The organism is Chitinophaga pollutisoli (assembly GCF_038396755.1).
Lineage (GTDB): Bacteria > Bacteroidota > Bacteroidia > Chitinophagales > Chitinophagaceae > Chitinophaga > Chitinophaga pollutisoli.
Genome location: NZ_CP149822.1, coordinates 3,862,575 through 4,035,000, shown reverse-complemented (window position 1 = coordinate 4,035,000; position 172,426 = coordinate 3,862,575). Strand labels below are relative to the sequence as shown.

Annotated in this window: 129 protein-coding genes, 3 tRNA genes and 2 pseudogenes (2 of these 134 only partly in view); 53 read left to right on the top strand and 81 right to left on the bottom strand. The window is 55.3% G+C overall.

Annotated features, from left to right (window positions below):
• Nucleotides 1–810 carry the 5' portion of a DUF4476 domain-containing protein gene (locus tag WJU16_RS16905; RefSeq protein ID WP_341834657.1) on the bottom strand. Its footprint begins 780 nt before the window's first position, so only the first 810 of its 1,590 coding nucleotides appear in the window; it begins with the start codon at nt 808–810; its stop codon lies beyond the left edge, outside the window.
• 20 nt (nt 811–830) lie between these two features.
• Entirely contained in the window at nt 831–1,337 is a 507-nt protein-coding gene (locus WJU16_RS16900; protein WP_341834656.1) for a biotin/lipoyl-containing protein, read from the bottom strand.
• Between the two features lie 125 nt (nt 1,338–1,462).
• Here WJU16_RS16900 and WJU16_RS16895 point away from each other — a divergent pair, with 125 nt between their 5' ends.
• The 5 genes from WJU16_RS16895 (at nt 1,463) to WJU16_RS16875 (ending at nt 8,762) form a co-directional block, all read left to right on the top strand.
• The gene (locus WJU16_RS16895; protein ID WP_341834655.1) at nt 1,463–4,051 is read left to right on the top strand and encodes a M1 family aminopeptidase; all 2,589 of its coding nucleotides are present in this window, start codon (nt 1,463–1,465) and stop codon (nt 4,049–4,051) included.
• A gap of 161 nt (nt 4,052–4,212) precedes the next feature.
• A complete protein-coding gene (locus tag WJU16_RS16890; protein WP_341834654.1) occupies nt 4,213–5,535 on the top strand; it encodes a gluconate:H+ symporter in 1,323 nt (440 codons plus the stop codon).
• A 565-nt stretch (nt 5,536–6,100) separates the two neighbouring features.
• A complete protein-coding gene (locus tag WJU16_RS16885; RefSeq protein WP_341834653.1) occupies nt 6,101–6,565 on the top strand; it encodes a RidA family protein in 465 nt (154 codons plus the stop codon).
• Nucleotides 6,566–6,572: 7 nt separating this feature from the next.
• Nucleotides 6,573–7,661 carry a D-TA family PLP-dependent enzyme gene (locus WJU16_RS16880; protein ID WP_341834652.1) on the top strand — a complete coding sequence of 363 codons (1,089 nt, stop codon included), beginning with the start codon at nt 6,573–6,575 and terminating at the stop codon, nt 7,659–7,661.
• Between the two features lie 24 nt (nt 7,662–7,685).
• The gene (locus WJU16_RS16875; protein WP_341834651.1) at nt 7,686–8,762 is read left to right on the top strand and encodes a membrane dipeptidase; all 1,077 of its coding nucleotides are present in this window, start codon (nt 7,686–7,688) and stop codon (nt 8,760–8,762) included.
• Between the two features lie 246 nt (nt 8,763–9,008).
• Here WJU16_RS16875 and WJU16_RS16870 read toward each other — a convergent pair whose 3' ends face one another.
• The 5 genes from WJU16_RS16870 to WJU16_RS16850 all read right to left on the bottom strand — a co-directional run bounded on the left by WJU16_RS16870 (nt 9,009) and on the right by WJU16_RS16850 (nt 12,542).
• Entirely contained in the window at nt 9,009–9,476 is a 468-nt protein-coding gene (locus WJU16_RS16870) for a CHRD domain-containing protein (protein ID WP_341834650.1), read from the bottom strand.
• Nucleotides 9,477–9,549: 73 nt separating this feature from the next.
• Entirely contained in the window at nt 9,550–10,491 is a 942-nt protein-coding gene (locus WJU16_RS16865; RefSeq protein WP_341834649.1) for a hypothetical protein, read from the bottom strand.
• A 101-nt stretch (nt 10,492–10,592) separates the two neighbouring features.
• Nucleotides 10,593–11,309 carry a TPM domain-containing protein gene (locus WJU16_RS16860; protein ID WP_341834648.1) on the bottom strand — a complete coding sequence of 239 codons (717 nt, stop codon included), beginning with the start codon at nt 11,307–11,309 and terminating at the stop codon, nt 10,593–10,595.
• A 113-nt stretch (nt 11,310–11,422) separates the two neighbouring features.
• Nucleotides 11,423–11,878 (bottom strand): TPM domain-containing protein, encoded by a 456-nt coding sequence (locus WJU16_RS16855; protein WP_298715822.1) that lies wholly within the window; start codon nt 11,876–11,878, stop codon nt 11,423–11,425.
• A gap of 85 nt (nt 11,879–11,963) precedes the next feature.
• Nucleotides 11,964–12,542 carry a LemA family protein gene (locus tag WJU16_RS16850; protein ID WP_341834647.1) on the bottom strand — a complete coding sequence of 193 codons (579 nt, stop codon included), beginning with the start codon at nt 12,540–12,542 and terminating at the stop codon, nt 11,964–11,966.
• Between the two features lie 329 nt (nt 12,543–12,871).
• On the opposite strand from WJU16_RS16850, the gene WJU16_RS16845 reads away from it, so the two are divergent.
• Nucleotides 12,872–13,336 (top strand): response regulator, encoded by a 465-nt coding sequence (locus WJU16_RS16845; RefSeq protein WP_298715824.1) that lies wholly within the window; start codon nt 12,872–12,874, stop codon nt 13,334–13,336.
• A 232-nt stretch (nt 13,337–13,568) separates the two neighbouring features.
• On the top strand, nt 13,569–14,942 hold the full coding sequence (locus tag WJU16_RS16840) for a dipeptidase (RefSeq protein ID WP_341834646.1): 1,374 nt from the start codon (nt 13,569–13,571) through the stop codon (nt 14,940–14,942).
• A gap of 73 nt (nt 14,943–15,015) precedes the next feature.
• Here WJU16_RS16840 and WJU16_RS16835 read toward each other — a convergent pair whose 3' ends face one another.
• Both WJU16_RS16835 and gap read right to left on the bottom strand, forming a co-directional pair.
• Nucleotides 15,016–16,212 carry a phosphoglycerate kinase gene (locus WJU16_RS16835; RefSeq protein WP_341834645.1) on the bottom strand — a complete coding sequence of 399 codons (1,197 nt, stop codon included), beginning with the start codon at nt 16,210–16,212 and terminating at the stop codon, nt 15,016–15,018.
• A 96-nt stretch (nt 16,213–16,308) separates the two neighbouring features.
• Nucleotides 16,309–17,325 carry a type I glyceraldehyde-3-phosphate dehydrogenase gene (gap, locus tag WJU16_RS16830; protein WP_341834644.1) on the bottom strand — a complete coding sequence of 339 codons (1,017 nt, stop codon included), beginning with the start codon at nt 17,323–17,325 and terminating at the stop codon, nt 16,309–16,311.
• A gap of 141 nt (nt 17,326–17,466) precedes the next feature.
• On the opposite strand from gap, the gene WJU16_RS16825 reads away from it, so the two are divergent.
• A tRNA-Glu gene (locus tag WJU16_RS16825) sits at nt 17,467–17,538 on the top strand.
• A gap of 206 nt (nt 17,539–17,744) precedes the next feature.
• Here WJU16_RS16825 and WJU16_RS16820 read toward each other — a convergent pair.
• The 8 genes from WJU16_RS16820 to WJU16_RS16785 all read right to left on the bottom strand — a co-directional run bounded on the left by WJU16_RS16820 (nt 17,745) and on the right by WJU16_RS16785 (nt 33,404).
• The gene (locus tag WJU16_RS16820; protein WP_341834643.1) at nt 17,745–20,210 is read right to left on the bottom strand and encodes a TonB-dependent receptor domain-containing protein; all 2,466 of its coding nucleotides are present in this window, start codon (nt 20,208–20,210) and stop codon (nt 17,745–17,747) included.
• A gap of 83 nt (nt 20,211–20,293) precedes the next feature.
• Entirely contained in the window at nt 20,294–21,115 is an 822-nt protein-coding gene (locus WJU16_RS16815; protein ID WP_341834642.1) for a helix-turn-helix transcriptional regulator, read from the bottom strand.
• A 70-nt stretch (nt 21,116–21,185) separates the two neighbouring features.
• A complete protein-coding gene (locus tag WJU16_RS16810; protein WP_341834641.1) occupies nt 21,186–21,635 on the bottom strand; it encodes an SRPBCC family protein in 450 nt (149 codons plus the stop codon).
• 236 nt (nt 21,636–21,871) lie between these two features.
• The gene (locus WJU16_RS16805) at nt 21,872–24,589 is read right to left on the bottom strand and encodes a hypothetical protein (protein ID WP_341834640.1); all 2,718 of its coding nucleotides are present in this window, start codon (nt 24,587–24,589) and stop codon (nt 21,872–21,874) included.
• 94 nt (nt 24,590–24,683) lie between these two features.
• Nucleotides 24,684–26,123, bottom strand: a complete 1,440-nt coding sequence (locus WJU16_RS16800) for a RagB/SusD family nutrient uptake outer membrane protein (RefSeq protein WP_341834639.1) — start codon at nt 26,121–26,123, stop codon at nt 24,684–24,686.
• Nucleotides 26,124–26,134: 11 nt separating this feature from the next.
• Entirely contained in the window at nt 26,135–29,245 is a 3,111-nt protein-coding gene (locus tag WJU16_RS16795) for a SusC/RagA family TonB-linked outer membrane protein (RefSeq protein ID WP_341834638.1), read from the bottom strand.
• Between the two features lie 528 nt (nt 29,246–29,773).
• The gene (locus WJU16_RS16790; RefSeq protein WP_341834637.1) at nt 29,774–31,033 is read right to left on the bottom strand and encodes a hypothetical protein; all 1,260 of its coding nucleotides are present in this window, start codon (nt 31,031–31,033) and stop codon (nt 29,774–29,776) included.
• Nucleotides 30,993–33,404: a DUF2339 domain-containing protein gene (locus tag WJU16_RS16785; protein WP_341834636.1), complete on the bottom strand. Its 2,412-nt coding sequence runs from the start codon at nt 33,402–33,404 to the stop codon at nt 30,993–30,995. Before WJU16_RS16785 ends, WJU16_RS16790 begins: the two co-directional genes overlap by 41 nt.
• A 100-nt stretch (nt 33,405–33,504) precedes the next feature.
• Between WJU16_RS16785 and WJU16_RS16780 the strand changes: the two genes are divergently transcribed.
• Both WJU16_RS16780 and WJU16_RS16775 read left to right on the top strand, forming a co-directional pair.
• Nucleotides 33,505–33,813, top strand: coding sequence for a GNAT family N-acetyltransferase (locus WJU16_RS16780; protein WP_341834635.1), 309 nt, complete (start codon nt 33,505–33,507; stop codon nt 33,811–33,813).
• 4 nt (nt 33,814–33,817) lie between these two features.
• The gene (locus tag WJU16_RS16775) at nt 33,818–34,114 is read left to right on the top strand and encodes a GNAT family N-acetyltransferase (protein ID WP_341834634.1); all 297 of its coding nucleotides are present in this window, start codon (nt 33,818–33,820) and stop codon (nt 34,112–34,114) included.
• 6 nt (nt 34,115–34,120) lie between these two features.
• On the opposite strand, the gene WJU16_RS16770 is transcribed toward WJU16_RS16775, so the two are convergent.
• From WJU16_RS16770 to WJU16_RS16750, 5 genes are all read right to left on the bottom strand, one after another.
• Nucleotides 34,121–34,744 (bottom strand): class I SAM-dependent methyltransferase, encoded by a 624-nt coding sequence (locus WJU16_RS16770; RefSeq protein WP_341834633.1) that lies wholly within the window; start codon nt 34,742–34,744, stop codon nt 34,121–34,123.
• Between the two features lie 71 nt (nt 34,745–34,815).
• Complete coding sequence (locus WJU16_RS16765; RefSeq protein WP_341834632.1) at nt 34,816–36,621, bottom strand: TlpA disulfide reductase family protein; 1,806 nt, start codon at nt 36,619–36,621, stop codon at nt 34,816–34,818.
• A complete protein-coding gene (locus tag WJU16_RS16760) occupies nt 36,605–37,984 on the bottom strand; it encodes a RagB/SusD family nutrient uptake outer membrane protein (RefSeq protein WP_341834631.1) in 1,380 nt (459 codons plus the stop codon). Before WJU16_RS16760 ends, WJU16_RS16765 begins: the two co-directional genes overlap by 17 nt.
• 19 nt (nt 37,985–38,003) lie before the next feature.
• A complete protein-coding gene (locus WJU16_RS16755; RefSeq protein ID WP_341834630.1) occupies nt 38,004–41,207 on the bottom strand; it encodes a TonB-dependent receptor in 3,204 nt (1,067 codons plus the stop codon).
• A gap of 209 nt (nt 41,208–41,416) precedes the next feature.
• Nucleotides 41,417–42,550 carry a FecR domain-containing protein gene (locus tag WJU16_RS16750; protein ID WP_341834629.1) on the bottom strand — a complete coding sequence of 378 codons (1,134 nt, stop codon included), beginning with the start codon at nt 42,548–42,550 and terminating at the stop codon, nt 41,417–41,419.
• 550 nt (nt 42,551–43,100) lie between these two features.
• On the opposite strand from WJU16_RS16750, the gene WJU16_RS16745 reads away from it, so the two are divergent.
• Complete coding sequence (locus WJU16_RS16745) at nt 43,101–44,201, top strand: MBL fold metallo-hydrolase (protein ID WP_341834628.1); 1,101 nt, start codon at nt 43,101–43,103, stop codon at nt 44,199–44,201.
• Nucleotides 44,202–44,206: 5 nt separating this feature from the next.
• Here the strand turns inward: WJU16_RS16745 and WJU16_RS16740 are convergent, their stop codons facing one another.
• From WJU16_RS16740 to WJU16_RS16730, 3 genes are all read right to left on the bottom strand, one after another.
• On the bottom strand, nt 44,207–44,815 hold the full coding sequence (locus WJU16_RS16740) for an RNA polymerase sigma-70 factor (protein WP_341834627.1): 609 nt from the start codon (nt 44,813–44,815) through the stop codon (nt 44,207–44,209).
• Nucleotides 44,816–44,935: 120 nt separating this feature from the next.
• Nucleotides 44,936–46,783, bottom strand: a complete 1,848-nt coding sequence (locus tag WJU16_RS16735) for a M1 family metallopeptidase (RefSeq protein ID WP_341834626.1) — start codon at nt 46,781–46,783, stop codon at nt 44,936–44,938.
• A 34-nt stretch (nt 46,784–46,817) separates the two neighbouring features.
• Nucleotides 46,818–48,434 carry a beta-N-acetylhexosaminidase gene (locus WJU16_RS16730; RefSeq protein ID WP_341834625.1) on the bottom strand — a complete coding sequence of 539 codons (1,617 nt, stop codon included), beginning with the start codon at nt 48,432–48,434 and terminating at the stop codon, nt 46,818–46,820.
• Nucleotides 48,435–48,524: 90 nt separating this feature from the next.
• Here WJU16_RS16730 and WJU16_RS16725 point away from each other — a divergent pair, with 90 nt between their 5' ends.
• A complete protein-coding gene (locus WJU16_RS16725) occupies nt 48,525–49,565 on the top strand; it encodes an aminotransferase class I/II-fold pyridoxal phosphate-dependent enzyme (protein WP_341834624.1) in 1,041 nt (346 codons plus the stop codon).
• 20 nt (nt 49,566–49,585) lie between these two features.
• On the opposite strand, the gene WJU16_RS16720 is transcribed toward WJU16_RS16725, so the two are convergent.
• The gene (locus WJU16_RS16720) at nt 49,586–50,752 is read right to left on the bottom strand and encodes a hypothetical protein (protein WP_341834623.1); all 1,167 of its coding nucleotides are present in this window, start codon (nt 50,750–50,752) and stop codon (nt 49,586–49,588) included.
• 142 nt (nt 50,753–50,894) lie between these two features.
• Entirely contained in the window at nt 50,895–51,758 is an 864-nt protein-coding gene (locus WJU16_RS16715; protein WP_341834622.1) for a hypothetical protein, read from the bottom strand.
• A 286-nt stretch (nt 51,759–52,044) separates the two neighbouring features.
• Here WJU16_RS16715 and WJU16_RS16710 point away from each other — a divergent pair, with 286 nt between their 5' ends.
• Nucleotides 52,045–53,040, top strand: a complete 996-nt coding sequence (locus tag WJU16_RS16710) for a FecR family protein (protein ID WP_341834621.1) — start codon at nt 52,045–52,047, stop codon at nt 53,038–53,040.
• A 223-nt stretch (nt 53,041–53,263) separates the two neighbouring features.
• Here WJU16_RS16710 and WJU16_RS16705 read toward each other — a convergent pair whose 3' ends face one another.
• Nucleotides 53,264–54,004, bottom strand: a complete 741-nt coding sequence (locus tag WJU16_RS16705) for a 3-oxoacyl-ACP reductase family protein (RefSeq protein WP_341834620.1) — start codon at nt 54,002–54,004, stop codon at nt 53,264–53,266.
• A 74-nt stretch (nt 54,005–54,078) separates the two neighbouring features.
• Here WJU16_RS16705 and WJU16_RS16700 point away from each other — a divergent pair, with 74 nt between their 5' ends.
• The 4 genes from WJU16_RS16700 to WJU16_RS16685 all read left to right on the top strand — a co-directional run bounded on the left by WJU16_RS16700 (nt 54,079) and on the right by WJU16_RS16685 (nt 56,596).
• Nucleotides 54,079–54,426 carry a helix-turn-helix domain-containing protein gene (locus WJU16_RS16700; RefSeq protein ID WP_341834619.1) on the top strand — a complete coding sequence of 116 codons (348 nt, stop codon included), beginning with the start codon at nt 54,079–54,081 and terminating at the stop codon, nt 54,424–54,426.
• 71 nt (nt 54,427–54,497) lie between these two features.
• A tRNA-Glu gene (locus tag WJU16_RS16695) sits at nt 54,498–54,569 on the top strand.
• A gap of 231 nt (nt 54,570–54,800) precedes the next feature.
• On the top strand, nt 54,801–55,376 hold the full coding sequence (locus WJU16_RS16690; protein ID WP_341834618.1) for an N-acetyltransferase: 576 nt from the start codon (nt 54,801–54,803) through the stop codon (nt 55,374–55,376).
• 158 nt (nt 55,377–55,534) lie between these two features.
• Nucleotides 55,535–56,596, top strand: coding sequence for an endo-1,4-beta-xylanase (locus tag WJU16_RS16685; protein WP_341834617.1), 1,062 nt, complete (start codon nt 55,535–55,537; stop codon nt 56,594–56,596).
• Nucleotides 56,597–56,620: 24 nt separating this feature from the next.
• Here WJU16_RS16685 and WJU16_RS16680 read toward each other — a convergent pair whose 3' ends face one another.
• Both WJU16_RS16680 and WJU16_RS16675 read right to left on the bottom strand, forming a co-directional pair.
• Entirely contained in the window at nt 56,621–56,977 is a 357-nt protein-coding gene (locus tag WJU16_RS16680) for a VOC family protein (protein ID WP_341834616.1), read from the bottom strand.
• A 98-nt stretch (nt 56,978–57,075) separates the two neighbouring features.
• Complete coding sequence (locus WJU16_RS16675; RefSeq protein WP_341834615.1) at nt 57,076–58,809, bottom strand: hypothetical protein; 1,734 nt, start codon at nt 58,807–58,809, stop codon at nt 57,076–57,078.
• Nucleotides 58,810–59,045: 236 nt separating this feature from the next.
• Between WJU16_RS16675 and WJU16_RS16670 the strand changes: the two genes are divergently transcribed.
• Both WJU16_RS16670 and rph read left to right on the top strand, forming a co-directional pair.
• Nucleotides 59,046–59,603, top strand: a complete 558-nt coding sequence (locus WJU16_RS16670; protein ID WP_341834614.1) for a MarR family transcriptional regulator — start codon at nt 59,046–59,048, stop codon at nt 59,601–59,603.
• The gene (gene rph, locus WJU16_RS16665; protein ID WP_341834613.1) at nt 59,507–62,110 is read left to right on the top strand and encodes a rifamycin-inactivating phosphotransferase; all 2,604 of its coding nucleotides are present in this window, start codon (nt 59,507–59,509) and stop codon (nt 62,108–62,110) included. The genes WJU16_RS16670 and rph overlap by 97 nt, the downstream gene beginning before the upstream one ends.
• Before the next feature lie 12 nt (nt 62,111–62,122).
• Here rph and WJU16_RS16660 read toward each other — a convergent pair whose 3' ends face one another.
• The 3 genes from WJU16_RS16660 to WJU16_RS26140 form a co-directional block, all read right to left on the bottom strand.
• Entirely contained in the window at nt 62,123–63,082 is a 960-nt protein-coding gene (locus WJU16_RS16660; RefSeq protein ID WP_341834612.1) for an alpha/beta hydrolase, read from the bottom strand.
• A 116-nt stretch (nt 63,083–63,198) separates the two neighbouring features.
• A complete protein-coding gene (locus tag WJU16_RS16655; protein WP_341834611.1) occupies nt 63,199–63,933 on the bottom strand; it encodes a DUF2185 domain-containing protein in 735 nt (244 codons plus the stop codon).
• Nucleotides 63,934–64,448: 515 nt separating this feature from the next.
• A complete protein-coding gene (locus WJU16_RS26140; RefSeq protein WP_404980205.1) occupies nt 64,449–64,856 on the bottom strand; it encodes a carboxypeptidase regulatory-like domain-containing protein in 408 nt (135 codons plus the stop codon).
• A 287-nt stretch (nt 64,857–65,143) separates the two neighbouring features.
• Here WJU16_RS26140 and WJU16_RS16645 point away from each other — a divergent pair, with 287 nt between their 5' ends.
• Nucleotides 65,144–67,294, top strand: a complete 2,151-nt coding sequence (locus WJU16_RS16645; protein WP_341834609.1) for a GH92 family glycosyl hydrolase — start codon at nt 65,144–65,146, stop codon at nt 67,292–67,294.
• Nucleotides 67,295–67,300: 6 nt separating this feature from the next.
• On the opposite strand, the gene WJU16_RS16640 is transcribed toward WJU16_RS16645, so the two are convergent.
• A complete protein-coding gene (locus tag WJU16_RS16640) occupies nt 67,301–67,774 on the bottom strand; it encodes a GNAT family N-acetyltransferase (RefSeq protein ID WP_341834608.1) in 474 nt (157 codons plus the stop codon).
• A 166-nt stretch (nt 67,775–67,940) separates the two neighbouring features.
• On the opposite strand from WJU16_RS16640, the gene WJU16_RS16635 reads away from it, so the two are divergent.
• A complete protein-coding gene (locus WJU16_RS16635; protein ID WP_341834607.1) occupies nt 67,941–68,378 on the top strand; it encodes a nuclear transport factor 2 family protein in 438 nt (145 codons plus the stop codon).
• A 59-nt stretch (nt 68,379–68,437) separates the two neighbouring features.
• Nucleotides 68,438–68,665, top strand: a complete 228-nt coding sequence (locus WJU16_RS16630; RefSeq protein WP_341834606.1) for a hypothetical protein — start codon at nt 68,438–68,440, stop codon at nt 68,663–68,665.
• Nucleotides 68,666–68,667: 2 nt separating this feature from the next.
• Here WJU16_RS16630 and WJU16_RS16625 read toward each other — a convergent pair whose 3' ends face one another.
• From WJU16_RS16625 to WJU16_RS16605, 5 genes are all read right to left on the bottom strand, one after another.
• Nucleotides 68,668–71,235: a glycosyl hydrolase gene (locus WJU16_RS16625; RefSeq protein WP_341834605.1), complete on the bottom strand. Its 2,568-nt coding sequence runs from the start codon at nt 71,233–71,235 to the stop codon at nt 68,668–68,670.
• Complete coding sequence (locus WJU16_RS16620; RefSeq protein WP_341834604.1) at nt 71,214–72,413, bottom strand: glycosyltransferase family 2 protein; 1,200 nt, start codon at nt 72,411–72,413, stop codon at nt 71,214–71,216. Before WJU16_RS16620 ends, WJU16_RS16625 begins: the two co-directional genes overlap by 22 nt.
• 12 nt (nt 72,414–72,425) lie before the next feature.
• On the bottom strand, nt 72,426–73,520 hold the full coding sequence (locus WJU16_RS16615; protein ID WP_341834603.1) for a glycoside hydrolase family 2 TIM barrel-domain containing protein: 1,095 nt from the start codon (nt 73,518–73,520) through the stop codon (nt 72,426–72,428).
• Complete coding sequence (locus WJU16_RS16610) at nt 73,517–73,762, bottom strand: hypothetical protein (protein WP_341834602.1); 246 nt, start codon at nt 73,760–73,762, stop codon at nt 73,517–73,519. The genes WJU16_RS16615 and WJU16_RS16610 overlap by 4 nt, the downstream gene beginning before the upstream one ends.
• Before the next feature lie 155 nt (nt 73,763–73,917).
• Nucleotides 73,918–75,348, bottom strand: a complete 1,431-nt coding sequence (locus WJU16_RS16605) for a Gfo/Idh/MocA family oxidoreductase (protein ID WP_341834601.1) — start codon at nt 75,346–75,348, stop codon at nt 73,918–73,920.
• A 135-nt stretch (nt 75,349–75,483) separates the two neighbouring features.
• Between WJU16_RS16605 and WJU16_RS16600 the strand changes: the two genes are divergently transcribed.
• Nucleotides 75,484–76,143, top strand: a complete 660-nt coding sequence (locus tag WJU16_RS16600; protein ID WP_341834600.1) for a hypothetical protein — start codon at nt 75,484–75,486, stop codon at nt 76,141–76,143.
• Nucleotides 76,144–76,160: 17 nt separating this feature from the next.
• Here the strand turns inward: WJU16_RS16600 and WJU16_RS16595 are convergent, their stop codons facing one another.
• From WJU16_RS16595 to WJU16_RS16565, 7 genes are all read right to left on the bottom strand, one after another.
• Entirely contained in the window at nt 76,161–77,243 is a 1,083-nt protein-coding gene (locus WJU16_RS16595; RefSeq protein ID WP_341834599.1) for a family 10 glycosylhydrolase, read from the bottom strand.
• Nucleotides 77,236–78,306, bottom strand: a complete 1,071-nt coding sequence (locus tag WJU16_RS16590; RefSeq protein ID WP_341834598.1) for a carbohydrate-binding family 9-like protein — start codon at nt 78,304–78,306, stop codon at nt 77,236–77,238. Before WJU16_RS16590 ends, WJU16_RS16595 begins: the two co-directional genes overlap by 8 nt.
• Before the next feature lie 139 nt (nt 78,307–78,445).
• Nucleotides 78,446–80,026 carry a RagB/SusD family nutrient uptake outer membrane protein gene (locus tag WJU16_RS16585; RefSeq protein ID WP_341834597.1) on the bottom strand — a complete coding sequence of 527 codons (1,581 nt, stop codon included), beginning with the start codon at nt 80,024–80,026 and terminating at the stop codon, nt 78,446–78,448.
• A 27-nt stretch (nt 80,027–80,053) separates the two neighbouring features.
• A complete protein-coding gene (locus WJU16_RS16580; RefSeq protein WP_341834596.1) occupies nt 80,054–83,362 on the bottom strand; it encodes a TonB-dependent receptor in 3,309 nt (1,102 codons plus the stop codon).
• Between the two features lie 190 nt (nt 83,363–83,552).
• The gene (locus WJU16_RS16575) at nt 83,553–84,719 is read right to left on the bottom strand and encodes a FecR domain-containing protein (RefSeq protein ID WP_341834595.1); all 1,167 of its coding nucleotides are present in this window, start codon (nt 84,717–84,719) and stop codon (nt 83,553–83,555) included.
• Between the two features lie 96 nt (nt 84,720–84,815).
• Nucleotides 84,816–85,415: an RNA polymerase sigma-70 factor gene (locus tag WJU16_RS16570; protein ID WP_341834594.1), complete on the bottom strand. Its 600-nt coding sequence runs from the start codon at nt 85,413–85,415 to the stop codon at nt 84,816–84,818.
• 650 nt (nt 85,416–86,065) lie between these two features.
• Nucleotides 86,066–88,378 carry an alpha-L-rhamnosidase C-terminal domain-containing protein gene (locus tag WJU16_RS16565; protein ID WP_341834593.1) on the bottom strand — a complete coding sequence of 771 codons (2,313 nt, stop codon included), beginning with the start codon at nt 88,376–88,378 and terminating at the stop codon, nt 86,066–86,068.
• A 138-nt stretch (nt 88,379–88,516) separates the two neighbouring features.
• Here WJU16_RS16565 and WJU16_RS16560 point away from each other — a divergent pair, with 138 nt between their 5' ends.
• From WJU16_RS16560 to WJU16_RS16550, 3 genes are all read left to right on the top strand, one after another.
• Nucleotides 88,517–89,332 (top strand): helix-turn-helix domain-containing protein, encoded by an 816-nt coding sequence (locus WJU16_RS16560; RefSeq protein WP_341834592.1) that lies wholly within the window; start codon nt 88,517–88,519, stop codon nt 89,330–89,332.
• Between the two features lie 77 nt (nt 89,333–89,409).
• The gene (locus tag WJU16_RS16555) at nt 89,410–89,871 is read left to right on the top strand and encodes a VOC family protein (RefSeq protein WP_341834591.1); all 462 of its coding nucleotides are present in this window, start codon (nt 89,410–89,412) and stop codon (nt 89,869–89,871) included.
• Between the two features lie 109 nt (nt 89,872–89,980).
• Nucleotides 89,981–90,697, top strand: a complete 717-nt coding sequence (locus tag WJU16_RS16550) for a phytanoyl-CoA dioxygenase family protein (protein ID WP_341834590.1) — start codon at nt 89,981–89,983, stop codon at nt 90,695–90,697.
• 67 nt (nt 90,698–90,764) lie between these two features.
• Here WJU16_RS16550 and WJU16_RS16545 read toward each other — a convergent pair whose 3' ends face one another.
• The 9 genes from WJU16_RS16545 to WJU16_RS16505 form a co-directional block, all read right to left on the bottom strand.
• Nucleotides 90,765–92,114, bottom strand: coding sequence for a PhoPQ-activated protein PqaA family protein (locus tag WJU16_RS16545; protein WP_341834589.1), 1,350 nt, complete (start codon nt 92,112–92,114; stop codon nt 90,765–90,767).
• A 24-nt stretch (nt 92,115–92,138) separates the two neighbouring features.
• Nucleotides 92,139–93,836 carry a SusD/RagB family nutrient-binding outer membrane lipoprotein gene (locus WJU16_RS16540; RefSeq protein ID WP_341834588.1) on the bottom strand — a complete coding sequence of 566 codons (1,698 nt, stop codon included), beginning with the start codon at nt 93,834–93,836 and terminating at the stop codon, nt 92,139–92,141.
• Between the two features lie 10 nt (nt 93,837–93,846).
• Nucleotides 93,847–97,287, bottom strand: coding sequence for a SusC/RagA family TonB-linked outer membrane protein (locus tag WJU16_RS16535; RefSeq protein WP_341834587.1), 3,441 nt, complete (start codon nt 97,285–97,287; stop codon nt 93,847–93,849).
• A 72-nt stretch (nt 97,288–97,359) separates the two neighbouring features.
• The gene (locus WJU16_RS16530; RefSeq protein ID WP_341834586.1) at nt 97,360–98,145 is read right to left on the bottom strand and encodes a FecR domain-containing protein; all 786 of its coding nucleotides are present in this window, start codon (nt 98,143–98,145) and stop codon (nt 97,360–97,362) included.
• A 558-nt stretch (nt 98,146–98,703) separates the two neighbouring features.
• Nucleotides 98,704–99,222 (bottom strand): RNA polymerase sigma-70 factor, encoded by a 519-nt coding sequence (locus tag WJU16_RS16525; RefSeq protein ID WP_341834585.1) that lies wholly within the window; start codon nt 99,220–99,222, stop codon nt 98,704–98,706.
• Nucleotides 99,223–99,265: 43 nt separating this feature from the next.
• A complete protein-coding gene (locus tag WJU16_RS16520; protein ID WP_341834584.1) occupies nt 99,266–99,739 on the bottom strand; it encodes a hypothetical protein in 474 nt (157 codons plus the stop codon).
• Between the two features lie 125 nt (nt 99,740–99,864).
• Nucleotides 99,865–102,144: a hypothetical protein gene (locus WJU16_RS16515; RefSeq protein ID WP_341834583.1), complete on the bottom strand. Its 2,280-nt coding sequence runs from the start codon at nt 102,142–102,144 to the stop codon at nt 99,865–99,867.
• Between the two features lie 62 nt (nt 102,145–102,206).
• Nucleotides 102,207–103,187, bottom strand: coding sequence for a D-glycerate dehydrogenase (locus tag WJU16_RS16510; protein ID WP_341834582.1), 981 nt, complete (start codon nt 103,185–103,187; stop codon nt 102,207–102,209).
• 177 nt (nt 103,188–103,364) lie between these two features.
• Nucleotides 103,365–104,873 (bottom strand): arylsulfatase, encoded by a 1,509-nt coding sequence (locus WJU16_RS16505; protein WP_341834581.1) that lies wholly within the window; start codon nt 104,871–104,873, stop codon nt 103,365–103,367.
• A gap of 149 nt (nt 104,874–105,022) precedes the next feature.
• On the opposite strand from WJU16_RS16505, the gene WJU16_RS16500 reads away from it, so the two are divergent.
• The 6 genes from WJU16_RS16500 to WJU16_RS16475 all read left to right on the top strand — a co-directional run bounded on the left by WJU16_RS16500 (nt 105,023) and on the right by WJU16_RS16475 (nt 113,871).
• Nucleotides 105,023–105,421, top strand: a complete 399-nt coding sequence (locus tag WJU16_RS16500; protein ID WP_341834580.1) for a response regulator — start codon at nt 105,023–105,025, stop codon at nt 105,419–105,421.
• A 97-nt stretch (nt 105,422–105,518) separates the two neighbouring features.
• On the top strand, nt 105,519–108,149 hold the full coding sequence (locus WJU16_RS16495) for a PKD domain-containing protein (RefSeq protein WP_341834579.1): 2,631 nt from the start codon (nt 105,519–105,521) through the stop codon (nt 108,147–108,149).
• A gap of 15 nt (nt 108,150–108,164) precedes the next feature.
• Nucleotides 108,165–109,037 carry a helix-turn-helix domain-containing protein gene (locus WJU16_RS16490; protein WP_341834578.1) on the top strand — a complete coding sequence of 291 codons (873 nt, stop codon included), beginning with the start codon at nt 108,165–108,167 and terminating at the stop codon, nt 109,035–109,037.
• Nucleotides 109,038–109,089: 52 nt separating this feature from the next.
• A complete protein-coding gene (locus WJU16_RS16485; protein WP_341834577.1) occupies nt 109,090–109,773 on the top strand; it encodes an ankyrin repeat domain-containing protein in 684 nt (227 codons plus the stop codon).
• A gap of 204 nt (nt 109,774–109,977) precedes the next feature.
• Nucleotides 109,978–111,699 (top strand): ATP-binding protein, encoded by a 1,722-nt coding sequence (locus WJU16_RS16480; protein WP_341834576.1) that lies wholly within the window; start codon nt 109,978–109,980, stop codon nt 111,697–111,699.
• Between the two features lie 117 nt (nt 111,700–111,816).
• Entirely contained in the window at nt 111,817–113,871 is a 2,055-nt protein-coding gene (locus tag WJU16_RS16475) for a copper-translocating P-type ATPase (RefSeq protein WP_341834575.1), read from the top strand.
• A 240-nt stretch (nt 113,872–114,111) separates the two neighbouring features.
• Here WJU16_RS16475 and WJU16_RS16470 read toward each other — a convergent pair whose 3' ends face one another.
• Nucleotides 114,112–115,335, bottom strand: a complete 1,224-nt coding sequence (locus WJU16_RS16470; RefSeq protein WP_341834574.1) for an alkaline phosphatase family protein — start codon at nt 115,333–115,335, stop codon at nt 114,112–114,114.
• A gap of 52 nt (nt 115,336–115,387) precedes the next feature.
• Here WJU16_RS16470 and WJU16_RS16465 point away from each other — a divergent pair, with 52 nt between their 5' ends.
• Together WJU16_RS16465 and WJU16_RS16460 are read left to right on the top strand one after the other, a co-directional pair.
• Nucleotides 115,388–116,248, top strand: a complete 861-nt coding sequence (locus tag WJU16_RS16465) for an ATP/GTP-binding protein (protein WP_341834573.1) — start codon at nt 115,388–115,390, stop codon at nt 116,246–116,248.
• 53 nt (nt 116,249–116,301) lie between these two features.
• Nucleotides 116,302–119,397 carry a two-component regulator propeller domain-containing protein gene (locus tag WJU16_RS16460; protein ID WP_341834572.1) on the top strand — a complete coding sequence of 1,032 codons (3,096 nt, stop codon included), beginning with the start codon at nt 116,302–116,304 and terminating at the stop codon, nt 119,395–119,397.
• Between the two features lie 4 nt (nt 119,398–119,401).
• Here WJU16_RS16460 and WJU16_RS16455 read toward each other — a convergent pair whose 3' ends face one another.
• Genes WJU16_RS16455 through WJU16_RS16440 form a run of 4 tightly spaced genes read right to left on the bottom strand, consistent with a single transcriptional unit; the run spans nt 119,402 to nt 124,530 of the window.
• Nucleotides 119,402–120,772, bottom strand: coding sequence for an MBL fold metallo-hydrolase (locus WJU16_RS16455; RefSeq protein ID WP_341838671.1), 1,371 nt, complete (start codon nt 120,770–120,772; stop codon nt 119,402–119,404).
• Complete coding sequence (locus tag WJU16_RS16450; protein WP_341834571.1) at nt 120,672–121,295, bottom strand: DUF4442 domain-containing protein; 624 nt, start codon at nt 121,293–121,295, stop codon at nt 120,672–120,674. Before WJU16_RS16450 ends, WJU16_RS16455 begins: the two co-directional genes overlap by 101 nt.
• 10 nt (nt 121,296–121,305) lie before the next feature.
• Nucleotides 121,306–123,303, bottom strand: coding sequence for a polyphosphate kinase 1 (ppk1, locus tag WJU16_RS16445; RefSeq protein ID WP_341834570.1), 1,998 nt, complete (start codon nt 123,301–123,303; stop codon nt 121,306–121,308).
• Between the two features lie 3 nt (nt 123,304–123,306).
• Nucleotides 123,307–124,530 carry a Pycsar system effector family protein gene (locus tag WJU16_RS16440; protein ID WP_341834569.1) on the bottom strand — a complete coding sequence of 408 codons (1,224 nt, stop codon included), beginning with the start codon at nt 124,528–124,530 and terminating at the stop codon, nt 123,307–123,309.
• A gap of 71 nt (nt 124,531–124,601) precedes the next feature.
• Between WJU16_RS16440 and WJU16_RS16435 the strand changes: the two genes are divergently transcribed.
• Both WJU16_RS16435 and WJU16_RS16430 read left to right on the top strand, forming a co-directional pair.
• Entirely contained in the window at nt 124,602–125,456 is an 855-nt protein-coding gene (locus WJU16_RS16435) for a hypothetical protein (RefSeq protein WP_341834568.1), read from the top strand.
• Nucleotides 125,453–129,079: a BamA/TamA family outer membrane protein gene (locus WJU16_RS16430; RefSeq protein WP_341834567.1), complete on the top strand. Its 3,627-nt coding sequence runs from the start codon at nt 125,453–125,455 to the stop codon at nt 129,077–129,079. Before WJU16_RS16435 ends, WJU16_RS16430 begins: the two co-directional genes overlap by 4 nt.
• Nucleotides 129,080–129,148: 69 nt before the next feature.
• Here WJU16_RS16430 and WJU16_RS16425 read toward each other — a convergent pair whose 3' ends face one another.
• The 4 genes from WJU16_RS16425 to WJU16_RS16410 all read right to left on the bottom strand — a co-directional run bounded on the left by WJU16_RS16425 (nt 129,149) and on the right by WJU16_RS16410 (nt 133,869).
• Complete coding sequence (locus WJU16_RS16425; RefSeq protein WP_341834566.1) at nt 129,149–131,521, bottom strand: hypothetical protein; 2,373 nt, start codon at nt 131,519–131,521, stop codon at nt 129,149–129,151.
• A 68-nt stretch (nt 131,522–131,589) separates the two neighbouring features.
• Entirely contained in the window at nt 131,590–132,087 is a 498-nt protein-coding gene (locus WJU16_RS16420) for a DUF3267 domain-containing protein (RefSeq protein WP_341834565.1), read from the bottom strand.
• A gap of 130 nt (nt 132,088–132,217) precedes the next feature.
• Nucleotides 132,218–133,444 carry a diaminopimelate decarboxylase gene (lysA, locus tag WJU16_RS16415; protein WP_341834564.1) on the bottom strand — a complete coding sequence of 409 codons (1,227 nt, stop codon included), beginning with the start codon at nt 133,442–133,444 and terminating at the stop codon, nt 132,218–132,220.
• Nucleotides 133,445–133,482: 38 nt separating this feature from the next.
• Nucleotides 133,483–133,869, bottom strand: a complete 387-nt coding sequence (locus tag WJU16_RS16410; protein ID WP_341834563.1) for an RNA-binding S4 domain-containing protein — start codon at nt 133,867–133,869, stop codon at nt 133,483–133,485.
• Between the two features lie 222 nt (nt 133,870–134,091).
• On the opposite strand from WJU16_RS16410, the gene WJU16_RS16405 reads away from it, so the two are divergent.
• Entirely contained in the window at nt 134,092–135,510 is a 1,419-nt protein-coding gene (locus WJU16_RS16405; protein WP_341834562.1) for a cation:proton antiporter, read from the top strand.
• A gap of 77 nt (nt 135,511–135,587) precedes the next feature.
• Here the strand turns inward: WJU16_RS16405 and WJU16_RS16400 are convergent, their stop codons facing one another.
• The 10 genes and pseudogenes from WJU16_RS16400 to WJU16_RS16355 all read right to left on the bottom strand — a co-directional run bounded on the left by WJU16_RS16400 (nt 135,588) and on the right by WJU16_RS16355 (nt 145,396).
• Nucleotides 135,588–137,357 (bottom strand): carboxypeptidase regulatory-like domain-containing protein, encoded by a 1,770-nt coding sequence (locus WJU16_RS16400; RefSeq protein ID WP_341834561.1) that lies wholly within the window; start codon nt 137,355–137,357, stop codon nt 135,588–135,590.
• A 221-nt stretch (nt 137,358–137,578) separates the two neighbouring features.
• Nucleotides 137,579–138,823 carry a transglycosylase SLT domain-containing protein gene (locus WJU16_RS16395; protein ID WP_341834559.1) on the bottom strand — a complete coding sequence of 415 codons (1,245 nt, stop codon included), beginning with the start codon at nt 138,821–138,823 and terminating at the stop codon, nt 137,579–137,581.
• A 15-nt stretch (nt 138,824–138,838) separates the two neighbouring features.
• Nucleotides 138,839–140,086, bottom strand: coding sequence for an Asp-tRNA(Asn)/Glu-tRNA(Gln) amidotransferase subunit GatA (gene gatA, locus WJU16_RS16390; RefSeq protein WP_341834558.1), 1,248 nt, complete (start codon nt 140,084–140,086; stop codon nt 138,839–138,841).
• Between the two features lie 282 nt (nt 140,087–140,368).
• Nucleotides 140,369–140,596 (bottom strand): twin-arginine translocase TatA/TatE family subunit, encoded by a 228-nt coding sequence (locus WJU16_RS16385; RefSeq protein WP_109699868.1) that lies wholly within the window; start codon nt 140,594–140,596, stop codon nt 140,369–140,371.
• A gap of 184 nt (nt 140,597–140,780) precedes the next feature.
• Complete coding sequence (gene rplS / locus WJU16_RS16380; RefSeq protein WP_109699867.1) at nt 140,781–141,128, bottom strand: 50S ribosomal protein L19; 348 nt, start codon at nt 141,126–141,128, stop codon at nt 140,781–140,783.
• An 85-nt stretch (nt 141,129–141,213) separates the two neighbouring features.
• Nucleotides 141,214–141,894, bottom strand: coding sequence for a tRNA (guanosine(37)-N1)-methyltransferase TrmD (gene trmD / locus WJU16_RS16375; protein ID WP_341834557.1), 681 nt, complete (start codon nt 141,892–141,894; stop codon nt 141,214–141,216).
• Nucleotides 141,895–141,906: 12 nt separating this feature from the next.
• On the bottom strand, nt 141,907–142,473 hold the full coding sequence (gene rimM / locus WJU16_RS16370; protein ID WP_341834556.1) for a ribosome maturation factor RimM: 567 nt from the start codon (nt 142,471–142,473) through the stop codon (nt 141,907–141,909).
• 246 nt (nt 142,474–142,719) lie between these two features.
• Nucleotides 142,720–142,971: pseudogene (gene rpsP / locus WJU16_RS26135) on the bottom strand (30S ribosomal protein S16); the annotation flags it as partial.
• A 124-nt stretch (nt 142,972–143,095) separates the two neighbouring features.
• On the bottom strand, nt 143,096–144,415 hold the full coding sequence (ffh, locus tag WJU16_RS16360) for a signal recognition particle protein (RefSeq protein ID WP_341834554.1): 1,320 nt from the start codon (nt 144,413–144,415) through the stop codon (nt 143,096–143,098).
• 105 nt (nt 144,416–144,520) lie between these two features.
• Nucleotides 144,521–145,396: an RNA polymerase sigma factor RpoD/SigA gene (locus WJU16_RS16355; RefSeq protein WP_206614510.1), complete on the bottom strand. Its 876-nt coding sequence runs from the start codon at nt 145,394–145,396 to the stop codon at nt 144,521–144,523.
• Between the two features lie 394 nt (nt 145,397–145,790).
• Between WJU16_RS16355 and WJU16_RS16350 the strand changes: the two genes are divergently transcribed.
• Entirely contained in the window at nt 145,791–146,171 is a 381-nt protein-coding gene (locus WJU16_RS16350) for an START-like domain-containing protein (protein WP_341834553.1), read from the top strand.
• A gap of 5 nt (nt 146,172–146,176) precedes the next feature.
• Here the strand turns inward: WJU16_RS16350 and WJU16_RS16345 are convergent, their stop codons facing one another.
• Complete coding sequence (locus tag WJU16_RS16345; RefSeq protein ID WP_341834552.1) at nt 146,177–146,782, bottom strand: hypothetical protein; 606 nt, start codon at nt 146,780–146,782, stop codon at nt 146,177–146,179.
• Between the two features lie 142 nt (nt 146,783–146,924).
• Here WJU16_RS16345 and WJU16_RS16340 point away from each other — a divergent pair, with 142 nt between their 5' ends.
• Both WJU16_RS16340 and WJU16_RS16335 read left to right on the top strand, forming a co-directional pair.
• On the top strand, nt 146,925–148,364 hold the full coding sequence (locus WJU16_RS16340) for an LptF/LptG family permease (RefSeq protein WP_341834551.1): 1,440 nt from the start codon (nt 146,925–146,927) through the stop codon (nt 148,362–148,364).
• A gap of 113 nt (nt 148,365–148,477) precedes the next feature.
• Nucleotides 148,478–149,710, top strand: a complete 1,233-nt coding sequence (locus WJU16_RS16335) for a glycosyltransferase family 39 protein (protein WP_341834550.1) — start codon at nt 148,478–148,480, stop codon at nt 149,708–149,710.
• A 474-nt stretch (nt 149,711–150,184) separates the two neighbouring features.
• On the opposite strand, the gene WJU16_RS16330 is transcribed toward WJU16_RS16335, so the two are convergent.
• The gene (locus WJU16_RS16330; protein WP_341834549.1) at nt 150,185–150,913 is read right to left on the bottom strand and encodes a superoxide dismutase; all 729 of its coding nucleotides are present in this window, start codon (nt 150,911–150,913) and stop codon (nt 150,185–150,187) included.
• Between the two features lie 565 nt (nt 150,914–151,478).
• Between WJU16_RS16330 and WJU16_RS16325 the strand changes: the two genes are divergently transcribed.
• From WJU16_RS16325 to WJU16_RS16305, 5 genes are read left to right on the top strand one after another with little or no spacing between them, the layout of a single operon-like run.
• A complete protein-coding gene (locus tag WJU16_RS16325; RefSeq protein WP_341834548.1) occupies nt 151,479–152,582 on the top strand; it encodes a ThiF family adenylyltransferase in 1,104 nt (367 codons plus the stop codon).
• A gap of 28 nt (nt 152,583–152,610) precedes the next feature.
• Entirely contained in the window at nt 152,611–153,309 is a 699-nt protein-coding gene (locus tag WJU16_RS16320) for a hypothetical protein (protein ID WP_298710731.1), read from the top strand.
• 58 nt (nt 153,310–153,367) lie between these two features.
• Nucleotides 153,368–155,527, top strand: coding sequence for a 7TM diverse intracellular signaling domain-containing protein (locus tag WJU16_RS16315; protein WP_341834547.1), 2,160 nt, complete (start codon nt 153,368–153,370; stop codon nt 155,525–155,527).
• A 22-nt stretch (nt 155,528–155,549) separates the two neighbouring features.
• Complete coding sequence (locus tag WJU16_RS16310; RefSeq protein ID WP_341834546.1) at nt 155,550–156,647, top strand: hybrid sensor histidine kinase/response regulator; 1,098 nt, start codon at nt 155,550–155,552, stop codon at nt 156,645–156,647.
• Nucleotides 156,631–157,050, top strand: coding sequence for a response regulator (locus WJU16_RS16305; RefSeq protein WP_341834545.1), 420 nt, complete (start codon nt 156,631–156,633; stop codon nt 157,048–157,050). Before WJU16_RS16310 ends, WJU16_RS16305 begins: the two co-directional genes overlap by 17 nt.
• 46 nt (nt 157,051–157,096) lie before the next feature.
• Here the strand turns inward: WJU16_RS16305 and WJU16_RS16300 are convergent, their stop codons facing one another.
• The 3 genes from WJU16_RS16300 to WJU16_RS16290 all read right to left on the bottom strand — a co-directional run bounded on the left by WJU16_RS16300 (nt 157,097) and on the right by WJU16_RS16290 (nt 160,602).
• On the bottom strand, nt 157,097–158,587 hold the full coding sequence (locus WJU16_RS16300; RefSeq protein WP_341834544.1) for a trypsin-like peptidase domain-containing protein: 1,491 nt from the start codon (nt 158,585–158,587) through the stop codon (nt 157,097–157,099).
• Nucleotides 158,588–158,666: 79 nt separating this feature from the next.
• The gene (locus tag WJU16_RS16295) at nt 158,667–159,902 is read right to left on the bottom strand and encodes a HAMP domain-containing sensor histidine kinase (protein ID WP_341834543.1); all 1,236 of its coding nucleotides are present in this window, start codon (nt 159,900–159,902) and stop codon (nt 158,667–158,669) included.
• A 22-nt stretch (nt 159,903–159,924) separates the two neighbouring features.
• Complete coding sequence (locus WJU16_RS16290; RefSeq protein WP_341834542.1) at nt 159,925–160,602, bottom strand: response regulator transcription factor; 678 nt, start codon at nt 160,600–160,602, stop codon at nt 159,925–159,927.
• Between the two features lie 147 nt (nt 160,603–160,749).
• On the opposite strand from WJU16_RS16290, the gene WJU16_RS16285 reads away from it, so the two are divergent.
• Together WJU16_RS16285 and WJU16_RS26130 are read left to right on the top strand one after the other, a co-directional pair.
• A tRNA-Ala gene (locus tag WJU16_RS16285) sits at nt 160,750–160,821 on the top strand.
• 452 nt (nt 160,822–161,273) lie between these two features.
• A pseudogene (locus tag WJU16_RS26130) lies at nt 161,274–161,758 on the top strand (hypothetical protein).
• 91 nt (nt 161,759–161,849) lie between these two features.
• Here the strand turns inward: WJU16_RS26130 and WJU16_RS16280 are convergent.
• Together WJU16_RS16280 and WJU16_RS16275 are read right to left on the bottom strand one after the other, a co-directional pair.
• Nucleotides 161,850–162,281 (bottom strand): GNAT family N-acetyltransferase, encoded by a 432-nt coding sequence (locus WJU16_RS16280; RefSeq protein WP_341834541.1) that lies wholly within the window; start codon nt 162,279–162,281, stop codon nt 161,850–161,852.
• 12 nt (nt 162,282–162,293) lie between these two features.
• A complete protein-coding gene (locus tag WJU16_RS16275) occupies nt 162,294–162,884 on the bottom strand; it encodes an RNA polymerase sigma-70 factor (RefSeq protein ID WP_341834540.1) in 591 nt (196 codons plus the stop codon).
• A gap of 95 nt (nt 162,885–162,979) precedes the next feature.
• On the opposite strand from WJU16_RS16275, the gene WJU16_RS16270 reads away from it, so the two are divergent.
• From WJU16_RS16270 to WJU16_RS16245, 6 genes are all read left to right on the top strand, one after another.
• Nucleotides 162,980–163,975: a FecR domain-containing protein gene (locus WJU16_RS16270; RefSeq protein WP_341834539.1), complete on the top strand. Its 996-nt coding sequence runs from the start codon at nt 162,980–162,982 to the stop codon at nt 163,973–163,975.
• Nucleotides 163,976–164,229: 254 nt separating this feature from the next.
• On the top strand, nt 164,230–167,505 hold the full coding sequence (locus WJU16_RS16265) for a TonB-dependent receptor (protein WP_341834538.1): 3,276 nt from the start codon (nt 164,230–164,232) through the stop codon (nt 167,503–167,505).
• Between the two features lie 9 nt (nt 167,506–167,514).
• A complete protein-coding gene (locus tag WJU16_RS16260; protein WP_341834537.1) occupies nt 167,515–169,173 on the top strand; it encodes a RagB/SusD family nutrient uptake outer membrane protein in 1,659 nt (552 codons plus the stop codon).
• Nucleotides 169,174–169,196: 23 nt separating this feature from the next.
• Nucleotides 169,197–170,477, top strand: coding sequence for an IPT/TIG domain-containing protein (locus WJU16_RS16255; protein ID WP_341834536.1), 1,281 nt, complete (start codon nt 169,197–169,199; stop codon nt 170,475–170,477).
• A 6-nt stretch (nt 170,478–170,483) separates the two neighbouring features.
• Nucleotides 170,484–171,617, top strand: a complete 1,134-nt coding sequence (locus tag WJU16_RS16250) for a family 20 glycosylhydrolase (protein ID WP_341834535.1) — start codon at nt 170,484–170,486, stop codon at nt 171,615–171,617.
• Nucleotides 171,618–171,792: 175 nt separating this feature from the next.
• Nucleotides 171,793–172,426, top strand: partial view of a hypothetical protein gene (locus WJU16_RS16245; RefSeq protein WP_341834533.1) — the 5' portion only. It continues 632 nt past the right edge of the window; 634 of the gene's 1,266 nt are visible here — the first part of the coding sequence; the start codon lies at nt 171,793–171,795; its stop codon lies beyond the right edge, outside the window.

Sequence of the window (172,426 nt, the reverse complement as noted above, 5' to 3'; positions counted from 1 at the left end):
GCCTTTCTTGCGCTTTTTGGGCTTTTCGGTTTCGGCAACGGGTTGAGATATATCAACAGGCGCCTCGGTTACCGCTGCGGGCTTAGGTTTCGGTAAATCCATATCTGCGGGACGGTCGTCTGTCACGATCTTGTCCAACGACTCGGCGAAGCTATTTTTCTTTTTGGGTGCTGCTTGTTCGGTTTTAGCCACTACCGGTGTAGTATCCGCGGGCATTTCAGCCTTGGGCGCTTCCTCGGCCAGGGGTTTCTCTTCCGGCGCCTGTTCTCCGGCAGCTTTTTCTTCCGCGGGTTTTTCCGCGGCTTTCTTTGCCAGGGCGGCCTCCACATCGGCCTGCACGTTATTGATTAGTTCTTTTTGTTCCGCCGTTGCACTTTCGCTGGAAATGCGTGTTACCGCTACCGCTTCCCCTTCAGAGGTTTTTTCCGCGGGTTGGGCGCCCCCGGCCCCGGAGGACTTCAGGGAGGCGAACGTCTGCAGGTCGTACAGGGCCCAGTCCTGGTCTTCGGTATTCTTCAGCAGGTAGCCATAATCGCGGCCGCCGACGAGGCGGATGGTGAATTGCTGTTCGGGGGCTCCGCCTTTCGGGAAGCCGATCGTCACGGGCCACTTGCCGGGCTCCATCCGGGGAAGGATGAGATACCCTTTCACGGAGGAGCTCAACAGCTTGCCGCCGTCCAGTTTCACGTAAAAGGGCTGGTGCTTCTCGTGCTGAATATATACGAAATACGACGCATCCTGCGCAGCAAGACCTGTGGCGATTAACAGGCTGCACGCCAGATACAACAGTTTTAGTTTGATTGAATGCATAATGATGTCTGATACAAATATTATTCCAGCACAATGAGCACTTCGCCTTTTTCAACGGCTTTCCGCTCAGTAACCCTGATTTCTTTCACAACGGCGTCCGCCGTGGATTTGAATACGTTCTCCATTTTCATGGCTTCCAGGATGAGCACGGGGTCCCCTTTCCGGATAGCCTGCCCGGGTTCCACGAGTATTTTCAGCACCATGCCGGGCATGGGCGCCTTTATATCGTTCACTTTCCGGGTTGCCGCCTCGCTGAGGCCCATGGAGGCAAGAAGACGGTCCATCGGCCCCTCAAGCCCCACTTCATACACCGATTGCCCGATCCGGAGGGTCACGGTCTTCTCGGCCCGGTCGGTCCCGACCACTTCGGCCACGAAGCTTTTCCCGTCCATAAGAATGCTGAAACCGCCGGAAGGCAAGGGTTCCGCACTCCAGGCAACGGGCTTCCCGTCGCACTCCGGAGTGCCGCTGGCGCCCGAAGGATTTATTTCATACGGCTTGCGGCCGTTCACAGTAGCTTTGATCATATAAAAATCATGTCCTATCTGTACAAAAATAACAATTTTAACCGCTTGCGTCGTTTTTGGGCCATTTGTTTAAATTTGACCCCTGCCCTCCGGGAGGGCGCTTATTTTTGAACAAATCGTTTTGCATGTATTTATCATCTAAAAAAGTTCCGGCTCTCCTGTTAGCCGGAATCACCATGCTGGGCCTCTGCTCCCCTGTTTTCTCGCAAACAGCGGAAAGCAAAGAAGATCCGCTACTCAACATTTACCGGGCATCCCCCACCAAAATCAACAATGTAGTCCACACCAAGCTCGATGTGCGCTTTGATTACGCCAAACGACAACTCATCGGCAAGGCCTGGATCACCCTCAAACCCCACTTTTATCCCACCGACAGCCTTACGCTCGACGCCAAAGGCATGGACATCCGCACCGTTTCCCTCGTTCAGACCGCCGGCGCCACCGTGGCCAAATTCCCGTCAGACGGCCTCCTGAAAGCCGCGCGCACCACACCCCTCCAGTACGAATACGACGGGAAAACCATCCGCGTCAAACTCAACAAAACTTACAGCAGCAACGATTCCTATATTGTATATGTAGATTATACCGCTAAGCCAGACGAATGGAAAGCCGAAGGCAGCGCGGCCATCACCGACGCCAAAGGCCTCTATTTCATCAACCCCGACGGCACAGATCCCAAAAAACCAATCCAGATCTGGACCCAGGGCGAAACGGAAGCCTCCTCGGTATGGTTCCCCACCATCGACAAAACCAACCAGCGCACCACCTCCGAGATCTCCATGACGGTCGACAAAAAGTACGTCACCCTCTCCAACGGCAAGCTGATCAGCCAAAAAGCCAATGCCAACGGTACCCGTACCGACACCTGGCGCATGGAGCTCCCCCACGCCCCTTACCTCTTTATGATGGCCGTGGGCGAATTTGCCGTGGTGAAAGACAGCTGGCGCGGTAAAGAAGTAAACTATTACGTGGAAAAGGAGTATGGCCCCCACGCAAAAGCCATCTTCGGCAATACGCCCGAAATGATGACCTTCTTCTCCAAAATGCTCGGCTACGACTACCCCTGGGTGAAATACAGCCAGATCGTGGTGCGCGACTACGTTTCCGGCGCCATGGAAAATACCACCGCCTCCATTTTCGGTGATTTCGTGCAAAAAACCGACCGCGAGCTGCTCGACGACGACGAGCGCCTCGGCGAGTCCGTCATTGCACACGAGCTGTTCCACCACTGGTTCGGCGACCTCGCCACCTGCGAGTCCTGGAGCAACCTTACCATGAACGAATCTTTCGCCGACTACAGCGAATACCTCTGGTTCGAACACAAGTTCGGTAAAGACGCGGCGGATGAACACGGCTACAATTCCATGCACAATTACATGGAATCCGCCCAGTACCGCGGCGACCATCACCTGGTACGCTTCCATTACCACAGCCAGGAGGATATGTTCGACGCCATCACTTACCAAAAAGGCGGCCGCATCCTGCATATGCTGCGCAACTACCTGGGCGACGAAGCCTTCTTCAAATCCATGAACCTCTACCTGAAAACCAACGCCTTCAAAGCCACGGAATCCCACCACTTCCGCCTCGCCGCGGAAGAAGTGACCGGGCAGGACCTGAACTGGTTCTTCAACCAATGGTACTTCGGCAAGGGATATCCTACGCTGGATATCGCCTACGACTATAGCAAGCCCGGATTCGCCGGTGTAACGATCGAGCAGAAGGGCGAGAAGATCTTCGACCTCCCCATCGCGATCGACGTGTACGAAGGCGGCAAAAAGACCCGCCACAAAGTGCGCATTACGGAGAAGACGAGCCATTTCAGCTTCCCCGTAAACGGAAAGCCTGATTTCGTGAATGTGGACGGCGACAAGATCCTCATTCTCGAAAAAACTGACCGCCGTAACCTGGCCACTTACGTTTTCCAATATAAAAACGCGCCTACCTACCGCGACCGCCGCGAGGCTATCGAAGAGTGCCTGAAACAGCAGACTGGCAACGCGGATGCCCGCGCCACAGTGATCGCTGCACTGAAAGACAAGTTCGAAGGCCTCCGCGCCATCGCCATCGCTGGCCTCAAAATGGATAACAACGACGTAAAAACCGCCGCCCTGCCCATTTTGCTCGATCTCGCGAAGAACGATCCCGCAGCGCCGGTGCGCGCCGCTTCCCTCAAGCAGATCAGCAAACTGAAGGATCCGCAGTACGTAGCGCTGTTTGAAGCCGCACTGAAAGACCGCTCCTACCTCGTGGAAGGCGCCGGACTCGTGGGCCTCGCCGACCTCGACCTGAAAAAGGCATACCCGCTCGCCAAATCCATGGAGAAAGACGCCCGTGGCGCCCTCGGTACCGCGATCGCCAACGTATACGCCCAGAACGGCAGCGAAGCGGATGTGCCCTACTTCGCCACCAACCTCGCCAACAGCACCGGGCAGGATAAAATCGGCGCCGCCATCCTCTACCTGGGCATCCTCGGCCAGATCGACAATACCGCTCTGGTCACCAAAGGCGTGGACGACGTGACCGATGCCATCACCTCCTTCAATAACAACTGGGTGAACAACTACATCATGAACCTGATGCAGCCCATCGCGAAGAAAAAGCAGGAGAAAGCCGCCGCTTCATCCGGCGAGCTCCGCAACGAGCTCAGCAAACAGGCCAGCCACATCCTGCAAACCGTGCAGAAGATCAAGGAACAAACCAAGGAAGATTAATGATGATAGCGCCGGCCCCGGTTCTCTGACCCGGCCGCCGTTGTGTCACTCACTTCCGCTTCCGATATCCTTTTCAGCAGCTCTCCATCCGGGGAGCTGCTTTTTTTATGGTATTTATTACCGGGCTTTGTTATCTTCAACTCATAAAATTCCACAGCCCGATGCTATCACCCTTGTTACTGGTCCTTCTTTCCATACTCCTGCTGATTGCCCTGATTATGTGGGCGAAACTCGACACCTTCATCTCATTTATTATCGTCAGCATCCTGCTGGCCCTGGCCTGCGGACTCGACGGCCCCGCCATCGGCAAATCCATTACCGGCGGCATCGGCGCCACCCTTGGGTCGCTCGTCACCATCCTGGGCTTCGGCGCCATGCTGGGCAAGCTGGTGGCCGACAGCGGCGCCGCGCAACGGATTACTTCATCGATGATCCGGATTTTCGGCATCCCCAGGATTCAATGGGGCATGGCGCTGGCCGGGTTGCTCGTAGGCATCCCGATGTTTTACACCGCCGGCTTCGTGATCGTGGTACCCCTGATCTTTGCCACGGGCCTTTCCACCAGACTGCCCCTGCTGTATCTCGGCATCCCAATGATTTCGGCATTATCCACCGCCCACGGCTTTTTACCCCCGCACCCCTCCCCCACAGCCATCAGCCAGCAACTGGGAGCAGACCTGGGCAAGACGCTCGTATACGGCCTTATCATCGCCATCCCCACCATCGCCATCGCCGGTCCCCTGTTCGGCAGCACACTACGGAAAATGGAAGTTACACCCGAACAAGGGCTCGTACAGATTCAGCAACGGCCGGACAATGAGCTGCCAGGACTGGGCATCAGCCTCTTCACCGCGCTGCTCCCCCTCATACTCCTCACCATCACCACGGCCCTCGATCCCTTCATGGCGCCTGGCAGCCCCCTGCGACCGGCGGTATCCATTATCGGAGATCCTAATATCGCCATGCTGCTTTCGCTCCTGGCCGCCATCTACTTCCTCGGGCTTCGCCGCGGAACAGGCATGAAATCACTCATGAAATCCCTCGAAACTGCATTCAAAGACGTGGCCCCGATCATGCTCATCATCGCCGGCAGCGGCGTTTTTATGCAGGTGATCAAAGACGGTGGAATCAACACCTATATTGGCCAGTCCATGCAAGGGCTCGCCTTATCCCCGCTGGTACTGGGCTGGCTGATTGCAGCGGCCATACGCGTTTGCGTAGGATCCGCCACGGTAGCGGGACTTACCACCGTCGGCATTCTCCTACCCATCATCCAGCAGCAACAGGTTCACCCCGAACTGATGGTACTTTCCATCGGGGCGGGCAGTCTCATGTTCAGCCACGTGAACGATGGCGGCTTCTGGTTGTTTAAGGAATACTTCAATCTTACCCTGAAACAGACTTTCGCCACCTGGTCCGTCATGGAAACCATCGTATCGGTCTGCGGGTTGCTCGGCGTGCTCGCCCTGCAGGCGTTTTTGTAAACGGGTTAACATGCTGGGTGATTTATATGTGTAGTGTTGGATGGAGCAGGTGAAGGGAAAAAAGGCCGCCGGTTTTATATACCTGAAAATTTAAAAAAAACGAAACGAACCCATCAGAAACAGTTGAAGTCATGATCTGTATCATGCTCCCCATACTTCAAACCGGGTAATTTCATACATCGGGTTTCGTCCTGAAAAAGATTTACAGCATGGTTACTGTATAGTTACCGTATAGTTACTGTATAGTTACTGTATATTAACTGTATGGTTAAAGCATATAGGCGGAATACATTACCCTTGCTGAATGCACGGAGTATCCCCGGAGTATCCCCGGAGTATCCCCGAAGTATCCCCGGAGTATCCCCGAAGTATCCATGACGTATCCCCTGGGTAAACTAGAGCGGTAGCTGTCTCCGCCCATTTGTTTTCGCTATCATGATGATATGCATCGAAACTGCCAGCACTGCAAATAATATTCAGGGAATGCCCAATATTGTTGCAAAAACTGCAACTAAACCACTTTGAAATGCAAAAAATATTAGGTTAACTTTAAACAAATTTCCTGATGAACGTAGCCGAAAATTTTGCGGCACTGGGCCTGGTCCTGCCACCGCCGCCCGCGCCTAAAGGAGTGTACAAACCCCTGATGATCGTCGATAAATTCGTCTACGTCTCCGGCCACGGGCCTGTTCTGCCAGACGGTTCGCTCCTGCACGGAAAAGCCGGGCAAGATGTCAACGCCGACGGCGCCAAGCTCGCCGCCCAGCAGGTAGGGCTCACCATCCTCTCCACCCTCGTGGCGCAACTCGGTTCGCTCAACCGGATCAAAAGAGTCATCAAAATCCTGGGAATGGTCAACGCCACCCCGGAATTCGGCACCCATCCGCACGTCATCAACGGATGCAGCGAACTGTTTGTCAAAATCTGGGGCCAGGAAAACGGCGTCGGCGTCAGAAGCGCCGTAGGCATGGGCTCCCTCCCGGATAACATCACCGTGGAGATCGAAGCTATTTTTGAATTATCAGATTAAAACATACATGCAACCTGCCACTCAACAACCTGTTATTTCCCCGTCGGAACTACCTTCCCCGGTCTTGCTCGTGTTTCCCGAACACATTTCCGAAAATATCCGCCTGATGATCGACATGGCCGGCGGGCCCGAAAGGCTCATGCCCCATGTCAAAACCCATAAAATGGCGCCGGTGGTGAGGATGCAGCTCAACCAGGGTATCCGCCGATTCAAATGCGCAACGCTCGCCGAAGCCCGCATGCTCGCAGAAACCGGTGCGCCCGACATCCTGCTCGCCTACCAGCTCAACGCCCCCATGGCCCAGGCTTTCGTAGACCTTCAACAGCAGTATCCCGCGTCCCGCTTCGCTTCGCTGACCGACAACGCCGCCTCCGCCCGGCTCATGAACGACCTTCACGCGCCGCACGGCTCCAAAGCCCGCCTGTACATCGATATAGACGACGGCATGCGGCGCACCGGCATCACTTCCGAAAAAGCCGCACCGCTCTGGCGGGAACTCCAGTCGCTACCCAACGTGGAACCCGCCGGGCTGCACGTTTACGACGGCCACATCCGTGCATCCGATATCGAATCGCGCACCCGGGAGTGCAACGAAGCCTTCGCCGCGGTGGAGCAGCTCGCCGCGCAAATCCATCCCCCTGAAATCATCGCCGGCGGAACACCCACTTTCCCCATCCACGCCCGCCGGGCCAACGTCACCCTCAGCCCCGGCACCTGCCTGCTGTGGGACGAAGGCTACGGCACCGGCCTCCCCGACCAGCATTTTGTGGTGGCCGCGCAACTCCTCACCCGCGTGATTTCCAAACCGCAGGAAGGCCACATCACGCTGGACCTGGGGCATAAAGCGGTATCCGCCGAAAATCCCATCACAAAGCGCGTTTTCTTCCCCGCGCTCAAAACGTACGAGGTTATTTCCCAAAGCGAAGAGCACCTCGTCGTAAAAACACCGGAAGCGGACAAATGGCAGGTTGGCGACGTATTGTATGGGACACCCTGGCACGTATGCCCCACTGTGGCGTTATACAACGAAGCCCTCGTCATCGAAAACGGCAGCAATACCGGCACCTGGGCCATTGCCCGCGGACGGCTACTCTGACAATACTTCAATCTGGATATATCTATGCAATCAGTGATTTTTGACGCGCACCTGGACCTGAGCATGAACGCCCTGGAGTGGAACCGCGACCTCACCACCTCCGTTCAGGCTATCCGCGACCGGGAGAAAGGCCTCACCGATAAACCCGACCGCGAACGCGGCACCGTTTCGCTCCCCGAGATGCGCAAAGGCCGGGTAGGCCTGTGCGTGGCCACGCAGATCGCGCGGTACGTGGGGCTCGATAATCCCCTGCCCGGCTGGCATTCGCAGGAACAGGCCTGGGCGCAGACGCAGGGACAGCTCGCCTGGTACCAGGCCATGGTCTCACGTGGTGAAATGACGCAAATCACGAATGCCGACCAACTTTCCGCCCACCTCAAACTCTGGGAAACCGCGGAAGACACCAGTTCCCTCCCCGTGGGTTTCATCCTCAGCCTCGAGGGCGCCGATTCGTTCTACGAACTGGCCTGCGTCGAAAAAGCCTGGGCTTATGGGCTCCGCGCGATCGGACCGGCGCATTACGGCCCAGGCGTATATGCTTACGGCACCGATTCTACCGGCGGGCTAGGCACCAAAGGCCGCGCGCTGCTCAAGGAAATGGACCGCCTCGGCTTCATCCTCGATGCCACGCACCTTTGCGACGAAAGTTTTACCGAAGCGATGGATATTTATACCGGTCCCGTTTGGGCCAGTCATCATAACAGCCGCGCGCTGGTGCCGCACAACCGCCAGTTCAGCGACGAGCAGTTTTCGCTGCTGATCCAGCGCGGGGCTGTGATCGGTACCGCCTTCGACGCCTGGATGCTCATCCCGGGCTGGCAGCGCGGCAAGAGTACACCAGAAAACACCGGCGTTTCGCTGGAACATGTGGCCAACCACATCGATCATATCTGCCAGCTCGCCGGCAATTCGCATCATGCCGCCATCGGCTCCGACCTCGACGGCGCATTCGGCTCCGAGCAATCGCCCGGAGACCTCGGCACGATCGCGGGCCTCCAGAAAGTGCCTGATATCCTCCGCAGGCGCGGGTACAAGAGCAACGACATCGACAACATCATGTACAAAAACTGGATCCGCTTTTTGCTGGACGCCTGGAAATAACCAATGCTGCAAAAGAAAAGGGCTGAAGCAATTCAGCCCTCGTTTTTGGGGTTTGTTCCTGTTTTTCGAGTTACCGGTGTGTCTTTTAATGGCTATATGAAGTAGTATCGTTGCAGTTTGACGGTCATGTTCCCGCTTCCCGGCCGCCGTTGTGTCACTCACTTGTGCGGCAGGAAGTTTTTCATCCCTGCACCCGGCAAGCAAGCTATTTCTTCAGTCAGTACGCTACTGTAGCCGGTTTCATTCTCAATAAGTCAGTTCGATCTGCCCGCGGATCTCGCCGCCGGGGTGGTTGGCGGTGTGAATGTTCACGTACCATTTACCGGCCAGGAGGTCTTCTTCCAGCTGGTTGGTACCGTTCAGCGTGAAACTCGTTGAAAATGTGCCGCTTTGTGTGAGCGGAAGTATCGGCGTAAAATTCTGCAGGACACCGGCATTTGCGCCTTTGGCGGCCGGTCCGTGGATATGCGCGAGGGTGGCATTGCCGCTCAGGCCCTGCCAGCGCACGGTGATCGTCAATTGTTTGGATTCCCGGTTATACGAGGCATCAAAATTCCCCGTGGCGGTGGTGGTAACCGCGGGAAATTCCTGTCCGCCGCTCATGGGAGCGTTGTTGGCGGTATACAGTTTATCGTCTTTATCCTTTTTGCAGGAAACCGCCGGGAGGCAGCACACTATTAACAGGCCTAACGCCCAGGCACGCAAGTTTTTCATATCGGCTTTTCAGGAGAATACGGCGCTCGCCTGCAAAGGGTTGCCTGCTTCTTTTCCGCAGCCGTATTTCGCTTTACATCTTCACCACTTTCCCTTCAATGGTGCTCCACCGCCAGGGGGTATCATGAAGCGGCAGCCCGCCCAACCAGGCGTTGGCGAAATCCGCCAGCGACAGGTAATCGATTTCCCCGCGCAACACCTGGCCGCCGGTTTCCGTTATTTCCAGGGTTTCTCCGGTGCGGATGATGACCCCAGCCTCCGCCATCCGGCTGATAACAGCCGCCAATTGGAAATCCCCGAACCCATAAACCTTCTTTTCCTTCCAAAGCCTTTCATAGAGCTGGTGATCAACCGACGGACCTTCCGCCAGCTGCTCCAGGAAAAAACGCTCGATGCTGTTCAGCCCGTCTTCCGCCGACGGCAGGCGTTGCAGGTGCGCAAGGAGCGCGCTGCCGAGAAACGGGAGGTTCGGAGCGGACCTGCCGGTGAGCGCTTCCAGGGCGAGGGGGTTATTGTTGGTGTAGGCTTCCCAGGCGGCGGAAGCCAGCTGCCAGTCGGCCGCCTCCAGGTAACTGCGGTTTTCGAACAGGGCGGGCAGCTGGGCTGGCCGGAGCATGCCTATACCCCTGAAATCCGGCACGTCGGGGTGGCTGCCCGGTTGCACCACGCTGACGCGGGGCATGGGTGTATTGAGGCGCAAAAGATAATTGATAAGGAAAACCAGGTTGACCTGGCAGAACAGGTCAAATTCGAACCACAACACGATTTCCTCGTATTGCGATGCCTGCTGGAGCATTTTGCGGGCTTGGGCGATATCCGCCAGGTAGGTTTCGCGGTTGATGCCGTAGACGGTTTGCAGATGATCCGCCCTTTTTTCGAAAAACCGGCCGATGTCGCAGCCGGCAGGGGTCATGCCTTCGCTGAGCATTTCGCGCCAGGCGAGCGGCTGGCCGGGCAGACCGCTCTTTTCGAATATTTCCCGCGTTGCGTCGCCGTTCAGGATTTGGAGTAACATAAAATAAAAACGGATTTTCAGTCAGGTAACGAATGTAACGATTAATTACACACCACGATGACTGAAAATCCGCTGCAGGACTCACTTACAGGTTTGTGTGGCTACCAGCTGCCGCCGGCGCCGCCACCTCCGCTGGAGCCTCCGCCGAAACCGCCGAAGCCACCTCCGCCGAAGCCACCGCCTCCGCCGCCCCAACCGCCGCCACGGCTACCGCCTCCACCGAGACTGCTGCCGATCATGCCGCCGAGAATACCGCCAATGACACTGTCGCCACGCCGGGAGATCACCCTGCCGCCGCCTCCACCGCCTCCGCCACGGGAGCCGAAGATCACGACGAGAATAATTATAAGTATGATGAGCCCGAAGAGTCCGCCTCCGCCGCCTTCGCCGCGGGAATTGCTGCGGGGCACACCTTTATATTCCCCGGCTGCGGCTGCGAAGATTTTGTCTACCGCTTCGTCGAGCCCCTGGTAATAATGCCCCTGCTGGAATGCGGGCTTGATAATTTTATTGACAATGCCGAAGGCCACGGCATCAGGGACGGATCCTTCCATGCCGTAACCGGTGATGATCCGCATCTTGCGGTCGTCCATCGCGGCGAGGATGAGCACGCCATTGCTTTTGGGGCCGCCGATGCCCCATTCGCGAAAGAGTTTCAGACCATAATCGAAGGCATCGTAATCGCCGGTGGTTTTGACAAGGACGATGGCGATCTGGGAGGAGGTGCTATCGTCGTATGCCACGAGCTTCCTTTCCAGCTCGTCGACTTCCGACTGCACGAGGGCACCCGCGTAGTCGTTTACCAACCGCTCCGGCACGGGCTTTTTCGGAACATCCTGCGCGAAGGCGCCCAGGCCGAGCCATACCAGCCCGAGGGCCAGTAACCAGCGAAGGCATCCTATTTTTTAAGCTTGTGCATCATTATCCGTATCTACTTTCCAAAAACAATATCGTCCGGCAGCTCGTTGGCGTCACCGGATTCAAAGGGGAAATACCTGAGGAGGGATTCCCCGATTTCTTTCACGCAAACTTCGATGCCTTCCACGATGCGCTGACCGGAAAAGTGGTGGCGCAGCAGGTCGGCTTCATGTTTCCAGAAGTCGTCGCCCACTTTTTCGTGGATGCCCTGGTCGCCCAGGATGGCGAACTGGTGGTCGCGCAGGGCGATGTACAGGAGTACGCCGTTGCGTTGCCTGGTTTTTTCCATGCCGAGGGAGAGGAAGGCTTCGCGGGCGCGGTCCATGGGGTCCACGTATTCGCAATGGCTTTCCACGAACAGGCGTATTTCGCCGGAGGTGAGCCTTTCGGCGAGCCGGATGGCCTGCACGAGGCGGGTTTTCTCCTCTTCGGTAAAGAATTCCTTTTTCTTAAAGGGGAACAGTTTCATGGGAAACGTATGTTAGGCATCCTGTAAAAGACGGCCGGGGGCAGTGTTTGCTGCCCCCGGGCCGTCCATTAGGGAGGCGATGTTGCTAGAATTGCACTTTGGGCGCCTTCTCGGAGCCCTCCGCCGCCTTGAAGTATCCTTTTTCCTTAAACCCGCCGATGCCGGCGATGAGGTTGTTGGGGAAGGTGCGGATGGAGCTGTTGAAGGTGTTAACAGCCGCGTTGAAGTCGTTCCGGGCAACCGAGATTCGGTTTTCCGTGCCTTCGATCTGGGCCATGAGGGTCTGGAACTGCTCGGTGGTCCGCAATTGAGGATATTGCTCAACGGTCACGAGCAAACGGCTGAGCGCTCCGCCCAGTTCGCTCTGTGCCTGCTGGAATTTCGCGATGTTTTCGGGGGAAAGATCGTTGGCGTTCACCTGAACGGATGAGGCTTTAGAGCGGGCTTCGATTACCTTGGTAAGGGTTTCCTGCTCGAAGTTGGCAGAACCTTTCACGGTGCTTACCAGGTTGTCGATCAAATCTGCCCGGCGTTGGTACTGGGTTTCCACGTTGCCCCACGCTTTTTGAACGTTCTCGTCGCTCTTCACCATTCCGTTGTACTTGCTGCAACCGAAAAATCCGAGGAGCACCAGGAGAATGATCACAATGATTCCAGTTTTCATATTGATTCTTTTTTTAATGAAATTAACGGGTATGCCCAAACCTACAAGAAATAACGGAAAGCGCAAAAACTGCTTTGGCGTAAAACGGTTACCAGCAAAGTTCCAGCGGTTACCAAATCATCCTTTGCAATCGTCAGAAAGTTGAAAATGGGATGGTGAAAAATATCTATGTTTGATCCGGATTTCCACCGGTACCAGAAAGTGAAAACAACCACGGAAAAACCATGAGAATGCCAATCCTGTGATAGTTATGACACGGACGTAACAGTCCGGTGTTCGCTAACTCACTAATTTTTATTAACTTACTAAAAGTCATCTGCGTACATAAAATGAGTGCACAACATATCCACATCCTTTATATAGATGATGAAATTCACAATCTGAATGCTTTTAAGGCCTCTTTCAGAAGAATTTATACGGTGCAGACCGCAGAATCGGCCGAGGAAGCGTACAAATTACTGGAGGACCACGAATTTCACATCATTATTTCGGATCAGCGCATGCCCAAAATGACAGGGATCGAGTTTTTCGAATCCATCCTGAACAAGTACCCCGAGCCCATCCGCATCCTGCTGACCGGTTACGCCGACATCAACGCGGTGATCGACGCCATCAACAAGGGCCAGGTGTACAAGTATTTCTCCAAGCCCTGGAACGACGAGGAGCTTCGCCACAACATCGAGAAGGCGTATGAGGTGTACGCCCTCCGCAAGGAGAACCGGGAGCTGACGGAAAAACTCCTCAGCGTGAACGAGCAGCTGGAGTTCCTGCTCCGGCAGAAGCTGATTTCCTGAGCGCAAACAATTTCGTAATATTTGAAGAAGGAAGGGTACGCCCTTCCTTTTTTGTGCCCCTTTTCCCGGCAAGAAAAGCTGAAAAGCCCCGCAGCCGTACAAGTGAGTGACACAACGGCGGCCCGGGCAGCGGACTTTCCGGCGGCCGGTTATCATTTTTCCCCTCACGGAAACGGGCCGTGCGGCATTTTCCTTTAAATTGCGTCCATTGTGAACGTTTAATAGCTCAAAAATGCAAGTTTGGAAAGATTACCAGGCCCAGCACAAAGACCGTTTCCTGAACGAGTTGCTGGAACTGTTGAGGATCCCCTCCGTCAGCGCGGACTCCCGCCATAATGAAGACACGAAACGCTGCGCGGAAGCCGTGAAGCAAAGGCTGGTAGAAGCAGGTGCTGACAATGTGGAGGTATGCCCGACTGCCGGTCATCCTATTGTTTACGGCGAAAAGATCATCGACGCCAAACTCCCTACCGTACTCGTTTACGGCCACTACGACGTGCAGCCGCCCGATCCCCTCGACCTGTGGGACAGCCCGCCGTTCGAGCCCGTGATCAAAGACAACAAGATTTACGCGCGCGGCTCCGCCGACGATAAAGGCCAGTTTTACATGCACGTGAAAGCGTTTGAGACCATGTTCAACACCAATACCCTGCCCTGCAACGTGAAATTCATGATCGAAGGCGAGGAAGAAGTGGGCTCCGGCAACCTGGGCAAATTCCTTTCGGAAAATAAAGACAAGCTGGCGGCCGATGTGGTGCTGATTTCCGACACGGCCATGATCAGCCTCGACACGCCTTCGCTCGACACCGGCCTCCGCGGGCTGGCGTACATGGAAGTGGAAGTGACCGGCCCCAACCGCGACCTGCACTCCGGCGTTTACGGCGGCGCCGTGGGCAACCCCGCCACCATCCTGGCGAAAATGATCGCGTCCCTGCACGACGAAAACAACCACATCACCATCCCCGGCTTCTACGACGACGTGGTGGTGCTCACCGACGAAGAGCGCAAAGCCCTCAACAGCGCGCCTTACGACGAGGCGGAATATAAGCAGGACCTGGGCGTGGACGAGCTTTGGGGCGAGAAAGGCTATTCCACTTTCGAGCGTACCGGCACGCGTCCTACCTGCGAGGTGAACGGGATCTGGGGCGGTTATACCGGCGAAGGCGCCAAAACGGTGTTGCCTTCCAAGGCTTTCGCCAAGATTTCCATGCGCCTGGTACCGAACCAGGACTGGGAAAAGATCTCCGAGCTGTTCGCCAAGCACTTCGCTTCGATCGCTCCCGCATCGGTAAAAGTCAAGGTAACGCCCCACCATGGCGGCGCTGCGTATGTGACGCCTACGGATTCCGTGGCTTTCAAGGCAGCCAGCGAAGCTATCAATGCGACCTTTGGCAAGCAGCCCATCCCGGTTCGCGGCGGCGGTTCCATTCCCATCGTGGCCTTGTTCGAGAAGATCCTCGGGCTGAAAACGGTGCTCATGGGCTTCGGGCTCGACAGCGACAACCTGCACTCCCCCAACGAGAAGTATGGGATCGACAACTATTACAAAGGCATCGAAACCATTCCTTATTTCCACAAGTACTTTGCGGAACTGAGCGGCAAGTAACGCCTTGATGATAAAAGAGAAAGCCCGGCTGGTGAGGACCAGGCCGGGCTTTTTTTATGGTATATAATCCTTGTTATTTTCTTACCGCCGCGATGCCGGGGAGCTCCTTGCCTTCGAAGAACTCGAGCATGGCGCCGCCGCCGGTGGATACGTAGCTCACCTTGTCGGCCAGGCCGAACTGGTTTACCGCGGCTACGGAGTCGCCGCCGCCCACGAGGGAGAAGGCGCCTTTTTCGGTCGCTTTCACAATCGCGTCGGCGATGGCTTTGGTACCGTTTTGGAAGGCGGGCATTTCGAATACGCCCATGGGTCCGTTCCAGAGGATGGTTTTGCTATTGGCGATCACTTCGCTGAAGGCGGCGATGGATTTTTGCCCGATGTCGAGGCCCATCCAGCCGGCGGGGATGTTGTCGTTGGAGACTTCCTGGGTGTTGGCGTCTGCCGCGAACTTGTCAGCCGCGATGGAATCTTCGGGGATGAGGAGCTGTACACCGAGGGATTTCGCCTTGGCGAGCAGTTCGTTGGCGAGGTCGAGTTTATCGTTTTCCACGAGGGAGTTGCCGATTTCCTTGCCCTGCGCTTTGAGGAAGGTGTATGCCATGCCGCCGCCGATGATGATATTATTGGCTTTGGTCATGAGGTTTTCGATGATGAGGATTTTGTCGGACACTTTGGCGCCGCCGAGAATGGCGGTGAAGGGTTTTTCTGCGCTGTGGAGCACTTTTTCGGCGCTCGCGGTTTCCGCTTCCATGAGGAGGCCGAACATTTTTTTGTCTTTCGGGAAGAATTCGGCGATCACGGCGGTGGATGCGTGGGCGCGGTGGGCGGTGCCGAAGGCGTCGTTTACGTAGATGTCGCCCAGTTTGGCCAGTTTTTCGGCGAAGGCTTTATCGCCTTTTTCCTCTTCTTTATGGAAGCGGAGGTTTTCCAGGAGGAGGACTTCACCCATCTGGAGGTTGGCGGCCGCGGTTTCGGCGGTTTCGCCGATGCAGTCTTCCGCGAATTTCACGGTAGCGCCGTCGAGCAGTTTGATGAGGCGGTTTACCAGGTGGCGGAGGGAATATTTTTCGGAGGGGCCGTCTTTCGGGCGTCCGAGGTGGCTCATGAGGATGACGGCGCCACCATCAGCGAGGATTTTTTTGATGGTGGGGGCGGCGGCCTGCATGCGGGTGTCGTCGGTGATTTCGCGCTGTTCGTTGAGGGGCACGTTGAAATCGACGCGCACTACGGCTTTCTGGCCTTTGAAATTATGCTGGGAGAATTGGCTCATGTTGTTTTCGATTTAGGAAAGTAAAGACAAAAAACCCTCCGCGGGCTGTTGTGGCAGCTGGATGCGGAGGGTTGGCTATATTTTGTACGCGGCTGATTATTTGGAGATCAGGCCTGCGAAGTGTTTCACGGTGCGTACGAGTTGGGAAACGTAAGACATTTCGTTATCGTACCAGGAAACGGTTTTCACGATCTGAACGTCACCCTGCGTCATCACTTTGGTTTGGGTGGCGTCGAACAGGGAACCGAAGTTGATGCCGATGATGTCGGAGCTAACGATTTCGTCTTCGGTATATCCGAAAGATTCGTTGGCAGCGGCTTTCATGGCGGCGTTGATTTCTTCCGCGGTCACCTTTTTGGTGAGGATGGTAGTGAGCTCGGTGAGGGAGCCGGTGATGGTGGGAACGCGTTGGGCGTTACCGTCCAGTTTACCTTTCAGTTCGGGCAGTACGAGGCCGATGGCTTTGGCGGCGCCGGTGCTGTTGGGCACGATGTTGGCGGCTGCGGCGCGGGCGCGGCGGAGGTCGCCTTTCGGGTGCGGAGCGTCCAGGGTGTTCTGGTCGTTGGTGTAAGCGTGGATGGTGGTCATCAGGCCGGTAACGATGCCGTAGTTGTCATTCATTACTTTAGCCATGGGTGCGAGACAGTTGGTGGTGCAGGAAGCGCAGGAGATAACTGTTTCGGTACCGTCCAGGATATCGTGGTTCACGTTGAATACAACGGTTTTCAGGTCGCCGGTGGCGGGAGCGGAGATCACAACGCGTTTGGCGCCGGCGGTGATGTGCGCTTCAGCTTTGGCTTTGTCGGTGAAGAAGCCGGTGCACTCGATCACCACGTCGATTTCGTGGGATTTCCAGGGAATCTGGGAGGGATCTTTCTGGGCATATATCTTCACTTCCTCGCCGTTTACAACGATTGCGTTGTCGGTGTGCTTCACGTCCTGTCCAAATCTACCTTGTGCAGAGTCATATTTCAGCAGATGCGCTAAAACCGCGGGGCTGGTAAGGTCGTTAATCGCTACGACGTCGATGCCGGGCATGTTGTAAATCTGGCGGAATACCAGGCGGCCGATGCGACCGAAACCATTAATACCAATTTTAAGAGAAGTTCCCATTTTACACTGTAGTTTGTAGATGAAAAATTGAGTAGCGAAATTACATGGTTAGCGGGGATTAATCAATAGATATTTACTTAACCCAAATTTTTTTGGAATTATCAAAATGGATATTACCTTTGCAATCCCAAACAGGGAACCGCCGCGTTGGTCAAGCGGTTAAGACGCCTCCCTTTCACGGAGGAATGACGGGTTCGATTCCCGTACGCGGTACAAAAAAGGGCATTTTCAATATTACCTGAAATGCCCTTTTTCTTTATAGCTAATCCGCAATCCCAGCATTTTGACCATCCCCCCCGTTCGTATTCCTTTTGCATCTATCCCTCCTTGTCCACTGCCCGTACAACTTCGTCTTGCCGAAAACAATTTCCGATCCGGTGGTTTACGGTGGCGAAACATACTTGTCTCCCGCTGCGTATTTAAAATTCCTTATCCCCAAACTCACTGCCCGGCAACTTCGATTTCCCGGTGAGGCGGTTCAGGTTATAACCCAGGCTGATGAGGAACACATCCGTTTCATAGATGTAATTGGTGGTCGTGAAAAAGTCGCGGCCGCTGGTGGTTATCCGCTGTCGTTGCGCCTGCCGCATGCCCAGGTCGATATTCTGCCACTGCAACAACGCAGATAACCGGCCATCCAGGAACGTCTTCTTCAGCGACGCATTCGGCACCAGGAACCGCGAATCCTCTCCTTGCGCGGTAGGCCGGGCAGACAAGTAGCTCACATTGCCCTGAATGCTCCAGTTGGCGCCCAGTTTGAAATTCGTGTTAGCATTGATGGAATATACCCAGCGCGCATTATCGACCGCCGTCTTCTCCCCCAGAATACTCAAATCACCCTTGATGTTGTATTTATAGATGTTCCCCCCTGCATACAGGCTCCACCACTTTGTCGGCTCCAGGCTTGCTCCGGCTTCCAGCCCCATCGACGACGCTGCTTCCGCATTGGTGAACACCCGGTTCAGGATCGTATCGGCATATACACTGTTCACCCGCTGGATGGGATTTTTAATGTACTGATAATACACCGTCGCGAAAACGGAGCCTTTTTTCATCGTATGCACCACTCCCAACTCGGCCAGGTCAATGAACGACGGCAACAGGTCCGGGTCACCCTGCTCCAGGGTTTCGGAGTGCTCGCGCTCCGGTATGGGATTCAGCTCATAGTTATTGGTACGCTGGATCCGTTTGCTGTAGCCCGCCTTCGCTTTCCACGACTGGCTGATGCCATACAGGAGGTTAGCAGAAGGGAACAAATTCGACAAGTTCAGCTTATGCGGCAGCGGATCATAGGAAAGCCGGACTGTTCTGGCGGCATTTTCATACCGCAGACCCGCCACGTATTCCAGCTTTTGGTACTTTCCCGAATACTGGGAATACACGGCATGCACCTGGTTGCGGGCGCTGGCAGCCCCGCGAAACCGGTCCGCATCCGCCTGGGAAGCTTCAGGCGTTACAAAGTAATCGAATCTTCCATCCTGCGTGTCATGCCGGAACTGGTAACCACTTTCCAGTTTGCCCTTCCCGACCGGTACTGCGTAATCCAGGCGGAGCCGGTAACCATTGATCGGATTTTCATAAGGATTATATACTTCTTGCAACACCTGGGCCGTATTGGGCCAGGCAAGGTTCCTGTTCCGGGTATTGCCGTAAAGGCGCGCGCTTTCCCATAAAGCGGACGCTGTGAGGGAAGACTTGTTCCGGAATGTATGGGTATAGTCCAGGTTCCCCAGGTAAAAATTGCCTTGCTTCGTCTGCAGGTTTTCGTTATAATACGTAGTATGGCGGATCTGGCCGCCAGTGGTCAGGTCTATCGCCGCGTTCTCGTACAGAATGTCCGCCGTACGGGCCTGGAACCTTTTTCCAATAAATACCCCGGCAGAAAAAACATTACTGGAATCAGCCGTAAAAGTGGCAGAGGCGCGGCTTGCATAATTGTATTTATCGAAACTCCGCTCTCCGTGAGATGGGAAAAAGGTCTGCACTTTGGTTGAAAAGTTTTTCGTAAACACGTCGCCTTCACGATAGCCGGCATTATCGTTCCGGGTGTAATTGCCGCCGATGGAGACATCCCATTTGTTCTTTTTCCAGTTGACAGTCAGATCGCCGCCGAAGCGCTTCGGCTTTTCCTTGTTTCCATGGTCGCCGGTACTGGGGAGCCCGGCCATTAGATTGGCGGAAAGCGTCAGCCCGTCGGCAGCGCCTTTCTTCGTAATAATATTGATAATGCCGCCTTTGCCGTCGGGATCGTATTTCGCGGAAGGCGCGGTGATCATTTCGATGTTCTCGATCGCATTGGCCGGAAGCTGACTAAGTACGGTGCGCGCGTCTGTAATCACCGGCTTTCCGTTGATCATGACCAGGAATCCGGACGAACCGCGCACGCTGATCCCGCCTTCGCCATCCATAGAAACGGAAGGCAGGTTCTTCAGGACATCCATGGCATTGCCGCCCCGGGCAGACTCGAATTGCCCGGCGCGGTAAGACTGCCGGTCGATTTTATTCAGCACCTCCGCCTGCGTACCGGTGACATTCACAGCATTCAGCATGGCGCTTCCGGGCCGGAGCGCCATATTGCCCAGTTGCAGCTTCGTGCCGGCAGCAAGGGAGATACTACCGACATAACGCGTCTGGTAGCCCATGTACAATACCCTGAGGTAATAATTGCCGGGCGGCAATTTCTCCAATACATAACCACCCTGTGCGTTGGTCAGCGCCCCGGTTACGAGGGAAGAGTCCCCCTGCCGGAAGAGTGCCACGCTGGCGTATTCGAGGGGATGGCCGCCTTTCTCGTCGTTCACGGTTCCGGAAATGACGGCCTTTTGCGCCACGGCCACCTGGGCTACGGTCAGGAAAATAAAGAGAGTCAGTAATCTGCAGTTCATCAGGGACGATTATATTAAACCGTCGCAAAGATAAGCGGCCAAAGAAATGCGGGATTGTAGGATCGAAGGCAATTATTGTAGAATCATTGCTTCGAAAGGGCCATATCGCGGTATTTACGGGGCGTAAGGTTCGTATGTTGTTTAAAGAAATGGGCGAAATGGGGGGCATCGGAGAACTGCAGGTCCGCGGCGATCTGCTTAATTGGTAAAGCCGTTGCCGATAGCAGCATTTTGGCTTCCAGCAACACCCGTTCGTTGATGATGGACGCGGCCGTTTTACCCGTCGACTTTTTACAGGCGGCATGTAAGGTGCCAACGGTCGTATTCAGCCGGCCGGCATAAAACTTGAGCAGCCTGCTTTCCTGGAAATGATCGTTGACCATGCGTTTGTATTGCTGGAAGAGTCCGTCTGCCAGTCCCGCCCCGCCCATCTTGGTTCCTGCGACCGCTTTCAGCTTTATGACGAGCAAGTGGAGAAAAGCGCCTGCAACCGGGTCTGCCATCCCGCCGGCCTGAAATTCACTGTACAGATCCGCCAGGAGGGGAAAGAGGCGCGCATCTTCCGTAATATGCGTGCAGGCAGATAGTCCAAACAGAAAATCGATATCATCCTTCAGCAGCAGTTCTTCCCTGAACAGCAGGACGTAACCTTTGGGCAGTGCTGAAAAGTTCCAGCAGTGCGTTTGGCCGGGTCTTAGATAAAACACAACCGGAGGATTTACATCAAACCGGCTATCATCGATTTCATGAAAACCGGCTCCGTCATCCAGGAAGATCAACTCATGATAATCTGCATGGCGATGCGGCCACGTGGGCTTGATGACCGCTTTCATCGTGCTGATCTTAAAGAGGCTGTCTGCCGCAATTTTCGATTTTACCGGTATGCCATTCAGTGCTTTTCCCATCACGTTCAAGATACGCAACCTGGCGATATCAAAAAAGCGATCCCGACAGGATCGCTTTACATGTATTTCCTCACGCATCCGGGATCTCCGGCTCCACGAGCTTCGCCAACTTCTCCAGCGATTCCTGCCAGCCGAGGTAGCAGAACTCTACCGGGATGGCGGCGGGCAACCCTTCCTGCGTAATGTTGATTTCTGTTCCTGCGATGGTCTTACGCATGGAGATCGTCGTGATCATTTCGCCGGGAAGATTGGGATCGTCAAATACATCTGTATATTTCAACAATTCATTCGGTTTGATTTCCAAATACTTCCCATGGAAGGAATGGCTGTTGCCGGTGGAAAAGTTTTGGAACGACATCCGGTAAGTACCACCCACTTTTGCGTCCTGTTCGTGTACGGTGCAGAGAAATCCGTACGGAGGAAGCCAGCTTGCAATGGCGGCGGATTCGGTAAAAGCACGGAAAACCTTTTCCGGTGTGGTTTTAAGCATTCTGTGGAAAGAAACTGAATTGGCTGACATAAGATCTGTTTTTTTGGGTCCTACTCTTCTGGCTTTTCGGTTCCGCCCGTTTTTTGACGTGGTTGCTGCTCCACCGGTTTCGATCGTTTGCACTACAAAAGTGGCGGTAAAATCCGATAACAGAGGTGGCAGAATACGACAAATCCGGGGTCTATTTGCGACCTGGCGCGAAAAAGCCCGGCGCTTCACAGCAACCGGGCTACTATGCTAACAAGTAATCCGCAAATCCGGTGGATTTACTCCACGTCCTTCGCTCCGTAAGCCCTTCCCGGGCTCACCACGTACTTTCCCGCACCCGCGGTGAAGTGTACGGTATTGTTACCGGCCACTACATCGGTGTTGAAATGCACCGTTCCGCCTTCCTGGCGTATATTCCAGAATCCGGGCTTCAGGCCGGCCAAAACTACCTGCCACGACGCGCCCGCGGGCACTTCCACCGTGAAAGCGGCATCCGCATCCGCAGCGTTCGCGCTCATGCATACCACCCGGTCGGCTACCGTCAGCTGGTACATGCCGTTATCCTCACGGAATTGCAGCGGCAAGGGTTTCGCATCCCCTTCCGCCATCTGGAAAACCGTGAGGAACTTATCCCGGTCACGCGCTTCCACCGGTGTTACCATCATCCGGTAAGCGCTGGCCTCCGGCTTGGTGGACTTCACTTCAAAGCGGTTGCCAAAGGTGCTGTTGGCATCAGCTCCCGCCAGCACTTCCAGCTTGCGGGCGCCGGCCGCCGGAACGAGCATCTGCACATGGGTATTGCCTTCCAACCCTTTCAACGCATTGCGCAGCACCCAGGTATCGCCCGTGGTCTGCGGCTGTTGCAGGGTATTAATCTGCCAGTATTTTTTGAAAGAGGGATCAGCCGTTGTCATATCATCGGTGAGGATAATAATGGCCGGCACATCTTCCCGGAAAAGGTTCAGGAAAAGAAATCCCCGCGCATATTGCGACATCTTCGAAGAATACGCCCCGGTGAGATCGGCTTTGAAATAGCTGAAGGCAGGCTTTTGGGCCAACGGGCCATATGCGCCCGACATCACCTTCCCGTTATCGAACCAGGGATCCGTGGTCGTTTCCTCCATCGACTGCGGAAAACGCTGGTTGAAGCGGGTACCGCCATCCTGGAGCTTCGTGCGGAAGCGCAGCTTTTCATTCGGGTCCACGGCCAGCATCATGCTATGCGCGATCGATCGTTTATTGAAGTTGAAATCGTAAGGCGTTCCATAAGAAAGATACAATCCAATATCCCCCACCTGGATGCCATGATGGTAAATTTGCAACCCGCCCGCATCGGCATGTTGGTGGTTGGCGAAATGATACCCGCCGCCTTTGATCTCGGCGATCACATCTTTACTTTCCGGCGAATTGTTCCAACCGGTGCGTGCCACCACGCCGCCGAGCACTTTACCAAAATCCTTTGTCAGCGGCAGTTTCGTGAGATCGTGATCCGCCGGCAAGGCGGGATCGTTTACCAGCAGGAACAACACGGGATTATCGGGAAGCCCGCCCTGCCGCTGAAACTCCGCTTTCAGCAAGGGATCATTGGCGTAGGCGTAACTGAGCAACATGGCCATCGGCTGTTTCCAGTACAGCGGGGCATTGGTACCGCCTTTCACGGAAAACATGTCGCCGTCGCGGAGCATGTACCCGTCGGGCAGGCGCATATAGAGCCAGTAGTATGGGAGATGCTTGATGTTATCGTCGAAAACGGGATGCCCCGTCATCCGGTAAAACAGCCAAACGGCATGCATTTCCCACATGAGGCGGTAAGCACCGTAATCGACGCCCTGGTTATGCCGCGGCGATTCGTATTCGAATTTCCGCATGGGCACCAGCTCTTCGAGCACCGTGTACGCCGTGTATTTATACGGCAACGGATCTTCGTCGTACATGGCGATGGCCATGGCCAGGAGGTCGCGGCTGATCTGGGCTTCGTTACCATGACCGTTGATGATGCTGTCCATAAACGGCGGCCACCCGATCTCCATGTCGCGCGCGAGGCGGAGCATATGGAAGCGGAGGTTTCTACGGTCGGATTCGCTCAGCAAATCATAACACCAGTCATACACCAGCGCCGCCACATAAATGGAGCGCCCGATCTCCCGTGTGATATCACCGTAGGTAACGTTCCCGAATTCGAGGACCGACAGGTAATCGGCCATGAGCTTCGACGCTTCGCGGCCCACGGTTTTGTCGCCGGTCATGAGGTAATAAAATGCTTTCGTTTCCACCGCTTTCTCCACATCTTCCCGGTAAAAAATTTCTTCATCCGGGTTGAAATCGAAGCGGAAAGGAACGATGGCAGCGGCATGTACTTTATCCCAGGCTGCTTTGTTCTCGCCCTGCATGAGCCGCGATTTCACCAACGGCAAAGATTGCGGCGTCACCCAGATGCGCGGATGCCCCGCAGGCGGCGTAATACCAGGCGTATAACGTTGCGCCTTTTCCGGGATGGCCGGATCGTTGGCGTTTTTCCATTCGATATATCCGAGGCGCACGCCTTCCGGAAGCCAGATCTTCACCTTTTCTTCCTTTGCTTCCATATCGAACTTCCCGGCGATCTGGTGGTTGCCGTGGTACGCGTCGAAGAGGATGCGCGTGGTGGGACGGCGGTCGCCAATCTGTATTTTGACATGCGCCGCCGTTGCGGGCGTTCCCTCTTTCTCCGGAACGGCCCAGGTCGACAACTCATACAATCCCCTAGCCGGGACTTTCACCGTAAAAGTAAGGTCCGCCGGGCGAGCGGTTTTCACATCTTTCTTCAACCCCACCAGTTTCCCTTTACCATCGGCCGTATTCACCACCGAAACGGATTGGCCGTTCAGTTTCGCACGATGTGCGGGCTGGCGATTCACATATTTGTCTCCCACCACAGCCGGGTAAGCCTGGGCGAAAACGGTCATTGAAACGAAGTTCAACAACACGCCAATAACTACACCTGTTTTCAATTTCATATGCATTTTCTGTTCCGTCTCTCGTATGTTGATAAAAGCCCGATTCCCCGGAGCATTCGCCCCCGGGGAACCGGCACAAACTACAGTCCCGACATTAATACCCCAGGTTCTTCCTCATATTCGGATTGGCCGCCAGTTCCGCTTCGGGAATCGGCTGCAACCTTCTGAAATCCGTTGTTTTCACTTCCACGTACGAAGAATGCGCCTTCACGCCCATGTTGGGCCGGTTAAAGGTAGCATTCTGCCGGTAGAGATCGAACAGCCGCAGCCCTTCGAATGCCAGCTCTTTTCTGCGCTCCACGATCACGGCATCTACCAGCGCCTGGCCGGTAAGCGTGGATCCGGCGAGAGCAGCGTCGCGGTTTTGCGCTACCATGTCCAGGTATTTCTGTCCTTCCGTATCGTTCCCCAGGCGGGCGTGCGATTCGGCGAGGATGAGGAGCACTTCGGCATAGCGGAGCAGTTTCACGTCGTCGCGGTCGGCGTTGGCAACGTTCTGGTATTTATTTACATAGAGCACGTCGAGCCCGCCGCGCTGGCCGGGTACGATCAGCCCGCGCCTCCTGTCGGTAGCGGCGTAAAGATTATACAGCTCATCGGTCACCAGCATATCGCCTACCGCGCTGCGGCTATAGATCGCATCGAGCCCTTCCACGCCCAGGTTGGCGGTGGCGTTGTAATTCAGCTCGAAAATCGTTTCCAGCTTGTCGGTCCGCGCTACGTTGCCACCCCAGTAGGTGTTGAATGCAGCTTCGGTTCCGGTTAGGCTGAATCCTCCGTCTTTCTCCACGATCGCGGCCGCGTCCCGGGCTTTGGCCCATTCGCCCATATAGAGGTAAGCGCGGGCCTGGAGGGCTTTGGCGGCGTATTTGGAGAAGAAATTGGAGTTGTTGGGATGGATCGTCATGCCTGTTGCCGGCATCAGTTCATACGCTTTTTCGAGATCGCTGATGATCTGGGCGTATACTTCCCTCACCTTGTTCCGCGCGGGTTTGATGAGCGCGCCGGTTTCGCTGGCGGGCAGCGTTACCACGGGCACGCCGTCGGCATCGGGATTCTCCGCGTACGGTTTAGCGAAATAATTCACGAGGTAGAAGTAACAGATCGCCCGCAGCGCGTGTGCTTCGCCGGTCATCTGGTTCACGTTATTGCTGGCAGTCAGGTTTGTACTGATGACGCGGTTGGCCTGCTGGATGGCCAGGTAGGCATTCGCCCAGATGCCCGCCGCCTCGGCGGAAGAACCCACGAAAGTGTAGTTATTCATGGGCACGAGCCGGTTGGAATTCGAGATGGACAGATACACATTATCCGCCAGCAGATCCCCGAACAACGGCACGTTGCGACCGAAAAGCAAGGTAGGCGTCATGGCGCGGTAGGCGCCGTTCATCGCTTCCAGCATGTTGCCTTCCGTAAGGATCGCACTGCCTACCGAAACGCTGAGGGAAGGTTCTTCGTCGAGAAAGCCCTTGCCGCAGGAAGCCGCCGTCATCGTCATGGCGGCCAGTATCGCTATATATGCATTTCTTTTCTTCATGTGTCAGTTTTTTAAAGTCCCACGTTAATGCCGAAAGTGAATGTTTTGTACTGGAACATATCCTGCGACTCCAGGCCGCTATACCCCACTTCCGGATCGAAGGGCAGGCGCTTGTCGAACGTCCAGGTGGCGAAGTTGGTTGCGCGTGCGTATACCTGCAGTTTGGAAACGCCGATCCGTTTGATGGCGGCGAGATTGTTGAAATCGTATCCCACCTGCACGTTTTTCAGGCGGATGTGATCGCCTTTATACAGCCTGTAGGTGCTGGGCGTGATATCCTGTCCCTGCGTGTATTTCGGTACATCGGTCACCTGCCCGGGGGTGGTCCAGCGGTTGTCGTAGATATACTGGTACTTGTTGTTGGTATAATAGGTGCCTACCGTGAAGTACACATCGGATGCGGAAAGCACTGAGTAACCGAGCGCGTAGTTGAAATCCACGCCGAGCGAGATATTTTTGTAAGTGAACATGTTAAAGAAACCGCCGGTTGCCCTGGGAACGGAATACCGGTCCAGCGGGAACATTTTCGCTTCTCCGGATTTATCGGTTTTGGCGGAATGCGTTGCGTCGGTGTAATATAAAATCGCACCGTTCTGCGGATCTACGCCTGCATATTCACGCATGTAGAACTGGTTGAAGCTATGCCCCTCCTTCAGGTAGAAGTTTCCGTTCTGCTCCGCTGTGTTGGGCGGCAGTTTGGTGATTTCATTCCGGTTGAAGGCGGCGTTCAGATTGCTGTTCCAATTGAAATCCTTCACGCGTACCAGGTCGCCGCGCAGCATGAATTCCCAGCCCTTGTTAACCATCGCGCCGATATTCTGCTTCACGCTGGTGAAACCGGTTACGCGGGAGGCGGGCATGTCCTGGATCAGGCCGTTGATGTTGTTGCGATAATAATCGACAGACAGCATGAACCGGTTTTTCGCGAATCCGAAATCGGCGCCCACGTCGAATTTGTTGGAAGTTTCCCAGGTGAGGTCCAGGTTGCCGAGGGCGCTGAACGATTGCCCGATCACGCCGGCATAGGCGAACCCGGCGCCGTACGTTACCTGCGGCAGCCATTGATAGTTGCCGAGGCTCGCGTTACCGGTGGTGCCGTAAGAAGAACGGAGCTTCAGGGCCGACAACACATTTTGTTTCGCAAAGAACTGCTCTTCGTGCAGGTTCCAGGTGCCGCCTACCGACCAGAAGTTTGCGTACCGCTGGTTGGACGCGAAGCGGGAGGAACCGTCGCGGCGAAGGGATGCGTTCAATACGTATTTATTCCGGTAGTTCACGCTGGCGTTGCCATAGGTGGAAACGAACGCGAAGTTGTTATAGTCCGCGTAAGTGGTGTTCGCCGTGCCGGCATTCCCCAATGCCGTGAGGCCTTCATGCGCGGCGGGAAACCCGTACCCGTCGGCCACCATGCGGTATTCCCGGGAGCGCTGGGCTTCGTACCCCACCGATGCCGTGGCGTAGAAGTCGTTGGCCGGATCGATGTCGAATCGGTAATCGAGCTGGTTGCGGGTGAGCCAGTTGAAGATGCGGATATAGGAGTTGCGGGAGCGCCCTTTCAGGTTCGCGCCGTCGCCCATGATGGGATTGAGGAACTGGGTTTCTTCGTAGGTGTTGTAATCGGTGCTGATATACGTCGTGAAGTACAGTTTATCCCATATGTTGTAACGGAGTTTTGCGTTGCCGAGGAGTTTCAGCAAAGACAACTGTTTTTTGTCGTTCTCGGCCATCCACAGCGGGTTGTAGGGTGTGGAGAAGTTGACGTCCCCGGAGGTTTTGGTATTGATGGAACCGTCGTCGTTATACGCCAGCTGGAAAGGCCGGAGGGCACGCGCGGCCCAGATGGGGTTGGCGGCGGTACGGTCGGTGCTGGGCGTGTTTTGGCCCACGTTGGAAGCGTTGAGGCCGATGGACAGCTGGAGGCGTTTGCTGATCTGGTGGTCCAGGTTCAGGAGGCCTGAAATCCTTTTCATATCCGAGCCGATGGTGGTGGCTTCCTGGTTGAAGTAGCCCGCGGAAGCGAAGAATTTCGTTTTCTCGTTGCCGCCGTTGAGGCTCACGTTATATTGTTGCTGTTTGCCGGTGCGGGTTACGAGGTCGTACCAATCGTTGCTTTTGCCGCTGTTGAGGCCGAAGCGTTCGGCGGTAGCCTCGATCTGGTCGGGCGTATTTCCTGCGTTGGCGAGCGCTTCACGGAATAGCTCGGCGTAATGTTCCGCGCTGAGGGGGCGCCCTGCGTACGGCAGCGGAATTTCGCTGGACATCCCGCTTTCCGCATCCACCCGGATCTGTGTTTTACCGGATTTCCCGCGTTTGGTAGTGATGAGGATAACGCCCGCTGCGCCCCTGGAACCATACACCGCGGTAGCCGCCGCGTCTTTCAGCACGTCGATCCGTTCGATATCGTTCTGGTTGAGGCCGGCGAGGGCGTTGGATGTGGTAGAATAAGGTGAAAGCTGGCCGGTGTTAACGATCATCCCGTCAATAACAATCAGCGGGTTGTTATTGAGTTGCAGGGAGCTGGCGCCGCGGATGCGGATGTCGATGTTAGCGCCGGGCTGGCCGCTGGTTACGGGAGCCGTAAGGCCCGCCACCTGGCCCTGCAGCGATTGCGCGAAGTTGGCGAAAGGTTTATTCTCTAACGTGATGCCGCTTACCGTGTTGATGGAACCGGTGGACGTCGCCGGCGTGAAGTTGCGGTAACCGTCGGTGATCACCACTTCGCCGAGGGTACGCACGTCTTTTTCGAGTTTGATATTGATAACGGATTGGTTGGCGGGTACCTGCCGGGTAACGTAGCCAACCATTTTAAAGGTAAGGGATGCTCCTTCCGGAACGTCTTTGATGGAATAAAAACCATTCCCGTCCGTGATCACGGCTTTGCTGGTGCCTGTAATGGCCACTACCACGCCCGGCATGGGGGCGCCTTCGTCGTCGGTAACGTTACCGGTCACATTGATGGCAGCAAAACGTGAGGCGGATACCTCAACAGGCCATGCGTAGGCAGTGGCCGGTAAAATACCGGCGCTCATCACCGCCAGGCAAAGGGCGGCAGCTTTTACGGCTGCCGATTTGCGGACAGTGGCCAGACGTGCATTTTTCCCGATATGAATTGTACGATCCATACTTCAGTGAAATAGAAGATTAAATAATAGAATAATTACCGTTGTGCTCCTTTGAAAATAACCCTGCATACATACGGAGAAATATGTAGCGGCTGTCTCATGTCTAATGATGCCATAGGCATATTTCGTGCAAATCCTCCATTTGGCCGGTGCGGAAAAACGTGTCCGTCTGGCCCGAAAGGCCAGCATTTATAACAATCGCTGAAAAATTTCTGAATAGATGCGTACGCTGTCTCCCCTGACGCCTCCTGGTGGAATTTGCTTTCTTTTTGGTTGAATAACTATGTAAACAAATATATAGCTTTTATGTAAACATAATGCCCTTTGCAGCTTTTTCTTCAAAAAAATATTTCCGGGGTTGTAATATATTGTATTTCAATTGGATTAAACAAAGCGGCTGAATTAATGTATACAATTATGCTATTATCCAGTAAACATAGTTGACGAAAAACGGCATTACATCCATGCATAAAAAACCCTCCGGCTATGGCGCTATCCATCACCGGAGGGCATTTATATACTTTGAAATCAGCCTTTCTTCTTCATTTCCCGCACCATACTCCGCACCACAAACCCCAGGAGGCCCACGACCAACACAATTCCCATCCACACCCACCACCTGGAAGTAAAGAAGTCCTTGCTTTCAGCAACCGCATCTTCTTTCCGCAACGCCACCGGTTCTCCCGGCGCTAACACCGCTCCCGCCTGCCGCCGATAGTTCGCCGCGAAATACGCCGCGTCGTATACAGGCGCCCGTTGCCCGGAAGCCCCGCCGCGCAAGGCGTAACGGCCCGGGGCCAGCTGCGCGATCATCTCCCATTCTTCCTGCCACAAACCTGCCTCTCCCGATACCAGCGGCGGATTATCTCCGTTTTCGACCTGCAAAACCAGGCTGTCGTACGCCGCCGTTCCCTCCAGCGAAAACCGGTTGACTGTATCTTCGGAACGCACGCTGCCAAACGCCAGCTGCCTTTCCCGGCCGTCTTCCAACGCATACAATACAGCCTCCCGCCGGAACATGGCCGGCTCGCGGAACTGCAGGCGCAGCTCCCGCAGCGGATAAGCGGCCGGGAGCGCGATAAGGAAACGGTCGGTGCGGCGGTCTTTCCCTTTCAGCAACTGCATCGGCACCCCGGCGATCCGGCGGACAACTTCCCGGCGGTCGGCATTTTTGCGGAAACCGACGCAATTGAAATGTATCGGCGCGCTGGCGCTATCGTCGATCACCATCCGGAAATACCGGAAACCGGATAAGGGCAATGTAATCGTTTCTTCTATGATGGTATCTTTTCCCTGCACGGGCACCGCCGCCGAGGGGTCCAATTGAAAGGGCGGGCGCAGCGCGTACCATTGCCGCATATCATTGCTTCCCGTGAGCACCACGTTCTTCCTAACGGCAGTATTGGCGTACCGCAGCCCGAATTCCCGGATGGACTGCTGCGGCTTCGGCTCGAATACGATCACCGTTTTCTTTCCGGGAACGGATACCAGCTCAGGGGTGGCGTAGGCCAGGAAGTCGCCCTCCGACAGCCATTCGTACCTGCGTTCGATGAGATAAGGGACCTCCGCGGAGTCGCGGAAAATCCGGATATCCCATTCCCCGTTGCGCCAGGCTTTGGCGCTCAGCGCGGGTGTGACGGGGATGCGGTAGAAACCGGCGGACTTCACCTCCGGCAATAGCGCTTCCCATCCAAACGCGGGGCGCTCCTGTGCGGAGGCGCCCATCACGCCCAGTAACATGCCGATGCTAATCAGGCAGTCTTTCTTCGTTTTGCCCAGGTTGATCATCCGTGAGAATAATTTTCTTTAACCGTTGATACATGAAAGATATCAGCAATAATAATATACCCAGCGAAATAAACGCCGCAATCTTCCCGCCTTCACCCAATCCCGACAAATCGAACAGGAACAATTTCAGCAAGGTAACGGCGAATACCGCGATGGCCACGATCCGCAGGTCGCGGGATTTGCCCCGCAAACCGGCAAACATCAGCGCAAAAGCAAACACGCCCCACAACAACGCATATCCCGTCCGGTGAACGGTGCTCAATGTTTCCTCCGCCGCCACCGGCGCGCGTACCATCACGGCAATGTGCGACAGCTCCGCGCTGAGCACAAACAACATCATGAACGGCAGGAACCAGTTTATCAGGATATGGAGGGCATCCTGCTTCAATGCTAAAACCGTTTTCCGGAATTCCATCATCAGCCAAACCAGCAAACCGATCTGCACGTAATGCAACAGGAAGCCCCACAGCGGCATATCTCCCGATAATACCAGCTCCCGCACTTTCACCACGGCTGTATTATAATATACCAGGTAAGCGATGGCAGACAGGAAAGCCAACACAGACAATACGCCCGCGCCTTTGTCTTGCCGGCGGTTGGCCACCGCCATCAGTGCTGCCAGGTACGCGAAATTGAATATTCCCGTAGCCACCGGCGTCAACGATGGACGGGATGTATGTACCTGTTCAACGATCTCCAGCATCACCACACCATACAACACCAACACGAACACGACCTGCAGGCAGCGCACCATCATCCCGGAAGAAACGCCCGGGAAAAACGGTGATTCCGTTGGCTGGTGGCGCACCTGCCGCAATAACAGGTACACCGCCGCCACCGCAACGATCCCCGTTATGAAGGCTTTATTGATAACAGGCCGGAGGCCACCTGCGGTATATAATTGTGCCCAATCCATCCCCAGGCTGATCAGCATCAGGACCAACACGGCCATGGAAGCGTATTTAAATTGCACGATCCCCGACTTTCCATGCAACCAGAAAATCAGCGCGGCTTCCGCTGCCCAGAACAGCGTGATGTAATTTCCTTCGAGCTGCACGGGGGCCGCCAGGCTCATGAAAGTGAGCACCAGCCCGATCAGGAGATATACCAGCGTGCGATCGGCGCGGCTGTTGCGGAACAGGAACCATGCAAACACGCAGTTGAACACCGCCATCAGCGCGGTGAACAATCCCTGCCACTCATTCCACCCGAGTCTGGCCAGCAGGAACATGCCCAGTCCGTAGAAGAAAAAGGTATTGCTGATAAGAATACCGATTTCCAGTCCGCCGAATCGCATGCCATTGCGGACGTTATTAATGACATTCATGAGGAAGAAAACAATGTAGTGCAGCATGGCGAAAATCAATACAGTAGACAAATCACCTAACCGGACGTCTTCGTCTTTCATCGCGCCGATCCATATGCTACCGGTAAAAATCATTAAAGTGATGCCGTAGCAGATGATGTTTACGATATTCCATTTTTTGAAATACGCCAAAACGAGCATGCCGGTGTTCAGGATCAGGACCCAGGAGAAGAAAACCGGCAGGTTGCCCTGGCCCGTGGTGACCATAAACGGCGCGCCGAAGCCACCAAGAATCGCCAGCACGGCCAGTTCACGCCGGTCGTAGCTGACGGCAAGAAAAACCGTGAAAGCCGTGATAAGCACCGCCAGCAAGAATGCCACCGTTTGCCCGATCAGGTGGTATTGATGGAATGCGATAGACACCGTAAAATACAACACCGCCACGCCGCCGCCAACCAGTACCGAACTGAAGGCCGCGAAGGATTTGCGCATGCGGTGCGCCAGGGCGATGAGCGCCCCGCCGCAAAGGAGGCCGATGAACGTCCGGCCGATTTCGTTGATCCAGTTTTTATCGATCGCGAATTTGAGGAAAAACCCGATACCGATCACGAGGATGGCGATACCGATTTTATTGAACAGGTTTTCGCCGATGAATTTTTCGAGGTCGGGGTTTTTCTCCATGAACTTTTCCAGGAAGGAAGGCTGCGGTCCGGCCGGGATGTATTTTTCTTCCTGTTGCGCTTCGGCTGCCCGGAAGGCTTCCTGCATGGCGGCTTTCGGCTCCGGCGCGGAGGCCGGCTCCTGCGAAATGAAGACCGGTTCCGGTAATGGCGGGACGGGTTCCGGCGTTGGTTGCGGGGGAACCTCGTATGAAATCCCGATATCCGGGGAGATCTTCGGGGATGACTGGGCTTGCGGGGCCGGGGGCGTTTCCCTTTCTTCCATCACCTGCCGCAATTGTTCCAGCTGCAGCGTAATCGCCTTCAGTTTCGAAGCAACTTTACCCTGGTTCGACCATATCGTCACCAGGATCACGATCAACATCACAAAAATGAGTGTCAGCATAGGACTTTGGGATTATTCCGGTAAATATAAACATTTGTCGATATCCCTTGCCATTCACCGCCATTGCGGGCCGTGTTGTTATAATCAGTAAATTAACGGCATGAAAGAAGAATATATCGGTCTTCCTTTGGTGAAGAATGAAACGGACCACCAGTTTGAGCTAACGGTGGAAGGGCATACGGCCATCATCGTGTACAAAGAAAGCGGCAGCAAGATATGGCTCATCCATACCGAGGCGCCTGCCGAACTGGAAGGCAAAGGCGTGGCCACGGCGCTGATCGAAAAAACGCTGGCTTACCTGGAAGAAAATCACTACACCCTCGTACCCCTGTGCCCTTTGGTGGCCGCCTACCTGAAACGCCATCCCGAATGGAAGCGCATCGTAGACCCTTCCGTCACCCATCTTTAAAAACATGGAACCTGCGCAACATACCGTCATCAACAACGAAGCCAACCTGCAGCTGGAAGTATGGCTCGATGGAGAAGTGGCGACGCTCACCTATCGTTATTATAAAAAAGACATTGCTTTCATGCATACCACCGTTCCGGCGGCGATGGAAGGCAAGGGCGTGGCCACCGCATTGGCGAAGGAAGCTTTCCGGCTGGCCGCGTCCCAAAAAAAGCTGGTGATGGTGTATTGCCCTTTTATAGCAGGTTTCATCCGGCGCCACCCGGCATACCGCGCGCAGCTTGATCCGCAATACCGCTGACCGCTCCTAATTTTCCAGCACCGAGCCCCGCAGGTATCGCAGCTTCTCGAAACTATCCGTTTCTTTCCAGCCGGCTTTCAGCCAAACATCTTTATGCTGCGGGTTCGCATACAGCACTTTAATGCTTCTCGGGCGGCGCGCCCTGCTTTCTTTCACCCTTTCCACAAAATCCTGCATAGCAGGTTCGTTGAAAGGATTGAACAGGAAGATGACGCCCGTTTGGTCGGGGATGGACATCTTCCGCGCATCGGCGCAAAGCACTTCGTATTTACCCGGTTTTACGGAGGCGCATAGTTCGGGGGATAATTCCACCCCCACAATTTCCCTGAACCCGTAAGCCTCCGCAATGGCGAGCATCCTGCCTTTGCCGCTGCCCACATCCAGAAAAGCCGTTTGTTTTTCCGCTTCCGTAACATGATCCATGAGCCATTCCGCCGAGTAATAATTCACGGGTTCGTATTGCGTGGCCATAGCTTTGGCGTCTGTAGAAATGGCGTCCCCTAGGTAATGGGTGCCAATGGTGCGAATTCCGTATTTCCGCTCCCCGGCGATTTCGCGGCGGATCACGAACCAGGCCATTTCGATGCCCCAGTACCAGGCGAGATAACAGAAATACCATATGTAGCGCATAACGGGAAAGATACAAAAAACCCCGGCCCAAAGGAGCCGGGGTAGTTCATTTCATTAGCATGATTTCCGTATCAAGGTGTTAATGCCATCTGTAGTTGAACGCGAAGGCGGGATTCCACCTCCGGTCCTTCGAATCCTATATTAGCAAATCGTACCCGGCCCTTTTTGTCGATGACATAAGTGGCGGGAATGATGTTGAAACCGAATTTTTCGCCCACATTGGCGTCGGTATTGTAATACACGGGGAAGGAATACGTTTTGTTCCCTTTCCAGTTCTGCGCGTCCTGCAGGGTGTTTTTCGCACCGCTGTTGACGATCATGAACACCACGTCGGGATTGCTTTTGAACTCGTCGTACAGTTGCTGGATATAGGGCATTTCCTGCATGCAGGGAACGCACCAGGTGGCCCAGAAATCGATGAACACAACTTTTCCGCGCAGCTTTTTGACATCCACCGGTTTCCCTTTCAGGTCGGTGAAAGCACTCAGGTCCGGCGCGGGGCGGTCGATCATCTGTTTAGCGATAGATGCTTTCAGCTCTTCCAGGCGAAGCGCGTTCACCGCGGCCAGTTCTTTATCCCGGCCGGTTTCGCGGTAGAAGCGGCTTACGTTTTCGAGGGTTTCGTGATCATGGGATGCCGCAAGCGCCTGTTGCATCTGCGCTGCTGCTTCCTGGTCTTTCCCTTCCAGCATATCGATCAGCCCGGTCATGGAAAGCAGGTTCCCCCGCGCCTGGGCGTTCACGGCCCGGCGGGTGCTGTCATCTACTTTGGGAATGATATGCCCCGTTTCCGGGAAATACCGGATAAGCCCGGCGGGCCATTTATCGGCGCGGGCCAATGCCATTGCCGTATATTTACGGGCAAGCGGCAAAGCCACATTGTTATCGATCAGCGTCTGCGCCATGCTTTTGTAGAAGCGCGGCAGATAAGGGCTCGTGGTATCGTGCTGCACCTTCCCTGCGTGGTATGCCGTTTTCTCCGCATCTTTTCTCACGGCGTACAGCTCGAACAGCTGGTCGTGGTAAGATGAGAAGTCTGCGGTATTGGCCGCGGTTTCGGCCTGCAACGCCGCTTCCAGCTGCCGGATGCGCAAAGCCGTATCTTTTTCCCGGCCGATGAAATCCGCCCGGAGATCACGCCCCAGTCCGGATTCCGGATACTTGTCCATCACTACCTTCCGGATCGAATCCAGGCGGGAGGGCTCCCCTATCATGAGGTACCCCATCGTCACCTTGTTGATATTCCCCCGGTCGGAAGGGGCCGACATCCACTTCGCCGCAATCACATCGTAAGCCTGCTGCCGGAAAGCCTTCTTCTCTGCATCCGTTTTCGCCAGGGATTCCTTATACAACAGCAACGACAATTGGGATTCGTAATGATCCGGGAATGCCGCCAGCTCCTGTTCGTACAGCGCCGCCTGTGCGGCCCTCATGCCAGGCGCTTTCCCCATCTGAGCGGCGAGGCTGCCGCCGCGGAAGAACAGTGCGCCGCGCACGGGTTTCCCGTTCTTAAAAACCATCACCTCGAACAGCTTGCCGGCAGCCGGCCGTTCCGTTACATTCCCGCTCACGAGCGAAAAAGTTGCGAACGCCGCGTAAGGCGCCAGCTCGAAACGGGTGACCCACTTCCCTCCTTCCCGCTGCATCGGCAATTGGATGGGCAGGTCGTAGAAGTTGGAGGTGACGAACTTCAGGGTAACGGCGGAAGCGTTGGCGGGGATCGGGCCTCCGGGAACGGAGGGGTCCAGCGTAACGGTCACCGTTTGCCCCGCCTCAGGCTTTACCGGCGAAATCACCACACGCTCCTGCGAGCGCGCGGTGAAACCGGTAATTATGAGGAGGAGGATTACAACCGAAAGATTATTTATAGCCTTCATTCTGTGACAGGTTGATGTTGGTACTTCTCGCATAGGAAGGGATCGGGTACAGCGTATCGGTCGCCTGCCAGTTGGCGCCTTTGATGGGGCCCAATACGGCGGTGGAGCGATGGGTACGCTTGAGGTCGAACCAACGGTGGCCCCATTCAGCGAACAGTTCAAACTTGCGTTCCTGCTCTACCGCCAGCAACAGTTGGTCCTGGTTCAGGGCTGTTGAAAGAACGGGCAGGTTGGCGCGAAGCCGGATGGAGTCGAGGTCGCTGCGGCCATCCGTGAGTTTGTTCTGCCGGATGCGCGCTTCCGCACGGATGAGGAATTGTTCGCCTACGCGCAGGAGCATGGTATGTTCCTGCGCCGGGGTAGCATTGCGGACTTTGTATTTGGCGGCCCAAAATATCGTCGCGGATCCTACTAGGCGGGTGCCTGTCCAATTGGTAAGACGGTCATCACCCGCCTCGAATTTCGGGATCAGGTTTATAGTATCCAGTCGAAAGAGCGGACCGCCGGTAGCACCGGCAGGAACACCCACATTGGCCTCCCAGGTATTGCGGCCACCTGCTACGTTTACGGATTGCAGCTGGAAGATGGCTTCGCGGCTGTTGGCGAGGAACACGCTGTTGAGATTTTTGATCAGCTCGTAATTCCCGTTCGTAATCACATTGTTGGCTTCCGTTTCGGCCAGCGCCCATTCGTGACGGTAGAGATACACCCTGGCCAGCAATGCGGAGGCGGCTGTTTTATTGGGGCGCACCCGGTTTCCGTTGAGATAATTATCACCCAGCAACTGCTTGGCTGTTTTCAGATCCTGTATCACCTGATTGTAGACCACTTCCGTTTTCTCACGCCCCAGTTTTTGCGAAACGCGATAATCCGTTGTAAGCACCAGGGGTACATCTCCATACATATTCACCAGGTAGAAGTAGAAAAATGCACGCATGAAATACGCTTCTCCCAACAGCTGATCTTTCAGTGCTGGCGTTACCCCGGTAGACGTGGTCAGTCCCTCCACACATGCGTTGGTAGTGTAGATATATCCGTAAATGGAATTCCAGAAACGCTCAACATAAGTGCTGTTTGGCAAAAGCCGGGCCTGGCGGAATACGTCGTAATCCTCGTAGGGGCTCACGTAATACACTTCGTCGGCATGAATCCCTGCCACGAAATTCATCATGACGTTCGCCCACTGATAGTTGAGGCTGTTCATGGAGATATACAACCCGGTTACGGCCGCGGTTGCATTCTTGTCGTTATTGAATACCAGCTCGTCCACCACTTCCGTTTTGGGTGTTGGCGTATCCAGGAATTTGTTGCACGACATGGTGAATGTCGCGGCGAATATGATAAGAAGCGAAAATCGTTTCATCTTGTAGCTTTTGAAATGGTTATAAACTCAGCTGAATACCGGCGGTGATCGTCTTCACTGGCGGTAGGCGGATACCCTGTGTTTCTGGGTCCATGCCTTTATAGTTTGTAAACGTCAGCAGGTTCTGCGCATTGGCATATACGGCCAGGCGGCTCAGTTTTATTCTCCGCGCATATTCCGAAAGGTCGTAACGCAGCGATACGTTCTTCAGGCGGATGAAGCTGGCGTCACCCCAAACTGCAGTCGAAGCCCGGTATACGTCAAACAACGTATTGGCAGGATTGGTAGTCGCTTTGGGGATATCCGTAACATCGCCGGGTTTCTGCCACCTGTCCAGCGCTTCGCGGCCCTGGTTGAAGCGGGTACCGTAAGCATTGGCCTGCGGACCGTAGTTATATTCCTTCCCTTCCTGCTTTACGAACTGGAATAAAAAGTCCAGTTCGAGTTTTTTGTACCGCAGCGAGTTTTGCAGGCCGCCGTACATTTCTGCCATGTTGTTGCCGAGGATCACGTAATCGGTGTATTGCGTGGGCCGCCCGCCGGAACCGTCTTTCGTCCAGAATACGGGAACGCCGTCGTGGGCGCCTACATACAGGAACTGGTATCCTTTCTCGATGGTCAGCGGTTCGCCGACTACGTACGTGTCGCGATATACGGAGCTTTCAATATTGTCGAACTTCTTCAGCTTGTTCTTCGGAATGGTGATGTTAAAGGAAGTGCTCCAGTTGAAGTGATCGCGCTGCATATTCACAGTCGTCACGTCAAATTCCCAACCGGAGTTCTGCACAACGGCGTCGAAGTTGTCGCGCAGATCGGAGAAACCTACCTGGGGCGTAAGCGCCAGGTCGATCAGTTGGTTATCGGTCAGGCTATGGTAATAGCCGGCGTTGAAGAGGATGCGGTTTTGGAGGAAACCCAGCTCCAGCCCCAGTTCAGATTTCCTGGTTTCTTCCCAGCGGTACAGCGAGTTGGCGATACGCGCGGGAACGAGTCCGTTGCTGCCGTCGTACACATACGCGCTGTTCGAAGAAGCCCAGCTGGCGAGGTAATCATAATAACCGATGTTGTCGCTGCCCACAGATCCGTAGCTGCCGCGGAGCTTACCATGGGTGAGCCAGGTGAATTGTTTCATCCCGTTCTCTTCGGAGAATACCCAGGCTGCACCTACGGCGCCGAAGTTGCCCCAGCGGCTATCCGGACCGAAGCGCGTGGAACCGTCACGACGGAAACTGGCATTCACAATATACTTGCCATCCCAGTTATAGTTAACGCGGCCGAATACGGAATTGTAGCGGTACATATAATAAGTGAGGTTGGTATTGCGAACGGTTGCGGAATCCGGGATATGCAGGAATTCGTCGCTCGAGAACTTGCTGGCGTCGGTTCGTTTACCGTCGCGCACGTTCTCCTGCCAGCTGGCGCCCGCCATTACGGACAGCTCGCCCTTCGCGATCGTACGCTTGTATTCGATCTGCGGCTCCACCACCCAGGAGTGCGCCTTCATTTCACCAAAGCTGGCGGAACTGCCCGTTGATGTGGTAGGGTTGAGGGTTTTATTGGGGACAAGCGATTCCTGCTCCATCGTATTCCGGGTATAACCGCCTGTCACCTTCGCGGTTAAACCGTCGAGGATCGTATATCGGATTTCGCCGTTCGTAAGCAGGTTGCCTGTTTTGGATTCGTAACCACGCCCCAGGGGAGCGATGGGATTTTGATCGTTACCGAACCAATAGTAATTCCCGCTGCCGTCGAATTCGGGATAGTTCGGCGCCAGGTTGTACACATACGACATATCGCTGGACAGGGAATTGTTTTTTTCCCCGCTGTAGCTGGCCGATGCCCGGAAACCGAATCGGTTGTTCTTGCTGTTGTGGTCGAGGCTGAAGCGGCCCGTACCTCGGTTGTATGCGAGATCGTTTGGCAGCACGGTCCCTTCTTTCCTCCAGGTGCCGCTGGCCATATAGCGCGTTTGCGCATTGCCGCCGGAAATGGAAAGTTGCGCCTCCGTTTGCTGAGCTGTATTGCCGATCAGGCGCTTCTGCCAGTCGTTATCAGCGTTTTGGTCCCATTCCACGATATCGGGCGCGTTCGTCTCGCTCGGTGTAATATTGTCATTGGCAAAGGCTTCCTTGCGCATGGCGAGGAATTCGGATGTATTGAGCATTGGCATACGGCTCACCACTTTGCTGCCGCCGCTATACACATTGGCGTTAACTTTCAGCTTCCCTGATTTGCCTTTTTTCGTAGTGATCATCACCACGCCATTAGCCGCGCGGGAACCATAAATCGCCGTCGCATCCGCGTCCTTCAGCACGTCGATCCTTTCGATGTCAGCGGGATTGATGGCCGCGAGCGGGCTTTGGTTACCACCAGCTACCGGGATCGATGTGTTCATCGGCGCATCCAGGTAGGGCACCCCGTCGATCACGTAGAGCGGACCGTTGGCCTGCAGCAGCGAGTTCTGGCCGCGGAGGGTTACGTTGAACGTGGTGCCGGGCAGGCCGCTGTTGGAAGAAATGAACAATCCGGGAACGCGCCCCTGCATGGCGGCGAGGGGGTCGGTTACGGGACTGGTGGAGAGGTCTTTGCTTCTCACGGAAGAAACGGAGCCGGTGAGGCTCTTGCGCACGGCGGAGCCGTAACCGATCACCACCGCTTCGTCGAGCGCGCTGATATTCGGTTTGAGGCGGATGCTGAGCGCGCCCGATCCTACAGTCACTTCCTGCGCTTCGTACCCGATGTAACTGATCACCAGCACATCACCCGGTTCGGCGTTCAGTTTGAACTTACCGTCTACGTCCGTGGCAGTCCCGATCTGGGAGCCCTTGATGCGGATGGTAACCCCGGGCAGCGGGGCGCCGTCGGTTCCGGTAACGGTGCCCGTAACTTCCTGTCTGGCTTCTTTGGCGGAAGGAGCGGTAACAGTCTGAGTTTTCGGTTTAATGAAAATCGTTTTGTCTTTCACGGAATAATCCAGCGGCTGGTTCTTAAAAACCTCCAGCAGGAAAGATTCCAACGGTTGGTTGCTGGCCTGGATGGTTACCTTGCCTGCATTGCGCAACAGCTCCCTGTCATAAAAAAACAGGTAACCCGTTTGCCGCTTTACGGCGCTGAACACTTCTTCCAGCGAAGCGTTCCGCAGTTTGACGGAAACATTCTGGGCATAGGTGGAGGCCGACGCGTTCAGGCAGGCCGCCAGGATAAGAAATGCTGTCAATCTCATGATACGTCTGAGTTTGGTTGAGCGCGGCCCCTTCAAAAAACAGGGGCGGGCATGATCGGTCAATTGCATAGATTTGCATTGTCTGGTTAATAGTAATACGATTCCTTGCTAAAATGCCTGACATTCGCCGGGGGTGGGTCCAATCACCTCCGGTTTCTGTTTTTTTTATAATGGTTGTATGATGATTTTCGATCCTTCTATGGTAAACGTCATCCCCGATACCCGCAGTCCATCCAACACATCCTGCAAGGGCAGGTTTCGCTGAATCTCACCGTCAAACCGGCGGTCGGGTACTTTCCCCTGAATTCCACTTCCACATCGTACCAGCGCTGCAATTGCCGCATCACGGTGAGTACGCCGGCGTTCCGGAAGTAGAAAACTTCGTTCCTCCAGGCCAGGGCTTCCTCCATATCCGGTTGCGTTTCCACTACCGGGGCCCCGCCTGCAATGGCCGCCTGCTGCCCCGGCTGGAGCTGCCTGGTTTCCCCTCCTGCCGTTACCGCAACTGACCCGCTTACCAGGGTGGCGCGGATAGCCGGCTCGTCGGTGTAGGCGTTGATGTTAAATTCCGTGCCCAGCACGGTCACTTCCGCCTTCCCGTCCACGGCTACCCGGAAAGGTTTCGCCGCATCCGGTTGAATATCGAAATACGCCTCGCCTGTCAGTTCCACTTTCCGTTCACCCGGCCCGAAAGCCAGCGGAAAGCGCAGGGACGATCCCGCATTCAGCCATACCTGCGACCCGTCGGCCAGCGAGATGCGGAACTGTCCGCCCCTCGGTGTGCGGAGGGTATTGTATTGCAGTTCGCCTGCCTGGCTGCCCGGCAGGTACACCAGCGATCCGCCTTGCTGGGATGCCGTGGCGCCCTGCTGCGCGAAGGTTTGGTTGCCGGCGCTGTCCAACGGGATGGTGGTGCCATCTGCCAGGGTGAGCACCGCTTTGCTGGTAGCGGGCAGGATCGTTTGCTGCACGGCGGCAACGGGCTTTTGGGGTTCCCGCCCCGGCTTCCAGAGCCAGAGCCCCGCCGCAGCGGCCACGGTTATGGCAGCGGCGGCCCACCAGCGGTAAGGCATGCGCTTCACTTTCTCCTCACCTGCTACCACCGGGGCGGGAAAATGTTTTTCAGCGAACCGTTGCCAGGCCGCTTCTTCGTCCGCAGCCCCGAACTTCGCCAGCCGGGATTGCAGGCCCGGAGCGTCGGTCATGCGGTTATAAAAGTCCTGGTGCTGCGGATCGGCGGCCAGCCATTCCTGCAGCTCCCGGGCCTCGGGCTCGTTCAGTTCGCCCCGAAGCTCCTTCAGGATCAATTCGGCGGCTCGTTGTATCAGTTGTGGGTCCAACATCAATTATTTTATATGGATTACTATAGAAACAACAGGTTTGTTATTTCGATGACAAGATTTTCAGGTTTTTTTTGAAAATTCTTCAGTCTGCGGAATTAACGGGTATAAAATCCTTATCAACAGGATACAAACCGTTCCCAAACAACAATGTGTAATGCCACATTCCCGGCAACCGGCGTAAACCGCCTTATCAGGCCATCTTTCCGTTACGTCCCGGGCTGCAACCATCCTGCCGGCAGGATAATCGTCACTTAACTGTCAGATGAGCCACCTCTAAGCTACCTTTAAGCCACCTGTAAGCCATCTATGTCCCACCCTATATAAGAGGTGGGACATAGATGGTTGTCATGTATCGTACCTATATCCTGAAACTGGTGATACTAACTCAGCTGCGTGCTATAAACCAGCGGTTGCCCTTCCTTCCTACCGGCTTATCTATTTTCCTGACCGCTGCAAAATATATCTGGATGTTATTCGTCCTCTAAAACAACCGTTCTATTGCGGCCATCCACAACTCCCCATGAGAAGATTATATAAAATATTGAAATGCATGATGATAGTGTTGATTGTATTAGTAGCCCTCCTGGGCATCGCCACTTACTGCTATATGAAACGCCCCCAGTTCGGCGCGCTCCCCGAAGGCGCCCGCCTCGCCGTTATCCAAAGCTCACCGCACTTTAAAGACGGGCGCTTCCGGAACCTGGTGGAAATGCCCGTGATCACCAAAGGATACTCCATGACCGGGGAAATCTATAAAACCCTGTTCCGCAATTTCCCCGACCGCGAGCCCATCAACCCGCTACCTTCCATTAAAACCGATCTCCTCGCCGCCCCGCGCGACAGCGATATGATCGTCTGGTTCGGGCATTCTTCCTTCTTTCTCCAGCTCGGCGGCGTCCGCTTCCTGGCCGATCCGGTCTTCAGCGGCAAAGCCTCGCCACTGCCTGGCGGCGTCCGCGCATACAAAGGCACCGATATCTACACCGCCGCCGACCTTCCCGGGATCGACTACATGCTCCTTTCCCACGACCATTATGACCACCTCGATTATGAAACGGCCGTGGCGCTGAAAGACAAAGTGAAACACGTGGTTTGCGGCCTCGGGGCAGGCGCGCATTACGAGCGCTGGGGTTACAAACCGGAACAGATTATTGAAAAAGACTGGGACCAGCAGCTGGAAATCCAGCCCGGCTTCACGCTCTTCACCGCCTCCGCCCACCACGATTCCGGGCGGGGATTCACGCGGGGGCAAAGCCTCTGGCTCAGCTTCTTCCTCCGCGCCCCGCATATGAGCGTGTATTACAGCGGCGACGGCGGATACGATGCGCGTTTCAAAAAGATCTTTCAACAATACGGCGCGCCCGACTGGGCCATCATGGAATGCGGCCAGTACAACGAAGCGTGGCGCTCTGTGCACGAACTGCCGGAAGAAGTAGCTAAAGCCACGGAAGAACTGCATGCACGCAACCTGCTGACGGTCCATCACTCCAAATTCACCCTCGCCCAGCACCCCTGGTACGAGCCCCTGGAAAAGATCTCCATATATTCCGAAAACAAGTCTTACCGGCTGGCAACGCCCATGATCGGCGAAACCGTCCGGCTGAACGATCACTCCCAAAAATTTGCACAATGGTGGAAGAACATACAATAATATCCTCAGTGGAAATGGCCGGTGAAAGCCAGCCAGGCGTAGAATACGGGCAGGAGGTTGCGTTTGAGCAGCCCGGCGCGGATCAGTTTGAGGGCGCGCAGCTTCTGGGTGCGAACGGTGTTGTAGGAAATGGACAGCGCCCCGGCAATCTCCTCGTTCTTTTTCCCCTCCAGGTAGCTCATCCGGAAGATGCGCCGGCATTGGGCGGGGAGCTCGTCGATCTCACGGTAGAGGCTGGCGATGATCTCCGTTTCAGCGAGCCGCGGGTCAAAAGCGCCAAGGTCGGAAAGGGTATCGCCGGCAAAATAGGCATAGTCTCGATCGCGCGATTGTTGCCGTTCCTTTAATTTGAGATGATTGAGGCAGGCGTTGCGGACGGATACGTACAGCCACGAACGGAGCGCCGCGGCGTTGGGGAATTCGGGCCTTTTATCCCAAAGTCGGGAAAATACTTCCTGGATAAGGTCTTCCGCCTCCTGCCAGTCGTCTACGATCGTTCCGGCATAATAGCAGAGCGCCTTGTAATGCTGCTGAAATATCTCCCTGAAAGCATCCTGATCTCCCAGGGCTACCCTGTCCAGCCATTCCTTTTCCGTATTTCTGTCTTCAGACAATTAAGCTCCTTCAGTTGTTTAGTTCCGGTTCCAAACCTTAAAAATACCAAAAAGAGGCGTTTTTACCCAAAGAAAAAGGGCAACCGATGTGGCTGCCCTTTCCTGTTATATCCGTAAAATTTACTTCCTGATGATCTTGTCCAACGTTTCCTGCGCCAGCGGATGATAGTTGCCGCGATATTTTCCGTAGATGGAACGGGCCATGGCCGCGTTCTCCGGCGATTTCATCATCTCCGTGTACAACGGCGTGAGGAATTTGCGGCGGCCAACAGTGCTGAGAAACTTGTCCATATTCGCAAAAGCCGGCTTATACCCCGCCGCCACCGCCATGATGAACCACTGGTTCGCCACTTCGCTGTTGCCGGTGGAAGTAAAGCTGAATGCCTTGTCCAGCTGCTGCATCTGCGCCAGCTGCAACGGCTTCGGCATCTTGCGGAGGAAGTGCAGCCATTCGTGGGAAGTCCAACCGGTGGTCTGCAAAACCGTTTCCCCTTTCAGGAACTTTTCCCGCTCCGCGTCCACCTTTCCGAACCGCGCCTGCGGTACGCGCGGACAATTATCCGGAATCCCCGGGCCATACACCCACTCCTTCACCCGGATCTTCGCCGCAAGCGAGGTATCACCCTGCAGCAACTCATCGTTGAAATATGCCAGGAACTGTTCGGTAGACATGGTTTTGAATGCATTTCCGTTGAAATACCGGTACAGGAACGTATCGATCTTCTCCCGGCCCACCGTTTCTTCGACCCTGCGCAGGAAATGCGCGCCTTTCTCGTAAGCGATGTCCGTCAGCCCGTCTTCCGCGTTGCGCCCTTTGAGATCGAGCTTCAGCCAGGTGTCGCGGTTGTCTTTGCCCAGGCTTTCCACGGTTTCTTCCAGGTCCTGGTACCCCAGTTCCCACAACATATCCGCATAATCCGCGCCCATCATGGCCTCCATGATCCTGCGCTCGAAATACACGGTAAAACCTTCGTTCAGCCAGAAGTCTTCCCAGGTGGCATTGGTCACCAGGTTACCGCTCCAGCTGTGCGCCAGCTCATGCGCGATGAGCGACACCAGCGAGCGGTCGCCCGCTATAATCGTGGGTGTTGCGAACGTCAGCCTCGGATTTTCCATCCCTCCCAGCGGGAAACCCGGGGGCAGCACCAGCACGTCGTATACGCCCCAGCGGTAGGGACCGTACAGGCCTTCGGCCGTGGTCACCATTTTGCCCACTTCGGCGAATTCGTAATGCGCCTTATCGAGCATGGCGGGCTCCGCGTAAACGCCGGTGCGGCCGTCAATCGCGCGGTAGGCTACATCACCGGCCGCGAGGGCCATGAGATAGGCGGGAACGGGCTGGTCCATCCGGAAGTGATACACCCCGCTGTCGTTTGCCTGGCGCGGATTTTCGGCGCTCATGAGGGCCACGAGGCCCTGGGGAACGCTCACCCGCGCGGCGTACGTGAAACGGATACCGGGACCGTCGGGCCCGGGGATCCACGTCCGCGCATAGGTCGGCTCCGACTGCGTATACAGGAACGGTTGTTTCTTACCGAGGGTTTGCGCGGGCTCCAGCCATTGCAGGGCGGTGGCGCCGGGCGCGGTTTTATACCAGATCCGCACGAGCGAATCGTCTTTTTCCACGGGGATGTTCAGCCTGCTCCCGAGGAAAGCCACGGCGGAGTCCAGCCAATGCGGCACAATGCGGCCGTTGGCGGTAACGCTGTCGATCGTGAGGCCGTCGGTATCCAGGCGTAGCACGGAAAGGGATTGAGGATTGGCGAAGTGCCAGGCGGCGGCGCCTTCGATCCGGTGCGTGGCGAAGTCGACACGGATATCAAGATCGAGGTGGCGGATCTGGATGCTGTCTGCATTGGAGAGCGTGTGCAGATCTTTTGCAGCGGCGGTGTTCGTGTTTTCCTTCCGGCTTTCCGGGGATTGGCAGGCGGCGGCGAGGAGCGCCCCTGCCAGCAATGCGTATCTCATTATTGCAGGTTGTTTTGGTTCAGACTGTTGTGCCTTAGCGCAGGGGTTCGGGCGTTTTCTTCGGCGTTTCCATAATATACAATCCCCTGCCTTGCAGCAGCGGCGTGAATTTCGCCAATCTTTTCTCAAATCCGGCAAAGTCCTTTTTCTCCGGCGCCGTCCAGGCCGCTTCCGCCATCGCCAGCAGGCGCGGGAAGGTCATGAATTGCAGGCGCCCTTCGGATTTGATGACTTCCGTCCACTGGTTGGCCTGTATGCCGATGATCTGTTTGCGGTTCTTGTCGCTGATGGCGGGATAATCGTCCAGTTTGAATTCGTACACGCGGCGGAGCGGATTGAACTCCTTGCCCCAACGGCGGCCCGAAGTATGCGAACTGTCCTGCACGAAATCCAGGTACAAAGGCAGGCGCGGGCACATCACCACGTCATAACCTTTATCCAGCGCGATCTGCAGCTGTTCCGGCCTTTCCTGCCGCCACCAGAAAACGATCGTTTCTTTCGTGGGCAGATTGGCGGCGGACACTTCATCCCAGGCTAACACCTTGCTGTTGATGGCCTGCAGCGAATCTGCCATGCGGCGGATGAAATAATGCTCCACGTCTACGAGCGTTTTCAGCCGCTCGCGCTTCATGAGGCTTTGCACATGCGGATCGGTATTCCAGCTGGCGGAACCGAAGCTCACTTCGTCGCCGCCGACGTGGATCATGCGCGAAGGGAACAATACGTTCACTTCCCGGAGGATGTTGGTCAGGTATTGATAAGTGCCTTCGATGCCGGGGTTGAAAGTAAATTCAGGGTATTTCTCCGTGCCGCCGCCGCTGAACTGCGGATAAGCTCTGTTGGCAGCCGTGGCATGGCCGGGCATGTCGATTTCAGGGATCACGGTGATGGCGCGTTCCGCGGCGTAGGCCACGATTTCGCTGATCTCGTCCTGGGTGTAGTAAGCCGCGGGCGCGAGGGAATCGGTCGTATTGCCGATGCCGCCAACCAGCGACAGGCGCGGATATTGCTTAATCTCTATCCTCCATCCCGGCGCGTCTGTCAGGTGCCAGTGGAAACGGTTGAGTTTATACAATGCCATCTGGTCGATCAGCATTTTGACGGTTTGCTTGCCGAAGAAGTGGCGGGACTCGTCGAGCATGAAGCCACGCCATTTCATCGCGGGCTGGTCCTGTATCTTCCAGCAGGGAATTGTCGCCTGGTGGTGTGCGGTCGCAGAAAGGCCCGCCAGCTGGATGAACGTCATCACCCCATGCACAAGCCCTTCTTCTCCGCCGGCCTCAATGCGCACCTGGCGGTTGTTCATATCGAGGGAATACGCGTCGGCGGACTGATTACCGGTACCGATGACGATATGATTCGGGAAATTGGCGATGGGCGTTTTGCTTTTGCGGTTATTAAATTGCTGGTGCAGCTGCGGCGGCGCCACTTGCACGCGGATGCCGGTATACTTCAGCAGTTCGCGTTGCAACAGGCCAGCCTCTTTGAGCAGTGCTGGTTTCGAAACGACGATCACTGTTTTATCGTTCAGGATAAATTGCTGGTTGGCCGGAGCGGCGCGCAGCGGCGCGGGGATCACCGGGCAGCTTTCCTGCGCGGCAGCGCACAGGGTAATGGCAAAAGTGGTAATGAAAAGGAGCGTTCTTAACATGGCGTTTGTGGAAATTGAATGAAGTTTTAAAGATAATCATCAATTCCGAACGAACATATTTACTACCTTCCTTCTTTAAATACGCCTGCCATGCTGAACCTTAGCCTCAACTACCCTTCCGTTCCCGCGGAGGCCGATATCTTCCGGGAATATGTCAGCCAGTTGAATGATCGCGATCAGTACGACCTGCTGCATCCATCCTACACGCCCCTGGACGAATATTCGCTGTCCGCCCTCGGCAGCCATCTCCGGTTCGATCCCGCCATGGTGGCCGTTACGCCCGTGCCCAGTGCAAACAGCGGGCTCTTTACTATCGCGAAATATTTCCGTGCGCATACGGCAAACGTAGCCATCGAGCCATTTACTTTTCCCGGATGGCGGATGATCGCGGAAGATGCGGGATACCGGCATCATGTGGTGGAATCGGATGCGGAAGGCATGCTGCCGGAGTCTTTGGCGGAATGCATTGAAAATAACTCCTGTAAACTTATCTACCTGCAACCCACGCTCCACAACCCCACCAACGCCGTGATGAGCCTGGAACGCCGGATGGCGATCGTGAACGTGGTGCGCAATTTCCCGGAAACATATATCATCGAGGACGACGCCTACCGCTTCCTCCATGCCGATCCCCCGCCCTCCTTCCTGGAGCTGGCGCCCGACGTCACGTTGCATGTCTACAGCTTGTCGAAACCCTTCAATCCCATGCTGCGGGCGGGCTACCTGATTCACCCGGCGCAGCTGATGACCGGGGCATCGAATTTCGTAAAGATGACCTGCAGCGGAACATCCACCCTTTTCACACGCTTCGGCATTCATCTCATCGCCAACGGATGGCTCCGCAAGCTGGCGGAACAGAAGCGCGAAGCGGCTACGGCAGGACGATTGCTGATGGAAAACTATTTCCGCGGAAAACAATATCTCAGCCATCCGGACAGCTTCCATTACTGGATTCCCTGCCGCGAACCGGAAAAAGTAACTGCATTTTTGCTCAGCCGCCACATCGACATCAGCAACGGAAAAATGTTCTCGCTCACAACCAATGATCAATTCGTGCGCGTAGCCCTGGGCGGTGCTTACGATGCCCCTCAGCTCCCGGATGCCTTGCGCACGATCGCGGAAGTGGTGTGATCGGTCCATTTCTTATGGGGTTAGTTATCTGCGCCCGTACGCAGTTGCGTTTCGTAATCGTTCAGCCGGACCAGCACCCTGGCGATCCATTGCTTGCAGGCGGTAACGGTGGACAGGCTGGGGTGCTGGTACTTCACCCGGAAGCTGTCTTCCGCACCCGCATCCGCTTTCCGCAGGTGCAGCATATCGGCCAGCGATGTAAAAACCTGTTGCAGCGATGCGGTTTTAACCAGTCCTTCTTCAAGATAGACCCTCGCCATGAGGGCGGCCTGCGGCACAGTGAGGCGGGTTGACCAGGACGCGGCTTCCGCTGTTTCCCGCGCGGGCGCCATGAGTTGGCGGATGAAAATGCGCTCTTCCTGCAGCCATACCAGTAGCTGGTCGCGGATGTGGAAACCGCCGGGGCGCAGCACCCTCAGCCTGCTATCCGGCTGCCTGCGTTTCAATTCGCGGGTGCACCATGCCAGCACTTTCATTCTTTCGCGGAGGCTCTCATAGCGGTACATCTCGCGGCGCACCGCTTCCACACAATACACAAAATATCCCGCTGCATTAAAATTCAGGCTTACGAGCAGGTGGTGAATATCTCTGACCGGATCGCCGGAACCGGCATGGGCGGGATGGGTGAAGATCAGCAATTTCGTTATGAGGTCGCGGAGGAAGAAAAGCTCGCCAAAAGTGATGCTTTCCTCGGGGCGTTCCATGAAATTCCAGGCGGGTTCGAGCACGAGGCGCCTGAATGGCGCTTCTATACCGACGAGCGACATCCCCTTGTCAGCTTTCAGCAAGCGCGGAAGGAGCAATGACCTTGCCACGCGGGCGTAGGTTTGCGGAAGGAGCAGCTCCGGCGACAGATCGTCACGGAAATGCTGCTCCAGGCTGGTCATGATTTCCAGCATCAGTTGCGTGGCTTCTTCATAGTGGGTGGCTATGGCCTTATGCGCGCGGGAGATGTCGTCGTATCCGCGGAGAACGTCCAGCAGGCGGACGACAGACCGCTGCCAGTACCGGACGGCGGCTGTTCGGCGCGGGTTACCGGCGGGGAGGTCAGCCAGGCGGAGGAATAACGCGATGAGGCGGTTTTTCTCGGTTTGCAATTGTTCAAGGCACTGTGGTAGTTTTTCGTTCATTTCGGTGGATGCCTGTGGACAAAGATGGACGGTTATGATGTGATTTAACAATGTCATGGGTCTATGTAAAATAAGTGAAGCTGAAAGAATCGGGTCCCGGGCTATCGCGAATGGCAACTGCACGAAACGGGATTGGCGGAATCATGCGGTACGCTTTCACAGGTGGGGAATATTTTTTCATGCCTGCGGGAGCATGGGGTTAACCGGAGTGAATTCGCAAACATTTATGAGTTCCAGGTGGTATACAGGTTATGCATAAATTGTTTTTCTTCTTTGATCCATTGGAGGAGTTGGTCTTTGATGGAGCCTTTGCCGGGGAACAACGCATACTCGTTTGACGGCAGGTGGCGTAATTCTTTTTCGTACCAGGACAGGAGGCCTTTTTTTCCTGGAGGGTTTTGAGCGCTGTGGTTCTGTTGCGGAGTACGGTGGTGGCGTGGCGGAGGAGGTCGGGGCAGTTAAAGTTGTGGGTGAATAGGATGAAGAGCGTCCGTTCTTCGGGGTCCATATAGTAGAGATGGTCTTGTTCCCGGAGGTCGCGCAGCAGGCGGCGGTAGAAGCTGGCGGTACCGAACGTGGGCATGGCATCGGCGCGGCGCATGGGGTGGAAAATGATGCTGACCAGTGCGGGATCGATGTGATTTTCGAGCAGGGCGGTTTCGGCATCTCGCATGCGGGAGGCTTGCTGGGTGAGGATGTGCCCGGCGTAAGGGCCGGGGAGAAAAAGATCTTTGGCGAGATGTTCGGGAAAATATTGTTCGAGCGCCATGATCAGTTCCATGACGAGGCCTGCGGTTTCGCGGTAGAAATCCTGGAGACTGGGACCAGCCTGCAGTTGAAAGAAATGCAGGACGTCTACGATGGCTACGAATTGCAGCTGGTACCGGCGAACGGCTATGGCGGAAGCGGGGCTATCGGGATGATGGTCCAGCTCCAGCAGCCGGGCGGTTATGCGTAGCTTGGCGTCGCGGATTTCACCAAGAAGGCCAGGAAGATCTGCGGGATAAGCGGATAGCTGTGCCGGCATCAGGCGGGCATATACTAACTGATTCAGTCTGTCCATGATAGCATCATTTATAAGGCTGCAAACGGGGTTCTCTCAGGCTTGTACAATATGTATATAAAGATGCCGGCAACAATTGAAAGGGTGAATTAACAACTATAGCACTGTGGCGGTTGGAAAGTATCCGCTGTTAACAAAACCGTGCAATTCCGCTGCCCTGTTGGGCTCCATACATTGTGTTTATTAACAAAACAAAAAAATTCCTTGTTTTTTCTTTTCCCCATTCACCCCGCGCACCTCAAAAACGTATCTATATATTCAGATGGAAAATGAAAATCACATACGATTGCTGCTCGACAAAGAGTTGTTCGGAACGATTACTCCGGAAGAGCAGCAGTCATTGGATGATTTCATGGCAACCAGCGCAGCGGCGCGCGCCATCAGGAATGAAAAAAGGAATAGTGGAAGTGCTGGCGGGCAGCACGCATTTCCAACGGAGCAACTGGAATCGGATTATCTGGCAGTCGTGCAACGGCATCGCCGCCGCAGGCTGCAGAAGGTATGGAACTGGTGGATCAGCGCAGGACTGGCTGCAGGTATGGTGATCACCGCATGGCTCATCTGGCCCCGCGATCCCGTTCCCGAATCGCACCCTGCCGTTATTCCGACCGGTATCCAGGAAATAACGCTGCAGTTTTCGAATGGGGAAACGATCGAATTCCGCGACGGTGGCCCGCAACGATACCGTGTTCAGTCTACCGGGTTTGTTTTCAGCGACGGCAGGCTGCGCCTGGAAGACATTCGCCACGGGGCTTCCGGCTGGAACAGCCTCAGCGTTCCTCCCGGCAAGGAATCCCGGCTGCAATTGCCGGATGGCACCGAAGTTCATTTGAACAGCGCTTCGAAAATCCAATTTCCCTTCCGATTCGGCTCCGGTCCGAGAGAAGTGTACCTGGAAGGAGAAGCGTACTTCAGGATCATGAAGGGCAACGGAAAAGCCTTTGTGATTCACGCCGGCCAGGCGGACATCACCTCCGAAAGCGAGGGTATCTGCAACGTAAACGCATATACGCCCACAAGCGTATCCGCGCATGTCGTCAATGGATGGATGGAAATGGCGGCATATGGATCCGTCATCCCCTTGCATGGAGGCCAGGAGGCCACCGCGGCTACAGACAGGCCGTTGTCTCCCGCCAGGATGCAATCCGGGTATAGCGTTTCGTGGACAACAGGCCAGCAGTTGTTCAGGGATTTGCCCGCCAGGGAGCTCAGGGAAATCATAGCGCGATGGTTCAATACCACGTTATACATCGATACGGAAGAAGCGGAAAAAAATTACTAAATGGCAGCATTTACCGCAACCAAACGCTCTCCGAATTTGTTGATAATATAAACGCGCAAAACGATGTGGAGTTTTACTGGAAGAACGGTATGCTCCACTGCCGATAACCTAGAAAGTTGTGTAGATATAATGATAGCGTCCTCCAAGAGGAGCTTAGACTTTCAAAAAACCGCTCCCGTAAGAGCGGTTTTTTGATGCGGTTAACCCAGGGAAATCAAAGCCGTTAAATGTTGGTGCCCCCATCTATCGTAAAGCCAGCCCCGGTGATGAATCCGCTTTCGGGCCCGGCGAGGAACGCCACCATAGCTGCGATGTCTTCGGTTTTTCCGAAGGTATCGAGTGCCGTGTTGGAACGCTGGTAGTCCGCCGAGGGGCCGTCGGACGGGTTCATATCCGTATCGATGGGGCCGGGATGTACGATGTTCACATTTATTTTTTTCGGGCCCAGTTCCCGCGCGAGGGCTTTGGTGAGCCCGGTGATAGCGGCTTTGCTGGTGGAATAGAGTGCGCAGCCGCCGAAGGTGATGCGGTCGACCAGGCAGGTACCGATATTGACGATGCGCCCGCCGGCGTGCATATGCGGGATAGCGGCGCGGGATGCGGCGAACACGGCGCGAACGTTGACAGCCATCGTTTCATCGAAGTCATCGAGGGAGCATTCTTCCAGGGGTTTGATGTTGCCGATGCCGGCGTTGTTGACCAGGATATCGAGCCGGCCGAAATAGGTGACGGCCTGGTTTACGGCGGCTTGAACGGCCTGGGGGTCTTTGCTGTCCGCCGCGATGGCGAGGGCTTTCACGCCCAGGGCGCTTACTTCCGCCGCCAGCGCTTCCGCTTTTTCCTTCGACGATTGGTAAGTGAAAGCCACGTTGGCGCCTTCATGCGCGAGCCTCCTGACGATGGCCGCGCCTATTCCCCGGCTGCCGCCGGTTACAAATGCTGTTTGTTGGTGTAGATTTTTCATGACGCAAAATTATCGCGATCACTTTATCTTTGGGGGTACTAACGTAGTTGTTAAGTACTAACATTTTAGTAAGTATGCGAAAAGCGAATTCAACAAATAGCATCAATGAGAGCCGCCTGAGCCTGTTGTGCGGCATGTCTCACGCATTATCGGTGATCGGCGGCAGGTGGAAGCCTTCTATCCTGTTCAGCCTGACGGAGGGGTGTAAGCGTTACAGTGAATTACGGAAAGACATTCCGGGTGTTTCGGAGCGGATGCTGGTAGCGCAGTTGCGGGAACTGGAGGCCGACGGGTTGGTGGAGCGGACGGTGTATCCGGAGGTTCCTCCCAAGGTGGAGTACGCATTGACGGCCCTGGGCCGGTCGACCCAGCCGATGTTGCGGGAGATATCAGCATGGGGCGCGCAGCACCGGAAGGGTTGAGGTCCTGTTTTTTTCCATTTTTTTTGGAATTGTGTCGGAATCCCCTACCTTTGCCATCCCAAACGGGAAATGCCGCGTTGGTCAAGCGGTTAAGACGCCTCCCTTTCACGGAGGAATGACGGGTTCGATTCCCGTACGCGGTACGACTTAACAAGCAATAAAAAAGGACAGTCTCATGGCTGTCCTTTTTGCTTTTATACCATTCGCACCCTCATGACCGATCTTCCAGGTTGAATTCACCCCGCTGTTTCGCATATCTATTCGATCATCCACGGATCTGAAGTCAGCCACTGCTCCCGCTGACACGTTAACTCTTGCTCATCCGGTTACGGTTACTTTTCGGAAGTTTACCTTACTTTCGAAGAAAGATCGTTATGAAAGTAATAACAGCTTTAGCGACAGATCTGCACCGCACCATCGATATATTAACCCTGGCTTTTAGTGTGGATCCGATGGCCCGGTGGTCTCTCCCCGACCCGGCAAAGTATTTAGCCGCTTTCCCTGGTATCACAAAAGCCTTCGGCGGAAACGCATTCGGTAAAGGAACCGCCTACATTACCGAAAACTTTACCGGTGCCGCGCTTTGGCTGCCTCCCGGCACAAAATCAGACGAAACAACACTAACCAGATTATTTACCGAGTATACCGACGGTCAGGTAAAGGCAGACATGCCGGGCATCATGGAGCAAATGGAGAAATTCCACCCAACCGAACCACATTGGTACCTCCCGATGATCGGCGTAGATCCGGTTCAACAGGGCACCGGAATAGGGTCTGCGCTAATGACAGAAGCATTGAAAGCGGTAGACCGTGACGGCACTATCGCTTATCTAGAATCTTCCAATCCCAGGAACCTTTCTCTTTATCAGCGCCATGGATTCGAGGTGATCGGCGAAATCCAATCCGGTAGCTCCCCCATTGTACATCCCATGATCCGAAAGCCGCGATAATTTTTAACCCGCGGAAATTAATGTACTTACCTGTTTCAACAAATACCCATTCACGGTTGAGTATTTGAGATTGTAAAATACGTTCGTATTTGACAGGCGTAACCTTAATAGGAATACAACATAAATTTTTCAACCCGGATTTGTATTTTAGATACCCTATGATGCGATCAAATTACCTGCTCGTTGCCGTACTGCTTTCAAGTACATTTCTTACAGCAAATGCACAGCAAACCGGAAAAGGGCTGAAAGACCACTACCAGGATTATTTCCCAATCGGCGTTGCCGTCACGCCCCGCCATTTGCAGGACTCTGCCACCCGCATCTTCCTGCTTCAGCACTTCAATAGCCTCACCGCAGAAAACGCGATGAAAATGGAACCCATTCACCCTGCAACAGATCGGTATGATTGGAGAGGCGCCGATGCCATCGTTCATTTTGCAACTGAAAACGGGTTAAAGGTCAGGGGACACACCCTCTGCTGGCACAACCAGGCGCCGAAATGGATGTTCTACGATGCCGCCGGTAAACTGGTGAGTAAAGACACCCTGTTAAACAGGCTGCGCACACATATCCACGATGTGGTGGGCCGATACAAAGGCCGGATATATGCCTGGGACGTAGTCAATGAAGCCGTGTCGGACCGGCACAGCGAGTTTTTACGCAACTCCCTATGGTACCAGATCTGCGGGGAGGACTTTATCGCGCAGGCATTCCGGTACGCGCATGAAGCAGACCCGAAGGCCATTCTATTCTACAATGATTACAACACCGAAAACCCTGTAAAAAGAGACAAAGTATACCGCCTGCTTAAAAAGCTGCGCGAGGAAAACGTGCCGGTTCATGCCGTTGGCCTGCAGGGCCATTGGTCCATATCAGATCCATCCAGGGCGCTGCTTGTATCCGCAATCGAAAAATATGCATCCCTCGGGATCAAAATTCAGATTACCGAACTGGATGTTTCCGTTTTCACCAACGATAAAATGCCGGAGAAACCTGATTTCACGGCAGAACAAAAAGAGTCGCAAGAACATCAGTACGACATGCTTTTCGATACTTTCAGAAAATACCGCGACATCATTACGGGCGTCACGTTCTGGAACGTCTCAGACCGATCCAGCTGGCTGGATAATTTCCCGGTGAAAGGACGGAAAAACTATCCGCTGCTATTTGATGAAAAGCTTCAACCGAAAAAAGCGTATTGGAGGGTAACTGATTTTTAAATTGCAATGACGCGGCCAGCCCGCCTACACACCCTGCCCAAAAGTCAATAAATTATTATCCGGATCCAGTAAAGAGAATTCCTTCTGCCGCCAGGGCTTTACCTCCAGCCCGCCATTCGGGTGGATGGATACGTTATTGGCCAGGAACGCTGCATGCAGTGCCTCGATATCATCCGTCCTGATATACACCTGTCCATAATTCTCAGCAGGATCCAGGCCTTTGAACGCGAAGAAATGAATTTCAATGCCGTCTTTTTGCAACATCAGGTATAAATCATAATCCTCTTTCCCCGCCAGGCTGAAACCCAGCTTGTTTACATAATAGTCCAGCGTGACGGCCTTATCACGCATCGGCAGTTTCGGGTGGATGTTGGTTAGCATGGTTTTTAACAGAAGTTAAGTCTTTTCACACAATTACGATGCACCTGGTCCCGATGGCGCCAGCCGGAAACCAACTTGCCTGTACAATCCCAATTCCGTCAGTCTGCGATTACCGACGATGAGGCGATCTGGATATCCGCATACTTCCACGCTTCATCAAAATCCGCTTTCGCCTGCTGCGCTTCTGCACGCCTGTTCTGCATCGCCAGCGCCTGATGCAAGCCGATCAGCGCCCATCCGTTCTTACGCCAGGTCCGCAAATCCTGCCGGTATACATCCTCCGCTTCCTTCCCCTTCCCCGCTTTGAGCAATACCGCTCCCAAATGATGACGGACCGAGAAGAACCAATCCGGCGGCTCATTGTAATTCAGGTTGTCTTCAATGGCGATCGCCTCTTTCAGCAATCTGACAGAAGCGTCGGCCTGCCCTTCCTGTACCGCGATTCCTGCCGCCAGCACCTTCGCCGCTATCTGCGCGAGATCGGCCGTGGTGTTGATGTTCCAGATCGTCAAATCTTTCAGGGTGGTATCCGCCGCCAGGATGCGGAGACTGTCCATTTCCTTCCGGGCGTTGCCCAGGTTATGCTTTCCCAGGTACGCCATCCCCCGCGCATAATGCCAGATGGCCCGCGGATAAATGAGATCCGCCGCGGGCGAGGGCATCACCATAATCGTGTCCCACATGGCCAGTTTCACGGCGATGTAATACGGAATCGTGTAGTAATGCTGCAACGTTCCCCAGCCAGGCATGCGCATGACTTCCGCTGAAGTGTGCTTATGCAGTTGCATCGCGGCATCCCAGGCCCATTTTGAATTTCCTTCCAGTGTTGCCGTGGCCGTTAAGAAATGATGATTGTGCGGATAATACGCCAGCGGGTAAGCCCCTTGCGCATGGCACATCGTCGTATACAGACTGTCGGCCTCCACCGCCCGGATGTTGGACAGGGAGCCGAGATGATAATCGCCCGTGTTGATGTAAATATGCGACGGCATATGCAACAGGTGCCCCGCTCCCTTCACCAATGTATCCAGCAACAGCGCGCTGGGCATGGCTTTCTCGGGCGCAGCGGAGGTCTCCAAAGCATGAATGTAAAAGTGGTGCACGCCGGCGTGTTTCGGATGTTGCACAACGAGCCGTTCCAGCACCTTAACGATGGCAGGCGTCCACGGCCGTGCTACTTTCGTGATTTTGTCGTAGAGATTCCAGGGATGGAGGTTCATCATCGATTCGGCGTATAGTGTGCCTACGTCGGGGTCGGTGGGATATTGATCATATACTTTCTTCATCGCTGCGGAATAGGCGATATCGAGCGGGGCACGGTCGGCCGGGGGCGTTTGTACATAACGCGTGCTCATCGCCTCGATCAGTGCGGCTTCCTTTGGTGTGCAGTTTGCCAATAAGCCCCTGGCCTGGGTTATCGCATCCCAGGCGCGCAGGTAGTTATCGTCTTCCATGCCCGCGTTGTAATTCGGCCCCAACACGTAGGCAAACCCCCAATAGGCCATGGCACAACCGGAATCCAGGCGGATGGCTTCGTAAAACGACCTCGCCGCTTCGGCATGGTTGAATCCATACGCCAGCATCAAACCCTGGTTGAAATAGGCCTGCGCTTCCGGCTGCGAGGTTGAAATTCTAAAATCGACGCCTGAAATATTTTCGAAGAATGGCGCTTTCTTTGCGGAAGCATACCAGTCTTTATCATGGGTCGGCGGAACGGCGCAGCCTATCGATGGCGTATTGTTACCGGACCCCTGGCCGCCTTTCGAACCGGAACGGTTTTGACAAGCCAGCATCATCACGACAGGAATCATCGCGATGCTGAATTTGCTCATAAGTGATCGTTTTGCGAACATGAATGGAAATTTTGGAGTTGACGTAGAAATCATAAGTACTTAGCGCTATGCTGCCGGACAAAATTTTTCGGGGTATTCCCGTATGGGGCGGGGCCGGAAATGCTTCAGCTCGTCTATTCCCAATTTACGAATAATCCTCAAATATATTTCCACGCTTGTTCTTTCATAAAATCACTTTATCTTAGCAACTAAGATATTTATTAAATAAGAGAATAATGGGCAAAGATGATCTCCGCGATCTCAGGAAACTGAGCCAGCATTACGCCTTTACATCGATCCAGATGCACGAAGCCATTGCCCGGAAAGCCGGGCTTTCGGGGACGGATCACAAATATTTGGGCTTCATCATGGAGAATGGCTCCATGACGGCGGGCGACCTCGCCAAACTCACGGGCCTCACCACAGGAGCAGTTACAGGGCTGATCGACCGGTTCGAAAAGAAGCAGCTGGTAAAAAGGGAATACGCGGAAAACGACCGGCGGAAAGTTATCATCGTGCCTGAATCCGATAACATCATGGCGCTTTTCGTGCCGTTGTACAAGGAGTTTCGCACGAAATCAAAAGAACTGATGGCATCGTTTTCGGGCAAGGAAAGGAAAGTCATCGAACGTTATTTCGCCGGCGCCATCGATATTATGAACGCCACCATGCAATCGCTCACCGAAAAAAGTAAGCCATGCCAGCCCATATCATCGGTTTTAATGAACCCGGCGCTACGCACGCCGCGCTTGTCGGAGGGAAAGGCGCGCAACTGGGCGTGCTTTCCGGAATGAAAGGAATTACCGTGCCGGAGGGTTTCTGCGTTACCACCGCCGTTTACGAAGAAGCGATCGCCCAACACCCTGCATTGCCGCCGCTCCTGGACCAGTTACGTGCATTGCAAACCGGCGACCTCTCCGCCATCCGGGAAACCTGCGCTCAAATCCGCCGGGAAATTGAAGCCGTGGCCGTCCCCGCGGATATCGAACAAGCAATCGCCCGCAGGCTGGAAGGTTGGGGAACCGGACAATCCTTTGCCGTTCGCTCAAGCGCTACCGCCGAAGATCTTCCCTCCGCTTCGTTCGCGGGGCAACAGGATACGTTTCTAAATATTTCCGGCGCCGCTGAAATCCTGCGCCATATGCATAAATGCTGGGCTTCACTGTACACGGAGCGGGCCGTCATATACCGTATGCAGCAAGGATTTGCGCATCACAACGTATCGATGGCCGTGGTCGTACAGCAAATGATTTCCCCCGACGTTGCGGGCATCATGTTTACGGCAGACCCGATGACTTCCAACAGAAAAATCCTGTCGATCGACGCGAGTTTTGGCTTGGGAGAAGCCCTGGCTGCGGGAATCGTAAATGCGGACAATTTTACGGTTAGCCATGAAGATGCGATTATCGGCAGAAAGATCGCCATAAAAAAACAGGGCATATTTGCCGCTCCGGAAAACGGCACGGAAATCCTAGCCCTTCCTCCGGAAAAACAACATATTCCATCCCTGTCCGACAAGGAAATCCTTACCCTGGCGCGCCTCGGCAGGAATATTGAGGCGGGAATGGGCGATCCGCAGGATATTGAATGGTGCCTCGCCGACGGCAGGTTTTACATCCTGCAGAGCCGCCCCATCACCACGCTTTTCCCCATTCCGCCAAACCCGGATAACGGTAACCGCGTGTATATTTCCGTAGGACATCAGCAAATGATGACCGATCCCATCAAACCGCTGGGCTTGTCATTTTACCTGCTAACTACCGTAGCGCCCATGCGTACGGCAGGCGGCAGGTTATTTGTGGATGTAGCCCCCATGCTGGCGGCTCCGGCCAGCCGGCAAAAGATTTTGGAAACCCTCGGCCAGTCGGACCTCCTGATGAAAGACGCGCTCCTCACCATCATCAACCGCGGAGATTTTATCCCGGCTGAAGCCAACGCCCCCAACGCCAAAAGCCTTCCGCCGGCTTTCTTTCAACCACCCATCGGCATCGACTCCGACATTGTACCCGGCCTGATCCGGCGTAGCCAGCACGCCATCGCGGCATTACAAAAGGATATCCAGACGAAAACTGGTCCTGCATTACTGGATTTCATCAGGGAAAACTGCGGGCAACTGCAAAAAGAGCTGACCGACCCGCAAAATCTGCCCGTCATCCTGACCGCCATGAGCGCGTACACCTGGCTCAACGAAAAAATGGCGGAATGGCTTGGTGAAAAGAACGCAGGCGATTCATTGTCGTTATCGGCGCCCGGCAATGTAACCGCCGAAATGGGGCTCGCGCTCCTGGATGTGGCGGATCTCATCCGGCCATTCCCCGCCATCGTGGCGCATCTGCAGCAATCCGACGGGAGCCGCTTCCCGGAGGATCTTCTTCCATTCGACGGCGGCGAAACGATAGTCCGCGCGATACGGGAATTTCTCGATCGATTCGGTATGCGTTGCCCCGGCGAAATTGATATCACCAAACCCCGCTGGGCCGAAAACCCCGCCGCGCTTATACCCTTGCTGCTCACCAATATCCGCAATACAGCGCCGGGAGAAAGCAAACGCAGGTTCGAACAGGGAAAACAGGCTTCCGAAAATATGGAACGTTCCCTACTCCAAAGGCTGCAGGCATTGCCGGACGGCGAGACGAAAGCCGCGGAAACGAAGCACATGATCGGCCTGCTCCGCAGTTATACCGGTTATCGCGAATACCCGAAATATGCCATGATCAGCCGGTATTTCATTTACAAACAGGCGCTGCTCCGGGAAGCGGAGTCGCTCGTGCAAGCCGGCGCCATAGCGGATAAAGAGGATATTTATTTTCTGAGTTTTGAGGAGCTCCGCGATTTATCGGCATCCCATAAACCGGACGCATCCTGCATCCGCGAAAGAAAAGAAGCTTACCGCCATTACGAAAAACTTTCCCCGCCGCGGGTCATCACCTCCGACGGTGAGATCCTGAACGGCAACTACCACCGCGATCACCTGCCACCAGGTGCGCTGGCAGGATTGCCTGTTTCTCCGGGAACCGTAGAAGGAAGGGCGCGCGTCATTTTGCAAATGGAATCCGCAAATCTACAACCCGGCGACATCCTGGTGACCGCTTTCACTGATCCCAGCTGGACGCCCGTTTTCGTGACGATTAAAGGTCTCGTCACCGAGGTTGGCGGATTGATGACGCACGGCGCAGTGATCGCGCGGGAGTATGGCTTACCCGCCGTGGTAGCGGTCGACGGGGCTACAAGGCTTATCAGGGACGGCCAGCGCATCCGCATCAACGGAACAGACGGAGTGGTGGAAATTTTGGAAGATTGATATGCACGCGGTTCATCGCACCGCTTTCCCGATCAATTGCAGCGCCTTCGCCGCAGCGGATTTCGTGGCGCCGAACACGACTACCGTGTGGGCCATCCCCGCAAAACGGACAGCAATAACCGGCACACCCGCCTGATGCAACGCCGAGGCATAAGCTTCGCCTTCGTCGCGCAACGGGTCGTATTCAGATGTGAGGATCAACGCGGGTGGAAGGCCGGTAAGATCAGGTGCATCTAACGGCGATGCGTATATGTTCGCCGCATCGGCGGGATAACGGAAATACCGCGATTCGAAAAATTGCATCGCCGCGCGCGTGAGCCCATACCCTTCCGCAAATTGACCCATCGACGGAAAATGCCTGACATGCGTAACACGGGCATTGAGCAAAACCTGTTTGTAGACCGGAAGCCCCGCCCCATCGCGGTTGCGGAGCGCCAGTCCGGCAGCCAGATTACCACCGGCGCTGTCGCCCGCAATAGATATCTTATCCGGATCAATTTTTAAATCGGAAGCGTTGGCGTGCAGCCAATGCAAGGCTGCCATGGCATCGTCGAGCCCTGCAGGAAACGGATGCTCCGGCGCCCGGCGGTAATCCAGGCCCGCCACGGCTACGTTTCCGGCGGCAGCGATGTTTTTGAGCACCCGGATGTAACTGGAACTGTCTGTCAGCAATCCGCCGCCACCGTGGAGATACAGCAAGGCGGGCAAAACGCCTGCCCCGGCGGGCCGGACGATCCGCACACCCACCTGTCGGTCCTCCACTGACATCCGATGATATTGCTGTTGAAAGGAACCTTTGAACAACCGGGGCGCCATCAGCCGGGTGGCGAGGTGCACCATGCCGCGCATCACGGAAAGGGGTAGATGGATATTGAAATTGCCCTGCCTTTTGAATTGTTTCATCAAACCGGGATCAGGGGGTAGGGATTCGGCCCCCTCGGGCCAGGTGCCTGCGCGGAAAGTTGTACTCATGGGAGCCGGGGTACTGTTTGGCCGCGAAAGTAAGGCATCACCGCCGCATCTGCATGCGGAAGCGCTCCCACCGTCGGTTCCCGGGAATGGAATGTAAGTAAAATGGGATGAAATGATTAACCCTTCACCGCCCGGATGCCCTGCCATGTCTGCAGCGCCCATTCACGGTCGGCCGCTTCGTCGAAATAAAACACCGACATCAGCACTTCGCCGTCCGCGATATTAAAACCATAAATCACATGGTATTCGGTCACTCCATCCGATTCGAGGATCATGTACCCGGTTTTGGCGCCGTTTTCATCGGAGAATTCGAATGATTCCAGTGTGGGGGCTTCGTCTTGCTCGCGGTGCGCGATGGACTGGAGGGTTTCGTCATAAAGTTGCTGGCGCGATTTGCTGTCGTCTTTCCAGATTGTCAGCCGGAGGGATTTGTCGCCGGTGGTGTACAGCAGGTCACCGCCTTCTTCCACCCTTCTTTCAAAAAGATGATTGATATCGATTTGCCAGGTGGCGGTGAGTGCGTGGGTTTCGATGTAATTATCTTCCATCTCGAAATCCACTATTTTCACCCATTCGTCCTGCTCGTCGCGTTCATACACGGAGCCTACGCCTTTCAGCAGGAGCGCCGCGAGGGAAGGATCAATGGCCAGCACGTCGCTGACGGCGTAAAGTCCAAAGTTGTCATTCTCCTGGGCATATTCGTCAGATTCCAGACCCGAAAATATACGCCAGCCGCTGTCTTCTTCATCCGCCCTTTTTTCGCGGTACAGGAATCCGGGTTTTGCGCCTTCTTCCATAATCATTTTAGAGACCAGCAGCGCGCCGATCGGCGGGAAGTTCGAAACATCCATGTTTATAGATTAAATAGTGGAGACCAACATTGCTGCTGTAAAAATAACCAAGTTTCCGCCTCAATATTCCCGTTCTCGCAAATCTTTCTCCCGTTTACATAAACTCACTCATTTGTTAAGCGCGAATTTAGCGGCCCAAAACAATGTGAACGGACCATGCGACTTATCTATCATGCAATATTCCCGGCTATTTTTCCCGCTTCTATATTCACCGGCGGACCGGCTGCCTTCGGGCAGACGGGCGCTTCCGGCCCCGTGATCCGTGCCGTGATCGCGGATTCCGCATCGCGTCATGCGATGCCTTACGTCACCATCGGCGTGCTGGATGAAAAAGACGCGCCGGTAGCCGCGGCTTATTCCAAAGAAAACGTTGCTCTCAGTCTGCAGCTTCCGGGCCGGGGCCATTACCGGCTGGTGATTTCCTCCGTAGGCCACCGTCCGCTGCAGCTGACGCTCAACGCCACGAACGGCGCGCATTCCATGGCAGACACCCTTTTTCTTTCCGCCAGCCTCCGTCAGCTTGGCGAAGTGCAGGTGGTAGCGCGCAAGCAACTCATCGAACAGAAACCGGGCATGCTCGTATACAATGCCGGCAACGATATCGGCAACAAAGGCGGCGCCGCGGCCGATGTGATCCGCAAAGCGCCGGCGCTCAACGTAGATCCGCAGGGCAACGTGTATCCGAGCGTGTTGATAACGAGGGTGTATTTGCCGGGTTTGAGGCTCCCGATGCGGAAGCGTCCGTCGTTTTGGGTGTATGCCCCGGCGTTTGTGCCCAGGATGGTCACCGCCGCATCGGACAGCGGCTCGCCGGAAGCTGATCTCACCTGGCCGGAAACGGCGGAGGTGGATTGCGCCACGGCGATCGTGGAGAAGCAGTTACATACAAATGGGATAATAAATAGTCTGATAAGCTTGAACATTTGATTCAGGTTCTTGATTCGGCTGGCAAAGTTCGGGCTGCGGTAGCCCGGTATATCAAAAAGGGAATTTATTTGATCCGACCGGGAATACTGCCGTTTTTCGGCTCCGGATCGCCCAAAGTTAGTGTCGTGCGGCAAAGCTGGTACTAATTTGAACCCGGTCGGTACAATCTTCGCTTTTTTTCCGCCCGTCGCTTTACCGTTGATCCAGTTTCGGGATTCATTTCCAAACTGCGATGCCTATATTGTGCGTTCACCCGATTTACTGAATCGATTTAGCAAACGTTATGATGATGAAAAGGCTCATGATCTGCCTTGCCGGCATGCTGATGATGCAGGCAAATGAAGGATATGGACAATCCGCCGGGAATTTTACAAAGTACGTGAACACTTTCCTCGGCACCGAACCGCTGACCGACTCCGCCATTGTAGGTTACCACCTGCCGGAAGGCTGGCGTTCCTGGGCCGGGCTCACCTTTCCCGGCAGTTCGCTGCCCAACGCCATGGTGCAGCTCAGCCCGATGACCGAATACGGCTCCGGCGCGGGATACGAATACGAGGACTCCGTCATTCTCTCATTCACCCACACCAACAAAGGCCACTGGAACCTCTGCAACATTCCCGTGCTGCCCGTTTCCGGAAGCGCCCCCGCCACGGGGTCGCGCTATTCCCACCAGCGCGAATCCGCCGAACCCGGGTTTTACCAGGTATACCTCAGCGATTACAACGTGGATGTGAAACTCACCTCCACCCTCCGCGCGGGCTTCCATCAATACGACTATCAACATCCCGCCAACCGCCGCATCCTGTTCGATCTCGCCAAATCCAACAACCGCGTGAGCGACTGGAGAATCGAGCAAACGGGCAAGAACGTGCTGCAAGGCTACCAGCAGACGGGCGAGCGTATTTATTTCTATGCCGTCCTCAATACGAACATCAAAAAACTTGACAAATCAGAAGAGGGCAAACGCTCCGGCCATGCAATGGTGTGGCTAGAAGACGGCAAGAAACCCGTGGAAATGAAAATCGGGATTTCGTTCGTGAGCGCTGAAAATGCCAAACAGAACCTGGACAAGGAAATCGGCGGCAAATCCTTCGCGGCCATCCGGGCCGCCGCCAAAGCGGAATGGGAAAAGCTGCTGTCGAAAGTGGAAGTGAAAGGCGGTACCGAAAAACAACGCAGCCTTTTCTACTCCAGCCTCTACCGCTCCTTCCTCTGGCCCGCCCTGCGCAGCGATGTGAACGGAGATTTCACCGACGCCAAACGCCAGAAAGACAATAAAGGCTTCCGGTATTACACTGAACCTTCACTCTGGGATACATATCGCAATAAAGATGTACTGCTCGGATTGCTTGCGCCTGATGTGGCGCTGGATGTGATCAGGTCGATGAAAGACGTGGGCGACAAACGCGGTTTCATCCCCACTTTCTTCCATGGCGACCACGGCGCTTCCACCATTGCGGGTGCTTATTTGCGCGGTATTAACGATTTCGATGTGAAGGGAACGTATGAAATCCTGCTGAAGAATGCGAACATGGAACCCGGCGCCCGTCCGCATGTGAAGGAATATATCGAGAAAGGGTTTATCTCCGATCCGCATATTGAAAAACCGCACGTGGAAACCAAGGCCAAAGCGGGTGTTTCCAAAACGCTGGAATACGCGTACGACGATTATTCCCTGGCGCAGCTGGCCCGCGCACTGGGCGATTCGGCCAACTATCGCACGCTTATGCAACGCTCGCAAAATTACCGCAACATGTTCGATCCTTCCACGCGGTTCATGCGCGGGCGACTGGAAAACGGCGATTGGATCACGCCCTTCGACCCGCAATATCCGTATTACGAATACATGTACCGCGAAGCGAACGCCTGGCAGGTTTCGTTTTACGCCCCGCACGATATGCCCGGGCTGATTGAATTATACGGTGGCCCGGCGGGTTTCGAATCCAAGCTGGACTCGCTGTTCACCGTTCCCTGGAACCCGAATCACATCGCGCGGAACGTGGAATCGATGATCGGTCAGTATTGCCACGGCAACCAGCCCGACCATGAGGCGCCGTTCTCATATTACTTCATCAATAAACCGGAGAAGTCGCAAAAAGTCATCGATACGATCCTGAACCACCTGTACGGCATCGGTGAGTTTGGCAATGCGCTTTGCGGGATGGATGACGCGGGGGAAATGTCGGCGTGGTATGTTTTCTGCGCGGCGGGGTTATACACATTTTCCGCCACCGATCCGGAATACCTGGCCACCGTGCCCTTATTCGACGAAGTGCGCTGGAAAGCGGAAAACGGCAAATGGCTCACGATCCGCAGGCAGGGCAAAAGCCGCGACCTGGCGGGCGTTCGGGTGAACGGGAAGTTGCAGCAGGGATGGTTTGTGCCGCATAGCCTTTTCCAGCTGGGAGGGGAAATAGTGGTCGAAACGAAATAAAAAAGTTTACAGATCCGCTTCCATAAAGATCGCGCCTTGCATGGGATTGAACCTGTAAGGCGCGATTTTTTTGAAGCCATGCGCTTCGTAGAGTTTGATGGCGGAGGTCATATTGGGCAGGGTATCCAGTTTGACATTGCGGTAGCCCAGGGCTTTGGCGGCCCCGAGGGCTTGCTGGAGCAGGGTTTCGCCTAGCCGGTGGCCGCGGAACTCCGGGAGCACGAACATCCTTTTCAGTTCGGATTCCCCTTCGGCAAATTTCCGCACCGCGATGCAACCCACTACCCGGTTGCCGTTGTAAGCCAGGATGAGTGCGCCATCCGGGGCGCCGTATTGCTCATGGATATGCTCCAGTTCCGCCTCAAAACCCTGGAATTGCAAGTCAAAATCCAGCGACCGGGCGTAAGCACGGAAAATACCACAAGCGGATTGGTATTGTTCCGGCGTAGTGGCGGTTTGGAAAGTAATGGCTGCTTGCATGGTGCTTCAAATCTACAAAATATAGTTGCTTTTGTCAACTAATTTGATGAAGGGTTTTAATGCTTTGATAATCAGTTATTTAAATTCTATTTTATCAAGAAAAATACCTCCCGGATGCAGGGGAATTTCGTACATTCAGTGAATAATTCCAGTTAAATCCCCTGTTATGCAACTCCCCATCCTGCTTGCCGCCTTTTCACTGCTCTCCGTTTTATCCGCCCGTGCGCAAGACGCAGACCACAACGCCCTCCGCAACCACAATGCCGACTGGATCCAGGCGTACCCTGAAAAAGATACCGCCACCATCCACCGCATCGTGGCCGATGATCTCGTGATGATCAACGCTGCCGGCGCGCGCATCAGCAAAAAAGACCTCATCAAAAATGTAGCGAAACCCGCCATGCCCATTACCTCCGCCATGATCGACAATGTGGAGATCACCGTGAAAGGAAATATCGGGATCGTGGTGGCCGTGGTGGAATTCACCATGACCCAAAACGGGAAAGAAACAACCGTCAAAAACAACTATATGGATGTCTACGAAAAGCGCGACGGCCGCTGGATAGCCATCGCGGCGCATGTAACCCGGCTCGACGGAAAGTGAATTTTTTCACCCTTCCATTCCCTCCCGGTATCTATTATTCACACCAAAACCACGTCTTCATGCAGCCGTACAAAAATCTCAGCGGCGTTTCCGGCGTCCGGTATTATGAAATTGACGAGCGGTATATCAATGTCCACTTTAAAGACGGTACAGCGTATCATTACAATTACATAGTGCCGGGCGTTGCGCCGGTGGAAGAAATGAAATCCCTCGCCCGGAAGGGCCTCGGGTTAAACACGTTCATCAATCAATTCGTGAAAAAGAATTACGCGGCACGCCTGAGCTGAGCTCACAAGGGCGTGTTGAGCGTTGCCATCGCTACAGACACATCACCTCCCCTTGCTGCAGACACATGCAACCGGTACGATGCCGGGTTGAAAGGTATCTCCACACGGATCACCGCGCCATTGCCCAATTTGTCCCGCCGGATGGCTTTCCCTTGCCGGTCCAGCCGCACGAGGCTCCACTCAAAAGCAATATCACCCTCAGAAGCATATTGCCAGTTCCCGTTTTCCCGGAGCAGCGCGCGGTATTCCAGCGTTTTGCCTTCCCGCGCTGCTATGGCGGGCCGCAGGATGCTGATCTCCGGCACGGACTCCTTTTCCCCGCCGCCTTTCCAGATCGCGTGCAACCGGTGCCAGTCCGGTTTCCGGCGGCCGTCGGTATCCAACAGCCCGTCGAAAGTTATGCGGTTGGTGGCTTCTTCATCTTGCCAGGAAGTAATGAAAACCCCGTTGCGCGTTGGTCCTGCCGTAGCATATAAACTTACCGGTGCGCGGCTGATAAAATACGGCGCCGTTACATCTGCCAGCTGCACGAGCCCTTCGCCGTCGGGCGGCAGTACCACGCCAAACGCAGCAACCTGCGGAATTTCATCGTACAGGTATTGCAAAAGCCCCGCTATCTGGCTGTTTGCGTCCACATCGATGGTCACCGGGCGGGAAGCATCCGCCTTCCGGATTTCCTGTACCAGCTGCCGCAGCCATTGCGTATAGGCTTTTTGCTGGTAGAGGTAACCGGGTTTCACGAAACGGTATTGCAGGAATTTGAAAGACGTGTTGGCAATACTCCAGGCTTTGATTTCGGGATGAAGCCTCAACCGCTTCACTTCCGCAACGATTTCCGCAGCCTTCTCCCGCAACATCGCCTCCCCGGCAACCGCGTCGGACACGGGCGGGAGCCAGAACCCGTAATGCAACCCCAGCGACGATTCCCGCGCAGCGGCCAGTACGTTGCGGTCGTATGCGCCGGGACCGTAGCGGCGTACGGTATTAACGCCCGTTTCCCGCATCGCATGGAAATCCTGTATCACCTCCGCGCGCGTAAGCGCATGCAGGTTGCGGAACCAGTTGCCGCCTTTCTGGTACTCCATGCCGCGCAGCGTGTCGGTCCACCGGGGGCGTACCGCAGGCGCCGGCGGCGTGATGTAGCGCAACTGCTTCAGGGGAGCGGCACCTGTTTTTTTAATTCCGCCGGTGACCCTGAAGAAATTTCCCGCGTCGGCAATCCGCCAGTCGAGCATGGGCACGCCGGCGCCGGGCGGTACATTCCGGTCGAAGGCGGAATGGAAAACCACGAAGGCCTGCACCTCCCGGCAGCTCGTGGAAATGGCGCGTGCGGCGTCCTCCATCCATTTACGCTGGTGGGCGGTCCGCAACGATCCGCCTTCCGCCACCATTACGGGGAGGCCGGAGCGGAAGATGGGTTTGCGGTGGAAGGGAGCATACAATTCCGCGAATGCGTATTCCTTTTCCGCGGCCAGCGAATCATAGTTGAGCATCGTTACGCCGATCCAATCTACGTACCTGCGGCCCGGGAAGTAGGGCTCCACAGCTTCGGGCTTCCAGGGGTTCCAGACCCACACGGCATTGTAGGCGCGTTCGGAGAGGAAAATGGCATGCACACGCCGCCAGGCGTTTTTCATTTCTTCGGGTGTATTCCCACCGGTGGCAGACCAGGGATAACCAGGATTATCGGCCTCATGCGCGAAGCGCAGGAACACCGGCCGGTTGAGCGCCTTCACCTGCCGCGCGAATTTCCTCACATAACCGTCGAACACGCCGGCCACGATCCGGGCCATGACCTTCCTTTCGCGGCTGAGCTCGGGATCGTTGGCGGAAAAAGTAAACCCCGAAGCCCAGGGCTCCCAGGTGATCATGGGCGACGAGCCGTTTCTGTATATCGCTTCCGCCAGTTGCAGCGGCACTTCCGACCGGGGCCCGTCACCCCAGGGAATGTACACCGAAACGATATCCGCATGTACGGCAAAGCGCCGCTGAAAATCTTCCCACCCTGCTTTCTCCGTAATGCCGCCCGGTTCCGAAGGCTGGAAAACACCGGTATAAAAAACTTCCTCCCGCTGTTCTCCCAACCCTCCGGAAACATTGCCACGGCGCATGCTGCTGAACAAATACAGCGTCGAAATGGCCATCAGCAACATGATCGGGAAAGCGAACTGCCGCAGCCCGGCGTAAATGCCGTGCCGGAAGTTCCAGAAATATTGTTTCAGCATTCTGTAATACGAAAAACTATTGCGCAGCACCCTGAACCGCGCCCGTACCTCCTGCACGTCTTTCTGCCGGCTGATGGCGATATTGAACACCATCACCGCGAAGTTAATCCCCGCGATGCCCGCCATGATCCAGGTGTAAGGGTTCCAGTCGATGTACAAGCCAAACACGATCGCCGCAAGCGAACACGCTGCCACCACGATATTCGGCAGGTTGAGCAGCCAGTTGTCTTTTTCACGATCGTCTTTCGGCGTGGGGATGTAGGGTACTTTCTTCCGGATGACCGTATACACCAATCCCAGGATGTGCACCCACCACGTCCCGATCAGCAGGAAGCCCCCCAGCACATGATTCCCCCTTTCCCCCGGCCCATTACCCATTGCTGCACAAAATGCCGGATAGCCAGGATACTCACCAGGAAAGGCAATCCCGCCAATCCAAATAAGACGAGATCCATCTTAAACGGAATAATCCCCATCGAAAGCGATACCACCGGCACGATGAAGTTCAACAGGAAAATCAGGCCGGATAAATAATGCAGCGGAGCCGTGCCGTAATGGAAGCGTTGCGCCCAGGTGAAGTTTTTAAACAGTTTCGGATAGGTGACGAACAACAATTCCAGGCAGCCGCGCGACCACTTCAGTTGTTGCTTGTAATAGGCAGAAAGTGTCGAAGGCACCCTTCCTTCCGTGAGCACCGCGGGCAGGTAAGCGGACTTCCAGCCTTTGGCGTGCAGCTGCATCGCAGTGTGCATATCTTCCGCCAGTCCCGCCGCATGCCCACCGATGGCGTCCAGCGCGCTGCGTCTGAACGTGCAGTTGGCCCCGATGGCGGGCACGGTTCCATAGCGGTTCATGGTCATCATCATCGGCCCGTAGAAATGGAATGTTTGCTGCGCCGCGCCTTTGGCGATCAGGCTGTCGCCCAGGTTGTAATACGCCTGCACAATCTGTACATAACCAATTTTTTCGTCGTTGAAGAAAGGAATGATGGGGTCGAGGAGATTCGGCGCCGGTATATGATCCGGGTCGAGCACCACGCAAAGTTCTCCGGTGGCGTATTGCAGTGCGTTATTGATGTTACCTGCCTTGGCGTTGGTGCGGTGGTTGCGCGTTATGTGCCGCACGCCGAGTTTACGGCAGATTTCTTTCAGGTAGGGGTCACCGGCTTCATCGCAGAGCCAGGAGGTATGCGGGTAGGTGACGGCCTGCATGGCTTCGAGGGTTTCCACGATCATTTCGTAAGGCTCCCCCGGACAGAAGGTCGTCAGGATATCGACGGTGAACCGCTTATTCCCGGATTTAGGTGTGGGAATGGAGATGAACAGGTAATGATACCATTCGTGCAGCACCCGCAGGCAGGAGAATACCGTAGCGCTCACCAGCATCCAGTACAACACAGGATGCCCGATGTGAAGGGGGTTGAGCAGGCAAAACAGGAAAAAGCAGAGTCCCAGCGTACCGATGGCGATCATCAGGCGCAGCGAGAGCATATCGCTCCGGGTGGGTTGTGGCGCTTGTTTCAAATCCCCCATCGGTTATTCAACAACATAAAATGGCGTGTTGGCGTTGGCGATGTTTCCGTTCCGGGCATTGACTTCCACAAAAATCCGGTACGGACCTCCCCGCCGCGGCACCGCGAAAGCCAGCTCCAGCCCGTCTACCGCACGGATAACCGTATCCAGCAGGGGCTGCGGACGATTCCTCCGCCCGGGATATTGGTACCAGTCTTCCTGCGCCACGCGCCACCGCAAGGTTTCGATGAGCGCAGTGTTGCTGGTATCCAGGAGCAGCGAGGCCGTATACTGCGCGCCGGACGCAAGTAAAATATTATCGCGGGCGCCTTTGCCGCCAAGCAGCATGTAATTCACTTTGGGCCAGGCGTCGTTGTGCGTGGGCTTTCCCCATACTTCGCGGAGCGCGGCTACTGATTCGGTAGGCTGCCCGGATTCTGAGAACAGGCTGAACCAGGTGCCGGTGGCTTCCTGGCGGTGGCCCCAGTAGAAAGCGAGGGCGCCGAGGCAGCGGGGGTTGTGAAGGGGAAGATCAGCGGCGTGCATCTTCCGCAACTGTTCGGCCTTCTTGCTACTTGTATTTTCGACGGGCGCCTGCCAGGCTGTGATGTCGGATTCCCAGGGCCCGAGAGTACCCCATTCCGCCACGAGGAAAGGCCCGTCCCAAATACGGGAAAACCGCTCCAGCCGGGCGCTCAGCTTGTTCAGCTGCCCGAATGTATTGAAAGAAATCAGGTCGAGGCCGGGCACTTTTTGACGCGTCATCCAGATCTGGACAATATTGAAATTGGGAATGGTGGTGGTGACGGGGTGTTCCGGATCGAGCTGGTGTATTGTGGCGAGCAGGCGGTTGAAGGTGGAATAAAACCCCTTGTGCCCGGGCTTCCACGTCATCACCGGCTCGTTCCCCAGGCACCACATGAGTAGCGCGGGATGATGCCGGTACCGCAGTACCGCGCTGCGGATGCTTTCCAATAAAGCATCCGTCTTCTTTCCATTACGGTAAAAGAATTTTTCATACGCGCTCGAAGGCACCGGCAACCCTGCGATCACCGCGATGCCGAGGCGCTGCGCTTCGTCGAGGAAGGCCGCGAGGCCGATGGTGTCGTAAGTTCTCACAGTATTTCCGCCGGATGCGGCGAGGAAGGCGAGGTCCCCCGGCCGGAGGCGCCTTGCACAAAAAACGGTTTGCCGTTGCGGATGAGCGTGTACTTCCCGCCGTCTTTCCGGATATGCACCTTGCCCCGGTGGCGCAAAGGTTCCGCCACTATGCCGCCGTTCAGCAATGGCACCGCCCAGGCCGCTACTGCCGTCAAAGCCACGAAGGCCCCTATCCATGTCAAAATTCTCCGCAGCTGCATATCGGTTTTTGCAACCGGGAAATTAGCGCATTGGCACGCCTCAAAAGACTACTCATTACAGTAGTGTGGCAGGCTCCCCTGCGCCGGTGCCTTACTCGTTTGAATACGGAGCCCCGGAAATGAGAGAGACGGCCCGGGGGCCGTCTCTCTGCGCGTTACACTTTGTAGTATTGTTCCCAACCTTTGCGCGGGGGCGGGCCCACGAGCAGCTGGTTGGCTTTTTTGTCGTTGGTGATAATCTTTTTCTCGCGGTCGAACTCGATCTTGCGGCCAGTCCATTGCGCGAGCACACCTAGGCAGAACACCTGGCTGAGCGGCCCGGCGATATCGAAAGAAGAACGCGCTTTTTCCTGGCCTTTGCACGCCAGCAGGAAGTTGGCGTAGTGGTTGGAAGGCGTCTTCTGCACTTCGGGGAGCTTGCCCGCCATGGCTTTGGCTTTCTCTTCGGGGATGATGGAGAGCGTGGAAGCGTGGGAGCCGCCTTTGAAGGTGAGGTCTTTGCTGTAGATGATCTTGCCCGGGTTCAGTTTCGCGGGTTTGATGGCGCCGGTGCTCGGCGGCGGGATGTTCGGATCGAGGCCGGAAACACCGTAGCCGGCCGGGATCGGGGGCAGGTTATCAACGCCGTCGTACCACATTATTTCCACCGCGGGCATTTGCCGGCGCTCGGGGAATTTAAAGGAAAGGGTCGTTGAAGTCGGGTAGAAGAAATTATTATGCCCGGTGAGCTTCACGGGGTTTACTTCCGTGGGCAGGCCCAGGTCGAGGAACTGATGCGCGGTGTCGAGGATGTGCGCGCCCCAGTCGCCGAGGGCGCCCATACCAAAGTCGAACCAGCAACGCCATTGGCCGTTGACGAAGTCCTTATTATATTCATGTCCTTTGGTCTGCATCTGCCAAACATCCCAGTCGAGGGTGTCGGGTTTGGGTTCCGCTTTCGGGAAGGATTTGATATTCGTATCCCACCCGTGCCAGCGGCGGGGCGAGTTCATGTGCGCGGTGATGTTGGTCACGTCTTTGATGATGCCCGCTTCCGTCCAGGCTTTGAACTGGAAGTAATTGGCTTCGGAGTGGCCCTGGTTGCCCATTTGGGTAACAACTTTCGGGTTTTTCGCGGCAGCTTTCATCATCAGTTCCACTTCCTGGAAAGTACGCGCCATCGGTTTTTCCACATATACGTGGATGCCGAGACCGATAGCCATCATGGTGATGGGGAAATGCGCGAAGTCGGGGACGCCGACAGACACCGCATCGATTTGCTTGCCCATCTTGTCGAACATCTTACGGAAATCCTGGAATCTGGGAACGTCCGGGAACATTTTCATAATTTCCAGGGTATGGGGAGCGCCCATATCCACGTCGCAAAGTGCTACGATGTTGCAGAGGCCTGTTTTATACAATTCACGGATGATTTCACCGCCGCGGTTACCGATTCCGATCACCGCCAGGTTCACTTTTTCGTTGGCCCCGATCTTCCGGGGGGCTGCCATGCCGCGGGCCATCAAAAAACCGGGCGTGGCAAGTGCTGCAGAGGCCAGCATGGCCTGTTGGAGGAACCTCCTCCGGGAATAGTCGTTGTTCATCATATCAGAATTTCATTCGATTGCAAAAACAAGATACAGAAATAAAATCCAGTATTCGCACAGTTTTTGCATGAAAGGAGAAAAAATTACACGGGCGCGGGGGAATGCGTCCTTCACTGACCGAAAAACCGTACAAAAATGAAAGCCATATCTGCAGTTTTGTTTTTTCTCAGCCAGCATCCGGCCTGGTCTTTCTTTATCATTCTCGCCATCTTCGCCGGCATCGCCGTGCTTACCCGCCGTTTGTGGCTCCTCGTTCCGGGATTCCTTTTGGCGATGGCCAATATCTTCACGGCTTCCATGCTGAACGCCTGGTTCCTCCAGGCCTGGGGCACTCCGGGAACCGCCGTCGTGATCCAGGCCACGCAAACCAATTCCACGCTCAACGATCAATATATCTTCGAATACGCGGTGATTGCCAAAGCGCAGGGGAAAGATGTGAAAACCTCCTTCACCAGCATGTCGGCACCTATCTGGCCCATCCGGAATGAAGTGCTCATCCCTCCGGCCGGACAAGTCTTTGTTACGCGCTACGTTCCTGGTTACGAAGAAAACATCGTGATCATGGCCGACGAATCTACTTTCGGCAAGATGCGCATCATTGCCGCCAACCGCGAGCTGGTAGACAAGGCCCGCAACCAGCTATCTGCCAGTCCTGCCAACGAATCCTTCCGGGAAGAGTATCGCCAGGCGCTCCACACTTTTCTTTCGAACCCGGCCAACCGCCTCGATTCGGTGAGCAACCGGCAGTTCCGCGATGCGCTCACGCAGCTGGAAGCGGTGACTCCGGCGCCGTAAATGAGATGTAAGCGACGTTAACCCGCCGTTTCGCGGAGGATGCCGAGGAGCTGCGGCGTTACGGATCCGAAAATGGAAGCGCCGGCCGCGCCGTTGTCGAGCGCGAGGCGGATGGCTTTGCGGATATCGTCGTGATTGCCGTTGAAATCCGGCAGGTAGAGGCCGGCGTATAGCGGGAATTTCCCGTTCAGGGCGTTCACCCCTTCCGCCACCGCGTCGCCGATCCATTGCACACCTTCGCGGTAGAAACCGTGATAGATCATGGGACACACGGCGTCGAGGGGCCAGTTTACCCAATCCTGCCGCACAATCCGCTTCGCGATCTCCGGCGTGGGAAATACCGCCGCCGTAATGGGTTTCTTTTTCGCGTGGGCCACCTCCGATAAATTGCGGACGATGTGCGTGATACTGTCGTACCGGAACTTGCGCCAGGAAGGGCTTTGATCGGGATGCTCCATTTCCAGCGGATCTTTCCCGTAAATACCGGCATACTTATCGCGGCAGGTTTTGCAGTAGCAGAAGTCGTACTCCGGCAATTCCTTCGACTGATCAATTTTATAGTTATCCCACAAATTCACGGGCAGGATCACGTCCACGAAGCGGACATAATCGAGATGCAGCCCGTCGATATAATCCTTCGCCACCTGTTCTTCCGCTTTGGATTTCAGGTACTGCAAGGTGCCGGGCTGGTTCGGGCAGAGAAAGCGGTAATACCCCACATACGGCGGTTTGGTAGCGCAGGATTCGCCTTTCCGGTTCACGGAAAACAGTTCGGGATGCTGTTCGCGGAGCTCCTTTTCGTTGCGGTTCATCGTCCAGAACCAGCGGTGCGCTTCTATGCCGGCGGCTTTGGCGGCGCGGAAGTGGCGCTCGCTGTCTTCCTCGAAATAAATCACCCCGATACCCGCGGCACGGTAATCCGCGTAACGTTTCTTCAGTTCGGCGTCGGTATCTTTGGCGCTGGGGTTGATCCAGATACGGTGGCGCACCGGCCCGGCGATCTTTTTAGCTTCCCCCTGCATGCCAGCCATGGCCAGCGACGGTGTTGCGAGCGCGAGGCTTCCCAGCCCGAGCGACTTCAGAAAATGACGTTTATTCATATCGGATGATTTTTCCTTCGTGATCGATGATGATAGTTCTGCTGCCCTGCCGGATGACAGCGGAGAACTGCCGCCCGGTGGCTTCCATATTAAAATCAAATGAATGCTTATCCAGTTTCAGCGCGGTCAAATCCGCTGTGTATTTGCCGTTGGCGCGGCGGTATTGATGTTGGCGGTAATACAATTCCCAAAGGAACTTTTCCGCTTCCACGTATTCCGGTGTTTTGTACGCAACCCGCTCCCCCGCCGGCTGCGCCGAGAATTGCAGGAAGCCCCAGCGCTCGGGGGCGTGCATGTCTACTATCCCCTGCGGCGACCATACCCAATTGTACTCCGGCGTTTTCGGGCGTTTGCGGTAGGCATTTCCTTCGATCTCATACTGCCACTGCACCCGCGAGAAATTCACGCGCCAGGTGTCGCCGTTGCGGGGAATGGAACGGGTATGATAAGCGGCGAGCGCGCGGAAAGGGATCGCCATTTCCACCGTCCAGGAAGTATCCTTGTCGCGGGGGTTATTCAGCGTTCCTTTCACATGCACCGCAGTTTGCAGTCCTTTCACATCCCACGACAGCATGGCCTTTCCGCCCGCACGGTAAGCGCGCGGCATGAACAGGTCCATCACCGTGTTATGGGCGTTCACTTCTATCTCGAAATATTCCCGCGAGTTGCCCGGCGGGTCGAGGAACATTTCGAAATCATTGTCGTAATAAATAATAGTATCGGCCTGCCGGAGTGTCGCCCAAACGTGCGGTTCCTTCAGTTCGGCGAAAACGTATAGTTTTTCATCATCCCATAACATTTTCACCCGCGTACGGAACAACGGCGCGGGCTTCTTCGCGCCTTCGATGTCGGTGAAATCATCCGTCCATTCCGCCTGTTGCCAGGCATTCTCGGTATCGCGGCCGTCGATCACAAGCGGCATGGTAGCACGCTGGCAAACATAATGGCGGGGTGTATCGGTGAATACGCGCGACTGCTCCGTGAAGCTTTGGCCGCGCAACAACAGGGGCGCCATCGCCAGGGCGGCCGCCATCCACATGAAATATTGTTGGAAACGCTGCATTGGACTAAATATAGGAAATGCGGCCCGATGTCAACTTATCGTGCGGACATACGGCTGTTTTCATGTACCGGCGGCATAAAAAAACCCGCCGGTTCCGGCGGGCTTACATGTAACAAAGAGTAGCAACTAACGGGGTTTATCAATAATTCGGATTCTGGTCAAGGTGCTTGTTCACATCCAGCTCTTTTTGCGGAACGGGCCACACATAATTCTTCGAAGCGTCGAAAAGACGGTTTTCCACTTCCACATGATCGCCGGTGAGTGTGAGTTTGCCCGTTACAGGGTCCACCGAGCCGGTGCGCATCCCGAACAGTTTGCCGTTGCGCACAGCGGGCCCGATCTCCCAGCGTTTAATGTCGTTCCAGCGAAGGCCTTCCAGCGCCAGTTCCACCCTTCTTTCGCGGCGTACCAGTTCGCGCATTTTCACCTGGCCGGTATACACGGTGCGGTCGGTAACGGGCATCTTCGCGCGTTTGCGCACTTCGTCGATCGCGTCATATACCGTGTTGTCGATCGTACCTTTCTCGATCATCGCTTCGGCGTAGGTAAGCAGCACTTCGGGGTAACGGATCACGATGGCGTTGAGGCCGGTGTTCCAGATATTGGCGTAATCGCTGAAATCGGAGGTCCACTTTTTATAGAGGTAGCCGGTTTTGGAGTTGTTGTCGCCCAGGTAATAATCTTCGGATTCCGGGTCCAGCGGATCGTAAATCCTGCCGTTGTAGCGCTGGCCGGGGGTAACGATGCTGGCCTGCAGGCGCGGGTCGCGGTTGGTGTACGGATCGTCGGGGTTATAACCGGAAGCAGGATCGGTGATCGGTTTGCCATTTGCCATTTCATAAGCGTCTACCAGCGCCTGCGAAGGCACTACGGAACCCCATCCACCATAACCGCGCGAAGGCATGATGCCCAGCCATTCGTTGGGCACGATGTTTTCCATGTACTGCACGTCGAGGATTACTTCGGTATTATTTTCAAATTTGATGCGGAAAACATTGGCGTAGCTGGTGTCGAGCTTGTAGCCGAGTTGCATCACGGCGCGGCTGTCGGTGATGGCGTCGTCCCATTTCTTCATGTAAAGATTGAGACGGGCGCGCAGTGCGAGGGCGGCGCCACGGGTGATGCGGCCGACATCGCTGCCGGAATACGACACGTCGAGCTGGGGCGCGATGGCCGCCAGTTCATCCAGGATAAACTGGCGCACCTCCGCGATGGGGGTTTGTTTGATTGTGTTCGCTTCCGCCATGGTAACCGTTTTTGTTACCAGCGGAACGTTGCCGTATAGCTGTGTCAAAGTGAAATACTGATACGCGCGCAGAAATCGGGCTTCCGCTTTCATACGATCCTTCTTCGCCGCGTCGGCTTCCGCCTTGTCCGCATTCTCGAGGAAGGTGTTGCACTTCTGGATGGTGGTGTAGTTCCAACGGTTGGCGGCATCCACATCGGAAGCCGTCACCGTACCGTTGCCGATGCTGGTGTAACCTTCCCAGGGCCATTGGTTGTACCCGTTGTCAGTCGCACAATCCATGTACATGATGTTATAGATATCTTCCCACCCTTTGTAGCAGCCGTTCAGAGCGGCAAGGAGGTCGTTTTCGTTCCTCCAGATGTTTTCGTCGTTATATGCATCCAGCGGTTCCCGGTCGAGGAAGTCTTTGGTACAAGCCGAGAAGATGCTGCCCACCGCGATCGCTGTTAATATGAATAAGCTCTTTTTCATGTTCAGTTTTTTTAAGTGATGCCAACCTTAGAATGTCACGTTCAGGCCCAATGTGTTGATTTTGACCTGCGGGTAGTAGTAAATCGAACTGGTGCTCGGCGCTTCCGGATCGATCCATTTGTACAGCCCGCTGAACGTAAGCAGATTCTGGCCGCTGTAGAAAAGGCGCGCGCGTTTGATCCCTACCCGGTCCAGCCACGCTTTCGGTAAAGTATACCCTACCTGCAGGTTCTTGAGGCGCAGGTACGAAGCGTCGTCGACCCAGAAGGACGAAGGCATGCTGGCCTGGTCGTTCATCTTCCAGGTATACAGCGCGCGGGGCAGCGATGCGTCGCGGTTCTCAGGCGTCCAGCTGTCGAGCATGCCGGAAGTGGGCTTGCCTGCGGAAGTGCTGATCTGGCCGATCTTGCCCTGGTCGATGTAGGTTTTAACACCGGCCGCGCCCTGCACGAAAATTGTGAGATCGATATTCTTCCAGGAACCGTTCATGGTAAGGCCATACGTCATCTTCGGATAATAATTGCCGATGTAAGTCTTGTCTTTGGTATTGATCTCCCCGTCGCCGTTGAGGTCTTTGTATTTGATATCACCCGGCGCAGTGTTCACCGCCTGTTTCGCATGTGCGGCGATTTCTTCCTTCGACTGGAAAAGCCCTTCCGCGATATAACCCCACAGTGCGTTGATAGGCAACCCTTCCTGGCGGATGGTATAGCCGTCGGGACCCGGAGAAATGAACTTCTCGATATTATTTTTGATGAACGAAGCATTGGCATTTACGCTGTAGGAGAAATCGCCTTTGCTATCGTTATACCCTGCCGTGAATTCCCAGCCTTTGTTGCTCACGATTCCGGCGTTCTGGGTAGGCGGCTCCAGACCGTATACCGCGCCCACGGGCACTTCGATGAGGATGTCGCGGGTGCGCTTGTTGAACCAGTCTGCCGTCAGCGTTACCTTGCCGCCAAAGAGAGACGCGTCCAGGCCGAAGTTCGTCTCAGCCGTGGTTTCCCAGAGGATGTCTGCGTTGTAACCGTTCACCATGGCCAAACCTGGCGCAACGATGGGGCTCAGGCCGCCGAAGGTGTAGTTCTGGTTGGTGTAATACATCGGCAGGTAACGATAGTAGGGCGAAGACGGGAAGTCCGCATCGTCGCTCATCGTCTGGTTGCCCAGCTCACCCCAGGAAGCGCGCAGCTTCAGGGCGCTCACTACTTCTTTCAGCGGAATAAAGAACTGCTCACGGTCGATGTTCCAGCCTGCGGAGAACGAAGGGAATGTTCCCCAGCGGTTCTTCGGGCTGAAGCGGCTCGAACCGTCGCGGCGGATATTGGCTTCGAGCAGATATTTGCCGTCGTAATCGTAATTGATACGGCCGAAGAATGATTGCAGCGCGCCTTCATAAGCATACCCCTTGCCGGTTTGGCCATCGGGGGAACCGAGGTTCACCTGGTCGAGCACGTTGTTGAGGAGATTCTTGCGGAACCCTTCGTTCCAGGTGTACTTGGTATATTCCTGGAAATACCCGGCGAGGGCTTTCAGGTTATGCTTGCCGAAGGAAGTGCCATATTCCAGCAGGTCCTGGTGCGTGATGACCATATTAGTCGTTTGCCCGTCAGTGACGCTGGTGGGGCCCTGGTACATGCCCTTGGAACCGCTGGCGGTGTAATACTGGATCTCGGAAACGAATGCCTTCGTTTGCCCGAAACGCTGGGTAATGGCCAAAGACGGACGGAAGTGCAATCCTTTTACGATCTCCAGGTCTGCGCCCACGTTACCTAACAAATCACTGTAATCCTCGTTCCGGAGGCTCGGGGATTCCAGCCAGGCGGCCGGACTGCCGTCGCCGATGTAGCCGTATTTGCCGTTGGCATGTTTATAAGGAACAATGGGTGAAATGCGGTTGAACTGGCGCACGATCTGCGTATACGCGGGAACGCCGGAGTAGCTCGATTGCGGTTCTTTCATGCGGCTCAGCGTGTAAGCCAGGTTCCCGTTGAGCGTCAGGCGGCTGTTGATTTGCTGCGAAATATTGAAACGGGTGGTATAACGTTTGGAATTGGTCTTTTCCATCAAGCCGTCCTGGTCGAACATACCGAGCGAGAAAGCGTACTGGCTTTTATCAGTGCCGCCGCTTACGCCGAGGTAATAATTCTGCTGGAGGCCGCTGCCCTGGTAGGCGATATCGAGCCAGTCGGTGTTCGGATATTTATAAGGATCGGATCCGTCGCGGAACTTGTTGATTTCTTCCTGAGAGTAACGGGGCTGGCCGCCTTCGTTCACGAGTGCCTGATTATACAGGGAAGCCGCCTGCCAGGAGGGCAGGAAGTCGGGGAGCGCGGTGGCGCTTTGCTTGCCGATGTAGGAATTAAACACGACCTGGGGAACACCTTTTTTGCCTTTCTTGGTGGTGATGAGTACCACGCCGTTGGCGGCGCGGGAGCCGTAAATGGCCGCGGAAGCCGCGTCTTTCAATACGGAAATAGTTTCGATATCGTCAGGGTTAACATTGTTCATGGATGAAATCACACCATCCACCACCACCATGGCGTTGGCGTTGTTCATGGTACCGATGCCGCGCACGCGGATGATGCCGCCATCTTTACCGGGCTGGCCGCTGCTGGCTGCCGTTACCGCTACGCCGGCCATCGTACCTTGCAGCGCGTTGGCGACGCTGGTCACGGGGCGGTCTGCGAGTTGCTTGGAGCTGACGGAAGCTACCGAACCGGTGAGGTTTACTTTCTTCTGCGTTCCATAACCTACCACCACAACGGCTTCCAGGTCGGATTGTTTTACTTTGAGGAGTACGTTCATGTTTTCGGCCACGGGCATTTCTGTGGATTCGAAACCCATGAGCGAGATCACGAGCACTTGTCCGGATTCGGCATCCAGCAGGAAGTTCCCTTCCCCGTCGGATACCGTTCCACGTTGCGTGCCCTTGATCTGCACGCTGGCGCCGGGGAGCGGCTGGCCTTTTTCGTCGGCGATCTTCCCTTTCACCTTTACCGGCGGCGGTGCGTCGGGCAGGTCGAAGCGGGGGATCGCAGGCATTTTCTCCTTCACGATCACCATATCGTCGAGCAGGGTGTACACCAGCGGCTGATTCCGGAAACAAGCTTCCAGCACCTCGCGGATGTGGCTGTTTTTAACGGCAAGCGTAACCGGCGCGGCTTTCTCGAGCTGTTTGGCGGTGTACACGAATGAATAACCGGTCTGACGCTTGATTTCCCGGAACACCTTTTCCAGGGGAGCGTTTTTCTCGGATATGGTTACCTGCTGGCTGAGCGTTTTGGCGCTCACGCACATGCAGGCCGACAATAAGAGCAGAGCGGTGAGTTTCATTATCCGCATTTTTTTGTTAATACCTTCCGGCAAGAAGGCGCAAAGGAGCTTTAAATGCATAGATTTGCATAGTTTGAGTGATTCAATAAACTTTCTATCAGAGTGGACTGTTTTTCGACGCTCAGGCATTGGCGCCCTGCGGACCAGGCAGGGCGTTTTTCTTTGTCCGGCGCCATCTACGTGGCTTTTTTTACTTCATAACGATTATTTTTTTGCCTTCTATTTTGAATTTGACTTTACCTGTAAGTTCAAGTGCTTTCAATACGTCGGAGAGTTTCTTGCTGCGGGGGACGTCGAGGTAGAAGCGGTCGTCGACGGGGTTGGCGCCATCCGTTTCCATGTCGTACCAGCGGGAAAGCTGGTGCATAACCTGGGTGATGGACGCTCCTTCGAATACGAACCGGCCGTTTTTCCAGCCGGTTACTTCATCCAGGTTCACGTTGCGGCGTACCTCCAGCTTTCCGGCGCCGGCCTGCACCTGTTCGCCGGGCGCTATGGTGCGGGCGCCCGCGGCCGAGGAGACTTTCACCTTTCCTTCGATGAGCGTGGTGCGCACGGCGCCTTCTTCCGGATAAGCATTAACGTTGAAATGCGTGCCAAGTACGGCTATTTCGACGCCGTTGGCTTTCACGGTGAAGGGTTTCTTCTCATCCCTGGCAACTTCCAGGAATACTTCGCCCGTAATGTTGATGCTGCGGGTATTTTCCACGAATGCGGTGGGGAAAGTGACGGAGGAGGCGGAATTGAGCCAGGCTTTGGTACCGTCGGGCAAGGTGAGGCGGTATTGGCCGCCGCGCGGGGTCGTCATGGTATTGTACATCACTTCTCCCGCTCCGGGCGCTTCGCCGTCGTCGTACACCAGCTGCCCGTTCGATAATTTATTGATCGTAGCGCCGCCTTGTTGCGCCAGGAGGCCATCGGCCGCGCTGTCGAGCACGATCTGCCGGCCATTGGAAAGGGTAAGCACTGCTTTTTCACCGCCAGGCATGGCATCGTCCGTATGGTCTTGTTGCGCCTGGGCGATGGGCAGCGGCGGGGATTTCGTTCCCTGCCAGATGCCCAGCCCCGCCAGCAATAAAACGGCAGCGGCGGCGGCCGGCTTCCACCAGGCGATGTGGTGGCGGGATCGGTCCGTTTCTTTCGATAGTCTTGCATATACGCGGTCCATGGCGGCGGCGCCAGCCTGGCGGTCGGCATCCGCGGGCTCGTAATTACGCCAGGCTTCTTCCAATACGGCCTGAACGGCGGTATCGGATCCGGATTGGTTCACCCATTCCGCCAGCTCCCGGCGCTCATCGCCGGAACAGGCCCCTTCCATAAAGCGGTTGACGAGATAGTGGATCCTTGCGTTAGACATATGGTTGAATATTTAAATAACGTGAGCCCGCCATAGCGTTGCTACAGATAAAGACACCTGGTAAAAGGGATAGGCATAGTCGCCCCGAAAAAAAATTTAACAAAAAGGAAACACGAGGCAGGGAAGGAGGATAATTTCCAGGGAATGGGGGTGCTGGCTGAGTTGTTCGCGCAGGGTGCGCAGTGCCTGGATCATGTGGTTTTTCACGGTGCCGGTGGTGATGCGGAGGCGCCTGGCGATTTCTTCATGCTTGACGCCCTCCTCCCGGCTGAGGAGGTAGATGGCCTTCTGCCGGGGCGGGAGCTGCTGAATGGCTTTATGAAGGATTTCCCGGGTTTCTTTGAGGGCTATTTCGGATTGCGGGGTGCTGTAGGCGGGGAGGTCTCCGGCGGAAATTTCCCTGCGCATCACTTCTTCCCGGGCCATTTTCCGGAAGCCGTTGATGGCGTGGTTCTGGGCCATGCGGAACAAATAGCTGCCGAAGGCATCCACTTCGCGGAGGGACTTCCGCTCTTTCCAGAGTTTAAGGAATACGTCTTGCACCACGTCTTCCGCCGTGTCCGGAGAACCGGTCAGCCTGGCGATAAAACCGTAGAGCTTGAACTTATAGGCGTGAAAAAGATGGGTAAAAGCCAGTTCATCCCCATCTGCAGCCATGTGCAGCCATTCTTTCTCGTATTGAATAGACGTAGACAACGTGTGTGATCCCCTTAAAAATTGAGCAAGACAAATTTATCGACATTTCAATAATTGCCGCAGAACTTTTTTCCGGGTGAATTGCATAAATAGGCGACTGATTATCAACCCCATTCCCATCATCCATCCCGCAAAATGACAATTTTCGGTTTATCATGACAATTAAAACAGACCGCTTTTGCCCAATTATATCATCACAAAAATTATTGGGCAAAAAAAACCGATTCAGTTAAAAAGTAAATTGATTCTTGATAATGAGAATCAAAAGAGATTATGAAACAGAAAAACAAATAACCATTTAACTTCCCTCGACGAATTTGTTGATAAAGAATATGGTAAACGAGGAAGCCAAAAACGCGAGGCGTTTGAAGAAGGCTATGAAAATTTTAAACTTGGCTCTTTACTGCAGGAGGCAAGATTATCAAGGGGATTGACGCAGGAAGAGTTGGCTTCCAGGGTGGGGAAAAAACAAATCTTACATATCCAAAATTGAAAATGATGTGAAAGTAGTACGGCTTTCTACATTATGCGAAATCGTTGAAGCAGGCCTGGGCGGCAAAGTCAACGTTTCCATATATTTTAGCTGAAAGCTACAAAAAAAGCGCCCCCATGCGGAGGCGCCTACTTGCTCATTACGGGTTTAAAAAAAGCTATTTCTCCGCCTCGAACCGGTATTTCCCTGGTCCTACCAGGAAACGGACATAACCGTCCTCCGTACCGAACGCCTTCACGCCGGATTTGGCGTAAGCGCCGTTGGCCCAGGCGATTTTGTTATTCATCTTGATCTTCTTCACTCCCGCCGCCGGGATCGCGATCACTGTGGCAGAGGCCGCCGGTGTTTCCGCATCCAGCAGGAACCGCCCATTACGGTTCGTGAATGCAGAACGGATCATCCCCTTCACTGAAGGCACCACCGCAGAAGCCTGTTCCATCTTGCCGGGGCGGGGCATGATCCGGATAGTATCGTAACCAGGGCTTAAGGGCTCAATGCCGCAGAGGTATTGGCTCAACACCGTTAACCCGCCGCCGCTCCAGGCGTGGTTCACCGTTCCGCCGCCAAATCCCTTCTCCCCGATCCCCCATCCTTCAAACAGCGTCGTAAAGCGATCGTCGCCCACCATGTCTGAAAAACGCGCCTTGTGGCGGGCCAGCGCCTCGTCCGGGTAGCCCATCCTGAACATGGCTTCGAACACATATTTCTCCATGTAGGGGCTCGCATGTTGTTCTTCCGCGAAAATCTTCATGATAGCGGTATATTTTTCCCGTCCGGCAATCCCCGACACTACCGCCAGTGCCTGCGTGCGGTCGTCGGTTTTGCCTTTGTACGCAGGATCGCGGTAGGCGGCGCCGTTCCAGAATCGGGCGTTGAAGGCAGTATGGAATCTCGCCCGGTCGGCTCCGAACCGCGCCGCGTCGGCCGGCTTGTTCAGCTCGCGGGCCATCCGCTCCATGCCGTCGAGCGCGATATAGTACCAGAGATTGTACATGGGCAGCAGGTCGCGGTTATCGCCCCAGTCGCCCCAGGTCCAGTCGCCGCCGCGGAACTTCATCAGCCCGGTGCCATCGGGCTCCCAGAGCATGAGGTATTTTTTCGCGCCGTCGTAGAGATCGGCGATGGTGGCTTTGTCGCCGGTATTGAGGTAGTACGTCCAGATGCCATAATAACCGAGGGTGGAAAGCACCTGGCAGGGAAGTTCGTCGAACCAGTTGCCGGCCGGAACGGGCGCGTAGATTTTCCCGTCGGGTTGCTGCCAGCTCACGACTTCATGCAGCCATTTGCGGATCAGCTGGTGCGCGGAAGGCGACATGGCATAGAACACTTCCCCTGCTTCATTTACGGCATCGCCGGTCCATTGCGCCCTTTCCCGCTCCGGACAATCCATAAAATTATCGCGCATCGTCACGTAGAGGGTGCGCAGCGCTTTTTCGCGGAGACGGTTGAAGAAAGGGTCCGAACATTCGAATGCACCTGAGAACGCTGTATTGTAGCCGGTTTCGCGGTACCGGAGGGATTTGATCTTCACACCCTTGGGAAACACATAAAATACTTTATGCCCGTTCATCCATAGCAGGTGTTCGTAGGCTTGTACGCCGGCGCGGGTGATGTACTCGCCTCGGATATTGGATTCGGCGCCATTGAAGGGGTAGTAGTTATCCGTAAAGATCTGCACATGCCCGCCTGCTTCGGCTTCGATTTCGAAATAAGGCGTCACTTGTGCATTGTAAGGCAGTTCGCAAACGATGGTATCGCCGGAGGAAACGGCAGGGATGGCCGCGGCGTTGCGGTACGCCTTCATTCCGTAATCTTTCCATTGCGGGATGGGCCGCGTAATGAGGCGGTTCCAGGGATAGACGCCTGCGAGCCCCAGTTCCTTGGCGCCTTCCATCCATCTCACGTCTGCACCGGGTTGCTCCCAGCCTTTCCGCTCGCTGCGGGCGTCAAACAACAAGTTCGGCTCCGACAGGCGCCAGTTGGGATAAGGCGCACCTGCGGCCTGGTAAGCATTCATGAGCGCTGTTTTCCAGTCGCGGTTGCTGCGGATGGGCGTGTTGCCAGCCATACAGTCGAAATACAGCGCGGCACGGCCGCTGCTTTTATGCGAGAAGCCGTCTTTCCCGAAATAGCACAACAGAATAGCGATGGTGTTTTCGCCTTGCCGGAGATATGGCGCGAGGTCCACTTCATCTACATAAGTGTCCTGCGGATTGGGGCCGCGTTTGAGCGCGCCTTCGAACACAACGAGCTTGCCATTGATCCAGAGCCAGTATTTGCTGTCGGCCGCGATGGAAGCGAGGGCTTTGGCGGGCGCGGCGCTGAGTTGAACGGTTTTGCGATAGGCGATCCAGGTGTTGGTGGCGCTCTGGCTGCGGGTGGTGGTGATCCACTGCGCGGGCGGAAGCTCCTGTGCGCGGAGGGCCGTAACAGTCAGCAGCAGCGCAAATATCATGACGATAGTTTTCATAACGCGGAATTCAGGGTTCCAAGATGGTAAAAGAAATTGAAGGAACCGTCCTGAACTGTCCGGTATGGTGCGGGCATCGCCATAGCGGCGGCTTCCGGGAAATTGCGTACCTTTCCGGGAACCTGACGACACCGGTACATGCAAGCCTTCTCCCATATCCGGGACCTGTACAAGCCCATCCAGCCCGCCGTTCCCGCCACTGGCGAAGCGGTTTCCTATGTGGAGCTGCTCCCCTGCCCCGCGTTGCAACCTTATATTTATTGTTACTGGCAGTTGAAAACGAACGCACCCGCCACGGAACCCTTTCCGTATCGCGTGGTGGCCGACGGATGCATGGATATTTTCTTCGAACCCGGCAACCCCGCCGAAACCTGGGTAATGGGCATCGCCGATGCGTATACGGAGTTTCCGCTGACGGGTGACTTCCAATATGCGGGCATCCGGTTCCTGCCGGGCATCTTCCCGCAGCTGTATCATCTTTCCGCCGAAACTTTAACCGGCCGCACGGAAAACCTCCGGCACATCGATCCGCAATTAGCCGATACCCTGGTCCACCGCTGCGCCGGCATTCAACATCCGGAAGCGATGTGCCTGTTGCTGGATGAGATTTTCCTGTCGCTCATCGCCGCGAAAACGATTAGTCCCGACGGGCGGTTTTACGACGCCCTCGACCTCATCCTTCGCCACAGCGGCACCATCCAGGTAGAAAAGGAAGTGCAAACGGGGATCAGCCCGCGCCAGCTCCGGCGGTTGTTCGGGCAATACATCGGCGACACGCCCAAAGCCTTCAGCAGTATCGTCCGCTTCCAGCGGATATTACAGGCAAAACCCTCCTCCCGCAGCCTGCGGGAAAGCAAATTATTCTTCGACGCCGGTTATTACGACCAGTCGCATTTCATCCGCGAATTCAGGCGGTTCTATGGCCAAACGCCCGGCCAGGCCTGGGGCAGGTAGCATTATGTCCGTTTTGTACTATGTTCCGGGAGCCCGGCTGCCGACCTTTGTATTGTCATCATAAACGGACATACATCATGAAAAAACATATCGCCCTCGCGGCTTTCCTGCTCTTCTCCTTTCCGTTATTCGCTCAACAAACCGCAAAACCTTCGACCATGAAAATGAATGCCGGCATCATCACCGCCAAACTCGCCGAAACAAAAAAATTCTACACCGAAACCCTGGGCTTCGGCGTAACGTTCGAGAATGAATTCTACCTGCTGATGCACACGCCCGGGGAGGCTTCGGAGATCAGCTTCCTGCTGCCGAAACACCCTTCGCAGCAGCCGCTGTTCCAACAACCGTTCGGAGGACAGGGCATGTACCTGACCATCGAAGTGGAAGACGTCGATAAAGTGTACAAAGCGATACAGGCGAAGGGTGTTCCCATCAAAATCGAATTACGCGACGAGCCCTGGGGTGATCGCCACTTCGCCATCCAGGACCCCAACGGCATCGGGATCGATATCGTGACATACGCGCCGCCAGCGCAGTAAGTAAAGAGCAGCCGGTTCCCCTGGGACCGGCTGCTCTTTTACTACCCCTATTTATCGGTACCACCCGGTCGTTATGGGCGGATTGATGGCAAAGCTGTATTTTTAACACATGCATCCCGGTTATCCCTCCAACGAACAATTCGCCGAAAACGGTTTTGCCGTTGTTCCGCAAGTATTTTCTGACGGTCAGATACAAGCTATCACCAAAGCCATTGCCTCGGCCGACACATCTTCTTCCACCTTCCGGAAATCCGCGGACCTTTTTGCCGTCAGGCGCTTCCTGCACGAAATCCCCTGCATTCAGCCGCTTGTACTCACAAAGGAACTAATGCAGATAGTGGAAACCTTTGCCGGGAAGGATTACGTTCCTGTCAAATCCATCTATTTCGACAAACCACCGGAATCCAATTGGTTCGTGTCCTATCACCAGGATCTCACCATTTCGGTTAACCGTAAAACAGCAGCGGAAGGCTTCGGTCCCTGGACTACCAAACCAGGTCAATTCGCCGTACAACCTCCGCTATCCATTTTAGAAAAAAATATCACTTTACGCATTCATCTTGATGACACAAATGGCGAGAATGGCGCCCTGAGGGTAGTTCCAGGATCTCACCAAAGAGGTATTTACCGATCAGAAACGATCGATTGGCAACACGAAACAGAAACGGCCTGCCTGGTACCTAAAGGCGGCGTCATGCTCATGCGGCCGTTGCTCCTTCACGCATCCGGACGAACCACCAACGGTCGCCGCAGGCGCGTCATTCATATCGAGTTCAGCAACCAGGCACTGCCCGAAGGGATGCTTTGGTCGGAGTTGCTGACATGATTCCCACCTAAAACGAAAGCCCCGCAAACGCGGGGCCTGATGCTTCGTCCATGTGTTTGTCTCGGCGTTATCTCACTTTTTCAGTATCGGTGAGGAACACGCGGGTGCTTACCGTGTAAGGCTGCCCGTTTTCCTGGCTGTATTTCAAATCCACATAAAAAGCGGAATACCCGGCCGACGGCAACGGTTGCGAAACCGATACATTCGATTTGCCGGAAATACCCAGGCTGCGCGACGACCACTTATCGTTCCGGAAATCCAGATCCGGCGAATCCGCCGACCAGATCACCACATCTTCCAGCTTATCTGACGTCGCTTTGATGTCAACATTTACGTTTTTCCCTTTCTTTTTAATGGTATAGCTGCATTCGGGATAATGCTGCCCGTTGAAAGTGATGCCGAAGAAAGCGCTCAGCCCGTTCATCACCTGTTTGCCGTCGCCCATATTGTGGCCGGCGTTGGGAACGTAATTGAGCAGGTATTTTCCGGGAATGTCGTTGATATAATTTTTGACGTTATCCACTACCCAGTATTCGTCGTTGGTGCCCATAAAAAGCATTTTCGGCATATCGAGCGATTTGCGATAGCTGTAGGGATCCACCATAGTGGTGATGGCTTTGCCTTCCGGGGTGCCTGTTTGCTGCGGGATGCCCAGCTTTACATAATCTTCGATCTGGATGCTGTATTCTTTCCAGGTTTCGATCTGGTAATCGAGGCTTTTGGGCATATTGAGGATGTCAATTACCATGGGTGCGATGGCTTTCACGCGGGGATCGTTGGCGCCGGTGAGCCAGGTGGTCCAGCCGCGTTTGGAAGCCCCAGCCACCACGAACTGACTAACCGGTTTGGCGGCTTTTTGTTGCGAAAGTTCCTGTACGGCGTCCATCGCGCGGACGGCGCTTTTCACCATCGGGAAGAGCAGCGGCCAGGAATAATCTTTCGATTGTTTGAAGTTGTGGAGGGTGAAGGAAATCAGCGCGTCTTCGGTAAGATCGTTGTACAGCGGCTGGTTCGGCGTCTGGCGGAGAACGGCCGTGATGGCTTGCCGGTCGTGGGCGATGGTGCCAATGGCGCGATATAATCCATCGTTGGCGCCCGTCCAGCGGGGCTCTCCATCTTTCAGCGAGCCGCCGGTGATGAACAGCAATGCGCCGTTGTGCTTAATGTTTTTCGGCACAAATACCATGAGCTGGTGTTTCCAGGTGTGCTCGCGCCATTGCTGGGAAACGAGGGCAAGGGAATACGCAGTGATATCGCCTACTACAAAGGAATCTTTCACACTCCATTGATAGGATTTATCGCCGTTGCCGAGATAGGCGCGGAGTGCCGTTTCAGGCGTTACCTGCGCGCGGGAGGCGGCTGCGGAAAGCAGGATCGCCACAAAAAGGATGAAAGGTTTCAACATGCTGTATCTCATAATGCTTCATTTTTTTCGGTTCGTTTACCATGGTTTGCCCGTTCCGCTGATCACCCAGGGCTTCGACCAGGGGCTGTTCTGCGGGCCGTTGGCGCCGAATGCGGAATACGTCGTTACTTCCAGTTTGGCGGCGGCGGCCATGATATTGGTATTGTTCAGGTTTCTTTCGTCGAGCATATAATAGAAGCGTACAGGCACTACGGGCCCTTTCGCATTCGGCCCGGCACTCAGCACCGGGAAGCCTGTTCTTTTGTAATCGGCCCAGGCCTCTGTGGCATTCGTCCACGCCGCGATCCATTTCTGTTCTACAATCTGCCGCTGCGTGCCCTGGAAGGTTCCGGCAGGGCCGGCCATATACGCACCCAATTGCGCGCCAATGCCCCAGGCTACGAAGGAGGACTCAATCCCTTTACGGTAGTGCGTTTCCGCATCACCGGCCGCCCAGCCTTTCAGCGCGGCTTCGGACAGAATGAAATGAACTTCAGCCGCGGAAATAAAGCGGGCCTTCAACAGCGGGCCTTTCGCTTCCTTATAAATATCATTCAACCACGACACATGCGCGTTCGTGGAAGCCTGCGCCGCGTCGTTGCTCATGTTGTACACGGCAGGCCCTGCGAGCGCGGGCGGCAGGCCCACATAGTCCTGGTCCTGGTTGATGTCTGCCACCGTGAGGCCCCGGGAGGACAGCACATCGGGCGAGAGGTAACGCACTTTCCGGGGCTCGCCGTTTACGATGGTATCGCGGGGCTGGTAGACGTTGCCTGTGCCTGAGGGTTTGGTATCATCAACCAGCAGGAAGCACTCCACTTTCCGGGCCCATACGCCGAGCCGGGGATCACCAAGCGATTGCAGTTTATTTACGAATGTACTGCACATTTTAATGCGACGGTAGCGGCTGCCCGCTTCGCGGTCGTAAGTGGCGTTGGAAGGCCAGGAGTCCGCGTCGCTGGTGCCCACGAAAGCCATGGTGGCATCGTCGGCGGCGCTGAGGATGAGGGGATACTGCGCCGGGTCGGCCACGATCTTTTCGATGCCGGGGCGGGCCACGGCGGGCAGCTTCTCGGCAAGGCGCATGTAGTAGCGGAGCGCCAGGGAGTTGGCCATTTTACGCCATTTGGCGGGGTCGCCCTGGTAATAGACGTCCACGGCGTCGATGGGGGCCGTGTATTGATTTTTCGGTTTGGAAAGAAGCTGGTTCGCACGTTCGAGGTCCGCCAGGATGCCGGTATACACCGCTTGTTGCGGATCGCAGGCGGGAGCCGCGTTGCCGGCGCCTTCCTGGTCGCCACGGAGCGCCTGGCTGTAAGGTACGTCTCCGTACAAATCCGTCAACAGGCCGAACAGCATGGCTTTCATTACGAGGGAAACGCCTTCATGCAGTTCAAACCCCGCGGCTTTGGCCTTGTCGTGCACCAGCTGGTTGTTACGGAGGATATCGTAATAGGGCGTCCAGCTGTTGCTGCCGCCCCAGTCGTATTCGTTATGCGTGCCCACCCAGCCGTCTTTCTGCGTATGCTGCATCACGCCCGCGAGATCCTGGAACCCGAGGTTGACGTAGTTTTTGCCGGTTTCCGTCAGCACGGTAGATAACACGAAGCCGGGATTGGTATCGTCAGGGTTGGCGCCGTTAGGGTTCTCGTTGAGCGACATGAGGTGCTTCTTGCACGAGGGCCCCATCAACAGCAAAAGACAACATATGGAGAGAATCAGTCTGCTTTTCATGTCGGATGATTTAGAATGTCAGGTTAAGTTTGAAACCCAGCGGAATAGACCAGGGCGTCACGTTATACCGTTCAATGCCCTGTTTGAACTGTATGCCCGAGCCTTGAACGCCCGCCGCGGGCTGGTATGCCTGCTCGGGATCCACCCCGATTTTGGCGGCGGTCCATAAAATAATGTTGCGGCTGTAAATGGAAAAGCCCGCGCTCCTCGCCCCGATGCGCTTCACAATGTTCGAAGGGATGTCGTAAGAGAGCGCCACTTCCCGCAGTTTAAGGTAAGATGCCGGAAACAGGAACGCACGGGTGAACGACCAGGTGGTACTGCCCGCATACGGTAGCGTGAGTGTCCCGGGTCCGCCCAGGTTCTCCGCATATCCCGTGGGATTGCCCTGCGGATCGAATCCTGTAGGCCGCACACCGGGAATGAACACACCGCCGTAGGGCAGCGTGTAAGGACCGTAGGTAAAGGGATAACCGTTGTATTCCGGCGTTGGCCCGCCCACCAGCGGGAAATAATTCCCGTTGACGCGTATCAGCTGGTCCTGGTTCGCTTTCAGGTAATTGGCCAGGTCCTCCCCTTTCATATTGCCGGGATTGATCAGCTTGTCGAGGAAACGCTGTGAATTGCCATGTTCTTCACCATAACGGTAAGTCTGCGAAACGAAGTCACCGCCATTCCGCCAGTCGAAGGTCATCGCCAGGCTAAATCGTTTGTAGCTGATCGTGGTTTGACCGCCAAGAATGAAATCCGGGTTGAAGTTGCCGATCTTGTTCCGGGAATTTTGCGCATCGATCGCCTGCCATTTGCCGACGGCGTCGAGGATAGGATATCCGTAATACGGAGATTTCTCGTCCTTCACCGTTACCAGTTCCGCATCATAAATATCCCCGATATCCTCTCCCACATACGTCCATGCCCCGCCACGCCCTTCTTCCCAGAGCACGTAATAAGGCATGTCTTCCGTGAGGCTCACGATGCGGGTCCTGTTGCGCGTAAGGTTGACATTCACATCCCACCGGAAATCCTTTTTCAGCACCGGCGTGCCGCCCAGGGTGATTTCCACGCCGCGGCTGCGGAGGAGTCCGGCGTTGATGTTCTTGCTGGAGAAACCGGAGGACGGGGGAATCTTGGTGGAGAAGATCTGGTTTTTATTTTCAACGACGTAGTAAGTAAAATTGAAGCGCAACCTGTCTTTAAAAAGCACCACGTCCGCACCGCCTTCATATGAAGTTGCGATTTCCGGTTTGAGGAAAGGGTTAAGGAGCGTGCCGGAAGTCGTGAGCCTCGGGATGTTGCCCCACGCGCCCGCATTGGCGAGCACCGCCTGCAGCTGGTAGGGCGATGCGTCGTTGCCCACTTTGGCAATACCGCCCCGCAGCTTGATCATATTGATGTTCGGGTGGTTGATACCTGCCACTTTATCGGCCAGCACACTCAGCGAGGTACTGGGATAGAAGTACGGCTCCGCATTGGGCAGCGTACTCGACCAGTCGGTGCGGCCGGTAATATCGAGATAAACCATATCGCGGAAGCCGATGTTGGCGGTTCCGTACACACTGTGTACGCCTTTCTCATAACGAGACGTCCAGGCGTCGAGATTTTCGGGGAGTATGTTCTGTAAAGTGAAAACACCGGGAACGATGAGACCCGTACCGGCTTTATTGGTATTGCTGACGGTTTTGCCTGTTTGGTAGCGCAGGTTGCCGCCGGCGGATACGGAGAAATCGAATTTACCGGCGCGTTGTTTATAGGTTAGCAACGCATCCGCATTGCGTTCCATATGGCTGATACCGATGATCCCGTATGCGCCGTTCCGGGAATCGAGGTAGCTGTTGGCGATTTTGGTTTCGCGTTCCTCCTTGTAGTTGTCCAGCGCATAGCGGACCATCAGGCTGAGGCGCGGCGTGATCTGCCAGTCAGCATGCACATTCCCGAAAACACGATCGCGTACGAAGCCGTTATTCACTTCATACGCCAGGAACCAGGGATTATTGAAGACGCCATTGGCCTGCGTTCGCTGTTGGATGCCTTCCTGCCCCGGCATCCAGTAGTCGCGCAGGTCGTTGATATTGATATGTGGGCTCAGGCTGTACAGCCATTGCAGCGGGTTGGTGCCGCGGTCGCCGGCGGGGCGGTTATTGGAATGACTGCGGCTGTAATCCACGTTGGCGCTTACCGTGAATTTGGAGTGGAGGCGCATCGTGGCGTTAAGGTTGAGGGAATTGCGGAAGAGATCCGTATTCGGGATGATGCCTTTGTTGGTCATGTTCGCGTACGACATGCGGTAGGCGATCAGGTCGTTGTTATTGGCGATGGAAATATTGGAAGCGGAAGTGATGCCGGTATTCACGAAATCCTTCGCGTTGTTTTTGTGGGAAACCAGCGGCATGGGGATCTTCTTGCCATCGGCCCCCGTTGGGCTGTTCCATTGCACTTCTTCATATCCCATATCCAGTTGGGCGCCGTAGGTGGCGTCGAGGTTTTCGACCACCAGGGAGCCGAAGGGATTGGTGAGCATGTTGCCGCTGCGCGAAACGGGAATGGCGGAAAACTGGCCCGACCCGAATTTCGTTTGCCACTGGAGGTATTTATATGGGATGTCGAACACTACGTTTTGCGTGGCGTTGACGGTCAGCCGGTCGACCCTGCGGCCGGTTTTGGTGGTGATGAGCACCACGCCGTTGCCCGCCCGGGAACCGTAAAGGGCCGCGGCGCTGGGGCCTTTGAGGACGGTCACGCTTTCGATGTTATCCATATTGATATCGGAGATCGCGTTGCCGTAGTCCACTTTATTGTTACTGCCGATTTCGCTGATATTGTTGAGCGTATTGGCAAGGGGTACGCCGTCGATGACGAATAGCGGCTGATTGTCGCTGCTGAGGGAGGTGGCGCCGCGGATGACCATATTCACGGAGGAGCCGGTCCCCCCGGTGCTGCTGATGTTGACGCCGGCCATTTTGCCGGACATGGCGTTGAGGAAGTTTTCCTGTGTTACGCGGTTGAATTCCCGGCCGTTAAGTTCTTCGACGGAATACCCCAGCGACCGGGTGGCCCTTCGGATGCCGAGGGCGGTAACGGTTACGGCGCCCAGTTCGCGGCTTTTTTCCCGGAGTGTAAAGGAAAGCGTGGCCCTGGCGCCTTCCTGCACGTTGTAATTCCGGAGGGTATCGCGGATGTAGGCGACGTGGGAGAAGACGAAGAAGTACGGTCCTCCGGCGGGGACTTTCGTCATCACGAACACGCCTTTTTCATTGGAGACGGCTTGTGTGACAGCGCGGGAGGATTCACTGAACAGTTCTACGGCAACGCCTTCTACAGGTTGCATGGCCTCGTTCCGGACGATGCCTGTCACGGAGGGGGAGGTGTTGTTTTGTGCGGATGCGTGGCCATACCCGCACAGGAGGAGTAATAGGCAGGCCTTTCCCGAAACAACGCGCATTCGTAATCTCATATCGGTGATGTTTTAAAGTATAGGTAGCACCCATGCGTGGTGTATCGCAAAAGGGGGCGGGAACCGGTAAAATCAGGGGGAGACGAGCAAGCTGTCGCCCGATAGGCGTATCTGCAGGTTATTCAGCACGGCGATCGTCTGCAGGAAATTGTCCAGGGATTCTTTGCCGCTGTTGTATGATCCGGTGAAGTAACGGTCGCGTAGGGTTGCGGGGTCGCAGATGACCTGCAGATTTTCGCGGGCTTCGATTTGCCGGAAGAGTGTTGTCAGCGGGGTGTTATCGAAATGTATTATAGCGGATGTAGGAATAGTTTCTTTGGGTGGCGGGATTTGTGCGACGGCGGGGGTTTTACGGGCGGGAGTCTCCGGGCGGGTGACTTCCACGGTGTGCAGGGAAGCGTCGTAGCGGAGTTGTTCGCCGGGGCGGAGGATGACGTCTTTGCTGTTGCCGGTCTGGACTTTCACTTTCCCGCTGATGAGGAGTACGGTGGTGGGGGTGCCGGGGAGGGACGTGATTTCGAAGACGGTCCCGAGGGCGGTGGTGTTTGTTTTTCCGGCGGAGACGGTGAATGGCGCGGGATTTTTGGCGACATCGAAGCGGGCTTTACCGGAGAGGGTGATATTTCTGGTGTTGGTGTTGAAGGGAATCGGGTATTGGAGGGAGGCGCCTGGTTGGAGGAGTACGTCTGACCCGTCGGGGAGGCGGTGTTCGAGGGGTTTGCCGGTAGTGTTATGGAGGACTTCCAGGGGCATTTCCCGTGGCGCCTGCGCCACGGGGGCGAGGGTGTTGCCGGGCGCGTCATGAACCAAATGGCCGCAGCAACCGCCAGCATGGCTGCTACCGCGGGGATGCGCCAACCGGTGCGTTTCGGCCGGTCGAGAATATGTGCTTCGATTTGCCCGTACATCGATGCGGAAATGGATTCCGGCAGATCGTTTTCCTGTTGGAATTGGTCCCAATGCGCTTCGGTCAGGTAGTGGTCCAGCGCTTCGGGATGTTGCGCCAACCACTCCCGCACGATAGCTGATTCTTCTTCGGAGCCTTCGCTCCGGAAGTATCGCTGGATCATATGGGTTGTAATTTCCATTATCTGTTCTGTCGAATGTCTGATTGATTTGCTGGTTTCATGGATGCGGCGCGTTCATTTTCCATTATTCTTTCCTGCATCCGGCATTCAATATGCAAGCCCACAAGCACCGGCCACGTTGCTATGCATCTCCATTTCAGGATGTGCCGTTTGCGGGTCCTCACTTATCGAATGCCTACTTAAATATCTTGCATCATTTATTATCAAAATCATCAACATCTTCCCATCCAGCATTGCCATCCATGTGTAGCGCACGATTTGCTGACACTCCGATTCGCGGCCTATTCGTATCGAACGTTTATTTAAAAAAATCTTGCATCAACTAACATCATAGCATCAATGCCTTTCGCAACTGGTGCACCGCCCGGAGGATATGATTCTCCACCGTCCGCGGGGATATCGACAAAGCTTCCGCGATCTGCTTATGCGTCCACCCCTCCAGCCGGCTCATCCGGAACACATGCCGCCGCACCGGCGACAAATTCTCTATGCACAAATACACCCGCTCCAACTCCTGCTTCCGGTCCAGATCAAATGCCGGCTGCTCACGCTCCATCCCCTCCGACAACATCCCCGTATGCCGCTCCCGCACATATTGCTTCCGCAACAAATCAATCATGATGCTCTTCGCAATACGGAAAACCTGCTGCCCCAGCGGCACATCCGGCGATAACGACTCCCGCCGCTCCCATAACCGGATAAACGTCAGCTGCACCGTCTCCTCCGCCACATACGACGATTGTACATGCCGCAGCGTGAAGAAATACAACTTCTGATGGTACATCTGATATACCATCCTGAAAGCAGCCATATTACCAAGCCTGATATCCTGCGCGGTGTATCGCATATGAATTCAATAATATCAACCGGATTTCATGTCAAGATTCATGTCACGATTTCTCGAGAATCAATGTCAACGGTACCGTTGCCACATTCGGAATAACTGCCGTTATAGAAATCTTCATAGTTGTCGCCGTTAAATCATCTATCCAATGCGGATCCGCTTTACCTTCCGCCGACTTCAACAACAACACGGCATCATAGATATCCAGGGACCACGTCCCCTCCGCCCCCGTCACCGGGAAAAGAAGTTCCGTACAACCCGCCACCTTCATCGTATTGTCCTTATTAAAACTATAGGTATTGTCCTTCGTACAGGTGATCAAAGCCCCTCCCGGACCCAACATCGGCGCCAGCACCATCATACTCGTTCCGGCAGGAATATTATTGCCGCCCAGCTTCACGCTCACCGCGATCACCAGGTCCTTCTGCTTCCAGGTACCTTCCACCATCTCCTTCTTACCGGATGACGGCGGAGCCGCGTCGTCTTTCTTACGACAACCGTAAAATAACGTGAATAGCAAACATATCAGGGTAACGTAAACAGGCTTCATACAATGATAACACTATTAAGGTAATCAAAATCACCCGATCCTGCCAAGTATTCGTTTGCGGGAGGAAAATCCCTCACTGGGAATGAAAAAAAATTTTAGCTGCCCCTGCCCGCCATCGCATCCAGCAAAAACCGGCAATTCAACACCTTCTCCGCCAAATCCTCCCCCACATAAAAATAATGATTCGACGCCTCGAACCCCAATGTGGAGTTCCTCCGCTGCAACGCCAGCATCCGCTTCGCCAGCCGCAATTCATCCGTCAGCAAAGCCGCCACCTGCTCCCCGCGCCCCATGTCTCCACGCACCGCAATATATGCGCACTGGTTCGCCGCACTCCGGAAATGCACCGCCACCGTTTCCGCCACCTCCATCTCCCGCTCCAGCCGCTTCCGTTCCGCCGCGCCCAGCCCGAGCCCTTTCGTCTCTTGCTTCAAATCCTCCAACCCATCCGCAAACCCGTCCGCAATCTTCCGCAATTGCTTTACGTAAGCCTCCTGCGGGTAATGCCCCCGCCAGCGCTGCAGGTCATCGTAAGGGAAACCCACCATCGTGGCATGATACCCCGTTTCCCGCGCCCACAACAAATTCGCCGGCCCCGTCTGCATCGGGGAAAAATACAATCCTCCCCCAAACGGGAACTCGCTGAACGCGGTACTGAACCTTTCCCAGGCCCGTACCACCGCGCCCGCCGCCACGCCATACCGCGATTCCGCCACCCGGCTCAACGCTTCTTCCACCCCCATTTTCCCATCGCTCCCGATCAAAGCCACCACCGCCAGGTTGGGAGATGGATATCCGCCGAGCGTCCAGCCCAGCATCAGCCCGTCTACCCGCTCCTCCCGCAGCTTCACCGCATGCTCCGCCACGTTCCGCAACGCCGGTATCCATGGCACCGCCGCGATCTCCCAGGTATTGCCTGCCTGGATCTTCGCCACCGTCCGGATACCCGCGCGCCGCGCCGCCTCCCAATGCGCCCGCGCCCGCGGCCCCGGGCCTGTCGCCGATATCGAATATTCGCCGATACTGCTCTTCACGCCGCCCCTTTCAATCTGCACATCCCATTCCGACACGCTCATCAACATCGCCTCTTTCGGCAAACCCGCAATGATCTGCTCCCCCCATCCCGCACGCCATCCCCAGTCCCAAACGATCAACTGCGGCGCCGCCACTCCTTCCCCATGCTTTTCCATCCCTTTCCGTATCCCTTTCGCATACTGGTGGTTCAGCTCCGCGATCACCGCCGGCGCATTCCTCGGACCGCAACGCGGGCACACCGCACCCTGGCCGTGCGACCAGCAATTGGTCCGGTTCTCCGACGCCGTAATGGAAAAGAACCCACCCAGCCCCGGAACCGCCGCCGTTATCGCCGCCACCCCGTTGCGCAGGTACGCCTGCACCTCCGGATGGCTCGTGCACAAACTCGCCGCTTCCCCCGCATCCGCCCCCTTCAGCCGGGGATGCTTCGCGAAAAAAGACGATGGCCAGGTCCTCGGCTCGTTCAGGTACAACATGATCTTCACCCCTTGCTTCGCCGCGCGCGCCACCAGCTTCCGCAAATTGTGCAGCCGCTTCCCGTGACCAGCACTCTGCGACGCATCCCAGGGAAACGGCACCAGCTTGTGCAACACGATATGGATCCATACGCTGTCCATCCCGCAGGCCGCGAGGCGCGACAGGTAATGGTCCGGATAAGGATCGGAAGATGCATCCAGCAAAGGATCGCCGTACAAAGCGAAATAAGAATAACCCAACCGCGGCGAAAAACCGCCGGATGGCACATCGGGGATATCGGGCTCAGGGGCCGACAACTCGCTGATAAAATGAAACAGCGGCTCAGTCACACGGGGCATCCCTTCCGGGAATTCGCGCTGCATCACTTCGCCGATTTTTGCCGTAGCGGCCGACGGCGACTGGTATTGCACCGGCGCGCAGGAGGGCTTGAAGCTGCCCAGTTTCTCATATAAAAAATCATCTTCGCGCAGCGTAAAATCCAGCTTCTTCTCATCCCATCCCAACAACGCCATCAGCTGCGTGCGCGGTAACAAATGCCAGTTTCTGCGGATGATCGTTATGTAACTCCGCTCCCAGGCCAGCTTGCTGACCACCGCAGGGCGCTGCAAGCCCATCGCCAGCCCGGAGGCCAGGATGTTCTCTTTCGTGGTTCCAGAAATACGCGCGAGCGTTTCATGCGGCACCAGCGACCAGTTGCGCCATACAAAGGCGTGATAAGTATCCGGAAAATGCGGCAGCACGAGCGCTGCCTTGTCCGTAAGCGGCGGCATGGCGGCGAATGCGCGTTGCCGGTTCAATAAAAAGCCGGCGGCGGCCAGCGACAGATTTCCGAGGAATTTCCTCCGGGCAATAAGGTGTGACATAGCGGGAACGTGGAATCTTGCTCCATAATACAAAAATCCCCGTTACCGTCATAACGCCGCCGTCAGCTTGTGCGCGGGATCACTTTGTTGATGGGATGCGGAAGGGGCAGGCCTTTCAGTCCCGCGATGATATTCTCCGCCGCCATGCGCGCCATGCCGCCGCGCGCTTCTTCCGTTGCCGATCCGATGTGGGGCAGTACCGCCACATTGGGCATTTGCAGCAGCAGGTTGTGCTTGTCCATCGGCTCGGGGTTGGTGACATCCAGTCCCGCGCCCCATATCCGGTGGCTGCGCAGGGCTTCCAGGAGGTCGTTTTCGTTGTGCATGGCGCCCCGTGCGGCGTTCACAAAAATCGCTTTAGGTTTCATCTTCCGGAAAGCGGCCGCGTTGAAAACGCCTTCTGTTTGCGGCGTCAGCGCGGCATGCACGCTAAGCACGTCGCTTTGTTCCAGCAATTCATCGAAGCTTACGTATTTCGCGCCCAGTTCCTTTTCCGCCGCTTCGTTCCGGCTGCGGTTGTGGTAGATCACCGGCATATCGAAAGCGCCGCGGCATTTGCGGGCCAGCGCCGTGCCGATGCTGCCCATCCCGAAAATCCCCAGCGTGCGCCCGTTAAGCTCCATGCCGAGGTTGGCCGTGGGGTCGAAGAAGCCCCAGTCTCCCTTTTCAATCATCTTATGCATGAAAAACGCCTTCCGCGAAACCGCCAGCATCAGCAAAAAAGCCGTATCAGCCGTGGCATTGCTCAGCACGCCGGGCGTATTGCCGACGGGAATCCCCAGCGCGGTGGCCGTATCCACATCGAGATTGTCGTACCCGGCAGACATGAGGGCGATCACTTTCAAATGCCTGCTCGCCTGTAAAAATTCCGCGTTCAGCTTATTGCCGCCCACGCTCAGTAACGCATCCATGCCTTTACAACCTTCGATCAATTCTTCCAGCGTAAGGTTGCGCTTCTCGGTATGCTCCGTGAATGCAATCCCCGCTTCGCGCAGCAACTGCAATCCGGGTTCAGGAATATGTCGGGTGATGAAGATTTTCATTGGGATGGATTTGTTATGTGTGTAAAAAATTTACCTGCAATCTAAGTTTTAGCGGCATAAATTGCTACCCATGCCCGCAAACATCAGTCCAAACCCGGCGCGGTTCCATCGCTGATTCCCATACAAAACGGCCCGGAGCGCATTGCATCCCGGGCCGTTTCCATTTTATCTGACACATCACCGCGTCTGGTCCGCCGCCTTCAGCCGTTCCAGTTCCGCCGCCATGGCTTTTACTTTATCGGGATGCTGCGCCGCCAAGTTTTGCCGTTCCCCCTGATCGCTGCGGAGGTTATACAACTGGGGCGATTCGTCGTTCCCGGATTCGATGTTCACTTCTTTCATCAGTTTCACGCCCCTGGAAGGCGAAATATACTTCCAGTCGCCCTGCACCAGTGAAAGCGATCCGCCCTGCAACACCACCCAGGAGCGGCCTTCCGCCTTCTTCCCCAGCATCGCCGGCAGCATATCATGGCTGTCGGGCGCCGCGCCGGGCGCTATTTGCTGCCCGGTCAATTTCGCGAAAGACGCGTAGAGATCCACCTGGCTGATGAGTGCGTCCGAAGTACCGCCACCTTTGATCGTACCCGGCCAGCTGACGATCCAGGGCACGCGGGTGCCGCCTTCAAAAGCGCTGTACTTCCCGCCCCTGAACGGACCGGCCGGCTGGTGGCCATTCTGTTGCGTTACCGCGCCGTCCACATATCCGTCGTCGAGCACGGGGCCGTTGTCGCTCGAGAAAATGACGATCGTATTTTTTTCCAGTCCCAGCTGGCGAAGCTTATCCATGATCTTCCCCACGCTCCAGTCCATTTGCAGGATCGCGTCGCCCCTGTATCCCATACTGCTCTTACCTTTGAATGCGGTCGCCGGCATGCGGGGCACGTGGATATCGCTGAGGTTGAAACAGAGGAAGAAGGGCTTTTTGCGGTTGTGCTCCATGAATTCAATCGCCTTGTCGGTGAAGGCGTATGCGATTTCCTCGTCGGTCCACCGTGCGCGGGTGCCGCCTTTCATCCAGCCGATGCGGCCGATACCGTTGACGATCGTATTGTTATGCCCGTGTGAGGCGGGCATTTTGAGCAGTTCCGGGTTTTCTTTGCCGGTGGGTTCGTTGCCGGTTTTCTCCTGGTAGTTGACTTCGATGGGATCGTTGGCGTCTGCCCCGATGATTTTCCGGTTTTCTACGAACACGGTGGGCACGCGGTCGGCCGTTGCGGGGAAGAAAAAGGCGTAATGAAATCCTACTTCATTGGGCCCCGGCTTGATGTCGGCGTTCCAGTTGATGGGGGAACCATCCCCCAGCCCGAGGTGCCACTTGCCGACCAGCGCGGTCTGGTACCCGGCTTGCTGCATGAGGGATGCGAGCGTGGGGGAACCCGGCGGGATGATCATGGCCGCATTGCCGGGCAGCACGCCCGTGCCTTTCTTGCGCCAGGGATACCGGCCGGTGAGTAACGCAAACCGCGAAGGCGTGCAGGTAGCGGAAGTGGTGCGCCCGTTGGTGAAGCGGATACCGCTTTTGGCCAGGGCGTCGAGATGGGGCGTTTGCACCTGCGTGGCGCCGTAACAACTCAGGTCGCCGTAACCCACATCATCGGCATAAATAATAATGACATTCGGCCGCCGCTGGGCGTTCGCTTCACCCGCCAGACAGCCGCATAATAACATAAAGAGTAACCGTTTCATGCGGATAGGATTGTTCCGCGCAATCTTACTCAATAATTCCGCATAATTCAACTTAAAATGATTAATTTGATAGGGATATGCGGCGGGCGATAAAATACATGCATTTATTTCCTCATGCGACATTTGTCATTTGAAATTGTGCTATTCGTATGACGACAACTCTACCCAACATTTTGCTGATCGACGATGATACGGACGATCAGGAGATCTTCCTGTCGGCCCTGGCTTTCATCGATAACCAGATCCGGTGTTCGCTTGCCGCCAACGGGCAGGAAGGCATCGATCACCTGAATGTATCAGCCTCCTTGCCCGACATCATTTTCCTGGACCTCAACATGCCCGTCATGAACGGCATGCAGTTTTTGCAGGAATTGAAAGGCAGTCACCGCGCGAAGAACGTCCCCGTCGTCATCTATTCTACCGCGTCCGACCAGCAAACCATCCGGCAAGCCCTGGAACTGGGCGCTTTCCAGTTTTACACCAAACCGGAGAAGTTCTCTGAACTGGTGAGCATGCTCCATAGCCTGCTTTATCCCGCCACGCGCTAATCATCATTCGCGACGCACCCGCCATCAGCCTGACTACATGCAAACAAGCAACTGCTTGTGCGGAAATTCCGTATTCCGATTGTCCAAATACCTTTGCATGAAGCAACTGTCGCTCCTGATCTTTTTGCTGGCTTTTTTCACCGGCCTGCGCGCGGACCATATCACCGGCGGGGAAATGTATTATACGGTATTATCCAGGAGCAACGGCGGCACCACTTACCAGGTAACGCTCAAACAATTCCGCAGCTGCGGCACTCCCGGCCGGCAGTTCTACGACCCCATCTACATCGGCGTTTTCAGGCGCGGCAATAATTCGGAATACCAGATGCTGCGCATACCTCTCAACCGGGAGGAGCAGATCAGCCACACCAGCACCGATCCCTGCATCACCCGTCCACCGCTGGTTTGCTACTACGTCGGCTACTGGGTATTCTCCGTCACCCTCCCCGATTCGCCGGATGGGTACATCATCACTTCGCAGGTAACGAACCGGGTAGATCTGATCAGTAACCTGATGGCGGGCTACGGCCGCATCGGCGCTACCTACACCGCCGAAATCCCCGGCACCGCGCAACTCGCCACCGCTCCCGATAACCGCAGCGCGCAATTCACGGGCAGCGACCTGGTGACCGTGTGCGCCGAAAATCCATTCGACTACAGCTTCGCCGCCACCGATCCCGATGGCGACGAGCTCCGGTATTTCTTCTGCGACGCCTACCTGACCGCGGGCTATAGCAGCGGCGGAGGCGGCGGCCCCGGCGGAGGCGGAGCCAATAACAGCGAGCCACCCCTGGCGCCGCCATATACCAGCGTGCCATACGGCGGCCAGTTCAGCGGAGATGCCCCCCTGGGCGTGCGCGTCAACATCGATGCCATGACCGGCCTCATCACCGGCATCGCGCCGGAAACGGGGATCTATGTGGTTACCGTTTGCGTCCAGGAAATCAGGAACGGCATCGTGATCGCCACACAACGGAAGGACCTCCAGATCAACATCACCGGCTGCACCCTCGCTACCGCCACACTCCAGCCCGAATACATGCTATGCGGCAATTCGCAGCAACTGGTCGTGGCCAACCGCTCCAACAGCCCGCTCATTGCGCGGTGGGACTGGGAGTTTCGCAACGCCGCCGGCCAGCTCGTTTACACCGGCACCAACCCCACGGCGGATTTCACGTTCGTGCAACCGGGCACCTATACCGTGAAGCTCACTACCAACCGCGGCATGCAATGCCCGGACTCCACGGAAGCCCTCGCGCTCGTGTATCCCGGTTTTAACCCCGCATTTACTACCACCGGCAGCTGCATCAGCAAACCCGTTTCCTTCACCGACCAAACCACCACCAATTTCGGATCGGTGAATTACTGGTATTGGGATTTCGGGCAGCCGAACGTGATGACAGACAACGCAGACCAGCAAAACACCAGCTGGACGTACCCTTCCTCCGGCCCGTTCACCGTTACGCTCATCGCCCACAACTCCGTGGGCTGCAAGGATACCCTCCGGCAAACGGTCACCATACTCGACAAACCGCCTATAGGGCTGACGTTCCGCGATACGCTCATCTGCCCGCCCGACCCGCTCACGTTGCAAGCCACCGGAACCGGGATCTTCACCTGGTCGCCGGCGGTGAACATGACCGGCGCGCAAACGGCGACGCCGCGGGTGAACGTAACGGGCGAAACGAAATATTACGTCGACCTCGACCAAAACGGCTGCCTGAACCGCGATTCCGTGCTGATCCGCACTACCAACCAGGTAACGTTGCAAATGCCCGCCGACACACTGATTTGCCTCGGCGACACCATCCGGCTGCGGCCGCAATCGAACGGACTGGTGTATAACTGGTCGCCGGGTACTGGGCTGTTGTCTCCCGGCGCGCCGGCTCCGCTGGTGCGGCCTCCGGGCGATACGCGCTACCTGCTCACCGCCAGCGTAAGCGCTTGCACGGCGAACGGGAGCGTTTGGGTGCGGACGGTACCCTATCCCATCGCCAGGGCGGGCGCGGATACGATGATTTGCTTCGGCACGGAAGCGCAATTGCATGCGGCGACAGACGGGAGCGCCTTCAGCTGGTCGCCCCTGTTGCCCGGCACACTGGACCCCGTGATAAGGCCTGCCGCTACCACCGCGTACATTTTTACGGCCACCGACACGCGCGGATGCCCCAAACCCGCGCGGGATACGGTATTGGTAACCGTATTACCGAAAGTGCAGGCATTCGCCGGGCGCGACACGTCGGTGGTGGTGGGGCAACCTTTGCAGCTGTACGCTTCCGGCGGCAGCGGTTACCAGTGGTCGCCGGGCGCGGGGCTTTCCAACCCTGGCATCGCCGATCCGGTAGCGGCGTACCACAGGCCCGGCACGGGCATCCGATTGAAGGTGCTGGTTACGGACCAGGCGGGTTGCGCGGATTCGGCTTTCATGACCGTGAAGGTGTACAATACATTGCCGCAGGTGTTTGTGCCCACAGGTTTCACGCCCAACGGCGATGGCATCAACGACTGGCTGCGGCCCATCGGCGCGGGGATCCGGGAGATCCGGTTCTTCAGGGTGTATAACCGCTGGGGGCAACTTGTTTACAGCGGCCAGGAAAACAATCGCGGGTGGGACGGGCGCATCAACGGGCAGTTGCAGGGCAGCGGCACGTTCGTTTGGCAAGTGAGCGCGGTGGATTATCTCGGCGCCGACTTCTTCCTGACCGGCACGGCCACCCTGTTGCGATAACGCTTATATTCGCATATGGCTTCGAAGCACCACCTGCCCGTTATCCGCATACAGGATATTTGCATACCCCTCAAAGCGGAGGTATTCAGTATTTTCCGCCATGAAGAGCAGGGCCGGGCGAGCCTTCCGCAGCCGCACAAACACGACTTCTACATGTTACTGGTGGTGATTCGCGGCAGCGGCACCCATACCATCGATTTTACCCCTTACCCTGTAAAAGCCGGCTCCGTGTACTTCCTGGCGCCGGGGCAGCCGCACGACTGGAAACTATCGCCCGGAACGAAAGGTTTCCAGCTGATGTTCGGCAGGGATTTTCTAACGGGCGACACGTTGCAATGGCCATTCTTTTCTTTCTCCGCCAATCCACACCTGGCCTTGCCGCCGAAGCCCTTCGCCGCGGTAGTCCGGGAGTTGGAAAGCATCCTGGAAGAATATGCAGTGGCGGATTTCCTGTCGGTCCGTATCATTACGTACCGGCTGCTCGCGTTGCTGACGATGCTGGAACGATTTTACGAAGATGCACATCCCACGCCTAACCAGCCACCGGTGCAGCGCCTCGTGAAGCAGTTCCTTTCGCTGCTGGAAAAGCATTACCGCGAAAATGCCACGGTGGAATACTACGCCGCGCAACTGCACGTAACGCCGCAATACCTCAACATCGTTTGCCGCAAGGAAACCGGCATTACAGCGGGCAACCTGATCCGGCGGAGACTGTTGCTGGAAGCGCGCCGCCTGCTCACGCTCACCACGCAGGATGTGAAAGAGATCGCGTATGAACTGGGGTTCTCCGACACGTCCTATTTCTCCCGTTTTTTCCGCCGGTATTCCGGCCAGTCTCCCCTCGCCTTCCGGCAACAGTTTCAGAAAGTACCCGAATCTCCACAATAATCCCCCTCCCGCTCCTCCTTTTGCCGGTAATTTTGATATTCAACTTCGGATAATGAAGACAATTTTACTGGCGCTCGCACTGGGCCTTACAATGCCTGCCTGCGCGCAGCAAGAAAAAGAGACGAGCAAAATGGACAACAGCGCAAACAAGCAATTACAAACCGCCGCCGCCAAAGGCGACACCGCCGCGATTCGATTTGCGCTCCGTGCCGGCGCGCAAATCGAATCGCGCGATGCCGAAGGCCGCACGCCGCTGATGACCGCCGTTTATAAGTACCAGTCACAGGCCGCGCAGGCGCTCATCGACGCAGGCGCAAACGTGAATGCACAGGACAAAATCCTGAATTCCCCGTTTCTGTACGCCGGCGCCGAAGGGATGACCGACATTGTGCGGATGTGCATGAAAGCCGGCGCGGATTACACCGTCTATAACCGTTATGGCGGTTCCGCCCTCATTCCCGCCTGCGAGCGCGGGCATGTGGAAACGGTGATTGCGCTGCTGGAAGACAAAACATTCCCCATCGACCACATCAACCGACTCGGATGGACGGGCCTGCTGGAAGCGGTGATCCTGGGCAATGGGGGCGAAAACCATATCAAAATCGTGCAATTACTCATTGATGCGGGCGCCGACCTGAATATCGCTGACAAAGATGGCGTTACAACGCTGCAACATGCGCGGCAAAAAAGACAGACCGAAATCATCCGCCTGCTCGAAAAGGCGGGTGCGAAATAAACGACTTAGCGTGATAGGCGAGGAAAGAAGAAGAGGGCCGTCCGCAAGGGCGGCCTTTCTTTATTTACACAAACAAATTGGCGTGGATATTAAGTTTTTGCCTGCATGGATGGAATGATTACATTTGAAAAGAGCTGGTCCGAAAGAAGAAAAACACCCTGAAAAATAAAGATTCCTGATGCCGGAGCTATTAACCCTGACAACATGAAAATCACCGCCGCAATCACCCGACTGATGGATACAGGAGTCAAGCGGGTTCCTGAAGAAAAACACTGCCAGTTGAGGATCATTAATTCCCTCGCCATCGCCATCGGCACGAGCCTCTTTGCGCTCGGCGTGATTTATTTTTTCATCAGTGGCGCGCCCATCACCTTCTTTGGCAATACCGCGGCTTTGCTCTGCTTCAGCTCGGTTATGCTAATAAATCATTTCGGCAAACTGCAGGCCGCCACCATGTGGCTTGTATTCCTCCAATCCGTATGGGCAGTTTATTTCGACTGGCTGCTGGGCCCCGGCGTGATCTTCATGATCGCCTGCATGTCGATGATCAGCCTCACTTACCTCACCATCGAAAATCATTTCCGGCAGATACTGGCCGTGGTCATGCTCAGCCTGGCCATCGTGATGATGGAATGGCACCTGCTGAACGGAAAACCGCCCTACCTCCTCTTATCCGACAGCGTCATCCGGTCGCTGCGGTGGACCAACATCGCCTGGCATGTCAGCGTTCCATTGCTTTGCATCTATCATTACAAGAAATCTTACAACGCATTGCTCGCGGAATTGCGGCATAAAAAAGACGAACTGGAGAAATCCAATAATTCCAGGAAACTGTTCCTTCAGGAAACGAGCCACGAAATCCGCAATCCGCTGAACGCCATCTTCGGCATCGTGCAGCTCATGCGGATGGATATCCAGAACGGACGCTCACCCGAAACCATGGCGGGGCTGGTAGACCATTTGTATGTGGCCAGTTTCAATGTAAAAGACATCATCAACAATGTGCTGGAATTGTCGCGCATCGAATCGGGGCAAACGGATGCATTGCAGCTCCGCGATGTGAAGACGCAGCCCTTTCTGCATAACATCATCCGTATATACGAATTGCTCGCCCAGGCCAAATCCGTTTCCATCCGCCTGCACATTTCGCCGCGCCTGCCGCAGACGGTCCGTACCGATGAAGTAAAACTGTCGCAGATATTGAACAACCTGCTCACCAACGCCATCAAGTTCACCAACAACGATTCCGTGATCGATGTGCATGGCGGGGTAACGGGAGATGAATGGTTTATCAGCGTCACCGACCAGGGCGGTGGGATATCCGAAGACAAGCAGGAGATAATTTTTGAGCCGTTTGTGTCGGTGAAGAAGACGTTCGTGGAAGGAACCGGCCTGGGATTGTACATCACCCAGCTTTTCGCCAGGCAGCTGGGCGGGCGCGTTGAAGTAAGCAGCGTGGTGGGCCAAAGCACGACGTTTACCGTATCTTTCCCCATTCCGGAAGGCGCGGTGCTCCCCGTTTGCGAAGAAGTAAAAACCAAGGCTCCACGGTTCGCGGGCAGTACGGTGCTGGTGGTGGAAGACGACCGCATGAACCAGATCATCCTCCGCAACTTCCTCCTCTCGCAAGGCATTCACGTGCTTGCGGCGGAAAACGGGACCGACGGGCTGGCCATCGCCCGGGAGAAAACACCGCATCTCATCATTCTCGACTCGCATATGCCCACCATGAACGGCAGCGAAATGCTCCGGCACCTTAAAAGCGATCCCATCCTGCAACATATACCCGTCATCATCGCTTCCGGTGACGCATTCACCGAATCCGCCGAACGGTTCCGCCGCGAAGGCGCGAGCGATTACGTCGTGAAGCCTATCGAGTTCACCGCGCTCGGCCACGTGCTGGAAAAACACCTCCATCAGCCGTAACCACCGATTTACATCATTCCGGTTTTCTGTTATACAATTTTGGCAAAAGCCAATACTGGCAAGGGATTTGAACATTCTCCCCAGTAAACTTGTTTTCATTTTCCAAACCTGACGACCATGAAGCCTGGCGAATCCTCTCCACATCACCCGGAACACCACCACCACCCGGCAGACCATACACACGTACATCACGCCGCACCGAAAACCGCGCCCATGCACGATCATGCCGCAGATGCCGGTCATGGCGGTCACGACCATCACGGCATGATCGGGGATTTCAAAAAAAGATTCTACGCTACGCTGATACTCACCATCCCCGTACTGTTACTTTCCCCCATGATCCAGCATTGGATGGGGGTAGACTGGCAATTCCCCTATTCGGACAAACTGCTGTTCGCACTGTCGACCATCATTTTCGTGTATGGCGGCTGGCCCTTTCTCAAAGGCTGGGTGAATGAAATGAAATCCCGTAACCCGGGCATGATGACCCTCATCGGGTTCGCCATCAGCGTGGCTTACATCTACAGCGCCGCCACCGTGTTCGGGCTGGAAGGCATGGACTTTTTCTGGGAACTGGCTACATTAATCCTCATTATGCTGCTGGGCCACTGGATCGAGATGACCTCCGTTGCCGGCGCATCGCGCGAACTGGAAGCGCTCGTCAGGCTGATGCCTTCCACCGCCCACCTCATCCGCAACGGAGATATTTCCGAAATACCGACCGATCAGTTGCAGAAAGGCGACCTTATCCTCGTGAAGCCCGGCGAGAAGATCGCGGCTGATGGTATTATTACCGAAGGCGAAAGCGCGGTGAATGAATCCATGCTAACCGGCGAATCGAAGCCGGTGGAGAAGCAACCCGCCGGCAAGGTGATCGCCGGCTCCATCAACGGCAACGGCGCCTTGCGCATCCAGGTGACGCACGGCAGCAAGGAATCGTACCTGCAACAAGTGATCCAGCTGGTGAACGAAGCGCAGCAGGACAAGTCGCGTACGCAGCTGCTGGCTGACAAAGCCGCGCGCTGGCTCACGTTGGTTGCCATCGTTGCCGGCCTCGCCACATTTTTCGCCTGGTATTGGAGCGGGAGCTCCCTGGCATTCGCCATCGAGCGGATGGTAACCGTGATCGTGATCTGCTGCCCGCACGCATTGGGGCTCGCCATCCCGCTGGTAGTGGCCAAATCCACGGCGCTTGCCGCGCGCAACGGGCTCCTCATCCGCAACAGGACCGCTTTCGAAAACGCCCGCAAGATCACAACGCTTGTTTTCGATAAAACAGGCACGCTGACCGTTGGCGAATTCGCCGTAGCGCGGTATGCTTCACTCACGCCGGATTTGCAGGACAACGACATCCTCCGCTTCGCCTACGCGCTCGAACAGAGCTCTGAGCACCCCATCGCCACGGGGATCGTGGCAAAAGCAAAAGAACTGGGTCTTCCGGCGGACCCCGCCGGTAACATTACCGCCATCACTGGGAAAGGGATTACGGCCGACCTGAACGGCGCCGCCATCGCCGTGGTGAGCCCCAATGCGCTGCAGCACCCGCCGGAGAAGATCCGCGCCGGCGAAACATTGGTATATGTATTGCGCAATGATACTCCTGTGGGCTTCATCGCCCTCTCCGACCAGGTGCGGCCGGAATCCGCCGAGGCCATCCGCACGCTGCACGCGCAGCACATCAAAACCGTACTCCTCACCGGCGATAACAAAGTGGTGGCGGAAGACGTGGCGCGCAGCCTCGGCATGGACCAGTTCTTCGCCGAAGTGCTCCCTCACCAGAAACTCGAAAAAATCGCACAGCTGCAAAAATCAGGTGAATTCGTAGCCATGACGGGAGACGGCGTGAACGACGCGCCCGCCCTCGCCAAAGCCGACGTAGGCATTGCTGTTGGCTCGGGCAGCGACGTGGCCGCCGAAACGGCGGACATCATCCTCGTTAACAGCAACCCCAAAGACGTCGCCAGCCTCGTCTTGTTCGGCAAAGCCACTTACAGGAAAATGATACAGAACCTCGCCTGGGCCACGGGCTACAACGTGATCGCGATGCCCCTGGCCGCGGGGGTATTGTCGGGCGCAGGGATTTTGCTCAGCCCCGCAGCGGGTGCCGTGCTGATGAGTATTTCCACCATCGTGGTGGCCATTAATGCCGGGATGCTGAAAATCAGGGAATAACGACTGAACCGCTACTGACATCCTGCTGACATCCTTCAATGATCCTCCAAGCTCCTCCAATGCTGGCTTGAGTTTGAGGGTGTTTGCCTGAAGGATGACTGAAGGATCATTGAAGGATGGATGAATGATCTGCATTTCACCCCAGGTTTCTTCAATGCTCACCCCAGGTTTATATACATGACGCCACATTTTTTGCCAACGTACCGTCTTTCCACCTAATTTTGGAAAGAAGGAAGAAGCTTAATTCTTCAGCCACCAGCGGTTGATCGTATTTTCCTTCCCTTCCAGCACTACTTTGTAGAATTCCGAAGGCAGGTCTTTCACATTCACAACGGCATGCCGCTGCGCGGCGGGCACTTCCGCCAGGAGGCGGTATTCGTCGGTGCCGCCGGTTTTGTATGCGTTGGTGGTAGCCACCCAGATTTTCACGTTACCGCCGGGATCGGGGCTCACCCAGGAAATATCCAGCGTGCCGTTGTAGTGATGCACCTGGGGATGCGCTACGGAAATCTTCCCCGACAACGCGATCCCGTCGGACTCGCGGGCTACATGCTGCGGCAGCGGCAGTTGCAGGAATCGTGCGATGGTAGGCATGATATCCACCACACCGGGGTAGGATATTTTCGCGTAGGTATTCGGTTGTTTGATATTGGAAATGATCCAGCCGGAGCGCTCGCGGAACGACTGCCCGCCATGATGCTTACCCGAGTTTTCGTCGCGGCCGTGGTCGGTGGTAATGACAATCAGCCATTCTTCCTTGAACCGTTGCTGGCGGTATTGCACCGCTTTCCAGATCTGGCCCACCTTTTCGTCCATTTTTTGGATGGAAGCGATGAACTCAGGGCTGTCGCCGTACATATGGCCCATGTCGTCGGTATATTCGAGGTACACCCAGCTGAGGTCGGGGGCGTGTTCACGGAGGGATTTGGCGGCCACATCGGCCACATGCGCGTCGATCCGTTCCATGTAGGCCTTTTTACGATCGTGCGGGAATCGGACCGTATCCAGTTCGAAGCCGTCGGCTTTGATATCGATGGCGAGATTGCCGGTGGCTTCCAGGCGGTCGCCCACGAGTTTGGTGCGGTTATCTTCCCAGCTACTGTAAATCGCGGTTTTCTTTTGGGGGAAATGGGATTTGAAGGTCCGGAAGATGGTCCAGTAGTGATAATTAGGGTCTTTGATATCGTTGTCCCACACGTTATGCTTGTTCACCCAGGTGCCGGTGAGCACGCTGTTGTAACCTACGGCCGAGATGGTAGGGGTTTGGGTATATCCGCCCTTTTCGCCGCCCACATAGGCGCGCAGATAGCTGCCGGATTGGATGATGCTGCTAAGATTCGGGACCGGCTGTGTTTCCAGCACATCGGCGGAGATGCCGTCCACAATGATGAAAACGGCTTTGCGCTGCTGTGCAGTTGCAGCGCCTGTGAGCAGCGCGAGGCAGATCGTCAGGATTTGTTTCATAATACCGATTAAAAATACATTTATTAAATTTAAAGTCTAATATCTACGTGTTATGAAAATGAAATATGCCATCCTAAGTCTTTTCCTTGCCGGCGCGCCCTGCCTGGACGCCCTGGCCCAGCAGGCCACGCTCACGAAGTTATGGTCGACGGACACGACGCTGAAGGTGCCCGAATCCGTGTGTTTCGACGCCAAACGCAATATCCTCTATGTCACCAACATCGACGGCCAGCCGTGGGGGAAGGATGGACAGGGCTTCGTTTCCCGCGTGTCGCCGAAAGACGGTAAGATTGTTTCGCTCCGCTGGGTGGAAGGGCTCCACGCCCCCAAAGGCATGGGTCTCTATAAAAACCGCCTGTATGTCGCCGATCTGAACGAAGTGGTGGTGATCGACATTGAAAAAGGCGCCATCGAAAAACGCATCGCCATCGCCAATGCCGAAGGACTCAACGACGTAACCGTGGCGCCGAACGGACAGGTGCTCGTTACCGATTCCCGCAAAAAAACCGTGCACGTAGTGGTGCCGGAAACGAATAGCGGCCCCTATCTCGACAGTGCCCGCAGCGGCCTGAAAGGCCCCAACGGCATCCTCGCCGGCCCCGCAGGGCTCCTCGTGCTCGACGACAGCTCGGTGAAACTCGCTGCGATCGACGGCACCCTCACCAAAGTAGCCCCCGCTTCCAACGGCGCCGACGGCATCGAACACGTTAAAGGCGACGAATACATCGTTTCCTGCTGGAAAGGCGACGTATATTATGTGAATATCAAAAACAACTCCGCCGACAAAATCCTGGATACCCAGGCCGAAAAACTCCAGACCGCCGACATCGGCTACGATCCGAAAAAGAAAATCGTTTATATTCCCACCTTCTTCGGTAACCATGTAACCGCTTACAAGCTTACCGTCAACTGATTTTAATCCTGCCGGAAAGCCAGCAAACGCTTTCCGGCAGTTACAACACCTGCATGAAGTATCTGTACCTGTCCGCACTCTTGTTCACTGTTTACACCGTTAAAGCACAGTCTTCGCGGCAGGCTTATGTTTTCTCCCATCTCACCATCCACAACGGCCTTTCCGGCAACCACGTTTCCGGCATTTTGCAGGATAAGAAAGGTTTTATCTGGATCGCCAGCAACGCACTGCAGCGATTCGACGGTGAGAATTATATCACCATCACCCAGTTCGACCGGTTGCCTGGTTCCATTTATTACGACGACATCGCCCTGTACGAAGACCGCCAGGGCCATATCTGGATCGGTACGCCGGAGAATATCCGGTTATACGATCCCGTGACCACCCGCATTTCCACTGTTCCCATCGAGGCCGGCATACCCGCCGGGAGGGAGATCGGTGTATATGCTTTTTTGCAGGACCACAAGGGCCAGCTCTATGTGACGTCGGAGGCCGGGCTCCTGCAACTCGATCCCACACATCGCAGGTTCCGCAGGCCGGCAAACATTCCCGACAGTATCAGTACGAACATGCAGTCGGCCATCCTGGAAGACGCCCACGGGCGCCTCTGGATCAGCGGAGAAAAGGAGATGTACATGCTTTCCCAAGACAGGAAGCAACTGTTCAGCTCTTACAACAATCCGCACAATTACCCTCTGCTGAATGTATTCGCGAGCGTGAAAGAAATGCTGGAAGACCAGCGGGGCCGCATCTGGGCGGCAACGCGCATCACCAACGAGCTGCTTTGCTGGACGCCCGACAGCAGCGCCATGCGGCGGTTCCAGTTCCGGTTCGGCAACCAGCCACCCGATCAGGTGTATGAGCTGGCGGAAGATCATCATGGCAACATCTGGGCGGGGATGAAAGATAACGGCCTGTACCGTTACAACGATTTGCAGGATAAATTCTCGCTGCATATTGGACCCACGAAAGACTCGCTGGGCCTGCACCTCAATTACGAAACCAATTGCCTCGTCCCCGACCGCGACGGTCACCTTTGGGTGGGAACGGATGTGGGCGTCAATATACTCAGTCTGCACAACGAAGGTTTTACCCGCCTCGACCAGCCAACTTACCCGGGTCCCGGTGCGGAGGTAACGGGCTTGCTGACGGCGAAGAACGGGGATGTTTACATGGCATCCTGGGGTGGAGGGTTTTCGCACCTCCGCCCCGATCTCAGCCCTGTACGGCATTATACATACGGACCGGATGGCCTCACCGAAGAACGAAACCTCGTCTGGAGCCTCGCGGAACTGCCTTCCGGAACGATTCTGGTGGGACAGGAAAACGGGATGATCTCCGAATACGATCCGGTCAAGCAGCGCTTCCGCCATCACAGGCCCCCGGCGCTCCACGATCAGGCTGTACTCACGATGTTCCCGGAAAACGATACCACCGTCTGGATCGGGTTGTATAAAGAAGCCATGTCGCGGTGGAACCCCATGTCGGGCCAGTTTATGAATTATCCGCAAATCACGGAATTCATCCGCCGGAATACCGCCGTTACCGCCATCGTTCCCGGCGGCGATAGTCTGTTGTGGCTGGGGTCGAGCAGGGGCGGCGTGTTGCGGTTCAATAAAGCGCTGGGGAAAGTTACTTCAGCGGTGATGTTCATGCGCGGCAAGGATACGGTACGCAACATTACGGCGCTGCTCCCCGTCAACGATACGACGTTGCTGGCCGGCACCGATCATGGCGTGTATTTCTATTTCCCTTTTTCGGGAAGATGGGAAGCCCTCATGATCAACAACCGCCCCTTCAACGAATGGATCCTGTCGATGGCGCCAGCCGGCAACAACCGCTACTGGCTCACCACCCAATCCGGCTTCTACCGGCTGAACGGCCCTACCCGCACGCTTTCCATCTTTGTCCAAAATAACGACATCATCACCGATGCACGAATGGTGCGGCGCAGCATTGTGCAAATGGCGGACGGCCGCCTGCTCGTAGGCGCCACCGATCACGCCATCGCCTTCTCCCCCGACAAACTGGAAGTAAAACCCGCCCCGCCCGACGTAACAATCGTTGAATTCAGGGTGCTGAACATTCCGGTGATGGTGGATTCCGCGATGTTCTTCAACAAACCGCTTCTACTGCACCATGATGAAAATTTCCTTGGCATCGACTTCAAATCGCTGCAATACCACGGCGAGAAACTGCAATATTTCTACCAGCTGCAAGGGCTCGATAAAGACTGGCTACCGGCGGAAAACGTGCTTTCGGCCCGGTATACCAACCTCCCGCCGGGCGAGTATACGTTCAATGTAAAGAGCATGAACACGGCCGGCGTATTCTCCCGCAACACTACCTCCCTGCACATCGTGATCCTGCCGGCGTTCTGGCAAACCTGGTGGTTCAGGACGCTGCTCATCCTGCTGGCGGCGGGGCTCGTGTACGGTTATTTCCGTTTCAGGATGTATCTGGTGAAGAAGGAAGCGCGCAGCAAGGCAGCTTTCCGGGAAGAATTGTCGCAGCTGGAAATGAAAGCGCTCCGCGCGCAGATGAACCCGCATTTCATCTTCAACGCCCTCAATTCGATCCAGACTTTCATGTTAAAAAACGAGACGGACACTGCGCTGGCGTACCTCAGCCGCTTTGCGAAGCTCATCCGTAACGTGCTCGACCATTCGCAGCTCAACAATATCTCCATCACGCGGGAAACGGAAATGCTGGAGAATTACCTGGAACTGGAGCGCCTCCGCCTCGACGGGCGCTTCGATTATACCATTTCCATCGACCCGGAACTGGACCAGGATTTCACGGAAATTCCCGCCATGGTGCTGCAACCGTTTATCGAAAACGCCATCTGGCACGGGCTGCAACATAAAAATGCGCCGGGCAAACTGCACATCGGCTTCACGCGCGAAGGGCAACAAATCCACTGCGTGATCGAAGACGACGGCATCGGCCGTGAATCCGCTACGGTATTGAAGCAGCAAAGCCATCCCGCGCATGTGTCGCGGGGCCTACAGATAACAAAAGACCGGCTGCAGATTTACAACAGCCGGTACAATATGGATGCGTCTTTCGACATCGAAGATCTGAAAGATGAAAATGGCCGTCCGTCAGGAACGCGGGTGAACCTCTGGTTCCCGCTGACGGAGGATTAGTCCGTCAACCCAACCCAATCTCAAAATGCCGGGTCGGGATTTCAATATCCTGGAAGCCTTTCTTGATGAGCCAGTCGCGGAAAACGGTCTGCACTTCATATTCGCCGTGCACGAGGAAGAGGCGCTTCACGTCGCGTGGGTTCTGGCAGGCGAGCCACTGGCTCATATCCTCATAATCGCCATGCGCACTCAGGGCGCGTATCACGCCCACTTCCGCCTTCACCTGGAATTTATCTCCATAGATAGACACCTCCGTGGCGCCGCGCATGAGGCGTCCGCCGAGGGATTGCGGTTCGCAATAGCCCACGATGAGAATCGTGTTCTTCCATTGTTCGATGTTATTGGCGATGTGGTGCTTCACGCGGCCGGCTTCCGCCATGCCGGAAGCGGAAATAATAACGCAGGGTTCCTTGCGGAAGTTGAGCATTTTCGATTCTTCCACCGTTTTAATGTAACGCAGACCGGGGAAGCTGAACACGTCTTCGTCCACTTCCAAAAGCTTGGCTACTTTACGGTTGAAGCATTCCGGGTGCATGCGGGTCACCTGGGTGGCTTCGAGCGACAGCGGACTGTCCACGAAAAGGTCCACGGTCGGAAGCTTTCCCGCCAGCTGCGCGCGGTTGAGCGCATAGAGGATTTCCTGCGTACGGCCTACGCTGAAGGCGGGAATAATGAGTTTCCCTTTTTTCATGACGCAGGTTTCGTGGATATAGCGCAACAGTTCTTCGTCGGCCGGTTTGATATCGGGATGCAGGCTGCTGCCGTAGGTGGATTCCATGATGATGTAATCCGCCTGCGGGAATTCTTCCGGCGATTTCAGGATGGGATCACCATAGCGGCCAATGTCGCCACTGAACGTGATATGTTCCGTTTTGCCGCCTTCGTTGATCTTCAGGTGCACGCAGGCGCTGCCGATAATGTGCCCTGCGTCGGTGAAGAGCACTTCTACGTCTTCATCGATACGGAACCATTCCCCATAAGCCACCGGCACGAGCTGGTCCACGGCGCGTTTGGCGTCTTCCAGTTTATATAACGGCTCCACGTAAGGTTTGCCTTCGCGCGCGTTTTTCTTGTTGACGTATTTAATATCATCTTCCTGGATCTCGGCGGAATCGAGCAGGAGGATTTCGGTGAGGTCCCTGGTGGCCGGCGTGCAATAGATGCTGCCCCGGTAGCCCAGTTTGCTGAGGCGCGGCACGAGGCCGGAGTGGTCGATGTGGGCATGCGAAAGGATCATAACATCGATTTCTTCGGGATTGAAGCCGAAATCGAGGTTAAGGGCGGTGGTTTCGCGGCCCATGCCCTGGTACATGCCGCAGTCTAATAAAATCTTCAGTCCTTTCTTCAGGGTGATAAGGTGCTTCGACCCCGTCACCGTGCGTGCTGCTCCGTGAAATGCGATTTTCATGATGATGCTTTTTAAAACTCCACGTAATCCTGAACCTTGCGATCTCCGTGCTGTCTTTGCTCCTGCCGGTTACTTCCACCGTCAGGGCCACGGATTCTCCGGTTGCTATCGTTTGCGCGATGGCGTCGCGGATGGCGGCGCCTTCGTCACAGGTGAAATATGTCTTGTTTTTTGCCTTTTTAAGAAAGATGCCTTCCATCCCGGTGACCAGCATCGATACTTTAGCCGTTGCGCCATACACGTGCCCCATGGCGAGAATCCCGCTGCTCATTTCCGCGGCCATAGCCAGGCAGGCGAAATACGTGCTGCGGAAAGGGTTCTGGGAAAGCCAGCGATACGGGACGGATGTGGTGCACGACAGCTCGGAAGCGCTGCCCGCGCGAACACCGGAGATCCAGGCGCTGGGGAGTTTATACAGGAGAAACAACGAGAAAGCGAACCGGTTGTTCACTCTGTTGAAAAATTGGGATGCGCTGCGGGTAGTTGCCATTCCGGGGATTTTATAGTTTCCGAACGTATGCGTAAGTATCTCGCTGAGCGTTGATGCCGGGGGCGCCTGCTTCCCGCGGAACCGGCAGGTTGCGGGCATCGGCCCCCAATATTACGGCATTTGTATTATCCGCCAATTGCAAGGCGATAATATCTTTCAGCTGCTGCCGGCCTGCCGGGTCATACACCGGGAAGCACACTTCGATCCGGCGGTGCAGGTTGCGGTTCATCCAGTCGGCCGAACCCATGTAAATCAGTTCTTTCCCACCGTTATGGAAAATGAACACACGGGCATGTTCCAGGTAACGGTCCACGATCCGGCGTACCCGGATGCCTTCGCGGGGCACCAGGCAGCAGATGCTCCTGACGATCAGATCGATCTCCACCCCTGCGTCTGCCGCTGCGTACAGCTCGGCGATCATGCTTTTCTCCTGCAGGTTGTTCAGTTTGATGGTGATGCGCGCGGGCTTGCCGTTGCGGGCGTTCTCCGCTTCACCGCGGATGAGCGTTTTAAACCGCTCGACAAGGTTGAACTGCGCCACCAGCAAATGTTCGAAGTGCATGAAATTGAACTTCCCGGGCTGGATGCCGGTCTGCATATAAATGAACAGCAGCTCCAGCTCCTGCGTGAGCGCCTGGTGGCGGGTGAGCAGTACGTGATCGGCATAAAACCGCGCGGTGCTTTCGTTGAAGTTGCCGGTAGCCAGCAGCGCGGTATGATCCCAGTAGAATCCGCGCTTGCGCTTCACCAGGGCCACTTTCGCATGCACCTTCAGGCCTGGGATGCTGTACAGTATCTTAACGCCGGCGGCCTTCATGCGCTTGGCCCAGCGGATGTTGTTGGCCTCGTCGAAACGCGCCTTCAGTTCCACCATCACCGTCACCTTCTTCCCGTTTTGCGCGGCGCTCATGAGCGCATGTGCGATGCGGGAGGTGGAAGCCACGCGGTACAGCGTAACATAAATCTCGCGCACTTCGGGGTCAGTGGCGGCTTCATTGAAGTATCGAAGAATGTAATCGTAGGATTGATAAGGCACATGCAGCAAGAAGTCGCGCTCCTGGACCTGGTCCAGCAGCGATCTGCCGGGATCGATGGCATTGCAGTACGCTGGCGGCGCTTTGGGATATTCCGCCGAAGCGTCGGAAGGCAGCGGCAGGTCGGACAGGTCGCGGAGGTTGTGGTACCGCCCCCCGGTGGCCAATTCCGGCGGCGCGATGCGGAAATAAGCCGCCAGCTGGTTGCGCAGCGCATCCGGCATGGCCGCGTCGTACAGGAAACGGGTGGGCACGCCCATCTGGCGTTGTACCAGCATGTCTTCTACTTTTTGCAGCAGGTGGCCGCTGAACTCGTCAACGTCGATCTCCGCGTCCCGCGTAACCTTGATGCTGTACGCGGCTTTGATGCCCACATGCGGGAAAAGGAAATCCAGGTGCTGGCGGATGGCGTCGTCGAGGAAGAGGATATCGTTGCCGGCGAGCCGGAGGAAACGCGGCAAATGATCCGATGGGATGTTGACGATCCCGGTGCCGCCGTCTTCCAGGCACACCACGAGGTAGAGTGCGTTGTTTTCGAGGAACAGTTCCATCGGTTCGCCCAGCCGGAGACGCACGGGGCGGAGGTAGGCAAGTATCGTGTTGAAGAAATAATCGCGGATGGCAGGGAAGTGCTCCGGTGCGGGGGATTCCCCGTAATACAACCGGATGCCTTTCTCTTGTAACCCGGGTATCACCACTTGCGTGAAAATGCGCCCATATTCGTTGAGCTGCCGGGCGATTTCCTGCTGCGCGGCGGACAGGGCGCCTTTTTCGCCTTCATGCAACTGGTGCAGGGCCAGCAGCGCCGGCATGCGTACGCGGAAAAACTCGTCAAGGTTCGAGGAGAAGATGGACAGGAATTTCACGCGCTCATACAGCGGAACACCCGGCGTCTCCGCCATGGAAAGCACCCGGAAATTGAAGTGCAGCCAGCTCAGGTCGCGGTCGTTCAGGGGGATGGTTTGTTGCTCCAATGCCTAACCTTTTACCGGGAAAAAGATAGCCGCCACCGTGAATGCGATCACGGAAGCCACGATGCCGAACATGAAGGTATTGTACGCCAGGCGCAGCAACCGGTATTTCCGGCCCAGCACCACGCCCAGATTGTATATATCATGGATCATGTTGCTGTAGAGGTAATCCGGGTTTTTGATGATGGTTTCCATTCCCTCTTCATATTCGGGGTACGACATCTGGTGGAAGTTGCCGAAGAAAAGGAGGTTCGCTTTTTTGTTTTTGATATCTTCTTCCGTGAAGCGGCCGCTCGTTACATTGGGCCGTGTGGCCAAAACCGCGAACACGATGGTAGTAACGCTGGTGACGAGGAAAATGAAGGCGGGCAGGATGAAATTGGGATAATCTTCCAGCTTCCGCAGCAAAACCGATAACAATACGGAGATGATGATGGCATTCACCGAAATCATGATATTCGCTTTGGAATCGGCCATAGAACTGAGGCGGATGTGATTGGTCCCGGTGGTGCGGAACATCGTTTCCACGCCAGGTTTCTTCTTCTCACCCTTATCTTCCTTATCTTCCTTCACTTTTTCCACTTTCTTTTCCGGCTGTAATCCGTGCTTTTCCGCCGTCGCTTCCCGCTGTTTTTCTTCCAGCTTTATTTTCAGCTTTTCAATATTTTCTTCTTTCTGCGGGTTGAGCAGAGTACGGCAGTAAGCGGTGTGGTATTGGTGGGATTCGAGGAACTGGATAGTGGTGCGCGTCCATTCCACGCTGCTGATCTTTTTGCCCGCGGCCAGTTCGGCTTCCGTGCGGAGGAGCTTGTTGCGTTTGGAAAATTCTTTGCTGCCGAGATGGAAAAGGTCCGCATCGCACACGATCTGCTCCAGCAGGTTATTTGGCTGCTGGGGCATTTTGGTGGCGAGCACGCAATCCGCCGCGGCGCGGCCCGTAGCTTCAGGGAGCCCCTGCGCTTTGGCGAATGCCCGCACGGCATCGGCGCCGGCGGATTCGTGGCTGGATCGCTCGCCTTCAAGATACCCCATATCATGGAACCAGGCCGCCAGCATCACGATCAGATGGTCTGCTTCCGAAAGGCGGTAATAGGCGGATATCTGGTCGGCCGCCTGCACTACCTGGCTGGTATGCACGAGGTTGTGGTATACCAGCACCGGGTCCGGGTGCGATTCATATTGCCGGGTCACATAGGCCTGCGCGGCTGCTAACACTGAACTAATTTCCATCTGGTGGTGTATTTACTATATTCCAAATTACGGCATTTTTTGCGTTAATTTTATCCTATAAAGAATGGCTTATGAAGATGTTTCCTTGTCTGCTGCCTGCAATCATGCTCATTTCCTGCCAGTTGGCGGGGCAAAATGAAGCACGGCTCCAAACCTCGCCGGAAGGCTACCGGCTCGAACAATACGAACGGTTCCGCGTCCGGGAGTCGTTGCAGGAAATCTCCGGCATCGTGTTCCACCGCGACGAAGCCCACTTCATCGCCAACAACGACGAACAGGGAAAACTCTTCCAGGTCAACCTCCGCGCTACCGCTCCTTATCCCTCCTGGAAATTCGGGAAAGGCGGCGATTATGAAGAAACCGTGTTCACCGGCAAAGATTGGTTCGTGCTCAAAAGCAACGGCAGCATGTACAGGATAGACGGGATGTTCACCGACACCATCTCTTCCACCCTCGCGCATTTCCCGCACAACTGGAAACGCGAGTTCGAAGCGGCTTATTATGATATCCAGTCCAACCGGATCGTGGCCATCTGCAAAACCTGCGAAGTGGATAAAGGACAAAAGCAGACCAGCGTATTCACGTTCAGCCCCGATTCGATGACCTGGAACCCCGAACCCGCCTGGCGCTTTTTCAATGACAACATCCCCGGACTGAAAGAAGGTCCTTCCAAGCACTTCAGGCCCTCCGGCGCAGCTGTCCATCCCATCGAAAACAGGGTATATATCGTGGCTTCGGTGAATGAACTGCTCGTCATTACCGACCTTCAGGGTAACGTACAGGAAACGCACCGCCTGCCCAGGAAACATTTCTCTCAGCCCGAAGGCATCACCTTCGCGCCAAACGGAGATATGTATATTTCCAACGAAGGCGATGAAGACCATACGGCCGATATTCTCAAATTCAAATACAGCCCTAAAAATTGAAATACCTCGCATTCCTTTTCCTCGCTTGCCTCGCCCTGCGGGCATCCGCGCAGGAAGACAGCATACAGCAGCGCATCATCCTCATCGGTGACGCCGGCGAAATGCGCAACGGGATCAACCCCGTCGTGGATGCGGTGAAGCGCAACTTCCCGCTGGATAAAGGCGCCAACACCGTTCTCTTCCTCGGCGACAACGTGTACCCGCTCGGGTTGCCCAGCCCTCTGGCAAAGAACTTCCCCGAAGCGCGCGCCATCCTCGATTACCAGGTCAACCTCGTGAGAGGCACCAACGCCAAAGGAATATTTATTCCCGGCAACCACGATTGGTCCAAACACCGGCCCGACGGCTGGCGGCAGATCCGTAACCAGCAACAGTACATCGATTCGCTGAAACTGCCCAACGTCGACTTTTTACCGAAAGATGGCTGTCCCGGACCGCTGGCCGTGCCGTTGGGAGATGACGTCATGTTGATTGTGATGGACTCCGAGTGGTGGCTGTACCCTGGCGCAAAACCCGGGCTGGAATCGTCCTGCGATCAGAAGACGGAAGACGAGGTGCTGGCCGAGATCAAGGATATCGCGGCCGCCAATCCCGGGAAGCTGCTCGTATTCGCCGCGCACCACCCTTTGCGCAGCTACGGCATTCATGGTGGGTATTACACCATCAAACAGCATATCTTCCCCCTTACCGACGCCAAACCTTACCTATACGTGCCCATGCCCGTTATCGGCAGCATTTACCCATTGGTACGCGGCGTATTCGGCACGCGGGAAGACCTCCCGCATCCGTTATACAAGCGCCTGATCCGCGGGATCGAAGCGGCTATCCCGAAGGAATCGCCCACCGTATTCGTGGCGGGCCATGAGCATACTTTGCAGCTCATCAACGAAGGGCACCGCTATTTCGTGGTGAGCGGCGCGGGCGCGAAAGACAGCCGGGTGAAGCAAGGCCCGGGCGCTTTGTTCGCCAGTAAATTCTACGGATACAGTGTGATCACGGTGATGAAAAATGGCAGCGTGAAAGTGGATTTCTATAACGAAAACGAATCCACCCCTATCTTCTCGCGTCAGATGTTCGACCTGAACGGATACCGGAAGAAGCTCGCGCAGGAAGCGGCCAAACCCATGCCAGACAGTGTGACCATGGCGGCAGATCCCCGCTACGTCAACATCAACGGTTTCCACCGGCTTATGCTCGGCGAAAACTACCGGAAAGTCTGGGCTACGCCCCTTACTTTCCCCGTGATCGATATCGACACGACGAAGGGCGGATTGAAAGTCACCAAGCGCGGGGGCGGGATGCAAACGCGCTCCCTCCGGCTGGAAGATACTTCCGGCAGGGAATGGGTGCTCAGGTCGGTGGTGAAAAACCCAACGTCCGCCGTTCCCGAAGCGCTCCGCGAAACCTTCGCGCGGGAGATCGTGCAGGACCAGATCTCCGCTTCCAACCCATACGCCCCGCTCGTCGTTTCATCCCTGGCGGAAAAAGCCGGCGTGCCGCATACCAACCCCTCGTTCGTCTATCTCCCCGATGATACCGCGCTGGGCATCTTCCGCCACGACTTCGCCGGCGGCGTTTACCTCTTCGAAGAACGCGAGCCCGTTACTGCCAGCAAAACCTACAACACGCTGAAAGTACTCGAGAACCTGCTCGAAGACAACGATAATTCCGTGAACCAGAAAGCCGTGTTGCAGGCGCGCCTGCTCGATTTCTTCATCGGCGACTGGGACCGGCACGACGATCAATGGCGCTGGTGGGCCGAAAAAGATAAGAAGAAGAAAGAATTCTTTCCGATCCCACGCGACCGCGACCAGGCGTTTTTCGTCAACGAAGGCGTGATCCCTAGGATGGCAAGCCGCGCGTGGCTCATGCCCAATATCCAGGGCTTCCGGAAAAATATCCCGAACATCAACGGGCTGAACTTCAACCCGCGCTACTTCGACCGCAACTTCCTCACCAACCTGTCCGAACAACAGTGGGCGAAGGAAGCGGAATCCTTCACGGTGAAAATGACCGACGAAGCCATCGAAGAAGCCGTGCGCCAGTTGCCCGATTCCATCCGCAGCCTCACCGGCGATATGATGCTGGAACGGCTGAAAGCCAGGCGGGGCATCATGAAAAGCGAAGCCCTCAAATATTACCGCTTCCTTGCCAAAGGCGTGGATGTGACCGGCTCGCAGAAGAACGAACAGTTCACCATCACCCGGCTGGACGACGGGAAAGTGCGCGTGGTGTCGCGCAAGATCAGTAAATCGGGCGACCTGGAGCAAAAACTCTTCGACCGCACCTTCGATCCCGCGCATACGAAGGAAGTAGCAATCTACGGCCTCGGCGGGCAAGACCGTTTCGTGCTCACCGGAGAAGGCCATCCCCGCATCCGGGTACGGCTGATCGGGGGCGCGGAAAAAGACACGTATATCGACAGCGTTGCTTCCGGCGGCGGTAAAAAAACACGTATTTACGACCTGAAACACAAGGAAGACAGCTTTGCCATAGGCAACCGCGCGGGCCTGCGCCTTTCTTCCGACCCGGATGTAATCCGTTACAACCGGATGGCGTTTAAGTATAACAAACTGATGCCCCTCGTCACCGGCGGCTTCAACCTCGACGACGGGCTGCTCCTCGGTGTGGGCATGGAGTACACCGGGCAAGGGTTCCGGAAAGATTCCTTTGCCGTGCGCCACCGGCTGACGGGCATGCATGCCCTGGCAACGGAAGCCTGGCAATTCCGGTACGAAGGACAATTCAACGACGTGATCGGCAAATCAGACTTGTTGCTGTACGGGCTGGCGCGCGCACCACACAATACGGTCAATTTCTTCGGCTTCGGAAACGAAACGGTGTACGATAAAAACGTCACCGATCCGCCGATCCGTTACTACCGCAGCCGCTTCAATATTTATTCCGCGGAAATGATGCTGCGCACCAACCTGGCGCAGAACATCAGTTTCGCCATAGGGCCGTCTGTCACCGCCGCTTCTCTCGAACCGGAACACAATTACGGCAGATTCCTCGATGCATTCGACAAAGGGGATTCCGTTCGCCTGTATGCGAAGAAAAGTTACGCCGGCCTCCGCGGCGCCTTTGCCATCGACACGCGCGACAACAAGCTCGTGGCCACCCGCGGCCTCCTCTGGAATACGTATATCCTGGGCAGCAAAGGAATCAACGGCGCCAGCAGGAACATGTTGCAGGTCCGGTCGGACATGAGCATTTACGCCTCCCTCGGCCTGCCGCCCAACGTAGTGCTGGTTACCCGTTTCGGCGGCGGTTATACCTGGGGCAACCCGGAATTCTTCCAGGCGCTGTCGCTCGGGGGAACGGCCAATCTCCGCGGTTTCCGCAACAACCGCTTCGCCGGGCACGGTATGTTCTACAACAACATGGAGCTGCGCGTCAAACTGTTCGACTTCACTTCGTATATCCTCCCTGGCTCTGTGGGCCTCATCGGTTTCAACGATGTGGGGCGCGTGTGGTACCGTGGCGAAGACTCCGGCAAATGGCATAACGGCTTCGGCGGCGGCGTGTACTTCTCGCCCGTCAATCTCGTGGTGCTCACGGCGGTGCTCGGCCATTCTTCGGAAGGTACCTTGCCGTATGTGACGTTCGGATTTAAATTCTGATAACGTTCTGATAAATGAAAACGGCTGTTCAGTAATTGAACAGCCGTTTTTTTATGGAGTTGATATTATTCAGGAGGGATTGCCGGCGGGCAGCGCGCGGCCCATATTCACTGACAGGCGGATGGCTTTCAGGCCGCTAACGCCCTGAAGCTCTTCCAGCTCCAGCATTTCCACATCGCGGAGCAGCACGTCTTTATCTATGAGGAAGTCGATGAACTTGCGGTATTCTTCCGCTTCCCGGGAATACGAATATACGATGGCTATCTTGCCGGGTTGGGTGAGCCGCTCGTTCGTGTCCTTTATGCGCACTTTGTCGATCCGTTTTTTCATGATCTCGTAACGCATGTTGTACGCGCCTTCCACATCAAACCGCCGTTCATCTTTCCGGAAACTGATCGCGATGGGATTCGAATGCGCGAGGATCAGCTGCGTGGTATGCAGCGGGAGTTTCAACATAGGCGCCAGATCGTTCGTGAGCCTTGCGATTTTCGCCATCGACGAAAGCTGCCACAGGCGAAGATTCCGCAGGTACATCATATCGAACTTCCGCTCCGGCGCGATGGTCTGTCCGATGTAAATATTATACTCCACCCCGTCGGTCCGGTACTTTTCGAAATAGCAGGGATACGATTGCTGCAGTTCGTCTTTTTCCTTTTCCAGGAAATTATTGATGGCGGAATTGATTTCCCGCAGGCTTTCTTCGTACTCGCGGCGATGGTGGTAGATATGCCCCGTGTGCTTATCGATCTTCGTGAAGTATTCGTTGAGCAAAGGTTTCAGGCCGTCTTCGCTGTCGTAAAGATGGCGGAAGGTAGGCGCGATCTCGTGGTCGAGGAATTCGTTGATCTTCACTTCGTCCTCCGCGAATAGCGTATCGTGCAAGCCGGAGAGCAGGCGGTTGTTTTTGTATTGCAACTCCTCCAGCAGCGGGAGGTGCAGGCTGCCGTTGATACCGCGGAATGTTTGCTGGATGAGCTGCAGCTGCTCGCGCAGGTCGTCGCGGATCGCCGTGCCCCTTTCCACGGAGCTGTTGCGGATGTCGACGGCGCCATACAGCGGGTACACATCTTCAAACAGGATATTCCCGATATCTTTCTGCTTTACGTTTTTCGGCGTATGGAGATATTCCCAGGCCGCTTCCGTGAACTTCCATTCTACGGCGGGCTGCAGGGCGGTGAACTGGTCTTTGATCACTTCGTTGATCCGCTCGTTGGCCAGCTCCACGCTCCGCCGCAGCAACAGCGAGCCCAGCGCGTAAACAGGTTGGAGGTTGGAAAGAATCTCCCAGTCCAGCGGCGTCTGCTCAGACGTGGCCAGCTCCAGCATGCCCAACAGGTTGTTTTCATGCAGGATCGGGAAAAGGATGAAACTTTTGACGCCGTGCAACGGCAGGTATTTGAGGAAAGGATACAGCTCCACCGTTCCCCGCGTCACTTCATTGAGCACCAACGGTTGCGGATTGGCCTTGAGGAATGTCATCAACTGATCGTTCAGCGCCAGCCTTTCCTGGTCGCTGCGCGCGCTGCTGAAAATAATACTCTGCGCCACATACGTAGTTTCAAGCACGTTGCGGTTATTGACCTTCAGGAAAGGGATCAGGTGAATATTCAGGTCTGCCCGGCCGGCGAGCGTTTTGAGATATTCCCGCGCCTGTGTATACGTTTTCAGCTCATTGTCTTTCCGGATGTTGAGCACCAGGCTCTTCATGCCATTAACCACATAGTCCCGCGTAACGTCCTGGATGGTCCAGATCACGAAACCTTCCAGCGCAAAAGCATCCAGCGGCACAAGTTCCTGCAGTACGGAAAGATCCTGCGAGCGGAAGTCGCCAGAGCATATCTCGCCGCAATCGAGCTTCGGGAGGTCGCCCTTCAGCCGCACATCCACGAAACGCGGGTCGATGTTCACTTTGATATAACGCAGCAACCCGTCATCGTCCGGGAAACTGATGGTATGCACGATATCCGTGTCGTAATTGATCTGCAGGTTATACCACCTTTCAAGGATCAGTTTATAGAGCCACGACAGCTTGTCGCGACGGATTTTGTCGGGAGACATCCCCTTCGGCATTGCCATCAGCTCCTTTCCGTCTTCTGAAAATATCTGTTGGAATTTATCCGAATAGTAGAATATGGCGAAGCGGTAAGGCACGCCGATGCCGAAAATATCGCGGGAATCGTCGATAGTCACGGGGAAAACGGTGGCGGTCACAAGATCCAGGTACTCCTGGTATTTGGCGACGTCTACATCACTGCTGAGTGGCTGTTGTAATTCGGGATTGCTTTCAAAATGGCGGACGATCTCGGAAAAGAACGCGGCCCTGGCCCCCTTGGCATTTTGCGCTTTGTCTTTCATGAAGCGCACGAAAGGGACGAACGAGATATGGCTCTCTATCAGGTGTTCCTCTATCAGCTGATCCCGGTTTGCGGTAAGTATCTTCATAATTTTCTAAACCTTTATGGCTAACAGCGACAGTGCAGGATAACAGTAATTTCTCGGGGGAATAGTTGCTATTGCGAAGTTACGTAAAAATACGAAATGCGGGCATCGGCGTCGTCGAAGGTAACCGGGCCACGCTGGCGGAACTGGTGCATATATCCGCAAAGCCCGAAATCCCCCACGCAGCAAAGCGTATGGAAACCATACATGCCGGCGAAAAAGACGGTCCACCCGCCTTGCAGCCACACCGCCGCCAGCACCATCCCCAGGGAAAGCACCACATACGGCCCCAGGGCGATCACCAGCAGCTGCCGGTAATTCACGGCAAAATCGTGCGCCACGGCGTAAAACATCAGTTTCCGCCATACCACGCCATACCGCACGTCTTTCGCTCCGAAATACCGGAACAGCAGGCCATGGATCAGCTCATGAAAAGGAATGAGGAGGATAACGGCCGCCACGCCGAGGAACAGCCAGCCCAGGATTTCCCCGCGGGACAGGGAGCCCGACGCGCGGGCGAAGATATATCCGGCTGCGATCCACAGGCCTCCCAGCAGGGAAGCGGCCATGAGCAGCCAGTAAAAAGGGATCCCCTGCGCACGCCTTCCTTTACGGGCACCAACAGCTCGCTTATCTGAAAAGCGGCCAGTTCGGTGTACCCTCGGGCCTGGAGCTCGTCGCGCAGGGGACTATTCATCATTACATGGGGATTTCCACCTGGTTCTTCAGCAGGTCGTCGATCGTATCGCGCTTGCGGATCAGGTGCGCCTTGCCGTCTTTCACCAGCACTTCAGCCGGTTTCAGGCGGGAGTTGAAGTTGCTCGACATCTCGAAGCCATAGGCCCCGGCGTTATAGAACACCAGCAGGTCGCCTTCGCGCACTTCGCTGATCTTGCGGTCCCAGCCGAAGGTGTCGGTTTCGCAGATATTGCCCACAACGGTATAGATGCGCTCCGTGCCTTTCGGGTTGGAGATATTCTTGATCAGGTGGAAGGAATCGTAGAACATGGGGCGGATCAGGTGGTTGAAGCCGCTGTTCACGCCTACGAACACCGTAGCGGTCGTTTGCTTGATCACGTTGGCTTTCACCACGAAATAACCGCACTGGCTCACAAGGAACTTTCCGGGTTCGAACCACAGCTGCAGCGGGCGTTTGTACGACTTCGCGAACTTGTTGAAAGCCTCGCTGAGCTTTTTGCCGAGCAGATCGATGTCCGTTTCCGGATCGCCCTGCTGGTACGCTACTTTAAAGCCGCTGCCCAGGTCGATGAACTCCAGGTCGGGGAAGTGTTCCGTCATTTCAAACATGATTTCCACCCCGCGCAGGAACACGTCTACGTCCTTGATTTCGGAGCCCGTGTGCATATGCAGGCCCGTCACCTTGAGCTTCGTGCTCTTTACGATGCGCTCGATGTGCCGCATCTGGTGGATCGAGATACCAAACTTGCTGTCCACATGCCCGGTCGAGATTTTGAAGTTGCCGCCGGCCATGATGTGGGGGTTCAGGCGGATGCAGATCGGGTAAGTATCGCCGAACTGGTTGCCGAATTGCTCCAGGATGGAAATGTTGTCGATATTGATGTTTACGCCCAGGTCTTTGGCCGCGATGATCTCGCTGAGGTCCACGCAGTTCGGCGTAAAAATGATGTTCTTCGGATCGAAACCCGCTTTCAGCCCCAGCTGCACTTCCTGGATGCTTACCGTATCCAGCCCGCAGCCCAGGGAATTGATGTAGCGGAGCACGTTAATGTTCGTCAACGCCTTGCAGGCGTAGAAAAAGCGCGCGTCAGCCTTGCTGAAGGCATCCTTCAGCTTCTCATACTGTGTCTTGATCTTTTCGGCGTGATAGATATACACCGGGGTACCGAATTCCTGCGCTGTTTTCACCAGGAAGTCCGCGCTGAGTACGTCGCTTTGTTTAGCCATTGTATCGGGTAAATTGAATGTGCGAAAATAATAAGAAATTAATCTTCCTGCATAAAATCGTCGAGGTCGCGGCGTTCTTTCTTGGTAGGACGGCCGATTTTACTCTGCCTTTTACCCGTATCGAAGCTGGAAGCCATGCGTTTATTGAGCAATTGGTCTTCCTCCGGCGTGATATCGATGTAATATTTAATGGCTTCCGAATAGGCCTGGCGGTTGGCCAGCAGCCCCGTTACCCTCACTTTCCACTTCCGTGATTCGGTGCGGATGTCGTATTCATCCCCCACGCTCACGGCCTTGGCGGCTTTCACGGCCACCCCGTTGAGCTTCACCTTGCCCGAATCGCAGGCGGCAGCGGCGGCCGTGCGGGTCTTGAACACCCGGATGGCCCAGAGATATTTGTCTACACGCAGTTTTTCAGCTGTCATCCTGCAAAAATACGAAACCCGCGCTTGCTTGTCCAGCGCTTATTGACAAACACGGCTCGTCCTCCGTTAAAAATGTTTTCTGGCGGGTAGCCGGCGGCGGTAAGCCGATGGGGCGGCCGTTGCGTCGCACACTTCAGCGCCGGAAATGGCTGGCCCGTCCATTCTCAACACAAAATTCCCGGCGGTTTTGTACCTTACGGACCGCTAAAAAGCCTCGCGCACATGCAAAAAAAGCACCTGCTTTACCCCCTTATCATCGGAGCTTTCGGGCTGATGACCTGGTTCATCATCTCCCGCGGCGAACAACTCCCGTCCCCTTCCGCCACCGGCCCCCTCCTGCATCCGGTCCCGCCGGCAGCAGCGCCTTACGTGGGCTCGGGTATTTTCACTGATTTACTACATCACCTGCAACATCCGTTGAGCATGTTGCTGCTGCAGATCATCGTGATCCTCTGCGCCACCCGTGCTTTCGGCTATTTGGCCCGCAGGGCCGGGCAGCCCGCCGTGGTGGGCGAAATCATCGCGGGCATCGTGCTGGGACCTTCACTGCTGGGGCTACTGGCGCCCGGGGTTATGGATGCGCTTTTCCCGAAATCTTCGCTGCCGCCGTTGCAATTCCTCAGCCAGATAGGGCTGGCCTTCTTCATGTTCATCGTGGGCATGGAGCTGGATATCTCCAAAATCCGCCAGAAAGCGCACGACGCCGTGATGATCAGCCACGCCAGCATCGTGATCCCCTTCTTCCTGGGGGTCTGCCTGGCTTATTTCACTTTCACGCAGTTTGCACCGCCCAACGTCGGGTTCCTGAGTTTCGCGCTGTTCATGGGCATCGCCATGAGCGTGACCGCCTTCCCGGTGCTGGCGCGCATTGTCCAGGAGCGCAACCTGACCGGTACGCCCCTCGGCGCGATGGCCATCACTTGCGCCGCAGCGGATGATATCACCGCCTGGTGCATTTTGGCCATTGTAGTGGCTATCGCCAAAGCGGGCGGGCTGGCCAGCGCCCTGGTGACCATCGCGCTGGCGGGGATATTTGTGGCGGGTATGCTGTTGGTGGTGCGCCCCTGGCTGCAACGCCGGATGCGCACGCTGAACGGAAACAAAACCAAGGTGGCCTTGGGGTTCTTCGTGCTGCTGATCGCGGGTTATATAGCGGAGGTGATTGGCATCCACCTGCTGTTCGGGGCTTTCCTGGCCGGGGTGATCATGCCCGCGGAAGCCAATATCAAACAGGTGCTGCAGGATAAGCTGGAAGACGTGAGCGTGGTAATACTCCTGCCGGTTTTCTTCGCTTTTACGGGCCTCCGTACCCAAATCGGCTTACTGAACGAGGGGCACCTCTGGGGTGTTTTCGGCGTGATCATGCTGGTAGCCGTGGCGGGTAAATTTGCGGGTTCGGCGTTCACGGCCAGGCTGATGGGTCAGTCCTGGGAGCAATCGCTTTCCATCGGCGCGCTCATGAACACACGGGGGTTGATGGAACTGGTAGTGCTCAACATCGGTTACGACCTGGGCATTCTCACCCCGCAGGTGTTTGCGATGCTGGTGCTGATGGCGCTCGCCACCACCTTTATGACCGGGCCGCTCTTAGACTATTTCGGATGGTATTTCCACGGCCGCAAGGCCCGGGCGATGTCCTGATACCAATGTCTCCGCATAAAGAGGCCCGGACTGCTCAGCCCGGGCCTCCTGGTTATATCCGTTCAGGTACTATCCGGTTATTGCGCCGCTATCCGCAACGCCTCAAACGTACCGCTGCTGATCGTTACCGTCGCCGTTCCGCCGAACTCCTCCGCTACACCGGAAAACGTTCCCTGCAGCTTTTCCCCTACCTGCCCGAAAGCCGAAATGCCGACCTTCATCGTTTCGGAAACATAGCGCTTGCCGTTCAGTTCCAGCACCATCGTCACATCTTCGTAGTTACCTACTGTTTCGCCTTCGAAATTCAAGGTCAGCTGGTGTGTGCCCGCTACCATCGTGCAAAGCGTTTCATGGCTGCGGAAGTCGTACAGCGCCATCGCCACGAAGGTTTGCCCCGCCACGCCGCCGATCTGGATCTGCTGCTGGTTGTACCCGCCGCCATGTATCCGGAACCGGACCGGGGCCATATTTTCTCTGAGACAAATGCGCACGTCTCCCAATTCTTTGCCCGATTCGTCTGCAGGAATGGCCACCGTCAATTCCGCACTGCCGCCCAGCATATCGAAAGCTTTCAGCAAAACGGTCTTGCCCTTCGGCCCGTATATCGTGAATTGCGACTGGTCGTTGGTATAAGCGCTGCCGATATGCTTCCCGTCAAGATAAATATTGACGAAGCCGGCGTAGGGCCGCCCTTCGCAGTCGGTGAGCTTTCCTGACAGGGAAGGGCCACAGGGGAAGGACAGGTTTTGGGTCATGGATTTGCCTGCTGCCATGGCGGGAATGTCTGCCGTAGTACCACGGCCGTTGTTCAACCGGGGATCGAGGCGCACGGTGGTGGCGCTGTTCGCCGGTACCCGCGCCTTGAATTTTCCGTCTTTATCCGTCGTAACGGTAATCTGCCCCAGTGTGACGTTGGCGCCGCCCACTCCTTTTGAAGCACTTCTGCACGGATCGTTCACGAAACCTTCCACCATCGCAGTCACTTCCGGCGCATCCACGTTCCAGGTCGAGAAGTGGCCGACGGTGCCGGTATAGAAATTCCCCTGCCGGGTGGCCTGCCCTTCTTCCTTCCACACGCCGGCCACGTTATCGAAATGCCATAGCGGGATCGTGTTGGGTGCGGTGGCCTGTTGGAATACGGGGATAGGAAATTTTACGGTGGAAGTTTTCCCGGTTTTGAGCTGGAGTTTATCGCCTGAGGGGCTTTCCATTTCCACGTCTACCATGCCATAGGAATACAGCATTACAACGGATTGGTCAGCCCGGATGGCGCTGAGGTCGCCGCCGGGGATCTTCAGGCTGAAGTCGGGGTCTGCCGGGTCGATATGCGTTACCGCGAGGTTGACGACGCCCGTGTATGCGGTACCGTCGGCTTTCACAATGGCGCCCGCCGGTATCTGGACGGAAGCTCCTCCCGCTACGGTAAGCGTACCGCCTGCGGCAGACTGGAGCGTGTGGGTCACCTTTTTCTGCTTGAGCGTCAGGCGGACGGCGGCGTTATTGCCGCCCGCAGTGGTAACGCGGCGGACCTGGCTATGATACCCGGCTTTGGAACCCTGCACAAGCACCACATTGCCTTCTGCCAGCTTGAGGCGCTGCATGACGAAAGTGCCTTTGGCATCTGTAGTAACCTGCTGAACGTCGGATTTGACGGTAGCCCCGGGCATGGGGGCGCCGCTCTCGTCGACAACGATGCCGGTCAGTTCGATGGGGCCGCTATAATTCCCCGGTGGGCCGTCCCCACCGGGCTCATTGCTTTTTTTGCATGCGGAGAGTAACAATACGGAAAGCAGCACGATGAAGTGCGTCCGGCGGCGCCGGATGAAGTTTTGGGGACAGAAGTGCATAAATCTGAATGATGAGGGGTAAATAATTGAAGCTGAAGTGCGAAAAAAGCAAAAGCTGTGCACTCCTGCTTCTCCGGGTGCGGGTAATGACAATTCTATTGGCTGAAGTGGGCAATCGGGGTGTTGAAATGGGCGGGAGGCCCGATGTGGCGAAGAGAGAGGGCATAAAAAAAGAGCACTGCTTCTCCTGCAATGCCCTTTTGGATATAAAAAGAATACGATTATTTCTTCCTGGTGGTAGTTTGCTTTTTCACCGGCGCTTTTTTGGCTACGGGTTTCTTGGCGGGAGCGGCTTTCGCTTCGGGCTTTTTCACCGGGGCGGGGAACCTGCTTCTGTCTACCGTAGCGGCTTTATCGTCGAGCGTCATCTGGAGGGATTCTTTGAGTATCTCCTCTTTTTCCGCCTGGAAGAGTTTCATTTTCTCTTTCGGGATGCGCAGGTCGTAGCTGCTCGTTTCGCCGGCGAGGGCCTGGGCGAAGCCGGGATTCAGCCGGGCCAACTCATCGGTTTCCATGGCCAGCTTTTTGGCAATGGCTTCGATGCGGTATTTACCGGTTACATTGAACTCAACCGTGTTGAACATGTCCTCTTCGGTGAGGGGAGCCGCTTTCCGGAATTCGGTGGCGGTATTCATCCTTGCGTTGGGGAGCGACACGTTTGCGGTCGTGTAATTGCTGCCTACGCCGAAGAAGGTGTTGAACCTGTCAAGGATATAACCCGTTGCGATGAATTTGTACACGTGGTTGCGGGACTCCGCGGGCAGGAAGTACTGGATACCCCAGAAATCGCTGCGGCCGCTGATCTTTTGCGCGCGCATCACACCGCCGGCGCCGCAGTTGTAAGCGGCAACCACCAGCAACCAGTCATCGAACCGGTCGTACAATTCGTTGAGATATTTGGCCGCGGCCACGGTGGATTTGTAGATATCCTTCCGTTCGTCGACTTTCTTACCCACGCTCAGTCCGAAGATGCGGGCGGTGCCGCTCATGAACTGCCACATGCCCACGGCCCCGACACGGGAGCGGGCATTATGCATGAGGCTGGACTCGATCACCGCGAGGTATTTCATTTCCTCGGGGATGCCGTGGTCCAGGAACACTTTTTCGATCATCACGAAATATGGCGCAGACCGTTCCACCATCACCGAAAGGTGTTTGCTGTAGCGGTTGGCATAGTCGTTGATATAATTCTTTACGAAATTATTGTTCATCTGCTCGTACACCTTAGGAGTACGAATCACAGAAGGCAGCGCCTGGGCCGCTTTCTTTACCGACATGGAGGCAGGAGCCCCGTGCACCGTCGTGTCTTTCGGCAGGCGCCCGGCCTTTTTCAAGGTAACGGAGGTATCGGCGGGCGCATCCTGTACGGAATACACCATCTCCTTATTCACCTCAACGCTGGCGGCAACTGCACTGGAACTCCCCACTAAAGCCGGCAATGATAGAAGTAAAAAGACTTTCGTCATACGCGTAGGTTTGTTTTAAACTGTATTCATTTGTTGCATCTGCAACACTGTTTCTGCAATTTCTAACAGGTTCTGCTCGTCTAATTCTTTTGTTATAATCTGTAGGCCATATGGCATTCCGTTGGAATGCCGTGTTAAAGGAACGGATATCGCCGGCACCCCCGTGAGGTTGGCCAGCACCGTATAAATATCGGCCAGGTACATCGCGATCGGATCATCCGTCTTCTCCCCGATTTTGAACGCGGTCGCAGGTACCGTTGGCAGGAGGATGGCATCGTATGCCTGCAGGATCTGCTGCATCTTTTCCACCACCAGCCTTCTTACCTGCTGCGCTTTCGTGAAATAAGCGTCGTAATATCCGGCGCTCAGCACGAAGGTTCCCAGCAATATACGCCTTTTTACCTCTTTCCCGAAGCCTTCAGACCGGCTTTTCCGATAAAAATCGGACAGGTCCAGCCCCTGTTCCGGCGTCCGGTAGCCATATTTGACCCCGTCGTACCGGCTTAAATTACTGGACGCCTCGGCCGTAGTAAGCACGTAATATGCCGCCACCACGAAATCAAGGTATTCAAAATCAACCGCTTCCACGGTATGACCTTCCGCCTTTAACTGTTCAAAGAAACTTTCAAATCCTCCCCTCATTTCCGGATCCAGCCCCTCGTGATGAAGGGCATCCCTTAGATACGCGAATTTGCGCTTTTTATTGTGCAGATCGGTACTTAACTGATATTCAGGCACCCCACTTTGGGAAGCCGTGCTATCATAGGCATCGGGACCGGCTATGACTTGCAGAACTTTCGCTACATCTGCAATATTCGAGCCAAAAATGCCGATTTGATCAAATGAAGACGCGTAAGCTAAGAGGCCATGGCGGCTGATACGGCCGTAGCTGGGCTTGAGCCCAACGATACCGCAAAAGTCCGCCGGCTGCCGCACCGAACCACCGGTGTCCGAACCCAGGCTCACATGGCAGAGCCCTGCCTGTACCGCTACCGCGGACCCGCCCGACGATCCCCCCGGCACACGCGTTTCGTCCAACGCATTGAGCGTGGGGCCGTAAGCGGAATTCTCATTGGTAGACCCCATCGCGAATTCGTCGCAGTTCAGCCTGCCAATAATAATAGCCCCTGCTTCCAGGAGCCTTTCCACCGCCGTGGCGTTGTAGAGGGATTCAAAACCCTCCAATATCCGGCTCGCCGCACTCACGGCGTGCCCTTTATAACATATAACGTCCTTGATGCCAACGACAACGCCCGCCAGCAAACCGGGCCGCTCCCCCTTTGGATCTTCTCATCCAGGGAACGGGCCTGCCGGAGGGCGTCTTCCGTAAAAACTTCCAGGTATGCGTTTAAATGACGGGTCTGCTCAATGCGGCCCAGGTACATCCGTACCGTGTCCTCGCAGTTCGCTTTCCCGGCATACAACGCCTCCTGAAAAGACGATATACTGCTGTATTCAGTCAAACCCAAACCAGTTTAAATCTTACAATGGTAGATCTCTGTAAAAATCGGCTCTGCACCTGCTATTTAGTCGCGGGTACTGGAATTAAGCCTGTTTCTTAACTTCGGACTCGCGGATGCCTTCCTCTACTTCGCGGCGCACATTGTCTTTCGCATCTTTGAACTCACGGATACCTTTACCCAGGCCACGCATCAGTTCAGGAATTTTCTTACCGCCAAACAGCAGCAATACTACAGCAGCGATGAGGATCAGTTCCGTCATACCGAGTTCCTGGAAAAGTAAAAAAGGTGATTTAACGAAAATAGCAGTCATTTCTCAGTTTTTTATAATGTTCGAGCTAACAAAGATAACGTTTATTTGGGCTTTCGCAACCCTGCGGGCCTACTTTAATCCAGTTTTAAGGTCTTCTTCACAACCCATTACAACCCCTTGATCCCCAATAAAAAAAGCGGGAATCCTACCGGACCCCCGCATACTAATTTCCCTGTATAAAATACTAAACCCTTTTTTCTTTGATACGGGCTGCTTTACCCTGGCGCTCGCGCAGGTAGTACAGTTTAGCCCTTCTTACTTTACCAACTTTGTGCAGCAGGATGCTGTCGATGTTGGGAGAATACAGCGGGAACAGACGCTCTACGCCTACCCCGTCAGAGATCTTACGAACAGTGAAAGTAGCCGTAAAACCAGTACCCTGGATCTTCACCACGTCGCCTTTGAAGGATTGGATACGCTCCTTGTTTCCTTCAACGATCTTATAGTTAACGGTAACGTTGTCACCGGCTTTAAACTTCGGAAATTGCTTGTTAGCAGTCAACTGCTCGTGAACAAAAGAAATCGCGTTCATCTTTCAATTATTATTAGGACGGCAAAGGTAAGGAAGAATATCCAATTACCAAGACCTTTTCCCGGTTTTTTAAAATTTATTTGATTCAGTCATGGTCCAGCATGTCCGGCCGGCGGGCTTTCGTCCGCCTTACCGCCTCCTCATGCCGCCACTCGTCTATCTTCCGGTGATCCCCGCTCATGAGGATCGCAGGCACCTTCCAGCCCCTGAACTCCTCCGGCCGGGTATACACCGGCGGCGCCAGCAAATCATCCTGGAAAGAGTCGAAAAGCGCCGAAGTCTCGTCGCCCAGCACTCCGGGCAACAACCGCCCGATCGCATCCACCACCACCGCGGCCGCCAATTCCCCGCCCGACAACACGAAATCCCCGATGGAAATCTCCATCGTCACGAAATGCTCCCGCACCCGCTCGTCTATACCTTTGTAATGACCGCAGATAATCAGCAGGTTACCTTTCATCGACAACCGGTTGGCCGTCCGCTGGTCGAACTTTTGCCCGTCCGGCGTCATGTAAATGATCTCGTCGTAGGTCACTTCTTTTTGCAGTGACTCGATGGCGTTCACCAGCGGCTCGATCATCATCACCATCCCCGCCCCGCCGCCGAACTGGTAATCGTCGGTCTGACTGTTCTTCAGCGTGGAATAGTCGCGCAGCTGGTGCACGTTCACCTCCAGCAGGCCCTTGTTCCTCGCCCTTTTCATGATCGAATGGGAGAAAGGGCTCTCCAGCAGATCGGGCTGTACGGTAATGATGTCTATCCGCATATCGTGTTTCTGTTACCCTAAATAAATGTCGAGCAGCCCGGCCGGCAGGTCGAGATGCAGGATTTTGCCCTTCCGGTCCACCTTCAGCATGGTTTGCTCGTTCAGCGGCAGCAGCATTTCCTTCTCCCTGTAGGTTACCCTGGCCAGCAGCTGGTGCGGCATTTCGATGATCTCATCTATCGTTCCCAGTTCGCCATGCTCCCTGTCACTCGCCACATAGCCCAGCAGGCTCAGGGGCGCCTGGCCGGAAGCCTGCGCCTGGAAATCCTCCTCCTGGAGATAAATCCCCTTCTGCAGGTAAGCCCTGGCCGATTCCCGCGTGTCGATCCCCTCCAGTTTGAGGTAAATATGCTCCGCGTCCTTCGCTTTCGCCTTTTGCACGAAATAAGGAAGAAAACTGCCTTTATGCTCCTCGATGAAGATGGCGGACACGTCTTTGAGCGACGACCGCTTGCCGAGGCTGTGCTTCAACAGCAATTCCCCGTCTGTACCGTGAACAGCGGCCAGTTTGCCGATATTGAAATAATTCGCCATGGAACGGATGGTGGTAAAAAGCAAAAAGGGAATCTTTGCGAGCAAATCTTCCCTTTTTGAAATGTGTTATACTGTCGATTATGCTTCTGCCGGTGCTTCGCCTTCTTCAGCGGCGGGAGCGCTCGGAGCTACGTCTTCAACTTTACGAACTACCGGAGCGGCAGCGCGTACTACTCTTTTCTGGCTTTCGCGGCGGGCAGTCACTTTTTCTTCGTGGTCAGCCTGCCATTGCTCGAACTTGGTGTAAGCGGTAGGTTCGTCGAACAAACCGAGTTTCACACCGCGGAGCAGGTGCTTCAGGTACAGTACGCCTTTGAAAGACAGGATTCTACGAACAGTGTCGGTGGGTTGAGCACCTTTCTGCAGCCAGCGGAGCGCTTTCTGCGTGTCAATGTTGATAGAAGCCGGTACAGTCAGGGGATTGTAGGTACCGATTTTCTGAATGAATTTACCATCACGGGGCGCGCGGGCATCAGCCACTACGATAAAGTAAAAAGGTCTTTTCTTGGCGCCGTGTCTCTGTAATCTGATCTTAACTGGCATAAATAAGTCGAATTATTTTTTGCGAGTGGTGAAAAAAAATTGTTTCTATTGGGGCAGCAAATGTATAGCTTAAAATGAATTTCACAAAATAAAAGTTCACTTTTTACTTTTGCCGCTATTTTAACTATCTCATCTTGAGCCCTTTGGCTCCTCCGGGCATCTTATTCATCATTTTCATCATCTGCCGCATCTGCTCAAATTGCTTCATGAACTGGTTCACGTCGGCAATTTCCTTGCCCGCCCCTTTCGCAATGCGTCGGCGGCGGCTGCCGTCGATCAGGTCGGGGTTGGCCCGCTCCGCCGGCGTCATGGAATTGATCATGGCCTCGATGCCCTTGAACGCATCGTCGCTGATGTCCAGGTCCTTCACGGCCTTGCCCACCCCGGGGATCATGCCCAGCAAATCCTTGATGGAGCCCATCTTCTTGATCTGCGCCAGCTGTTCCTTGAAATCGTCGAAATCGAACTGGTTCTGGCGGATTTTCTTTTCCAGCTTCTTGGCCTGCTCTTCGTTAAACTGCGCCTGCGCCCGCTCCACCAGCGTGGTGATGTCGCCCATGCCCAGGATACGCTGCGCCATACGCTCGGGGTAGAACACGTCCAGCGTGTCGAGCTTTTCGCCCATGGACACGAACTTGATCGGTTTCTGCACCGTGTAGGTGATGGTCAGCGCCGCGCCACCGCGGGTGTCGCCGTCCAGCTTCGTGAGCACGATACCGGAGAAGTCGAGCTTTTCGTTGAACGCCTTGGCGGTGTTCACCGCGTCCTGGCCGGTCATGGAGTCCACCACGAACAGGATTTCCTGGGGCTGCACGGCCTTTTTCACGTTGCTCACCTCGGTCATCATCACCTCGTCGACCGCCAGGCGGCCCGCGGTATCGATGATCACGACGTTATTGCCGTTGGCCTTGGCCTGCTTGATGGCGTTTTCCGCGATCTGTACGGCGTTCTTGTTCTCAGGTTCGCTATATACTTCCACCCCGATCTGACCGCCGAGCACCTGCAGCTGGTCGATCGCCGCGGGACGGTAAATATCCGCCGCCACGAGCAGGGGTTTCTTGCTTTTCTTGGATTTGAGGAAATTGGCCAGCTTGCCGGAGAAGGTGGTTTTACCCGAACCCTGCAAGCCTGCAATGAGGATTACGGTGGGGTTGGCTTTGAGCTCCAGCTCCACTTCGGTGTTGCCCATCAGTTCCACCAGCTCGTCTTTTACGATTTTGACCATGAGCTGGCCGGGGGAGATGGCGGTGATTACCTTTTCGCCGAGGGCTTTGTCTTTTACTTTATCGGTAAAGTCTTTCGCGATTTTATAGTTCACGTCCGCGTCCACCAAAGCGCGGCGGATCTCTTTCACGGTAGTAGCGATGTTAATCTCCGAGATGCGCCCCTCGCCTTTCAGCTGTTTAAAGGCTGACTCGAGCCGCTCTGATAATGATTCAAACATATTCGTATGCTGGTATGATCTTTAAAAAATGCAAAATGGTGAATATTTCGAATATTCACCATTTGGACTGCAAAAATAAGTTTTTACTGCGTTCGCGGGAAAAAATCAGCCGCCGAGGTAATTCCGCAGGAGTTTGCTGCGGGAAGTAGTGCGGAGCTTGGTGATCGCCTTGTCTTTGATCTGGCGTACACGTTCGCGGGTAAGGCCGAATTTTTCGCCGATGTCTTCGAGGCTCATGGGATGTTCCACGCCGATGCCGAAATAGAGCATGATCACGTCTTTCTGGCGGTCGGTGAGGGTGGACAGGGAGCGCTCGATCTCGCGGCGGAGGGAATCGTGGTGGTCGAGCTCCTCGTCTGCCGATACGGCGTTGGGGTTCTCGAGCACGTCGAGCAGGGAGTTGTCCTCCCCGTCGATGAACGGCGCGTCCATGGACACGTGGCGGGCGGCAACGCCTAGGGTGGCTTCCACTTCCTCGGTGTTGATTTCGAGGATGGTGGCGAGCTCATCGGGCGAGGGCTCGCGTTCAAATTCCTGTTCCAGCTGGGAATAGGCTTTGGAAATTTTGTTGGAGAGCCCCACTTTGTTCAGCGGGAGGCGCACGATGCGGGATTGCTCTGCGAGCGCCTGGAGGATGGATTGACGGATCCACCATACGGCGTATGAAATGAATTTGAAGCCGCGGGTTTCATCGAAGCGCTGGGCGGCTTTGATGAGGCCGAGGTTGCCTTCGTTGATGAGATCTGAGAGGGAAAGGCCCTGGTTCTGGTACTGTTTGGCGACAGATACCACGAAGCGGAGGTTGGCCTTGGTGAGTTTTTCTAACGCGCGCTGGTCGCCCTGCTTGATGCGGATGGCCAGGTTGACTTCTTCTTCCGGCGTAATGAGATCCACTTTGCCGATCTCCTGCAAATACTTTTCTAGCGACTGGGACTCACGATTCGTGATGGACTTCGTGATTTTTAGTTGGCGCATTGACATAGCACGGGAACAGTTACAGGTTATTTAAAAGTTATTTTAGAAGAATGCCCAACAAAAATAACTTTTTTTAGATACGACCCAAAAAAAATTACTAACCATTGAATCCTTTTCAAGCAAAATCGATTGTTGGTAATAATCTGTTCGTGCTATACCGCATTAACCAGCACTAATACCGGATTCACCGTTGATTGTCATGGTAATGGACGGCTGGTAGGTTTAAACATGTAATCCGTTGCAAAATACATAAAATAATTTTTTTATATTCCTTTTAGTTGTAAATCGTGAAAATGAAGGGATTAGGAAATAAAATGTTTTTCAAAATTTATTTTGATAGAATAAATATTTTTCTATAATTGCAGGCAGATGATTTTGATTTCTATAATAATACAGTGCGATGTCAAAGAAAGTGCAATATGAGTTAGAATATCCGGTGCGGTGCTCTCCCAGTATTCTTTTCGAGTTTTTATCAACCCCGGCAGGCCTCCAGGAGTGGTTTGCAGACAAGGTAGATTTCCGGGACAATGTTTTCTCCTTTTCCTGGAATGGATCAGCGGAGGAAGCAGAAGTACTGGAACAGGAAGAAGACGAGTATATCCGTTTACATTGGACACACGCTCCCAAAAATGAATATTTCGAATTCCGGATCCGGATTTCAGAAGTAACGAACATGACAATCCTGGTAATCAAGGATTTTGCAGAGAAGAAAGAAGTGGCGGATCAAAGCCAGCTCTGGGATTACCAGATCAAGGATCTTTTCCACCGAATCGGCAATTAACCTGACTATCTGACTGAGGAACCTCCCAGCCAGCCCAGCAGCGAAGCATAACTGGCCGCCGCAACGGGCATGATTTTTTCCCAATCCCTCAACTTACACTGTTTAGCTAATTTGAAGAAAGGCTTCCGCAGGAGCTCCTCCCATTCCGTTTGCGAAACGGATGCGGCCGCGCGGTAGTTGTCTTCCCCGAAATGATGCTGCCAGGGATCGTCGTTCACACAAACGTACCATCCCGCGGATGCGAGCCGTTCGTGCATGCCCGTTAGCGCGCCGCGATGGCGTTCCAGCGCCCCGCCGGCCAGGTGCAGCGTAAGGCTGAAATACCGCCCCCACCAGAAAAAAGTGCGGCAGGCGAAGATGCTTTCCCGACCGAAGGCGCGCGGATAGTCCAGCATCACGTACGGCAATCCCTGGTATTGTTCCCCCCGCGAGATCTTCGGCGGCTGCGCCCCCTCCATCCCATATCCCCCGATCACCGCATCCGCCTCCATGGCCCTTTGCAACGCCCCGAAGAGCGCAAACACCTTCCCGATCACCCGGTTCTTCGTCAGAATGATTTCCGCATCAGCCGCCAGGGCCAATTCGTCTGCCGTCAGTTCATACGCTTGCATATCGAAAATATTAACGGATTTTTGGGCGTGCCGCTGTTCCTCCTGTCCGGATTCGTGTTAACTTTGTGCGGCCGCTTTTCAAAATTAATCTGAAAACCAGGCCTTTTTACATTTTACCATTTTATTTTTCATTCGCCGATACGTGAAGCAACTCGATAAACTGATCATCAAAACCTTCGTAGGCCCTTTCATCGCCACCTTTTTCGTGACGCTGTTCGTGCTGATCATGCAGTTCGTCTGGAAATATATCGACGACCTGGTGGGCAAAGGCCTCGACACGCCGGTGATCATGGAGCTCCTCATTTACACCAGCGCCAGCCTTGTGCCCCTCGCCCTCCCGCTGGCCGTGCTCCTCTCCTCCATCATGACCTTCGGCAACCTCGGCGAAAGCTTCGAACTGGTGGCCATCAAATCCGCCGGCATTTCCCTGCTCCGCTTCATCCGCCCCCTGCTGTTCCTTTCCATTGGCATCGGCATCGGCGCTTTCCTCTTCGCCAACTACATCATCCCCATCGCCAACCTCCGCGCCAAATCCCTCCTTTACGATATCACCAACTCCAAACCCGCCTTCAATATCAAGCAAGGCGTGTTTTACAGCGATATCCCCGGATATACCATCAAAGTCGCCAAAAAAGAAGCGGACAACAAGACCATCCACCAGGTGATGATTTACGAAAATACCGTGGGCGACAAAAACCCGCGCATCATCCTCGCCGAAAAAGGCACCATGGAGCTATCGGGCGACAAACGCTACCTCCTCTTCACGCTCTACAACGGCTGGCGATACGAAGAACGCGGCAACACCCGCGCCCAGCAGGGAAACGAGCTCATCCGGCTCGGGTTCGATAAATACATCAAACCCTTCGACCTCAAATCTTTCGCGTTCGACCGCCTGCCGATGGACCTCTTCGCATCGAACCAGCAGATGCTCAACGTAAAGCAGCTCGATTACGGCATCGATTCGCTGCGCCGCATTGATTCGGCGCTCATCCGCACCGTCAACGCCTACGTGACCTCCCGCTACCCATTCTACAAATGGAAAGACACGGGCTGGGCCGCCAACGTCGCCCCGCTGAAAGTCGATACCTTCTATAATTCCATCCCCGAAGCCAACCGCCGCTATGTGGTGGAGCGCGTGGAATCGAACCTGCGCGAAACGGAATCTTCGCTGACGACTTCCGCCAAAGACTATACCGACAACAAGGAGCGCATCTCGCTCTTCAAAGTGGAATGGCAGCGCAAATTCTCGCTGGCGGCAGCCTGCGTGGTGCTCTTCCTCATCGGCGCGCCCCTGGGCTCCATCATCCGCAAAGGCGGGCTGGGCACGCCGCTGGTGTTCGCGGTGATCTTCTTCGTGATTTTCAACATCTTCTTCATGACCGGCGAAAAAATGGCCCGCCGCGAGGTGATGGCCTCCTGGAGCGGGATGTGGCTCGCCAATATCGTGCTGCTGCCCATCGCCGCGTTCCTCGTCTACAAGGCCATGAACGACAGCCAGCTTTTCAACAAGGAATTCTACTTCCGCTTCTTCCAGAAAGTAAAGAAGGAGTGGCAAAAACGCTTCAAAAAAGAGCCTGCCTGAGTTTGCGGCACGGTTGATGCGGTAAGAACGATTTTCCCGGAGGGCACTACCGCCCGGGGGAACTGCGTTATTACGGTTGAACTTATCGTCGACCGGCAAACCATATCAGACCCATGAAGCAAATTCTGATCGTTTTGGCAGCAGCGCTGCTATTCCTTCCATTTCCCGTTTTTTACCAGGCAGGCATCCCGCCCGTCGCGGAAGCGCCGCTGTACGGATGGCTGCAATCCGCATCCGTGGCTATTTTCGGGGCAGGGCCTTTTGCCATGCGCGAACCAAATGCGCTGGCGGGTATCCTCACGGTACTCACCTGTTTCCAGGTCGGGAAGCAACGGCAGGACGAGCGATTCGGGATGTGGTGGGCGCTGATGCTGGCCGGGTCGTGGTTGCCGCAGCTGCTGTTCCGGACGGATGCGCCGATGATCTGGGGCAACTATTTCCTCTTCCTTTCCATTTACCTGGCTTACCGTGTATCCTGGAGCGCACAACCCTGGCGGGCCGCCGCGCTTTCCGGCGTAATGCTCGGACTGGCCACGCTGTCGGCCGGCTTAACGGCGCCGCTGATCGCTTTGCTGACAGGGCTCGTTTACTGGACCTGGAAGCGTTTCCATACCGGTATGAAATGGCCGTTGCTGCTGTTTATCATCATGATGGCGGCGGTTTCCGCAGGCTGGTATTATGCCTGGCTGGGATGGAGCGGCGGGTTGAAGGGTTTGCACTTGCAGCCGTTTCCCGCGCCCGGCGCCGCATTTTCGGGGCACTGGCTGGCGATGCTGGCCTGCTTCCCGGCGGTGGCTTTCCTTTTTACCTGGCTGCAAACGGCGCGGACGCGCTCCATTTACCTGGCGCAACCCGCCGAAAACCGCGACCTGACCTGGTGGATGTGGGCTTTCTTCTGGACGGGGCTGCTGGCGCTGGCCGTGATGCGCGCGCCATTGGCAGGCGCTTCGCTGCTGCACATTCCGCTCAGTTACCTGGCCACCGTGCAGGTGTACCGCGTGCTGGAGGGACGCCTGCGCCTGAAACCCTGGAACTTTATCCTGCTGCTGCTCCTCGGCCTGAGTACCGGGCTGGCCCTGGCCCTGCTGCCTTTGGCGGCGTTATACCAGCCGGAGGCGCTCCCCGCCTGCTTCCGGGCTGATGCGGACTGGCAGGTAGCAGAAATGGCTTACGGCATCGTGTTTATGATCCTGGTAGCGGCCGGCGCGGCGATGGTGGGGAAGAAACAGGCGCAGGAGGGCCTATTGGTGATGCTGGCCGGGGGCATGCTGCTGATCGCTTTCGCCGCGATGCGGTTCGCGCCTAAATTGCAGACTCCCCCTCAGGCCACTACCGTGCTGCAGTAATACCCATCCATACACACATCTTTGTAAAAGGCTGTACCGGACAAACGGTACAGCCTTTTGCATTTCCATCCGAGATGGGAAACCGTAAACTAAAATGAACATTTTATATTAACAATCGTAAAAATTATTGCTAATGCAGCCCAAAACTGACACCATGCAGGTCAGCACAGGCGCTTCACATGCTGGGTGCGATTGCTGAAGCAGCCCAAAAGCTTACATCATGCAGGGTTTCACCAGGGTTGAGATACCCTTGAGATACCCTTCAGATACGGTTGAGCCACTGTTGAGACTCCCCTTAAAGGGGTAGCTCAGGGGTAACTGAACCCTGGCTCAAGGGATACTGTACCGGTGTTTAACCTACCATTAGCCGGGATTGAAGATGGGTTTTAACCCATCCTTGGCAGGAATGGACATAAAAAAAGCGACCGCTGCCGGGGGGCGGCGGTCGCAGTATGATCGAGGCTGTCGGGCCTTTTATTTTTTGAGGGCTTCTTCGTAGAGGGCGCTCACTTTTTCCCAGTTTACCACGTTCCAGAAGGCCGAGATATAATCGGGGCGTTTGTTCTGGTGTTTGAGGTAATAGGCGTGCTCCCAAACATCGAGGCCGAGAATGGGGGTACCCTGGACTTTGGCGATGTTGGTCATCAGCGGGTTGTCCTGGTTGGGGGTGGAAGTGATGGCGAGTTTGCCGTCTTTTTTGACGATGAGCCAGGCCCATCCGGAGCCGAATACGCCTTTTGCGGCGTCGGCGAACTGGGTACGGAAAGCCTCCTCGGAACCGAAGGCCGCGGTGATGGCGGATTTCAGTTTGGCGGAGGGCTCAGATTTGGTGGGCGACAGGATGCTCCAGAAGAAGGAGTGGTTATAGTGGCCGCCGCCGTTGTTGCGGATGGCAGTGTCTGTCGGTTTGATGCCCGCCATGATCTGCCCGAGGGATTTGGCGGCCAGGGGGCTCGCTTTCAGCGCATCGTTCAGGTTTTTAACATACGCGGCGTGGTGTTTGCCGTGATGGATTTCCATGGTAAGCTGGTCGATATGCGGCTCCAGTGCGCCAACGGCGTAGGGGAGCGGCGGCAGCTCGAAGGGGGCTTTGGCCGCGAGGAGTTCCTTGTTCTGCTCGCCTGCTGCAAAAAGCCCCGAGGGATTGGCCAGGGCGGCCACGCCGGCCAGTCCGGCCAGTTTTATGAATTCTCTCTTATTCATAATGAACATATTATTATTACAAATCTATTATTTCCGACGTAAAACCATGCAAATATTACACCAATGCGCGGGCTTTTACTAAATTGCGCCAACGACAGCGGGTATTTTGCAATTAATTCAAAATAATGCCATCGAGAATCGTTTAATTTGAATTTTATTGCTATTTTACTTTTCTATTCATGTGTAAGCTGTAGTGTAATTAATCATTTTGAAAAGATGAAGCCATTTATCCCTGGAGCCAGGACCTGCCCGCGAAGGAATGCAAGTGAAGCCGCCGGTATGCCTGACTGCCGCTTCCGGCGAAGTCCGGGTATCGTCCATCCCCCTTAAAAGTCGATTCAAGCGCAATTCTTTTCCGTTAAAGTTCATTAATTTAAACCCCTGTTTTCCTCCGAAAGAAAGGCAACACAGGATTTTATAGCTAGCTCACCGCAATCGGTTGGGTTAGCGGCAATTCAGTTCTCAACCGGCCGGCACCGATAATGCCGGGCGGATTTTGATTTTTGACAACAATTAGAGCACGAGGGCCAATTCAATCATTTAAAGAAAATCGAGTAGCGGCAGTATGACACTCAAGGAACGCATACAAGAGACACAGTCGGCGCCTGTCACCTTCTCCCCGGAGTTTTATTACCCGAACCGGGCGGCGGACCAGGAAGCCCTGCAGCAGTTGTTGCAGGCGCACCCGCATATCAGGGTATACGATGAGCTGGACAGCCAGCTCCGGGAGCTGGTGAAAATCCAGCACCCCACCCGCCGCCTCAGTGAAGCCGAAACGGCGGCAGCGGTACAGGCCCATCTGAACGGCATTCCGGCAGCGCAGTACGGCGTTTGGGTATACTATCCCTGGACGGCCAAACTGGTTCACCTGCTCGATAAATCCGAATTCATCGCTTTGCGCACTTCGCGCAACATGCATAAAATCACCGCTGCAGAGCGGGATTTGCTACAGGAAAAGAAGATCGGCGTCATCGGCTTGTCCGTAGGCCAGACCATCGCCCTCACCCTCGCCATGGAGCGGGTATGCGGGGAATTGCGGCTGGCGGACTTCGATGCGGTGGAGCTGACCAATATGAACCGGCTGCGCACCACGGTCGACAACCTGGGGATGCCCAAGGTGATCGTGGCGGCCCGTGAAATCGCTGAAATGGACCCGTTTTTGACGGTAAAAGTGTTTGGAGAAGGGGCTACGGAGCAGAACCTGGATGGATTCCTGACCGAAGGCGGCAAGCTGGACGTGCTGGTGGAAGAATGCGACGGGGTCGACGTGAAGATACTCAGCCGCCAGAAAGCCCGCAAGCATGGCATCCCGGTGGTGATGGACACCAACGACCGCGGCATGCTCGACATCGAGCGGTTCGACCTGGACCCGGAATATCCCCTGCTGCACGGGCTCATCCCTCCCATTGAGGATCTGAGCGCGCTGAAGCACCTGTCCAACGAAGAAAAGATTCCCATTTTGGGGCCTATGGCAGGCATGGCGCACATGAGCCCCCGGATGAAATATTCGCTGGGAGAAATCGGCAAAACCATTACCACCTGGCCGCAGCTGGCCTCCTCCGTTATGTTAGGCGGGGCGCTGGTGACGGACACTTGCCGGAGGATCCTGCTGGATCAGCTTCGCAGCTCCGGCAGGTATTATGTGGATTTCGATCAACTCATTCAATAACGCCCAATTCAACTAAACGAAGCAATCAATGAGCGCACCGATCAACGTTAGGGCATTTTTCGCACCAGACGACCCGGAAGCATGCATGCGGTTTTACGAGGGCCACAGTAAGCTGTTGCAGATTTACTTTGGCATCCATAAGATCACATCCGGCAATGTGGACTGGCTCCATCACAAAAATACGGTTGTGGTGATCGTGGAAGACGAGACCGGCACCAAAACGTACGGCGGGGCCCGTGTTCAGATTGCCGACGGGGTGCTGCCCCTCCCCATCGAAATGGCGGTGGGCAAGTACGACCCGAAGGTGTATACCGACGTGGTGCCCGGCAGCGCGGAGATCTGCGGTTTGTGGAACTCCAAGGAGGTGGCCGGCATGGGGATCGGAAGCCTGATCCTCAGCAGGGTATGCGTGGCGCTGACCTCGCAGCTGCCCGTGGGCAACGTCCATGTACTTTGCGCCCCGGTGACCGTGAGGGGCGCCAAGCGGGTGGGCGCGGTGATCGATACTTCGCTGGGTAATGAAGGGGTGTTTTATTATCCGAAAGACGACCTGGTGGCTACGGCCATGATCATACGCGATAACCACGAGCTGGCCAGCGCCGACCCCTCGGAACAGGCCCTCATCCGCGATTTGCGTAGCAGCCCTAACCAGATCAGGACCGAAACGGGGCCTAAAGGGACCTTCGAAGTGAATTACATGCTGGGATTGCCGCAAATGGTACCGTAAAATCCATTATGTTTGCTGCGAAATTTCGCCGCCTGACTATAACAACCGTGAACTGAAAATGTCTATACGCTTTTTCGCCCTCATCCTGCTTTCCCTGGCTGCCCATTTTACGACCCGCGCGCAAACGCCGGTCGTGTTCAACGACAGCGCCAAACTCATGCAGGTCGGTGAATTCCTCGACCTTTATATCGACAGTTCCAATGCCCTCACCATCGACCAGGTGCGCGAACAGGCATTCAAGCCCTCCGGCTCCAAGGTCCCCAATCTCCAGATCACGCCTTTTACCAGCTGGGCGCGGCTGCAGGTCACCAACGCCACCCACCTCAGCCGCCTCCTGCTCGAAGTGGAATACCCCACTATCGACGAGATCTCGCTGTACGAAGTACTGCCGGGCGGCGAGTACAAGGTTACCGAACTGGGACAGTTCCAGCCGTTCCATATGCGGCCCATCAACCACCAGAACTACATATTCCCTCTTGATATCGCGCAGGGGCAGACCCGTGAATATTATTTGAAGATCCGCGCCGGCGAACAGGCCCAGTTGCCGGTGTACCTGGGTGCGGAAACCACGCTGGTAGGCAAAAACACCGAGCGTAACTTCATTTTCGGGCTTTACGCCGGCATCATCCTCGTGATGGCGCTGTACAACTTCTTCATTTGGCTCACCGTCCGCGACAACAGTTACCTCATTTACGTAAGCTATATCATTTGCGTTGGGCTCACCCAGGCTTCGCAGCAGGGTTATTCGTTCCGGTTCCTCTGGCCCAACAGCCCCTGGCTCGCCATGCACGACACCCTGCTGATCCCGGTTTTTAACGGTATCACCGCAGCGCTTTTCATTCAATCCTTCCTGCACACCCGCGAAAAGTACAAGTTGGGACATAAACTCCTCACCGGTGTGATTGTCGCCTACAGCATCGCCCTGGTCCCCACGTTCATGAGCAACCACTTCGTGGCCAACATGATGACGCAGATCATCGCCATGACGGCCTCCATTCTCGCGATATTCGTGGGATTCAAGGTATGGCGCAAGGGGTATGGGCCCGCGGCCTACTTCCTCGTGGCCTGGGGGATCTTTTTGGGGAGCGTGTGTATTTTCGTGTTGCGGAACTTCAACATCCTGCCATACAACGACTTTACATATTACGCCCTGCAGGTAGGCTCCGCCGCGGAAGTTACCCTGCTGTCTTTCGCGCTGGCCAATAAAATCAACATTTACCGGAAGGAAAAGGAAGAATCCCAGGCCGTGGCGCTGCAGATTGCGCAGGAGAACGAGCAGCTGGTGCGCGAGCAAAACGTGATTTTGGAAGCCAAGGTAGCGGAACGCACGGAGGCCTTGCAGACAACCAACAGTGAGCTTAGCAAGACGCTGACCAACCTGAAGAGCGCGCAGACGCAGCTGGTGGAGGCCGAGAAAATGGCTTCGCTCGGTCAGCTTACCGCCGGTATCGCCCACGAGATCAACAATCCCATCAACTTCGTTACGTCCAACATCAAGCCGCTGAAGCTTGATTTTGAAGATATCCGTTCACTGCTACGCAAGTACGAAACCATCCGACCCGGCGAAGATGTGGCGGCCCAGCTGGCCGAGATCGACCGGTTCAAGCAGCAGATCGATATCGAATACCTGCACGAAGAAGTGGAAACCCTCATCAAAGGGATCGAAGACGGCGCCAACCGCACCGCGGAGATCGTGAAAGGGCTCAGGACCTTCAGCCGCCTCGACGAAAGCGACCTCAAATTCGTGGACATCCATGAGGGCCTCAATTCCACCATGGTACTGCTCCGCAACAATATCCCCAAGAACGTGACTGTACATTACGACTACGGTGAATTGCCGAAAATCGAATGCTTCGCGGGTAAGCTCAACCAGGTGTTCCTCAACATCATCAACAACGCCCTCAACGCCATCAAAATGAAACCCGAACAGGGCGACGAGCACCTGACGGTCAAAACCCGGCTGGAAGCCGACCAGATGGTCAGCATCAGCATCAGGGACACCGGTATCGGTATGTCGGACAAGGTCAAGGAAAAGATTTTCGAGCCTTTCTTCACCACCAAGGATGTAGGTGAGGGTACGGGGCTTGGCCTGTCCATCGTTTTCAGTATTATCGAGAAGCACCACGGGCGGATCGTGGTAAATTCAGAACCCGGCAAGGGAGCGGAATTTATCATATATTTACCTCAGAATGTGCCTATCGCCCAGAGTCATGCGTAAATAAAAGCAGAAAGAACCCTACATGAAAAATAACCGTATCAGGATTTTGTACATCGACGACGAGGTACATAACCTTAATGCATTCCGCGCGAATTTCCGCAGAACATACGAGATATATACCGCGAGTTCTGCCGCCGAAGGCATGCAGGTACTGAAAGGTATCGAGGTCCACATCATCATTGCGGACCAGAAGATGCCCACCACCACGGGGGTGGAGTTCTTCAACGAGATCAAGGATCTGCTCCCCGACCCCATCCGCATCCTCCTCACCGGCTATACGGATGTGGAAGATATCATCGACGCCATCAACAAGGGTCATATCTTTTCCTACATAAAAAAGCCATGGGACGAACACGAGCTGTTCAAAACCATCAACAACGCATACGAGATCTATTCCGCCCGCAAGCAACTGAAAGAAAAGGTACTGGAACTGGAGAAAACGAACGATGAGCTCAACCGGTTTATTTATTCCACCTCCCACGACCTCCGCGCGCCCCTCATGAGCGTACAGGGCATCATCAACCTCAGCCGGCTCGACAATACGATGACCGACCCGCAGGGGTATATGGGGATGATCGAAGTCTGCATCACCCGGCTCGACAGCTTCATCCAGAAGATCATCGAGTATTACCGCAATTCGCGGTTGGACCTGGAGTACGAAAAAATTGATTTCCAGGCACTGATGAGCGATTGCATCGATACGTTCAAGCACCAGAATACCAATATCGGCTTTAATGTGAATGTAGACCAGCCGGTACCGTTCAAAGGCGACTTCTTCCGGATCAGCGTTATTCTGAACAATCTTATCAGTAATGCCGTTAAGTATCAGAAACCGGACGAATCCTCTCCGCAGGTGAATCTTTCGGTGAAAGTGGAACCGCATAAAGCGACGATCAGGATAGAAGACAATGGAATCGGGATCCTCAGCGAGCATCTGAGCAACATTTTCAAAATGTTTTTCCGCTCCAAGAACAATAACAAGCCCGGAAGCGGTATTGGCCTGTATATTGTGAAAGAAGCCCTGAACAAAATAGGGGGCACCATCGGCGTAGACTCCCGTTATGGAGAAGGCACGCAATTTGAAATTACCATTCCGAACAGAAATGAATTCGATACCTGATCTCCGCGTAATATTAATCGACGATAACGACATCGATCTGCTCCTGCATGAACGGTTAATTTCCATTCAGCAGATCAGCCGCACGATCCTGTCTTTCAGCAATGCCAACAAAGCGCTGGAGTTTCTGTCCAGCAACATCACCCTGCCCCACATCCCGCCCACCGTCATCCTCCTTGATATCCAGATGCCGGAAATGGACGGTTTCGAGTTTCTCCGTTCTTTCGATTCTTATCCCCAGAAGATCAAGAACCAGTGTTATATCATCATGGTATCGTCGTCCCTGGATTTCGGGGATATTTCCCGCACCAACGCCAATCCGATGGTGATCCGCCTGTTGAAGAAGCCCCTCCAGCCCAAGGAGCTAAAGGATGTCATTGAGGGCATTTTCCGCGATCAGCACTAAAAAAGGCTTCTTCATGCGAGATGAAGAAGCCATAAATGTTCCCTTATTAATTTTCATTGATACCGTAATAATACGTTTTCCCGCTGCCGGGGTACGTCCCTTCGATCTGGAAATTACCGTTCTGACGCGCCAGGGCCGCTTTCAGTTCGTCTACCGTGCGCACGGCGATGCCGCCCACCCGGGTAATCACAAATCCTTCCTTCATATTCGTTTGCTCATCCAGCAGGCCGCCTTCTTCAAGCGATTGTACCTGCACGCCGCCTGCAATACCCATCCGGGCCGCATCCTGGCGTGAGAGGGCTGCAAAATCAGCTCCCAGCGCGCTCACTGTAGTATTGCTGCCTGCGGTCATATTGCCGAGTTTTCCTTTCAAAGTTGCTTCCACTTTGCTTTCCGCGCCATTGCGCAGCAAGGAGATGGCTACCTTGTCGCCGGGCTTGAGCCTTGCGATCTGTTCGGAAAGTTCAGAGCCGGAATGCACCGCGCTGCCGTTCACCGAAGTGATCACGTCGCCTTTCTTCACACCCGCCGCAGCCGCAGCGCCCGCGGGATCGGTACCGATTACATAAACGCCGTCGGTATTGTTGGCGGTGATGCCGAGTTCTTTTTTCTGCGCGTCGTCGAGATTATCGGGCGCCATGGAGATGCCCAGGTAGCCGCGCTGCACGCTGCCGAATTGTTTGATATCGTTGATCACTTTTTTCATGAGGTTCGACGGGATGGAGTAAGCGTATCCCGCATAAGCGCCCGTGGGCGATGCGATAGCGGAGTTGATGCCTACCAGTTCGCCGTTCGTGTTCACCAATGCGCCGCCGCTGCTGCCGGGGTTCACGGCCGCGTCGGTTTGCAGGAAGGCTTCCACGGGGGCAGAGCCCTGGCGGTTGATGCCGATGCTGCGCGATTTGGCGCTGATGATCCCTTGCGTAACGGTTACGTCGAGGTTGAGGGGATAGCCGATAGCCAGCACCCATTGGCCCAGGCGCACATCGTCGGAGTTGCCGACGGGGATGGCGGGCAGGTTTTTAGCGTCGATTTTGATCAGCGCCAGATCGGTGTTGGGATCGGTGCCGATTACTTCCGCTTTGTAATTCTTGCGGTCGGTGAGGGTAACGGTGATCTCGGAAGCGCCGTCGACCACGTGGTTATTGGTCACGATAAAGCCGTCGGGACTGATGATCACGCCCGATCCGGAAGCTTTCTGGTCGGGGCGGTTGTACTGCCGGCGCGGGCCGCCTTCGCCGAAGAAGTGGCGGAAGATATCATCGTCCATCCCTTCAAACTGCTGCTGCTGCGCGGATTGTTTGAATTTAACAACTGTGCGGATATGCACGACGGAAGGGACCGCATTACCCGCCGCTTTCTCAAAATCAGTAGGCTGGGCCGAAGCCGGGCCTGTATATGCTGTTTGAATCAGGGGCTGGGAATCATTGAAAGCGATACCGTCCGAAAGTCTGCCGGCCTTTCCGCTGAGGGCGAAACCGCCGGCTACTACGGCTCCTGCGATCAGGAGGCCTGTGAAGAGTTTCTTTTTGTTCATAGTATCCAGGTTTTTGATAGTGTAAAACTGCCATGGCATTCTGAATACTTTCTGAATATCGGGGAGTATGGATCGGATTTTAACGTTTCATTATCACGTGGAAGTTGTGCAGCCCGCCTTCCCAGGAGTATTTCACTTCGAATCCGTACAGGTCGCAGATTTTGCGGACGATCTCCAGGCCGAGCCCCACAGAATCAGCGTCTTTGCTGTTTTTGGCGAAGCGCTGGAAGATGCGGTCTTCCTGCAGCGGATAGGGCTGGCCGGTGTTGGAAACGGTCAGCGTGCCGTTGGCGCCCTTCACCAGCAGCTTCCCGCCCGCCACATTATGCCGGATGGCGTTGGAGAGCAGGTTGCCGAGCAGGACTTCCAGGAGATTGGGGCTCATATTCACTTTCAGTTCATCCAGCCAGTCTTCCTCCACGCTCAGCCGCTTTTGCGCGATCTGCGGTTCGTATTGGCCGAGGAGATGGCGGGCCGTATCGCGGACGGAGACATCCGCCGTTTCGGGGAATTGCCCGTTCTGGATGCGCGTAAGGAGGAGGAGGCCTTTATTCAACCGGGCCATGCGATGGCTGGCATCTGCCAGTTCGCTGATAAGCGCGGCCTGGTCTTCGGTCAGCGGGTTGGTTTGCATGAGCAAGTCGAGCTTTCCCTGGAAAACAGCTAGCGGGGTGCGCAGTTCGTGGGAAGCGTTTTCCGCGAATTCTTTTTGGGAGAGATAGGATTGCCGGCTTCTTTCCGCCAGCTGTTCCACCGCGGTATTCAGTTCTTTGAACTCGCTGATGTTGGAAGGCGCCAGCTGCAGGGGGGCAGGATCATCGACCTTGTACGCCCGCAATTTCCGGAGCGTTTGGTAAAAGGGTTTCCAGATGCGGCGCGCGAGGGATTGGTTGATAAGTAAAAGGCCCGTCAGCAGCAGGATCAGCACCACGGATTGCAGGATGATGATACTCCCGATCAGCCGTTGGTGATCGGCCAGCGAGGATTTGATTTGCAGGCGGTAGGTTTCGCGGTTGATGACGAGGTAGGATGTGAGCAGGCGGTGCCTGTCGGAAGTGTAGAGCGAATCGCTGCCGGGGCGGGTGGGCGCTTTTTCGAGGGTGATGCCATCATCGAGCCGGGGCTGCGGGGCGCCGGGCTGGAACTCCATAACGCGGAGGCGCGGGATGAGCTGGGTTTTGGTGGCTTCCAGGCTGGCGTCGATGTTGGAGATCACGATGCGTTGCAGCACGTAATAAAAAACAGGGATGGCCACCATGAGGAGCACGATGGACAACCAGAAATAATATTGCAGGGTTTTGTTGAGCAGCTTCATCGGGAGAGCGTTTTATGGTCTATCAGGGTGCTTCGAGCTTGTACCCCATGCCGTAAACGGCTTTGATGTGATCGGTCCATCCGGCCTGTATGAGTTTCTTTTTGAGATTTTTCATGTGGGCGTAGATGAAATCGTAATTATCGAAGAGGCCTTCGCCGTCGCCGGAAAGGTGTTCGGCGATGGCGTGTTTGGAGACGACGCGGTTGCGGTTGGTGAGCAGGTAAAGGAGCAGATCGTATTCGGAGCGGGTGAGATCGGCTGCCTGGGTGCCTACGCGGACGGTTCTGGCGGCGGTGTCTACGGTGAGGCCGGCGGATTCGAGGATGGAGGAACCGGAGAAACGGCGGCGGCGGATGACGGCGGCGATGCGGGCGCTAAGTTCTGAGAGATGGAAGGGTTTGACGAGGTAATCGTCGGCTCCGAGCTGGAGGCCCTGGATGCGGTCTTCGATCCCGTCGCGGGCGGAGATGATGATGACGCCATCGGTTTTATCGGATGCGCGGAGGGCTTTGAGGACCTGGAGGCCGTTGCCGTCGGGCAGGGAAATATCGAGCAGGATGCAGTCGTAATCGAAGGATTCAATACGTTGCAGGGCGGATTGTTTATCGGCGACCAGCTCGCAGGTGTATGCTTCCGCCTGGAGGTATCCGGCAATGCTTTGGCCGAGGGCTTTTTCGTCTTCGATGATGAGGATCTTCATAATTCCGGGATGAAAATACGGAAATAGTTTGAAGGAGGATGATACAGAAGTGGCTGTGGCGGCGGATTGGGAAGGGCCAGTCAAAGAAAAAGAAAATAATTTTTGAAATTTCAAAAATGCCCTTATTTTTGCACTCCATTCACGCAAGGGGGTTAGCTCAGTTGGTAGAGCGCTTGCATGGCATGCAAGAGGTCAGGGGTTCGACTCCCCTATCCTCCACAAGAATAAAAAGGAAGCCTTTCAGAAAAATCTGGAAGGCTTTTTTGTGATTACCGGGATACCCAGATTCAATTCTTTGTGTACCAGTAAAACTGAAAGCGTAAGTCCTCAACCACTAATTATCAATCTATCGTGACAACGTTCGCTAAAAGAAAAGAGTGAACGAAATAAATTCTGGCTGTATTCCAGCATTCATTATTGATATATTTATTTGATTATCATGCACTTACTTTATCAAATTTCAAATAGTCTCAGATTTCTCATTTTGCATAAATGATAAATAATGATTCCAGAAGCAAACTTGAAAATATCATTAGAGGAGTTGTCATTGAGGGGGCAACGGATCATTGCACAGCCACCAGAAATTTCTTATACCGAAGCTTTAGCACAAGTACAACGGTTAAAAAGATTTCGAAAGTAAAGCAATCATCAAAGAATAGCAGCCCCAAAGCCTGAAACGCTATGCCACTGAAAACAATTTGTGGTTAACGGCGGCGCCTGATCCGAATTACTTTTTGGCTAGAGGTGGTGAAGCCAGCGTTTACTATGATGCCGATAACAGGAGTGTTATTAAATATAATGATGGAATTTATTATGCTACCTGCTGGAATACTTTAATGGCATTTTAATTCACAATTTACTTTTCAAAGATACTGCATATCAATTCCTGGAATTTATCGAATTAGATGATGTTCTATATGCCGTAAACAGTCAACCGTTTGTTACCTCTGATGCAGATCTTGACCTGAATGACGTTACTAAATTTCTCGCTCACAATGGTTTTGAAAACCGGGTAAGAAATGGAGTTTCAACCAACAATTATTACAACAAAAAGTTAGGCATTTTACCGGAAGAAATCCACGATGAGAATGTCATTGTTAATTCCAATACCCTCTTCTTTATAGATACCGTTTTTTATACGGCTTTCCTCGAATAAGGAATCACCAAATTTCCAGGTTGGAATCAGTCTGCCCTTGATCCCGGCAACATTTTGTCATTCAAACTTTACCGGTTTTTTACTAATAACATTAACGGACATACGCCAAATGCAGCAACGGATACGGCTTCCCCATCCCGTCGCGCTCCGATCTTCCCGTTTGTACAAATCCTGATTTGAGATAAAAGCCCACCGCCTGATCATTCTGTTCGTTCACGTCTACTTTGGTGACGTGCAGCTCGTTCACTGCGAATTCCACCAATGCTTTCCCGTAGCCTTTGCCGCGGGCGCCCGCGTCGATGAACAGCATTTCCAGGTTCTCGCCGGAGACACCTAAGACGCCGGTTATGCGGCCTTCTTCAGCCACGTAGAGATCCAGTACCGGGAGCACCTGCGTGGGAATGATATTTTTAAACAATTGAAAATCGCTTAGCGTTAGAAAATGATGGGTCGCCAGGACGGAGGATTCCCAAACGCGCATGATCTCCGGATAATCCGTGGGGGTAGCTTTTCTGATGTGCATGATAACTGCAATTTACAGCAATGTTCCCGAAGCGATCACCACCACCCCCAACACCCCGAAATCCTTCAGCTCTTCCCGCATGACGCCCAGGGTACGGCTCATGTGCTTTTCCACCGCTTTCACGGAAATCCCCAGGCGCTCGGCGATTTCCTTGTACGTGAGATGATCGCGGCGGGAAAGCAGGAATATTTCCCGGCTGCGCTCCGTTAACTTGTCGAGCGCCGCGACAAAGGCTTTCTCCAGCGCGCGCAAATCGTAATTGATATGCAGATCGGCCGATTGCCCGTTAGATAATTGCTGGTGATGCTGCTCATGCAGCAGGGAATTCCGCAGTTCGTTGAAGATCCGGTTGCGGAGGGAATTATAGAGATACGAAGGAATGTTTTCGATGTGGGACAGTTCCGCCCGGCGGCGGTAGATGTTGGTAAAAACTTCCTGGAGGAGGTCCTCCACAATGGCGGGCACCGGCACCTTCTTGTAAGCATAGGCATACATCGCCCCGGCATGACGTTGGTACAGCGTCTCGAAGGCGCGCGCATCGTCTCCGGCCAGCAGCGACATCAGTTCCTTATCAGACAGTGCGGAATATCCCATGTTCGACATAAAAATAGGAGAATTTTCAGCACCATGCCCTTTTTTGGCCTCCGGGGGTAGGGTACCGCGCCGATACCGTGTCTTATCCAGACACAAGCGCCCAAATGAACGATCAACAACTGCTGCAACTGCTGGACAAATACCTCCGCAACGACTGTACACCGGAAGAGCAACAGGCCCTGGAATCCTGGCTGGAAAGGTACGCGTCTCCATACCGGGAGGCCGCTCCGCCCGCGCCCAGGCTCGCGGCCGTATACGACAGCATCACTGCCCGGTTGCAGGCGGAAGGCGAGATAACCGGCGCGTCTCAGGCTCCGGTCCGCCGCCTTCGCTGGTGGAAGCCCGCCGCCGCAGCCGCTATCCTCATCGCCGCTGCCACTACGTTCTTCCTCACTTCCCGACAACCTGAATTGCTTACCGCCTCCGCTCCCGCCGGCGAAAACACTTTCGTGGAACTGCCCGACGGCAGCCGCGTATGGCTCAACGCCCGCAGCAGCCTCCGATATCCCGGCAACATGGGCAGCGGCAGCCGCACGGTGCACCTCAGCGGGGAAGGGTATTTCGAAGTAGCCCCCGACCAGCAACATCCCTTCGAGATCCATACGGAAGAACTGGCCGTCCAGGTACTGGGCACCTCCTTCAATCTCAAAGCCTACGCAGAAGACGCCGAGCTGGAAACCACGCTGGTGGACGGGAAAGTGGCCGTATCCCTGCGAAGCGATCCCTCGCGCCGCCAACTCCTCGCACCCGGCCAGAAGCTCCTCCTCACCCGGAAAACTACCGCCGGCGCCACCGGCAGCGACTGGGGCGACTTCTATGCCCAACTGCAAAACAACACCAAAACAAAAGATACCATCGCCACGGAATCGCTCTGGCGGAAAGGACGGCTCCAGTTCCGGGACCAATCCTTCTCCGAACTGGCCAAAACCATGGAAAGATGGTACAATAAACGCATCGTTATCGAAGACGCATCACTCAACGACAACCGGTTTTCAGGGGAATTCCGGAAGGAAGACATCACGCAGGCCCTCAAAGCCCTGCAAATCATCGCCACCTTCACGTACGACATGAGAGGCGACACCGTTTTTATTCAGCAATAAGTCAACCAACAAAAACAGCTATGGAACGATTCACACTTTGCAACACATCAGGTTAGGCGCTCTCCGGCCGCCATTCAACTAAAAAAGGATAGTGCTGGCACACTACCCTTTATGCCAAACATGGAATGAAACAAGGATTCCGTGCGGGAAGCTGTTTGTTTCAATTGTTCAACACTCAATCCAAATTTATGAAAAAATCGCTGCGTTCACAACCAGCATTACCCAAGCATTTCTTGCGACAAACATTACTGTTTATGAAGCTATGCCTGATCCTCATGACCGTGACAGTCCTGCAGCTGCAGGCGGCTGTGGGATATTCGCAAAACCGGTTCTCCATCGAAAGCCGGCAGATCGAACTTAAAAAGCTCCTGGAGTGGATCGAAACGAAAAGCTCCTACCGCTTCCTGTACAATATCAAAACCTTCCCCGCCGCGGAAAAGGTAGACGTCAAATTCGACAACGCCACGCTTCCCGCCATGCTCGACCGCGTACTGCAGGGCCGCTCCCTCACCTACCGCATTCTCGACGACGGGCTGGTGGTGATCTCGCCCGCAAAACAGGACGAAAAGATCACCGTCAAAGGCAAAGTGCTTTCGCCCGAGAACAACGAACTGATCGGGGTCAGCATCCAGCTGAAGGGCACCAGCCAGGGCGTTGCTACCGACGAACGGGGCAACTTTAGCCTGCAGGCGCCTCCCAACGGCGTGCTCATCATTTCCTACATCGGTTTCCAGCAACAGGAGGTACCGATCAACGGCCGCACGCAGTTGCCCAACATCATCCTGCAGCCTTCCAGCTCCGGCCTGAACGAAGTGGTGGTGCTGGGTTACGGGCAGAAGCAGGTGCGCCAGAGCATTACGGGCGCCATCAGCAGCATCCAGACCAAAGAGCTGAAGCAAAGCCCGGTCGCCAACCTCACCAACGCCCTCGCCGGGCGGCTCCCCGGCCTCATCACGGTGCAGCACAGCGGGAGGCCGGGAGCGGACTATTCGCAATTGTTCATCCGGGGTATCAATACGACAGGATCGACCAATCCGCTCGTGGTGATCGACGGCCTCCCGCGCGGCAACGCCGATCTGGGGCAGCTCGACGCCAATGAGATCGAGTCCGTTTCCATCCTGAAAGACGCCTCCGCCACTGCGCTATACGGTATCCAGGGCGCCAACGGCATCGTGCTGGTGACGACGCGCCGCGGGCAGGAAGGGCCTCCCAATATCCAGATCAACGCGCAAACGGCCATGCAGCAGCCGGTTACCTTCCCCAGGTTCCTGGATTCCTACCAATCCGCCCAGCTGCAAAACGAAGCCGCGAAGAACGACGGCATGGCGCCCCGCTGGACCGAACAGGAGCTGGAATATTTCCGCACCGGCCTCAAACCTTATGATTATCCCAACACCGACTGGTACACAGAAATGGTGCGCGACTTCTCCCCGCAGAAAACGCTCAACGTGAACATCAACGGCGGTTCCAAATACGTGCGGTACTTCGTGTCGGGGTCGTACCTGCGCCAGGAGCCCCTGTACAAGCATGGCAACGAAAATATTTACGGCATCAAATACAAATACGACCGGTTCAACTTCCGCTCCAACATCGACATCACGCTGGACAAGAACACCGACCTGCAGGTAGACCTCGCATCCCGCCTGGAAAACCGTACCAGTCCTTCCCTGGACCGCGTGGGCCAGGAATTGTACTGGGTAATTTTGTCGCAGATGACGAATCATCTTACCCCGGTTAAAAATCCGAACGGCAGCATTGCGTCAGGGAATATGCGGGAAGATTTCTATAACCTGTACGGCGTCCTCACCCAGAACGGTTACCTCGACGCCTACTGGCATAGCACCAGCGGCTCGGTGGCGCTCACCCGCAAGCTGGATTTCATCACGCCGGGGCTGAAGTTGAAAGGGCTTTTCACGTTTGAGAATTACGGCGATATCAATGTAGCGTTTGACCAGGAGTTCGATTCGTACCGTTACAAATCGAAGCCCGGCACGCATACGGGAGAATATTTCCAGCACCGCACCGCCACCAGCCTGCAACGTTCGGGCTTCAGCAGCGGGCAGCGGTATTATTACTACGACCTGAAACTGATGTACGACCGTGATTTCGGGAAACATTCGCTGGGCGGGCTGCTCCTCTTCAACCGGAACTTCCGCTCCCAATCCGGCGATCTACCCCGCGTATATGAAGGCTATGTGGGCCGTGTAACGTACAACTACGATAAAAGATATTACCTCGAGTTCAATGCCGGGTACAACGGTTCGGAGAACTTCCCGGTGGGCAAACGTTATGGTTTCTTCCCTGCGGCTTCTGCGGCCTGGATGATCAGCAGCGAGGATTTCATGCCGAAAGACGGCGCCCTCAGCTTCCTGAAGCTTCGCTTCTCGCACGGTTATGTGGGTAACGACCAGATCGGCGGCGGCCGCTGGTTGTACATGTCCGACTTCTCGCGCAGCGACGGCTTCACTTTCGGCAGCGTGGCTACCGGCGTGGGCGGATACTACGAAAGCCGCATCGGCAACACCGCCATCACCTGGGAGAAAGCCGCCAAAACCAACCTTGGTTTTGAAACGGGCTGGTTGAAAGACAAGATCAAATTCAACGTCGACCTTTTCCGCGAACTGAGGAAAGACATCCTGACCTACGCCGGCACCACTCCTTCGTACCTCGGCATCACCGCAGACATCAACCGTAACCGCGGCCGCATCATCAACCGCGGCGTGGAAGCCGACCTGCACCTCAATATGGACGTGGGGCGCGTGGGGCTGTTCGCCAAGCTTAATTACCAGTATGTGAAAAATAAGATACTGGAGATGGATGAGCCCAAGCTGCAATATGCACATCAGAGCATTACCGGTTTGCCCATCGGTTATGGATTGGGATATGTGGCGGAAGGATTATTTCAATCGCAGGCAGAGATTGACCGGCATGCCCGCCAGACTTTCGCGCCGCTTATTCCCGGCGACATCAAATACAAGGATATCGACGGCAATGGTGTGATCAACGAAGCCGACCGGGTGATGATGCCTTTGCTGAACGTGCCTACCAGTTACTTCGGCGCAACGCTTGGCATCGACTACAAGGGTTTGGACGTAAGCGCCCTCTTCCAGGGAGCGCTCGGCGGCCGGCAGATTTATTCCGCCCAGCTGGTGTGGAACTACCGCGAAAGCTACCGTCCTTTCCACGAAGGCCGCTGGACGCCGGAGAATGCCGCCAACGCCACCTTCCCGGCGCTGCACTATTCCGAAAGCAATATGGGTAACAACTTCATCAATTCCAGCTACTGGGTACGCAAGACGGATTACGTGAAACTGAAAAACGTGGAAATCGGGTACCGCCTGCCGAAGCACTGGACCAATAAAGTGAAGATCAAGAACGCCCGTATTTACGTGAACGGCATGAACCTCATCAGCTGGGACAACGTGCGCGAACTGGGCATCGATCCGGAATCCAATGCGGGCGACCGCTGGGGCTGGCAGCCTTATCCCATCATGCGCGTTTTCAACGCCGGAATCACCATCAACCTCTAAACCAGCATCATGAAAATAGCAATCATAACGAAGCGGTTCATCTGGCTGTTGCTGCCCGCTCTGTTCGCATGCAACAAGAACTTCCTCGACCGGAAACCCAGCGACAAGATCACCGAAGCGGAAGTGTTCCGGAATATCGAGAACGCTGAGAAGTTCGTGAACGTCATTTACCAGAGCCTTCCCAACCTCTTCAAACCCGGGAGCGCGTGGATGCTGAGCAGCGCCACCGACGAAACCAACCAGGCGATCGACGCATCGGCGACGAATCCGGATGCCGGGAGTTTCAATAACTCTTCCATGAGCCCGGCGGCCTTCCCCATGCAGGGCCAATGGACGGAGTTTTATGGAAAGATCCGATCCTGCAATCTCTTCCTCGCCAACTACAACAACATCCCCAACGATCCGAATTACCCGGAACGCAAGGCCCGCATGCGCGGCGAAGTGCTGATGCTCCGCGCGTACTATTACTTCCAGCTGGTGATCCGCTGGGGTAAAGTGCCGTTGATGACGGAAGTGCAAAACCCTTTCGACAATCCGGACGACATTTACTACAAACGCAATTCCATCGACGAAGTGATGCAGGCGATTGTCCGCGATCTGGACGAAGCCGCGCCGTTGCTGCCGGCAAATTACTCCGCCCGGCCAAACAACTGGGGCCGTGCGAGCAAAGCCATCGCGCTGGCGTTGAAGGGAAGGGTGCTGCTGTATCATGCCAGCCCGCTTTTCACGCCCGTGCGGTCGCAGGCCCGTTGGGACCTCGCCGCCGACGCCTGCCGCGCCGCGCTCGACACCGCCCTGAAAAACGGCTATGTGCTGAACGGCAATTACAGCGACGCGTTCACCCAGTACTTCAACCGCGAAGTGATCTGGAGCCGTCCGGCCCCGGGTGCTTACCGCGATGGCGGCCTCGACCAGGAACTGAATCCCCGCGGCGCCGGTGGATACGGCAATATCAATCCCCTGCAAGAGCTGGTAGATGATTACGAAATGAAGCCGACCGGCCTGGCCATCACCGATCCCGCATCCGGCTACAACCCGCAGCGGCCATACGACAACCGCGACCCGCGCTTCTACGCCACCATCCTCTACCCCGGAGCCATGTGGAAAGGCCGCACGCTGGACCCCAACGACGCCGACGCACCGAGACCCGGCCAGGTAACCACCAACTACTGGCCCCGCAAATATCTCCTCGAAAGCGTGAACCTCTTCAACCTCACCGGCGCCACCGACCGCAAATGGGTACTCATCCGGCTGGCAGAGCTGTATCTCAACTACGCCGAAGCGCAGTTCGAAGCGAAAGGCGCAGGCACCAATGTACTCGACGCCATCAATGCCGTACGCGGCAGGGTAGACATGCCCGCTTTCAACGGTGGAAACGAAGACGTTGTGCGCGCCAAAATCCGTAACGAAAGGAGGATCGAGCTGGCGCTGGAAGATCACCGCTTCTGGGACGTGCGCCGCTGGAAGATCGCCGAAACCGTCGACAACCGCGATGTACACGGCGTAAAAGTAACCGGCCAGGGGAACGTGACGTATGAATATCCCGTGGTGGAGAAACGCAAATTCACCAACACCCTGGACCGCGATTACTGGCTGCCGGTTCCGCAAAACGAGATCGACAAAGTATCCGGCCGTAATGATGAATTCAAACAAAACCCCGGATGGTAAATCCACTCAAACCGACAACGACCATGAAACATATTGCATTCAGCCTGATGGCTTTGCTGGTGCTCATCGCATCGGCAGGCTGCAAGAAAGACAAGGGTTTCGACCATGATCCCAACGCGCCCGTAGTGATCGAGAAATTCACGCCGGCCATCGGTGGCGCGGGTGTGGAAGTACTGATCTACGGCAGCAATTTCACCAAAGACACCACCGGCGTTACCGTTACGGTGAACGGCGTGCCCGCGTTTGTAGCGGGTGTGGTGGAAGACCGCATCCTCATCGCCATCCCGCCCAAAGCCGGAACAGGCAAAATCGAAGTGAACATCCGCGGCAACAAGGCTTCCAGCACCCAGGAATTCGGCTACCAGCCCTCCACCGTTGTTTCTACTTTCGCCGGCAGCGGCAACGAAAGTTATGTAGACGGTGTTGGCACGGAAGCTTCTTTCAATATCGGCAACCGATGCGGGATCGATATCGATGCACACGGAAACCTCTACGTTCCCGAAGCCGGCAACCGCCGCGTGCGAAAAATCGCGCCGGACGGAACAGTGACCACGCTCACGGGGAACGGGAATAACGGATATAAGGAAGGGCCAGCCAATGAAGCCGAGTTCTATATGCCTTTCGATGTGGTGGCTGCCGGAAACGGCGTGGTGTACGTATCCGACCCTTCCGCGTGGACGATCCGGAAAGTGACTGCCAACGGGACCACTTCGCTGGTAGGGTGGTTTGAAGCCTGGGGGCTCGGCATCGACCGCCGCAATGGCATGCTGTATTATTGCGACGCCAGGGCCGAAGGGAGCGTTTACCGCGTTGATCCCAACGACGGTTCTTCCTCCAAAATCATCACCGGCCTCAGCTATCCGTCAGACGTAGCGGTAGATAGCAAAGGCGACCTTTACGTGGTGGTAAACGGCAGCAATACCATCCGCCAGTTCAAAGCAGACACCTGGGAAGCGGGCGTAACGATCGGTAGCGGACAAGCGGGACTGGTCAACGGTCCGGCGGCATCCGCAAGGTTCGATCTTCCCTGGAGCGTAGCGGTAGACGCGAACGATAACCTTTTCGTTGCCGGTAACGGCAGCTGGGACGGTTCCGCCACCAATACCAACCAATGCATCCGCTTTATAAAAACCGGAACCTGGGAAGTGAGCACCTTCACCGGCGGCAGCACCGCAGGATTCGCGGACGGCACGGGCTCCGCAGCGCTGTTCAGCGCGCCTACGGGTGTGGTAGTGGCGCCCGACGGCGTGGTGTATGTGGTGGACAGAAGGAATAACAGGATCAGAAAAGTAATTGCCGAATAATTAGTTATGCAAAGAATAATGAAACATCTGCTGGCGGTCTGCATTTTTGCGGCCGCCGGCTTTTCCGCCGCGGCGCAACATGCGGCTTACAAGTGGAACGAATTGCCTGTAAGGGGCCTGCTGATGAGTGTTCCAAAGCAACAGGACGTACCGGTGTTTTGCGAATTTATCCGGAATGCTTTACCGAGGGAAGGCGTCAACACCCTGGCGATCCGTATCGAATACAGCTATCAATACAAATCGCATCCGGAACTCGCGGAGAAAGGCGCACTGTCCGAAAGCGACGTGAAACAGATCGTGAAAGCCTGCAGGGACGCGAAGATCCGGCTCATCCCAACGATGAACCTATTCGCCCACCAGTCGGAGGCAACGGAAATGGGGCCATTGCTGAAAGCATATCCGCACCTCGATGAATCGCCGGACTTCAATCCGCCGGTCCCCTGGAAAAATGGCGGGATGTTCGATTTCTACAGCAAAAGCATCTGCCCCCGCCATCCGGAGTTGCTGAAGATTTTCTTCCCGATGATGGATGAGCTGGTGGCGGCGTTTGAATCGGACGCCTTGCATGTGGGGCTGGATGAAGCGTGGATCATCGGGTACGATAAATGTCCGCGCTGCGGCGGGGGCGACCGTTCGGAGATTTTCGCGGAATATGTGAATAAACTGCATGGCCATCTGAAGGAAAAAAATGTGGAAATGTGGATGTGGAGCGACCGGCTTATTGACGGAAAAACATCGAACCTGCTTGCCTGGCAGGCGAGCATGAACGATACGCATCGCGCCATCGACCGCATTTCCAAAGACATCGTGATCACTGACTGGAAATATGAAAGCGCCCCTCCCACCCCGGGTTACTTCGCGCTGAAAGGGTTCAACGTGCTGGCGAGCCCCTGCTCCAATGCGGAAGTGGCCATCGACCAGCTTAACCAGGTGCTCGCCATCCGGAAAGATGCGACCCGCGCCGAATGGGCCCTGCCACTGGGGCAACGCATGCAGGGCATGTTCGAGACGATGTGGTTCAATTCCAAAGAATTCATCGACGCGTATTATGAGCGCGGGGAGTATCGTCCGCTTGCGAAAGATAACGTGGTGGCGTTCAAAAAACTCTTCAAAGCGATCCGCGAAGCACAGAAAAAATAGTCTGCCGTCCGATTCCGGAAACCCTATACCAGCGAAGCCGCCCATCCGGGCGGCTTTCCTTTTATCCAGCCATGCAAACCGCACATACGCGGAATTATTTCCACTAGGTAGCATTACCTATTGGCAGACGCATCCGGCGAATTAATTTTGTCGCAGAAATGAAATTAACCCCATCATGAAAAAGTTGTTAAGCGTATTCCTGCCGGTCTTCCTGCTGCTGGCAGCGTGCAAAAAAGATCCGAAGCCGGTGGATCCTGACACGGAGCAACCCGGCAAAATACCTTCCGATCCGGAAGCGAGGCCCGTGGGCGATCCGATCGGTGATCCCATCATCACCACCGTAACGCCGGCCGGCGCCACGATTACTTCGGAAGACGGTTCGTTCAAGCTGCGGATCCCCGTTGGCGCGGTCACGGAAAATATCGACATCGTAGTGCAGGAAGTGGTGAATACGGTGCAGGGCGGCGTGGGCAGGAGTTTCCAGCTGCTGCCGCATGGGAAAATCTTCGCCAAGCCGGTGACGATCGAATTTTCGTGGGCCGGCAACGAAAGTTGGGTGAATATCCCCGAAGCAATGGGGATTGCCTGGCAGGACGATAAAGATTTCTGGCGCCTGGTGAAAGCGCCGGTGGTGAATAAAGCACAGAAAACTGTGTCCGTACAAACAGACCACTTTTCCAACTGGGCCCTGCTGCAATGGTTACAACTCAATCCAGTGGCTACTACCGTGACAGAAGGCGGGCAAACCACCCTTTCTGTAACCTCCTACATTCCCCTGGCCGGCGACGACCTGTTATCGCCGCTCGTGC

Excerpts from the sequence above, each read along its gene's own strand:
- WJU16_RS16300 (WP_341834544.1), bottom strand. The coding sequence starts at position 158,587 with ATGAACAAAAAGAAACTCTTCACAGGCCTCCTGATCGCAGGAGCCGTA.
- WJU16_RS16835 (WP_341834645.1), bottom strand. The coding sequence starts at position 16,212 with ATGAGCCAATTCTCCCAGCATAATTTCAAAGGCCAGAAAGCCGTAGTG.
- WJU16_RS16805 (WP_341834640.1), bottom strand. The coding sequence starts at position 24,589 with ATGAAATTGAAAACAGGTGTAGTTATTGGCGTGTTGTTGAACTTCGTT.
- WJU16_RS16280 (WP_341834541.1), bottom strand. The coding sequence starts at position 162,281 with ATGCACATCAGAAAAGCTACCCCCACGGATTATCCGGAGATCATGCGC.
- WJU16_RS16260 (WP_341834537.1), top strand. The coding sequence starts at position 167,515 with ATGAAAATAGCAATCATAACGAAGCGGTTCATCTGGCTGTTGCTGCCC.
- WJU16_RS16630 (WP_341834606.1), top strand. The coding sequence starts at position 68,438 with ATGCAGCCGTACAAAAATCTCAGCGGCGTTTCCGGCGTCCGGTATTAT.
- WJU16_RS16410 (WP_341834563.1), bottom strand. The coding sequence starts at position 133,869 with ATGACAGCTGAAAAACTGCGTGTAGACAAATATCTCTGGGCCATCCGG.
- WJU16_RS16870 (WP_341834650.1), bottom strand. The coding sequence starts at position 9,476 with ATGAAAAACTTGCGTGCCTGGGCGTTAGGCCTGTTAATAGTGTGCTGC.
- WJU16_RS16855 (WP_298715822.1), bottom strand. The coding sequence starts at position 11,878 with ATGAAACTGTTCCCCTTTAAGAAAAAGGAATTCTTTACCGAAGAGGAG.
- WJU16_RS16550 (WP_341834590.1), top strand. The coding sequence starts at position 89,981 with ATGCATCCCGGTTATCCCTCCAACGAACAATTCGCCGAAAACGGTTTT.
- WJU16_RS16350 (WP_341834553.1), top strand. The coding sequence starts at position 145,791 with ATGTCAAAGAAAGTGCAATATGAGTTAGAATATCCGGTGCGGTGCTCT.
- gap (WP_341834644.1), bottom strand. The coding sequence starts at position 17,325 with ATGGGAACTTCTCTTAAAATTGGTATTAATGGTTTCGGTCGCATCGGC.
- WJU16_RS16425 (WP_341834566.1), bottom strand. The coding sequence starts at position 131,521 with ATGAAGATACTTACCGCAAACCGGGATCAGCTGATAGAGGAACACCTG.
- WJU16_RS16660 (WP_341834612.1), bottom strand. The coding sequence starts at position 63,082 with ATGAGTACAACTTTCCGCGCAGGCACCTGGCCCGAGGGGGCCGAATCC.
- WJU16_RS16685 (WP_341834617.1), top strand. The coding sequence starts at position 55,535 with ATGATGCGATCAAATTACCTGCTCGTTGCCGTACTGCTTTCAAGTACA.
- WJU16_RS16335 (WP_341834550.1), top strand. The coding sequence starts at position 148,478 with ATGAAGCAAATTCTGATCGTTTTGGCAGCAGCGCTGCTATTCCTTCCA.
- WJU16_RS16680 (WP_341834616.1), bottom strand. The coding sequence starts at position 56,977 with ATGCTAACCAACATCCACCCGAAACTGCCGATGCGTGATAAGGCCGTC.
- WJU16_RS16330 (WP_341834549.1), bottom strand. The coding sequence starts at position 150,913 with ATGAATAAGAGAGAATTCATAAAACTGGCCGGACTGGCCGGCGTGGCC.
- WJU16_RS16720 (WP_341834623.1), bottom strand. The coding sequence starts at position 50,752 with ATGACATTGTTAAATCACATCATAACCGTCCATCTTTGTCCACAGGCA.
- WJU16_RS16540 (WP_341834588.1), bottom strand. The coding sequence starts at position 93,836 with ATGAAAAGCAGACTGATTCTCTCCATATGTTGTCTTTTGCTGTTGATG.
- WJU16_RS16675 (WP_341834615.1), bottom strand. The coding sequence starts at position 58,809 with ATGAGCAAATTCAGCATCGCGATGATTCCTGTCGTGATGATGCTGGCT.
- WJU16_RS16355 (WP_206614510.1), bottom strand. The coding sequence starts at position 145,396 with ATGTCAATGCGCCAACTAAAAATCACGAAGTCCATCACGAATCGTGAG.
- WJU16_RS16725 (WP_341834624.1), top strand. The coding sequence starts at position 48,525 with ATGCTGAACCTTAGCCTCAACTACCCTTCCGTTCCCGCGGAGGCCGAT.
- WJU16_RS16405 (WP_341834562.1), top strand. The coding sequence starts at position 134,092 with ATGCAAAAAAAGCACCTGCTTTACCCCCTTATCATCGGAGCTTTCGGG.
- WJU16_RS16755 (WP_341834630.1), bottom strand. The coding sequence starts at position 41,207 with ATGAGATTGACAGCATTTCTTATCCTGGCGGCCTGCCTGAACGCGTCG.
- WJU16_RS16795 (WP_341834638.1), bottom strand. The coding sequence starts at position 29,245 with ATGGATCGTACAATTCATATCGGGAAAAATGCACGTCTGGCCACTGTC.
- WJU16_RS16880 (WP_341834652.1), top strand. The coding sequence starts at position 6,573 with ATGCAACCTGCCACTCAACAACCTGTTATTTCCCCGTCGGAACTACCT.
- WJU16_RS16735 (WP_341834626.1), bottom strand. The coding sequence starts at position 46,783 with ATGAGATACGCATTGCTGGCAGGGGCGCTCCTCGCCGCCGCCTGCCAA.
- WJU16_RS16670 (WP_341834614.1), top strand. The coding sequence starts at position 59,046 with ATGGGCAAAGATGATCTCCGCGATCTCAGGAAACTGAGCCAGCATTAC.
- WJU16_RS16475 (WP_341834575.1), top strand. The coding sequence starts at position 111,817 with ATGAAGCCTGGCGAATCCTCTCCACATCACCCGGAACACCACCACCAC.
- WJU16_RS16325 (WP_341834548.1), top strand. The coding sequence starts at position 151,479 with ATGACACTCAAGGAACGCATACAAGAGACACAGTCGGCGCCTGTCACC.
- WJU16_RS16575 (WP_341834595.1), bottom strand. The coding sequence starts at position 84,719 with ATGTCTAACGCAAGGATCCACTATCTCGTCAACCGCTTTATGGAAGGG.
- WJU16_RS16800 (WP_341834639.1), bottom strand. The coding sequence starts at position 26,123 with ATGAAGAAAAGAAATGCATATATAGCGATACTGGCCGCCATGACGATG.
- WJU16_RS16525 (WP_341834585.1), bottom strand. The coding sequence starts at position 99,222 with ATGCGATACACCGCGCAGGATATCAGGCTTGGTAATATGGCTGCTTTC.
- WJU16_RS16600 (WP_341834600.1), top strand. The coding sequence starts at position 75,484 with ATGAAAGCCATATCTGCAGTTTTGTTTTTTCTCAGCCAGCATCCGGCC.
- WJU16_RS16690 (WP_341834618.1), top strand. The coding sequence starts at position 54,801 with ATGAAAGTAATAACAGCTTTAGCGACAGATCTGCACCGCACCATCGAT.
- WJU16_RS16820 (WP_341834643.1), bottom strand. The coding sequence starts at position 20,210 with ATGAACTGCAGATTACTGACTCTCTTTATTTTCCTGACCGTAGCCCAG.
- WJU16_RS16875 (WP_341834651.1), top strand. The coding sequence starts at position 7,686 with ATGCAATCAGTGATTTTTGACGCGCACCTGGACCTGAGCATGAACGCC.
- WJU16_RS16305 (WP_341834545.1), top strand. The coding sequence starts at position 156,631 with ATGAATTCGATACCTGATCTCCGCGTAATATTAATCGACGATAACGAC.
- WJU16_RS16275 (WP_341834540.1), bottom strand. The coding sequence starts at position 162,884 with ATGTCGAACATGGGATATTCCGCACTGTCTGATAAGGAACTGATGTCG.
- WJU16_RS16780 (WP_341834635.1), top strand. The coding sequence starts at position 33,505 with ATGAAAGAAGAATATATCGGTCTTCCTTTGGTGAAGAATGAAACGGAC.
- rplS (WP_109699867.1), bottom strand. The coding sequence starts at position 141,128 with ATGAACGCGATTTCTTTTGTTCACGAGCAGTTGACTGCTAACAAGCAA.
- WJU16_RS16895 (WP_341834655.1), top strand. The coding sequence starts at position 1,463 with ATGTATTTATCATCTAAAAAAGTTCCGGCTCTCCTGTTAGCCGGAATC.
- WJU16_RS16745 (WP_341834628.1), top strand. The coding sequence starts at position 43,101 with ATGATGATAGTGTTGATTGTATTAGTAGCCCTCCTGGGCATCGCCACT.
- WJU16_RS16545 (WP_341834589.1), bottom strand. The coding sequence starts at position 92,114 with ATGAGATACAGCATGTTGAAACCTTTCATCCTTTTTGTGGCGATCCTG.
- WJU16_RS26140 (WP_404980205.1), bottom strand. The coding sequence starts at position 64,856 with ATGTTCAAGCTTATCAGACTATTTATTATCCCATTTGTATGTAACTGC.
- WJU16_RS16595 (WP_341834599.1), bottom strand. The coding sequence starts at position 77,243 with ATGAATAAACGTCATTTTCTGAAGTCGCTCGGGCTGGGAAGCCTCGCG.
- WJU16_RS16270 (WP_341834539.1), top strand. The coding sequence starts at position 162,980 with ATGAACGATCAACAACTGCTGCAACTGCTGGACAAATACCTCCGCAAC.
- WJU16_RS16585 (WP_341834597.1), bottom strand. The coding sequence starts at position 80,026 with ATGAAAAAGAGCTTATTCATATTAACAGCGATCGCGGTGGGCAGCATC.
- lysA (WP_341834564.1), bottom strand. The coding sequence starts at position 133,444 with ATGGCTAAACAAAGCGACGTACTCAGCGCGGACTTCCTGGTGAAAACA.
- WJU16_RS16890 (WP_341834654.1), top strand. The coding sequence starts at position 4,213 with ATGCTATCACCCTTGTTACTGGTCCTTCTTTCCATACTCCTGCTGATT.
- WJU16_RS16295 (WP_341834543.1), bottom strand. The coding sequence starts at position 159,902 with ATGAAGCTGCTCAACAAAACCCTGCAATATTATTTCTGGTTGTCCATC.
- WJU16_RS16560 (WP_341834592.1), top strand. The coding sequence starts at position 88,517 with ATGCAAGCCTTCTCCCATATCCGGGACCTGTACAAGCCCATCCAGCCC.
- WJU16_RS16480 (WP_341834576.1), top strand. The coding sequence starts at position 109,978 with ATGAAAATCACCGCCGCAATCACCCGACTGATGGATACAGGAGTCAAG.
- WJU16_RS16265 (WP_341834538.1), top strand. The coding sequence starts at position 164,230 with ATGAAGCTATGCCTGATCCTCATGACCGTGACAGTCCTGCAGCTGCAG.
- WJU16_RS16465 (WP_341834573.1), top strand. The coding sequence starts at position 115,388 with ATGAAAATGAAATATGCCATCCTAAGTCTTTTCCTTGCCGGCGCGCCC.
- WJU16_RS16385 (WP_109699868.1), bottom strand. The coding sequence starts at position 140,596 with ATGACTGCTATTTTCGTTAAATCACCTTTTTTACTTTTCCAGGAACTC.
- WJU16_RS16535 (WP_341834587.1), bottom strand. The coding sequence starts at position 97,287 with ATGAGATTACGAATGCGCGTTGTTTCGGGAAAGGCCTGCCTATTACTC.
- WJU16_RS16580 (WP_341834596.1), bottom strand. The coding sequence starts at position 83,362 with ATGAAACTCACCGCTCTGCTCTTATTGTCGGCCTGCATGTGCGTGAGC.
- WJU16_RS16760 (WP_341834631.1), bottom strand. The coding sequence starts at position 37,984 with ATGAAACGATTTTCGCTTCTTATCATATTCGCCGCGACATTCACCATG.
- WJU16_RS16345 (WP_341834552.1), bottom strand. The coding sequence starts at position 146,782 with ATGCAAGCGTATGAACTGACGGCAGACGAATTGGCCCTGGCGGCTGAT.
- WJU16_RS16730 (WP_341834625.1), bottom strand. The coding sequence starts at position 48,434 with ATGTTAAGAACGCTCCTTTTCATTACCACTTTTGCCATTACCCTGTGC.
- WJU16_RS16610 (WP_341834602.1), bottom strand. The coding sequence starts at position 73,762 with ATGCAGCTGCGGAGAATTTTGACATGGATAGGGGCCTTCGTGGCTTTG.
- WJU16_RS16315 (WP_341834547.1), top strand. The coding sequence starts at position 153,368 with ATGTCTATACGCTTTTTCGCCCTCATCCTGCTTTCCCTGGCTGCCCAT.
- WJU16_RS16290 (WP_341834542.1), bottom strand. The coding sequence starts at position 160,602 with ATGAAGATCCTCATCATCGAAGACGAAAAAGCCCTCGGCCAAAGCATT.
- WJU16_RS16790 (WP_341834637.1), bottom strand. The coding sequence starts at position 31,033 with ATGATCAACCTGGGCAAAACGAAGAAAGACTGCCTGATTAGCATCGGC.
- WJU16_RS16395 (WP_341834559.1), bottom strand. The coding sequence starts at position 138,823 with ATGACGAAAGTCTTTTTACTTCTATCATTGCCGGCTTTAGTGGGGAGT.
- WJU16_RS16700 (WP_341834619.1), top strand. The coding sequence starts at position 54,079 with ATGCGAAAAGCGAATTCAACAAATAGCATCAATGAGAGCCGCCTGAGC.
- WJU16_RS16640 (WP_341834608.1), bottom strand. The coding sequence starts at position 67,774 with ATGCAAGCAGCCATTACTTTCCAAACCGCCACTACGCCGGAACAATAC.
- WJU16_RS16845 (WP_298715824.1), top strand. The coding sequence starts at position 12,872 with ATGAGTGCACAACATATCCACATCCTTTATATAGATGATGAAATTCAC.
- WJU16_RS16715 (WP_341834622.1), bottom strand. The coding sequence starts at position 51,758 with ATGGACAGACTGAATCAGTTAGTATATGCCCGCCTGATGCCGGCACAG.
- WJU16_RS16840 (WP_341834646.1), top strand. The coding sequence starts at position 13,569 with ATGCAAGTTTGGAAAGATTACCAGGCCCAGCACAAAGACCGTTTCCTG.
- WJU16_RS16490 (WP_341834578.1), top strand. The coding sequence starts at position 108,165 with ATGGCTTCGAAGCACCACCTGCCCGTTATCCGCATACAGGATATTTGC.
- WJU16_RS16785 (WP_341834636.1), bottom strand. The coding sequence starts at position 33,404 with ATGCTGACACTCATTTTTGTGATGTTGATCGTGATCCTGGTGACGATA.
- WJU16_RS16765 (WP_341834632.1), bottom strand. The coding sequence starts at position 36,621 with ATGAAGGCTATAAATAATCTTTCGGTTGTAATCCTCCTCCTCATAATT.
- WJU16_RS16885 (WP_341834653.1), top strand. The coding sequence starts at position 6,101 with ATGAACGTAGCCGAAAATTTTGCGGCACTGGGCCTGGTCCTGCCACCG.
- WJU16_RS16460 (WP_341834572.1), top strand. The coding sequence starts at position 116,302 with ATGAAGTATCTGTACCTGTCCGCACTCTTGTTCACTGTTTACACCGTT.
- WJU16_RS16850 (WP_341834647.1), bottom strand. The coding sequence starts at position 12,542 with ATGAAAACTGGAATCATTGTGATCATTCTCCTGGTGCTCCTCGGATTT.
- rph (WP_341834613.1), top strand. The coding sequence starts at position 59,507 with ATGCCAGCCCATATCATCGGTTTTAATGAACCCGGCGCTACGCACGCC.
- WJU16_RS16310 (WP_341834546.1), top strand. The coding sequence starts at position 155,550 with ATGAAAAATAACCGTATCAGGATTTTGTACATCGACGACGAGGTACAT.
- WJU16_RS16635 (WP_341834607.1), top strand. The coding sequence starts at position 67,941 with ATGCAACTCCCCATCCTGCTTGCCGCCTTTTCACTGCTCTCCGTTTTA.
- WJU16_RS16450 (WP_341834571.1), bottom strand. The coding sequence starts at position 121,295 with ATGGCAACTACCCGCAGCGCATCCCAATTTTTCAACAGAGTGAACAAC.
- WJU16_RS16900 (WP_341834656.1), bottom strand. The coding sequence starts at position 1,337 with ATGATCAAAGCTACTGTGAACGGCCGCAAGCCGTATGAAATAAATCCT.
- trmD (WP_341834557.1), bottom strand. The coding sequence starts at position 141,894 with ATGCGGATAGACATCATTACCGTACAGCCCGATCTGCTGGAGAGCCCT.
- WJU16_RS16510 (WP_341834582.1), bottom strand. The coding sequence starts at position 103,187 with ATGAAAATCTTCATCACCCGACATATTCCTGAACCCGGATTGCAGTTG.
- WJU16_RS16810 (WP_341834641.1), bottom strand. The coding sequence starts at position 21,635 with ATGTCAGCCAATTCAGTTTCTTTCCACAGAATGCTTAAAACCACACCG.
- WJU16_RS16250 (WP_341834535.1), top strand. The coding sequence starts at position 170,484 with ATGCAAAGAATAATGAAACATCTGCTGGCGGTCTGCATTTTTGCGGCC.
- WJU16_RS16485 (WP_341834577.1), top strand. The coding sequence starts at position 109,090 with ATGAAGACAATTTTACTGGCGCTCGCACTGGGCCTTACAATGCCTGCC.
- WJU16_RS16750 (WP_341834629.1), bottom strand. The coding sequence starts at position 42,550 with ATGTTGGACCCACAACTGATACAACGAGCCGCCGAATTGATCCTGAAG.
- WJU16_RS16645 (WP_341834609.1), top strand. The coding sequence starts at position 65,144 with ATGATGATGAAAAGGCTCATGATCTGCCTTGCCGGCATGCTGATGATG.
- WJU16_RS16255 (WP_341834536.1), top strand. The coding sequence starts at position 169,197 with ATGAAACATATTGCATTCAGCCTGATGGCTTTGCTGGTGCTCATCGCA.
- WJU16_RS16555 (WP_341834591.1), top strand. The coding sequence starts at position 89,410 with ATGAAAAAACATATCGCCCTCGCGGCTTTCCTGCTCTTCTCCTTTCCG.
- WJU16_RS16590 (WP_341834598.1), bottom strand. The coding sequence starts at position 78,306 with ATGCAGCGTTTCCAACAATATTTCATGTGGATGGCGGCCGCCCTGGCG.
- WJU16_RS16775 (WP_341834634.1), top strand. The coding sequence starts at position 33,818 with ATGGAACCTGCGCAACATACCGTCATCAACAACGAAGCCAACCTGCAG.
- WJU16_RS16655 (WP_341834611.1), bottom strand. The coding sequence starts at position 63,933 with ATGGATGTTTCGAACTTCCCGCCGATCGGCGCGCTGCTGGTCTCTAAA.
- WJU16_RS16565 (WP_341834593.1), bottom strand. The coding sequence starts at position 88,378 with ATGAAAACTATCGTCATGATATTTGCGCTGCTGCTGACTGTTACGGCC.
- WJU16_RS16470 (WP_341834574.1), bottom strand. The coding sequence starts at position 115,335 with ATGAAACAAATCCTGACGATCTGCCTCGCGCTGCTCACAGGCGCTGCA.
- WJU16_RS16440 (WP_341834569.1), bottom strand. The coding sequence starts at position 124,530 with ATGGAAATTAGTTCAGTGTTAGCAGCCGCGCAGGCCTATGTGACCCGG.
- WJU16_RS16705 (WP_341834620.1), bottom strand. The coding sequence starts at position 54,004 with ATGAAAAATCTACACCAACAAACAGCATTTGTAACCGGCGGCAGCCGG.
- WJU16_RS16770 (WP_341834633.1), bottom strand. The coding sequence starts at position 34,744 with ATGCGCTACATATGGTATTTCTGTTATCTCGCCTGGTACTGGGGCATC.
- ffh (WP_341834554.1), bottom strand. The coding sequence starts at position 144,415 with ATGTTTGAATCATTATCAGAGCGGCTCGAGTCAGCCTTTAAACAGCTG.
- WJU16_RS16605 (WP_341834601.1), bottom strand. The coding sequence starts at position 75,348 with ATGATGAACAACGACTATTCCCGGAGGAGGTTCCTCCAACAGGCCATG.
- WJU16_RS16500 (WP_341834580.1), top strand. The coding sequence starts at position 105,023 with ATGACGACAACTCTACCCAACATTTTGCTGATCGACGATGATACGGAC.
- WJU16_RS16815 (WP_341834642.1), bottom strand. The coding sequence starts at position 21,115 with ATGGGAAAAGCACTGAATGGCATACCGGTAAAATCGAAAATTGCGGCA.
- WJU16_RS16505 (WP_341834581.1), bottom strand. The coding sequence starts at position 104,873 with ATGAAACGGTTACTCTTTATGTTATTATGCGGCTGTCTGGCGGGTGAA.
- WJU16_RS16320 (WP_298710731.1), top strand. The coding sequence starts at position 152,611 with ATGAGCGCACCGATCAACGTTAGGGCATTTTTCGCACCAGACGACCCG.
- WJU16_RS16420 (WP_341834565.1), bottom strand. The coding sequence starts at position 132,087 with ATGGCCGCTTCCCTGCTGGGAGGCCTGTGGATCGCAGCCGGATATATC.
- WJU16_RS16495 (WP_341834579.1), top strand. The coding sequence starts at position 105,519 with ATGAAGCAACTGTCGCTCCTGATCTTTTTGCTGGCTTTTTTCACCGGC.
- WJU16_RS16865 (WP_341834649.1), bottom strand. The coding sequence starts at position 10,491 with ATGTTACTCCAAATCCTGAACGGCGACGCAACGCGGGAAATATTCGAA.
- WJU16_RS16435 (WP_341834568.1), top strand. The coding sequence starts at position 124,602 with ATGAAGATGTTTCCTTGTCTGCTGCCTGCAATCATGCTCATTTCCTGC.
- WJU16_RS16400 (WP_341834561.1), bottom strand. The coding sequence starts at position 137,357 with ATGCACTTCTGTCCCCAAAACTTCATCCGGCGCCGCCGGACGCACTTC.
- WJU16_RS16515 (WP_341834583.1), bottom strand. The coding sequence starts at position 102,144 with ATGTCACACCTTATTGCCCGGAGGAAATTCCTCGGAAATCTGTCGCTG.